Below are 226,260 nucleotides of genomic sequence, written 5' to 3'. Positions count from 1 at the left end.
GCTCAAGCACCGGGCGGGAGACGTACGGAACTGGACGCCGGTAATCGCCATCGATGTGCTCGCGGTTTTGGTTCCACTCGCCGCATTTCTGCTCGTCGGCACGCCCGACCGGAGCCTCTACTGTGCTGTCTGGCTGCTGAAACCGCTGCGGGACTCGACCTTCTTCCCGGTGCTGGGCAGGGTCCTAGCCAACGAAGCGCGCAACCTGATCGGCGTCACCACGCTCTTCGGCGTCGTTCTGTTCGCCGTCGCGCTCGCGGCCTATGTCATCGAGCGCGACATTCAGCCGGGAAAGTTCGGCAGCATCCCCCAGGCAATGTGGTGGGCGGTGGTCACGCTGTCCACCACCGGCTATGGCGACGCTATTCCGGAAAGCTTCGCCGGTCGCGTCCTTGCCGGGGTGGTCATGATGAGTGGCATCGGCATCTTCGCGCTCTGGGCTGGCATTCTTGCCACCGGCTTCTATCAAGAAGTCCGTCGCGGGGATTTCGTCCGTAATTGGCAATTGGTCGCCGGCGTGCCGTTGTTTCAGAAGCTCGGCCCGGCCGCGCTAGTCGAGATCGTGCGCTCGTTAAGACCCCGCGTCCTGCCGGCGGGCGCCGTGATCTGCCGCAAAGGCGAGCGCGGTGATCAGATGTTCTTCGTCGTGGAGGGGCGCGTCAGCGTTGCGCTGCCGAACCCGGTGGAGCTTGGCCCTGGCGCCTTCTTCGGCGAGATGGCGCTGATCAGCGGCGAACCGCGTGCGGCGACCGTCAGCGCCGCAACGGTGGTCTCACTCCTGTCGCTGCACTCGGTGGATTTCCAGATGCTGTGCAGCAGCAGCCCAGAGATCGCGGAAATCATCCGCAAGACAGCGCTCGAACGGCGCGGCGCGGCGCCGATGGCGTGACCTTACCAGGTGTGCAGCCCTGGACTGTAATGGTGTGTCATCGATCTTGCGTCCCGAAATCGACGGACTATTTCCGCGTGCGGCGCCCTTTCCCAGGGCCGCCTCTGTCAGAGAAATACGGGAACCAACGCCGGGAGCATCGTATGACAAAGCTGGCATGTGCGCTGTCACCCAGCGACAACAAGCGGCTCGTTTCAGCAAGCCGACTGCTGTCGCTGGCTGCGCACTTTTGCCTAGGCCGCCGCCCGCTGACCGCGGTCCCGCAGGATCAACTCAGCGCCTTTCTCGCCGATCACCATCGAGATGGCGTTGAGATTGCAACTCGGTATCTGTGGGATGATGGAAGAGTCGACGACGCGCAGGCCTTCCACGCCGATGACCTTGAGGTCCGGCGCCACGACTGCCATCGGGTCGATGCCCATCTTGCATGTGCCGCACGGATGGTAGCTGCCGCTCGCGTTCTCGCGCATATAGGCGGTCCATTCGTCGTCGGTCTGGACTTGCCTGCCGGGTTTGGCCTCTCCCGTGACGTATGGCGCGAACGCCTTTGAGTTCAGCGCGGCGCGGGCGATCCTGCCGCCGGCCATCAAGGTCTCGACATCATAGCGATCGCTCAGCAGGTTCAGCTGGATCTTGGGCTGCTCGTAGGGGTCGGCCGATCGCAGCTCCAAATAACCCCGGCTGCGCGAACTGTTGACGTTGGGCTGGAGGTTGATCGCAGCCTCTTTCTGCATCTCGATGCCGTCATGGGTGTAGTTCGCCGAGAAGGCCCCGAAATGATATTGGATGTCGGGATATTCGAGCTCTGCCCGGGTCCTGACGAGACCGACACCCGTGTAGGTGTAGGTGGCATAGCCTGACCGGTCGAAGAGGAACTGGGCGCCGTATTTCAGCTTTCCCAGAAGGTTGAACTCCTGGTTCGCGGTCTTGACGTTGACATAGGCCTTCACCTGCGTGCTGGCGTGCTCCTGGAGGTTGCGGCCGACGCCGGGGCTGTCGTGCAGCACGCCGATGCCGTGTTCGCGGAGCTGCTCGTGCGGACCGATGCCCGACAGCATCAGCAGCTTGGGCGAGTTCACCGCGCTCGCCGACAGGATGACCTCGCCACTGCAGCGCTCGGTCTGCGTCTTTCCGTCGGCATCGAATTCGACGCCCGCGGCACGCCGTCCATCAAAGACAATCCTGCGCACCACCGCGCCGGTTACGATCCTGAGATTGGGCCGCTTCTCGATCGGATCCAGATAGCCTCTGGCCGCGCTGAAGCGGGTTCCCATGTGCTGGGTGACATGGATGATGGCGGCGCCGTCCGTGGGTTCGGCGTTGTAGGCGGGATTGTGCGGATAGCCCAGCTCCTTCATGGCCTCGACGAAGACATAAGCGAGCTTGGGAGGCTTGCGGACGGCGCTGACGACCACCGGGCCGCTCTTGCCGTAGATGTCGGTCACGCCGTCCCTGTTGCCCTCGATCTTCTGGAAATAGGGCAGGATCTCGTCATAGGACCAGCCCCGGTTGCCGAGTTGTGCCCAATGGTCGTAATCGCCTCGGTTGCCGCGGACATAGAACATCGCATTGATCGAACTGGAGCCGCCGAGCCCCTTGCCACGGGGCATCATGTCGCGACGGTTGTTCCGCGTCGGGTCCGGCTCGGTCATGAATTTCCAGTTCGTGCGGTCGTTGGCCATCGCCTTGAACGCCAAGGCCGGCATGATGATGTTCAACCTCTTGTCGCTGCCGCCGGCCTCCAGCAACAGCACTTTCGTCGACGGATCAGCGCTTAGCCTGTTGGCGAGCACACATCCCGCCGAGCCGGCCCCTATAACAATGTAGTCCCAGTTCATCATTTCGCCGCGCGGTTTTGGGCAATCAGCTTCGAGAGGGTTCTGAGCGTGGCGCGAACGTCCCCGTCCGGTATGCCAGCCAACTGATCTTTCTGGAAATCCTGCCAGCGCCTGCGGATCGCCTCGCGCCGCTGCCGCCCGGCTTCGGTGAGGATCAACTGGCCGTCTACCGCGTTGACGAGCATCCCACGCTCTACGAGCGTGGCCAAGGCGTCTTCCGTGTCGCGCTGGCCGAGATAAGTGGCCCGCGACACCTGGTCGATCTTCAGGCCCGGCATGTCATAGACGCAGGCGATCACCCTGGCCACCGAGATGTCGAGACCTTCGGCATGACGGTGTTCATCGAAGGTGGACGACAGGAGATGGTGTGCTTCGAATATCTGCGGAATGATCGTTCCCTCGGAAGGCGTCTCCGGCTTCAGGCCGCCGACTTCAGGCGATGGCGAGACCTCCGGATGGGAGTAGGCGACGCTATATTGGCCTTGAGCGAACAGCAGCGGCTCGCCTTCGAAACGACTGGCGCGGCGCACGAGACCGATCAGGATGGTGTGGTCGCCACCTTCGACCTGCGAATAGGTTTCGCATTCGAAATGCGCCAGGCAGCCGTGAAGCAAAGGAGAACCGAACTCGCCGAGCGACCATGCCGTGTCCGCGAACTTATCCTGGACCTTGCTTGAAAAATGTCGAGAAACAGTCATCTGCGTCGAGGCAAGGATGTTTACGCCGAAGCGTCCGCCGTTCTTGAACAGCGGATAGCTGCGCGAAGCGTGGCTTATTGACCAAAGCACCAGGGGTGGATCAAGCGACACCGAGGCGAAGGAGTTGACGGTGACGGCGGCCCGCTGACCTTCCGTCTCCGTGGTGATGATCGCGATGCCCGTTCCGTACAGCCCGAGGCATCTGCGGAAGAGACGGGCATCGGTCGCCGGATCGCCTGCCTCGATCGGCAGACGGGCGATGTCCTTGGTGGAGACTCCGTCTAGAGCGGCGTCGGTGTGCATGTCCGATCCTCGTTCAATCGAGCCTAGCTGGCGAGAAGCTCTTGCGAGACAGCCTTGGCCACGTCGTAGCGGCTGGCGGGAGTGGGAAGGCCGAGATTCCCGCGAAGGGTGCGACCTTCGTATTCGTCGCGGAAACGGCCACGCTTGCGCAACTCCGGCAGCACAAGCTCGACGAAGTCGTCGATGCCATGCGGCAGCAGGGAGGGGGTAATGTTGAAGCCGTCGGCAGCGCCCTGTTCGAACCAGGATTCCATTTCGTCGACGACGTCGGCGGCCGTCCCCACGACGGTCTTATGCTCCTGCGCCATGCCGATCTTCTTGTAGAGCTGGCGGATCGTCAGGCCCCGCTTCTGGGCGAGGTCATAATACATCTGGGCACTGCTCTTGAGGCCGACCTTGTCGAGGTCCGGCTTCGGCACCGGGCCGTCCAGCGGCAGATGCGAAAGATCGCCAAAGGAGCGGTAGAGCATCGAAAGGCCGACGACCGGATCGATGAGCGACTCCAGCTCCTCGTATTTCTCCTGCGCCTCTTCGCGGGTGCGGCCGACGATGGGCGTCAGGCCGAGCATCATCAGCAGGTCGGTCTTCTGGCGGCCGAAGCTCTCCAGCCTGTCCTTGACGGAAGAATAGTAATCCTGAGCCGATTTGAGGTCGTTCTTCGCCATGAACACCATATCGCAGTATTCGGCGGCGATCTGCTGGCCGGTCTCCGATACGCCGGCCTGCACCAGGATTGGCCGCCCCTGCGGGGAGCGTCGGACACTCAGAGGCCCACGGACGGAGAAATGCTTGCCGACATGATTGAGGACATGCATTTTTTCTTCGTCGTAGAAGACGCCGGATTCCTTGTCGAGGAGGAACGCGTCTTTGTCCCAGCTGTCCCAGAGACCGGTGACCACCTCGACGAATTCGTGCGCGCGCTCGTAGCGAGTATCGTATTCGAGCTGCTTGCTCATCGAAAAATTCCAGGCCTCCTGATCCGACCAGGAGGTTACTACGTTCCAGGCGGCGCGGCCGCCACTGATCTGGTCGAGTGAACCGTATTTGCGCGCGATGTGATAGGGCTCGTTGTAGGTTGTGGACGCCGTGGCGACCAGGCCGATGTTGCGGGTAAGCGGAGCCAGCGCCGAAAGCAGCGTCAGCGGTTCCAGTTCTACGTTGTGGCGCGACCGGGCCATCGATCCCTTCGGCTTGTCGTCCAGCCGCACGCCGATGCCATCCGCCAGGAACACCATGTCGAACTTGCCGCGCTCGGCCGTCTGCACGACGTCGAGGAAAGACTGGAAAAGAGAACTGCCGTCCGCGGGCACGTCCGGATGCCGCCACGAGCCGACATGGTAGCCCATGTAGCGCATGGAGAGCCCCAGCTTCATCTGCTTTCTGCTCATCAAGGAAACCCTCCGTTGGCATGCCTGGCGGCGGCGATCTGGCGACCGCAAGGCCCGACCGGACATGCTCTTGTCGAGGGGAACGTCCGACTTTGGCCGGACATTGTAAACGCCGAAAAAACTGCCGTTGTTGTTAAGTGTAGCTTACGCTAACTGGAGGCCGCCGACCTTCCAGCCGCCTAGCGGTCGTCAAGCTCGATAGCCCCGGCCACGCTTGCCTCTCTCTTCGGGAACGAACTTTTGACCCAATTGGAAAAGACCTGCGAGGAGGCGGTTGGCAGCACCCCCTTGGGCAGCAGCAAATGAAATGCGTGCCGTACGACCGGCGGCGCGTCGACAGGCTGTATCAGAGCGCCATTGGACAGGAATCTCTCGATAAGGGGCGGGCCGATCAGGGCGAATCCCTGGCCGTCGAGCGCTGCCTGGACAAGGTTGGTGTATGAGTTCACCGTGATGGCGGCGCGCGCCTTGGCCATGTCTATACCCAGCGTCTGGAACCATTTCGACCAGCGGGTGTGTTCGTCATAGGGGCCTTCCAGATGAATGAGCGGATGCTTGAGGAGGTCGGCTGGAGCCAAAATCGTCCCTGACGGCAGAAACGTGTTCGCGCAAGTGGGGCTTATCGCTTGCCGACCGAGGAAGGTGGCCTCGGCATCATCAAAGGGTGGACTTCCGTATCGGATCGCGACGTCGATGTTGTCTTCGAAGCCAAGATTGCTGTCTGAAACGATGAACCTCAATTCGATGTCGGGGTGGATCGTCCTGAACTCGCCGAGCCTCGGCGACAGCCAATAGGTCATGAAGCCCGGCGTGGTGCCGACATTGACGATGTTGGTGTCGGAACGCCTGCTGATCTCCACCGTCGCGCGCAGCGCCCGTTCGAGCACCTCCGAGATGGCGATATGATACCTTTCTCCGGCTCTTGTCAGCCGAACCGAGCGTTGCATGCGCTGGAACAGCGGCACACCGAGAAACCGCTCCAGGGCGTGGATCTGCTGGCTGACCGCGACGCGTGAGACGTTCAGTTCCGACGCCGCTTTGGTAAAGCTAAGCTGACGCCCAGCGGCTTCGAACGTTATAAGAAGATTGGGCGGTGGCAGCTTGCTGCGGAGTCTTTGCATAAAGACCAGCTTACGCATAGCGTAGGAATTATGCAACTTGCCAACGGCCCGCCGGGCCGTAATCTGCCTCCTGCTTAACAAGCCAAAAAATGACCTGATCGCGCGCCGCCGGGAGGCAGCAGCAATCAAGCCCGCCGCGACCGGTCAGGTACAACTTCGCCAAAGGGGAATGACATGAGATCTCTTCTTGCAGCAGTCGGCATGATCGGCGCGAGCTTTCTGGCAAGCGCATCCTCCGCCAATGCCGCGTGCGGTACGGTGACCATTACCGAAATGAACTGGGCCTCGGCCGCCGTGGTGACCGCCGTTTCGAGCTTCCTGATGGAGCAGGGCTACGGCTGCACGGTGAAGAAAGTGCCGACCTCGACGGTTCCGGCGCTTACGTCGCTCGCCGAAACGGGACAGCCCGACATCCTGACCGAGGTCTGGCCCGGTGTCGCGGACGTCTATTACAAGCTCGAGAAGGAGGGCAAGATCGTCAAGGTCGGCGATGTTCTGTCCGACGGCGGCGTCGATGCGTGGCTGATCCCCGACTATCTCGCGCAGGCCCATCCCGAATTGAAGACGATTGACGGCATCCTGGCCAACCCGAAACTCGTCGGCGGCCGGTTCAACAACTGCCCGGTCGGCTGGGGTTGCCGCACCTCGAACGACAATCTGGTCAAGGCCTTCGAACTCGAGAAACATGGCATAGAGGTTTTCAACCATGGCTCCGGCGAGACGCTCGCGGCCTCCATGGCGGCGGCCTATACCGCGAAGGAGCCCTGGTTCGGCTATTATTGGGCTCCCACAGGGGTCCTCGGCAAATACAAGATGGTGGAAGTCGACATGGGTCCGGTCGACAAGGACAAAGCCAAGTGCAACGCTACCGCCAACTGCCCAACCCCAAGCAAGACCGGCTGGCCGAAGGCTACGGTTTTGACCACCATGTCGAAGCCTTTCTATGACAAGAACCCCGAACTGGTCGCTCTCATGAGCAAGGTGAGCTTCACCAACAAGATCATGAACGAGCTTCTTGCCTGGCAGGAAGACAAGAAGGCTACCGCCGACGAAACGGCCGTGTATTTTCTGACAAACTACAAGGATGTCTGGCCGAACTGGCTGTCTGACGACGCCAAGGCGAAGGTCACCGCGATCGTAAAGTAGCGTTTTGGGTTCGTGGACGGACATCGTCGGCGAACCCTTGTCGTTTTTCTGGATCCTAGGGTTTCGAGGTGGCATCGCGACGCCTCGATTCGACAGCAGATTGAAGGCACGCCATGGCTTTCTACGACGGACTATTCAATCAGCTCGGACTTCGTGGATGGTGTGACGCGTCCGATACCACGGGCCCCATGAGCATGGCCGAACTGCTCAAGAAGAGCAAAGAAGCCAATGCGGGCGGACAGGCTTCGGGCGACGCCGCCCCGTTCCCTTCGCTTGACGCGCTGCATGACGCCTGTCGCGCGGTGCCGCGCACCCGGGATCTGACCTCCGGCATCGAGGACAGCTTCCTGCATGTCCGCGTCGCGTTGAAGACCGTGCTCGATCCCCTGACGCAACCGCTGTCGTGGCTGCTGGATTTCTCGCTCAAGGTCGTCGAAGCCGTACCGTGGTGGGCGCTGGTGATCGCGCTTCTTTTGCTTGTCTATTTCGCTTCAAGGTCATGGTCCATCCTAGCCCTGGTCGCCGCGACTTTGCTGCTCCTTGGTTTCATCGACCATCTCCACTATGCGCTGCAGACGATGGCGATCGTCTTCACGTGCACGTTCATCTGCATCCTCATCGGCATACCCATCGGCATATTGATGGCGAAGAGCAATCGGCTGGAGAAGCTTTCGCTCCCTGTCCTCGACATGCTTCAGACGCTTCCCTCCTTCGTCTACCTCATTCCATTGATCTTCCTTTTCTCGGTCACCGAGTCGAAGCTCTACGGCATCGCAATCATCCTCTACGCCATCGTCCCGGTCATCCGGCTCACCAATCTCGGTATCCGGATGGTCGATGGCAACGTCGGCGAGGCCGCGGATGCCTTCGGCATGGATCGCTGGCAGAAGCTATTGAAAGTGGAGATGCCGCTGGCGCTGCCGAGCATAATGGCCGGTGTCAATCAGACCATCATGATGGCGCTGTCGATGGTCGTGATCGCATCCCTTGTATCGGCGCCGGGCCTAGGCGTGCTGGTCCTGCGCGGCATCAACAATCTCGAACTCGGCACCGGTCTGGTCGCGGGTCTCGGCATCGTGCTGCTGGCCATCATGTTCGACAGGGTGAGCAAAGCCTCGATGGCGCGTGTCAATGGAACACTCCAGCCAAGGGAGGAAGCCCGTTGACCGAACAACCCAAGATATCCATCCGGAATCTCTACAAGATATTCGGCCCCGGTGCGCGCTCCATGGTGCCCAAGGTTCAGGGCGGAATTGGCAAGACCGAGCTGCTTGAGAAGCATAACCATGTCATCGGGCTTCAGGATATAAACGTCGATATAAGGCGCGGCGACATCACGGTGATCATGGGCCTTTCGGGCTCGGGAAAATCGACGCTGATCCGCCATCTCAACGGTCTTATCAAGCCCACCGCGGGCGAAATCCTTCTCGACGGCGCCAATGTGGCAGGCCTCACCGGCGCGGCACTGCGCGAGCTGCGCCGGTTTCGGATGTCGATGGTGTTCCAAAACTTTGCCCTGATGCCGCATATGCGCGTCCTTCAGAATGTCGAGATGGCACAGCGCGTCCGAGGCGACAGCGAAGCGGATGCCCGCCAGAATGCGATCAGATGGCTGGGGCGGCTTGGCCTCAGGGGCTTCGAGAACCGCTATCCCCACCAGCTCTCCGGCGGCATGCAACAGCGCGTGGGAATAGCCAGGGCGCTGGCATCCAACTCCGACGTCATGCTCATGGACGAGGCGTTCTCGGCGCTTGACCCGCTGATGCGGACGGACATGCAGAGCCTTCTGCTCGAGCTTCAGGCCGAGTTGTCCAAGACCATCGTTTTCATCACCCACGACCTGGATGAGGCGCTCAGGATAGCCGACTATCTGGTGATCCTGAAAGACGGCGTGGTCGTGCAGCAAGGCGAGCCGCAGAGCATCATCCTCAACCCGACCGACGCCTACATCGAGAAGTTCGTCAACGACATCAATCGCGCACGCGTGCTCAGAGCGGAGTCGGTCATGGTGCCGGGCATTATTGTCGAGTCCGGCACGTCGGGACAGGTCGACGCGGAGGACAATCTCGAAACGGTGATGGCGCGTTCGCAGGGTGATCTCACCCGGACTTTCGTCGTTGCCAGGGACGGAGTTCCCGCTGGGCTGATAAAAATGCAGGACGTCTTCAAGGCTCTGGTCCCGCGACATGCCGGGCCGCCGGCCCAGATCGTCGGGCCGGCCCCGGAGCCAATCAAGGAGGCGCATATATCTTGAAGATCTCGACCATTCTACATCGACGGTAGCTTCGTTCCGGCGAAAGACAGGTACCTTCTTGGACGTGTGCCTGCCGCCGAATTCCAATCTCGAAAGGAACTTGGATCCAGTGCCGTTCAGTGACGGAATACGCCCCGGCGCGGGCGCATCCGGCAATGATGTCTTGTCGGTAATGTAAATTGAAGGCGGCGTGCTGTTGAATCGCCCAACTGTCCGGCTAGTTTATTAGGGATGTCTAAATTGGCCGGAAGGGTTCGAAAATGCAGCGGGCGAAACGAGTTCTGGTGACGGGGGGCGCGGGTTTTCTGGGATCGTTCTTGTGCGAGCGACTGCTTGGTGAAGGTCACGAGGTTACATGTGTCGACAATTTTTTCACCGGAAGCCGAAGAAACGTCTCGCATTTCCTCGACAACAGGTCCTTCGAGATCATTCGTCACGACGTCACCTTTCCACTCTACGTTGAGGTCGACGAGATCTACAATCTTGCCTGTCCTGCAAGCCCCGTTCACTACCAGTTCGATCCGGTCCAGACGACCAAGACCAGCGTCCATGGGGCGATCAACATGCTGGGGCTGGCCAAGCGCGTTCGCGCCAAAATTCTTCAGGCGTCCACGTCGGAAGTTTACGGCGACCCTGAAATTCATCCGCAGACCGAGGACTATTGGGGCAGGGTAAACCCGATAGGACCCCGTTCCTGCTACGACGAAGGCAAAAGATGTGCCGAAACTCTGTTTTTCGACTATTGGCGACAGCATAAGCTGCGGATCAAGGTCGCGCGCATCTTCAACACATACGGCCCGAGAATGCGTCCGGACGACGGCCGTGTCATTTCCAACTTCATCGTCCAAGCGTTACAGAACGAGCCGATAACAGTGTACGGGACGGGCCAGCAAACACGTTCATTTTGCTATGTCGACGATCTCATCGACGGTCTGGTTCGCTTGATGCAGACCGATGACGATGTTACCGGTCCGATCAATCTTGGCAATCCAGTCGAATTTACGATGCTCGAGCTCGCCAATCTTGTGATCGAGATCACCGGAAGCCGGTCGGCGATTAAATTCACGCCGTTGCCAATTGACGACCCAAAGCAGCGGCAGCCCGATATCGGGAGCGCCTTGCATGAGCTCAATTGGAGGCCAAAAACCGCATTGCGCGATGGTCTTGCCAAGACCATCGCCTATTTCGAAAGCTTGGTTTCGTCGAAACATTTACGATCGACCGCTGCCGAATGAAGACTGTCCTGGTTACCGGCGGGGCCGGCTATATCGGATCGCACTGTTGCAAGGCGTTCGCTGAATCCGGCTGGTCGGTCATCGCATATGACAATCTCTCGCGCGGTTGGCGCGACGCGGTCAAATGGGGGCCGATTGTCGAGGGCGATATTTCCGACGCCGCGACCGTGTCGGCGGCGCTACGACAATATCGGCCTGATGTGGTGGCGCATTTCGCCGCCTATGCCTATGTGGGCGAGTCCGTCGAGCACCCCGAACTCTATTACCGAAACAACAGTTTCGGGTCGCTGGTCTTGCTCGAGGAAATGTTGAAGGCCGGCGTCGACAAGCTCATCTTTTCCAGCACCTGCGCATCTTATGGCGTTCCGGTTCGCTCGCCGATCGATGAAATGCATCCGCAGTCGCCCATCAATCCCTATGGATGGTCGAAATTCATCATAGAACGGATGGTGGACAATCTGTCATCTGCCCATGGCCTGAACGCGGTCATACTCCGGTATTTCAACGCGGCCGGATGCGATCCTGACGGCGAGGTCGGTGAGCGGCATGAACCGGAAACACACGTCATACCGCTCGCCATCGAGGCGGCGATCAGGCCGGACCGGATTTTTACCGTCAACGGCACCGACTTCGATACCCGCGATGGAACCGCGGTACGGGACTATGTCCATGTCACCGATCTCGCGCGTGCTCACGTCCTGGCAGGGGAGAAGCTTCTCCGCGACAGGGGTGTCGACGTCTACAATCTCGGGACGGGAACCGGAACGACGGTGAAGGAACTGGTCGATGCGGTGAACCGAGCTTCGGGGTCGCGCCTTCCGGTGGTCTACGGCCCGCGCAGGGCAGGTGACCCGCCAGCGCTCGTAGCCGCGGCAGGCAAGGCGTACCGGGAACTTGGCTGGACACCCGAGCAATCTGGAATCGACAGGATCGTCGAGACGGCACTGGCTTGGTATCGTAGCCGATTGTGAATTGTGATGGGTACGACACTCCGCCAGCTGGCCTGCCCGCCCGTCATCAAGAGAGCAACCGCGCCGGCCGAAACTGTCGATTCCATTGCCCCGCGCCGGACCGACACGCTGGGGATCGAGGACGTCACGGCCCCTCACTTTCAGCCTCGGACGCACGTACGACTTCGTGCTGGCGATGTTGATATTGAGGAACGACGAGTGAGGCAGGCCCTTGGCTGATGACTCTGCCGTTCTCGATCCAAATCACATTCGCGGCCTCACGCGCCGTGTCGATGCGGTGCGTGATCAGCAAAATTGTCCTGTTGCCAAGCTGCCTATCAATCGCACGCCGCACCTGATCCTCGAGCGCGGTATCGAGTGCGTTCATCGCCTCATCGAGGATCAGGAGGTCCGGATCGCGCAATACAGCCCGCGCCAGGCCAATGCGCTGCCGTTGGCCACCGGAAAATCGCAGTCCCTCCTGTCCGATCCAGGTGTCATAACGGTCTGGAAGGCCCTCGACGAATGCCGAGACACCGGCACTGCGGGCGGCGGCAATGATCTCTTCTTCGGTCGCATCGGCTTTGGCCATTCGGATGTTCTCCGTCACCGTGCCCTCGACGAGGTCGACGTCCTGACCGGTCACGGCGATCTTGGATAGCCAATCGTCCCGCCTGATTTCCGCGAGCCGGGTGCCGTCAATCATGATGTCGCCGGAGGTCGGTTCGTATAGCCGCAGAAGAAGATTCACGATCGTGGTCTTGCCGGCGCCACTTGCACCGATCAGCGCCGTAGTCACTCCGGCTGGAATCTCGAGCGACAGGTCGGTGAGCACCGGCGTGCTTGGATCATACCCAAAGCTTACGTGGTCGAAGACGATACTCGCGTTCAAATCCCTGAGCGCGATTGTGCCCTGCGATGGATATTCCTTGTCCTCGGAGCGGATCATCTCCAACACCGAGCGCAGCTGTGGCTGCATCTGAGCCAGAAACAGCAGGTTGCTTTCGAACTCCTGCGTATGCGGCTGCAATCGATACAGCAGCGCGACAGCGGCCAGTGTCACCTCGAAGCTGATGTGCCACCACCCGGAGACCAGAACGATAGTGCCCAACATTCCCAGATAACCGATCTCGGTGGTTGGGCCGATCCACGACGAAAGGCGGATCATGGACAACGAGGCGTTGCGCGCGGCCGCTGACGATTGCACGAAACGGCGCTGATGGAGCGCCTCTTGTCCATAGGCGCGTATGGTGCGCAACGCCTGGAGCGTCATCAGCATGTGCTCGCCGAGCGATTGATGGATCTTCTTTACCTGATGCCCCAGGTCACGCGCGGGCCGCGAAAAGATGCGCAAGATCGCGGAGATCGCAACTGAGCCGAGAGCTGCGATCAGCAGGATCTTCCAGGAGATCATGAGCAGGAAGACGGCGAAGACGAAGATCGAGCAGCTATTTATGATGAGTCGGGTGACCGCCCCATAGGACTGCGCGACCAGCCACGATTCGGTCCCGAGCACCTCCATGAGTTGCGATTGCTCGTGCTGCTGGATGGATCCGAAAGCGACCCTGAGATATTGTTGGTGGATGAGGTTGCGCACGCGTTCGCTGATCCGTTCGCCAATGCTGGAGCTTATCAACGAATACACCAGCGCTAGTGCTCCCCGCGCGAGGATGAGCAGGAGGATGGCAACGGCGAGCCGAGTGGGACTACCGAACCAGGCGACTGCCAGGCCCAGCGCTCTACCCTGAAGGCCACCTCCTGCTTCCGTGATCCGATCGGACACCAGATAGAGGAACAGCAGGATCAGCGTGATGCCGAGCGTCTCGGCCAAGGACGACAGAAAGCCGAGCGCGAGCAGCACCGGGGTCGCCCAGCGCGGCTTTCCAACGATGCGAAGCAGCTGCGAAAGATCGCGCGACGAAGCACGGACCGCACCGCGGCGTGTGGGGCCGTTGGCTTCGCTCATTTCAGTTCCCCGGTCGGGAAGCGCGCGGTCACCTGCGAGCGGATCGGCCGGCGACCACGCACCAGCCTCGTCACGACGCGCTTGGCCAAATGCGCGCCGACCCATGGCAAATCGATGACGATTATCCGCATAGCGATCGCAGGATGATGGCGAAGCAATAGCGACAGGATCGGAAGCACATAGCGTGATTGCCGCTGGCGCAACGTTCGCTCCAGGAGCCAGACCGAATAGAAATGCAACCCCTCACGCAGCGTGGATGCCGCATCCGGGTGGCGGCCGAGCATCTCGTCCACCACAAGCATCCAGGATCGCAGCATGCGCGTCATGTTGCTTGACATATTCCCCGGAAGGTAACGATATCCGACCAGCGGCTCTTCGACGACTTCGAAGTGGTATCGTTCGGCGACGCGACAATAGAAGAGGATGTCTTCACAACCTTGCGCGCCCGCCTCGCGCAGTCCGCTCTCGAAACCGCCGGCGTCTATCAGTGCCTGCCGGCGTACCAGGGCGGCGCTGCCGTTACCAACGAAATTGCCGTGGAAGAGGCGTTCAAGCACATCGCCCCGCCAGTTTGGCCGATGCTGATCATCAGTTACCTTGCCTTGGGCGTCGACCACCAAATACCAGCAGTAGACGAGCCCAACTTTCTCGTCTGTCCGGTCGAACACAGCCAGCTGCCGCTCGATCTTGGTCGGCGCCCACAGATCGTCGGCATCGACAAAGGCGATCAGATTGGATCTCGCCGCTTGCCAACCCGTATTGCGAGCAGCGGCCACGCCGGCGTTTGCCTGCTCGATCAGCCGCATCCGCGGGTCGATCTCCATGTGACGTCGGGCAATGGCGATAGTCTGGTCGCGCGAACCGTCGTCGACGACAATAATCTCAAGCGCACGGTGGGTCTGCGAGCGAACGCTGCGGAGCGTCTCGTCGATTGTATCTTGCGCGTTGTGCGCGGGGATAATGACACTGACAAGTTCGCCATTCATTCGAGTGCGGCCTCCAGAATGGCGACAAAGTCATCGAGCGAGCGGTCCCCACGAATCTCGATGCGGGGAAGGTCGATCGGATCGCAATCGAGGTTCGCCGGACCGTGCCTGCCGCCGAAGCCGGTTCGATAGCCGCACTCCCGGGCCAGCCGGCCAAGCCGCCGGTCGGTGACAGAGAAAGGCGCCGCGAACGTCGTCGTTGGCCGGCCGGTCCATCGCTCGATGAACATGCGGGAGCGCAGCAGTTCGGCGGCCAGGTCGGAGCTCGACAGACCGTCGATGGCGCGATGCGTCGCCATATGGCTTCCGAAGAACGCACCTTCGCCGGCGAGGCGCCGCACCGTCTTGGCATCCATGAGCGGCGTCGGCGGACCGCAGTCGGCATCCCACTTCGCGCTTTCCCCCACCAAATCCGTCACCAGGAACACTTCCGCGGTCAGGTCGTTCCTGCGCAAGATCGGCCAGGCATGGTCGGCAAAGTTCTGGAAGCCGTCATCGAACGTGATCAGCACCGGGCGGCCAACGAAAGGGTGACGGCTGGCGATGAACCATTCCAGTTGCTCGGACATGATCGCGTGAAAGCCGTTGGCGCGCAGCCACGCCATCTGCTCGGCAAACGCGGCGGGCGTCAACCGGAAACGGGCGAGCGCGGCCGGCCCATCATCGGCGACGCTGTGATACATGAGGACGGGGATACGCTGCCGCCGCTCGCTGCGTGCGACATCGCGGCGCAACGCCCGCGCCCCGCCCCAGACGATTTTTCGCGCGACCTCCCTTTCGATGGGCGCGCGGATTGGCACATGATCGATGGTCGGTTCCGCCGCCACGTCGCCTGGCGGCAGGCGGCGGAAGCGGTCTATGCGATAGAGCTCGGTCTGGATCGATTGCTCGAGCACGAGGCCTTCGGTCGCCGCCAGCGTCTCCGAGATCGCTTGTGCACCGAATGTGTTCCAGTCGAAGCCCGTCCGTTCCAAATTGTCACGCAGCACGAATGCGTGCGCGCTGATGAAACTGCCGCCAGGCGCCAAAGCCTCGACGAGTTTTTTGGCGACGCGCCGCAACTCGGCGAGATCGTCCAAATAATAGAGCACTTCCGAACAGACGATCAGATCCACCTCGCGCGGCAGCGTGTCGGCAGAGAGATCCAGCACCCCGAACTCGACATTCGGCTGATCGCCGCATCGAGCGCGCGCGCGCTCGATGGCTACGGCGGAGATGTCGGTCGCGGTCAAATGGCCCACTCGCGGCGCCAGCTGCCGCGTGAAATGGCCCTCCGCGCAGGCCAGCTCGAGTGCCCGGCCGATGGGGCCGGCCGGCAGAATTTCGAGCTGCCGCTCATATTTTTCCTGTTCATAGGCCGAACCATAGTTCCAGGGATCCTCGGTCGCAAAATAGCGATCCCAGAACGAGGCGCGATCATTGTCGCGCCCACCGTCGGCCGGTGCGTGACGCGGCGCTGCAAGAGGCTCCGCAACTTCGGCGCTCGAGCGCACCAACTGCTTGGCTTCCGCCGCCAACCGCGCGAGTCTGCCGTAGTGGCTGTCTTGATCGGAGCGGCGTCCCGCCATGGACAGCAACGCCGATGCCGCAAACATGTCTGACTTGTCGGCACCGGTACCCTTTTGCAGTGCATGTACAGGCGATCGGCCCGCCAGCCGCGCAACGCCCTTCCAGAAGCGGAACGCCATGCGCCGATAGCCGGAGAGGACCTCCCGAGGAGGCACAAGATCCAGGATCAATGCCATCCAATGACGCCTCGTCACCTTCCCAAGCACACCGAACTGCACCAAAGCCTCGATCTTGCCGTCGATCATCAGGTAGGCGTAGATTTGATCGATCCCTTCCGGCAGTTCGGTCGAGGTCGGATTTCGGGCATCGACGCGAATCCCCAGCGTTCGCGCCAGTCTGCGCGGCGCGGCAAGGTCGTCGAAGTCGAGAAGCATTTGCTCAATGTGATATTGGACGCGGCGACCCGCCACGGGATTGTCCCAGACCTGGCCGAGTTCGACGATCAATTTGCTTAAGGGGCCGCCGAACCTGTCCCATCTGGCAGCCAATTGCGCCGGCCCCGACAGGCTTCCCACCATCAGGCCGTCGAAAATCACCTTGGCGACCTCACGCGCCCACTTACGTCCCACGGGGAGCGCGCGCAGGGGCTCCGGGTTGGCCAGGCGCGAGCCGCTGCCGCAATCCGACGCGGCATTCCACAACGCGAACCAGGCGAGCGCTTCGGAAGCGGTGCGGCCGTTCGCCGGGATCGCCCCCTTGGCATGCGCCGGGGCTGGGTGTTTGACCCTGGGGTCGGCAGAAAAGCCGCGGGCGATGACGATTTCCGCGTCTGCCAGCATCTGCGTTGAATTGCGGGTGAGCGAGTTGGGGCTGGCCCGATAGAAAGCGAGCGGCTCGTCGACCATCAGCCAATTTTTGCCCTGACGTGCGACGCGCTGCCACAAATCCCAGTCCTCGCAGGTGCGCAGCGACACATCGAAACCGCCCAGCTCGACGATTGTCGCCCGATCGATCAGCAGCGCGTGCGTGCGGATGCCGCACCGGCGCGCGAATGTCTCGAAGGGCTCGATCGCAACCTCGGTCGCGATGCTCGGCGGGGTGAGTGCGCCATCGGGCATCACGCGCCGGGAACCGCAATAGGCGGCCACGGCATCGGGCGCGGTTTTCAGCGCGGCCAGCATCTTGGCAAGGAAGCCGGCGTCCACCCAGTCGTCCGCGTCCAGGAACATCAGCCAGCGGCCGCGCGCTGTCGAAATCCCCTTGTTGCGCGCGCCGGCGGCGCTGTGGGCGCAAGACTTCAGCGTCCGAAATCGGGCGTCGCCTTCCATATAGCCGGCGATGATCGCGGGGGTGCGGTCCGTGGAGGCGTCGTCGACGACGATCGCCTCCCAATCAGCAATATCCTGACCGACAAGGCAATCGAGCGCCTGCGCCAGCGTCACCTCCGCATTGTGCGCAGGCACCACGATCGAAACCAGGGGATGATGCACCACGCCGTCTTACCCGCGCCTGGTTCGGAGGTAGAACAGGAGCCCCGACACATAGCCGGCGATTTCCTGCCAAAGGAAACGATCCTCAGGGACCCTGCGTCCAAGCAGCCTCCTGCGAACCCTGCCGAGATACCAAAGCGGCTTCCATTTGAACGCCTGTCTCAAATTCGCCCTGACGCCAGTCCGTTCATGCTGGACGAGCAAAGCGGCTGAGTGACCGCGCATGTAGAAGTAGATTTGCTTGGCCAGGCCTTCCATCGTCCGCCTGTGGAAATGGAACGCGACGGAGGTGGGCTGGTAGCGGCAGTCATATCCATTGGCGAGCAGCCGATACCAATATTCGGAGTCTCCAGAACATCCGGCCTGACCGACGTCGAGACGCTCGTCAAACAGCCCGGCGTGGTCAAACACGTCGCGCCGGAACGCCATGCTGGCGCCAGCCCCAACTTTCCAGGCAGGGAATACCTCGTGCTTGCTGGCGGCAAAATCGGCCGCGCGGAAAATCCGAGGTGTATAGCCTTGCCCGAAACTCCAGAATGTCTCGAAATAACGCTGCGCTTCGGTGGTAATCTCGGCGGGCAGCACAAGACCCGTCACCGCGCCGATCGAAGGTCTGTCAAATGCTGTGACCAGCCGCTCAAGCCATTGCGGATGAAGCAGAACGTCATCGTCCGTGTAGGCAACGATCTCGGAGGATGCACGCTCAGCGCCTCGATTTCGGGCAATATCCAAGCCGGGTCGGTCCTCGCGGACATAGATTGCGCCGGCAGCGAGCGCTACCTCGCGCGTTTCGCCGCCTGCCGACGCGTTGTCGACCACAATGACCTCCGCGGGCGGAAGGGTTTGCAGAGGGAGCGAGGAGAGGCAGCGCCGCAGCTCTTTCGGCCTGTCGCGCGTACAGATGACCACGCTGGCGCTCGGCAGGTCCAGAACCGGTGGAGCCGGGCTTGAGTCTTGAGCGATCGCAATTGGGGCAATGCGGCACTCCCCGTCGCTCGCCCTGAGCAAATGCCCGACCGGCAGCCCGCCGCGCCACAAGACGATCATGCCGGCATCGCAGTCCTCAGGAGCACCTTGGATGTCTAGATCCACGTGGCGGACACCTACGCAGCCGTCCACGCCAAACATCTCCCGCAGTTCTGCCTCCAGCACATTTACGTGCCCGTCTGGAGTGGATGACATTTTCACCAGCTCATTTCGCTATAAAGAGGCCGAAATTCGGCGTCTTTGTTTAGCATCCGTTTCACTCGAAGCTTGATCCAGCGAGGAACCAGCCTGGCCCGGCAATATGCGTCTACGATGTCAGGCAGACCAGAAATCGCGGTGCGTGGGTCCAGGACGACGGACTTCTTCAGCAGGTCGTAGGCCGCGAAAAACCGTCCCTCAATCAAAGCTCTTGTGGCAAGCCAATGGATCATGTCGACCAGATGGGCATCGAGATCGCCCCCGAATTGCGGATATTTTTCACGAAACTCGGCAAGGACGATTTCGCAGGAACGAAGCATCTGCATGACATCGCTCGACATGTTGACGTTCGTCATTCGGTAGCCCACAAGATGTTGAGGCACGACACGGAACTCGTAACTTTCCGCTATTCTGAGGCACATCAGAAGATCCTCGCAGCCTTGTGCGCTCTTGGCCCGCAAGGACGAATCGAATTGTCCCGCTTGCTCGAATGCGGAGCGACGTACAAGCATCGAACTTCCATTGCCGACAAAATTTTGTCTGCACATGCGCTGGAGCACATGACCTTGGGCGTCGGGGTGATTATGCAGCGAGAATACCCGACCGTCCTCATCGATATGCGCAAACCAACAATATGCCAGGCCTGCTGAAGAGCCACCTTCCAGCAAGGCGCGCAATTGCAATGCGATCTTGGATGGGGCCCAAAGATCATCCGCATCGACAAACGCTAGAAATTCCGCGTCGGTAGAAGCCGCGCCGCGATTGCGAGCGTGCGCAACTCCGCCATTTGACTGCCTTATGAGGCGTATACGCCGATCTTTATCGGCACAGAAGGCCACGATTGATGCGGACTCATCCGTCGATCCATCGTCGACCACGATAATGTCCAGTGCTTGGTAGTTCTGGCGGCAGATGCTGGTCAGGGTGGAGCGAATGGTTCGCTCCGCGTTGAACATCGGCACCACGACGCCTACTGTGGCATTGTCCTTGACCATCGGGGACTTCGTTTTCTCCGCAAGGTGGTGGAGTTCATGCAGGCACGCCGTCAGTACCGCTCTCTTCAAAGATCGGGGCGAATTCGCGGCAAAAGACGCTATTCTATTAGTTTTTACTAAATAATCATGCAAGCCAGCAGGCTCGGGTGGGCTTGGCAGGTCCACCCATAGTGATTTTTTGCCGCAGGCGGCTTCAGTTACGCGATGTGGCAGACAGAATGGAGTTCGTTCCGGTTCGCGTTTCAGGTCGGACCGGCCGCCATGGCAAGCATCGCCAGCAGTCGAAAGATTTCCAGTTCGCCGCCAACGCGCTGGATTTGATCGGTCCCGATGCAATCTCCTCGCAGGGAGGCGGCGGTGTGTCGAGCGAGCGTCGACCGAGGACCGAAAACATTCCGACAGATGATCTTCACTTCTTGTCCAGGCCTGCACACTCTTGTGGCGGCAAGGGCGCATATTAGGTCGTCGCTCGAATGAGAGAGGGTCTTTTGCGTCGATTGGCGGATACGTGGTACACTGCGTCAGCGGCGTGTGGGGTTGTCTTAGCCCCGGGTCTTACGTCGGCAGAATTTGAACACGCACCCTGCGTGCCTTGCGAGCCGGACAATGATCCACGCTGACGCCCTCTGCTCGTCATCGCGGTGCACTTCTGGAAATAAGTATTGGACGATCAGGCCATGTGCGGTACAGACTTCTCCGAGCACCGGAGCACCGGACCTCATGTTTGGGTAAGAAGAAAGATATCAGGACAATTGGTTTTAAAATGCGACCTTCCTGCCGGACACTGTCATCTCCGACGCCATGGCAAGCGCAGAACGTGTCGCTGCTGAACCGCACAGGGCGTGGACGATCGTCTCGAATATCGATCGAGAAAGGCCGGAAGCATTCGTGTCTTCAAGGTGAAGCCTAGTGCCTTCCGGTCTCAAAAAATCTGAAGTCGCCCATTCAAAGATCGGGTCCAAGAGGCCCCGCGTCATCTCACGGCTCTTGACATTGCGCGGTTTGGCCCTCGTGCACGATGGCCTTATGGGGGCCGCCGCGCTGTTGCTGTCATTCGCATTGAGGTTGGACGGCTTCTCGGGGAACTTTTGGAAGTTCGTTGCAGCTGCGGCACTCTTCGGATTCATAGTCAGCATCACTGGCTTTTTCCTTGGGCTCAATCGCGGCGTATGGCGCTACGCATCGCTGTCAGATTTCCTGGCGATCGCCGGCGTAACTACCGCATCTCTCGCCATCTTCACGGTCATCGAATTTCTGGTCGATCGACTGAATTCGATCCCACGTTCTTCCATTCTCATCGCGTGGGCCTTCGCGATCGTGTTTCTGGCCGGGCCGCGTGCCGCATACCGCGTCTATCGGAATCGGCACGATGTTAGAAAGGGGAAGGTTGCCAAAGGAAGCGCCAAGAACGTTCTTCTCATCGGGGCGACCGATAATGCCGAGGCTTTCATAAGAACGATCAAGGAGAGAAAAAGTGCCTCTGTGGAGGTGCTTGCAATTCTCGACGAACGCGGACGAAGAACAGGGCGAGCGATCCGGGGTATTCCGGTCGTGGGGCCGCTGAGCAACCTGCCTCAGATATTGGACCGGTTCGAAGCGCGGGGCCGCCGGGCCGAGGCAATAATCCTTACTCGATCTCGCGAGGAATATCAGCAATACGCCAGCCTCGAGGAGTTGGTGGACGTCGCGGCGCAGCAGAAGGTGGAGTTGCTGGCACTCCCCAATCTGCTCGACATGAAGAGTATCGATGCGGAGATTCAACTTAGCCCGATAAAATTAGAGGATCTCCTGCAGCGTGCACCCGTGAGGTTAGACACGCAGAAAATCACCGCTATGATTGGCGGTAAGAACGTGATGATCACCGGAGCCGGAGGTTCGATCGGGTCCGAGCTGGCGCGACAGGTATTGGATCTCAGTCCGCTGAGCCTCGTTCTCGTGGATGCCAATGAGTATGCGCTCTATTGCATCAAATCCGAGCTGAGCCAAAAGCATCCTGACCTACGTATCCACGCGGTGCTGTGCAACGTGCGCGAGAGGGAGGCGATCAGCAACGTCGTTGAAACCCACGCACCCAATCTGATCTTTCATGCAGCTGCTCTAAAGCACGTGCCGATGGTGGAGGCTCAACCAATCGAGGGCATTTTCACCAATGCCATCGGTACGCGGAACGTTGCCGACGCCGCATTGCGCTGGAAAGTCTCCAAGATGATCATGGTTTCGACCGACAAGGCAGTAAACCCTGCTAACGTCATGGGAGCCACTAAACGTATGGCGGAAATGTATTGCCAAGCGATGGATATCGATCAAAAGACGTCCACCACGCGCTTCATGACGGTTCGATTTGGCAACGTATTGGGATCAGCCGGATCCGTGGTTCCGCTCTTTGAACAGCAGATAAGGGCCGGCGGCCCTGTAACAGTGACCCACCCGGACATTGTGCGTTTTTTCATGACCATTCCCGAAGCGTGCCTGCTGGTGCTGCAGGCAGCAGCCCATGATCCGGACGACGTTAATGAGCGCGGCCGAATCTTTGTTCTCGATATGGGTTCACCGGTGAAGATTGCTGACCTGGCGAGGAACCTCATCCGCCTATCTGGGCTGCGTCCGGACACCGACATTCAAATCGCTTACACCGGGCTGCGTCCCGGAGAGAAACTCTACGAAGAACTGTTCGACAGTAACGAGACATTGCGTGAGACGGGGTCGCCGGGAATCCTGGCAGCGTCTGCGCGATCTATTGAGCGGGCGATGATCGAGCGCATCTTCGATGAGATGCAGCGTATGATAGATAGACTGGATTTGGAGGGCGCGCTTCGCCTTCTTCAATCGACAGTACCAGAATTCACCGCGGGACCTGATATTCACCTGACAATGAGCAACACGCGCTCGCTACGGCAATGAATTTCATTTACCCGGCAACTGAGGGTCTGCAGACAGAAAGCGGCGCGACCGAGGAGAGATTGCGCGTACTGGTGATCAGCCAGCATTTTTGGCCTGAGAGTTTCAGGATAAATGAGGTTGTCGAATCGCTGCGGCACCAAGGCTGCGACGTTGAGGTCTTGGCCGGGCAGCCAAACTATCCACAGGGCAAGATTTTCGAGGGCTATAGCGCCTTTGGCTTCGGGACCGAGACCCACCCTTCAGGGTACTTGATTCATCGAGTACCCGTGGTGCCTCGAGGCCGCGGCGGCGGAATTCGGCGGATATGGAACTACCTCTCATTTGTAATATTTGGAGGGCTGCTGGGCCCGTATCTTACGCGGACCAAGCGATACGACGTCATCTTTGTCTACGCAATCTCGCCCATATTGCAAGGACTGGTGGGCGCCGTTTTCCGGCGTATCAAGGGAGCAGCTCACGTCATTTGGGTGCAGGACCTGTGGCCAGAAAGCCTTGAAGAAACCGGCTTCATAAAAAACAGATGGATGCTGGCAGCGGTCGAGCGGCTCACTGGTTTCATATATCGACGCGCTGACCTTCTACTTGTCCAGTCTCGCGGATTTATCGGGAAGATACAGGCCATTGTGGGTGACGACGTGCCAATCGCGTATCATCCGAACCCCGGTGACAACCCCTTGGCGGAGAGCGCATCCCCTGAGAGTTCATCTCTCAAACTACCCACGGGATTTAACGTCGTGTTCGCGGGTAACCTTGGGACGGCTCAGGCATTGGAGACCGTGCTGGATGCAGCAAGTCACATTCAAGATCCAGAGATATGCATCGTTCTTGTGGGCAGTGGCAGCAGATCCGATTGGCTCAGAACGCAGATCGAGCGGCGTCGCTTGAGCAACGTGGTATTGGCAGGCCGATTTCCAGCCGAGATGATGCCAAGGATATTGGCGCAATCATCGGCGCTTCTTGTCACATTGAAGCGGTCGGCCGCCTTCGGGCTGACCATACCCAGCAAGATTCCAACTTATCTTGCCGCAGGCCGCCCCATTCTGGCCTGTTTAGATGGCGAGGCTGCAGAGATCATTCGTGAAGCCAATGCCGGAATAACAATTCCGGCAGAAGATTCGTTTGGTCTGTCCGAGGCTATGGTGCGGCTCAAAAATATGCCCGAAGAAGCGAGAGAATCCATGGGAGAGTCGGGCCGCGAGTACTTCAAATCGCATTTTGCGCCCGCGCCGCTTGCTCGTCAGCTAATTGATCATTTTCGACATGCACGAAGCAAGCTAGCACGCTCGCGGTTGTAAATCAGGAATCGGTGATGGAACGACAGACTCATCGCAAATTGCTGGTGTTAGGTGCCTCTGGCATGCTGGGCAATGCAGTCTTCAGATTTTTCTCAAATAGTCCTGGCTTTCAAACCTTTGGCTCAATCCGTTCCAGATCCCATCAACGCCTCTTCTCGGAGGAGGTCAGAGGAAATTTGGTCAATCTGCCCGACGCGGAAAACCCCGACGCACTCCTCGATCTGTTCGCCGACGTGGCACCCGACGTCGTCGTAAACTGCATCGGCTTGGTCAAGCAGCTTTCCTCGGCAAGTGATCCTTTGGCGGCAATCCCCATCAACGCGATCTTGCCACACCGGCTAGCACGACTCTGCAGGATCGCAGGTGCCCGCCTCATTCACATAAGTACGGACTGTGTCTTTGATGGCGCGGACGGCAACTACAGTGAAAGTTCGCGTCCTAACGCATATGATCTCTATGGGAGAAGCAAGCTGCTCGGCGAAGTCGATTACGACAACGCGATAACACTGCGGACTTCGATCATCGGCCGGGAATTGAACAGCGCCCACAGTCTGATCGACTGGTTTCTGAACCAAGAGGGCAGCGTTAAGGGCTTCACGCGGGCGATCTTTTCCGGCTTGCCCACCGTCGAGCTAGCCAGGGTCATTCGCGATTTCGTTCTTCCGAACCCGGCCCTGACAGGCCTCTATCATGTCTCCGCCGCGGCAATTAGCAAACACGATCTCTTGAACATAGTGGCGCAAATCTACGCGAAGGAAATTCGCATCGAGCCGGATGATAGGGTGGGGATCGATCGATCTCTTAACTCATCCCGTTTCCGCCACGCTACCGGATACGAGCCTCCACAATGGCCCGCGCTCATTCAAGCCATGCATGATTTCTGCTAACCAAACGAGACCATAAGTATGTTTTCCAACAAGACGCTGCTCATAACCGGGGGTACTGGATCCTTCGGGAATGCCGTGCTTTCGAGATTTCTAGCAAGCGATTTCGCGGAAATTCGCATATTCAGCCGAGACGAGAAGAAGCAGGAAGATATGCGCTTGGCGCTTCGGGATGAGCGTCTCAAGTTCTACATTGGCGATGTTCGCGACTACCATGCTGTCGACGATGCGGTTCGTGGTGCCGATTACATCTTTCACGCGGCGGCTCTCAAGCAAGTACCTTCCTGCGAGTTCTACCCAATGGAGGCGATCAAGACCAACGTGCTGGGGGCGGAGAATGTACTTCGCGCGGCAATCAGTCATGGGGTTCAGCGGTGTGTCGTGCTCAGCACGGACAAGGCGGTGTATCCAGTCAACGCGATGGGGATGTCCAAGGCTCTGATGGAGAAGATGATGATCGCCAAATCCCGACTGAGCGATTCCGTCCGTACGGTCGTCTGTGCGACACGTTATGGCAACGTGATGGCTTCTCGCGGATCGGTGATCCCTCTTTTTTTGGACCAACTCATGCGTGGCCAACCGCTCACGGTAACCGATCCGAACATGACTCGCTTTCTCATGTCTCTCGACGAATCGGTCGATTTGGTTCTCTACGCCTTCGAGCATGCGCGGTCTGGCGATATTTTTGTTCAGAAGGCGCCAGCTTCCACAGTGGGGGTTTTGGCGGACGCGATGCGGGAGGTCCTCGGACGCGACAACCCCGTGAGAATCATCGGCACGCGGCACGGCGAAAAGCTCTTCGAATCTTTGGTGTCTCGCGAAGAAATGGTTCGCGCAGAGGATCTCGGAAACTACTACAGAATTCCAGCCGACTCGCGCGATCTGAATTACGATAAATATTTCGTAGAGGGAGAGCGGGCGGTTTCAGCTCTCGATGACTATACATCTCACAACACGGTTCGCCTTGATATTGCTCAGGTCAAAGAACTCTTGAGCCGCCTTGATCTAATCAGGGAGGCTATCAGTGCTTAAAGTCATGACTATCGTGGGGACGCGGCCGGAAATCATACGGCTGTCGCGGGTCATCGCCCTGTTCGACGCAAATTTCCAGCACACGCTGGTGCACACAGGACAGAATTACGACTACGAACTGAACGACGTCTTTTTCTCAGAGCTTGGAATCCGGACGCCGGATATTTTTCTCAGGGCAGCCGGGAAATCAGCGGCCGAAACGATTGGGCAGGTGATTATCGCGGCTGACGAGGTGCTGGATAAGCACAATCCTGATGCCTTGCTCATCCTCGGCGACACAAACAGCTGTCTGGCAGCCATCTCTGCGAAAAGGCGTAAGGTCCCCATTTTCCACATGGAAGCGGGGAATCGGTGCTTCGATTTCCGAGTGCCCGAGGAGATTAATCGCCGCATCGTTGACCATATCTCGGACGTCAACCTGACTTATAGCCAAATTGCTCGCGAATACCTGTTGCGAGAAGGGCTGCCGCCTGACCAGATAATCGTCACCGGAAGTCCCATGCGCGAAGTCCTCGAGTACTACCGCGAAGCGATCAACGGCTCAGATGTGCTCGGCCGTTTCGGACTCGCCCCGGGAAGATTTTTCATCGTCAGCGCACATCGCGAGGAGAATGTCGACGCGCCTGATAGGTTGGAAAAGCTGCTGAGGATCATCAATGGGATTGCGGACCGCTACGATGAGCCAGTGATCGTATCGACCCATCCCCGCACGAGGAAGCGCCTGGATGCACTCGGCGTGGATTGCAGTCCTAAGGTAAGGTTCGAAAAGCCGTTTGGCTTCCTCGATTACATAAAACTTCAGAGCTCTGCCCGAGCTGTTTTATCCGACAGCGGGACCATTACGGAAGAGAGCGCAATCCTCAACTTTGCCGCGTTGAATTTGCGCGAAGTGCATGAACGTCCGGAGGGGGTCGAGGAAGCTTCAGTAATGATGGTTGGGTTGGAGCTAGAGCGGATACTTGATGGACTTAAAATCCTCGAAAGCCAACCGCGCGGTGCGGACCGGCTGTTGCGCATGCCGAGCGATTACCATCCCGACAACGTGTCCGAGAAGGTCATGCGAATTGTCCTAAGCTATACCGACTTCGTGAACAGGCGTGTCTGGAGAACGCAATAGCGACTAACCGCGTTCGCCTACTGCAGCGATTGTGGCTCAACGGGCGTGCTTTCAACTCGACCGTTGCTGGACGCCAACCACTTCGTGGCCCACCAAACCGCGCCAAGGAACATAACGGAAAGGAGTAGTTCGATCGCATAGATCAGCAAAGTCCATGGAAATCCCATTTGGACCGTCAGGTAAGCCAGCGACACGCCTGTTACGGACGCGGCTGCCAGGTTTTGCGTCGAACGGGCAGCTATCCACTCGACCAAGTGACCCGCTAGCGTGAGTGCAAACATAAAGGCCGCCACGACCATCGCCGATCCGGACAGGCTAGCTACGCCGATAGGGCCGGGGAGTGTGAGGAATGTATAGTACTCAACATGCCCGTAACGATTGCCCGACATTTCTTGGTAGATTGCGTGGGAGCCTGCGGCGGGATCCTCAGACATCACTTTCAAGAACAGGTCGGCGCTGAGTCGGTCGGAATTGGCGGCTGCTGTCATAACGCCCTCCATTCCGACCCAACGCATGACAGCGAGATTGCGGAGTTGGCGGAACAATCCCTGGAGAGCAGAACGATTTCGCGTTACGGTTTCCACTTTGTCGGCCAATGAAGTTTCTTGAAGCGCGGGAGGCTTCGGGACTGCTCGCGGAGTTGCAGGAACCTCTGAAGTCGAGCTCGCCTCAGCGGAGTTCGAATCATTGGATGCTTCAGGAGGCGTTGCCGGCAGAGGCACGGAGGTCCCGGACGCAGTTTGCGAGAAGTCGAACGTGCGTTCGAAACTGACTACCGCCAGCGACGCCACAAAGATAAATGCGGCTAAACCCATCGCCAAGCCAACGGCAATCCAGCTCCGCACCTGCCGCCGCCGCAACGCAATGACTACGACCGCAGCCAGGACGTAGAGAAGAAGCTGGATCCGGCTGCCCATCGAAATAGAAGCGAGCAATCCAAGAAATGTCGCCGTAAGGATCAAGGCGGCATATGGCCATCCCCGGAGTTCGATGAGCCAGAGCACCGCAGTCAGCCCGCCCAAGAGGGAGCCCCAGGCGATGCCAAAGGCGGCGACCGCGTAGATGCGAGCGTCCATGTCAATGCCAAGGGGGAAGCCAATTCGGAGGATATGAAATGTGTAGTTCGCCCAATACATCCCGATTGAGCAAACTATCAGCACAGAAAACGCTCCGAGGACCGAATTGGCAAGATGAGCGGTTCCAGAAGCTCTCAAAGTGTTTGGAAAGGATGGAAACAATGTCGCCATGAAGTTCGCCAAACACACGCCCGACAAGCCACTGGCCGCAAAAATTAACGCTTGGTCCCATTGCGACGTGAATGTGCTAACCGGCTCAATTAGCTGCACACCAAACACGAAGTGCGCGATCGCTTTCGCTATGAAACCCACGAAGAGGAATGACGACAACAAGAAAACGAAGAAAGAGGAGGGAAATGCAAGCGAGATGGCTACCGCGGCGCAGCCGGAAACATAGAACCAGAGGAGGATTAACGGCGAGGCGCCAGAATTGGTCGTTAAGAGCAATAAGAACAGAGGTAGCGCTATGACCGCTCCTGCAGGCAGCGCGAAACCTGTGATCGAGCCGGATCGGGAATTTGGCGAAGACGCAGTCATGGGCATTCCCTATACTCCGAAAGCGGCTTGCGACCCAAGGGCGACTTTTCCATTTCCCCAGCAAGGGTTGGTGGGCCTACGCCAATGGTCCGGCCGTCGTTGCGCGGCGTGTCGGGCTTATGGTATAGGCCGAGCAAATGCGAATTGGCCTGGCTCGCTTTAACCGCTCACCATCTCGGCATCGCCGCGTGCAGTATCACCCCGAAGAAGCCTCTACATGAACGACGAGCGATTCGAAGACGAGCCACGCGTAGTCGTGCTCGGAGGGACCGGTTTCGTCGGCGAGGCCTTTGCCAAGTGCTGGAATATCTCTGCGGTCCGTCCCAGCCGATACCTGGTGCACAGGTCGCGGCCAAAATGGCTCGATACAAGCGGCGTGGAACGCAACGACGTCAACCTCGGTGACCCTGCTCAAATGCTGAGCGTGCTTCGCGGTCAAGATGTTCTGATCAACCTTCTGCGCCCGGATGGCAGCGGCTGGTATAGCGGTGCGATGGAGAGCCTGAAGTCGACCTTTCGGGAGTCCGGAATCCGTCGTTGTATCCACGCGAGCAGCATTGACGTTTATGCCGGCGTAAAAGACCATCTCGTTGACGAAGATACGCGACCGCGGCCACTGTCACCTTATGAGACAGAGCATATTGCGGTCGAAGCGGTAATGAGAGATTCGTTCCCCGAGACAATCGTATTGCGACTGGGGGCCGTGTTCGGGCCAGGCGGCCGCAATCTGGTCAGCTTGGCGGAAGAGATAAGCCGTGCCCCGCAGTGGAAAATCGTGCTTCGCCGCTCACTGTATGGCGCCAGACGGATGCACCTTGTCAGTGTCGAGACTGTAGCTCGGGCACTCGTCCAATTATCGCTCGAACGAAAGCGTCTTGGCCCTCAGGTGGTGCTTGTCACAGACGATCACGACCCAAACAACAATTTCGCTTTCGTCCAGGATCGCCTCGCTGTGGCATTTCGTCGTAATGTACCCAAGATTGGGCCTACGGCGCCGAGATCGTTGCTGAGGTTGCTCCTTCGTGCGAGAGGATTGCCGGATCGGAACATCGACCGACGTTTTTCCCATAGAAAGGCCTCCGAACTCGGATTGCCGTCCGAGGCGTTCGTGGATCGATTGGAGGAATATGCTCAGCATCTAGCCGACGACATCGGCAGATACGACGAATGAACGTGCTCCTGACCACCGTATCGCTCGATTCCCAAAAGGGAGGAGGTACCGCAGAACGAACGCGGCGCCTCTCGGCTCATTTGGCGGCCAGGGGACATCGATGCGAAGTCGCGACTATGCAGGATGGCGATTTGGCGGAAAAGCTTCGCCAGCGAGGCGTCCCAGTGTATGCGACGGGTTCAGTGCGCCTACGGCTTACGGTCCCCTTTATCAATCCTCTGCGGCTCGCCCGGAGCCTCCGCAGAGCCGATGTTGTTCACATTCTTGGTTACTGGAACCTTCTTTCGGTCGCGACAGCGTTTCTGGCTTCGCGGCTGGGCAAACCTTACGCATTCAGCGCCGCGGGCGAGTTCGTGGGCCTTGACCGCCCACGTCCGATCGCGCGTCTTTTCCATGTCCTTTTTGGCAAACGGGTAATCCGCGATGCAAGCTTGCTGGTTGCGATTACCCCACTGGAACGAAGCCAAATTCTGGAGCGATTTCAGCTACCAGAAGACCGTGTCATCGTCCTCCCCAATGGAGTGGAGGAGCACGCCCAGGCCGTCACCCATCACCCTTCTCAGTCGGATGCGCCCTACATACTGTTCATGGGACGCCTTGCCGAAGTGAAAGGCCCAGACCTGCTCGTCCAAGCTTTCGCCGATGTGGCGTCGGAATACGGTGATGTCCGGTTGGTGATGGCAGGGCCGGACTTTGGAATGCGCTCCAGTTTGGAAAAGTTCGTTGGAGAAAGGCAACTTGGTGATCGCGTTATCTTTACGGGTCATCTAGGCGAGATTGAGCGGAACGACGCTTACGAGCGAGCTCTGTTTCTTGCCGTCCCATCTCGCGCCGAGGCGATGTCGCTTGTTGCGTTGGAAGCTGGAGTTGCCGGAACACCGGTGCTACTGACCGATCAATGCGGATTCGACGAGATTGAAAGCGTTGGTGGTGGCCTTGTTGTGCAGGCGACCGTTGAGGGGCTGCGTGGCGGCCTCCGGTCGATGCTGGCAGAACGCGAGTCGCTGAGCACGATGGGCCAAGCTCTTCAGGCCCACATTCGCGGAAAGTTTACATGGCCTTCGATCGCGGATCGCCTAATTTTACAGTTCCACAGTATGATCGCGAACCGCAGAGGGGAGGGCGGGGATTAGGATTGTCTCGGTTCGGCAACTTTCAAGAGAAGCAGCAAGCAGCAAAAAACGTCCCAAATGAGCGCCTTGGAAATGAATTTGGATAGGATGCCGCGGGTTTCTTTGGTCGTTCCCGCCTTCAACGCGGCTGAGTATATTGGCGAGACGATCGAGAGTCTGCTCGTTCAGGATTACCCGAACTTAGAGATCACCGTGGTGGACGACGGTTCTACCGACGCCACCAGCGACATCGCCGCCACCTTCTCCGGGAAAGTGAAACTGCACCGCCAAGTCAACGCTGGTCAAAGTGCCGCCATGACGGTGGGATGGGCGATGAGCACCGGAGAGGTGCTTGGCTATGTTAGCGCGGACGACCGGCTTCGCCCTGCTGCTGTCCGGCGATGCGTCGAGGAGCTAATGGCGCGTCCAGAAGTCGTTCTCGTTTACCCTGATTTTCACATCATAGATGAAAGGTCGGTCCTCCGGTCAACGCTCCGACCACCGGACTATTCAAGACGCGCGCTCTTTGCCAAGCTCCATTGCTTGCCAGGCCCTGGCGCGCTGTTTCGACGCGCCGCCTACGAGAAGGCCGGTAGTTGGCGTTCCGACCTGCGCCAAATTCCTGACCTGGATTTCTTCCTCCGCTTGGGATTGCAGGGAAGTTTCCATCACCTGCCGGCGGTGCTCGCGGAGTTTCGGATGCATAGTGCTTCCACGACATACAGAGCTGTCCCATTCGAAAGGGGGGAAGAGCCGCGGCGCATGGTCGATGCCTTCTTTCGGCGGCACGACCTGCCAGACGATATCCGGAGGTGGGAACGCGAAACTCGGGCTAATGCAAGTCTGCTGTCGGCAGCAATTCATGGGCGTTCGGGCCGAACAGGGATCGCCCTGCGCCGGCTTGCCGCAGCAGCGTTGCATCCGCCTACACTTGCATCACCCAAGGCGCTAAAACATACTTGGCTGATAGCTCGGAGCGCATTTACGGGGGCAGTGCCGCGGTGAGTTAGGCCGGGTCAAAAGCCAGCCGTTTCTTGTCTTTGCCAAGGTATTCACAAAGGGCCGCCACCCCGCATTGGTGGTCGGCGCGTTGACTAAGACCCGAAACGGCAATCGCGCCGACCACACCCACGCCCTGGACGTGTATGGGGAACGCTCCGCCGGCCAGGACGTAGTCTGCCGGATCGAGCCCGTATCCCGGCGGAAAGGTTCTGTCCTCACGCTGCTGCTCCAAGGCCATGCGATAACTGCTCTTTTGGAACATCCTGACGGTATTAAGCTTGCGCCGCGCCCATTCCGCGGTGGCGGCGGTTGAGCCGGGCAGAGCAGCGTGGAACAGCTGCCGGTCCCAGAGACGGACATCGACCACGATACCCTGCCTCTCTACGATCGCGCTCGCGCGGATGGCACAGCCAATCTCGAACGCACACTGTTCATCGAAGCATGCGAAAAGGAGCGTCGCTTCCTGTTCGACGACTATTTTCAAATCTTCGGTCTTCCCAGCTGTTCCTGCCTTCAAAATCTTCGCCTCCTTGCTTGTTGGCCGTTGAAAATTCACGGTCCTACAACAATCTCAGCCCGGTCGGAAATCTGTCGTGGGCAATGGGCCAGAACGCCTGGCACGTCTGTTGAAGTAGTCCCACCACTTCGACGCTATAAAAACTTGCTGCTGCCTTTGGATAAAGCCCCGAAATTTGTCGTCGGCTGCTGTTAGGGCTGTTGCAAGCTGGGCAGGATTGCTAGAAGTCGCCAACCAAGCGAGACCGTCGAGGTCGCAGAATTCCCAAGGGCAATGAGAAACCGAACATTTTTTGCGATAGTTTTCGTAGGCAGGCAAGGGTCCAGCTATCTCCAAGGGCTGATAGACTCCCATCCAGACGCGACGTGCGAAGGTGAATTGTTCTCGCCGACGGCACGCTTGCTGGCTGACGTGCTCAGGCGACGCACCATATCGTTCAGGAACTCCCGCCAGAAAGACGCCGCGACTTACCTTGAGAAAAGGCTGCACAGGAAGAACAGCGACGTCATCGGATTCAAGATGCCATATCTCTCGCTGATAGAACATCCTGATGCGAGGGACGCGTTTAAGACTTTTGGGTACAGGATTATCCGCCTTTCTCGCGAGAATCTCCTGGATCAGTACATTTCGTACAAGCTTGCGACTATCAATGGTGCCTGGAGGTCCGATCGCGGCTCAATGACCGTCAACTGCTTCACTGCGGAGCCGGCAGATGTGGAAGAAGCGTTCAAACGATGGACCGAATGGAATTTGGAGCTCTCAAGGATGGTAGAGACTCTGCCCAATCTGCATGTTACTTACGAGGAGTTGGTAGACGGGCCAGGTGTGTCTCGCTCGCTGGAGTTCCTCAATTTGCGCCAAGTTTCGCTCCATAGTCCGTTCAGGAGGCAGCGGTCCGGTACCCAATCTGAAATCATCAAGAACTATGCCCAGTTGAAGGAGCATTTTGCCCGGACAGAATGGGTAAGTCATTTCGTTGGATGAGTGCTGTTCCGAACGCTGCCTGTTATGGGATCGAGAGCGACGAGCGCGGGGTTTGGCCTCGCTACGGACCTCCGCCCCGAGCCCTCGAAGGCCATTCGGCGGCCGTATGAGCGCGCGGCAATGACCGAACTCTCCGGCGTGCTTAGGAGAGCGAAGCTGCCTTCCATGTTGAGGGCCAGCGGAGCGGCGGCGGCCGGCCGAATAGCAATACTGGCAGCCGGACTAGGCAGCTCGCTTCTTCTCCCCCTCGCCTTACCGCAAGACAAGGTTGGCATCTACTTCATCGCTCAGATTCTCACAGCCGGGTTCGCAATTCTGGCGATGATGGGTCTTACGTTCACGGCGCCGGCACTGGTTTCGGCCGCCGCGGCGCGAGGCGATTTCGGACGTGCGCGTGACGCCATCATGCGGATCCAAGGAATCGTCGGCGGGTTTGGCCTCATAGTCGCGTGCGCCTTTTGGCTTGCAGACCGGTGGATTCCCTCAGGGGCAAACGTCACGGCTTGGAGCGGAGTGCTGGCAATAGTTGCGCTGCAAATTCCGTGCGCCGCACTTGGAGCAGTCCAGGTGGAATTGCTCAGAGCAATTCACTCGATCAGGAGTTCGGCGTTTCTTATGGCGTTTCCGAGCACCGCGGTTGCCCTCTTTCTAGCTTTCGCCCTAACCACTCGACTGCAACCCAGCTTGCATCAGGTGCTCCTTTGCAGTTTTGCTGGATACGCAATTGCCGCGGGGGTTGGAGCGTTCAGCATTTCCTCGTCGTGCCGGCGCTGGAGCCAGTCGGCCAAAGAGCCCATTGGCTCTGGAGCGATCATCCGCCGGACCCTGCCCAACCTGGCGACAACGTTGGCATTGTTTGGGTTGTCTCAAGTGGACATGATCCTGTTGACGCTGCTCAGCAGTCTACAGGAGATCGCGCAATACGGCATCGCCCTACGGATTTCGACAGTGCTCATAATGCCGCTGAGCATAGCCAATTCGGCCTTTGCGCCCTCAGCCGTTCACCTCTGGACACTCGACGATCGTACAGGACTCCAGAAGGCGCTGCGGCTCCTGGTCTCAGTGGCGACCCTGCTGACTTTTCTCATGTATGCCGGCCTCGCGGTGCTCGGCTATACCCTGGTCCATCTTTGGAATCCACATTATGAAAACTCTCTCTGGCTCGCCCTGATCCTGGGCGCCGGTCAACTAGGGCATGTTCTCGGCGGTTCATCGGGCATTTTGCTGATGGTTCTGGGCGACGAAAAAGTCGCCTTCCGCATCACTCTCGTCACAGGTGTAGCGACAGTTGCTCTATGTAGCGTCGGCATTTTGGTCGGAGGACCTTATTTGCTCGCCGCCGCAGCGGCCGCGTGCAACGTGCTTCAGGTCTTCTTCTTCGCCAGACGAGTTCGGGAAAGATTCAAGGTAGACGCTACATTCAAGTCGCTCTTTCGTAAAAAAGTCCCAACATCAGAGGTCTAACCAGACAGTTTCTGACGTGATGTTTGCGTCAACGTTCTGAGCATCGGACGGCAAGGCGTCTTTCGGGCTCCGGCTCCGATAATACCAATGCTCTTATCTGCTCCTTCGTTGGTCTTGGGCCTGATTTGCTTGAGGATCGGCAGAGGCCTGGCGGCGGGCCGGGGCGCGCTGCGCCAAACCTGCTCACCCACAGTGCCGCAACGATCATCCAGCCGATATTGGTTGTGCGCGGCGGGCCGAGCTTCCGGCCCGCCGCCGATCCGGCGCAGGATCCGCAGTCCCCGCGCCTAGCGCTCCTCGTCCGGTTGCTTTGGCCGCCGAGTGGTCACGCTGCCGTCCTCATCGGCGGAAGTCCCGGGAGCAGCTTGGCCAGGGTGATCGGAAAATCCCGGACTCGTATCCCGGTGGCGTTGAATACCGCGTTGCTGACCGCCGCTCCCGTGCCGCAGACGCCAAGTTCACCAACGCCCTTGATGCCGAGATGGTTGGCGTGTTCGTCATAGTCGTCGAGCAGCACCGTCTCGATGGCCGGAATATCGGCGTGCACCGGCATCAGATATTCGGCGAGATCGCCGTTCACCCAATTGCCGTGGCGCCGATCAACATGGGCGGCCTCGTGCAGTGCCGAGCCGACGCCCCAGATCATGCCGCCCATCAACTGCGAGCGCGCCGTCTTGGCATTGATGATGCGGCCCGCCGCGAACACGCCGGTCATGCGCCGCAAACGGACTTCGCCGGTAGCGACATCGACAAGGACTTCCGCGAACGCCGCGCCATAGGTGTTCTGGGAATAATTCTTGAAGTTCGGATCGTCGGCTTGGCCAATAGTTTGTCCTGTGGCTTCAAGGCCTTCTGGAAACCAGCGGCCGACATCGGCGAGGATGTCGTTGGGAACGGCTCCCGGACCAGCAGCTTCGGCGATCTTGTTCCTGATCTCTTGGCAGGCCCGGTCGACCGCTATCGACAGGTTGGACGCTCCCCAAGAGCCGCCGGCGCCGGCGCTCGGCGGAAAATCCGAATGCGCCAGTTGTGCCGTCACCAGATTCACGCCGATCCCCAATGCTTCCGCCGCGATTTGGCAGGCGATGGTGTACGTGCCGGTGCCGATGTCGGGCGTGTCGGAGCGCACGATCACACGGCCGTCCGGCTCGATGCGGACGATGGCGCCCGTCGGCCCCTGAAAATGCATTCGGATTCCCGCCGCCATGCCGTAGCCGACCAGATGATTTCCCTCGCGACGGCTACCCGGCGTCTTCGGCCGCTGGTCCCAGCCGAAGCGCTTGGCACCTTCGCGAAGGCAGTCCGCGAGCCGCCGTCCGTTCAGCGGCACGCCCAGCTCAGGATCGGTCGCGGTGTCGTTCTTGAGCCGCAATTCCACGGGATCGATATCGAGCGCATGGGCCAACTCATCCATTGCGGTTTCGAAGGCCAGCAAGCCCGGCAGTTCGCCGGGGCCGCGCACCGCTTCAGCCGCCTTGAGATCGAGATTGGTGATCGAGTGTCGAGTCAGGCGGTTCGGCGCCGCATAGAGCGAGCGCGCCACTGTCGCGGCCTGCTCGATCCATGGTTCCCCTTCAGCCGCCTGAAGGTTGACGTCGTGCCCGAGGCCGGTGAGTTGGCCGTCCGGTGTCGCCGCCAGGCGCACGCGGTGGATCATTTCTGGCCGATGCCCGGTGAGGGTGAAGACCTGCCGGCGCGTCAAGGCGACCTTGACCGGGTGGGCCAGCGCGCGCGCGGCCAGCGCCGCGAGAACGGCCTCGGCGTGGAGATAAAGCTTGGAGCCGAACCCACCGCCGACAAAGGCCGCGTCGACGGTCACCTGATCGGCCGTCAATCCCAGCGTTTCGGCAAGGGCGATGCGATTTTGCGCGACGGTCTGCGTCGCCAGATAGACGGTGAGATGGTTGTCGCGCCAGTCGGCGAGACAGGCATGCGGCTCCATCGGCTGCGAGAAGTGGTATGGCGTCGTGTAGGTCTGGTCGACGGTCACCGGTCCGGCCGACATCGCTGCCTCCAGGTCACCGAAGCGCGTCTCGCCCGGAAGGCCGATACTGAGGGTCGCCTGCGGTTCTGCCCGATCGGCGTGAGTGGCAAGATCGAAGGCGCCGTCTTCATGCGTATAGGTCACTTTCACAAGCGCCGCGGCGGCGCGAGCTTGTTCGAAGGTGTCCGCGACGACAAACGCCACCGGCTCGCCAAAATACGCGATCCGGTCGCTGGTCAGCTGCGGATGCGGCCGGTCGAAGATCGTCGGCTTGTTGACGAACGCCCCCTGTTTGGGAACGTTTCGATGGGTCAGCACCAGGCGCACGCCAAGTGCCATTTCGGCTTCCGCGGTGTCGATGTGGGTGATCTTGCCCTTTCCGATCGCCGCGCCGCGGATGAAACCGTAGAACGGTTGGCCCGGGTCCTGCCGCTCGTAGGAATACACAGCGCGCCCGGTGACTTTTAGCGGGCCGTCGATGCGGTTGATGCCGGGGCCGATCATCTGGAAGCTCCTTCGCGTGCGGGTTCGAGAATAGCCGAGAGTGTCCGTCGGACGAGCGGCAGCTTGTAGGCGTTCTGTTGGGTTGGCCTGGCGCCGGCGAGCACAATGTCGGCGATCGAGTCGGCGTCGGCGACGGTCCGCTCGGCCTGTTCGACGCGCCAAGGCTTGTGTGCGAGACCGCCGAAGGCAAGCCGGTCGACGGTGAGGTGGCCCTCCTCGACCTTGGCAATCAACGCCACCGAGACCGTGGCGAACGCGTATGACGCGCGTTCACGGACCTTGCGATAAAGCTGCACGCCACCTCGTGATTTCGGCAGCGTCACCGCGGTGATCAGCTCGCCCGGCTCCAGTACGGTCTCGATATGCGGCGTATTGCCCGGCAGGCGATGGAAGTCGGCAATCGGAATGCTGCGCGTTGCCCCTCCTGGCGCCACCGTTTCCACGGCCGCGTCCAGCACCCGCATGGCGACAGCCATGTCTGAAGGATGCGTCGCGATGCAAGCTTCGCTGACGCCGAGAATAGCGTGATTGGCGTTGAGCCCCCCGATCGCGGCGCAGCCCATGCCCGGCGAGCGTTTGTTGCATGGCATATCGGTGTCGTAGAAATAGGGGCACCGTGTTCGTTGCAGCAAATTGCCGGCAGTTGTCGCCTTGTTGCGGAGCTGCCCGGAGGCGCCGGAGACGATCGCCCTGGACAGCAAGCCGTAATCCCCGCGGATCCGAGGATCGGCAGCAAGATCGGTGTTGCGGACAAGCGCGCCGATGCGCAGGCCACCCTGGTCGGTTGGCTCAATCCGATCGAGGCCGATGTTGTTGACGTCGACAAGATGCGTGGGCGTTTCGATCTGGAGCTTCATCAGATCCAGCAGATTGGTGCCGCCGGCAATGAATTTTGAGCCAGGTGTACGCGCCGCCGCGGCCGCTGCCTCGGCCGCGCTGGCCGGGCGTTCGTAGGTGAAGGCTTTCATGGCCGTCCTCCTGCAACCGTGTGGATCGCTTCGATGATGTTGGGATATGCGGCGCAGCGGCAAATGTTGCCGCTCATGCGCTCACGGATTTCCGTTTCGCTCAGCACGATTGGTGCAGCGAGATCGGCCGTGACATGGCTTGGAATGCTGGCTGCGATCTCGTTCAGCATTGCCACCGCCGAACAGATCTGCCCCGGCGTGCAGTAGCCGCACTGAAAGCCATCATGATCGACGAAGGCCGCCTGCATCGGATGCATGCGATCGGGCGTGCCCAGTCCCTCGACGGTCGTGATCGCGTCGCCCTCATGCATGACGGCGAGGGTGAGGCAGCTGTTGATACGCTGCCCATTGACCAGGACGGTACAGGCGCCGCACTGGCCCTGGTCGCAACCCTTCTTGCTCCCCGTAAGATGCAAGTGTTCGCGCAGGGCGTCGAGCAGCGTCGTGCGGGGATCAAGCTCGAGCGCGTGAACTTCGCCGTTGACCCGAAGCTCCACCGAGTATCGCTTGGATGTGCCGCTTTGGTTACCCGCAATGTGGGTCGGTGAATTGTCCGCAGCCGCCGAACTCGGCTGTTTGCGACCGCGTGTCCGCATATGAACTGAAGCCATGCATCGTCCTCCGTTCAGGACGGTCAGACCGCAGCGCCTGCTTCATTCACCAGGATCTGCGGAGACCGCGCTTTGCCCAGGTAGCCCGTTGCAAAAGCTACGATACGTAGCGTACACTTGTCAACCACGATACGTAGCGTACACTTATCAAGCCGATTCGGGGGTTTGGGCGGGATCAGAGGCGCGAGTCTGCTGCTTGCTTTGGCCAGACGGACCGCATGGGAAGCGACGATGCAAAGGAATGTTCGATTGGAAACGGCGAAGGTCGCGCATCCGCGCCAGCGCGGCGCGGATGCGACGGCGGCGATTCTGCGCGCCGCGCTGGACCTGGGCGAAGAGGTAGGATTCGACGCCCTGACGATTGAAGGCATCGCGGAAAGGACTGGCGTAGCCAAGACGACCATCTACCGCCGATGGCCGAATGTCTCGGCAATCGTGATGGATGCGTTTCTCACCGAAGTGACAAAGGCGGCGCCAATCCAGGAGAAGGCGACTGCGCGCGCGAGCTTTGCGGCGTCCATGAAACTGCTGGCACGGGCTTACCGCGGTAAGCAGGGCAGGATCATGCGGCCGCTGCTGGGCCGTGCGCAAACCGATGAAAGGCTGCTGGATGCCGTAAAGATGCGTTGGGTCGAGCCGCGGCGGCGGATTGCTCGCGAGATCGTTCGGCGCGGCATGGCGAACGGTGAACTGAGACCCGGATTGGATCCGGATGTCGTGCTCGATGCTCTATATGGCCCGATCTATCACCGGCTGCTCGTTCCGCACGCCAACTCCGACATCTCCGACGCCTACATCGAGGCGGTCGTTGAAACCGTATTTGGTGGTCTGACGGCGCGCTGAGCCGGCCACCCCGGTGGAGCGGCATCGCGCCTTGTTCGTCCGCGGTTGTTGTGTCGTCGTTGTGGCTAAGGATCTTGCGGGCGCCATCAAATCGCAAGGAGAACTCACAAGGAGAACTCACATGAAGGAAATGCCCGCATCCCATGCCTATCGACTGCTCGAACCTGGCCCCATCGTCCTGGTCACGACCGCTCTAAATGGCGAACCGAACGTGATGACGATGGGCTTCCACATGATGGTCCAACACGCGCCGCCGCTGATTGGATGCGTCATCGGACCCTGGGACCATAGCTACGGAGCATTGCGCGAAACCCGCGAATGCGTGATTGCGATCCCCACGGTCGATCTTGCCCGTACGGTCGTGGATATAGGCAACTGCTCGGGCAAGGAGGTCGACAAATTCGAGAAATTCGGGCTGTCACGCCTTCCCGCCCGGGACGTGGGGGCGCCTCTTATCGGCGAATGTCTCGCCAATATCGAGTGTCGAATTGCCGACGACAGCATGGTCGAGACCTACAACTTGTTCCTTCTCGAGGCGGTCAGGATCTGGATCGATCCCGACCGGGAGGAGCGGCGGACACTACACCACAGGGGAGATGGGTCCTTCACCGCAGACGGCGAGGTCGTCGACCTGCGCGAACGGATGGTAAAATGGCGGGATCTTCCTGCCTGACCACCAGAAACCTTCGCGCCTCTGCTCGCCGTTGCCGCTCGTCGGTTGCGCCTTCGGCGAGCTCGGAGCGCGGTTCGTCTACGCGATGGTTTCGCCCTCAAACAAGATATCCCGGCGCACGGTCGAAGGCAGCGGCCGTCCGTCGCGGTCGATTTCCGAAATGGGGCCGTAGTGGCGTCCGCCGCGACGCCTACTGCTCCGTGAAGGCGCGGGCGAATGAATCGAGCATCGGCCGTGCGAGATATTCGAAGAAGGTCCGGTCGCCGGTGTTGATGAAGGCCTCGACCGGTGTTCCAGGATAGAGCTGCTCGGCCCTCACGCCAGGCGGCAGGGCGTCGGCAATCTTCAGCTTGGCGCGGAAATAGGGTTCGTGCGTTGCCTCGTCGATCAGCCGGTCCGCGGAAATCTGCGTCACCGTGGCTGAAACCTCGGGCGTCAGGCGCGAGTTCAAGGCGGACAATCTGAGCTTCGCCGGCTGGCCGACGCGAACCAGGTCGACGTCTCGCGGTCGCAGCCGCGCGTCGACGATCAGGCCCGATGCGGTGGGCAGGATCTCCATGATTTTCTCGCCGGGGGCGATCACGCTGCCCTTCGAGTTGTAGGTCGACGACACCACGATGCCGGCGGTCGGCGCCTTGATCGTCGTACGCTCGAGCACCGCCTCGGCCGTCCGCGTCTGTTCCCCGATATCGGCGAGCTTGGTGCGAAGCTCATCCAGCTTGGTCAGCGCCTCCTCGACGCGCTGCGTCGTCAGACGTTCGGTCTGGTCCTGGGCTTCGACGATCTGCGTCTTGGCCGAGGCGAGGTCCGCCTCCAGCGCCCCGGCCTGACCGACGAGGTCGGCCTCGCTGCGCAGAAGCTGCGAATATTCGGTGCGGTTGGTGAGGCCCCTGTCGAGGAGGTTCGTCTTGATTTCGAGTTCTTTCTTAACCACGCCGGCCTGCTGCTGGATGGCCTGTTGCTGGGCGTTCAACCCCCGCAGCGACTCGCGATGCATGGCGACCCGTTGCGCGAGGATCGATTGCTCCGACCGGAACCGGGCCAGCCTGGCGGCGAACTCTTTCTGCTGTTCCCCGATCAGGGCCTCGAAGTCGTGCTGGAACGGCGTCGGCGCTGCCTCGGTGATCGGCGCCAGCCTGTCCAGTCCGTCGCGCTCGGCCTCCAGCCGCGCCGCGCTTGCCCTGAGGGCGATCGATTGCCGCGTCAGCCGGTTGAGCTCGGCCTGCGCGGCTGTCTTGTCGAGCAGGACCAGATCCTGGCCCTGCCGCACGCGGTCGCCTTCATGGGCCAGCAGCTTGTCCACGATGCCGCCCTCGGGATGCTGGATGAGGATGTTTCCGCCTGTCGCCGAGATCGTGCCCTGCGTGATCACCGCGCCGGACAAGGGCGCGGTCGCCGCCCAATAGCCGAAGCAGCCGACCAGCAGCGCTATCGCCGCATAGCCGGTGAGCGCGACGCGCCGGAAGTTGGTGCGTGGCTGGCCTTCCCAGGCAAGGCTTTGCGTGGTCATCGTCTACGATCCGAAGCGGGCGTTATGCGTGCGGATCATCGTGGCGAACGAGCCTGTCACCGCCGTGTTCGCCGGCGCGGGAGAGCCCTTGGCGGCGACCGGTGGCTTAAGCACGTCGCTGTGCGGGCCGAAGGCCTCGATCACGCCGCCGCGCAGCAGCATCACGCGGTCGCAGGCCATGGCGATCGAAGGCCGGTGCGTGATCACGATGGTCGTGACGCCGGCCTCGCGCGCGGCCGCGAGCATCGCCTGGAGGGCGGCTTCGCCCGTGCCGTCGAGATGGGCGCTGGGCTCGTCCAGCAAAAGCAGCCGCGGATTGCCGTAAAGCGCGCGCGCCAGGCCGATGCGCTGGCGCTCGCCGCCCGACAGTGTCCGGTCCGACGGACCGATCCTGGTCTGATAGCTGTCCGGCTGCGCCAGGATCATCTCGTGGGCCTCGGCGCGCTTGGCTGCCTCGATGATCGAGACGTCGTCCGCGTCAGGCTCGAAGCGGGCGACATTGTCCGCGATCGATCCGGGGAAGAGCTCCACCTCCTGCGCGAGATAGCCGATATGCCTTCCGAGCTGGTTTTCGTCCCATGTCCTGAGGTCGGCGCCGTCGATCCTGACGAAGCCGCTGGTCGGCTGCGCGGCGCCGACGAGCAACCGCGCCAGCGTCGATTTGCCGGCGCCGCTCGGGCCCACGATGGCCACCGCTTCGCCGGCGCCAATGCGGAAGTTCAGCCGCTTGATGATGGGCGCGGCGCCCGGCCGGGCATTCGGCGCGACGAAGATCAGGTCCTCCACCGAAATCGCGCCCGACGGGTCCGGCAAGGTCAGCTTGCGGGTCTGTGCCGGATGCTCGACAAGCGCTTTTTCCAGGCGCTGCCACGCTCGCCTGGCCTCGACGATCTGCCGCCACGATCCGATCAACTGGTCGAGCGGCTGCAATGCGCGCGCCGACACCAGTGAGGACGCGAAGATCATGCCTGCGGTCATCTTGCCTCCCAGCACCAGCCACGCGCCGGCGCCCAGTATCGCAAGCTGCAGCATCATGCGCAGCGCCCGCGAAATTCCGCTGAAGATCGCATTGGCGCTCGAAGAACGGTCGTGCAGGGCGAGCGCTTCCCCGACATGCTGTCCCCACACGCCTGCGGCGTTCTTAACCATGCCCATGGCGCGCAGCGTTTCGGCATTGCGGGTGAAGGCCTGTTCCGACTGGCTGGCCAGAGCCGAGCGTTCCGTGGACAAGGCATCGTTGCGGCCAATGGCGAGCTGGTTCGCCATGACCAGCACGAAGAGCACCACCGCTCCGGCGAGCGTCAGCCAGAACAGGACCGGATGGATGAGGTAGATGAGAGCGAGGAAGAGGGGAGCGAAGGGCAGGTCGAACAGCACCGCCACGCCGCGTGACCTGATGAAGGAGCAGACCGAGGCGAGGTCGCGCAGCGGCGACAGGCTTGCGCCTGCATATCCAGCGCTGAGCGAGGCGGCGAACGTCCTTGCCCCCAGCCTCCTGTCGACGGTGGCCGCGACGCGCTGCGTGTAGATGGCGCGGACCGCGTCCAGGAAGCCGAGGAAGGCAAGCGCCAGGACCGCGATGGCCGACAGATAGATGAGCGTCTCAACGCTCGAGGAGGGCAGGACGCGATCATAGACTTGCAGCAGGTAGAGCGGGATGACCAGGAGCAGGATGTTGATGAGCAGCGAGAAGAGCCCGACATCGGCGACGACGCGACGGAAAACAGGCCGCAAGCCCGACTGTCCAGTCATTCCCGCACTCCCTGTCGAACCCACGGCATGGGGCTGGTCACATGCTTCAGGCCGAATGCTCGCCCGCCATGCCCAAATGGTGTGTGCTGGTCGCCGTATGGCTGGCCAATTCGAGAGCGTGGCTTGCCGTGTCGTTCAGCGTGTAGGCGCGGATGTAGTCGATCTTCATCTCGGCCGGCGTGGCGAGATGATCCGGCGGTGTGCCGGCGGCGCCGCCGATCGCGAGATTGGCCAGCATGTACATGGGGCTGTGCATGTCGGCCGGCGTGGCTGCCTTGGCGACCTCAATGCCGTCATACGTCCAGACAAGCTCATCGGGAGTCCAAAGCACGCCATAGGTGTGGAAGCCTCCCGTATCCATGACGTTCACCGTGGACGAAACCTCCGTGTGCTGGCCCGTGGCATTCGAATGCGCCGTCATGTAGAGCGAGTTCGGATCCTGGCCGCGCGCTTCCACAGCATCCAGCTCCGGAGGCCATGAGCCGTTTTCGGGAAGAAGCCAGAAGGCTGGCCAGGCCCCGGCCGTATGGGGCAACTCGGCCCGCATTTCGAAATAGCCATAAGTCTGGGAGAAGGATTCATGCGTCGTCAGCAGGCCGGATGTGTATCCGTAGTTGTTGATGAGGGGCTTGATGTCGGCTGGCGCCTGCGCCGCGGTGATGGTGAGAACTCCGTCATGCACGCTGAACGGATGCACCGAGCTGGTCGGGGCGTAATTGGTGTTGATGTACCATTGCAGCTCGCTGTTGCCGGTCAGGGTACTTCCATTCGGTTGGCCCCACCAGAAATTGGAATTCCAGGTGCCGCTATGGCCGTTCCAGAGGCTGAGCGAGTTGAAGTCGTCGTTGAAGGATAGCGTCATGCCGGACTTGTCGATCGGCAGTTCGAACTGGCTGGGCTGCAGCTTGTCGATGGTCGTGTTCTTGAACTCGAGGATCTCGCCGGATCCGAGGTTCAGCACAACATTCGGTCCCGCCTGGATCATGTTGGAGTGGATGGCATCGAACGAAGTGAAACCGTAGCCATCGAGGCGGACGGTATCGTTTGCGGCGAAATTGACGATCAGATCGCTTCCATTGCCCTTCGAGACGATAAAAGTGTCGCCGCCGCCGCCACCATCGATCAGGACATCGTTCCCCCGGCCGCCGTCCAGCGTCTGGCCGCCGGCCGTGGCGGTGATGATGTTGTCCAGCGCATTGCCGAACGCAAAATTGTGGGGGTTGGTGACGACGAGGTTCTCGACATTGTCCGGCAGCGTGTAGCTCATCCAGGTACTGATCGTGTCGATGCCCGCCCCGGCGGACTCGACCACCTTGTTGCCCGCGCCATAGAGGTAATAGATGTCGTCGCCCGCGCCGCCATACATGGTGACGTTGGCACCGCCGGCGCCCCAGATGGAGTCGTTGCCGGCGGTGCCGTATAGCACCGGCCCGACCCCGGCCGCCGAAAACCAATGGTTGGAAGCGCCGCTATAGGGGAGAGGGACGCCTAGCGCGTTGACGACGAAGCTCATGGGACAATCCTTCCTGGTGTGCCTGGCCCGCCCCGCCGCTCGATGCAAGTTCAAGCGACCGCTTCGAGCAAACCTGTGACTCACCCTATTGTTCCAAGAAATAAGTAAATAGTACAGGGAAAAATATCTTATCCTTCTGTCGAGGCTCCGCGTGAATGGAATAAGCGGCGGCTAATGCAATTATAGCGTGAATCTTCGCCAATTTTACTTAACTTTACTTAATATTGTGAGATTTTCCGCAAGAAAATTATGCAACCTGCCGTAGATGGATGCACTTGTTGCAGCCGGATCTTTTGATCTAAGCGGAGTGAAATCGGCTGGGTTGCCGTAGCGCCGCTCGCCTGGAAGGCGGACGTCGGCTTGAGAAGTCCGTATCGTCGTTCAACTCTTGCGTATTCGCCAAGCGAGGTAAGCAGTCGCCGCGCCCACGCTGATCAGTTCAATCCCCAACAGCAGCCCAATCAGCCACATGGCCGTCAGGGGAATCCTGATCCACACCATCAGGGAAAGAAGAATCCCAATCAGTCCACTCCCCAAGACCCAGCCCCAGTTGGGAAAGGGACGGATGGTGAGGGCGAAAACCACCTTCGAGATGCCCTCGATCATGAAGAAGACGATCAGCAGCAAGGTGATGGTCAGCAGGCCGTTTCCAGGATGGCGCAGAAAAAGCAGACCAATCATCACGGCAAGGATGACGGAGATGAGTTGCAACCAGAAATGAGGCACGTGGCCCGCGCCGACCAGGCTTATGCCTTGCAGGGCGCCGCTGATGATCAGCAGCCACCCGAGCAGGACCACCACGGCAACCGACGAGATCATAGGAAAGATCACGGCTAGAATTCCGGCCGTGACCAGCAGCACGCCCTCTACCAGATACCAAAGCGAGTACCGCTTGACGGTCTGCCGCATGGCCTCGCGAAAGATCTCCGCGGCGGCATCCAACGAGTTCGACCCGGCCCGCCTCCAAAAACCGTCTGTATCCACGATAGCTTCAAGCCGGTCCGCATGCGCCTTTGCAATTTTCAGGAGAGTTGCCGCCGTTTCCTGGGCTGTCCATCCGCGCGCTTGTGACGCTGCGACCAGTTCCTCGAAGGCGGGCTCCAACGCGACCTCACAGTTGACTTCCCGACCGGGGCTGTTCTCTCGCAGGATTGGCAGTTCAACCTTCGGGGACATGCAAAGGAAGTGGATCGCGGACGAAAGGTTCCGAGGCGCCTCGATAGTTGATCGGATTCTGAAAGGGGTCGGCTCATTGGCCAGCGTGGCGTCGCCCGCGGTGATCGAGCGCGGTCCTCCGCGCCTGAAATGGGTGTTCCGTTTTACGGTGCCCGCCTCGAATTCCTGGAGGTTTTTCCAACTTTCTGCCTCGCACCTCAGTCCGCTGAGGTTCGGCGGTGCTTCCTCAGCCTCGTGATCGCGGACTTGTCGACGGTGACCACGCCGCCGCAGTCGATCCGCACGGTGAGCTTATTGGCTTCGCGGTCGATACGGATGACGTCCCCAACAAGCACAACCTTGTCTCCGGCGCGGGTCTTGGGCGGCGGGTCGATCGCATAAGGATGGCCATACGATGGAATGCCGGCTATGGCGCGTCCGCTGGGGAGAATGCTTATGACGGTACTCGTCAGCGCGACTTCGTCACCGATCTCATATTCCTCATGCGTGTTGTATGGGAGCATGGTCTTCCTCCCGATGCTTTTCCCAATAATGTCGGCAAATTGAGTTGGTTGCCTGAAATCGCCTTTGTACGGTTCCGCACAAACTGGGGTCTTCGAAGCACTGGCTTCGCAGCGTCAATGGACAGGTGCAGCGCCTTGCCGGCCCTTGCGGACGCGTTCGCATGGAAACGGCGGGCGGGGTCCGCCATCGGATTCAGTCAATGGAGTTGCGCAGGTTCGTGCGCTCCAGAATCGCGATGCGATCCTCTTCGCCGCAACGACAACCACGCGTCATTTGCGCGTCCAACGCCAACGCCGTTCCGGTCAGTCGTCGGGCTCGAATGTCTTTGCGACGTCGTCGATCTTACGCCAGTCATTGCCGTGGCGCCGCAAAACATCCCGTGCTTGCTTGGGTGACAGGTTCGTCGTGGCGGTAAGGTGCTTAACCTCGGCGTCCTCGCCTTTCAGAGGTCGGGTGCGAGGTTGCGCATTGTCGTCAGATGGCGGTGGCGCTTCCACCGATCGGTCTTTTTTTCGCAACGTAGACACTCCTTTAGCCCAATTAATCGGCGAACAAGGAAAAGGTTGCGGATGACGATCCGGCCCAGATCTCCCGACGTGACCCGAGACATCCGCAAAACACCTGCCGCGCCAAAAGAAGGCAACTCGGCAGATCCGGCCCGGACGCGCTGACCGGGACCGGGTCGTGATAAGTGTCGCGGAAGCCGCCGAGTTTGCCGCGAAACTGGCCCGCACGCACCGGCCTCAGGAACGCAAGGCTAGTGAGACCCTTCGCCGCCAGCGTCCGCCAACCCCTCCGTGAAGCTGACCTTGGTCCCCTGCTGGACCATGGAGCCGAGGTCTTCCGCATCCCAGTTGGTCAGCCGGATGCAGCCGTGCGAGAAGGTTGTGCCGATCTTGCCCGGTTCGGGCGTGCCGTGAATACCATAGCTTTCGATGGACAGGTCGATCCAGATCGATCCCACGGGATTGTTCGGCCCGGCAGCGATGGTGAACGGGCGCTTGGTCTTGACACCCTTGAAAGCAAAATGCGGATCATAATGATAGGTGGGGTTGTGAACCACGCGTTTGACTTCCGCCATGCCGCTTGGTGCAGGTTTCTCCTCGCTCCCGATCGAGGCAGGGTAGACCGCGAGCCATTTGCCCGAAGGATCGAGCACGCGCACCAGACGAGCGCCTTTGTCGACCTCGACGCTCGCGACAGCGGCGGGAGGGCCGTCCCGGCCAACATCCGGCACCACCAACATTGTGCCGGCCTTCCTAAAGCCGATGCCCGGATTGAGCCTCCTGAGCAATTGTTCGCTGATGTGAAAGCGCTCCGCCAGCTTCTCCACCGCGTTGCGATAGCCGAGCCTCGGTAGACGGGCCATCTTCTCCATACGGCTCGGAATGCGCTTGGTGAAGGGCCCGCGCACGTCCTTGCGCGTCACCTCATAGGTTACCAGCACGGGATTGGTGGAGGTTGCCATGAGCTTGTCCCAGGTCTCCTGAGTGAGCTTGCCATCCGACGGGAGTCCGCTCGCCGTTTGAAAGGCCCCGACTGCCTTGACGAAGTTTTCTGAAATGCGGCCGTCGATCAGGCCCGGCGAGAAGCGGGCCCGGTCCAGAAGGATTTGCGCCTTCAGCACGGCCGGATCAACGTCTTTTGGCTCGCCGGCGGCGAACTGGGCTTGATTGACAGTGGTCATGTCCAGCTTGGCCGCCCGCGCCACGCTACAGGCGAGGGCGAACGCAGCGAAGACGACAAGAAGGAGCCGGATCATCGATGTCACTCTTGGACCGCAACAGGAACCTGCTTCTATGACGCGGGTGCGGGCCCTCTGGTTCCCCTCGCGCGCAACTTCGTCGTCGGAGCTCCCCGGATGGGATTTTCTGCGCCAGCTGGCCGGCCGCCTGTTCTCCGTCGGAGATGGCGATGCCGGCGGCGCCGCGAACGCCCGCCGCAGGCTTGCCGACTGGCCCACCCGATGAAGCTCCGGCCGGGGAACAAGCGGAACCCGACCGCCCCACCGGTTGTTAGAAGCCGTGTGCGCGCGACGAGCCATGACGAACTCGATGCCGGCAAGGATAGTTTGGCCGAGGTCCGCAAGGCCATCTGGCGCTCGCCGAAGCTGTCGCGAGACAGCGCCAGGTGATCCCGTCCATAGGGACGGAACTCGATGATGCTCATGCGCGATAGCGCGGCCGATATCGGCGGCAGGTGAGGAAAGATGCCAGGCTGGGTCCGTGAAGGCTGGGTTCTGCTGAGCGAGAGCGTCAGCGGCTTCGTCAACGACAAGGCGCTGAGCCATGGCGCAGCGATGGCCTTTTACGCCGCCACCTCGCTGGCGCCGATCCTGCTCATCGTGGTGGCGATCGCCGGTCTGGTGTTTGGCCACGATGCCGCCCAGCTCGCGCTGTCGGCCCAGATATCGGGCGTGATGGGAGCACAGACTGCCGACCTCCTGCGGGCGACGATCGAAACAGCGTCGCACAAATCTTCCGGCACGCTGGCCACTATCCTCGGGCTGGTGACGCTCTTCGTCACCGCATCAGGCGTCTTCGGCGAAATGCAGCTTTCACTGAACGAGATCTGGAAGGTCGAGCCCAAGGGCGTCTCGCTTTCGCGGCTGGTGCGGGCACGGGCGGCAAGCCTCGGCCTTGTCGCTGCCCTTGGCTTCATGCTCCTGGTGTCGCTGGCGGCGAGCACGGCGGTCTCGGCGCTTGGCGAGTTCATCAACGCCCGCCTGCCGTTCGGCGCGCTGATCATCAGCGCCATCAACACCGTCGTTTCCTTTGTCCTGATCGCCCTGCTGTTTGCGGCAATCTACAAGGTGCTGCCGGACAGAACGCTCAAATGGCGTGACGTTGCCATCGGCTCGGTCGTCACCACGCTCCTGTTCACCGTCGGCAAGTCGCTGATCGGCTGGTACATCGGCACAAGCGCCATAGCCACGTCATACGGAGCAGCCGGCGCGCTGCTGGTCGTGCTGCTCTGGGTCTATTATTCGGCGCAGATCTTCCTGTTCGGCGCCGAGATAACGCGGGCCTACTCGGTCAGGCGCGGAAGCCGGCCGGACCTCGCGCCGGTGGTCGCGGCTGACTCCGGCAGGGACCTCGCGCGGCGCGGCCGCGGCGCGTCTGAAACCGAAGTCGTGGCGTGGATGGTCTTGAGTAGCCTCATCACCGCGCTGGTCTCGCAATTCTGGCGGGGGAGGCGCAGCTGAGAGCGGCTGCATGGCACCGCCGGCTGCCGGCGCGTGACTGCCGTCGAAGCGTTGGATGACGATTTCCATGTAGGCCTTCGAGACCGGAAATGCCTGCGTTTGCCGTGGCCCGCCACGGTGCACGATCCCGAGGGCAATTCCAAATGCCTTCATACCCGTCGCTTCAGTGCCGGCACAGATGTTGCCTCGAGCAAACTTGCCAGATGGCGGCGCTAGGCGCGGCCATCTGGATCGTTGACAAGGGTGGCGGGCCGCCTCCCGCAGGGTGGTCAGGCGACCTTGAGATCCTTGAGCGCCTTCTCGAAGGCATCTTTGACCGGTCTGGAAACGTCGGTTGCCGCCTTGGTGGTGAGCGCCTGGAATTCCTTGGCTTGCTCGACACCCATTTCGACGCGTTTGCGCAGGAAGGCAGTCTGCAACTCAAATATTTCCGACAGCGACTTGGCACGAACCAGAGTCTCGAGGTGCGAGAAGTCAGCTTCGGCATTGACACGCAGTGCGGCGATCATCTTCAGCGACAGCTCGCTGCCGGCCGATTTCGCGGTTTCGGCGGTCGACTCGAGCGCCTTCTGGGCGTCTTCAGTGCCCGACTGGAATTTGGCGAGAGCTTCTTTCGATTGCTCGACGCCCTTTTCGGCGACCGCGCGGAGCTGATCAGTAGCCTTGCCGGGATCGAATGACGGAGCTTCGACGGTTTCGGCGGTCTTGTCGGCGGTCTTGGACATTTTCTTATCCTCTTGGTTGACGATGGTTGTCTTGCCGCCCGGGCATATTGAGGCAGATATGTGACAGTCTTGTGTGCGATGCAGCATTTTTGTTGCGACGCATTATTTTCGACCGCTGCAAGGCCTGGTTTGCGCGGGAGAGGGCGATTGAACGGGCATTACCTGTTCAGCGTGTCACCTTGGGGGCGCCCGGGTTGGTGAAGCCCGGCCAGCGCAATGAAGCGTCCCGGCTGGCTGCCATGGAGCACGATGAACTGTCGAGCGTCGTTACGCGTTTCATACCGAGTGAACAGCGGTGGAAGCAACTCATGGAGGATTTCAAGCGACGACGTGTGAATAAGGGAGGGGAAACGCCCGGCGCTTTCGCGGCATTTCCTTATGACCGGATGGCTGTCGAGCGGTTTCGACAGGCCTTTCCCCGGGCGAGGTGGAATGATGAACGCCGGAGCTGGTTTATTCCAGGCAAGACCGGAGCCCGCCGGTTCGACCGCTGGCTCGCGCATGAAGCCGAATTTGCGGATATATATGGCGATCTGAAGGGTCGAGATGCCTATGCCTTTGACCCGATTACGAGCCCGTATCTGAAAGTCGGCGAAGATCTTCAAATTCGAACGCCTTATTCGAAGACTATTGTCGAACAGTTGCGGGCAATCCCGTGGGCACGCTGGGACGACGACCTGCGGCTTTGGCATGTGCCGTTCAGTTCCTATGAGGAGTTACGGCGTCGTTGGCACGAGATCGAGGAGGCGGCTCGACGAAACGAACCGGAGGAGAGGAGACGGCGACGGGAGGCAAAAAGGAACTCGGAAGAGCAAAAAGCCGCCCGTTTGCGCTCCGCGGAACGCAAGCGGCGTCGCTATCCCTTGCCGCCTGGGGAACTGCCGCCGCTGGGCCGGCCTGTCGCAACAGAACGGTACGGAATTGTTGTCTTTACCCACATAACGGGCGAGCTTGCCGAGCAGCCGGCTGGGTTAGCGGACTTCTATTCTCACGCGGCCCACGCAGGTTTCGACCATATATGGGGTATCTGGCGTTCGCCGACGCTATCGGAGCTCGTTGCGACCTGGCCCGCTCGTCATGAACCCGGCCCGGCGGAATACGGGCGGCGTTGGTGGCAACCGGCACTTGCCGAACTCAGAACAGCCCGTCGAAACGCGCGTTCCATGGAGCGTCGAAAGGAGAGGAGAGAACTTGGTCGAGTGCCACCGGTGGGAAGATGAATTTGTTCTCCCGCGGAAGGAGGCGGCTGCAGCTACCGGTTGACCAGCCACAGAATGATCGACAGCACGATGCCGATCAGGATTCCGGTGGAGATCGGGGCAGGCAATCTGCCAAGGCCGATCCGCGACAACCAGGGCCACAACAAGCCGACGGCAACCATGATGAGACCAACGATGATCAGGGTTCGCGACATGACCGCTTCCTGCCCGGGCGAAATACAAGCCGCCGGTCGAAGCGCCGAACGCGATCGACGTCGACAGCGGCATAGTTGAGGCGAAATCATCGTCGCCGGCAAGGTGACGCGACGCGCCCGTCAGCAGAATGTCGGCCCCAGCCGGCCCTGGTAAAGGCCGAGTGGGCAAAGCCCGGTCTGGCCGGGCGCTGCGTCGGCCATGGTCGTGCCTAACCATCGAAATCTTGCCGCTTGCGAATTGACCGAATGAGATCATCGACTCGGCCCATTGAAGCGGTCGGTGCGTCCTGCCGGACCGATCGGGCGTCGAGCCGATTGTCATAAATCCGTCTCAGCAGGTCACATGCACTCCTGGCGCGCTCCCATGTGCGGCCTACAAGCTTGCATCCTCCCAAGGTCGCGGGTTCGTCGGCAACGTGATCCCAGACGGTCCAGGTGCCAGACGGCGCGGGACGACAGCGAAATCTGGGTTGGCGGTCTTCCATGACCCTTGAACGGCCAATACCGCTTCGAGTTCGATTCGACATGGGAGGATGGTTAACCGCCGCGGCGTGTCCCTTAAGGCATCGGCATGGGCACGGACATTGGCCGCCGGACATGGTCTTGAACATGCGGCTTGGACTGATGCTCGGCCGGGTCATGACCGGCGGTTGTATTGGTCCAAACTGGACAAATCCTGTGACAAGGTACGCGGTTTTCGGGCTACCTTTCCCGAGCCACGGCGCTTGGAAGAATGAATGGACGCCCTTTTGCTTTCCTTGTTTGAGGGCGCCGGCGCCGGGAGTAATAGTCGCCACGGAATTCGTGAGGAGGAAGAGATGACGCTGAATTTCGACCCCAGGGCGAAGGCGATCACGCTTTACCACGGCGAATTCCGGCCGATGTTCATCGGCGGCAAGTGGGTTCCGGCGCAATCCGGCCAGGAGATGCGGGCGCTCAATCCGGCGACGGGCGAAGTGCTGGCGATGGTGCCGCGCGGGGGAGCCGCGGATGTCGATGCGGCGGTCGCCGCCGCGCGCGCGGCCTTCGAAGGACCGTGGTCAAAATTCTCGCCCTACGAGCGGCAGTGCGTGCTTCTCAGGATCGCGGACCTGTTCGAGACGCATTGGGAAGAGCTCAGCGTTTCCGACACGCTCGACATGGGGCTGCCGATCACGCGCACGCTCGCCAACCGCCGTCGCGTCATCGGCATGCTGCGCTTCTACGCCGGCATGGCGACCGCGCTGCACGGCGAAGCGATCGACAATTCCATTCCCGGCGAGATCGTCTCCTTCACCCGGCGCGAGCCAGTGGGTGTCGTCGGCGCGATCATCCCCTGGAATGCGCCGACCGCCGCCTCGATCTGGAAGATCGCGCCGGCGCTCGCCACGGGCTGCACCATCGTCTTGAAGCCTTCGGAGGACGCGTCGTTGACGCCATTGCTGATCGCACGGCTGATGCAGGAAGCCGGCGTGCCCGACGGCGTGGTCAACATCGTCACGGGAACGGGTGCGGAGGCCGGCGCGCGGCTCGCCGAACATCCCGACGTCAACAAGATCGTCTTCACCGGTTCGACGCAGACCGGGCTGGCCATCGCGCGGGCGGGCGTCACCAACCTCAAACGCGTTTCGCTGGAGCTTGGCGGCAAGTCGCCTGTTATCGTCTGCCGCGATGCCGACATCGACAAGGCCGTTCCGGTAGCGGCGATGGCGGTATTCGTGCATTCGGGCCAGATCTGCATTGCCGGTTCGCGCCTGTTCGTGGCGCGCGAAATTCACGACGAATTCGTGCGCCGGCTTGCCGAGTTTGCCGGCAGACTGCGCATCGGCCATGGCATCGAGGCGGAGACCGAAATCGGGCCGCTGATCAACGCCAGGCAGGCCGGCAAGGTGGAGGGCTATATCAAGGCCGGCAGCGACGAGGGCGCCGAACTGGTCGCCGGCGGCTCGCGGCTGACGGGCGCGCTCTATGATGGAGGCAATTTCATCGCGCCGACCGTCTTCGGTTCGGTGTCGGACAAGATGACCATCGCGCGCGAGGAAATTTTCGGGCCGGTCATTTCCGCCATGCCCTTCGACACGCTGGACGAGGCCGTCGCACGGGCCAACGCGACGCCCTACGGGCTGGCCGCAGGCATCTTCACCACCCATCTCGGCACCGCGCACAAGCTAGCGCGCCGCATCAAGGCCGGTTCGGTCTGGGTCAACATGTATCATGCCATCGACCCGGCGGTGCCATTCGGCGGCATGAAGATGTCCGGCTATGGCCGCGAGGGCGGCATCGAGCACCTGCATGAATATCTGGAGACGAAGTCGATCTGGATCCAGACCGACTGAGGGCAGTGGGGATCAAGTTCATCAACCGCTCCGAGAAGCCATGGCGCACCTTAACCATGCTACGGGGAAATCAGCGGGGACGTCGTCCCCCAGGAACTTTTCTTGCTCTGGCGATTTTCGATATAAGATGGAATCGGAACGGCCAGGAGGGTGTTGCCGATGATAACGACCAAACGGTTTGCGATCTCAGCTCTTGCCGTGGCCATGGCTTGTGCCATGTCCTCGTCGGCGCTCGCCGGCACCAGGCATCGCCACTATCAGCCCGAACCGGTACGTTACGTCCCCGCCGATGACGACCTCATCGACTTCCTCTTCGGTGGCCCGCGCTACTACGACCAGCAGTTGTTCACCACCGCCGCCGGCGCCTGCTCCTACGATCGGAGAGGTCCGGACGCGAATGCGCTGAACAAGATCAACGATCATCATTGCGGGAAATAGTCGGCTGGTGAAGGGCCCCGGTCCGTGTTGGGCGACGGTGTGTAACCCCGCGCTTTCGCCATTGAAGCACGTGCCGCTCGCCTATACTTCAGGGCCATGAAGAAAATCGGTTTCCTGTCATTCGGGCACTGGACGCCCTCGTCGCAATCGCAGGTGCGTTCCGCTTCGGACGCGCTGCTGCAATCCATCGACCTTGCGGTCGCCGCCGAGCAGCTCGGCGCGGACGGGGCGTATTTCCGCGTGCATCATTTCGCCCGCCAGCTCGCCTCGCCATTCCCGCTGCTGGCAGCCGTCGGCGCGAAGACCAGCCGCATCGAGATCGGCACGGCGGTCATCGACATGCGCTACGAGAATCCGCTCTATATGGCCGAGGATGCGGGTGCGGCCGACATCATCGCCGGCGGGCGGCTGCAGCTTGGCATCAGCCGTGGTTCGCCCGAACAGGTGATCGACGGCTGGCGCTATTTCGGCTACGCGCCGCAGGAAGGCAAAAGCGACGCCGACATGGCGCGGCATCACGCCGAGGTCTTCCTCGATACGCTGCGCGGCGAGGGCTTCGCTCAGCCCAATCCACGGCCGATGTTCCCCAATCCGCCCGGCCTGCTCAGGCTCGAGCCGCATTCGGAAGGCCTGCGCGAGCGCATCTGGTGGGGTGCCGCCACCAACGCCACCTCGGAGTGGGCGGCGAAGCTCGGCATGAACCTGCAGAGCTCGACGCTCAAATTCGACGAGAGCGGCAAGCCCTTCCACATCCAGCAGGCCGAGCAGATCCGTGTTTATCGCGAGGCGTGGAAGGCGGCCGGCCACCAGCGCGAACCGCGCGTCTCGGTCAGCCGCAGCATCTTCGCGCTGGTCGGCGATCGCGACCGCGCCTATTTCGGGCGCGGCAATGAGAGCCGCGACCAGATCGGCTTCATCGAGGAAAACACCAGGGCGATCTTCGGGCGCAGCTACGCCGCCGAGCCTGACGTGCTGATCAAGGAACTGGCGCAGGACGAGGCGATCGCCGAGGCCGACACGCTGCTGCTCACCGTGCCCAACCAGCTTGGTGTCGACTACAACGCCCATGTCATCGAGGCGATCCTGACCCACGTCGCGCCGGCGCTCGGCTGGCGCTGACGGCCGCGACGCGCCACCGTCGATCCGGTGGGATCGAAGGAGGTTATTGCCGCATGCGGAAGAAGGCCCTGATTGCCTGGGGTGGCTGGGAGGGCCACACGCCCCAACGCAGCGCCATCGTCGTGCGCGGCATGCTGGAGCGCAACGCATGTCGACCCGGCCAACGAGGTGCTGGCGACGACCACCTTCACCGGCGCACATTTCCCGGGCATTGATGGCGTCGTCATGCCGGTCGTCTGGAAGCGCAGATATGGCGCGGGGAAGGTCTTCTACAGTTCGCTTGGACACACGGCGGATGAGTTCGCGGTGCCGGAGATGGCGTTGATTGTGGAGCGCGGTTTGCTGTGGGCGGCCCGAGGGTAGCCACAAGCGCCATTTGGCGCATTCATTCGTCATCCTAGGGCGTAGCAAGGAGCGAAGCGACGCCGCGGAGACCCTAGGATCCATGCCGTGAGTTTTGAGCGGTACGACGGTGGAGAAAGTTCGGTCGGTGTCGTGGAAGGCAAGTTGGCTGAACCGGCGACCGGTGCAAACGATGTTCTGGACCGATGCATTCTTAAGTCACAGTCCCGGCATGGATCCCAGGGTCTGCGCCGCGTCGCTTCGCTCCTTGCTTCGCCCTAGGATGACGAAGGCGTGGTGGCCGCTGTCCTCACCCAATCCCGCCGGTAACCGCATAGGCGCCGGCGGTGCACCCGTCCTCCAGCCGCATCACTGCCGTGACAATGGAGCCGTACGAGCCGCGCCAGACGCTGTGGAAACGCCGATGCTCGACGACCGGGACGAGCGCAATCCCGTTGAAGCGCGCACCGCTGCGTTGCATCGCGATTTCCTCGCCGTTGACATGCACCTTGACGCTGGCTTTCTCCGCCTCGGCTGCTTCAACGGGCAGGTCGAGCGTGACGCCGATTTCGTCCTGATCGCCCAAAGTGCGCGTTTCGGCGGCCAATGCGATGGCGAGGGGAGGCGCTTTGCCGCCGCCGGTTTGGACGGGGCGGCGCGCAAACACATCATCATCCAGTTCCGGCGTGCGCGGCGGGCTTGTGCGGCGCTGCGTCGACCGTTCGTAGTCCCCGGCCATGCGCAGCAGCTTTTCGTCGTCATAGGCCTTGCCGGCGAAGGTCAGGCCGACCGGCATGCCGATGTCGGCCATCGTCCCCATCGGCACGGTGACGGTCGGAATGCCGAAATGGCGCCAGACCAGATTGCCGTTGGCGACCCAGGTGCCGTTGCGCCAGGCAAGTGCTGCGGATGCCTCGTTGGTGTCGGCGTCGGCCGGCCCGACATCGGCGGCCGCGGGCAGTACCACGGCGTCGATGCCCTGCGCGTCCAGCCAGTCCTCGAAATCGACGCGCCTCGTCGCCTCCAGCCCCTTCAGCCCGTCCTCGATGGTTGGAATGTGTTCGAATGGCGTGACGCCGGATTTCGCCCGCTCGACATATTCCGACAGGTCGAAGCCGCCCTCATAACGATCGGGCAGCGTGCCCGGCGGCTGGGGAAAAATCTTCGGGCCGTCGACCGAGGCGAGATCGGGCAAAGCAGGGTCGGCATTGGCGCGCAGAAAGTCGTCCCAACCCCAGACGCAGAGGTCCCAGAGTTCGCGGTCGGCGAAGTCTTGCGGCACCAGCCCACGTTCGACCATGGTGCGGGCGCCGGGGCGGTCACGCTCATAGTTGGAGACGACGGGAAAATCGACTTCCACCACCTCGGCGCCAAGCTGCTTGAGATCGGTCGCCGCCTGCTCCCACAGCGCCAGCACCGAGGCGCGGGTTTCGATGGGGCGGTCGGCCTCGCTGTCGCGGCCAATATACATCCTGGGCACGCCGAGCCGTTTGCCCTTCAGCGATCCGGTGAGCGTCAGGTCGGTATAGCGTTGCGGCCTTGTCTCCGAACTTTTCGGCAACGCAACCCAGGGCTGCGCGCGCCAGAAATCGCCCCGCGTCACGGGATCGTCGGCAACGATGACGTCGAGCAGTTCCAGCATGTCGGGCACGCTGCGCGTATGCGGCACCACGACATCCATGGTCGGCACCAATGGCCAGTTGCCGCGCACGGAAATGACGCCGCGCGAGGGCGTGTAGGCGACCAGCGCGTTGTTGCTGGCCGGCGCGCGGCCCGACGACCAGGTTTCCTCGCCGAGCCCAAAGGCGCAGAATGAGGCAGCCGTCGCCGTGCCCGAACCGTTGGACGAGCCCGAGGCGAAGGCGGCGGTCAGGTAGCCGGCGTTGTATGGGCTTTCGGCGCGGCCATAGACGCCACGCTGCATGCCGCCATTGGCCATGGGCGGCATGTTGGTGAGGCCGATCAGCACCGCGCCGCCGGCCCTGAGCCGGGCGATGGTGAAGGCGTCTTCATTGGCGACGAGGTGCTCGAAGGCCGGCGAGCCGGAGGCCACCGTCAGGCCCTCGACCTTGTAGCTGTCCTTGGCGGTGTAGGGGATGCCGTCGAGCGGCCCGAGCGTGGCGCCATCGCGCCGCCGCCAGTCCGAAGCGGCGGCCTCCTCGAACATCGCCGGATTGAGCACCGGAACGGCGTTGAGGCTGATGCCATGGCGGTCGAAATGCGCGATGCGGCGCAAATAGGCCGCGACCAGTTCGACGCTGGTGACGGCGCCGTCGTCGAGCGCGGTTCGAAGTTGGTCGATCGTCGCTTCGACAAGGTTTAGGCTGGCATCGGTCATCATTGGTCCCAGGCTGTTTTCCGCACGCCATGGATGGAGGCGGCGACTCGCTTCGGCAAGAGCCAATCGCGTTTTGTTGCGAGCCAAGCTGGGCAAGCCAAGATAGCAAGCCAAGCTGGCTCACCCGCGCACCGGAGCCCCGGCATCACCCTTGGTGCCTCACATGGTCGATAAACGCGCGCAGTTTGGGCAGCATTTGCCGCTTTGCCGGGTAGTACAGGAAAACCCCCGACGAGTTCGCGGCGAAGGGCTTCAGCACCTCCTGCAAACGGCCGTCGGCGATCGCCGGCTTGGCGAGCGGCGCGGGCACCTGGGCAAGTCCGGCCCCCTTTAGCGCCGCCCCAAGCAGCGTTGGATAATCATGGGCGATGAGCGGCCCGGAGACGATGACCTCGACCGGTTTGTTGCCGTCGAGAAAGGGCCAGGGCGCGATCGATCCGTTCGAGCGGCGCATGCGCAGGCAGGCATGGCCGCGCAGATCCTCGATCTGTTCGGGCACCTTGCGCTGGCGCAGATAGTCGGGGCTGCCGACGACCGCGAATGGCAGCGGCGGCGTCAAGCGCACGGCGATCATGTCGGCGGCGACAAACTGGCCGGGCCGGATGCCGGCGTCGAAGCCCTCGGCGGCAAGATCGACGAGTTCTCCACCCGCCACGATCTCCAGCTCGATCTCCGGATAGGCCTGGCAGAAGGAGGCGATGAGCGGCTCCAGCAGGATTGGCACGACCGATGGCGGCACCGAAAGGCGCAGCAGTCCGGTCGGGCGTTGGCCGAGATCGCGTGCCACTTCGCTTGCCGCGACCAGTTCCTCGAAGGCTGGCCCGGCGCGCGACAGGAAACGCTCGCCGGCTTCGGTCAAGCCGACGCTGCGCGTGGTGCGGATGAAGAGCGCCGCCCCGATGCGTGCCTCGAGCGTGCGGATCGCCTGGCTCATCGCCGACGGCGTCACCTTAAGCTCCGCCGCCGCCTTTCGGAAATTGCGATGGCGGGCGACGCTCAGGAAGGCCTCGACGCCATCGAGCGCGCCCTGCCTTACTGTGAAGTTCTGCTTCATGGCACATCGACATTATCGCGGATAGTCGCAACCCGGAAGCGGTCCTATGTCTCCAGCAAGGACGAAACCAGAGGAAACCGCGATGACAGACAATCTCGACGGCGTGCGCGCCCATTACCATGCCAGCGGCCTGACCGAGCGTCTCAAGACGGCGCTGGCGGCTCTCGGGCCGGAGGACCAGCGGCTCATGCCGGAGCAACTGGCCGGGCTCGATCAGTTCCACACCCGAGGGCTCGCGGCGACCGCCGAACTTGCCGGCCTGGCCGGGATTGGGCCGGACACAACGGTTCTGGATGCTGGATCGGGACTTGGCGGGCCGGCCCGCTTCCTGGCCGCGACTTATGGCTGCCGGGTGACCGGCGTCGACCTCAGCGAGCCGTTCGTCGAGGCGGCGGATTACCTGACCGAACGTACCGGGCTGAGCGGAAAGGTGACCTTCGAAGCGGCCAGTGCGCTGGCGCTTCCCTTCGATGACGGCCAGTTCGATGTCGTGCTGCTGCAGCACGTGGCGATGAACATCGCCGACAGGGAAGGGCTCTATAGCGAGATCAGGCGGGTGCTGAAGCCGGGCGGCCGGTTTGCCACCTATGACGTCGTGCTGAACGGCGGCGACCCTCACTACCCCGTTCCCTGGGCGCGCACTCCAGCGGAGAGTTTTCTGCTCACAGCGGCCGAAACGCGGACGCGGATCGAGCAGGCGGGCTTTGAACCGCTGGTGTGGCAGGACGACACCGCAACGGCCAAGGCCTGGTTCGCCCAGCTGCGGGCGTCCGGGCCGCCCGCTTTGCTCAATCTTGGCGTTGTCATGGGATCGGGTTTCGCGGGCGTTGCCGCCAACCTCGGGCGCAATCTCGGCGAGGACCGGCTGGGCATCCTGACGGCCGTCTTCGAAGCCGTTCCGGGCAAGGCCTGACAGGAGGCGTGAGATGTCACCGGCAACGATCTTTAATATCCACCTCGCCCTTGGCTACGTGCCTTGGTTGCTGTGCTTCGGCTATTATGTCTGGCCGAGGCTCAGATCGATGGACCCGATCGAGGCGCAACGCGCCATCGCCACGCTGCACAGTTTCCGTTTCTTCGGGCTGGTCTTCATCCTTCCCGGTGTCGTCGGCACCAATCTGCCCGCCGGTTTCGCGGTCTTCGCCGCCTATGCCGACTTCGCCACCGGATTGCTGGCCATGCTGGGGCTGCTCACGGTGCGGATGCGTTCAGCCTTCTGGCTGTTCGTCGTCGCCTTCAATCTGGTCGGGGCAGTCGACATCGTCGTCGACTATTACCATGGGGTTCTGCTCGGCCTTCCCGATCTGGCCGGAGAACTGGGCGCGGCTTACGCGATTCCGATCATCTATGTTCCCCTGCTGATGATCACGCATGTCGCCGCGTTCTATCTGCTGATGCGTCGGCGGCCCGAGGCGGTTCAGGGCTCCTACCCGTGATAAGTACGGGAGAGCGGCGGCCCATATCATTGAAAAACCGTGCCGAGATCCCAGCATGAGAGGGGAATCATGCCTGACCAGAATGCCCGCGCGGCCATCGGACGGCTGCTGTCCGAGAAAACCGGAGTTGCGGCTATTTCCATGAAAGAAAGCATCGCGGAGCTGACAGCAACAACCGGCACCGCGCCGACCCTCGAAAGCCTGCAGGATCTTCTGCTCGAAATGGCCGAGGTCCGGGGCATGACGGTCGTGCTCGACGTTTAGAGCAGTTCCAGTAATTGTGGAACGGCTTTCCTTTTACAGCAGTTCAAGGCCGGCGGTCGCCCGTTCAACCTGAGAATGTTGCGCATTTCGCGCCGGTGCAAGCGTGCCGTCGCCATAGATCATGCGGCCGGCGCGGAAGGTGGCGCGCACACGCGGCACGGGCTGGCGGTCAGCCACGACCAGATCGGCCAGCAGCCCGGGCTCGATGGCACCGCGGTCGGTGAGCCCCAGCGCCGCGGCCGGGTTGGCGCTTGTCAGCGCCGCCGCCGCCACGAGGCCACCGTCGCGCAGTTCCGCCAGGCCGAGAATGGCCGGCAGGATCGAGGCCGGGTGGTAATCGCTGGCCAGCATGTCGAGCAGCCCGGCCTCGTAGGCCTCGCGGGCGGAAAGATTACCCGAGTAGGATTCGCCGCGCAGCGCGTTTGGGGCGCCCATGGCGGTGTGCATGCCAAGCCTGCGGGCTTCCCGCGCCGCTTCCAGGGTTACCGGGAATTCGCTGATCATGGCGCCGAGGCCGTGGACGAGCTCCACCTTTTCCAGCGTGTCGTCATCATGCGAGGCGAGCACGATGCCACGAGCGCGCGCACGGGCTGAAAGGTCCTGCAGGGCGTTCAACACATCGCCCTGGCCCTCGCGGCCGGCCATGCGCTTGCCGACGACCTCGGATGCCGCGGCAACCGACATGCCGCGCTCCTTGGCGATGCGGGCGATGTAGAGTTCGACGTCGCGGTACTGTCCCTGTCCGGGCGTGTGATCCATCAGCGAGATCAGGTGCAGCCTGCCCGCGTCCATCAGCTTTTGCAGCATGGGAACCGCCGGGGTGAAGGTCACCTCGAAGCGGGCATGGATGCGGTGATCCACCAGCAGGTCGGCCTTCATTGCGGTCATGTTGTCGATGATCGTGGTCGTATGATCTTCCGAACGCAGCACGCCGCTGGTGACGCTGGCACCGATGAAGGAGAGCGCGGCGTAGGCGGTGGTGACGCCGCAGGAGGCGAGCTTCTTGTCGAGCTCGGCGATGCCGATCCGCATCGGCACGTGGACGCCGATGCGCGGCTCGACTTCCCGCTCCACCATGTCGCCATGCATGTCGATGAAGCCGGGCAGCAGCAGGCGGCCGCCACCCGATATGTCGGCCTGCTCAACGGGTTCGTCGCGAATCTCGGCGATCCTGCCGTTCTCGATCCTGAGGGCGCCGCAGGCGATGACGCGGTCGCGCAGGACAATTTCGAATTCACTCAGCCACATGTCATGTCTCGTGCAAGAATGCTGTTTCAAGGCGGATTTCCCCGTCGACGAGGCCGGCGACATCGTCGGGCGATGGAAGACACCGATCATGGCGACACCAGCGGATCGCGGGGGGCAGGCGAGCCGTCAACCTATCGGATCGTGACAACCACTTTTCCCTTGGCGTGTCCGCTTTCGACATAGTCGAGCGCTTCGGCGATCTTCGCAAATGGATATGTCCGGTCGACGACAACCTTCAGTTTTCCCTGCTCGATGAGTTCGGCAAGCAGGGAGAGATTGCGGCCGCTTGGGTGCATGAAGAAATAGCGATAGCCGACGCCTCTGCGGCGGGCTCGGGCCCGGATACCGTAGCTGATGAGCCAGAGGACGGCGGAAAGAACCTTGCGGCCGCCCAGATCCCTGATAGCGGTTTGCGGTTCCGGTACGCCGGCCACCGAAACGACCATGGTTCCGGGCTTCATGATGTCGAACATCTGCTCCAGCACCTTGCCGCCGATCAGGTCAAGTCCCGCGTCAAATCTGCTTTCCACGCTGGACAGGTCCTGGACCGTATAATCGATCACCTCATCGCAGCCGAGGGAGCGCACCAACGCTTCCCCTCTCTTCGAAGCGGTCGTCGTTACATGAGCGCCGAGCCATTTGGCGATCTGAATGGCAAAGGTGCCGACCCCTCCGGCGCCGCCGGAGATGAACAGTTTCTGCCCCGGTTTGACACCGAGCAGGTCTCTCAGCGTCTGCAGGGCGGTCAGCCCGGCCAGCGGGACCGCCGCCGCGTCCGTGAAATCCAGCGTCCGGGGCATATAAGCGGCGTGGTCCTGATCGACGCATGCCTGCTCGGCGAAGGCGCCGGCGCGTTCCTTGGCGACCCGGGCAAACACAGGATCCCCCACGCGGAACCGCCCGACCTGGCTGCCAACGGCGACGACATTGCCCGCGAGTTCGTTGCCAAGCACCAGCGGCAGCCTTGGCCGCAGGATGGCGCGCAGCTTTCCCTGGCGGAACTTGAAATCCACCGGGTTCAGGCCCACGGCCCGGACTTCGACGAGAAGATCGCGCGGCCCCGGCACGGGCGCCGGTACCTCCATCATCCGCGCGCTTTCCGGGCCGCCATAGCGCTTGAGAACGTATGCGTGCATAAACCTCAGCCTCTCGGCAGGAGCATGCCATGTCCTCGGACCAGCGCAAAGCGGAGCGCCAGACCTGCCGACATTGGCTTTTTGTCGAGTGACGGAGTGGCGACCCATGCGCCACGCGGATGGCGGGTGTGAGCCCGCCATCCTCTCCAGTCACCGCCGAGGACCGCCACGATCCGACAAGCGCATTCACGTTCGCGCGGAACCCGGTGTGCGGCTTGCCCACCGGGCGTTGGATCGGTAGAAAAGAAACCGGCTAATTTGCGACCGGCTTCGCCGTCTGCGCGGCCTCTTCGATGAGTTCGGCAACGGCGCCGGGCTTCGACACGTAGATGGCGTGGCTGCCCGGGACCTCGACGACGGTGGAACCGGCGCGCTTCGACATGGCGCGCTGGGCATCCGGCGGGGTCATCTTGTCTTCCGTCGCCACCAGGTACCAGCTCGGCTTCACCTTCCAGGCAGGCGCGCTGACCTTGCCCTCCAGCGCGGCCACGGCCCAGGGAACCTGGGAGTCGGCCATGAAGGAAGCAAGGTCCGGGCGGACATCGGCGGCGAACGACGCGGCGAACTTGCCCCGATCGAGGAACAGGAATCCATCGACCGGCGCCAGGATCGGCGGCACCGGAGCGCCGGGCGGCGGGTTGGCGATCAGGCTCGATACGGATTCGCCTGCATCCGGCGCGAAAGCGGTGATGTAGACCACGCCCGCCACCTTGGGATCGGTGCCGGCTTCCGAAATGACGACGCCGCCATAGGAGTGGCCGACGAGGATGACGTTGCCCGATGCCGCGGCGATCGCGCGCTTGGTCACCGAGACATCGTCGGCGAGCGATGTGGTCGGGTTCTGGACGATGGTGACCTCATAGCCATCCTTCTTGAGGATGTCATAGACGCCTTCCCAGCCGGATCCATCGACAAATCCGCCATGGACCAGCACGATGGATTTCACCGGGGCGGCGATTGCGCCCGTTGCCGACATGCCCAAGGCAAGCGCGGCAGCCGAGACGAGTGCGGTTAGAGCAGTCGACATTGAAGTTTCTCCTTGGAGCCTGGTTGCGGCGGCAAGTTCATCGCGAACTCTTCACCGGCCCACGGCAGGGCTGCTTCAGCGTCCGCCGATTGAACGATCCTGCGGTGCAGGGGTCCCGGTGGATTCTTGGCCGGCCTTTGGTGCGGCGCCGGAGAAGGTGTCTTGAAACGGCACTCGCGTATTGAAGCGATGCCGAATAATCTGCGAACAATTTCCTAAGGCGCGCCAGCACCCAGAAAATGTCGAAGCAAGCAACCGTTTTTGGCCCGTTTACGCTGGACCCTTACAAGGGGACGTTGCTGCGCGAGGGAGAGCCCGTGGCGCTGGGCCGCCGGGGCATTCTGCTTTTGGACGCACTGCTCAAGCGGCAGGGCGAGATCCTGACCAAGACCGAGCTGATGGACGCCGGCTGGCAGGGCAGCGTCGTCGAGGAGAGCAATCTTTCGGTGCAGATCGCGCTGCTGCGCAAGGCGCTTGGACCGATGCCGGACGGTGGGGAATGGATCGCGACGGTGCCCCGCATCGGCTATCGCTTTCTCGGGCCAGGCCTCGATGAAGCCAACAAGACGGTCCAGCCGCAGGCGAAGCCGTCGCTTGCCGTTCTTCCGCTCACCAGCCTCAGCACCGACATCGAACAGGAGTATTTCGCCGACGGGCTGGCCGAGGAGATCATAACGATGTTGTCGAAGCTGTCCGGGCTGGTCGTCATCGCCCGCAGCTCGAGCTTTGCCTACAAGGGAAAGTCGGTCGACATCCGCACCGTCGCCCGGGATCTGGGCGTCCGCTATGTCCTGGCGGGAAGTGTGCGCAGGAGCGGCAGCCGCCTGCGCATCGTCGCGCAGTTGAGCGACGGCGAGACGGGCGCGCACATCTGGGCCGAAAGCTACGATCGCGAGCTGGCTGACATGTTCGCGGTCCAGGAGGAAGTGGCCCGCAAGATCGTCGGCGAACTCCACATCGCCTTGAACCCGAAAGAGGCGGCCCAATGGCCTGGAATCACCTCGGCGGGAACCACCGACATAGAGGCGTATGACTGTTTCCTGCGCGGCCGCGCCATGCAGCGGGGCGCGACGCAGAACGCCGACGTCTTCCAACGGACGGCAGAGCTGTTTCGCAAGGCGATCGATCACGATCCCGCCTATGCGGCGCCCTACGCCGCGCTCTCGATGGCCCTGGCGCATGCCTATTACAATCGCTGGGTGAGCGACCCCGGTTGCGCGCTGGTCGAGGCCGGCAGGCTGGTCGATGAAGCCATCGATCGCGATCCGAACGACCCGTTTCCGCATGGCGTGGCCGCCCTGGTTTCGATGTACCGGAAGGATTTCGAACGCTGGGCAGCGGAGGTCGAGATGTCGCTCACGCTCAATCCCAACTTCGCGCCCTCGCTGTCGCTGCGCGGCATGCTCAACATGTATTCGGGAAAGCCCCTGGCGGCGATCGCGGACATGGAGCGGGCAATCCGCCTCGACCCGCTCTATTCGCATCTGTATCTGCATCATCTGGGGGTGGCGCACCTTATCGCCGGCAAATACGAAACCGCGGCCGCCCTGCTGCGCGAGCGCATCTTGCTGGTTCCCAAAACCGATATGAGCCGCGCCTATCTGGCGGCGGTGCTTGGCCTGCTGGACCACGGCGAGGGCGCGCGCCAGGTCTGGAGCGAATTGATGGCGGTCAATCCGGATTATTCGTTTGCGGAAGGCATTGGCCAGATGCCCTTCAGGAATCCGCAGGATATGGAGAGGATCAAGAGCGGGCTTCAAAGGGCGGGCCTGCCTGTTTGAAGACTAGGTCGGTTTGAAGGCCAAGGGCGGTTTGAAGCCAGGCCGGAGTGCTGTCGGCGTGGCTTGGATGGCGTTCGGCATCTCAGGAGTGTCCCCGCCGTGGGCGCTATGTGGAAGCCGCGCCGTGACCGGCAGGCGTCACGGCTTTCCTGCTTCTTGTGCTACCTTTCTTCTGCGCCGGTTGGTGTGCGACTGGGCGACGGCCATTCTCAACTCGGGTGTGATCTCCAACGGCGCATCCTCCGGTCCATGGGGGTTCTGCAGCCCCTGGACGTGAACGGTCGGGAATGGGAGTTCGATGCCCTGCTCCTTGAAGACTTGGCGGATTCGTACATAGAATTTGCGCTTCATGGCGAAGGCGCCTCCCGGTCTGGTTGTGACCTTGACCCTCAAGACGATGCCGTACTCGCCGAACTCCTGTACGCCCTGCATCTTGATCGGCGAGAGCACCCAGTGTTTGAACTCGGGATCTTCCGCCAGTTCGAGGCCGATCCGCTTGATCAGCTTGCGAGCGAAGTCGATATCGGTGTCGTAACCGACGGTGATGTTGAATTTGTCGGTAACCCAGTCCCGGCTCTGGTTCTGGACCGCCCCGAGTTCGCCGAAAGGTATTGTGAACAGCGGGCCACGATGGTGGCGCAGCTTCACCGAGCGCAGCGAAAAGCTCTCCACCGTTCCCACATAACGGCCGGATGTAATGTATTCGCCGACACGGAACGCATCATCGAGCAGAAAAAACACGCCCGATATGATGTCCTTGATGATGGTTTGTGCCCCAAATCCCACGGCGACGCCAACGACGCCGGCGCCGGCGATCAGCGGGCCGATCTGGATACCCACCGACGCGAGCATCATCAGCACCGCCATCACCACGATCACCGCGAGCAGAATGTTCTGGATGATCGGCAAGAGCGTGCGCAGCCGCGCCTGCTGCGGATCGAGGTTCGGGACGTCCTCCTCGCCGATGACCGCGTGCGGCGTTTCGATGCCCAGCTTTCGTTCGATCAAGGCTTTGATGATCGACCAGCCGAAATCGGCGGCAAGTGCAATGACCATGACATTGATCAAGCCGCGCAATATGAGCGTCGTCATCGTATCGCGATCTTGCATGGACTGCATGTCCAGACCCAAGACACGCGCGAGAAAGTAAGCCGCCGCCAGGATCAAGATCATCCGGATTCCGCGATCGATGGCAGCGATCGTCACCGCCGGGATCGTCGGCCGGCCTGCATCTTCCGAACCCGGCCGCAGGACGAAATTGACCCCGCGCTGCGTCAGCACGATTGCCCCAGGCAGAAAGAATGCGGCGAAGGTAAACCAGAAGAATACATCAAGGCCGGCGATGCGCTGCAGGAACAGGACGACGAAATAGCAAGTCAACAACCATGTCGCTGCCGTGTGACCGCTTTGGCGCGCACCGTCTCGCTGTGTTCTTGGCCGACGCCAAACGGCAAGCAGCAAAAGCAGCAGCAGCACGAAATCGGCGCCCGTCGACAGCACCAGCATTCCATCCCGATCGATTCCGAGACCCGGCAAGAGGAAAAACGCCGCGGCGAAGAAGGCGAAGACGCCGACGATCCGGGATAGCCAATAGGTCCAATGGTCGGCTGTTTCGTTGGTGATCGGCAAGGCGCGAACCTCGACGGCGTTCTCGACGTTCATGAAGGAAGGGACGAGCAGGGCCGTGACGTACATGCGCACACCCCATGTAACGACCGCAGCCATCAGAAACGTCAGGACAATCTCGCGGATGAGCATCGGCCAGTCGAACAACATGAACGCGCCGGCGCTGCCCAGCGCGAAGGAGACGATCAGCATGCTGGAATAAAGCGTGCGGCCGCCAATCTTCTTGGCTCGCCCGGTGGGGGTGTCCTTCGGCTGCGCGATGATCCAAAGACGAAATGGACGGGTGAGCTTGTACGTTGCCCAGGTGAGCGCCAGCCCGGCGGCGATGAATATCGCAATCAGCAAGAGTACGCCGGCGGATCCCTTGCTGGACATATCCTCCATGGTCGCTGCCCGAACGCGGGCGAACTGGCCTGGCAGCGAGGGCAAGGTTCGCACGATTCTTTCGATATGATGCCTGATCCGATCGAGCATCGAGGATGCCATCGTATTCATCTGGCCTGGTGCGGCCACCGCGTCCGACGATGCGCCGGCCGGCGAAGCTCCTGTCTCGGCAGGCGCTTGCGTCGGCCTGGCGTCCTGATTTCGTTGTTCGGCCACCCAGGTCTTCACCGACGGGTCGTCGAGAAGCTCGAACAGCTGTTTGACCTTTTCAGGCGGGACGGTCGCCGGCGCCTGCGCCTGCGTCGGACCAGCCAACAAAAGGGCGATTCCAAAGACGAGCGGCCTGGCAATCAGGACAAGCATCGCAGTCAGATCTCCGAGACGTCGCGCCGGGCGCGCCAGAGTCCTGGCGGCCAATCGTCGAATCCTGAGTGGCATGGTGCTGTAACCTTCCGGTCAAATCGGCAAGCAACGATATCTATGTCCGCCGTTGCTCCTACCTTGAAGAAACCGATGTTGTGGTGCAAGCCTCATCGTTCCGAGCCAGACCGTTGCATGACGGTCGATAATGCGGCGGGACAGCGAGCGCTCACCGCGGGGTCTGTGTCGTCAAAAGTGGTCGCAGTCGACCGCAACCGGGTGCGCGGCTTGCCGCCTCGGAGGCTGAGTTAAGCCAAGCTCAGCCCAGCAGGTTGCGGGCGGTGCGCATGAAAATCCTCGACCCGATCGGGATCAGGTCGTCGGGAAAATCATAGTCCGGATTGTGCAGGGCAGGGTGCTTCTCGCCGGCGCCGAGGAAGAACATGGCCGACGGGGCGCCGTGGCCGAACAGGCCGAAATCTTCCGAGGCACGCATCGGCAGGGCTTCCTGCCCGTGCGCGACACCTTCTTCGTCGAGGGCGCGCCGCAGGTGTTGCACCGCGTCCGGCGCGTTGACGCTGGTGACGAAAATCTCGTGATAGTCCCAGCAGGCGGAGAGGCTGTGGCGGGCGGCGATCTCCTTGACCAGCGTCTCGGCGGCGGCACACAGATCCGCCATGCGCTCGTCACGCCGCGTGCGCAGCGTCGCCCAGACTTCTGCATGCGCGGGCGCGATGCCGAACACGGCTTCGCCCATCTCGGCATGGGTGACGGTGACCATCGCGAAATCGTCATCGGCGAAGGTCGCGCGGCCGAGCGCGGGCAAGGCCGGCATCAGCTCCGAGATCGCGGGCATCGGCGAGATGCCGGTCTCGGGCATGGAGGAATGCGCGGTCTTGCCCTCCAGGATGATTCGCATGCCGCGCGAGGCGCAGTTGACCACGCCGGGTTTCAGCCGCACCTCGCCGAACGGCACGCCGGGCAGATTGTGCAGCGAGAAGGCGAAATCCGGCGCGATCTCGCCGAAGCGCGGATCGGCGACGACGCCGGCCGCGCCATTGCCGGTCTCCTCCGCCGGCTGGAACATCAGCACGACGCGGCCGCTGGCAGGGCGCTGGCGGCCGAGCTGGCGGCCAAGCGACGCCAGGATCGCGGTGTGGCCGTCATGGCCGCACATATGCGACTTGCCGGGCACCTGCGAGGCATGCGGCGCGCCTGACAGTTCCGCGATCGGCAGCGCGTCGAGTTCGGAGCGGAACAGCACCGTCGGTCCCGCCTTGCCGCTGTCGTAGATCGCGGCCACGCCATGTCCGCCGAGGCCGGTCAGCACCTTGTCCGGCGCGGTATCGGCGAGGAAGGCGACGACCTCTTTGGCCGTGTTCTCCTCCTCGTTCGAGATTTCCGGCTGCCGGTGCAGCTTGCGCCGCCATTCAGTCAGCTCGACGATGTCCCGGTTGGTGAGGGTCATGCTTCTTGGCCTCCGCTGCGTTCTTCGTGACATGCCGGTCACAAGGCGAGGACAATCGCATAGGGCGCTCCCCCTCTCCGTCCGCTGCGCGGCCACCTCGCCCCCATGTACATGGGGGCGAGGAAACGCCAATCTCCGAAGTCGCGGCTTTGGGAGGCTTGGTTCCTCGCCCCCACAGAGTGGGGGCGAGGTGGCCGCGCAGCGGACGGAGAGGGGCCGGCGCTGCCGTATGCGATTGCACTGCCCTTTGGCCGGAGAGGTTTCACGCGCAAGATGGTGCCGTCAAGGCCCCTGTTTGTCACCGCCCGCAGCCGTTGGCGCCGAGGATGTCATCGTCGACAGCGCTGCACTCATCGATCTATTGATTGATCTCGGGCTCGACGAGCTTTGCCAGGTTCCGGAGCGATTCCTGCCAGCCGAGATAGCAGGCCTCGACCGGGATGACGTCCGGAATGCCGGCCTGGGTGATGTCGATCTCGGTGCCGACCGACACTTTCTTCAGGACTATCGTCACCTGCATCTCGCCGGGCAGGTTGGGATCGTCGAACCTGTCGGTGTAGCGCAGGCGCTCGCCCGGAACGAGTTCAACATACTCGCCGCCGAAGGAATGGCTGCCGCCGGTCGTGAAGTTGCGGAAGGCCATCTTGAACGTGCCGCCGACCTTTGCCTCGAGATGATCGACCGTGCAGGTGAAGCCGTTCGGCGGCAGCCATTTCGTCAGCGCATCGGCCTCGACGAAGGCGCGGTAGACCTTTTGCGGGCTGGTCGTCAGAACGCGGTGCAAACGTACGGTGCCGGGCATATTCTTTCCTTTCATGATTGCTGTTCGACGCCCCAAGGACGAGCAAGGCCTGGCCAGTCCGACATCGGCCCCGGATTTTTTTCCGAGGCCCGCCTCCGTCGCTCGTTGGGCGTGTCCGGCTGGCGCACGCCTAACTTACGCCGGTTCGGGTGGATTTGGGACTGCATTTTGCGGCGTGTGGCCCATCGTCGCGAATGAGGAAGCGGATGGTCATTATGGGGAGACAGTTTATAACGGTCGGCGAGATCGCGACAATCAAGGGGAGACGATGCGTTACATACGTCCGCTTTCAATCGAAGATGCCGTGGGCCAATTGGCCGGATCGGCGGGGCCGGCGGCCATTCTCGCCGGCGGCAGCGACCTTCTGGTGAGAATGAAGGGCGGCTTCATCGAACCGGAGCTGATTGTCGACATCAAGGGCATCGCCGGCTTGAGCGACATCCGCGAAACAGCCGACGGCTTCAGCATCGGCGCCGCAGTTCCCTGCGCCGTGCTCGGCGAGAGCGCCGTCCTGAAGAAGGCATGGCCTGGCGTCGTCGAAGCGGCGAAGCTGATCGGCTCGAAGCAGGTGCAGGGCCGCTGCACCATGACGGGCAATCTGTGCAACGCCTCGCCGGCGGCCGACAGTGTTCCGGCGCTGGTCGCGGCCGGCGCCCGGGCGGTGATTGCCGGGCCCGGAGGCAGGCGCACGATCGCCGTCGAAGCCGTGCCGGTCGGGCCGGGCAAGATCTCGCTCGCCAAGGGCGAGATCATCGAGGCGATCCTGCTCGACAAGCGCGCGCCGCGTTCGGCCGATGCGTATCTGCGGTTCATTCCGCGCACCGAGATGGACATCGCCGTGGTCAGCGCCGGCGTCAACCTGACGATCGACGAAGCGGGCGTCGTGACGGCGGCCCGCGTGGCGATCGGCGCCGCCGCGCCGACCGTGTTGCTGGTCGAAGAGGCCGCCGAGGCCCTTGTCGGCAGGAAGCTCGACGAAGCAGCACTCGAGCGGCTGGCCAAGGTCTGCTCCGGCGCCTGCCTCCCCATCGACGACAAGAGGGGCACCATCGAATTCAGACGGAAGGTTGCGGGCGTGCTGGCCAGGCGGGCCGCGATGACCGCCTATGCACGTGCGGGAGGCAAATGATGGCTGGCATAGCAGTTTCAACGACCATCAATGGCGACACGATCGAATATCTGTGCCAGCCCGACGAGACGCTGCTGGACGTGCTGCGCGACCGGCTCGGCTTGACCGGCGCCAAGGAAGGCTGCGGCACCGGCGATTGCGGCGCCTGCAGCGTCATCCTCGACAACCGGCTGGTGTGCTCCTGCCTGGTGCTGGGCGCGGAAGCCGAGGGGCGGCGCATCGAGACCGTCGAGGGCATGGCGCATGGCGATCAGCTGCATCCGCTGCAGCAGAAGTTCCTGGAGCACGCGGCGCTGCAATGCGGCATCTGCACGCCGGGCTTCCTGATCGCGGCCAAGGACCTGCTCGCCAAGAACCCCGACCCAACCGAGGAGGAAATCCGCTTCGGCCTGGCCGGCAATCTCTGCCGCTGCACCGGCTATGACAAGATCGTGCGCGCCGTCCAGGACGCGGCCGGCGTGATGAAGGGAGCCTGACAATGAATTTCGATCCGCGTTATTCGGGGCGCAGTTTCAAATCCGTCGGCACGCGCCCCGTCCGCCCCGACGGCGTCGACAAGGTGACCGGCCGCGCCCGCTACGGCGCGGACTTCAACATGGCCGGCCAGCTGGTCGGGCGCATCCTGCGCAGCCCGCACGCGCATGCCAAGATCCGCAAGATCGACACCTCCAAGGCCGAGAAGCTGAACGGCGTGAAGGCGGTGATCACCGCCGCCGACCTGCCCGATCTCACCGATGGCGATGCCGCCATGTACGACATCCTCGACAATTGCATGGCGCGCACCAAGGCGCTCTATGACGGCCATGCGGTGGCCGCGGTCGCCGCTGTCGATGCCCGCACGGCAAGGCAGGCGCTGAAGCTGATCGAGGTCGACTACGAGCCGCTGCCGCATGTCACCGACGTCGACGAGGCGATGGCGCATCACGCGCCGCTGATCAACGACGCGATCTTCACCGAGGGTCTGGAGGAGAAGCCGGTCAAGCCGTCCAACGTCACCAAACGCAGCCAGTTCGGCCATGGCGACGTGCATGAGGGTTTCGCGCATGCCGACTTCATCGTCGAGCGCTCGTTCAAGACCGAGCAGACGCATCAGGGCTATATCGAGCCGCATGCCTGCGTGGCGAGCGTCAGCTCCGACGGCACCGCCGACCTGTGGGTCTGCACGCAGGGGCATTTCGTCTATCGCCAGCACTGCGCGCAGCTGCTCGGAATGGAAGCCTCGAAGCTGCGCGTCACCTCGTCGGAGATCGGCGGCGGCTTCGGCGGCAAGACCCATGTCTGGGCCGAGCCGGTGGCACTGGCTTTGTCGCGCAAGGCCGGACGCCCGGTGAAGCTTGTCATGACCCGCGATGAGGTGTTCCGCGCCTCGGGGCCGACCAGCGCCACCTCGATCGACGTCAAGATCGGCGCCCGCAAGGATGGCACCATCACCGCGGCGGAAGCGACGCTGCGCTACACCAGCGGCCCCTATGCCGGCAGCTGGGCCGAGGTCGGCGCCATGACGGCGTTTGCCTGCTACAAGCTCGATAACGTCAAGACGGTGGGCTACGAAGTGCTGGTCAACCGGCCGAAGACCGCGGCCTATCGCGCGCCGTCGGCACCCATGGCGGCCTTTGCCGTGGAAAGCGCCGTCGACGAGCTGGCCAAGGAGATCGGCATCGACCCGGTCGAGTTCCGCATCAGGAACGCCGCCCAGGAAGGCACGCGCTCTTCCTACGGCCCGGTCTACGGCCCGATCGGCATCGGCCCGACGCTGGAAGCGGCCAAGGACCATCCGCACATGAAGGCACCGCTCAAGGAGAACCAGGGGCGCGGCATGGCCTGCGGCTTCTGGTTCAATTTCGGCGGCCAGACCTGCACCGACTTGAACATCGGCATGGACGGTTCGGTGTCGCTCGCCGTCGGCACTGTCGATGTCGGTGGCTCCCGCGCCTCGCTGTCGCTGGTGGCGGCGGAAGAGCTCGGCATCGACTACAGTCAGGTCAAGGCCATCGTCGCCGACACCTCCAGCCTTGGTTACAACGACATGACCGACGGCAGCCGGGGCACGTTCTCGTCCTCCATGGCGACGATCTCGGCCGCCCGCAACGCGATCAGGATCCTGCGCGAGCGCGCCGCGCAGATGTGGGACATTCCGGTCGACGACGTCGTCTGGGAAAAGGGCCACGCTCTGGCCAAAGGCGAAAAATACGGCAACCTCGCCGCGCTCTCGCTGAAGGAGATCGCCGCCCAGTCCGGCAAGACCGGCGGGCCGATCGCCGGCCATAGCGAGCTCGTCGCCGACGGCGCCGGCGTTTCCTTCGCCACCCATATCTGCGACGTGGAGGTGGACCCCGAGACGGGCGCCACCAGGGTCATCCGCTACACGGTGGTGCAGGACGCCGGCAAGGCGGTGCACCCGACCTATGTCGAGGGCCAGTACCAGGGCGGCGCGGCGCAAGGCATCGGCTGGGCGCTCAACGAGGAGTACATCTACGGCAAGGACGGGCGGCTGCAGAACGCCGGCTTCCTCGACTACCGCATACCGGTGTGCTCCGACCTGCCGATGATCGACACCCAGATCCTGGAAATCCCCAACCCCAACCACCCCTATGGCGTGCGCGGCGTCGGCGAAACCTCGATCGTGCCGCCGCTGGCGGCGATCGCCAACGCGGTGTCGAACGCGGCCGGCGTGCGCATGACCCACATCCCGATGTCGCCGCCGCGCATCCTGGCGGCGATCGAGGAGGAAGGCTGAGATATCCAACGCTGAGGTCAAGGTGTGTTGAGATTCAAGTCAGGACGAGTCGAGAACGACGGCTTGCGAGAACCGGAGCGGAGCGTAGTTTTCGTACGTGAGCACCGGAAGCGCAGGAAGCCTTCGTTCGCAGGCGGGCCTCACTTGAATATCGGCACACCTTAAGCGATGGTCGAAGTCACGCTTTGGGGCGCGCTCGGCCAACTCGCCGGCGGCAAGAGCAAGGTCGAAGTAGAGGCCAAGGACATCAGGGAGCTGTTCAGGAAATTGGCTGAACAGTATCCCGGCTTCGAGCCGTGGATCGACCGTGGGATTGCCGTGGCGATCGACGGGGTGATCTATCGCGATACGTGGAACAAGAAGTTGCCGCCGGGGGCGGAGATATTTCTGCTGCCGAGACTGGCTGGGGGGTGAGGGGAGCACGAGTCCTATATAGTGGCAGCTTGGCGCTTCATTTTGGTCGTTCACGCTCTTCGGCGCGGTGCCCGGAAGCTGCCATTCAATACGGGTGGCACCATTGAAGGGCGGGAGCCGCGAGAGAATAAATCGTGACAAGTGCTAAGCATTTGTCTTTATTCCGCGTCGCAACCAGCGCTGGAAAATCGGCGCTTACCATGCGAATATACCTCCTTCCCGATTTCCGTGTTGAATTCATACCAAAATTGCGAGTAAAGCTCAAATCGTGTCTAATCCTGATATTAATTTTCGAAATATCCGTAAGCACCGCAGTTCGCAGAATGATGGCTTTGAAGAGCTGACCCGGCAGCTTGTTCTGGCAGAGCCGCCGAAAGGTGCAACAGAGATTGAGCATAGAGGACCTGGGGCAGATGGCGGCGTCGAGATCATTGCACGTTTCGCCGATGGCCGTGTCTTGGGTTGGCAGTCCAAGTACTTCACCGAGGGCTTTGGTTCATCCGAGGTCAGCCAGCTCAAGACGTCGTTTTCGGCCGCGCTGACCAATTTCCCAAAGTTGGAACGGTATTACGTCGCAATTCCCCGGAACCTGTCCGGTCATGCCGAGGGCGAGACTGATACGCAGACGAAGAATTGGAAGAGCTTCAAACAGTGGTGCGAGGATGAAGCGACCGCGCAGACACGGAAGGTCGAAATCGTCTTGTGGGACGACACTTACTTCGTCTCGCGGCTACAAAGGAGCGATCCCGCTCACGCTGGTATGCGGCTCTACTGGTTCGACGAGACGGTTCTGGATCAAGACTGGTTTGAGAGGCAGCTTAGCAAGTCGCTGGCCTTTATCGGCAATAGATACAGGGAGCCTGATCATGTCGACGTGAAGATCGGTGACACGCTCGAAATCATGACCAAAGGGCTGAGATTCCTGCAGCGAATAGAGTCCGTGTGGAGCATCATTGCCAACTCGACGGAAAGACTGGCGGCGGCGATAAAAACGTTGGACATGACCGATAGCCACATCGCGGACTTCGAGCAGGTGGTTTCACTTCTGGGGGAACTCAGCAAGGCTGCTGAAGAAACCGATCCGGGCAAACTGGTGGATCAGCGTATCGCGAGCCTACTGAAGATGTTGCGGGACGTCGAGAATAACGGTTCCGTTGATTTCGTTCTGAGGCAAGCGCGCTTCATGACCCGCAAAGACCCCAAGAAGCCGGACAGTGAACGGGAACCTTACGTTTATCCGCCGAAAATCCGAAACCTCCTCGCGGAACTGCAGAGCGACATCGTGGGTGCCTCGCTCGAGTTTTCGCTACAGGAAATCGAACTGTTTCAAACCCCGGCGCTGCTTGTCGAAGGCGAAGCCGGAATCGGAAAGTCGCATATTATCGCTCGTGAGGTGCAGCGCCACGTTCAGCAGGGACATCCCGCGGTGTTTGTCCCTGGGCGCACACTTGATCAGGGTGATAAGCCGGAAAGCGAAATCCTTCATTACCTCGATCTCAAGGACCTACGTTTCGAAACATTCCTCGGCGCTCTCGATGCCGCCGCAAAAGCGAGTGGTCGTCCGGCGTTGATCGCGATCGACGGAATCAACGAAAGCCTTGATGCTGCCGGATGGGAACCTGGGCTTCCGAAGCTGATTTCTCAGGTCCGGCAATTCGGCCAAATCGGTTTCTGCGCGTCGATCCGATCAGCTTACAAGAAGCTGTGCATACGTCCCGGCCTTGATGTTGTCACGGTACAGCACGTCGGGTTTTCTGCGAACTTGGGTGAGGCTGCTCGCCAGTACCTCGATCGCCACGGCATTGAGCGTCCCTCGGCCCCGATCTTCGAGCTACGGGACATTCTTTACAACCCGCTCTTCCTGACCACAGCGGTCGATTTCCTGCTCGCCAGGAAACAGACCTCGTTCCCCAGGGGGCTGGATTCTATCAGCAAACTAATCGACTTCTGGCTAGAAGCGATCGAAATCAATCTGACCACCAAGAGATACGACCGAATCGAGCGTGGCGACGGAAAGATCTTGGAAGTGGCCGAGGCAATTGCCGCGAAGATGGCCGAAGACGGTAGCGAATATCTGGATTTCAAGACCGCAAACGCCATCTGCGAACAAATCGTCGATCTGGGGCTTCCGACGAAGGCGGCAGATCGTTTGCTGATGAAGCTGATCGATGAAGGCATGTTCCTAGACACACCCGATTACAGCGACAGCAAAACCGGAAAGCACATCTCGTTCGCGTTCCAGAAGTTCAGTGATTATTTTATTGCCGATGCAATACTTCGGCACACAGGCGACGCACTGGCTCTCGCTGTTGCGATCAAGCCGGGCGGAAAATACCACTACCTTTTTGACGAAAAGACGCCGTGGAAGTTTGCCGGGCCACGGACCGCGTTGTTCGCCCTCACAGCGCTACGTTTGGGCAAGGAACTGACGGATATCGAAGTGGATCTCGGCGATCACATATTCTTCTCTGCAGAAGATTTCCTTGCTTCCCTCCAGTGGCGTCAGCGAAATGCTATCCTGGAGGAGACGCGAGAACTGCTGGAGGATATTCGGGCTCGCCCAGCGACGGCCGATGAACCCGAATTGTCCGACGACTCTTATTTCGATGTGCTGCTGAGGCTGGCCGCGATCCCCGGATGCCGGCTCAACGCGCTCTACCTGAAGGAAAAGCTCGGGGCGATGACGTTGGCCGATCGCGATGCGATCTGGTCACTCTATCTTGTTAGTAAGACCGAAACCTACGACGAAGAATGGTCCATCGTCCAGGAGCTTATCGATTGGAGCTGGACGGCACCTGCAGCGGAGATTGGCTCTGAAAAGATACACCTGATCGCGACGACCATCGCGTTGATGACTTCGACAATGGACCGCGAAGTGCGGGACAGCGCGACAAAGGCTCTTTCGAGCCTGCTCATGAAGTTCCCGGCGGAGATCGCTCGGTTGATCGAGGAATTTAAGGACTGGGATGATGCCTACATCCGGGAGCGGGTATTGGCTGCCGCGGTGGGAGGAGCGCTCTACTGTGTTGATGTGTCTATACTCAAGTTGGCGGCGGAAGCCGCAGACCGGATGGTGTTTGTCAAGCAGCCGGTGGAACGTCACGCCTGGGTCCGTCGTTACGCACACATCATCGTGCTTCACGCCAAAATGCGTGGTGCTGCTCTGGGTGCGGACCTCGTCAGCCGAGCTACACCTCCCTACGCATCTCCGCCAATCACGGATTGGCCAACCCTTGCTGATCTCGCGCCATTACATGAAATCGCACGCGATATCTTCAGCTCGGTCATTGGGTATCTTCCCGAGAAAGACGGGTCGAAGCAGCCCATGATGGCTGGTGATTTCGGCCGCTACACTATCTCTGGCATCGACAGCAGCTTCTCAGCGGAGACGAGGGGCGAGAATCCACCTGTCTCGAGAGACATGGAAATCGAGCAATTCTGGGCAGATGTGGAAGGAGCCGATCCTAGGGCGGCCGAAATGCGAACCGAGCTAGAAAGGGCCTGTGCGCAGAAGGCCGAGGGCTCGATGGCCGGATTGCTCAAACACGCCGATATCGAAGCGCTACTCGCCCAAATGGATCACGACGACGATCACGGCGACAAGGTGGAGAAACTCGCCGTTCAAATCGCTAGTCTGGCCTCGGCGGAAGACGCCGAGAGTCAAGGCCTTGAGAAAGCCTATGACGATCTGGAGGCCTCGCTGCTTGCGCTGCTCACGCGTGAGTTGCGCGACCGTTACAAGGCTCTCGAGCCGCTTGCAATTCGCAGCGGTGGCCAGATCGAAAGATTCTCGATTCAGACCGCCAGGAATTGGATCGTTGATCGTGCTCTGAAGCTAGGATGGGACCAGCAGGTTCACGAACCGGTCGAAAGACAAGCCCTCCGGTATTCGCATGGACGCCATGACCATCAGATCGAGCGGATTGGCAAAAAATATCAGCACATCGCCCACCAGGAACTCATCGGCTACTTGGCCGACCACCACTGGTATCTCGACTGGAACAGCCCGGCTTCGATTTTGCGAGAGCTGGAGCGTTTCAACCGGTCCGATATCGATCCGACGTACCTAGCGAGCGAATTCGCGAGGCAGACGAGATCGTTTTTCCCTGAAGCTCTTCAGGTGCCGGAAATGCGCTTCATCCCATCCGAACCGCTCGCAAACATGGAGTGGACGAAAACGCCGGTCGATCTTCCCGATGTGGTTCCGTTTCTCATCCAGAAGGACATCGGCGGCCAGGACTGGTACCTCCAGAAGAGCTTCGCCCGCAGCCTCGGCTACATGAACAACCTCGAGTCGACCGATCCCTTTAAAAGTGCGCAGCTCAGCATCGAATTGGTGCTGTTCAATCCCGAGGATCTAGGAAGACTCGACGAACTCACCACCGAGTCTTTGGATGGAGACGATGGTGACATTTTCGACAACGCCCGGGATTCCCATGCTTTTTATGGGCAGCGAAGCGCTCTGCATCAAACCGGTCCCGTGAAGTTCGAGCTTACTCATGAAATCACGGACATAAAATTCGGCCGATTTGTCGAAAGTTACTCGCCGAAGTTCGGAGAGTACGATTGCAGCGGCGTACCGAGCGATAAAGGCTTCAACGTACCGACAGCGGCACTCTTCAGCCTTCAGAAGCTGAGGCCAAAGGACGCTTGGTCGGCCTATTACGTCAGCGAAGACGGCAAGCCAGCGTTTGTGCACGACCATAACCGCGGAGACGACGGCGTGACGGTGGTGAGAGCCGATGTCATCAAAGATTTCGCCAAGCGGAACGGGCTGAAACCGGTGTGGATCGTGTGGGGCGAGAAGGATGGCGGTAAGGGCAACAATCGCTTGGTCGAGGAAGAGCGGCTGTTCGCGCGAAACGACTTTCTTGGCTTCTACTACGAATTGGACGGCGTCTGGCATGGAAAACTTATCCGCTTCCGAAATTTTTAGTTTCGCAAGCAATCGGAAAAGCAGGGTGGCCGAATTCCAGGAGCGTTGCGGGGTCACAGCATTTTCTGCGTGTCGCCGCTACTGATATCCGCTTTTCGCCTCGGGTGTCCCGGCAGCGGACCGTCGGCTGTCGGGCCCCAAGCAGACAGTTGGCCTCGGCTGCTCGCTTTACGCCCCAACCACCCCAACCGCCCCCGCCCTCTCATACACCAACCCCGCCACCGCAAGATCCCCCACAGCCAACCCTCGAAAAACAAACGCCGTCGTCTCGCCCGCGTTCTGCCTCCCCGCAAAATCCCCGCACACCAGCCCCGTCAGGTCCCCGGCGACCAGCGCGGCGTCGACCATCGGTTTGGCCATATTTCTCTCCTGCTCCAGGTCGTCGACGATGATGCGGTCGAAGCGGGGCATGGTTTCGGGGAGCCAGGGCAGGGCCTGGTCGGTCATCACGGTGAAGCTGCCCGGCTTCAGCCAGTTGGCGTCGAGGAAGGGGGCGGGTTTGGGCACCAGGGGCACCGTCGTCACCACCATGTCGGCGCCTTCGATCGCGGCCCTTGCCGTGTCGCATGGCACTGCCTGCAGCCCGCGCGATTGCGCCATTTGGCAGAGCGCGTCGCGGTTGGCGGTGCCTCGGCCGAAGGCGCGGATTTGGCGCAAGGGGAAGAGGTCGGCAAAGGCTTCGAGGTGGCCGCGCGCCTGCACGCCGCAGCCGATGAAGGCGATGGATGACGCGTCGCTTGCCGCCATGCGCCTGGCGGCGACGGCGCTCAAGGCGGCCGTGCGTTTCGCCGTCACCCAATTGCCGTCGACCAGGGCAAGCGGCAGGCCGGTCTCGGCGTCGAGCAGCGTGATCAGCGCGTTGATCGTGGGGAGGCCGCGCCCGGCATTGCGGGGGTTGACGACCAGCGACTTGGTGGCCAGCACGGGCGGCGTGGAGGCGACGCCGAGCGTCGCCATGATGTAGCGGTCATCGCCCGGCAGCACGACCGCCTTCGGCGCGCACCAGACTTCGCCGCGCCTCTGGCCGGCGATCTGGCGTTCGATCTCGTCGACGATTTCGGACGTCGAGATCGCCAGGCGATCGAGATACGCCGAAGACAGATAGGGCAGGGTCTCGGCTTCTATTTGAGTGTTCATGCGGTCATTTTCCAATGCGGGGCTGCAAACTAGCAAGCGGGTGGCAACCGCATAGGGTGGGGCGCTTTCTCTCCGTCCCGGCTTTGGCGGGCTTTCCCACTTTGTGGGCAGGCAATCGCCTATGGCCGCTGCTTTTGCCTTACGAGTACCCCCAGCCCTAACTTGCGGGGGCGAGCCACGGGTCTCGCCCGTCCTTCGGACCCCCACAAGGGGGAGGGGGACTTCCGTCGACGCTGATCCTCGCAAATTGAGCATGTTTCTTTTTTGAGCCAGGGCGGAAGCGACGGTGCGCGCGGCAGCTTCCCTCCCCTTTGTGGGGAGGGTTAGGGTGGGGGTCCCCTTCGCAAGAATCCATTTTGCCATAGCCATGACTTTGTGAGGACGACGAAACGCCGGCTCGCAAGCCATGTTGCCGCCGTCGAAGCGCGGGCGCGGAGCAGCCCAGCCGTATCCGCCGCCACTCAGGCCGCGCTGCCGCTTTGGGGCTTGCGGCGGGAGGCTGGATCGAGGAGGGCTTCAGCGAGCGAATTGCTGGAGCGGGCTGCCTGGAAGGCCAGCGCCTCGGGCGCGGGCAGGGCCGGCGAGAAGAGGAAGCCTTGCGCCACCATGCAGTCGAGCGAGCGCAGGATCAGGCGGTCGGCGTCCGTCTCGACGCCCTCGGCCATGACCTCTATGCCCAGCGCGCGGCCGAGATCGATGACCGTCTTGACCAGGGCCTGATCCTCGACCGACTTGGCGAGGTTGCGCACGAAATGCTTGTCGATCTTGATCTTGCGGATCCGGCTGTCCTTCAGCGCGACCAGGGTCGAAAAGCCGGTGCCGAAATCGTCGAGCACGATCGATATGCCGGCGTCGGCGAGGCGCCCGACCTTTTCGTCGACCCTGTCGCGATCGACCGGCGCTTCCTCGGTGATCTCGATCTCCAGCATCGCCGCCGGCACGTTCCTCGCCTTCAACAGGTCCAGGATCATGTCGTCGACATTGCCGGCCTCAAGCTCGCGCGGCGACAGGTTCATGGCGACGCGGACATCGCGGCGGCCGGTTTTCACCAGCGCCTCGATCATGGCGCAGCAATTGCGGAACACCGTTTCCGTCAGCAGCGGCAGCAGGCCGGTTTCGCGCGCCGCGGTGACGATCTCGGGCGGGGAAATCGGCCCGTGGATCGGGTGCCGCCACCGCAGCAGCGCTTCGAACCCGACGACGGCATTGGTGTCGAGGCGCACCAGCGGCTGGAACCATGAGCAGAGCGCGCCGGCCTCGCAGGCGCCGCGCAGGTCGCGCTCGATGTGGTGCTTGCGTTCGAGCGCGTGGTCGAGCCCGGCATCGAAGAGACAGTGTTCGTTCCGGCCCTTGCGCTTGGCCGCGTAGAGGGCGAAATCGGCCCTGAGCAGCATCTCCGTCAATCGCGGCCTGTCCGAGACATAGATGCCGATCGAGGCGCCGACACGCACCGAGTTCAACGCCGGATCCGGTTGCGCGATCGCCGCGATGAGCGTCGAGGCAAGCGCGTCGGTCGCGGGCGCGGATTGGCAGGCGGGGAAGAGCAGCACGAATTCGTCGCCGCCGATGCGCGCGATCGTGGCGCCTTGCGGGGCATGGGTCTCAATGCGGCGCGCGACCTTGACCAGCAGATCGTCGCCGATGTTGTGGCCATAGGTGTCGTTGACAGATTTGAAGCCGTCGAGGTCAATCAGCATGGCCACGAACGGACCATCGGAAAGCCCCAGCCGGCCGATCGCCTGTTCGAGCCCATACCGGTTGAGCAAATTCGTCAGCGGATCGCGCCTGGAATTGCGCTCCATCTCGGCGGCGAATTCCCTCGCCTCGTATTTGAGGCGGCTGGTCTCGCGGAAGCGGGCCTGTCCGATCAGCGCGCTTCTGACCATTCCGGCGAGGAAAAGCAGGACGGTGAACGCCAGGATGTCGTTCTCGATGCCGCCTTTGGCCAGCACGCATCCGGCGGCGGCCAAAAGCGGCAGCGTCATGAAATTGAGCGCGGCCGGTGCGTATGACGCCGAGTAGGTGACCGAGCCGGCCGACAGGCCCGCAAGCACGATCAGATAGAGCGGCGCCTGGGGCGTGGTGTAGCCGTGCGCCAGCACAGCCAGCAAGGACCAGGCAATGCCGGACACCAGAGCCAATGCGCCGTAGAGGGCAAGCCGGGCGCTGACCGGCCTCGGCCCGCTCCCGGAAATGTCCGGCTGGGCGGCGGCAAGCGCCAGGCGCGCGCAATTGATGATGCTGATCGCCGCAAACCACAGCACCGCCGCCAGACCGCCGCCGGAAAGCATCTGCACAGCCAGGATCAGGGCCGACAGCACAATGCCGACAGGCATGGAAATGAAGATCCCTTTCCTCAGATCAGCGAACTGATCGCGGAGGATCCCCGTTGCCACGGCTTCGCTTTGCCCTTGGGGAGTGGGGCCAGCAAACCACCGCTCGTCATGCCTTGCCATTGCATGGTGTTAGGGCAGTGGAATGAAAATCGTGTTAAGGATTTCAGCGGTTTACGGTGCATTTCTCGAATAAAGGCAGGCGACGCGCCATTCCTAGGGGCCACGGGAGGCGCGGTGGGGTTGCCGGGCAGCAAGCCGGACCGTTGCGGAGCCTTCCGAGCGCGCTATCTGGTTCAGCGGCCGGGAAAGGGAGGCCGCGCAGCAATGAGCCGTGTAGCAGTCGCGCTTTACGTCCTGGGCATGGTGGTGATCATCGTCGGGGCCGATTTTCTGTTCCTCAGAGGCCGGTTCTGGGAGCGGCTGGCCGTGAACATCGCGATCGTCTGCGTGTTCGGAGCTTTCTATCTCCTGGTCCTTCGACGCCGTTGAACCGGGCGCGCCCTCGTCCCGGGCGGCGCCAGCCAGCGTGGCCAGCCCTCGATCGGCCGCGGGCATTGGCCGGGGGCTGCTGACGGTCCCTGACTGGCTCGGGAAGCGTCGCCAGCTTGGCATTTTGCAGGCCAAATGGTCAGGCCGCCTTGTTTCGCGGCGGCCTTCCCAAGCCGGGTTCGGGCCAAAGCCGGATTTGGGCGCTTGCTGGAACCAATGGCGGGCCAGACTGTTTAGCCTTGACTTTGATGCTGACGTGCCGGCCGACTGGATAAGCGGCGATCTTGAGGAGCTTCATCATGAACATTTCGTCCAGGGTTCGTTCCGTCGCGGTTGCCGCGATAGCCGTTGCGGGCGTGGGCTTTGCCAGCGCCGCGCATGCCGACAGCGGCACCATCCGCTTCTCCGTCTACAAGGCGGCCTTCTTCGTCGGTGGCTCCGGAGGCGAAGGCACGCTGACCTTCCATGGCCGCCGCTATCCCATCTCGATCGGCGGTGTCTCGGGCGGTCTCGCCTTCGGCGTGTCCAAGACCTATTTCCAGGGCACCGTGCGCCACATCAGGCGCGCCCGCGACGTGGCCGGGGTCTACGGCGCGGCGGGCGGCGGCGGCGCGGTCGGCAGAGGCGCCCAGGTGATCGTCATGACCAATGACAAGGGCGCCGAGCTTCAACTCACAGGCAGGCAGGTCGGGCTGCAGGTCAACGCCGATCTCAGCGGGATGAGCATTTCGCTGAGGTAGGGGCGGTTTCCCTACCTCACGACAGGAACGATTGTCGGTCGCGCAACGTCGCCGTGATGGCGGCGATGCCGTCCTCGATCTCGCGCCGGTTGGCCAGGATCGCATTGCCGGCAGCTCCTTCGACGATCGATCGCAAGAGGTCGGCCTGGCCGACGAGCACTGCGTCCTTCTCCGCCAGGGCGGCGAGCGTTGCGGCTTCCAACCGGTAGCGCTGGGTCATGCGGTCATTCTCCGGCACCGGCTGATGGCGGATCTGCCCTTCGAGCGCGCCGACCTCGCGGCCCAGCCGCTCGAGCGCCTGGGCGTTGGCGACGATGCCGGAATCGGGGAAGGGATTGGCCCGCGAAGGCGGCTGGATGTTCTCGCGGCGGTACCGGGCCTCGGCCTCGTCGACGGCCGCCCGGGCGCGCGCCAGCAGCGAGGACGCCATCTGGCGCACCCGCTGGTCGTCCGCGCGGAGCTGGTTTTCCTGGCGGTAGAAATTGTAGCCATAGCCGTAGAACAGGTTGATCCCAACCTTGGCGAGCGGTCCGACCTCGTAGAAGCGGCTCATCTTGTCGCGCCCACCTCATCGCCGAGCGGATAGAAGCCCGTGGGCTGGCCGCCAATATTGAAGGGCACGCCGGCGGCGGCGTTGGGTGCGGAAACCAGGCCTTTGTCCGCCATGCGCAACGCCAGATAATAGCGCACCGCCTCGATCGGGCTCAAGCCGATCGCCTGCAGCGAGATCAGTTCGCGCATGCGCTCGTCGCGCGGCATGATCAGGACCTTGAGGTCGTTGAGCATGATGCCGTAGACCTTGAGGAAATCGGTGAGGTGCAGCTTCACCGCCTCGCGGACATCGCTGATCCGTTCGTTGATGTTCTCCATCTTGGTGACCTGGATGATCTGGTTGATCGCCTGCTCGATGGCGGGTCCGGCATAGTCGGCGATTTCCTTCGTATCGATCACCGCGCCCGCGAAAGGCATGTGGGTGATGAGATCGAGCGCTTCCTGCTTGCTGTCGATGTGGATGTAGTAGTCGACGACATAGGACATCTCCGCCATCTCGGCGCTGGTCGCGATGCCCTCATTGCGCACCAGAAGCTTGGAACGGTTGATGTAGATGACCTCGTAGACCCAGGGCGACGATCCGCCGAAGAAACCCTGGACGACCGATCCGACCAGCGGCTTGTCCGGAGTCTGGAGCTGATATTGGCCGGTCTCGTAGACGTTGAGCACCGCGCCGCGCGATTTCAGGATGCAGAAATGGTTGCTTTCGACGGTCAGCAGCGAGCCGGAAACGATGCTCTCGTCGACGATCTTCATCGCCACGGTCCGGGTGCCGAGCGCGTCCGTGCCATCGCGCTGCAGCGACGTGATTACCTGCCTGGTGATCGCCATTTCGAATTCCCCTCCGTTGTGCCGGCACGCCCTGCGCGTGCCCAGATCCTCGCGGCGCGCCTAGCGCGGCGAACAGAGGCCCTTGCCCCTGAATGATTGCTGAAGCCGGGCGGTCCGGTCGGTGCGCTGGCGGTGGCCGGCGTCACCATCGAGCAGGTACTTGGCCCGCCGCTTGTCGCGCGCCGGCGATGCCGTCCTCGTTGGCGCAACCGCCTTCCTGACAGGCTCCATCGCCCCGGCGGAATCGAGGCCGACACCTGTCCCGACCGTGGACTCTCGAATGGCGCGGCTGACAGCCTGCCCGATCAGCTCCTGGCCGTTCTGGCCAAGGAAGTTCGAGACCAGTCCTGCAAGGTCGGCTCGTATTGCCTCACCCTGAGCGTCGCCGGCAAGGTCCAGCAACGGCGAAGCGGGGCCGCTGGCCTCGGCTTGCAAGGCTCTTGCCGGGCGCCTGCTCTTGCCCAGCCGCTGCCAAAGAATGAAGGCGATGACGAGTGCAAATACAACAAACGACATTCGACCAGCCCCGCTCAGTGGTCCGCGTTGATTGCAGGATTGAAGATGATGATACCGGACGCCGCCCGTTCAGCGCGCCTTTGCGCCGCCCTGGAACGCTCCGTCCTCAAGCACCGACAGTCGCGCTCCAAAACCCTTAGAGATCACTGGCGGCTCGAACCCCATTCCCTCCCGGCAATTTGTCGACCACATTTCTTTCCCGGACAGCGCTGTCCGGGAACTATGAATGGGCAAATGCTGTCTATTTGATAGGGTAAGTCCCAGGTGGCGGCCATACACGATATCGAGAGGTCTTTGCGGCAAGACAGGTAAGGCAGGCTCCGGCGTCGTGCTTGGGGTATAGTTCCGCCGGGCGCCGCGAACATCAAGGGAGGACATTGACGTGAACCAAGATGCCGCCAGTCCAAGACCGCTCGCCGAGATTGCCAGCTATCACGCCCATATCTACTATGACGGGCAAACCGAGCGGCAGCATGCCGAATGGCTGCGTCTTCGCATCGGGGAGCGTTTCCGTGTCCGCCTGGGCAACTGGCATGACAGACAAGTCGGCCCGCATGACCAGGCGATGTACCAGGTCTCCTTCGCCAACGAGATTTTCGCGTCGCTCGTTCCGTGGCTGATGCTGAACCATCGGGGCTTGAGCATCCTCATCCACCCGAACACGACCAACCCCAGGCGCGACCATCTGGTCGATCCGATCTGGATAGGCCGGCCGCTGGCGGTGCACGGCGATATCCTGGGCGAGGATCACGAGGCGGAAGAGGCGCTGGAGCCCAACACCGAGCCGACGCTGCCGGCGTAGGCGTTTCTTGACATAGCCGCGACCTCCCTTGCCCGGCCGGCCTTACGGGCGTGCCTCGAGCACCATGTTGAACGGGGTTTCGGTGGCGCGGCGGAACCGCTTGAACCCGCCACCCGACACGACCTTGCGCAGCCTCGCCTCGCCGGCCTGGGCGCCGAGCCCCAATCCGACTTCCTGGGACAGCGAGGCCGGCGTGCAGATGAAGGTCGAGGCGGCATAGTAGATGCGGCCGACCGGGTTGAGGTTGGCCGAGAGCTGGTCGTGGGCGAGAGGCTCCACGATCATCCAGGTACCGTCCGGCTTGAGCGCCTTGTGCACATGCCTGGCAGCCCCCTCCGGATCGCCCATATCGTGCAGGCAGTCGAAGAATGCGACGAGATCGTAGGTGCCTGGGAAATCCTTGGCCGCCGCAACCTCGAAGCGGGTGTTGCCGGCAACGCCGGCCTCCTTCGCGGCGGCACGGGCGCGCTCGATCGACGGGGCGTGATAGTCGAAGCCGGTGAAGCGCGAGTTCGGGTAGGCCCTGGCCATCAGCACCGTCGAGGCGCCGTGGCCGCAACCGACATCGGCGACGTCCATGCCGCTCCCCAGCCTCTCGACAACGCCGTCGAGCGCCGGCAGCCAGGAGCCGATCAGATTGGCGTTGTAGCCTGGCCGGAAGAAGCGTTCGGTGCCGCGAAACAGGCAGGCGCTGTGGTCGTGCCAGCCCAACCCCTTGCCGGAGCGAAAGGCCTCCCGCACCTTCTCCTCGTCGAGCCACAGCGTCGAGACGGCCTCGAACGCGCCGGCCATGAAGGCGGGGCTGTCCTCGTTGACGAAAACCTGCTCCTGCTCGGGGCTGAGGTAGAAACTGTCGCCGGCCTCGTCATATTCGACATAGCCGGCCGCCGCCTGCGCCGACAGCCATTCGCGGACCAGCCGCTCCTGCGTGCCGGTCTTTTTGGCAAGCTGTCCGGCGGTCATCTCGCCGCCTCCGCTCATGGCCGCGAACAAGCCGAGCCTGTCGCCCAGCAGCACCGCAGCTCCGGTGGTGATGGCGCCCAGATCGCCGATCATCTTTCCAAGCAGCGCCTCCAGTTTCTCCTGGTCAGGCTGGGTCTCCTTGTTGCGCTTCAGCATCGGCTTTCTCCTCCGGCTCGATCCCAAACACTTGCCATGGGCGACAAGCTTGATCCCGTCGCCGGGATGGCCTCGCCATGACAAATCATTGTACGCCCCGCGGCGACTGGCTGTTACAGCTTCACAGCAACGTGACCGACACCTGGGAATTCTCAGCGAGCGCGGCCCGGCCAGCGCATCAGAGCGAATGTGCCAGCTCAAGAACGGCGTCTGCTCCAGTGCGCCGCCCGCCGTTCTGAGGCTCCTGGACAGACCGTCGTACAACGAAGGAATTCATCCATTCGCATCGCGCTCGTTTTTTAGTAGGCTGTCGCGAGACAAGGTTGAGGATCCGGCATGACGGCAATCAACGATCGTCTTCTCGAAAGCAAGATGACCAAGGTGGAGCAGGCGCGAGCCTGGAGCCCACGCGTCATCTCGAAATTCGAGACGCTGATCAGGGACGCCGACGACCACTCGCTCTATCGGGTCAATCCGCGGAGCTTTGCGCGCGACCGCGCAATCGCCGAGCCCGAAGCAATCGACCTCTTCCTTCATGCCGCCCGCTGTGGCCTGTTCGACATGAGCTGGGATGTGCTCTGCCCCCAGTCCGGGATGGTGCTCGACAGTTTCGGCGCCCTGCGCACGCTGAAGACCCACTATGTCTGTGGCCTGTGCGACGTATCGGGCGACACCGACCTCGACGACTTCATCGAGGTCACCTTCTCGGTATCGCCGAAGTTACGGCGCCTGCCGTACCACGATCCCGAGACGCTGCCCGTCGAGGATTTCCACTGGAAGCTCCACTTCGGACATGACGGGCGGCTACCGGGGCAAGGCGTTCGCTTTCTCGACGTTCTGCGCGGCTTCGTTCGGGGCATGACGTTTCTGCCGCCCGGAACCACCACGGTGCTCCGCGCCGACCTGGGACCGGGCGCTCTCGCGGGCGTCAACGTGCGGACGCAGGCCGCATTCGCCGTGCCAATATCAGGCGATCCGGCGTCGGCGCCGACACTTCTGAAGATCGATTATGACGGCAAACGCTTCTTGCCGGCGCTGCCAGCCGTGCCACCTGGTCCGATTGTCATCGAGGTCGCGAACAGGGGGCCAGCACGCGGTTCGTTGCTTGTCATCAACTGGCCGCCCGAGCTCGTCGCGCTGACTACCAAGCCGGCGCTCGATTTCGAGCCTTATGTTTCCGGTGGAGCGCTGCTTGCGCGGCAAACCTTCCGCCAGCTCTTCCGGTCCGAACGTGTCGACGAGAAGGAGGGGCTCGGCATCCGGCAGATCACCTTCCTGTTCACGGACCTCAAGGGTTCGACCGCCATGTACGAGCGCCTGGGCGACCTCAACGCCTATGCTTTGGTCCGCGAGCATTTCGCTTTGGTCAACGCGGCGGTTCAGCAACATTCCGGAGCGGTGGTCAAGACGATCGGCGATGCCGTGATGGCCGCATTCTCGCAGCCGTCGGATGCGATTTCGGCCGCACTCCACATCTTTGAAGAAATCGATCGCTTCAACAGCGATCATGACGGGCCAGGGATCATCCTCAAGATCGGCGCCCACTGTGGACCTTCGATTGCCGTGACGCTCAACGACAACCTCGACTATTTCGGCCAGACCGTGAATGTCGCCGCGCGCGTGCAGTCCCTGGCGGACGCCGGACAGGTCTGCATTTCCGAGGCGCTCCATTCCGCGCCCGGGGTTAGCGAAATGCTTGCGGGCCATCGTGTCGTGGCTTTCGATGCGCCTCTTCGAGGTGTGGAGGGTGATGCAACTGTCTATCGCATTATGCGGGGATAGACACGATTGCGGAGAGTCGACTGGAACAGGCCTCGCCGCGCAATGCTCGGCTATTCGAACGAATTTCTTTGCAACTCGTTAATTCGGCCATGCTGTAAATAAGCGCCTTCTAATACATTCGACCCAAAAGTGCTCAGCGGTTTTGGGATAACGACATGTGTAAAAACGGATGGCTTCGCGGGGGTACGCAATGACCAAGAATCTCGGCAATGCACTCTACACGCCGGCGAAGGAGCAGCAGAGCTCCGTGCTGGGCAAGGTTGCGCCGGCACTGTTTCCGCTGGTCGTGGTGGCGCTTGGCTACATGATCGGCAGGCAATTCTTCGGCATATAGGATTACAATCGCGGCGAAGACGGATCAGGCGCCGGTCTCGGCTTTCGCCTCCTCGGCCGGGGCCTCGCTACGTCTGACGCGCTCGCTGGCCAGGAGCACGACCGGACAGCCGACGGCGGCCAGCACCGCCGTGGCGGTGTCGCCGAAGAACAGCTCTTGGCCCGGCCGTTGCGTGACACCCATCACCACCATCGCGGCGCCCTTGGCCGCTTCCCTGGCGATGGCCCTGTCGGGCGTCGCGCGGGCGCGGATGGCGGTGTCGACCGTAACGCCGTAGCGATCGGCGAGATCGGCGACGTCCTTCAGCACGGCTTCCTCGCGGCGGTGCGAAACCGAGCTTGGCGGGCTGCCCTTGCGGGCCTGCGAGACATAGAGGACCTTGACGCGGGCTCGGTGCGGACGCGCCAAAGCGAGGGCGAAATCGGCGGCGCGCCGCGCGACTTCGGTGCCGTTGACCGGGACCAGAACCGTTGCGCCGGCGCGCAGCATCGGCATCTTGCCGGTGTCCTTGGCGCCGTTCAGCACCAGGCACAGCGGGCCGTCGAAACCGCTGGTGATGTCGTTCAGCGTGCCGCTGAAGGTGCCGTTGTCGGTCAGCGCGTTCTCCAGCCCGACGAGCAGAAGGCCGTAACCCTTGCGGGCTTCCGCGGCGATCGTCTCGGTGGTGGCTTCAAGTTGGGTGCGGGCTGTGAGATGCATCTTGTCGACGGGCGTGTCCTCGGCCTTGCTGACGGCCCTGGCGCTCCTGGCGGCACCCTTCTTGACCTGGTTCGAGGCCCGCTCCGGACCTCTCTCGCGGGCAGGGCCGGGCAGTTCCGCGCCCTCGAGGTGGAGGAGCGTGGTCGGCATGCCGCTGCCGCCGCCGACCAGCCCGGCCAGATAGGCGGTGAACTTGCCGACCGGGCTGTCGTCGACCAAAAGCAGCAGCCGCTCCAGCTTGGAGACGAAGCCGCGTTCGTCGAGCAGTTCGCGGTCGACGCGCTGCTTCTCGGCATTGCCGACGGGCAGGCGGCCGAGCGCCCAGCGCAGCATGGGCGGCATGGCCAGCGTGGTGATGACGGCCATAGTGACGATCATCGTGAACAGATCGTGGGAGAGGATGTTCATCGACAGGCCGATGCTGGCGACGATGACCTCGGTCGAGCCGCGCGCGTTCATGGCGCTGCCGACGGCGGTCGCTTCCTTCAGCGACATGCCGGCGAACCGGCCGCCGACGAAGGCGCCCGAGAATTTACCGATGCTGGCGATCACCACCAGCGCCAATGTCAGCAATGCCAGCGTCGGGTCGGCAAGCACGGTGAGGTCGGCGGACAGGCCGGCCATGCCGAAGAAGACCGGCATGAAAAGCGCGGTGATGACGCCGCGCAGCTGACTCTCGATGTGGTCGGACAGGATCGGCGATTCCCCGACCAGGATGCCGGCGACGAAGGCGCCGAGTACCGTGTGGACGCCGATCAGGTTGGTGATCAGGGCCATCACGCCCATGATGATCAGGATGACGGTGATGACGGCATATTCGCTGCGGAAAGAATCATTGCTCCAGCGGATCAGCGTGAACACCAGACGGCGGCCGATGGTGAAGGAGAACACCATGAACAGCGCCACCTCGGCCACCGTGGCGATAAGCGGCAGCACCTGCAGGCTGCCATTGGTGGCGATGCCAAAGGTGACGGCGATGATCAGCCAGCCGATCGTGTCCTCGATGATGGCCGAGGAGATGATGATCTGGCCGAGATTGCGGCGCATGAAGTTCATTTCGCGCACCACCATGGCGACGATCTTGACCGAGGAGATCGATAGCGCGGTGCCGAGGAACAGCCCGGCGACGACGCGTTGCGTCGGGTCGGGCAGCAGGGAGCCGGGCAGGAATTGCGCCAGCGCGAAGCCGCAGACGAAGGGCACGACGACGCCGGTGATCGAGATCGAGAAGCAGGCCGCACCCACCCGGCGCACCAGGCGCAAATCCGTCTCCATGCCGGTCAAGAGCAGGAGCAGCAGGATGCCGAGCTGCGAGACGGCGTCGATCATGCTTTTCTGGGCGGGGTCGCTGGAGAATATCATGTGCTGGGCGCCAGGCCATATCAAGCCGAACAGCGATGGGCCGAGCAGAATGCCGCCGATCAACTGGCCCATGATCGCCGGCTGGCGGTAGCGCTGGAAGATCTCGCCGAGCCCGCGCCCGACCAGAAGCAGAAGGACGATTTCGGCGACGAACAGCCCCTCGGCCGAGCCGCCCATGCCCGAGGCATGGCCGGCGGGCTGCGCGGCGAGGGCGCGGCTTGCCGGAGCCAGGGCAAGGATGGCCAGCAGGACAGCGGCCACAATGCTGCGTGACGCCGTTGCCGGTTGACGGTTCATGGGCTCCCTCAAACGCCGCTGCGGACTGACCATCACAACGCGCGGCCGGCGTTTGCGTTGCAGCCGTTGTCGTCAGACGTGGACGTCGCCAAAGGAAAGTTCGCCGTCGTCGGCGGCCGAGAAAAGGACGATGGCGAACAGGCTGGCATAGAATGCCGCCACGACGATCACGATCGCTACACCGGGAATGGGGCCAAGGGCGGCGCTGTCGACCGCTTCGCGCAGCGAACCGACGAAGCCGGTCCGCACACCCACGGTTTGAAGGCTGGGCGTTGATATCTTCAGCACCCATGCCAGCAGCAGGATCAGGAACAGGTAGATGTAATTCCGGCGCAGGCGACGCGCCAGGGCTGCGCGATGAGACAGCAGGAACTTCGGCGCGCGCAGGCCTTCGCCAACGATAAGCAGCCAATCCGAGGCGAAATCGGGTTGTGGGGAGAAGATCTGCGCGAAATAGTGGCGTTCGAACTGACGCACGCGAGACCGGTAGAAGTCGAAAAACCGGTAGCGGCGTGCCTCGATCCACAGAAGCAGCAGGATCAGCAGCATGGCGAACAGCAGCACGCCATGATGCGCGCTGGCCGCCGACAGCGACACGGAAAGCATCGCCGCCACCACGGTGATCGCCCAGTTGGTCGTCCTGTCGAGCCGATCGCGCCATCCAGCCATGCGCGCGATCTCGGCGCGGTGGAAATGCGACAGCGTGTTCACGCGCTCCGTCGATGACAGGACGGGGCCCGCGGGTTTTGCCGACGCGTCGTTCATGGCATCCTCCGGCCAGGACTATAACCGTTTGCCGGCAACATCGTTCCCCGCCCCGCGAACGGATTGGCACGGCGAGCCGCCGATTGGCTTCGAGGCCGCGCGGCTGCCGTTCCAGGCTGGGATGAAGGCCGTCGATCTCGGATGCCGCTGGTGGCGCGTGGCCACGGCTTTGGAATCGTCTCGCCGGGCGCCTTCGCCGACGGTCGCTGGCGACGATCACATTGCATTACCAGGTCTTGAACCCGCTGCAACGGACCCCAGATCGACCGTGCCGGCGCCAGATGAGGCCGGTGCGGACGCGCGCCGCTTCGTGGGCGGCGTCGGGCGGTGGTTTGGTGACCATCGAACTCGGGGCATCATGTGCCGGAGGCGGTGACGCCTCGCGAGGACCGCGACCGGGCAAAAGCGTTCCCAACGGTGGAGCGGATCGGACCAAAAGCAGGGCGAAAACAGCGAGCGCAAATGGGGTCGGCAGCGATGCCCGCGTCTGTCGGCGCATTGTCCCCCGGAGCATGGCAGCCAGAGCATGCAAGCGTACCAGAAACAGGATCAAGAAAGGAGAAAGTGCAATGACCATTCGTGATCTCATGCCGTGGGGCCGCGATACCAGCCAGTCTCCGACCCTCTTTCGCGAAGACGACCGGGACCCGTTCATGGGTCTGCATCGCGAGATGAGCCGCCTGGTCGACGACATGTTCCGCGGCTTCAATTCGCGGCTTCCCTCCATGGGCAGGTTCTCTTCGGCCGGCCCCGGTTGGCCCAGCATGGAAATCACCGAAACGGACAAGGAGGTCCGCGTGACGGCCGAGATACCCGGCATGGACGAGAAGGACATCGAGGTGCTGCTCGATGACGGCGTCCTGACGTTGCGGGGCGAAAAACACGCCGAAACCGACGACAAGGAGCGCCAGTTCTCCGAGCGGTTCTATGGCCGCTTCGAACGTCGCATCCCGATCGGCTTCGAAGTCGCAGAGGACAAGGTCGCGGCCGATTTCCGCAACGGCGTCCTGTCCGTGACCTTGCCGAAGTCCGAGAAGGCGCAGAGCAAGGCGAAGCGCATCCCCATTGGCGGCAAGAGCACCAAGCACTAGAGCAGACCCAGCCGGGCGGGCGCGACGCGCACGTCCGGCATCAGCCGGCGGATTTCGCCACCGGCCGCACGGCCCTCTTGAGAATCCCCCAGCCTTCGGCAACATGGCGGCAAGACTGGGAGCGCAAGAATGAGCAAGGCCATTTCCACCGCACCGCGAAAGTCCGTACCGCGCAAATCGCCGATGGCGCTGACCGAGGCTCTGGTGGCGCGCACCTTGCGCGTGGTCGAGGATGCCGGGCCGACACCGGGCATGGTCTATATGCGCGACGCCGATTATGCGCGGTTTCGCGACGAGATCCTGGCCAGCGCGCCACCGGGGCCGCTGAAGCTGTTCGCCTATGGCTCGCTGCTGTGGAAGCCGGCCGGCGAGGTGAGGGGTGGCGAACGGGCGGTGGCGAGAGGCTGGCACCGATCGTTCTGCTTCACCGTGCAGCGCTTTCGCGGCACGCTCGAGCAACCTGGCCTGATGATGGCGCTCGACCGCGGCGGCCAGTGCCAGGGCATGGTGTTCGAGATCGCGGAGCCGATCGCCGCCAATCTGGAGGCGCTGCTGCGACGCGAGATGACCATCCTGCCCGCCGTCAACGTGCCGCGCTGGCTGCAGGTCACCACCGATGGTGGGGCAGACCGGGCGCTCGGCTTCGTCGTCGATCCCGCCAATCCGCGCTACGCCGGCAAGCTCGACAAGCCTGCGGTCGCGGCGACGCTCGCCCGCGCCGTCGGGCACTGGGGGTCGGGCGCCGAATATCTGTTCGAGACGATCCGCCATCTCGATGCCTGCGGCATACGCGACCGCAATCTGTGGCTGTTGCAGGAACTGGTGGCCGAAGAGATCGGCCGCACGCACGGTGCCATCTAGCGACGGATCGCCTGCCTTGGCGAGAGATCAGCCGAAGCTTTCCAAAGTCGTCATCCCTGGGCGAAGCAGGAGCGAAGCTCCGTCGCGGAGACCCTGGGATCCATGCCGCGACCTTTGCCGTGGAGTGCAGCGGAGCAGAATTCTAGACCGTTGCAACGCTCTAAAATCGCGGCATGGATCCTGGGGTCTCCGCTGCGTCGCTGCGCTCCTTGCTACGCCCCAGGATGACGAAGCGATTGATGTTTCCGCCAATCCATGATGTCGCCTATCAGCAGGCGAAGTCCTGAGATGTCGCCATAGCGGCCCTCGACGATCGAGGTGCACAGCGTGGCGCACCTCTCCAGTCTACCCCTTGACGAACATATATCTCTGTGGTTATACATTAACCAATAGCCATCGGGTTATGGATTGCGAATGCAGGACGCTCACGACATGCTCTTCAGGACGCTCGCCGACCCGACCAGGCGGGCGATCTTCGAACGGCTGTGCCGCCAGGGCGAGCAGACAGTGGGGGCGCTGACGACGCAGTCCGGCGTCTCGCAGCCTGCGGTGTCGAAGCATCTCGGCGTGCTCAAGCAGGCCGGGCTGGTGCGCGATCGCCATGAAGGCCGCCAGACGCATTACAGCGCGCAGCTTGGGGCGCTGACGCCGCTGATGGACTGGACACGCGAGATGGCGGGGTTCTGGGAGAGCCGGTTCGACGACCTGGAAGATTTGCTCAAGAGGATGGACCAGTGAACGATAGTGTCACGGAAAACCGCACGGTCGTCGTCGAACGCCAGATTTCCCATCCGCCCGAAAAGCTCTGGCGCGCGCTGACGCAACCGCACCTGATCGAGGAGTGGCTTATGAAGAACGATTTCAATCCGGTCGTCGGCCATCGCTTCAACATCAGCGCCGATTGGGGCGGCGTGCTGGACTGCGAGGTGCTGGCGGTCGAGCCGAACAAGACGCTGTCCTACACCTGGAACTTCGCGCATCACGATCCGGCCTTCGATCTCAGGAGCGTGGTGACCTTCACGCTTACGCCGACACCAACCGGAACGCATCTGCGCATGGAGCAGTCCGGCTTCCGGCCCGATCAAAGGCGGGCCTATGGCGGCGCCAAGGTGGGATGGCCGCAGTTTCTCGAGAAGCTGGAACAACTTCTGGACCGGACGGACTGAGGTCTGCCGGCCGATTGAACGCCACACTGATTTCACCGGGCGGTCCACCGCCAGCAAGACCTATGGAGGATTACGATGAAGATCAAACTGACCAGCATCTATGTGGACGATCAGGAAAAGGCGCTTGCCTTCTACACCGGCGTGCTCGGCCTGACCAAGAAGGCCGATTTCAGCAACGGGCCGTTCCGCTGGCTGACGGTCGCCTCGCCAGACGAGCCCGAGGGCACCGAGCTGCAGCTGGCGCTCAACGACAACCCGGCGGCCAAGGCCTACCAGCAGGCGATGTTCCAGCAGGGCCAGCCCGCGGTGATGTTCTTCACCGACGACGTCAAGGGCGAGTGCGAGCGCATTGCGGCGCGCGGCGCCAGTTTCAAGATGCCGCCGACCGAGGTGACCGGCTCGACCATCGCGCAGCTCGATGACGGCTGCGGCAATCTCATCCAGATCACCCAGCTGGCGCGCTGGTAGCAGCGGCCGATTTCAGCATGTTTCCAAAGGAGGTCGTCTTGGACTGGAGCAAGTGGATCCGGCAAACGCATCGCTGGTTGTCGATCATCTTTACCGCAACCGTCGCCGCGAACTTCGCCACAATGGCCTTTGGGCAGCCGCCGGCCTGGGTGGTCTATTCGCCACTCCCGCCACTCTTTCTTTTGCTGTTCAGCGGCCTCTATATGTTCGTGCTGCCCTATGTTGCGAAGGGACGCGCCGCGCAGAGGGCCACCGGATAGGAGTGTGAGGGTATGGCGCAGTTGACCAAACCCCAGTCGACCAAACCCCAGTCGACCAATTCCGCCGACGAAGCTCAGCCGAAGCTGCTTTCCGGCGGCAATCCGCAGGTCGCCAAGGGCTATGGCGATGCTCCCGTGCAGGCCTATATCGCGGCCATGCCCGGCTGGAAGCGCGAGATGGGCCAACGTCTCGACGCGCTCGTCGAGCGCGCCGTGCCCGGCGTCCACAAGGCGGTCAAGTGGAACTCGCCGCTCTATGGCATCGAAGGCGAGGGCTGGTTCCTCGGCGTCCATTGCTTCACCAAATACATCAAGGTGGCTTTCTTCCGCGGCCAGTCGCTGGAGCCGGTGCCGCCAGGCGAATCCAAGAGCCGGGACACGCGCTACCTCAACATCCATGAGGACGACCCGCTCGACGAGGCCCAGTTCAGCGCCTGGGTGAAGCAGGCCAGCCAATTGCCTGGCGAACGGATGTGAGCGTTCTATTTATCAGGCGCAAAGGAGAAGCGGCATGACGACCACCGGATCGCAGGAGAGCAAATCCGCCTCTGAACTGATCGATGGCAGGATCAAGGAACTCGGCGACTGGCGCGGCGAGATGCTGGGGCGGCTGCGCGCCCTGATCCGGCAGACCGACCCCGACGTGGTCGAGACGTGGAAATGGCGCGGCGTTCCGGTGTGGGAACATGACGGCATGATCTGCACGGGCGAGACCTACAAGAGCGTCGTCAAGCTGACCTTCGCCAAGGGCGCGGCGCTGCCCGACCCCTCGCGGCTGTTCAACTCCAGCCTCGAAGGCAACACGCGGCGCGCCATCGACTTCCAGCAGGGCGAGGAGATCAACGAGGAAGCTTTCAAGGCACTGGTGCGCGCCGCCATCGCCTTGAACAAATCGAAAGCGCGAAAGTAGTTCTGCCGCGCCATGGGCGATTATGCGTAACGGTCGTCGTCGGCGCTGCCCCTCACCTGCCTGCCGGCATCCTCTCCCCGTATAGGGACGGGGAGAGGGGCGCTCTCGCTGCTGCTTTCGCCAATCACTGGCGTTGCAAGAATGGCGACGAGATCGCGGCCAGCCCCTCTCTCCCCGTTTTACGGGGAGAGATGTCCGGCAGGACAGTGAGGGGCAGCGCCCACGGCCGAGATTGCCGATCATTTCGAGGCCCGAGCGCTCGGCATGTCGGACATGCCGAGTGGCTGCGGCCAATAGGGATTCGCCACCGCGCCGCGAAGACAGGCGCGTTTACGATCTGGGAAGCTTGATGGTGCTAGATATCGCCGGATGATGGCTGGCCGGATTGGCCGGCTCCAGATGGATTCGCCATGAACAGCCCGATGCGCATGCCGTGGGTGGACACGGCCAAAGGCCTTTCGATCATCCTCGTGGTGATGATGTACTCGGCCTACAACACCGGCGAGTACACGGGCGGCGTCGGCTTCCTCCACTATGTCATCGGCTTCGCGACGCCGTTTCGCATGCCGGAATTCTTCCTGATCTCCGGGCTTTTCCTGTCGCAGGTCATCGACCGGCCGTGGCGGCGCTATATCGACCGCCGCGTCGTCCACTATCTCTATTTCTATGTGCTGTGGGCGATCATCTCGATCGGGCTGAAGATCGGCATCTTCAGCCGGGATCCCGGCGGCATGCTGCACGACCTGGCAATGGCTGTCGTCCAGCCCTATGGCGTGCTGTGGTTCATCTACATGCTGGCGGTGTTCGGCCTTACGGCGAAGCTGCTGCGGCAGTTCCGCGTGCCCGCCTGGATCGTCACCCCGATCGCTGCCGCCCTGCAGATGTGGGCGCCGCGCCCAGAGAGCTATGCGGTCGAACAATTCGCGGCCTATTTCGTGTTCTTCTACCTCGGCTTCGTGCTGGCGCCCTTTGTGTTCCGGCTCGTCGAATGGACGCGAGGCCGCCCGACGCTGGCCGTCATCGGCCTGGCCTTGTGGGCGATCGTCAACGGCCTGCTCGTCTATTCACCGGGTTATGCCCTTCAGCCGGTCGGCATGCAGATGGGGCTGGCGGCGTGGCCGCCGTTGCACCTCACCCTGGCCGTCGCCGGCGCGGTGGCGCTTTGCGTGCTTGGCGGCTTCCTGTCCAAATTCCCAGCCATGGAATGGCTGCGGTGGCTCGGCGAACATTCGCTGGTCGTCTATGTCGCCTTCATCATCCCGATGTCGCTCTTCCGCGGCGCGGCGCTGGCAAGCGGCCTCCTGACCGACACAGGCATGCTCAGCCTGGCGGTGCTTCTGGTCTCGACCATCAGCCCGGTCGTTCTCTACTTCATCGTCAAACGCATCGGTTTCGGCATGTTCCTGTTCGAGCGGCCGGGCTGGGCGCATATCGACGGGAGCGCTCGGCAACCGGCACCGAGCGCAGTCGCGCCCAAACCGGCATTGTCCGCCGCCATCGCCCAATCGAGCCCGAAGTAGCCGAGCTCCAAACGGCCCGAAGCGTTGCGGCCGCCTCAGCCGTCCCGGAGTTAGAACTCAGTGAGGTCTCCGAGACCAATTCGCCGTCAGCGAAGTTTTAAGGGCTGTTGCGCCATGGTGGTGGCCCGCCAGGAGCTAAGCCATGTCCAATACGTCATACACTCCCAAAGGCCCGGCATCGCAGCCCGGCAGCCGGGGAGGGCGTGACAGTGCCGGCGAGCGCCGCCGCGATGCCGCCACCATCGCCAGCCTCAAGGCGGAAGTCGCGGCACAGGCCGCACTGATCGCCAGGCAGGAGGTTTCGCTGGCGCACAGCCGCAAGATTTTCGACCGCGCATCGGTCGCCGCGCGCCTCGGCGTGTGGGAGTGCAGCCTGCCCGGCGAACAATTGCACTGGACCGACGTGGTCTATGATCTGTTCGATTTGCCGCGCGGCGCCGCACTCGACCGGAGCGAGATCATCAAGTGCTATCCGGCGGAGTCACGCAAGGCACTGGACAGCCTGCGCAGCCGCGCGATTGTCGAGCGCAGCGGCTTCACCCTCGACGCCGAGATCACCACCTTCGCCGGCCGCAGCCGCTGGATCCGCATCACCGCGACGGTCGAGTGCGAGGACGGCGTGCCGGTGCGTATCTTCGGCATGAAGCAGGACATCACCGAGGAAAAGATATTGTCGGACCGGATGCGCTACCTCGCCGAATTCGATGCCATGACCGGGCTCGCCAATCGCGCCCGCTTCCAGGCGCGGCTCGCGCATGCCGACGAAGACCGTCCGCTCGGCGCGCTGCTTCTGATCGATCTCGACGGCTTCAAGGCCGTCAACGACACGTTCGGCCATGTCGTCGGCGATGAGTGCCTGAAGGCAGCCGCCGAACGGCTTGCCGGCGGCTGCGGCGAGGCGGACCTGGTGGCGCGTGTCGGCGGTGACGAATTCGCGGTGCTGCTTGGCCCGCATCTCGACCGGGGTGCCGTCTCCGGCATGGCGCGCCGCATCGTCGAGGCGATGGGCAGCCCGGTCGCGGTCCGCGGCCAGTCGCTGAGACTGGGCGCTTCGGTCGGCATCGCCTTCGCCGGAACGGACACGCCATGCGACCTGTTCGCACAAGCCGACACCGCGCTCTATGCGGCCAAGGCGGCGGGCCGCAACACGTTCCGCATCTTCAAGGCGGAAGCCGACGTGAAAGGCCGCAGCGTCGCGGCGTGACGGTGGAGCCCGCCCGGAATTGCGTAAAAACAGAGAGTTAGAGCTGTGAATTAGAGCTGCGGCCGACTCGCCGGGCCGCTGTTTCGCTGGCCAATTGTTCGCCTGGCAGACATTTCGCAACGTGCCGACAAAACAGGCCTTCGAGCTTAACTTTTCTGCAAACATTTATCCGCTAGGTCGATCGCCATGGCCTCGTGGCGGAGCGGCTACGCTGGAGACGGCAAATCTCTGAAGCCTCGGTTCGATCCCGAGGCGAGGCCTCCAACATTCTCAGCGGAAATCGTCGGCCGTCAGCACATACAGGCTCTTGCGGGTGCGGTCGTAGGCTTTCGACGCCACGTCCCGGATGGCGCTGCCCTCGGCGTCGAACGTGGCCAGGTAGCCCGCCTCGTTGGCCACGGTCGATGGCTTTATCTTCGACATCGCATCGGCGGCGACGGAAAAGGATATCTGGAACATGCCGTCATGGCCGACGAACCGGATGCGGTTGCCGGCTTCGTCATAGCTGCGGCTGCGATTGGGAAAGGTCAGGCTCATCTTGGCCTCCTGGGCTCTATGCTCCGACGCAATTCCGGGCGGCTTCACACCCTTCTGGAAGTCCTCCTAGGCCTTTTTCACCGCCCGTTTCTTCTTCGGCGCCTGGTTCTCAGCTTCCGCCATCCGATCGGCCTCTTCCTTGGCCAGCCGCAACTGCCTCAGTCTTGCCGTCTTGATCTCCCTGGCGCGCGCTTCGGAGATGTATTCGGCGGTCGCCTTGCTGCGCTCCGCGGTCTTCTTCTGCTTGTCGACAAAACGAGCTTCGGCTTTCGCCATTAGAGTCTGGTTGCCATCAGCCATCGAACAAATCTCCTTCATGCAGAAAAACGCGGAAACGAACTTGTCGGATAAATAGGCGCTCGGCCGATAAAATTCAAATTTTTGAAATATTTGGCGGTCCGCGGATCGCGGCAAAGCGGATGCCGAAATGATATTTTCGAATATTTCGTGCCGGTCGCAAATCATTTTGGCACGCCAGTCCATCAGTCCCGGCATGCCGGGCACCCATGATTGCGAGGGGCGGACTGCTCACCTCATTGTATAGGGTAGGGGGCTATGCTAAGCCGGGCGGCATGACACATACGATCCGGGAAAAGCAGAAGCTTCTGGCGCGCGTGCGCCGCATCAGGGGGCAGGTCGAAGCCATCGAGCGGGCTCTCGACAGCGAGGCCGGCTGCGAGGCGGTCATGCATCTCATCGCCGGCGCGCGCGGCGCAATGACCGGGCTTATGGGCGAGGTGATCGAGGATCATGTGCGCACGCATCTCGTCGATTCCGAGCGCCACCCCGGCGCGCTCAACAGCGAAGCGGTCGAGCAGTTGCTCGATGTCGTCCGCACCTATGTGAAATGAGTTCCGCCATGACCGAAGCCAACAGCGCAGCGGCTTTCCACAGCCATATGTTCCTGGGCGAGGAACACCGGAAGAGCGAAGGCAAGACCTGGGCGGTGATCTGGCTCTGCGCGGCCATGATGGTGGCCGAGATCGTCGGCGGCTTTCTGTTCGGCTCGATCGCCCTTGTCGCAGACGGGCTGCACATGAGCACGCATGCCGGTGCGCTGCTTCTGGCGGCGCTTGCCTATACCTATGCGCGCCGGCATGCCAGCGACCAGCGCTTCACCTTCGGCACCGGCAAGCTCGGCGACCTCGCCGGCTTCACCAGCGCCATCATCCTGGCCATGATCGCATTGCTGATCGGCTACGAATCCGTCATGCGCCTCCATACGCCCGTGGCGATCCATTTCGCCGAGGCCATCCCGGTCGCCTGCCTTGGCCTTGCCGTCAACATTGCCAGCGCATGGCTGCTCGGCGGCGGTCATGATCATGGGCATGGCCACGGTCATGAGCACGCGACCGCGCACGGACATGACGAGAGGCGTCGGATCGCCACGGCGGATGGCGAGGTCGTGCTGGAAGTGTTCGAGGAGGGCGTGCCGCCGCGCTTCCGGCTCCATTCTCAATCGGGCGTGGCGCTTGCTTCGTCGTCCGTCTCGATAGAAACGGTGCGGTCGGATGGTGCCCGGCAGAGCTTCGCCTTCAGGGGTCTGGGCGATGGCCTGGAATCCATCGAGGCGATTCCCGAGCCGCATGCCTTCGAGGCAAATGTCAGGATCGGCGGGCAGACCTATCCGGTCCTGTTCGAGGAACATGAGCATGCGCACGGCAAGGCCACGCATGACAACAACATGCGCGCCGCCGTGATCCATGTCGTCGCCGACGCGGCGGTGTCCGTGCTGGTCATCATCGGCCTGATCCTGGCCCGAGCCTTCGGCTGGCTGTGGATGGACCCGGTTGCCGGCATTGCCGGCGCGGTGGTCATTGCCAGCTGGGCGCTGGGACTGATCCGGGACACCAGCGCCGTCCTGCTCGACATGAACCCCGACCGCGGCATGGCCGAAAGCCTGCGCCGGACCATCGAGAGCGAAGGCGACCAGCTTGCAGACCTGCATCTGTGGCGGCTCGGGCCGGGCCATCTCGGCGCCATCATCTCGGTGGTGACGCGGACGCGCCGGCAACAGGATTACTATCGCAGCCGGCTGGCGCGGTTCCGGTCGTTGTCGCATCTGACGATCGAGGTCCGGAAGGCGGCGTAGGCTTTCAGGCCTTTCGCGAGGCGGCCAGCCGCACGGCGGCTCATCGGTCTGCCATCGTGCGCCAGCGTCATATCGCGCGTCAGCGGCGGATTTCGCCGTCGGTCGGCACAGGTCTGGTTTTCAAAGTCATTTTGCGCCAGTATGTACACAGTTAAACACGAGGCTTTCACTATGACAGCTAGCACCACCATGACGATCCGCGTTACGCCGGAAATCAAGGAAAAACTCGGCCGGCTGGCGACGAACACCCGACGCAGCAAATCCTATCTCGCGGCCGAAGCCGTTTCCGCCTATGTCGAACGAGAACTTTCAATTGTCGACGGGATCAAACGCGGTATGGCTGATGTCGCGGCCGGTCGCGTGGTTCCCCATGATGAAGCGATGGCGGAGCTCCATGCCGTCATCGATGCTGCCAAGGGCAAGGGATGACTCGGCCCGTTCAATGGTCGCGCGAGGCACTGGACGACCTCAAGCAGCAACTTGCCTATATCGCCGCCGACAATCCGGTGGCCGCACGCCGTGTTGCGGATCTTATTCGCGGTGCCGGCACAGCCCTTGGAAAAATGCCGACCGGGCGGCCGGGGCGCGTGTCCGGCAGCTATGAGAAAGTCGTCACCGGCTTGCCATACATCATCGCTTATTCGCTCACCATGCAGGCGGGGCGGGAGTTCATTTCCATCGTTCGGGTAATCCACACGTCGCGCGACTGGCAGCCCGAAGAGTGGCCGGAGTGAACCAGCACTGACATATAAGCGGCACAGTGCGATGACATCAACACAGATCGTGCGTGGCGCTATATGATCCGGTGCTCGTTTGGTGCAGAGTTGCGGAAACGGAACCGCTGATTTCCTACGGAGACAAGCCATGTTTGCGGCCAAGGCCATCGACACCTCGGACAAGCCGGCGTTCTACCGCGATCTGGCGGCGCAGCTGAAGGGGCTGCTCGAGGGCGAGGAGGACTCGATCGCCAACGCCGCCAACACCGCGGCGCTGATCTTCCAGATGGTGCCCGACCTCAACTGGGCCGGCTTCTATTTCCTGGCCTCGGACGAGGAACTGGTGCTGGGGCCGTTCCAGGGCAAGCCGGCCTGCGTGCGCATCGCCGTCGGCAAGGGCGTGTGCGGGACCGCGGTCGAGCTCGGCACATCGATGCTGATCAAGGACGTGCATGATTTCCCCGGCCACATCGCCTGCGACGCCGACTCGCGCTCGGAACTGGTCGTGCTTCTGGAAGACAATGACGGCGTCTTCGGCGTGCTCGATCTCGACAGCCCGACGCCGGGCCGTTTCGACGCCGAAGACCAGGCCGGCATCGAAAAGCTCGCGGCGCTCTATGTCGCGGCGAGCTCGTTCGAGGAGTGACGGCTGCTCAGACCAGCTTCACCAGCATCAGGCTGAAGCAGCCGATGAACAGGAACGCCGAGAAGGCGAGCGCCAGCGGGCGCAGGCCGCGCGAGCGCAGTTGTGAGATGTCGGCCTGCAGGCCCATGGCGGCAAGACCCATGGTGAGCATGATGGTGGTGGCGAGCGCCATCGCCTGCTTCAACTCGACGGGTATGGCGACAAGGCTGTTCAGCGCCACGACGGCGACAAAGGCGGCGACGAACCATGGCATGGGCGGCCGCGCAGCCGACTGGTCGCCGCTGCTCTTGCGGCGTGCCATCAGGCCGAGCGCGATGACCATCGGCGCCAGCATGGCGACGCGGGTGAGCTTGGCGACGGTGGCGATCTCGCCGGACTGGGTGCCGTTCTGGAAGCCGGCGCCGATGACCTGCGCCACCTCATGGATCGAGGCGCCGGCCCAGAGACCGAAGGCGTGCTGGTCGAGGCCAAGCAGCGGCGCCAGCAGCGGGAAGCCGAGCATGGCGACGGTGCCGAACAGCGTGATCGAAGCGACGGCATAGGTGACGTCCTCGTCGCGCGCATCGGTGACGATGTTAATGGCCACGATCGCCGAGGCGCCGCAGATCGAGGTGCCGGCGGCAATCAGCTGCGCCAGCTTGGCGTCGACGCCGATCAGTCGCCCAAGCGTGATGGTGAAGAGGAAGGTGGCGCCAAGGGTCAGCGCGACGATACCAACGCCGCTGGCGCCGATCGCGACGACCTGGCCGAGCGTCAGCTGGAAGCCGAGCAGCACGATGGCGAAGCGCAGCAGGCGCTTTTGCGAGAAGGCGATGCCGGCCTTGGCATGCGCCGGCGTGCCGAGCACGTTGGAGTAGACCATGCCGGCGACGACGGCCAGGATCATCGGGCTGAACAGGGCAAAGCCCGAGACACTGCGCGCCGAGAAGGCGACGGCGGAGATCATCGCCACCAGCACGATGCCGGGGATGATGCCGTTCCAAACCGAATCGAGGCGTTTGCGCCCAGCGGCCAGATCGGCGGAAATCGTGCTTTTCGGAATATCGTTCGCTATGCGGGTCAGGGAAGACAATGCAATTCTCCAGGCGAGTGTACCGGAGAATGTCATTTCACGATCAATCTTTCCAACGAATTATTTTCGTTATAATGATCGATTTTTACGAACGATCTTGGCAATAGCCAAGGCTGGCGCGACCCCTCATCCGCCTGCCGGCACCTTCTCCCCGTATAGGAACGGGGAGAAGGAAACTGGCCACGACCTCGGCGCCCTTCCTGCAACACTGATGGTTGGCGAAATCGCGATGAGAGCGTCCTTCTCCCCGTCACTATATGGGGAGAAGTGCCCGGCAGGGCGATGAGGGGCGGCGCTAATGCTCCGGATCTGGGGCGAACATGCCGAGACTAGAGCTGCGCTTCGATCGCCGCCTTGTCGATGACCGACCAGACGTTCCTGATGCGGTCGTTCAGGAATTCATAGAAGACGTTCTCGCTGAAGGAGACCTTCTTGCCGTTGATGGGCAAGCCGAAGAAGGTTCCCTTCGGGGTGCAGTTGAACTGGAGGCGGCTGGCTATGAAAGGCGGCTCGGAGATCATGAGCTGGACGTCGAAATAGAGGTCCGGAATGTCCCGGAAATCCCGCTCCAGCATCTCGCGATATCCCGACAGCCCGACCCGGTCGCCATTATAGTGCACCTCGTCATGCACGAAGCGATGCAGACTTTGCCAGTCCTGATTGTTGAGGCAGTCGATATAGCCTCGATAGAGGTCGGTCTCGGTCACGTCGATGGCTCCGGGGTTCGTCTCATCATGCTCCGCCAGGAAGATAGAACGACCGCGGGTGCAGTCCAGATGGGCTGCGGCTAGCCCCTGTACCGCAGCGCGTCGACCAGCAGCGAGAAAGCCGGTGTCGCCTGGCGGCGGCTGGGATAATAGAGGTGGTAGCCGGGGAAGGGCGGGCACCAGTCGGCCAGCACCCGCACGAGCCGGCCGTCGGCCAGGTGCGCCGTCACCTCGTCCTCGGGCAGGTAGGCAAGGCCGAAACCGGCCAGCGCCGCATTCATGCGCAGCCCGGCCGTGTTGAAGATCAGCTGGCCCTCGACGCGCACCTTCAGCTCGCGTCCGGCCTTTTCGAACTCCCAGGCATAGAGTCCGCCATAGGTCGGTAGCCGCAGATTGATGCAATTGTGGGCGGTCAGGTCCTGCGGCGCGCGCGGCTTCGGCCGCTTGGCGAAATAGGCCGGCGATCCGACCACCGCCATGCGCATGTCGGGGCTTATGCGCACCGCGATCATGTCGTGCGCCACCTGTTCGCCCAGCCGCACGCCGGCGTCATAGCGCTTGGCGACGATGTCGGTCAGGCCGTAGTCGACGATGATCTCCACCTTGATGTCGGGATAGTCGGGCAGGAATTTTGCCAGTGCCGGCCACAGGATCGTGTCGGCGGAATGCTCGCCAGCGGTGATGCGGATGGTGCCGGCCGGCTTTTCCCGCAACGCGCTCAGGGCGGCGAGCTCCATCTCGATCTCGTCGAGCCTTGGGCCGATGGTGCGGGCCAGGCGTTCGCCGGCTTCGGTGGGCGAGACGCTGCGCGTGGTGCGGGTGAGAAGCCGCACGCCCAGCCGCTCCTCCAGCGCGCGCACCGTGTGGCTGAGCGCGGATTGCGAAACGCCGAGCTTGGCCGCCGCCCTGGTGAAGCTCCTTTCCCGCGCGACGGCGAGGAAAGCGGTCAGCTCGTTCATGTTATCGCGCGGCATTCATGAATCCTCCTCATAAGTACATGCCGTATATAGCAGCTAATCCGGGCCAATCGCACGCGCTAGATTAAGACCATCGCAACGGGCGGCCCGAAGCCGGCGGCCCGCGGACCCGGCGGCAATGTCCCGACCGGCATCGAGAAGGAATGAAATCATGGAAATCAAGCGAAGCGGCTCGCAAGCCTCGGCGAAAGGCCCGGCGGAGTATTTCACCGGATCGGTGCGCATCGATGCTCCCTTCCAGGGCAGCGATCCCGCCCGCGTCGGCGGCGCCACGGTCACCTTCGAGCCCGGCGCGCGCACCGCCTGGCATACGCATCCGCTCGGCCAGACGCTGATCGTCCTGTCCGGCGCCGGCCTGGTGCAGCGCGAAGGTGGGCCGATCGAGCAGATCCGCCCCGGCGACATCGTCTGGTTCGCGCCCGGCGAGAAGCACTGGCATGGCGCGGCGCCGGCCACGGCGATGAGCCACATCGCCATTGCCGAGGCGCTCGACGGCAAGGCCGTCGACTGGATGGAGCATGTCACCGACACGCAGTACGGGGCTTGACAGAAGCCATCGGCACCACGCCCGAACCCGACGATCCAACGAAGGAGACCATCATGACCTATGCACAGGCGGCTCCCAAAGGGCCGTTCTCCGACATCGCTCCGGCGCTCGGCAGATACACCGACGAAGTGCTGTTCGGCGATGTCTGGAAGCGCCCCGGCCTTTCGCCGCGCGACCGCAGCCTCGTCACAATTGCCTGCCTGATCTCGGGCTACCGGATCAACGAGATGCCGTTCCACATGAAGCGGGCGCTCGAGAACGGCCTGACCCGGGACGAGCTCATCGAAACCATCACCCATCTCGCCTTCTATGCCGGCTGGCCGCCGGCAAGCACCGCGATCGGCATAGCCCGCAAGGTTCTTGAGCAAGCCGAGGCCGAGAAGAAAGGACAGTGACAATGCAAAAACGCACACTTGGAAAGGGCGGCCTGGAAGTTTCGGCCATCGGGCTCGGCTGCATGGGCATGAGCCAGTCATACGGGCAGCCGATGGCGACGCCGGACGCCGTCCGTCTGATCCGCTCCGCGTTCGAGCGCGGCGTCACCTTTTTCGACACCGCGGAGGTCTATGGGCCGTTCAAGAACGAGGAGGTCGTCGGTGAGGCGCTTCAGCCAATCCGCGACCAGGTGGTGATCGCCACCAAATTCGGCATCGACATCGCCGCCACGGCCGGACACGAGGGCATGGACAGCCGGCCGCAGCATATTCGCGACGTCGTCGAGGCTTCGCTCAAGCGGCTGAGGACCGACCGCATCGATCTTCTCTATCAGCACCGTGTCGATCCGGTCGTGCCGATCGAAGAGGTGGCGGGCACGGTGAAGGACCTGATCGGCCAAGGCAAGGTGAAGCATTTCGGCCTCTCCGAGGCGGGCGTACGCACCATCCGTCGCGCCCATGCGGTGCAGCCGGTCGCCGCGCTTCAAAGCGAGTATTCGCTGTCGTGGCGCGAACCCGAGGAGGCGATCCTGCCTGTCCTCGAAGAACTGGGCATCGGCTTCGTGCCCTTCAGCCCCCTGGGCAAGGGGTTCCTGACCGGCGCCATCGACGCCAATACGAGGTTCGACAGCAGCGATTTCCGCAACACCGTCCCGCGGTTCGCGGAGGAGGCCAGGAAGGCAAATCAGGCACTGGTCGATGCTATCGCCGCGATCGCGGCGGAGAAGAAGGTGACCCCGGCACAGGTCGCGCTTGCCTGGTTGCTGGCGCAGAAACCGTGGATCGTTCCGATCCCCGGGACGACCAAGCTCAGTCGCCTCGAGGAGAACATCGGATCATCCGCTGTCGCGCTGACGGCGGGCGATCTCGCCAATATCGAAAGCGCGGTCTCGGCGATTGCCGTGCAGGGAGAGCGCTATTCCCCGCAACAGCAGGCGAGAATCGATCGCTGAAGCGCAACGCGGGTTACCCGCGGACTATCTCTTTCGCCCGGACGGCGGTATTCGCCATGAGCCGGTATTGACGTCCCGCGCTTCGTGCTCCAGCTTGGCGCTATGATTGCTTTCGCGTCCGCCAGCACCCGACGCCGCTGCCGCACAATGCGGAGCGGGGCGCTGACCATGCGACGACGAACACCGGCAGAATAAAGTCCGGTTCGTTCGTTTCCAGCCCCGCCACCTGAACAGGTCGGCGGGGTTTTTGATGTCTGGAGTGTTGAGATGACAAACAAGTCCATCCGGTTTCGGCCGGCCGAACCCGCTGACGCCGCCGCCATCCGCGACATCGTGCGGGCCGCCTATGCCAAATGGGTGCCGGTGATCGGCCGCGAGCCGCTGCCGATGCGCGCCGATTACGACAAGGCTGTCGCCGAGCATCCGTTCGATCTCGCCGTCGAGGCGGATCGCATTGTCGGCATGATCGAAACCATGCTGGCCGGCGATCACCTCTGGATCGAGAATGTCTGCGTTTGGCCGCAGGCACAGGGCAGGGGCATTGGCGGGCTGTTGCTGCAGCGGGCCGAGCAGAAGGCGCTCGAAGCGGACCGCCCCGAGCTTCGCCTGCTGACCAATGGCGCCTTCGAAGCCAATGTGTCGCTTTACAAGAGGCATGGCTATGCGATCGACCGCGAGGAGCCGTTCATGAACGGAACGACGGTCTATATGAGTAAGAGGCTGGCAGGCTGAAGCGGGCGGCCGTTCGTCCCGATTGCCTGGCTCAATGACTCTGGTTCAATGACTGGGCTCGCTGGCTCAACCAGTTCGGGGATTGCGTTTGACAGCGCCGTTTGCGCATCGTTATTGCAAGCCCCATATCACGGCCGGAACGGCCATGCGGCGCACCCAGGAGAAAACCATGTCACACAATCTGCAATTCTATATCGATGGCGCATGGGTCGATCCGGTAGTGCCCAGGACGCTCGATGTCGTCGATCCGTCGAACGAGGACGTCTTCGCGCAGATCTCGCTCGGCTCCAAAGCCGATGTCGACGAGGCGGTGGCCGCCGCCAAGCGCGCCTTCAACACGTATGGCTTCACCTCGGTGGAAGAGCGGCTGGATATCCTCAACCGCGTCATCGAGGTCTACAAGAAGCGCAGCAAGGACCTGGCGCTTGCCGTGTCGCGCGAGATGGGCGCGCCCCGCCAGATGGCGCTCGACAGCCAGGTCGGCGTCGGCCAGGCGCATCTGGAAAAGATGGCCGAGGTGCTGAAGAGCTTCCAGTTCCGCCACGTCAAGGGGTCGTCGCTTATCGTCAAGGAACCGATCGGCGTCGTCGGCCTGATCACGCCGTGGAACTGGCCGCTGAACCAGATCACCTGCAAGGTCGGCCCAGCACTTGCCGCCGGCTGCACCATGGTGCTGAAGCCCTCGGAAATCGCGCCGCTCGACGCCATCATCTTCGCCGAGATCCTCGACGAAGCCGGCGTGCCGAAGGGTGTGTTTAACCTCGTCAATGGCGACGGACCGGGCGTCGGCCAGGCGCTGTCCAGCCACCCCGACGTCGACATGATGTCGTTCACCGGTTCCACCCGCGCCGGCATCCTGGTGGCCAAGGCCGCCGCCGACACCGTCAAGCGCGTGCATCAGGAGCTTGGCGGCAAGTCGGCCAACATCCTGTTCCCCGATGTCGACCTCGCCAAGGCTGTCACCAAGGGCGTCGCCGGCTGCTTCGGCAATAGCGGCCAGTCCTGCAACGCGCCGACACGCATGTTCGTGCCGCGCGACCGTCATGACGAGGCCGCCGGCTATGCCAAGGCCGCCGCGGAGAAGTTCACCGTCGGTCCGGCCGACGGCGCCGACACCAAGCTCGGCCCGGTCGTCAGCCAGGCCCAGTTCGACAAGATCCAGGACCTGATCCAGGCCGGTATCGACGAAGGTGCGACGCTGGTGGCAGGCGGCCCCGGCCGCCCGGCCGAACTCAACCGCGGCTACTTCGTCAGGCCGACCGTGTTCGCCGACGTCACCCACGACATGCGTATCGCGCGCGAGGAGATCTTCGGGCCGGTGCTGGCGATCCTGCCCTATGACACGGTCGAACAGGCGGTCGAGCAGGCCAACGACACCGTCTACGGCCTTGCCTCCTACATCCAGGCCAAGGACATCCAGAAGGCGCGTGACGTGGCCGCACGCATGCGCTCGGGCAATGTCTACATCAACTACCCGACCTGGGACGCCGGCCTGCCCTTCGGCGGCTACAAGCAGTCCGGCAACGGCCGCGAATACGCCGAATACGGCCTGGAGGATTTCCTCGAGATCAAGGGCATCGCGGGCTATGAGGCGGCTGAGTAGGCCTGGCTGGGACGACTGCGGCGGCAAACACCAAGGTTGGCGCCGCCCCTCAGCTGCCTGCCGGCGTTCGTTGCTCGAAAAGCCAAGCAGTTGGCTTTTCGTCCGCTGCGCGGACCACGCCTCACCTCCCCGTATAGTGACGGGGAGAAGGACGCTAGGCCGATGATTTCGCCAATCGCCGGTGTGGCAGGAAAAGGCGCCGAGGCTGCAACTGCCCCTTCTCCCCGTCACTATACGGGAGAAGTGCCCGGCAGGGCGATGAGGGGCGGCGCCGGCTTTGGTCATTGACGGCCTCCCATTGCAAGGCTTGCTCCCGCCGCTTTGGGGACCACTCCTTGCCAATTGGCAGACGTATGCTATATATCTGCCAATCGGGAGCAGGAAAATGCAGCTTCAGTCCATCGTCACCACACCGGCCACGGTCGGGTCCGCCATTTCGGATGAAGAGGCGGGCGCGTTGGCGCGCACCACGGTCAACCTGTTCAAGGCGTGGAACCTGACCGACCTCGAGGCCTGCATCCTGCTTGGCGGCATGTCGGCGCGCACCTGGGCGCGGTGGAAGGAGGGCGGCATAGGGCGGATCGACCGCGACTTGCGCACCCGCATGGCCCATCTGATGGGCATCCACAAGGGCCTGCGCTATCTCTTCACCGAACCGGCGCGCGGCTATGCCTGGATCCGAAAGCCGAACGCCACTTTCGGCGGGCAGTCGGCGCTCGACCTGATGCTGCGCGGTGAAATCTCTGACCTTGCCGCCATGCGCGAATGGCTCGACGCGGAGCGTGGTGCATGGTGAGTGGGCTCGCGGTCCGGCGCCGCGTCCACTGGCCCCAGACTTTTCGGATCATCCGCTCCATCCATCCGCCGATCGACCTCTTCGAGGACATCGCCGATCCGCGCGACTGGGAGGCGCTGGCCGCCGTCGAGGAGAAGACCAATCCGCGCATAAGGCTCGAGATCGGCGATCTCGGCAAGGTGGCGGCGGCGAGGCGTGTATCCGGGCCCGGCGCCAGCTTCGTCATGGCGCCCTTCGTGCATTGTTCCACCCTGCGGCCCGGACGGTTTTCGGATGGCAGCTATGGCATCTACTATGCCGGCGACAGCGAGGATGTGGCGCTGGCCGAGACCATCCACCACCATCAGAACTTCATGCGCGCCACCAACGAGGATCCGGGCTGGACGGCTGACTTTCGCGTGCTGGTCGGCGGCGTCGATCGCGAGCTCGATGACGTCAACGCGGTGCCCGGCGTGCTCGACCCCGACGACTACACCGCCTCGCAGGCGGAAGGGCGGGCGCTGCGGGCAGCGGGCAGCGACGGGCTGGTGTGGAACAGCGTGCGCATGCTGGACGGGCAATGCATCGGCATCTTCTGGCCCGACGTCATCCCCGTGCCGGTACAGGGCCGGCACTACAGCTACCACTGGGACGGCGCCCGCGTGGATTTCGTGCGCCAGCACGATACGGGCATGGTGCTGGCGGTGACATGATGGGCTACGGCGCCGCACAAGCATGGTTGCCGATCCCGGCTGATCCGATCGAGCGGGGAGACAGTCTGGTCGGCGACTGGAAAGTCAGCCGCACAATGATCGATTACCTGACCGGCGCGACCTACCGGTTCACCGGCGAGGTCATCGTGACGCAAGACGCCTTCATCGAGCACGGCACCATGCGGGTGGACTCGCAGGAAATGCCTGCAAGCCGACGCTACCGGCTCGAGCCGGGCGAGGGGGTGACGCGCATCCTGCACGCCGATGGCCGCGACTTCATTGAACTGGAGGCGAAAGCGGCGCAAACCGTCCGGCATCTGTGTGGCGCCGATCTCTATTCTGGGCGCTTCTTCTTTCGCGGGCAGGGCGATTGGGCCGAGGTCTGGCGCGTCAAGGGGCCACGCAAGAACTATGCGAGCCTTGGGCGGTTTTGGCGCGTCGGCGATGCGGCTTGGGCATCATACAGCCCGTGAGGCCGGCGCTTGCAAAAGTCGCGAGGCCGTCCTCACCCTGGCGATCGGCATCCCGCCATTCGGATCAGCGCACCACGAGCACCGGGATCTCGGTGTAGGAGAGCACTTCCGCCGTCTGGCTGCCCAGAAGCAGCCTGCCCAGTCCGCGGCGGCCATGCGAGGCCATGACGATCAGGTCGCAGCCCAGGGCCTGTGACAGTTCCAGGATCGCTTCGGCGGGCCTTTTATCCTCGACATGGACAACCTCGGCGGAGACGCCGGCCGCATCGGCTGAAGCCTTGCACTTGTCGAGAACCTCCTTGCCGTATTTGCGCGCTTCCTCCTGGAAGACCGCCAATTCATCGCCCGCCGCATAGCCGGCCATGGCGCCGCCCCAGGCGAAGATCGGGAATTGTTCCGAGACGGTGACGAAGGTGACGGTGGCGCCGACGCCCTTGGCCAGCGTGAGGCCGTGGGCGACGCCCTTGCCGGCCAGTGCCGATCCGTCGGTGGCGATGAGCAGATGTTTGTACATGATGATCTGACCTGTTGTGCAAGGGCCGATGCCCCTGGGGTGGCGGGAGCCCGAAAAGGGCTGATCCTGATATAGGCGCGCCGCTGAGGACCTTACAGGGCCAGCGCGATGCGGATCAGGGCCAGGCGAGGGCATCCCGAAGCGCGTGGACATCAACTCCACGACCTTACGGATCGGTAAGGCGACGGCGATACGCCGGTAAGGTCGGCCCCGCAAGATGGCGGTCACGGGACTGTGGGTTGCCAGGGAACTCGCCGCATGTCCATCGTGGACATCCAACTGGATCGACGAGACCGAGCATGACCGCCGACCGCCGCAAGGCCTTCCGAACCCTTGGGGCCAGTGCCTTAGGCTTTCTGATCCTGAGTATGGGAAGCGGGCCGGCAGTGGTTTCCGCCCTGGCGGCGGGCGCCGCCATTCCCGTTGTCGCCGATGTGGCGCGCCGGACCGATGTTCCGGTGTTCCTCCTCGGACTAGGCTCCGTCGCGCCGCTGCGCACGGTGACCGTGACCAGCCGGATCGACGGCCAGCTGGTCAAGCTCGACTTCACCGATGGTCAGGATGTGCATGCCGGCGACCTGCTTGCCGAGATCGACCCGGAGCCCCTGCAGGCGGCGCTCGGGCAGGCGCAGGCCACCAAGACGCGGGACGACGTGTCGCTGGCCAATGCCAGGCTCGACCTCGCCCGGGCGCAGACCCTGACCACCAAGGGCGTCGGCTCCACACAGGTGCTGGACACGGCAAAGGCGACCGTGGCGCAGCTCGAGGCGACCGACAAGGTCGACCAGGCCGCCATCGACATCGCGCAGATCCAGCTCGGCTTCACCCAAATACGCTCGCCGCTGGATGGACGGGTTGGCATCCACATGGTCGACGCTGGCAACATCGTCCGTGCCAGCGATACGGGCGGCATCGTCCGCATCAGCCAGATCCACCCGATCGCGGTGGATTTCTCGCTTCCGTCCGACGCCCTTCCGCGCATCCAGGCCGTGATGAAGGCAGGCAACGCCGCCGTGGTCGCGCAGGACAATGGCGGCCAGCAACTGGCCTCCGGCCGGCTGAGCGTTGTCGACAACCAGATCAACGGCGCCACCGCGACGATCAGGATACGCGCCGTCTTCGACAATGCCGACGACCGGCTGTGGCCGGGACAATTCGTCAATGTCCGCGTCCAGGCGGATCTGCGGCGCGGGGTGGTCACCGTCCCGGTGACGGCGATTGTGCGCGGTCCCGAGGGGACGTATGTTTTCGTCGTCGGCAAGGACAGGCACATCGTCAAACGGCCTGTGACGGTAGCGTATTCGAATGCCGAGCTGGCAGTTGTCGGGAAGGACGTCCAGCCCGGCGATACCGTCGTCACCGACGGCCAATACCGCATCCAGGAGGGAGATGTGGTCGACGTCACCGGCCCGGCCCAGGCGGCGAACTAGCTCCATGAACATATCCGCGCCCTTCGTCATCCGGCCGATCGCCACCACGCTGCTGGCCATCGGGGTGACGCTGGTGGGTCTCGTCGCCTATTTCCTGCTGCCGATCGCCGGCGTGCCGCAGGTCGACATCCCGACGCTGCAGATATCTGCCCACCTGCCGGGCTCCAGCGCCGAGACGATGGCGACGACGGTCGCGGCACCGCTGGAGCGGCAGCTCGGGCTGATTTCGGGCGTGACGTCCATCAGTTCGAGCAGTTCGCTCGGCCGTACCTCGATCCAGGTCGAATTCGACCTCGACCGCACCCTCGACGGCGCCGCGCAGGATGTGCAGACCGCGATCAGCGCGGCCAGCGGCGATCTGCCGAAGGACCTCCCCAGCCCGCCGACCTATGAGAAGGCCAATCCGGCCGACGCCCAGCTGATGTCGATCGCCGTCACCTCCGCCGATCTGCCGATCGACAAGGTCGACGACTATGTCGAGAACTACCTGGCGCTGCAGCTGTCGCGGGTCACCGGCGTCGGCCTCGTCGACTTCCATGGCGAGCAGAAATCGGCGGTGCGCATCCAGGTCAACCCGTCGGCGGCGGCCGCGCTCGGGCTCAGCCTGGAGGACATCCGGTCGGCGATAGCGACAGCCAGCGTCAACGCGCCCAAGGGCACCCTGGATGGGCCTCGGCAGTCGCTGACGCTGGCCGCCACCGACCAGCTGTCCACCGCGGCGGCCTTCAACTCGGTGATCGTCGCCTATCGCAACGGCGCACCGGTCCGGGTCAGCGATATCGGCACGGCCATAGACGGCGTCGAGGATATCAGGCAGGCGGCGTGGCTCGGCAGCCAGCGCGCCGTCATCATCGACGTCCACAAGCAGCCCGGCTTCAACATCAACCAGACGGTGCAACTGATCAAGAACGTGCTGCCCGAGCTTCAGCGCACGCTGCCGCCCTCGGTCAAGATGCAGATCCTGGGCGACCGCACCCAGACAATCCGGGCTTCGGTCTCCGAGGTGCAGTTCACCATGGCGATCAGCATCGGCCTCGTCGTGCTGGTCATCTTCCTGTTCCTGCGGCATGTGCGCGCCACGCTCATTCCCAGCATCACCATTCCTGTGTCGCTGCTGTGCACCTGCGCGGCGATGTATCTGCTCGGCTACACGATCGACAACGTCTCGCTGATGGCGCTGACCATTGCGGTCGGCTTCATCATCGACGACGCCATCGTCATGGTGGAGAACATCATCCGCCACATCGAGAATGGCGAAGCGCCGCTACAGGCGGCGCTGGGCGGATCGCGCGAAATCGGCTTCACCATCATCTCGATGACGCTGTCGCTGGTCGCCGTCTTCATCCCGCTGCTTCTGATGGGTGGGCTGATCGGCCGGCTGTTCCGCGAATTCGCGGTCGCCGTCAGCATCGCCATCATGATGTCGGGCCTGATTTCGCTGACGCTGACGCCGATGATGTGCGGCCGGCTCTTGAAACCGATCGACCGCGATGCCCGCGAGAACATCGCGTCGCGGGCCCTTGAAGCAGCCTTCAATGGCATGCTGTACGTCTATGAGGTCGGCTTGCGCTGGGTGCTGCGCCACAAGCCGGTGATGTTGCTGTTCATGGCGGCGACGCTCGGCGCCACCTTCTATCTCTACCAAATCATCCCGAAGGGTTTCTTCCCGCAGCAGGACAATGGCACCATTTCCGGTTCTTCCGAGGCAGCCCAGGACATCTCCTACGACGCCATGGTGCGGCGCCAGCATGAACTGGCCAAGGTGGTGACCGCCGATCCCGATGTGCAGACCGTCTATTACTGGGTCGGCGCCAACCCGACCGTGAACAGCGGCCGGCTGATGATCGACCTCAAGCCGCTGAGCGAACGTCATGCGACGGCGACGCAGGTGATCAACCGTCTGCGCAAGGCGGCGGCCAAGGTGGAAGGCATCGCCCTGTTCGGCCAAGCCCGGCAGGACGTGCAGATCGGCGCACGGGTCAGCAAGACGCAGTACCAGTACACGCTGCAGGATCCCGATGTGAACGAGCTGTTCAAATGGGCGCCGATCATGCTGTCCAAGCTGCAGACCCTGCCCGAGTTGCAGGACGTGACGGGGGATTTGCAGGCGAGCGCGCCCAGGATGACGCTCAAGATCGACCGCGATCTGATCGGCCAGCTCGGCATCACCCCGCAGGCCGTGGACGACACGCTGTATGACGCTTTCGGCCAGCGCCAGGTGGCGACGATCTTCACCCAGCTCGACCAGCACCATGTGGTGATGGAGCTGCAGCCGCGCTTCCAGGAGGATGCGTCGGCGCTGGCGCGCCTGTTCGTGCGCTCCAGCACCAGCGGGCAGATGGTGCCGTTGTCGGCGCTGGCGCATTACGAGACGTCGGTGTCGCCGCTGACGATCAACCACCAGGATCAGTTCCCGGCGGTGACGCTGTCATTCAACCTGGCGGCCGGCCATTCGCTCGGCGACGCCATTTCAGCCATCCAGAAGCTCGAACGATCGATGATCCTGCCGCCGACGCTGACGACGCGCTACCAGGGCTCGGCCAAGGTGTTCCAGTCGTCGCTGGCCAACCAGCCCTATCTGATCCTGGCGGCGATCATCGCCGTCTATATCGTGCTCGGTATTCTCTATGAGAGCTTCGTGCACCCGCTCACCATCCTGTCGACGCTGCCGTCGGCGGGCGTCGGCGCCTTCCTGGCGCTGATGGCGCTCGGCTATGATTTCTCGCTGATCGCCCTGATCGGCGTCATCCTGCTCGTCGGCATCGTCAAGAAGAACGCGATCATGATGATCGACTTCGCGCTCGAGGGCGAGCGACGGCGGAACCTGTCGGCGGAAGATGCCATCTACGAGGCCTGCGTGCTGCGCTTCCGGCCGATCATGATGACGACGATGGCGGCGCTGCTTGGCGGCCTGCCACTGGCGCTGGGCAGCGGCGCCGGCTCCGAACTTCGCCGGCCGCTGGGCATCGCCATTGTCGGCGGCTTGCTGCTGTCGCAGTTCCTGACGCTCTACACCACGCCCGTCATCTACATCTATCTCAGCCGGTTCAGCCATCTCAGATGGTTCTGGCGCCGCAAGGCCGATCCCGAAATCGTCGTGCCCGCCGCCGGGCCGGCGCTGGCGGCGGGCCCACGGGCGGAGATTCGGCAAATGCCGCCTCGACCGAAGCCGCACGAGCGGGCGGCGAAGCGGCGCTGAAGCGGGTGTCGTTGCTGCCGGGACTTTCCCCGTGCCGTGCGGACCGCTACAGCTTGGCCCGACACAACGAAAGGCCGAGCGGATGAGCAGCGCGCTACCGCAAATCCATCTGGTCAGGCATGGCGAGACGGCGTGGAGCCTTTCGGGGCAACATACCGGCCGCACCGACATGCCGTTGACGCCGGCCGGCGAGGCGGCCGCGCGGGGCGTGGCGGAGCGGCTGAAAGGCCTGACGTTTTCGGCCGTATGGTCGAGCCCCTCGCAGCGCGCCTACAACACCAGCGTACTTGCCGGCTTTGGGGAGCGGAGCGTCAAGATAGACGATCTGCAGGAGTGGGATTACGGCGCCTATGAAGGGCGCACGACCAACGATATCCTGGCCGAGCGGCCCGGCTGGAACGTCTTTCGCGACGGTTGCCCGCAAGGCGAGATGGCGGCCGATGTCGGCGCCCGTGCCGACAGGATCGTCGACCGCCTGCGCAAGGCCAATGCCGACATACTGATCTTTTCCAGCGCGCATTTCCTGCGCGTGCTCGCCGCCCGCTGGCTCGGCCTGCCGCCGGAAGGCGGCGCGCTGTTCGTGCTCGACACGGCCAGCATCAGCGTGCTCGGCTACGAGCACGACTTCGGCGAGCCGGTCGTGCGCAAGTGGAACCTGAAGTAGGGCGCTCTATTTGTCGAACTTCCGGATCGCCTCGGCGGTCACGGGCGTGAAGAAATTCACCAGATTGCCGTCGGGATCGCGAAACAGCAGCGAGCGGTTGCCCCAGGGCATGGTGGTCGGCTCCTGCACGGTCGTGGCCTTGATGACGTCCGACAGGCGGGCGAATTCGGCATCGACGTCGGCGACGCGGAATTCGATGATGGCGGTGTGGTTGTCGGCGGGGCGGGCGATGTCGCCGCCGAACAGCATCAAGGTGCGCGTGCTGCCGATCGCCAGCGTGCAGGCCGGTGTCGCCAGTTCGGCGAAGTCTTCGGTGTACACCGTCACCGGCATGCCGGTGATCTCGCCGTAGAAGCGCACGAGGCGCTGAACATCCGATGTGATGATGCGGACAGAGACGAAATTCATCGCTTTGGCTCCTTGATCGCTGAAGCCGCGACCGGCTCCTGATCTATAGGCCAGGCCTCCTGACAGCTTTCCGTCAGGAGACGGCGCGGCTCGGCTCAGAAGATCCGACGCCAGGGGAGAAGGCATCGGAGGTTCATTCACTCCGCCACCAGCACCAATTCCTCCTGCGTCAGGTGGCGCGCCTTGCCTTTGGCGAGGTCGCCCAGCGGCAGGCGGCCGATGGCGATGCGGATGAGGCGCTTGACCTCGATGCCGTGCGCTGAAAGCAGGCGGCGGATGTGTCGGTTTTTGCCTTCGTCGAGCACGATCTCCAGCCAGGCGGTGCGGCCGCCGCTGCGCAAAAGCGCGATCGAACTTGCCGCCAGGGTCTCGCCATCGACGGTCACCCCTGCGCGCAGCGCGTCCAGCATCGCCTCGTTCGGCACCATGCCGACCTGCACATGATAGGTCTTGGGCAGATGCGAGGCCGGGTCCATCAGCCGGTTGGCGAAGCGGGTGTCGTTGGTCATCAGGAGCAGGCCTTCGCTCGCCTTGTCGAGACGGCCGACCGGCGAGACGAAGGGCAGGTCGAGCCCTTCGAGGCAGGCATAGACGGTGCCGCGCTGCTGCGGGTCGTCGCGGGTGGTGACCAGCCCGCGCGGCTTGTTGAGCATCAGGTAGACCTTGCGCTCGGCAACGACCTCTTCGCCGTCGACGCTGATCTTGTCGCGGTTCATGTCCACGCGCTGCTCGGGATCGCGCACCACCTTGCCGCCGACACGCACGCGGCCCTCGGCAATCAGCACCTGCGCCTGCGTGCGTGAGCACAGGCCGAGCTTTGAGAGCGCGCGGTTCAGGCTGACGCCCGGCGGGGCGGGTCGCGCGCCGCTGTTTGGTGTTCCTCGTCGTGCCATGCCGATCGCCGGTGTTGGTTGGCCGACTGATGGCATGAGCGGCGAGGCGTGTGCAAGACATGGACCCGCCTTCTCCCGGCAAGGGAGAAGGCGGGTCGCATTGCCTCAGGCGGCTGCTTTCTCGTTCGCGATGCCGTTCAGCACAGCAAGCGCGTCGGCCGGCAGGTCGAGGTCCGCGGCCGCCAGGTTTTCCCGGAGATGGCCGACCGAGGAGGTGCCGGGGATGAGCAGGATGTTGGGCGCGCGGCGTAAGAGCCAGGCGAGCGCCACCTGCATGGGCGTCGCGCCGAGTTTGCGAGCGACATTGGCCAGCGTGTCCGACTGCAGCGGCGTGAAGCCGCCGAGCGGGAAGAACGGCACATAGGCGATGCCGTCAGCACCAAGAGCATCGATCAGCGCGTCGTCATTGCGGTGGACGATGTTGTAGAGGTTCTGCACGCATACGATCGGCACGATGCGGCGCGCCTCCTCGACCTGGGCGAGGGTGACGTTGCTCAGACCTATGTGCTTGACCAGGCCCTGCCGCTGCAGTTCAGCCAGAACCGTCACTTCCTTCGCTATCGAACCTTCGGATGGTTCATGCAGGCCGTCATGGCGGCGGAAGTTGACGACCTCGATCGCATCGAGGCCGAGATTGCGCATGTTATCGTGCACCGCCTGCCTGAGCTCGTCCGGCGCGAAAGCCGGAACCCACGCGCCCTTGTCGTCGCGCCGGGCGCCGACCTTGGTGACGATGGTGAGGTTGGCGGGGTATGGGTGCAGCGCCTCGCGGATGATCTGGTTGGTGACGTGCGGGCCATAGAAATCGCTGGTGTCGATGTGGTCGACGCCGCTGGCGATCGCTTCGCGCAGCACGGCGATCGCCGCGTCGCGGTCCTTCGGCGGGCCGAACACGCCGGGTCCAGCCAGTTGCATGGCGCCGTAGCCCAAACGCTTCACGGTGCGGTCGCCGAGTTTGTAGGTTCCGGCCTTGCTGATGTCGGTCATGGTCTCATCTCCTTTTGGATCGGCCCAATATAGACTTCGAGCATCTGCACGATAATATGGTGCAATCGGAACACCCTGTGCGGAAAGACGAACAATGGCGGCGGATCTTGGTGACCTCCAGGCGTTCATGGCGGTGGCGCGCGCCGGTGGCTTCCGCGAAGCGGCGCGGGTGAGCGGCGTCAGCGCTTCCAGCCTCAGCGAGACGGTGCGGCGGCTGGAGAGCGGGCTCGGCGTGCGGCTCCTCAACCGCACCACGCGCAGCGTCGCGCCCACCGAGGCCGGCGCGCGGCTGCTGGAGCGGCTGGGGCCGGCACTCGGCGAGGTCGAGGCGGCACTCGACGTGGTCAACGGCTTTCGCGGCCGTGCGGCCGGCACGCTGCGGCTCAACGTGCCGGTCGTCGCCGCGAAACTGGTACTGCCGCGCCTGTTGCCGCCCTTCCTCGCCGCCTATCCCGACATTCGGCTGGAAGTGACCGCCGAGGACAGTTTCGTCGATATACTGGCATCGGGCTGCGATGCCGGCATCCGCTATGACGAGCGGCTGGAGCAGGACATGATCGCCGTGCCGATCGGCCCGCGCCGACAGCGTTTCGCCACCGCCGCCGCGCCAGCCTATCTCGACCGGCACGGCCGGCCCGGCCATCCGCGCGACCTGCTCGATCACGCCTGCCTGCGCGGCCGCTTCGCCAGCGGCGTGATGCCGCCCTGGGAGTTCGAGCGCGACGGCGAGGTGGTGAGCGTCGACCCGACCGGCCCGCTGCTGGTCAGCACCGGCACCGCGATGTCGCTCGCGCTCGAGGTGGCGGTCGCCGGCGGCGGTATCGTCTCGCTGTTCGAGGACTGGCTGCGTCCCTATTTCGACGACGGCAGGCTGGAACCGGTGCTGGAGCCCTGGTGGCAGGAGTTTTCAGGCCCGTTCCTCTACTATCCCGGCCGCCGCCTCATCCCGGCGCCGCTGCGCGCCTTCATCGATTTCGTCGGCACGATGCGATGGGGGTGATTACAACAGGCATGCCGCCGCATGCTTGTCTCTTCCGCCGGAGGTCAAATACCCGATGTAACACTTTGTTGTCATTGAGGGTCTATCGAGGAGGCGATACGGCGAAAGCCCGGTAAGAGGAAAGGCGCGCGATGGGTTCGCCCTGGTCCGAATTGCTGGCCAATCTCGCGGTCGTTGCGATGTTCGTTTCGGTCTGGATCCACACGCATGTGTGGCTGGACCGCAGGCCGGCCATGGCGAAGGCGGTGGCCTTCGGCCTGCTGATGGGCGCCGGTGCCATCATCCTGATGCTGACCCCCATGCAGTTGCAGCCGGGTGTCCTGGTCGACCTCAGGACGACGATGATCGGGCTTGCCGGCTTCTTCGGCGGTCCTGTCGCCGGCATCGTCGCCGGGATCATGGCCGGCGCCTTCCGGACTTTCGAGGGCGGCATCGGTGCCTTTGCCGGCGCGGTCGGGATCGCGGCCACCATGCTGATCGGCATTGCCGGCAACCTTGCCCTCAGGGGGCGCCCGCCCGCCATGGCTGATATCATGATCCTTGGCGCGGCGGCCGCGGCCGGATCGCTGCTTGGCCTCCCCGTCCTGCCGCGAGCCGTCCTGCAGACCGTTCTGCCGGAGGTGGCGCTGCCTTCCACCTTGCTCATCTTCGTCTCCGTGGCGATGTCGGGGCTTGCGCTCCACCAGGAGCGGCGTCGCCTCGAAGCGTTGCAGTCCAGGCGCATCTTCAAGGCCGTGGTGGAGACCTTGCCCGACTGCCTCAACGTCAAGGACCTCGACGGGCGGTTCATCATCGCCAATCCGGCAACCGCCGAGCTGATGCATGCGCCTGATGCCAGGGCGCTGATCGGCAAGACGGATTTCGACTTCTATCCGCGCGAAACGGCGCAGGAATTCCGCGAGGACGAGCTTGCCGTGCTGGCGTCCGGCGTCTCCTCCACCATCGAACAGCGCCTGCACCACGCGGACGGGACCGATGGCTGGCTGGCGACCCTGAAGGCGCCGTTTCGCGACAAGACCGGGGCGGTCGTCGGGCTGATCACACACAACCGCGACATCACCATACGCAAGCAGCTGGAGACCGAGCTGGCGGAAAGCCAGGCGAGGCTCGGAGACGCGCTGACGCACATGGCCGATGGCCTGGTGATGTTCGACCCCGACGGCATGCTGGTGCTGTGCAACGCACAGTACCGCGCCATGTTTCCGAGGACGGCCGACATCAGGGTGCCCGGTGCCGACCATCGCGATATCTTGCGCGCCTCGGCGGCGCGCGGCGAAGGGATCACGCCGCCGGAGGCGGTCGAGGACTGGATCGCCGACGTGATGGCCTCGCAGACGCTTGCCAGCCACCGCCAGGTGCGGCTCGCCGACGGGCGCTGGCTGGACGTGCGGACCCGGCCGACCGGGGACGGCGGAAGCCTCAGCGTGTTTTCCGACATCACCGAGGCCAAGCAAGTCGAGGCTGAATTGCTGACGGCCAACGAGAAGCTGAATCTGCTTGCGCATCGCGACGGGCTGACCGAACTCTTGACGCGGCGGGCCTTCAACGACGCGCTGTCGCGCGAGTTCGCCCGCTGCCGGCGCAACATGAAACCGCTCAGCCTGCTCATCATCGACGTCGACTGGTTCAAGCAGTTCAACGACCATTACGGCCATCCGGCGGGTGACGAATGCCTGCGCGCCGTCAGCCGCTGCATCGAGGCGACGGCCCGCCGGCCGGTCGACGCGGCAGCCCGCTATGGCGGCGAGGAGTTCGCGCTCATCCTGCCTGAAACCGACGCGAGAGGCGCCTTCGTCATTGCCGAAAACCTCAGGAGCAAGGTGCGCGACCTCGCGCTCGCCCATGCCGGCAGCGAAAAGGGCATCGTCACCGTCAGCATCGGGGTCGGTACCTTCGAGGGCGGCGCGGCGATCGAGATCGCCGATCTCATCAGGCGCGCCGACGAGGCGCTGTACGGGGCCAAGGCCGCGGGACGGGACCGCGTGCATGGCTGGCGCCCGCATCTCAGCGAGCCACGCTCGACCGGTTCCGCGCGCAAGCCGTGAGGCTGTCACAGGCTTGTCATGGTCCGCTGCGATTAATCCATAAATCTGGATAAATGGATTGATGGACAAGACAGCGGCATTGCTGGCGCTCGCCGCGCTCGGCCAGGGAACTAGGCTGGAGGTGTTCCGGCTGTTGGTTCGCGCCGGGCCCGAGGGGACGCCGGCAGGCGAGATCGCCACGCGGCTGGGCGCGGTGCAGAACACCATGTCGGCGCATTTGAAGGTCCTCGGTCAAGCCGGGCTGGTGCATGCCGAACGCGAGGGGCGCAGCATTCGCTACACCGCCGACATGACCGGGTTTCGCGACCTCCTGGCCTATCTGATGGAGGATTGCTGCAACGGCCAGCCGGAGCTTTGCCAGCCGATCATCCAGGCCGTGACCTGCAAATGTTGAGGTGGGAGCCATGACCGACCTTCGACGCCGTCTCGCGGCCGAGGCGCTGGGCACCGCCATGCTGGTTGCCACGGTGGTCGGCTCGGGCATCATGGCCAGTCGGCTGACCGGTGATGCCGCGCTTTCGCTGCTTGGCAACACGATGCCAACCGGCGCCATGCTGGTGGTGCTTATCGCAACGCTGGGACCGGTCTCCGGCGCCCATTTCAACCCGGCGGTCACGCTGGTGTATGCGCTGCGGCGCGAAATCGACTGGTTCGCGGCGCTGGCTTACGTCGCCGTGCAGGTCCTCGGCGGCCTCGTCGGCACGCTGGTGGCGCATGCCATGTTCGAACTGCCATTGCTGGAGATTTCGGCAACGATGCGAAGCGGGCATGGGCAGTGGCTGGCCGAACTGGTCGCGACCTTCGGCCTGGTCTTCACCATCCTTGCCGGCCTGCGCTTCCGCAACGATGCCATCCCCTGGCTGGTCGGGCTCTACATCACCGCTGCCTACTGGTTCACGGCCTCGACCTCGTTCGCCAATCCGGCGGTGGCCATCGCCCGCGCCTTCTCGAACACGTTTGCCGGAATCCGGCCATCCGATGTCCCGGCCTTCATAGCCGCGGAATTGGCAGGTGCGCTGCTTGCGCTGTCGCTGGCAGGCTGGCTGCTGGCCGACCCCAGGACCCCTATCCGGATGAAAGCCGCGCCATGACCATCACGATCTATCACAACCCAGACTGCGGCACGTCGCGCAACACGCTGGCGATCATCCGCCAGTCCGGCGAGGAGCCGCAGGTGATCGAGTATCTGAAGACGCCGCCGTCGCGCGGCAGGCTTATCGAATGGCGATGACGCCGCGCGAGTTGTTGCGCGAGAAGGGCACGCCCTATGCCGAGCTCGGCCTCGGCGATCCCAAGTGGAGCGACGACGAGATCCTCGATTTCATGCTGGCGCACCCGATCCTGATCAACCGGCCGATCGTGGTCAGCCCGCTCGGCGTCGTCCTGGCCCGGCCGTCCGAGGCGGTGCTCGATTTTCTGCCCAACCCCGACATCGGCCCGTTCACCAAGGAGGACGGCGAGATCGTCGTCGACGCCGGCGGCAAGCGGGTTGTCTGAGCCCCTGTTTCGGCCGGTCTCGGAACTTGCGCCAGTCGACGCCATCGGCAATGGCGGCATTGCCTTTGGCGGCTTGCCGGTCGACACTGCTCCGCAGCACAATTCAAAAGCTTCCGCCCGATGACTGGAACGTTTCCCGCCACCTCCATGCCTGACCGAGATTGGTGGGAGGTGCTTTGGCCAGAGCCGTCGGGTCTTTTGCTGTCGTTAGGTATCGAGCCCGGCATGACGGCTCTCGATCTGTGCTGCGGCGATGGCTATTTCACCGCTCCGCTTGCGAAAATCGTCGGTGGCCACGTCTATGGGCTCGACCTCGACCCGGAGATGATCGCGGCGGCCAAGGCCGAAGTGAAGCGGCGCGGCGTTTCGGTCCTGGAATGGATTGTTGCGGATGCCGGCGAAGTCGCGGAACTTGTGCCTGAAAAAATCGATTTTGTGCTGATGGCCAACACCTTCCACGGCGTGCCCGACAAGCCAGCCCTTATCAAAGTCGTGGCCCGTGTGCTCAAGCCGCGCGGTCTGTTTGCGCTCGTCAATTGGCATCAGCGGCCGCGAGAGCAGACGACCGTGCTTGGCAAGCCGCGCGGCCCCGGGACAGAGATGCGCATGTCACCCGAAGCTGTGGTGGCGGTTTTGGAGGCCAATGGTTTCCAGCTTTTGCGAATGGTTGATCTACCGCCGTATCACTACGGGGCAGTGTTCGAACACAGGGAATGATACGAAATCTCCCCGCCCAGTGCGAGGCGGGCGCCTGTTGCAGGACACCGGATTGTGTGCTCGATCACCCTATAGTATGCCCACCCACCAAAGAAACACGGCGAACGTCGCGGCGAATACAGCGAGGGTATAAATGGCAAGGAGCAGCAGGACGGGGAAAAAATCGCTGTCGAAGACTGCCACGATTGGGTGGATTTTTTTGTGATCCCCCTGAGAGTCCCCGATGTCGTTGCGGGTTAAGTCATTTTCGACCGCCGAAGCTCCGGTATTTTGATTTGAAACTTTTTCTGCCGTGCTCAAAATTCTTTTGGCGATGTCTTCGCTCTTCGCGGGACCTTCGGATAGGCGATCCCGCCTGGCCGCTTTGGTGAACAATTGAACGCCACGCATGCTCATGGCTACCAAGCTTCTTGCCTGACTTATGTTCCTTCAAATGTCAGCTTCGCATGCATTTCGTGCGGTGGCGCTTGATCCGTCGGTGATCCTGCCTGGTGCCGCATTTGGGCATTGGCATCCATGGATGCGGATTGGGTTGGCGGTGCTCGATTCCCTTCCAATCCGGACATCGGCCCGTTCACCAAAGAGGATGGTGACGCCGGCAAGCAGCTCGTCTGAGCTTTATTTCGGCCTCAGAACTTGCGCGGGTCGATGCCCTTGGTGCCCGGACCGTAGGGGCTCGGATAGATTTCGCCGATGGTCATCAGTTCGATCTCGCCATCGAGCGTCGAGCCGATGATCTTGACGTCGGGATCGTCGCAGCAGAACTCCCAGATCACCTGCCGGCATTCGGCGCATGGCACGCCTGAATAGGGGCCGTGGCAGACAATGGCCTCGATCTGCCGCTCGCCCGCCGCCGCCATCTGCATCACCGCGTTGCGCTCGGCATGCACCGATTGCTGCAAGGTGACGATTTCGACATTGCAGGCGGAAAACAGCCGGCCCGACGCGGTACGCACGGCCGAGCCGACCTTGTGGTTGGAGTAGGGCGTGTAGGCCTTGTCGCGCGCCTCGGCGGCGGCGGTGACGAGGGCTTGGTCGGCGCTCGAAAGTCTGTCGAAGCTGCTCTTCTGGAGGCGCTCGCCCGTATCCGCTCCGCCGGCCATGAAGAAGTGGCGGACGGGCTGCAGCCGGGCGTCATCGACCTCGCCTTTCCGGTCATCGGGCCGTTCGGCCACTCGGTCGCGGCACTCACCGTGCCTTACGTGGCGACCACCTACAGCGTGCTCGATCTTGCCACCGCGCGCCGCCACGCCGCGCAGGCGGCCGGGGAGATCGGGCTGGTCCTGGCGCCGGAGTCATCGCAATGACGCGGAGGTAACGGGTCAGTTTGAATCTAAGCCGGGCGAGTTGGCCAGAATAGCCAGAGCAACGCCGCTGCCACGACTGTCCAGACCGCGATCATGAATATCAGGCCGGCCTTGCTTACCGGCTTGGCGCGTCGGGTCGCTTCATCCCGGAATTCCCGCATCAGATCGACCGGGACCAGCTTGACCGCCAGCATGATCCCCAGCGGCACAATGATGAGGTCGTCCAGATAGCCGATGATCGGAATGAAGTCGGGGATCAGGTCAATGGGGCTCAGCGCGTAGGCTGCGACCGCACCGGCAACCGTCTTGGCATGCCAGGGTACGCGTGGGTCGCGGGCGGCAAGCCAGAGGGCGACGACATCACGCCTGATGGCTTTGGCCCATTGTCTGGTCGCATTCAAAATCCTCAAACCAGCGCTCGCTTCTTGCAAGGGCCGCGCGCGGCCGGTGGCTGTAGTGGCTATAGTGGCTATCGCCAGGTAATACGCAGAGAAGCACGAATTCGCACAAGATGTATTGCCCCACTATCGATGGGGACGGCCGATCATAGTCGGATGACCGGTGGGCGCCTCTAACGGCTTGCCACCTCGTGCCGCCGAACGAGGCGGTACTCATGCCAGATCAGCCAGATGACGATGAGATCGAACAGGGTGAGCACGATCAGCCCCGCCGAATGGGTATAGCTGAAGCGGTAGAGCTGGTAGACGATGAACAGCAGCAAGGCGACAAGCGAGGCCGGATAGGCCCATAGCTTGCCTCTCAGCAGGCCCACTACCAGGGCAATCTTGATAAGGCCGTGGCTGAGCAGGTAGAACGCGTAGAAATGCTGCGTGCCGACGGAGAAATGGCTCGCCGCGTGCATCAGATGGCTGGCGATGAAATCGTTCGGGTCCTCGGTCAGCTCTTCCTGTGTCAGCCTGTTCACCAGCGACACGATCGTGCTGGTGCTGACAAAAGCGAGCAGCAGACCGCCGACACATTCGACCAGCGCATGTGCGCCCTTAAGCAGCAGGCTGACCTCGAAAATCTGGTGGACACGCTGCTCGTTCATGCGGTCTCCTGTCCCCTGGCGTGGCGCTTCGACGTTCAATCAGCCGGGCGTCATAGCGCCGGGTGATCGTCAGGCTTCTGCGGCTTCGGCCGCCGGGCGAGGTCGCGGATGCGGTCGGCGACCGCACCGTCCAGCGGATTGTAGACGATCATGTTCAGGTCCGGCCGGCCGTCGACAGCGAAGGCCGAGTATTCCAGCTCGATGTCGCCGAGTTCCGGGTGCTTCAGGCGCTTTGTCCCGTCGCCGTGACTGAGCACGTCGTTTTCCTGCCACAGGGCGGCGAATTCGGGACTGACGCTGCAGAGTTCGTCGACCAACTGGGTGACCTCGGACACCGCCCCGGCGCGCGCCGCATCGGCCCGGAACGCGCCGACCACGAAACGGGCGAGGTTATCCCAATCGTGTTGCTTGGCGCGGATAGTGGGACTGCGGAACATGAAGCGCAGGATGTTGCGCTGGCCGGCGGGCAGGGCGCCGTAGTCGGTCAGCACCACTTCGGCGGCGCGGTTCCAGGCAACGACATCCCAGGTGGCCGTCTTGATCAGAGCGGGGCTGGCATCGAGCGTGTCGAGCAGGCGCTGGAGGCGAGGGCTGACGCCATCGGCCCCGATGTAGCGGACTTCGGGCGGGCGCCCCAGCCCGAGCATGAAAAGATGTTCGCGTTCCGCCTCGGTCAGCATCAACCCCTTGGCAATCCGGTTCAGCACGTCGGCCGAGGGTGCGCCGCCGCGGCCCTGCTCCAGCCATGTGTACCAGGTCGGGCTTATGTTGGCGCGCTGGGCGACCTCTTCGCGGCGCAGCCCCGGCGTGCGCCTGCGCCCGGAAAAGCCGAACGATGCCGGATCGAGCCGGGAACGGCGGTCTTTCAGGAAGGCTGCGAGCGAACCTGCGGAATGGATGGGCATCACCGATCCTGTTAGCAATTATACCATGATAAGATCACTACTTTAATGGAATAATAGATCGGGGATACTGCGCCTGCAACTGTGCAGGAGATTTTGCATGCGTATATTTCTCACCGGCGCGACCGGCTTCATAGGTTCGGCGCTTGTCCCCGAACTCATCCAGGCGGGCCATCAGGTGATTGGCGTGACCCGCTCCGACGCCGGCGCCGAAGCGCTCGCCGCGGCCGGCGCCGAGGTCCATCGCGGAACGCTCGAGGATCCCGACGGCCTGCGCGATGGCGCGGCGAAGGCGGAAGCCGTCATCCACACCGCGTTCGACCATGATTTTTCGCGATTTGTCGAGAATTGCGAAAAGGACAGGCGCGTCATCACAGCCCTTGGCTCGGCACTCGCCGGCTCCGACCGGCCGCTGGTGATCACATCCGGCGTCGGCATGGGCAGTCCCGGACATGGCGAACTGGCGGTCGAGGACGTCTTCAATCCCAGCCACGGCAATCCGCGCATCGCCTCGGAACTCGCCGGCAACGCCTTGCTGGAGGCCGGCATCAACGTATCCGTGGTGCGCCTGCCGCAGGTCCACGATACGGTCAAGCAAGGGTTGATCACGCCGCTGATCGAGATCGCACGCCAGAAAGGCGTCTCGGCCTATGTCGGCGACGGCCGCAACCGCTTCTCCGCGGGCCATGTTCTCGACGCGGCGCGCCTTTTCCGGCTCGCCGTGGAAAAGCGGCAGGCCGGCGCCCGCTATCACGCCGTCGGCGAGGAAGGCGTCGAGGTGCGCGCCATCGCCGAGGCGATCGGGCGGGGCCTCAACGTGCCGGTCGTTTCGATCGCGCCTGAACAGGCGGCGGAGCATTTCGGCTGGATGGCGATGTTTGCCCCCATGGACCTGCCGGCCTCCAGCGCGCTGACCCAGGCACGGCTCGGCTGGCATCCGACCGGGCCGACGCTGATCGCCGATCTTGACGCAATGCAATACTGATGTTCCGGCAAAGCGCCTTCAGCCGGAGGTGACGGCGTAGCGCAAATGGACGAGACCGTGCGCGAGGGCTTTGCAGTCGGTGAGGGACAACTGGACCTTGCCGGCGAGGCCGCTCCCGCCGAACTCGACAAAACCCTGGTTTGCCACCCGCGCATCGAGCGCGGGGGCAACGAGAAGGCTGAGTTCATCGACGAGGCCCGCCGCGAAGAAGGAGCCGTTGATGCCGGCGCCGCCTTCGAGCAACAGCCGGCGGATGCCGAATTCACGCCCGAGCACGTCGGTCATGGCGGCGAGATCGATGTCCGTCGTCTCCGAGACGATATAGGACACGCCGTCGCCGGCAAGCTCGGCCAGATGGCTGTCGGCGACGCCGTGGCCAAGCAGCACCACGACATGGTCGCCGCCGATGTCTGACTTGGAAAAATGGAGCTTGCCAGAGGCATCGAGCGCCACGGCGAAGCGGCCCACGTCGCGTCGGGCGAAATGATGCGGCCGCTTGACCTTGCCGGCTTGCGCCGGCGGGTGCGCGTCGGCCTTGCTCATCTCGGCCATGGTGACACGGCCGACGATCCAGGCGTCGCCTTCGAGATCGCCGTGGACCTGTTCATAGACGCCTGACCATTCGGCCCGGGTTCCGTCCGGGCTTGTGGTGTAGCGGCTCGGATGGAGACTGCCATCAAGCGATGCGAGCATATGGCAGATGATGTGCGGTTTCATGCAGTTCTCCAACGTGCAATTTCGAAGTCGCGGGTTCGAAAGCCCGAGCGGATTCCAAGGTAGCGCACGATCGAAAGAATGGAAGTGAAGCGCTCCGGCCGCGGCGCCGCCGATCTCGACCGTTCGGCGAAAGGGCGGGGTGCCAAAATTCAAAATTCCGACAATTCCGATAATTCACTGTCCGGCCCTGTTATATCGATGTTGCACAGATGGTTGACCCTGGGTTAGCATCCTGGTGCTGACGCCGATCGGAGGAATTTTAAGCGGCCGTCAGCTGGAGCGGCATGCGCCATCGGGCGCAAGGAGGATGCTCCAACACTTTGAACCGACGCATGATCCTTCCTGAAACCGGTCCCGGTTTCCGGGGCCATGCGTTCTTGTGGAGGAGGATCACCCATGAACAGACGTGAATTCCTGATGACGTCCGTGGCCGCGGGCGCCTTGGTGCTGGCCGCACGTTCGGCGTTCGCCGAGGACAAGCTGACCATACTGGGCTCGGTGCCCAATCTCGGCTTTCCGTTCTTCGTGCACATGCTGAACGAGATCAAGGCCGAGGCGCAGGCGCAAGGTGTCAACCTGACCGAGAGCGACGGCCAGAATTCGGCCACCAAGCAGACCGCCGACATCGAAGCGGCCCTGGTGCAGAAGGTCAATGCCATCGTCATTTCGCCGCTCGACGTCAACGCTCTGGCGCCGGCCATCGAGGAAGCGGTCAAGGCCGGCGTTCCCGTGGTGACGATCGACCGCCGCGTCGATGGCGTCCAGGGCATCCTTGCCCATGTCGGCGCCGACAACGTCAAGGGCGGCGAGGCGGAAGCGCAGGCCGTGGTGGCGGCATTCCCCAATGGCGCGAAGCTGTTCCACCTGCAGGGCCAGCCGGGCGCGGGCCCGGCGATCGACCGCAACAAGGGCGTGCACAATGTGCTCGATCCCGTGAAGGACAAGTACCAGATCATCTTCGAGCAGACCGCCAACTTCGCCCGCGCCGAGGCGCTGTCGGTGACCGAAGCCGGCCTTGCCGCCAACGGCAAGCCGGACGCCATCATCTGCGCCAATGACGACATGGCGCTGGGCGCGCTCGAAGCCTGTGCGGCGCGCAACTTCACCGACGTCAAGATCTATGGTTTCGACGCGCTGCCGGAAGCGCTGGTCGCCGTGCGCGACGGCAAGCTTGCCGGCACGGTCGAACAATTCCCCGGCCAGCAGTCGCGCACCGCCGTGCAGATCGCGGTCGCCTACGCCAAGAGCAAGACCGAGCCGAAGGAGAAACTGGTGCTGCTGACGCCGATCGTCATCGGCAAGGACAATCTCGACAAGGCCGAGAGGCTGAACGAGACGAAGTAGGGGCGCCATAATGGGCAGGCTGGCGAGGTGATGTCCTGCGAGCAGGACCAATCGCCGACATTGGCGCTGCCCCTCATCCGCCTGCCGGCACCTTCTCCCCGTATAGTGACGGGGAGAAGGGAGAAGCTCCAACGCTGGCGCCCCCCTCTCCCCGTCACTATACGGGGAGAGGGTGAGGGTGAGGGGCAGCGCAGACATCTCAAGTCTCAGGGAGCACTCCTTGCAGCCAGCTGAAGCCGCACCCGTCCTGCTTGCCGTCGAGGGCGTCACCAAGCATTTCGCCGGCGTCACCGCGCTGAGCGACGTCTCGCTCGAGGTCAGGCCCGGCGAAATCCTCGGCCTGCTCGGCGAAAACGGCGCCGGCAAATCGACGCTGCTCAAGATACTCTCCGGCGTCATGCCGCCGTCGAGCGGGCGCATCATTTTCGACGGCGCCGACTACCAGCCGGCGCGTCCGCAGGATGCCAAGCAGCACGGCATCGTCACCATCTACCAGGAGCTCAGCCTGATCCCGACGCTGACGGTGGCGGAGAACATTTTCATCGGCCGCGCGCCGACCGGGCCGCTCGGGCTGGTGAGCTGGCGCAAGATGGAGCAGGACTCCCGCGCCATCATCGCGCGCGTCGGCCTTTCCATCGACCCGATGACGCCGGTGTCGGCGCTGTCGGTGGCCGAGCAGCAATTGGTCGAGATCGCCCGTGCGCTGTCGCTCAAAAGCCGGCTGATCATCATGGACGAGCCGACCTCGGCGCTGACCGAGACCGAGGTGCAGCGGCTGCTGTCGATCATGGACCGGCTGCGCCAGGACAAGGTCGCCATCATGTTCGTCACCCACCGGCTCGAGGAGGCATCGGCCATCTGCGATCGCATGACGGTGCTGCGCGACGGCAGGCTGGCGGGGCATCTCGACCGTGACAACGGGCGGCCGATAAAATTGCCACGGATCATCGAAAAGATGGTGGGACGCGCCGCCTCAGAACTCTATGCGCGGCCTGTACAGCGCGCGGTCGCCGGCGATGTCGTGCTTTCCGTACGGGGCTTGCGCACCGTGCGCGATCCCGAGGCGCCGCACGCCATCGTGCTCGACGGCGTCGATATCGACCTCAAGGCCGGCGAGATCCTTGGCGTCGCCGGCCTCGTCGGCTCGGGCCGCACGGAACTGGCGCGCGCCATCTTCGGCGCCGACCGCATCGCGGCGGGCACGATCACGCTCGACGGCAAGCAAATCGCGCCGGCTTCACCCGCCGACGCCATCGCGCTCGGCATCGGCCTTGTGCCGGAGGATCGCAAGCACCAGGCGATCTTTGCCGCGCTCGGCATATTGCCGAATTTCTCCGTCGCTTCGCTCGGGCGGTTCAGCAACGGTTTCGGCTTCATGGCCGAGCGGCGCGAGCGCGACGCGCTCTCGGGTTTCCGCAAAATGCTGTCGATCCGCATGGCGTCGGCCGAACAGGCGATCGAGGGCCTGTCGGGCGGCAACCAGCAGAAGGTGATCCTGGCGCGCTGGCTGGCGCGCGATCCAAAAGTGCTGATCGTCGACGAGCCGACGCGCGGCGTCGATGTCGGCGCCAAGGCGGAAGTCCACCAGATCCTGGTGCAGCTGGCGGCGCGCGGCATCGCGGTGATGATGATCTCATCCGAACTGCCGGAAGTGCTGGCGGTGTCGGACCGCATCGTCACCATGCGCCGGGGCCGCATCACCGGCGAGATGCCGGGCGTCGAGGCAAATGAGGAAAAACTGATGGAACTGATGGCGCTCGACAAGCAGGATGCGAGGGGGCAGGACGCGCTCGGGCCGGAAGCACTCGGGCAGGAAGCACTCGGGCAGGATGGGGAGGGGCTGACACGATGAGCATCGCCGAGGAACAGAGCCAGCGCGGCGGCGCCACACTCGCAAGGCTTTTGATGAGCTTCGGGCCGCTGCTGTTCCTGGCAGCCCTCGTCGTCGTCTTCACCGTGCTGAAGCCGAGCTTCATCGACCCCATCAACCTGTTCAACATCACCAGGCAGATCTCGATCACCGGGCTGATCGCGCTCGGCATGACCTTTGTCATCCTCACCGCCGGCATCGACCTTTCGGTCGGCTCGCTGCTTGCCTTCTGCGGCATGGTGGCCGCCGTCGTCGCCAAGGGCGGCGCGGCCAACACGCTGTCGCTGTCGACCTCAGGCACGCAGGGCTATGGCTGGTTCGCCGCACTTCTCGCCGCCGTTCTGGTGGGAGCCGCCGCCGGCGGCGTGCAGGGGCTTGCCATCACAAGGCTGAAAGTGCCGCCCTTTGTCGTCACATTGGGCGGGCTGACGGTGTTTCGCGGGCTGACGCTGACAATCTCCAATGGCGGCCCGATTTCGGGTTTCGATGCCTCGATGCGCTGGTTCGGCACGGGGCTGATCGGCCCGGTGCCGGTGCCGGCGATCATCTTCGCCATTGCCGCCATATTGTGCCACATCGTGCTGCGCTACACGCGCTATGGCCGCGCCGTCTATGCCGTTGGCGGCAATGCGGAGGCGGCGCGGCTGTCCGGCCTGCGCGTCGACCGCATCCTGGTCTCGGTCTATGTCATCGTCGGCTTCTTCGCCGGGCTCGCCGCTTTCGTGCTGTCGGCCAGGCTGAATTCTTCCGAAGCGGTCGCCGGTATCGGCTACGAACTGACGGTCATCTCGGCAGTTGTCATCGGCGGCACATCACTGTTCGGCGGCATAGGCTCGGTCGGCGGCACGGTGGTTGGGGCGGCCCTGATCGGTGTGCTGCAGAACGGGCTGCAGTTCAACAACGTCTCGTCCTACACGCAAAGCATCGTCATCGGCCTGATCCTGATCCTGGCGGTGGCCTTTGATCGCTGGCTGAAGTCGCGGGTGCGGAGGTGAGGAGACGTTTGCGCGAGGCACCCCCCTCTGTCCTGCCGGACATCTCCCCCGCAAGGGCAAGGCTATCGCATATGGAGGCCGAGGCTTTCGCCCTACGAGTACCCCCACCCCTAACCCCTCCCCATAAGGGGGAGGGAGACTTCCGTCGATGCCGATCCTGGCAAATTGAGCATGTTTTTCGATGCCGGGGCGGAAGTAAGATGCGCGCGGCAGCGTTCCCTCCCCCTTGTGGGCTAGCGTGCGCACACATTTGATTTGGCGGTGGTCAGTATGGGTTTGCAAGGACGAAGCCCTCAACAATGGCGTGGAAGCGTTTGAGGCCGTTGCTGAAGGTGACCGGGCCCGGCGGGCGCTCCTTTGGATAGCCGTTCCAGCCGCCGAGCCGGGCAATGCACCAGGCCGCCCAAGCGAGCGTGTGTGGCGGATGCGGGTTCTTCTGCGTTTGGGTCTTGCCTTCCAGCCTGGCGACCAGCGCGTCCAGAACGGCGATCTCGGCGGGATTGAAGAGGCGTGTGGCCCTGAGGGTCTGGCCGGCCGCGTCGCGCCCGTGCACGAGTTGCATAACCCTGGTGGCCACGATCAGCGCGGTTGCAGCCAGACGTTCGAGTGCATCGCCATCGGCGATGAGGCTTTCCTCCAGATCGATGGCCTGCGACTTCAAGGTCCGGAACAACTGCTCGATGGTCCAGCGCGACCGGTAGAGATCGACGATGGCGATGGCATCGGCGAGTGTCTTGACGGTGTGGGTTGTCAACAGCCGCCAGATCACCGCGTCCTTGGGCGAAGGCGGATCGATCTCGCGCACTTCCACGATATTGAGCCTGACCGCGCGCGGATCGCGGCGGTCGGCCCCAAGGCGCGGCTGGCGCAAGGTGACCTCGGCGAAGCGAACGGCCAGGTGCACCTTGCGTCCCGGCCGGCCGGGACGCGCCTGCAGATCGAAGGCGATGCGGCCGGCTTCCGGCGTCTTGGCTATCTCGCCGAACAAGCGGCCGCCCTCTTCCCCCAGCGCCCGATCGCGCACAGCGCGCATGAGCACATGCGTGCGCTCGTCAGGCAGCCTTGCCAGCACCTCGTAGATGTCGGCCTCGCGGTCGCCGATCACGGTGAGGAGCGGCGTGTCGGTCAGCGCCTGGCGGGCCGCCGTGGCGGTGGCGATCCATTTGTAGCTTTCCTTGGCTTCGATCGGCAGGGCCTGGTAGTCGTCCGCCTTCTGCCCCCGGCGCCGCCAGATCGTGGCCGCCGCAAGGCCCAGCACCGACCCGTCGCCGGCATCCACGGCCAGAGCCGGGTGTACGAACAGCCCGATATCCTTGCCGTTGCCGACACATCCGAGGCCGCGCTTGCGCGAGGCCTTGGCCTGATAGTTGATCTCGCTGCTGTCCTCGATGATCAGCACATGACGGCCGGCCGCCGCCTTGGCCGTTTGCGCCGCCGCCGTGCGCACGATCTCCTGCACCGTCACGTTGGGATTGCCAAACAGCCGCGTGAACGCAACCTGTTCCGCGCGTGTATCGGCCAGCCGACGCATGCCCGCGCTGATGCGCATGCACATGCGCTCCAGCACCATGCTCCCCTTTTTTGCAAGCGCAGGTCGCCGAAGTATCCAAGCAGCGGTGCCATCGTCGAAATCTCCCGAATCAACAATGGCAGCTACAGAATCACACACGATTCCAACCCTTCAAGCCCCATCTGCCGCCCGGCCAATACGTCCCTTGACACCCCTCCGAAGCAGATGTGTGCGCACGCTAGCCCTTGTGGGGAGGGTGTTTGTGCCGGAGACAAGGTGGACAGGTGTTCGGGGACATCGTGGACACATCTTTTCATCATGATGAGACGGGTTGTTTTTGTTGTTGTTTGGGGTGTGGACCCTGTGGGCAAGGCTTAGCGTTGTCCACAAGTCCACAGGCCTCCCTGTCGGTGGAGCGCAGGTCAAGGGTGGCAATCCGATGCGAGCAGTAGTGCACGCTGAAGAGGCCATCCTGGTCAGTGGAGCGAAGTGCCACCAGCTCGCCGCGGAAGGCCTTGCCGATCCGCCAAGGTCGGTTCCTGAAGCTGATGAAGCCATCGCTGTCGACCTTGCGGACCTTGTCACCTGGTCCGTATTCGATCGCGGGCAACACCTCAGGGAAGCAGCGTGGGCTCGGCCGGTACCGCTCGGCCGGCGTCGCCATGTCGAGTGCCTCGTGCGGCCGTTCGTGGTTATAACGCGGACGCCATTGGTCGAAGGCCCGCTGACAATCGGCGAGATCGCCGAAGCTTCGCCCGCTGATCACTTCGGCTTTCAGCGTGCGATGGAAGCGCTCTTCCTTGCCTTGCGTCTGGGGATGGCGCGGTCGACCGTGCAGGACGCGGATGCCAAGCCGCAACAACCAAACGCTGAACACGGTGTAGGGCTCGCCGCCGGGATCGCTCCACGGCGGGCCGCCATCCATCAGCATCGCCAGCGGCAAACCATAGTGGCGAAAGGCAATCTCCAGCTCCCCGCGCACCGTTCGGCCCTGCTCATTGCCGCAGGCAGAAAGCACCAGGTTGAAGCGCGAATGGTCGTCGAGCGTGGTGAGCGGATGGCAGCGGCCGCTATGGATGGCAAAGTGACCCTTGAAGTCCATTTGCCACAGCTCGTTGGGGGTCTCCCGCTCGAAGCGCTGCCATGGTCCCGGATGTTGCGCCGCTCCAGCCTCCGTCAGCCGCTCGTGACGGCGCAGGATCGCGGTGATCGTGCTTGCCGCCGGGATTTCGAGCTCACTATCCTTCTCCAGCGCCCCCTTGATCTTGCGGCCGCCCCAGACGTTGTTGCTCTTGTCGCGTACCTCCAACACCTTCGCCTCAACCTGCCAAGCGGTGCGCTGCGGACTCGAGTGCGGGCGGCGCGATCGCTCGGTCAGCCCGGCCAGCCCTTCCGCCTGATACCGCTCGATCCATTTGTAGCCGGTCGTCGGACTGATCCCGAACCGTCGACAAAGCTCTCGAACGTTCGCCCCCTCATTCAAGGCAAACATCACGAACTCTCGCTTCTGAGCCATCGCGGACACCTCGCAAAACGGCATTCCGTCCCTCCCGATTCGATGCTCGGGAAGTGTCCACGATGTCTCCGAACGCCTGTCCACCATCTCCCCGGTCTCTACAGGAGGGTTAGGGTGGGGGTTCCTCTTCGCAAGAATCCATATGCGATTGCCCTGCCCGCAAGGGGGAGATCGAATGCCATGACTGCCTTCGCTAATTGTCAATGCTGAAGAAGAAGCGATGCCGACGAAATTGCCAATCTCCCCCCTTGCGGGGGAGATGTCCGGCAGGACAGAGGGGGGTGCCTCGCATGAGCCCTGGCTATTTCAACCCGGCAACTTCTCCTCGACGATGTGCGCCGAGTCGGGAATGAGCTGTCCCGCATGGTCGAAGCGCAGCACCACCACCCAGTTGAACTCGTCGTCTGGCCATTTGCCGTTCGGCAGCAGCGCCTTGGGGTCGGCGCCGAACGCCTTGATGAGCTTGAACAGCTGGCCGTGGTGCCAGGCGATCAGGATCGACTTGCCATGGGTTTCGCTGGCGAGCGCGGCGACGAGGCCTTGAGCTTCCCTATCGGCGAAGCGCTGGTCGATCGGCAGTTTCAGCGCTTCGGAAAGCGGCGCCAGCGTCAGCCGTTCGCGTGCGCTGTTTTTTGAATCGGCGCTGGCCACCAGCATATCGGGCCGGAACGGCACGCCATCGAGCATGAAGGTCTGGAAATAGGCGACATAGGCTTGCGCGCGGGCCTCGCCCTGCGGCGACAGGCCAGGACCGCTGTCGGGCTTCTCGCCATGGCGCACGATCAGCACCGTGGTGTCGGCAAGCCCGGTCGTGGTGTCGCCGGCGGCATGAGCGGACAAAGCGAGCGTCATTATCCACAGGACGGCAAGAACGAGGCGTTTCATGGCGGGTCCTTCGGCGGTTTGGTGGCCACCAGTCAACGCATCAATTAGACGGAATCAGGGCCGGGGGCGCTTTGCCTTCCCCCTGGCGGAGAAAGGGCATCGGCGCGAAGCGTCGAGACCGGCCAGGGATGCTGGAAGAAACGAGGCGCTGGTGATTCTGTCTATCGTGGGGACCCTCGTGTTTTCCAACATCATCAGACCCCATCACCCTGGCTGCCGCATTCAGGCCGCCGCGAGCGTCCATAGACGATGGCCGTAACGGCGGAAGAAGCGTGCCACCAGACGCTGCTGCCTGGCCCTGGCGAGATCGGGCAGGCGCCGCTCCTGTCGCCAGCGTGGCATGTTGCGCCAGCAGGCGATAAAACGGGCGGTGTCCTCGATGGCTTCGTCCGCCGACAGGGCCGGGCCGATCGCGGCCAGGAAAAGCGGCTCGGACCGTTTCAGGTCGTCGATGACGGCCTTACGCCTGAAATGGTCCTGGCGGGCATGGGCGATGCCGTTGCAGCGGATCGCCTCGAAGGCTTCGAGCAAAGCAGGGCTGTCGCCGGTGTAACCGCAGGCGCGGGCGAAATCGGCTGCATCCATCATTGCTCCCGGATCCGATGCCGGGACTGTTCACGCCCCGACTCACATTTGCAAGTATATATAAGCATAACTCAAAAAAATGCAGAAGGAAAACTTTTGGAAATGTCTTGCAGCTACGACTCGACTCCCGGCTCAAAACACAGGAATATAAGAACAAATCAGGAACAAAAGGCAGGAGGGGCGATGGCATTGCCAGGCAGGGAACCAGTGATCGCGCAGGTTGCCTCGATCTCTGTGGAGTGCGCCGATTGCGGCCGCAACAGATGGTGGCGGCCCGATCAGCTGAAGCGGTTCGGGGTGACGGGAAACACGCCGCTGGCCGCATTGTCCCGGCGCATCGTCTGCTCCGCCTGCCGCGCCGAAGGACTGCCCGGCACGGCGGTGTCGATCCAGGCCGCATTCATCGACGAGCGCCAGCGTGTGCGCAGCGAAGCGCAGATGCTGAGCGACCGCGAGGTGCCGCTGGAGGGGGCCAGGCGGGCCTGAGTGGGCGGGTTTCTTCCTTCTCCACAAGAAGTGGGAGAAGGAAGAGGCGCTAATACCCCAGCAATTCCTTCAGCGGGATGACGCGCCAGACGTGCTTGATGGCGTAGCGGTTGAAGGTCAGTGTCTTGGGAGGGTTGTACTGCTCGACCACGAGCTCACCCGCGGTGCGCTTGACCAGCTTCTTGATGAAGGCCTTGCCGTTGCGCTCGTTTTCTTCCGGGAAGGTCTCGATCACGACGTGGTCGCCGGGCACGGCGTCGCGGCCGCCGCAATAGAGCATTTCGCCGGGCTCGTAACGCGGCACCATGGAATCGGAGAGCACGTGCAGCGCAAACACCTTGCGCAGATGCGCAATGCCTGGCGGACGCTGGACATAGCCGGCGACCTCGCCGTTGAAGGTGAAGTCGCCATCGTCGCCACCAACGGCGGCGCCGAGCAGCTCGATGTCCATCGGTCCGGCCGGCAATGGGCCGGCATCGGTGACGATCTCGGCGTCCGCCACCGGGCCGGCCTCGTCGAGGAAGACGACCTCGCCCTTGCCGAGCGCAACCGGGTCGACGCGGAGGAAGGCCGCGGTCTTCAGAAGATTCTCGGTTTTGGGCAGGTTGCGCCCCGTTTCCCAATTGCCGACGGCGGCGACATCGGTGTCGTTGTGCTCGGCAATGTGACGCATGACCAGCCCGCGCTGCTTGCGCGCCTGGCGGATCGCCGCCCCGACCTTGATCGACAGTTCCGTTCTTGCCATGGCGCCCATGTGAGCGATGAAAGCTGTTCTCGTCTATGAAAGAATGGCTTGCATCAATTTTTGAGTTATGCTTATATATGGCCATGCAGAACCTGTCCAGCTTTCATGGCGCCGCGGCGCCGGCCTCCCGTGAGGCGCATCCGGCGACTGAAGTCGCCGCCCATTCCCTTCCGTCCCGGCCGTCCTCCTCCCCGGCCGGGGCGAAGCCCGAGAGCCTTGATGCCTCGGGTCCGGTCCGCCCGTCAGCGGTGGCCGGAACGGCCGGAGCCGCCGCTCCCCTCGGCTCCGGCCCCCAATTCGACCGGTCTCCTGCCGGTCCGTCCGTCCGCTCCTGCATCCGCACGCAGGACGGCACCGTCATCCTGTTCGAGCCGATGACGGGCAGGGCGGTTTCCGCCCCCGACAGAAAGACGGCGGAGGCGCGGCTTGCGCGCGTCGCCGCCGGGCAATCGATCCGCTCCGGCTGACATCGGCGGAAGCCGGCTTTCGAACCGACAACCCCGACCGTGGCCCGACCGGGCCCGACCCTGACGCCTGGCCGACGGCGCGCTTGCAAGCGCGGCCGAAGGCGGACCCCTGGATGGAGCCTGGACATGGCAAGCTATAGCGACGCCGAATTGCACGAGATCGCCCGCTGGCTGAGGGACGGGCTTTCGGCCTCGCGGATCGCGACGGCATTCAGCACACTGCGCGGCAGCCCGGTATCGCGCAACGCCATTATCGGCATCGTCCACCGCAACGCCATGCTGGGCGCGATCGGCTTTGCCAACGGCAAGGGCATGCCGCCGGCGGCCAGGCAGGTTGCCGGCGAACGGGCGAAGGACAAGCGGACTGGCGGAACGCAGGCCAGCGGAAGGACAAAGGGCAAGGCCACCGGAAAGGCGGCCGCCGCCGTAAAAAAAGGTGCCGATGTGCCTGTCGGCAAGGGCGCCGCCACGCGCAAGGCCATGGCTGGTGTCAGGCACGACGCTTCGCCGGCCTGGCTGCCGCCGCGCCTGTTCGTGCGCGAGGTGGGCGTGCTGATCGCCGACGGCGAAGCCTATCGCTTCAAGGTGCCGGCGCCGCGGCGCGGCCCCATCGGTCGCCAGCCGCATGGCGTGGCGATGCGCTTCATCGATTGCCTGTTCGGCCGCTGCCGCGCGCCGCTCGACCTGACGCTCGAAGAGGACCCAGAAAACGATGCGACGGGCGGCCGGCCGGGCGCCGACATGCTGTGCTGCGGCATGCGCACCAAGGCGATGAAAAGCTACTGCGGCTACCACCAGGCGCGCTTTCGCCGCCGCGTTTGCGAGGCGGGGTGAGCTTCCCTTCTCCCGGTCCCTATACGGGGAGGAAAGACGTGGTCCGCGCAGCGGACGAAAAGCCAATTGCTGGCTTCGCGAACGGCGAATGCCGGCTGGCGGATGAGGGCCGTGCTGACGAGGCGGGGTTGAGGACGATATGAACTTCAAGCATCCGATTCAGATGCCACTTACCGAAGCGTCGGCGCCGCCCCTCATTGCCCTGCCGGACATTTCTAACCGTAAACGGGGAGAAAGAGGCGGAACCCTATTTCGGCGCCTGCCGGCCTTGCTTGGGCATGCGGCTCTGCACCGGGCGGGGTTCCAGTCTCATGGCCGGCCCGCTGTCGGCAACCAGGATGCCGGTGACGCGGGCGAAGCCGGTGAACGCCTTTATCGCATCGGATTCCGAAATCTGTGCCGCGATCGCCGCGCTGCAGGCGTTGAGCGCGCTGCGATAGACGTGACCGCGCCGCTCGATCGGCCAGCGCTGCAGGAAGTCGGCGGCATCGCTGACATTGTCAATTTCCTCGACATGCCCGTCCAGGCAGACTTTGAGCGGCACTCCGGTTTTCATCGTACCCACGACATTCACCTTCGGTCTGGCATTGCGCGCGGCTCTCAAGCCAGCGCTCATAAACGCGCGAGGCCGGCAGGCGGTTGCATCGCTCCTGCGGCGGCTTCAAGGGCTGGCGGCCGCGTCGAGCCAGTCGTGCGCGCGGCTTCTCGGCCTGACCACCAATATGCCCTGTTGCCTGGCGGCCTTGCTGAAGGCCTCGAAGGCCGTGCGCGGGCAGCAACTGCCCTCAACCGCGAGTCTGACCAGCCGTGCCGCGTCGAGATAGGCTGGCGCGGTCTTGTCGGGCCATGGGTGCCGCAGCGCGGTCGCGGCGTCGGCCACCGAGCCGACCAGCACGGTCTTGTTGTCGCAAAAGCGCAGGGTAACCGGCATGAAAGCCGTCATCGGCAAACCTCCCCTTGGCTTGGTGGCGTCATAACGTACGGGCCGACGGCTGGTTCCATCGGGCGGACCGTGCGCGCGGCGCGGGAGGCAGCATGAGCGAACGGCCCTTCATGCAGCTCTACGTCTCCGATTTCGTCGGCGACACGCTTCAACTCTCCACCGAGCAGATCGGCGCCTACATGCTCATCCTGATGGCGATGTGGAACGCCGGCGGCCGGCTGCCCGACAATGATGCCAAGCTGGCGCGGGTGGCGCGGCTCTCCCTGAAAAGATGGCGCGTCATCAGCGCCGATCTCCTGACCTTCTTCGATCGCGAAGCGGGCGAGATCGGCCACAAGCGGCTGACGAAAGAGCTGCACAAGGCGAAGGCCAAAAGCGAGGCGAGGACCGCCGCCGGCGCGCGCGGCGGCGCCGCCACCGCCTTGAAAACAAAGGCACATGGGGCACCAAATGCCGGTTCTTTGCCGCGGCATCTTCCAGACTCCAGAAACCAGAATGAAAAAGCTTCCGGTCTTTCACGGGAAAGGACGGAGCAGCCTCCGCCGCGCGGACCGAAAAAGCCGGCCGGCTGGATCAGGCCGAAAACCCACGCCGACGCCGCCAATGCCATCATCGAGGAGATCCGCATTCATGACCGCAGCCGAGCTGCAGCAGGCGACGAAGGCGCTGGCCGCGATGTTCTCATGCTTCCCGCAATCCGCCCTGACTGATGTCGAGATGCAGATGCGCGGCTATCTCGGCGCGGTACGCGACGCCGACCTGTGCGACCTGCAGGCCGCCATCCAGCGCTTCGTGCGCGGCGAGGTGAGGAGCGGCAATGCCCAGTTCTGCCCGTCGAGCGCCCAGCTCTGCATCGAGGTGCGGGAGAGGCGCACGATGCGTGAACTGATGGCGCGGCGGGCAGCCTCGCAAGTCTTGGATTCCTCGCCCCGCGAAGTGGGGGAGAGGTGGCCCGGCGAAGCCGGGACGGAGAGGGGGACGCCCTCGGCGAAGTCAAAGCCGGTTGAGAATTGATCGCTGAACGCCCAGCCCTGAAACAACGTCTGCTGTCGGCGCCGCCCCTCTCCGTCCGCTTCGCGGCCACCTCTCCCCGCTTCGCGGGGGCGAGGAACCCAGGTTCTGCAAAGCCCCACTCGAACACCCAACAGCAAGGAGCCACCCATGCCCAAAAAGACCAAACCCGCCAAACCGCAAGCGCCGAAACTGCCGAAGGGCGAGGCCGAGCAGGTGCGCATCCGGCGCGAGGTCGGCCATGATTTCGCGCTCAGGGACGACGAATTCGGCCGCAAGCGGCTGACCGTCGGTACGTTGGAGGCACGGCGCGTCTACGAGGTGTCGAACGACGGCCACACCTCCACCGGCGGCATCGTGCGGGTGCGCAATGTCGATCCGCTTTTGGGCATCACCTCGCTGTCGCGCCAGCAGCGCGAAGCCGGTCAGCGCTACCGCGAGGATTTTCAGTGCAGCCAGCAGGCTGATGTGAAGCCGATGCGCTGGACCGAGCGCGTCGATGGCGGCCGCCAGGGCGGCGGCATCGCCGACAGCGTGCTCGACGCCGGCCGCGCGCATGCCGCCGCCACCAGGGCGCTCGGGCATTGGGAGGTGGCCTTGGTGGTGCAGAAAGTCTGCTGCGTCGGCGGCTCGATCAAGAGCCTGGCCGAACAGACCGGCGAGGGGCGCGATGTGGTAACGAAGCTGTTGAAGGTCGGGCTGGACCTGCTGGCGGTGTACTATGGCATGATGATGAGGCGGGTGGGGTAGAAATCGCCCACCGCAATGATCCGGCCGACGATGCCGGCCGGATCGGTTTCACTCGATCAGATCAAATCATCCGCAGACGCGGACTTCCTCGACGACCCTGTGGTGGTGGCGCCAATGGTTGACCAGCTCGACGCGGCAACGGTGGTACCGGTGGTAATAACGGGGCCTGTAGCCTTCATCGTAGGCGTCATAGGCATGGTAGGGACCATAGTAGCGGCCGCCGTAATCTCCATAACCGTTGTAATAGTCGTTGCCGTAATAGTCGTTATAACCGCCGCCGATGCCGATGAAGACGTGACTTCGGGCGCTAGCGGGGGCGATCATCGCCGCCGCCGAAGCAATGGCGATAACCGAGACAAGCAGGAGCTTCTTCATTGCTGCCTCCTTTCAAGGTTGACCTAATATAACTCCTGAGATGCGGCCTCGTTCCATGGATTCGCGGGTAAGGCAGGGAACACCGGGCGGGATGTCCGGGCGGGCGTTCCTGGGGTTAGCGCCGAGACTGGCGAAAGCGCCGATGCGAGCTTCTTTCTCCCCGTTCACGGGAGGAATGCCCGGTAGGGCAGAGGGGCGGCGCAGCCGCTTGCTGCTTGGCATCTGAACCGACGTAGCAATCTCATCCTGCTCGCAAGTCCTGCCACGCTGGCGCTGCCCCTCATCCGCCTGCCGGCAGCTTCCCCCCGTGAGCGGGGCTAGCGTGCGCACACATTTGATTTGGCGGTGGTCAGTATGGGTTTGCAAGGACGAAGCCCTCAACAATGGCGTGGAAGCGTTTGAGGCCGTTGCTGAAGGTGACCGGGCCCGGCGGGCGCTCCTTTGGATAGCCGTTCCAGCCGCCGAGCCGGGCAATGCACCAGGCCGCCCAAGCGAGCGTGTGTGTGCGGATGCGGGTTCTTCTGCGTTTGGGTCTTGCCTTCCAGCCTGGCGACCAGCGCGTCCAGAACGGCGATCTCGGCGGGATTGAAGAGGCGTGTGGCCCTGAGGGTCTGGCCGGCCGCGTCGCGCCCGTGCACGAGTTGCATAACCCTGGTGGCCACGATCAGCGCGGTTGCAGCCAGACGTTCGAGTGCATCGCCATCGGCGATGAGGCTTTCCTCCAGATCGATGGCCTGCGACTTCAAGGTCCGGAACAACTGCTCGATGGTCCAGCGCGACCGGTAGAGATCGACGATGGCGATGGCATCGGCGAGTGTCTTGACGGTGTGGGTTGTCAACAGCCGCCAGATCACCGCGTCCTTGGGCGAAGGCGGATCGATCTCGCGCACTTCCACGATATTGAGCCTGACCGCGCGCGGATCGCGGCGGTCGGCCCCAAGGCGCGGCTGGCGCAAGGTGACCTCGGCGAAGCGAACGGCCAGGTGCACCTTGCGTCCCGGCCGGCCGGGACGCGCCTGCAGATCGAAGGCGATGCGGCCGGCTTCCGGCGTCTTGGCTATCTCGCCGAACAAGCGGCCGCCCTCTTCCCCCAGCGCCCGATCGCGCACAGCGCGCATGAGCACATGCGTGCGCTCGTCAGGCAGCCTTGCCAGCACCTCGTAGATGTCGGCCTCGCGGTCGCCGATCACGGTGAGGAGCGGCGTGTCGGTCAGCGCCTGGCGGGCCGCCGTGGCGGTGGCGATCCATTTGTAGCTTTCCTTGGCTTCGATCGGCAGGGCCTGGTAGTCGTCCGCCTTCTGCCCCCGGCGCCGCCAGATCGTGGCCGCCGCAAGGCCCAGCACCGACCCGTCGCCGGCATCCACGGCCAGAGCCGGGTGTACGAACAGCCCGATATCCTTGCCGTTGCCGACACATCCGAGGCCGCGCTTGCGCGAGGCCTTGGCCTGATAGTTGATCTCGCTGCTGTCCTCGATGATCAGCACATGACGGCCGGCCGCCGCCTTGGCCGTTTGCGCCGCCGCCGTGCGCACGATCTCCTGCACCGTCACGTTGGGATTGCCAAACAGCCGCGTGAACGCAACCTGTTCCGCGCGTGTATCGGCCAGCCGACGCATGCCCGCGCTGATGCGCATGCACATGCGCTCCAGCACCATGCTCCCCTTTTTTGCAAGCGCAGGTCGCCGAAGTATCCAAGCAGCGGTGCCATCGTCGAAATCTCCCGAATCAACAATGGCAGCTACAGAATCACACACGATTCCAACCCTTCAAGCCCCATCTGCCGCCCGGCCAATACGTCCCTTGACACCCCTCCGAAGCAGATGTGTGCGCACGCTAGGTGAGCGGGGAGAAGGGATATCGCACCCGCTAAAACAGCGCCTTTTCCAGCGGGCCTTCCAGCGTCTCCGCAAACGCCGTGGCCAGATGGTGCCGGTCGCGGAACGCCAGCTTGCCGCCGATGAAGACGTGGCATTGGGCGGGGCCGCAGAAGCGATCGGTCAGGTCGACATAGAGCGTGTCAGGCACGCTTTTCACCACGGCGCGCTCGGCGGCGGCGGCCTTGTCATTGGCGGCCTCGGTTCTTGGCGTGTCGCAGCGCGAGGGCGCCTTGCGCCACCAGAGCGCACGGGCCACGCAGGAATCGGCGAAGCTGTCGCCGATCGGCGTGTCGCGGATGACGGCCGTCTCGACGCCGGCTTTGCTGAAGGCCTGCAGTGTGGAGCGCAGGCCTGCCTGCCAGCGCGCGGTCTCGGCCTCGCGGCCGGCGGCTGGCATGTCGCGGGTCAGGTTGCCGATCGAGAATTCCGAGATCACCACAAGCCGCGGTTTGCGGCGGATTATGTCTGCTATCGCCTGTTCGCGCCAGGCGTCGCATTCGGTGTAGTCACGCTTCAGCACCGCGTTGAAGGTCGACAGCCGCGAGGCGCGGCACGAGGATTTGAGATAGGTGACCACCTTGGTGTCGTTGCGCCGGGCGGCCGCGACCAGCGGCGTCGACCAGTGGTCGGCATGCGAATCCCCGAACAGCACGATGGTGTGGGCGGCATCCGCCGGGCCGAACACGCAAGGCTTCGGTTTCACCGTGTGGAAGTCGAGCAGGCAGTTGGCGTCGCGGGCGCGCGCGATGGAGGGCTGTTCGGCGGCCTGTTCGATACCGCGCTGGGCAGGGTCGATATTGCGTGTGGCCAGGTGCGCGCTGGCATAGGCCACCGCCACGCCCGCGCCGGTCAACGCCAACGCGGGAGCCAAAGCAATTGCAGGAAAAATGCGAAGCGGTTTTGCGCCAGCAATCGCTACAAAACGAAAGGCTCGGGCGCCCGCTATCGGCCAGCCGCCGCGCCGCGCCGGGCTCTCGATCAGATGATAGGTGAGGAACGACAGCGCCAGCGCCAGAGCGCCGCAGCCGAGGCGCTGCACGACGGTGAGATCCGGTACCAGCATCCCGGCATAGACGATGACCGGCCAATGCCAGAGATAGAGCGAATAGGAGCGCGCGCCGATCCATTGCAAAGGCGGCAGCGAAAGCAGGGAAGCGGGCGCCAGCGCCTGCCAGCGGGCAGGGCTGGCGGTGTCGCCGTCGTTCTCTTCGTCGGCGCCGCTCAGCAGCACCAGGACCGTGCCGGCGACCGGCAACAGCGCGTACCAGCCGGGGAAGGGCAGGTCTTCGCTCAAGGCAAGATAAGCCGCCGCGATCAGCGCCAGGCCGAGCCAGCCCTGCACCGCGCGCAGCCATCGAGCAATTCCAGGGAAAGTGTGAAACGATTTTCCGTCCGCAATCGCGTCAGGACAAAGAGCCGGAGCGGTTTGGCGTTTCCGCGAAACGATGAACCGCTCCAGCCGGTGCCGCCACAGGGTCGCCGGCGCCAGCGTCGCCAGGCCGCCGGCGGCGAACTCCCAGGCGCGCAGCGGCGAGAAATAGAAGGCCCAGGCCGGCGCGGCGCTGGTCAGCCACAGGCAGGCGAGGAAGGAGGCGAGGCCGGCCGCGCCGATCACCGCTACCGCCATGCGCTTTCCCGGACGCAGCCAGGCAGCGAGCAGAAGCAGCGTGGGCCAGACGAGATAGAACTGCTCCTCCACCGACAGCGACCAGAAGTGGATGAACGGATTGCTCAAGGCATCGGCGGCGAAATAGTCGAACGACCAGCGCAGCAGCCACAGATTGATGGCATAGGCCGACGCATACATGGCGCCGCGCGAATAGAGCGCCTGCTCCTGCGGCGCCAGGATGAAATAACCGGCGGCGAGCGTGACCAGGATGACGAACAAAGCGGCCGGCAGGAGGCGCCGGGCGCGGCGGGCATAGAAGCGCCAGAGGTCGAGCCTGCCGGTCTCGGTGATCTCCCGCATGAGGTGCGTTGAGATCAGCCAGCCGGAAATGACGAAGAAGATGTCGACGCCGGCAAAGCCACCGGGCAGTGCGGCGAGGCCGAAATGATAGGCAACGACGCCGCCGACCGCCAGCGCGCGCAACCCCTGTATATCTGGCCGAAACGATGCCGACACGATAGTTCCTTTCGTGCAAGCCCAGCCCGCCCCGCGTGCCGGCCAGACGGCCGATATCGCAATGCAGCAGACTTTTCGCAGTGCAACATGGCCGGAAAAAGGAAAGCGGGAGGAAATTGATGGTGATGGCTGACATGCAGCGGCCGGTCGTGTGCAGGCAGGGATCGCAGTCGCGGGCCGGCCGAGGCGATCACTTTCCTAGCCGCCCGAAGCCTTCGTCTCGATCTCCTGGAGATAAAACGCCTTGCTCGGCTGCAGATGGTCGACGCAGAGCTGCGCCAGCACCCAATTGTCCCGGCGCTGCAGCGCCTCGATCATCATCGCGTGATGCTGGCGCGATGTTTCGAGCTTTTCCCTGTCGGCCAGCGAATTGGCCCGCACCGGCAGGCTGAGTCGCATGTAGTGTTCGATCGAGGACACCAGATAGGCGTTGCCGCAGGCCGAGAACATTGTGAGGTGGAAACGGTCATTGGCCTCGTGGATGCCTCTGAGATAACCGCTGTCGACATGGCTGCTGTAGACGCGGTGGATCCGCATCAGTTCCTCGATCAGCGCATCGCCGGCGGGCAGGGGGATCATCAGCGCCGCCTGGCGCTGCAGCATTTCGCGCACCTCGTAGATCTGGCGCACCTCCTCGGGCGAGAGCCGGCGCACCATGGCGCCCTTGTTGCGCTCGCGCGTGACGATGCCGAGCCGCTCCAGCTGGTAGAGCGCCTGGCGGATGGCGTGGCGCGAGACCGGAAAGCGGGCGAGCAGCACATCCTCGACCAGGCGCGTGCCGGGCGCCAGCCGGCCGAAGATGATGTCCTCCTCCAGCGCGTGCACGGTGTCGGCTTCCTTGCCGCCATAGTCGAAGCTGTTGAGCATCGCGCCCCCTGTTGTCTCCGGCCAACCTCGCCGGCTGGAAGCACCACTCTAGCCCTCGCGCAGGAGGCTTACCACAAGGTGGTCGAGGCGCGGGTTGTCAAGGCTGACGATCCCGGACATCTGCATCGCCTGCTTCAGGCTGATCCTGCCGAGTTCCTGGCGCATGATGACCCGCACGCAGACCGGTCCGGCTCCGGTCAAAACGAAGGCCTTGCCGACCAGGACCGGCTCCGAGAAAGGGGCCCACTGCACGGCCACGATCGACGGCTCCGCGGTCTGGCGGCGGTTGATGCCGGCGAAATAGATCCAGTTCAGGCGCGAGATCGCGATGCCATAATGCCAGCCCGGCGCCCGCGCGCCGCCCTGGCGATGGCCTTCGGTCCACCGCGTCACGCGCCTGAAGGTCACCAGCTCGGCCTCGCGCCGCACGAAGGTGACCGAGCGCATCAGAAGGTCGGGACGGTCCGGAACCGCGAAATAGGTGAAATAGGTGCCGCCCGCAATGGCCGGAGAAGGGCCACGCACCATGTTCTCGTAGAGCGTCCGGTGCATCGGCGGCAGATCCGGGTGTCCGGGTGCCGCGGCTTGCGGCGCCCCGTACAGCTCGTCCTCATCGATCCCGAAATAGGCGCAGATCAGCCTGGCCGTGGCCTGGTTGGGCACGCTCTTGCCCTGCAGGTAGCGCTCGAACTGCGAGCGGTTCATGCCCAGCCCGCGGCATGCGGCGCTCACCGACGCATGGCCGCCGACCAGCCGTCTGAGATTCGCGGCAACATTCTCCCGGATTGGCACGACTCCGCCCCTCGACAGATGTCCGAACCATTATTCAAGCGTTCGCTTATATCTCGCCAATCTCGCACAACATCGCGTCGGCGCGAATGGGACCTTCGGCCAAGAGGCGGGGCGGACGGGCCTCACGAAAGGCCCGCCACCGACGCGAATCGTGGCGGGCCTTCTGGAGTAGGCCGGGCTTCCCACCGTCCGGCCTTTTGCAAAACCTGTCGGCGGGGCGATCGTTCCATCACGACGGAAAGCCCGCCCCTCAAAGGGAAGCGGGCTTTCCCAAGCTCGTCAATATTGGATTGGCAAGAGTGCCAAGATCAGCCGCAAGGATGCGAAATGGGGCAGGCGACGGCGGCAATCGCCGACAGCCTGTCGCGCTTCACCAGAACTGGCTTTTGATAGGTCTTTTTCATGTGAATCCCCCATGTCCCGATACGCCTGAGGTAGAGCGCCCGAGACCGGATTTTGTCAAGGCGTGGCTGGAATAAAGAAACCCCGCCGGCCGGAGCCTGGCGGGGGTTGATTGGAGGAGTGATCGAATGGGAGACGATCCGGCTGCACAACGCGGTCGCCGCGCAAAGGTTCCAGCCCGCGCCTTTCGGGCGGCGCAATGGACGCGACCGTCTTTGCCCAGTTGGCATCCCGGCCAGCTAAAGGTGGCCCGCTGTCGCCGCCGCCATTGCTTTGGGCACGTTGAGCAGAGCCAGGGCCGCGGCGACCTGAGCCTTCCAGCCTTTGGGCATCTCCACCGGATTTCCGTAGCGGTCGGCGCCGGTCAGAAGCCCGCGTGCCGCGTGGAACCCCAAGGCGCGGTAGGCTTCGAACTGCTCCTCGGTGAAGAACTGGTCGACGGTCGTTTCGTGGGGAAATGTGGGATGGCGCCTGAAATAGTCGAGGATGTAGTCGTTCTCATCGCCGCTCAATGACGACTTGATGTAGATCAGGACGCCTGTTTCGTCGTCGTCATATTTGATGACGCCGATCGCGGCATGCGGGCCACGCCGGCCAGGCGGTCCCTCGGGCCCATAGGGCGCGGTTGGCGTTATGCCGAGTGCATTGGCCTGAATTGCCTGCCACCCCAGATCGATCCTGACGCCAAGATCGATACGGGCCATGACCTCCAGATTGACCAGCGATGGGAATGTCAGCGCCGGGTCGGCCTCGGCATCGACCGCGAGGATCACCTTGCAGCGGCGGCGCAGCAATTCGTAGATGCCGAGGTTCTCGATGTGGCCGCCATCGGTCAGGTAGACGTTGAGCCGGTTCTGGTTCAGGAGTCCGGCCGTCTCCGCCGCGAAATACCAGGTACCGACATTCGCGATCCAGCGATTCAAATGCTTCTTGAAGGCCACGATCCGGAAAGGGTTGGCCAGCCAGTAGCCGAGCCGGATGTTCAGCAGGGACAGGCTGAACGTAAGGATTTTTATTGTCTGCCGTCCCATATTCGCCGATGCCGCCGCACCCGACGTCGCCATTGCCGTGGCGAGGCTGAGGTCGGGCACCACCCTTTCCATGTCCGTCGAGGCGACATAGCGGGTCGACTGGCTGCCGACATGCAGCGGGCTGAAGATGAAATTGTCGGCGTTGCGGCCGCGTTTGTTGAGGTCCTTCGAGCCCTCGAGGTTTATGGCGGCATTGGACAGGAGATAGGGCGAGAAGGCCGCCCCTTCCTTCCAGTTTCCGGCCTCATCGACCGGTTTCAGGGACGAAAATTTCCAGGTGTCGACCGAGTCCGACGGCTGCTTGCCTATGGTGCTCCTCTGCATGAGGAAGGCGCGGCTGAGACGGTCGCGATAGAGCCTGTGGAGCGAGTTCGAATTCGGTCCGATCAACAGGCAGATGGCCGAGAAGAGCAAAGCGGCGCCCAGATATGTCGCGCCGATGGGGCCAAGCCGGGAAAGCGGGCCGATATACCAGCCCGCCTCGCATTGCGTGACTGTCTTCAGCCAGCCCGGTGTTTCCACGCCGCACCACTCGTCTCCTTTGCGGATCGCCCAATAGCTCAGATAGATGTACGTCACCCACAGCATGAACGGCACGATCACCGCGGCGAGGTAGAGGACGAGCCGGCTGCCGTTCTTCTTGATCGTCGCGCTCCAGCTCACATCGCCAAATGCCGCCTCGGCGAGCTTGGCGAGTTTTTGCGAAACCGAAATCAGCACCGCCACCGTCGGCACGAGCACGCTGGCAAGCGAGGGCAGAATGCTCGCGAAGGCCGACAGAAAATCCTGGAACGGTTCTGCCAGGACGAATGTCTGGTCGGTGGAACTGATGACCTTGTCGTTGGCGTTCGCAAGCATGCCCGAAAGCACCAGGGGCTGGATGTCGATGATCGCCGAGGCGAGCACCACGGCAACCAGCGCGCCAAGGGCGCGGCCGAGAATCTCGCGGCTCCTCAGCGAGCCGGTGCGGAAGGTGAGGGACGTGTAGAGCGCGCTGCCGAACATCACAAACGCCGCCAGCGCGGCAAGCACCACGGTATGCGCGAAGTACTTCATGGTTGCGCCGAGCATTGGCAGTTTCGAGACCGAAATGCCGAAAATGCCGGGTCTCACCAGATCCGCTACGGTGGGGTTGATCGCGATGGTGAGCACGGCAAGCAGCAGCAGGGCCGGCAGCACGATCAAGGCGTTGACCAGCAGGCCCCGCATGACCAGCGCGATGCTGACCAGATAGTCCGCGGCACCGCTGGGCGCCAGGAAATTGGAGAAGTCCCGCAAATGCTGTGTTTCGGGCGTCTCCGCCTCGTCGAGCCGGCTTTCGAAGGGGAATGTGCGGCTGTCCTGCATCATTCCGGCCACGACCGAAGTGCCGATATAGCCGCCGCCCGAGACGGTGGAGAGGTAGTCGACGGCATCGAGCGGGCGCGGACTGCCCGCCGGCGCCAGCGACTCCAGCGCCTGCAGCACGCCGAGGCAGTAGGAGGCCGAGCGCACGCCGCCACCCGAGAGCGCTATGCCCGTAAGATTGCTGGCTTTCTTCGTCCTGATCGCACCGCGTTCCGGGTCGGACCGTGCCTCGTCGATCGCCGCGTCGCCGCGATCGACAAGGAAATGGCTGGTGGCCTGGCCGGTGCCGTTTGCCCTGTGTTCGGCCACGGCGCCGCAGCGGATGCGCATGCGGCGAAAATTGACAGCGCTCAGTTCGCGGCGGAAGACCTCGATAAAATCCAGGGGCACGCCGATCTCCATTATTCAGGAACCGCACGCTGTCCGTATTGTAGGGAAATATCCTTGCGCCACTAAAGCGCGTGCTGTGCGCGTTGTCCACAGCGGGACGCTCGCATGGCATTCTTACTGGCACACCGGTTCTTTTTGTTGCGCCTGGCTTCGTCAAGTCTGGCAGCGCCGCCCGGGTCGATGGCCATGCGGCACTCCAGTCAAGCTCGGCTTGGAGTGCCGCTGCCCCGCGCATACGCCGTTTTTGAGCGGCCCTGAAAAACTCAGCGCCGAAGCGGTCCGAATCCTTGCCGATGAGGCTGCGCAGCTTGTGGTGGGATATCTGCGGTCATTCGGTTTCGAGGACAGCCTCGCTCGAATAGCCGAGTTGAGAGCGCCAGCAAAGCTTCCGATGTTCTCAAGCGCTTCGGCGGTTTCTTGTGTTCAGTCCACGCACTGGGAGGCCGGATCCTGATGCAAAAATCACGCACAACCGATGCAATGGGGCCGCGCGAGGCTCGCCCCTCAATTCCTGTCCGACGGCTTGGAGCGCATCCTCGACACCGTCTCACGCTCCGCCCGCTTGCAGCGCAACGGCGGCAGGCCGCGGTCGATCAGGTCCATATCCTCCAGCACCATGTCGCCCATCCGCTTGAAGGCGATGTCGAGCGCGCCGGCGCGGTGGGCGGAACGCAGGAAGCCGGGCAAAGCGCGCACCGGGTGATCCCGGGCCAATGGCTCTTCCGGGAAGACATCGCTGGCAGCAACGATGTGGCCGCTCTTCACCGCCGCCATCAGGGCCGGGAAGTCGACGACGCCGGCGCGGCTGAGCAGGATGAAGGCGGCGCCCTGGCGCATGCTGGCAAAGGCATCGGCGCCGAGAAAGCCCTGGTTCTCGGAGGTCACCGAGGCGACGACGAAGACGAAATCGCTCGATGACAGAACGTCCTCCAGCGATGCCGGCTCGACACCATTGTCGATCAGGATCGATGGCGGCAGCCAGGGGTCGAAGACCTTTGTGCGGGTGCGGAAACCCGACAGCAGCCGGTTCAGGGCGCGGCCGAGATCGCCGAAGCCGATAATGCCGACATCGGCGCCCGAGAGCAGCCGCGCCGTCTGGTTGCCGTCGCCGCCCCATAATTCCTTGCCCTGGCGGAAGGCGAGATCGGCGTCGACGATGTCGCGGGCGAGGTTGAGCGCCATGGCCAGGCCAAGCTCGGCCACCGGCTCGGCGAAGACCAGGCCTGTCGTGACGACATGGATGCCGCGCGCGAACAGCGTCTCGTAGGGCATGTTGTTGATGAGATTGGTCTCGACATTGAAGACGCAGCGCAGCGCCTGCATGTCCTCCAGCGTCTCCAGCGAGATCGGCGGCTGGCCGATGATGTAACGGGCCTGCGCCAGCACGTCGACCGGCAGTCCGGCGACGCCGTCGGCCGTGGTCTCGACGACGCGGTAGTGCGCCTTGAGCCGCGCCAGCTGCGGCGGCGTGAAAATCAGCTCGAGCGTGCGTGGTTCGGGCGCGCTGATCACCAGCGGTAAGGCATCGTTTGGCATGGCAGATTCCTCCCGGCGCTATTCAGGCACGCCTGCACGGAAGAGAGAATACCGCCGATGGACCGATTTACCGCCAAAAAACGATTTGAGGCCGGTTCGGGCGCATCATCTGGCAATCGCGCATGAAAAAACCCGCTGGCCGAGCCAGCGGGCGATGGAGGTTCTTGACCTGGCGGCTTGTTTCAAACAGGGCAGGTCGATGGTGTGCAAACAGCTGTGACGGCCGAAAGCCTCTCGCGCTTCAGCAACACCGGCTTCTGGTAAGCCTTCTTCACTTTTAGTCCCCCAGTTTTCCCTCAGACCCGAAGCCTGCTCGCGCCACCGGGGATTGTCAACGCAAGACACTGCCACGGCTCGACCGATAAGCCGGCAGTGTGGCCGATTCGCAATAGTGCGATGCGGCGCGCGCGTCTGGTCTCCGGCGCGGCCGTAATGGTCGGTGCCACCTCAGCCGTTGCGCCGCGACGGGTGATCTCCTGGCTGTCACAACCCATGTTGTGACAGCGTGTCCTGGCACAATTGACACCGCAGGGCGAAGCGGTTCTTTTGGCGCCGTATCCAACGCGGAGGGTACTATCCGATGAAGAAATACGAGAAGCCAAGCTGGCAGAAGCGTGAACGGTTGTCGGTCGTCACGGCTGCACCCAGTCTTTCGAATTCGCCGCCCTGAGCCGATCAGGCATAACGCTTTTCGCCTGGCGAAGCGAAACTCCAGGGCGCGGTCGGTTGATCGCGCCTTTTGCTTTCGCGGGCAGGGATAATTGCGTCGTGGGCACCGGCCAAAAAAGGAAAGAATAGCAGCTCGGAACGCAGGTCGAGTTTTGCCCTTCACCCCATATTGAAGCGGTCGTTCGTGATCGCTTGATGTGCTCGAGTGGATACAGGCAGGTGGCAGTCGTCAACTCGCATCTATCGGTCGCTCATTCGACGATCTGGCCTGCATGGATATCAACTGTTGCTCTGCCTCTGAAATGGCCACTCCGATCAAGCTGTCGAATTCGGTCATCGCGTCCAGATGCCCGTGATCGATTATGGATTTTCGAAGGATGCGCATGGCAAGAATAGCGTCCTGCAACGCGCGATCGATGTTCTTGACCATAACGGATCTCCTCAAGAACGGATCTCCTCAAGACATAAGTTGTCGGGGCCTCGCTTGTTCCGCGTGATGGTTGTTTTCGTTACGATCGATCTCTTGCCTGACCGCAATTCAAGGCGGAAACCGTTACACATTTTTCGTGGAAGTGGCTTGGGTCGAGAGGCTGGCGCTTCCTTGCTCCGCACGGAGGGAGAAGGGAAGACGCCTCTGCTTTCGATGGCGAGAAAAGCTGGAAGTCCCTTACGCCATGCCCGGCTCCCGGCGCAGTCCCAAATGACCCATCTTGCGTCCGATGATCATCAACTGGCGCGCCGTGTTGTTGCGCAGTCGGCGGAAACGCCATTCCAGTCCGGTGCCCGTGGTGATCGCCCTGGCATAGTGGCTGACACGCATACCGTCCTCATCGGCGGCTATTTTGACTGGATCATCATAGAAGGCGCAGATCTTGTCAGCAGCCATGCCTGGCGTTTCGAGCCAGCGCGGAATGTGAACAGAGTGGAGCTGATCGACATCGGTCATTACCCGCACGATGCCAACGCCCGGCGTTGGATCGGTCGTGCAGAAGGCGTCGCCAACAAACACAACCCCGTCACGCCGATGCCCTTCCGTCCTCGTCAGATCGATCGGCCTGATGTCGACAGGCCCGCTGATCTTGAAGTTTCCGCACTGAGCCGCGATCTCCGGCATCATTTCGCAAAGCATTTTCTGCGGATCCTTGCGGAACGCCTTGGTCCACGGCTCGCCCGCCTCCCGGTACCCAAACATGTTCCCACGCATGACGCCATTGATGGGAAACACGCTGAGATAAGCGATGCGGTCCTCCGGTCGCCTGGCGAAACAGGTGACTGCCTGATAGGCGCATTCGTCCGGCGGGGTGGCAAGGTCGAATCCGATCGAAAGCGAATGGCCCTTTGATTCTTCGATGCGGCGGACGCCGACGGCGCGCCGCACGGCCTCGCTGTGGCCGGTGGCCACCACCACGAGCCGCGCCTCGATGATGGCGCCCGTGTTGAGGACAAGCCGCTGCTTGTCCGGTCCGGTCATGATCTCGGCGACCTTGCCCACGGTGACCGGTACCTGGGGCGGCAAGGCGGCGCGCAGGCCGTTGATCAGCGCGCCATAAGAAAAACCATATTCCACGCGCCGCTCGCGTGCGAACAGCTGGCCAAGGCGAAAGACATGGATGTCGTCCATCGGCGTCATCAGAGGCAGCACGATGGCGTCGAGGCCGAGTTTCTCGAATAGATGCGTCTGGTCCGTGCCGAGCTTCTCCGCCCGGAACTCGTCTGGATGGGTCCGATGCGGATCGACCAGCGCCACCTTGCGGCCGACGTTTCCCAAGACCGTTGCCAAGGTCGTGCCGGCCAATCCGGCACCGACAATCGCCACGTCGACTTCGGTCGGGACAGTCTCGGCGGGGTTCACGCCGCTGCCCTTTATGCTGGTCATCTTCCCTCTCCACAATCCGTAGTGGAAAATATCTTCCGGACCCTTATCAACCTCAGGCAACCAGCGCGGATGACTGGTGGTAACCAATGTTCAGGTTAATGACGGTCGCCTCGTCTGTTTCCAGCGCGGCGCGATCGCCGAGCCATCGATGAATTCCAGCCCACCCGCCTCGTTGAGCGTGTGCAGCTTGCGCCCATTCCATAGCGCACCAGGGGTTAAGATCGTCTCGACCACCTGCTCCATGCCGTTCACATCAAGGTGAGCAATGCGTGCGATGCCGAGGGCCGCGCCATAGCTCCTGCGACAGTCCTGCACGGGGCGCAGCAACTGGCCGTTGCGTTCCACCATGCGGCCAGCCGGACGCGCCGAGGCGATGTCGACCAGCACGGGATTCTTGGGGTGCGGCGTCCAGGGGCCGCGAAAGTCCGGCGCCGACCACAGGTGCAGCGCGTCGGAGAAGGCGCCGCCACCATCGCGCACGGTGGCGAACAGCCACCAGCGCCCGCCATGCTCGACCAGGGTGGCATCGCTGGCGACGATGTCGGACAAGAGCGTCGCTTCCTTGACCCAACCGCCGGGGAAGGCTGTCGCCCGGTAGAGATCGACCGTGCGGTTGGCGCAGCTTTCCGGCACCATCCAGACCTCGCCATCGCGCTCGAAGACGAAGGGATAGGAGAGATGGTAGGGCAGGTCGAGCACCGGTTCGGGACGTCCGATCGGGCCTGTCGGACCGAATGGCACGGCGGAGATGATGGCCTTGCCCAGCCGATGGATATAGTCCTCGACGAACAGGGTTACCTGTCCCTGGCAGAGGATCGGGAACGGATCGGCGTAGAAGCGGCTGCCGTCGTCGGGCAGCACCCGCCAGCCCGATGCCGGATGCGCGCCCAGGTCGAACAGGTCGCGGCCATCGGTCTGGCGCCAGCCCACCTTCCAGTGCGGGGCGTTGTAGCAGAGGTGGTAGATTTTTTGGACAATGCGCCGCGCCAGCGCCTTGCCCGCCCTGACACCGAGCTTGGCGGTGGAGGGAATCTGTGGAAGAGCATCCGCCTGCGCCGGCTCGGGCAGGACGGGCAGGGCGGCCCGCGCCGCGCCCGTCATTGCCGCCAGGATCAGGCTTGCCGTGCGCGCCAGCATGTCCTGGAAGGAGGCCAGCGCGATGCCGCCATATTCGGTGCCCAGGCGTCCTTCGGCGACGACCGTGCCGTTCTCCTCGATGCGGGCGACCGGCGTGCGGCCGTCGAGGATCGACGCCAGCAAGGCCGCTTCGCCGGCGGCGCCGTCATAGGTCATGCGCCAGACGCGCGTTCCGTTCACATGCGCGTCGCCGCAGAGGTCGAGCACGAGATCCGCCGGAGCGGGCGGTTCCGCGCGATAGGACGCCAGGGTCGACAGCGGCAGGCGCTTGGCCGGCCCGTCCGCCGGCAGGCCATGGATGGCCGTTTCAAGTTGGAACAGCGCCGCGGCGCTGCCTGGAATGCCGCCCCCGGCCGGCCTGGCGTCGACGCAAACCTCGACATGCGGCAGCACCGCGAGGCGCTGCAGCAGCATGAGGTGAAAGGCACGCACGCACTCGCTGTCCAGGCGCAGGCTCACCCGCATGTCGCACCCTTAGCATTCCAGTGTTCGGTATCTGGCTGGTGTTCGAATTCCGGACATGGGCGAGGGCCGGACGAATGGGCCGGAGTGAAGTGCTGACCCATTTCAATCCGTCTCCTGCTCGCCCACGCCCGTATCAGCACGCCCGTGCCTGTACTACGCAAACTCCGTGCCAAAAATCAGAAGAGCTCCCAACATAATTAACAGTGTTTTAATGGTTGGAGGAATAGCTAGGCTGAAGCCGCAATTTAAGCTTGCGGGCCCAAGGAGTGTTGTCGGAGCGACCTTTGCAATCATCCCTGCTCTCGTTGCCGCAACAACACGCTCCGGAGGTGATGCAACATGCTCCGGAGCCCGTGCCGGCGTCCTATGCGTCCTCGACCGTCGAGCTGGGTGACCTGAAGCGCATATTGGTGCGCCGCCGTTTCCTGATCTTCGCCACCGCCGCGCTGCTGACCCTCGTGACGCTGCTCTACGGGCTGTTCACGCCGGCGCTCTACAGCTCGGTGGCGGAAATCATCATCGACCCGCAAGACCTGCAGGTGGTCACCAACGACGTCAATCCGAGCCGCGTGCCGCCCGATGGCGGCATCACCATGGTGGAAAGCCAGGTCGCCGTCGTCCAGTCGACCGGCGTGCTGCTGAGGGCCATTCAGGCCACCAACCTGACCGAGGATCCGGAATTCAACGGGCAGGGCGGGTTGTTGAGTCATTTGCTGGGCTCGGGGTCGGCCGAGACCGAGAAGACGGCGAACACGCTCGATGCCCTGCGCCGGCGGCTGGCGGTGAAACGCGCCGACAAGGTGCTGGTCATCGACGTGATCGTCACCGCCAAGAGCGCGGACAAGGCGGCGAAGCTCGCCAATGCCATCGCGCAGGCCTATCTGGCGGACCAGGCCAGCGCACGCGCCCAGGCCGCCACGGACGCCTCCAAATCAATCACCGCGAGGCTCGACGAGCAGCGCAGGCGTGTCCAGCAGGCCGAGAACGCCGTCGAGGCCTATAAATCCGCCAACAACATGGTGATGGCGGCGGGCAATCTGGTCAGCGACCAGGAGCTGACCGAGATCAACACGCAGCTCTCGGCCGCGCAGAGCCGCACCGCGGCGCTGAAGGCGCAGGTCGACCAGCTGCGCCGGTCCGGCGCGCCGGACGCGACCTCGGAAGCGATGCGCTCCTCGGTGATTTCGAGCCTGCGGGCGCAGGAGGCGACGCTTGTCGACCAGGTCTCGCAACTTGGCACGGAACTCGGGCCACGCCACCCCTCGATGATCGCGGCCCAGCAGCAGCTTCGCGACACACGCGCGCTCATTGCGCGCGAACTCGCCCGCATCGCCGCCGCCGCCGAGACCGACTATGAGCGGGCGCTGGCCAACCAGCAGGCGCTGGAAGCCAAGGTCGCGGGCATGAAGAGCAAGTCGCTCGACACCGATCAGGCCTCGGTGAGGCTGCGCGAATTGCAGCGCGACCTCGAGGCGCTGCGCTCCGTCTACGCCACCTACCTTCAGCGGGCGCAGGAGACGCGCGAGCAGATCAATGTCGACAGCACCAATGCGCGCATCATCTCCGATGCCATGCCCGCCCTGAAGAAGAGCTGGCCGCCGCTGCCGCTGCTGCTCATCGGCGCGCTCTTCGGCGGGCTGGGGTTGGGCACCGGCATGGCGCTGATCGCGGAATATTCCTCGCCGACCGTGCTTTCCCGCGCGCAGATGGAATCGGCCATCGAGGCACCGGTGCTGGGCGTGCTGCCGGCGAAAACGGCGCGCCGCCGCTGGTGGCCTTTCGGCCGTTCAGCCGCGCCGGCCGGAGAGAAGACGGATGCGGTCGCGGGCTTGGCGCTGAGGCGTCTGTTCGCCGCCAGCAGGCGGCCGCCGAACTGGCCTCTGGTGCCGTCGATCCTGGTGACGTCGCCGCCGCAGGATGCCGCGCAACGAGGCCGGGTGGCGCGCCTGCTCGCCAATGCCGCCGCTGCCAGAGGCAGCCGTGTGCTGTTCATCGATAGCAATACCGGCAGCGGCAAGAAGGAGCCGCAACCCGGCCTGCTCGACGTGCTGCGCGGCGAATATGCCTTCGAGGCGCTGAGCCAGCGCACACCCGGCAGCAATGTCGCGGTTCTGGGCGGCGGCCGGCCAAAGGCTGGCGTCTCGGAGGCGCAGGGCGTCTATTTCACGCAGCATATGCTGGCGCAGGCCGGCCACAGTTTCGATCTCGTCGTCGTCGACGGCGGCGCGCTGGCCGACAATCTCAACGTCTCGCCGCTGGTCGCCATGGTCGACGAGATCGTGCTCGTCGCCACGCTGAACGCGACGCCGATGCACGACGTGACGGCGGCTTCGCAGGCCATTTCCGTCATGGGGCGGTTGCCGACCGCCGCCATGCTGGTCGACGAGGCAGCCTGACATGACCGCCAGCCGGCCTGCCGTCCGGGCCGCCACCCCGGCAGCCGGCTGGGGCGTTCCGGTTCCGGCGGCCGCCGGCAATTCCATGGACTGGGTGACCGGCTATGGCCTGGTCGCGGCGGTGGCGTTGCTGTTCGGCATTTCGGGCGGCATGCTGTGGCTGGTGGGTTACAATTATGACGGCCTGACCGGCAATCCGGCCACCAAGATCCATCCCTCCACCTATCTGCTCGTGCTGATGTTCGCCTGGCGCGCCTGCACGTTCGGCAACCCGATGGGTTACGTGGTGACCGTCGCCGACAGGCGACCGGCCAGCGCGCTGCTGGCGGTCATGTCGATCGTGCTGCTTGTCGTCGTCATCGTGCGGCAACGTCCCGGCATGGCCGGCATGATCGACACGTTCGTGACGCCGGCGCTGCTGGTGCTGATGCTCAGCGAGAACGACGAGAAGACATTCGCCCGCCTGCAAACGGTGGTACACGTGATCATGACGGCGAATGCGCTGCTGGCGCTGGTTGAGTTCGCGACCAAGACGCTGGTCTTTCCGTATCGCCTCGACGGCGAGGTGTTCGCCAACGATCTGCGCTCGACAGCGCTTCAGGGGCATCCGCTCGTCAACGCCACCATCACCTCGATCTATGTGCTGGCGCTGCTCTCCGGCTCGAAATCGCTGTCGATGCCGCTGCGGCTTGGGCTGATCGGCCTGCAATGCGCGGCCCTCGTCGCCTTCGGCGGCCGCTCCGCCATGGTGCTGACGATCATGCTCGGCGGTTGCTATGTCCTCATCCAGGGCCTGCGCACCTTGCGCATGGGGCGTGTCAATCTGCTAGGCGCCGCGCTCGGCTTCATCCTCGCCGCGCTGATACCGGTCGTCATCGTGCTCGCGGCCTCATACGGCTTCTTCGACGCGCTGCTCGAGCGCTTCGTTTCGGATTCAGGCAGTGCCAACGCCCGCGTCGAGATGTTCGATCTGTTCCAGCACCTGGAACTGCGCGACCTGATCGTGGGGCCCGATATCGACCTGGTCGAGAGTATGCGCCGCATCAGCGGCCTCGAACAGGGCATCGAGAACCCGATCATCCGCATGGTTCTCTATCAGGGCGCTTTCTTCACCCTGTTGATGGTGTTCGGTTTCGCGCTGTTCACGCATGAGGTGGCACGCCGCTGCCATCCGGGAATATGGCTGCCGATGCTGGGCTGGCTGATGCTGCTCAACACCTCCGAGAGCCTGGCGTCGAAGACAACGCTGATGACCAAGTTCGTGGTGATCGCGCTGGCGCTGTACCCGGCGCGGGCGGTGGTGCGAGGGCGCCAGGCGACGCCGCTCCCCGCGCTTCGTCATCCTAGGGCGTAGCAAGGAGCGAAGCGACGCGGCGCAGACCCTAGGTGTTTGATCCCGAGCTTTAATGGTGCGATATTTTCTTCCGACTGGAAGGATGGGTTATGGGACAAGTTCTGCACGGCCGCGCCACGACGACAGAGGCAATCCGTCGAGCAATACAAAATAGTCAAGAGAGCCTGAGGGCGCTGGCCAGGCGCTACGGGATCGATCAGAAGACGGTTCGAAAGTGGAAGAACCGAACCTCGACCGCCGATCTTCCGACAGGCCCCAAGGACCCGAAGTCGACGGTGTTGTCTGTGGAGGAAGAGGCGGCCATCGTCGCCTTTCGCAAGCACACGCTGCTGCCACTGGATGATTGTCTCAGCCGACGATCCCGCATCTGACACGCTCGTCCTTGCATCGTTGCCTTCAACGCCATGGTATTTCGCGATTGCCGCAGGTGGATGGTGACAAGCCGGCCAAGAAAAAGTTTCAGGCCTATCCGATCGGCTATTTCCATATCGATATCGCCGATGTGCAGACCGCCGAGGGCAAGCTGCGTCTCTTCGTTGCCGTCGACCGGACGTCCAAGTTCGCCTATGCGCAGCTACACGCGACGGCGGACAAGATGACGATGGTCCAGTTCCTGCGAGATCTGATCGCGGCCGTGCCCTATGCCATCCACACCATTTTGACCGACAACGGCATCCAGTTCACCAACCGAAGCTGCGACCGCCATGCCCCCCGGCATATCTTCGATGATGTCTGCGCCGACCATGGCATCGAGCACCGGCTCACCAAGATCAACCATCCCTGGACCAACGGCCAGGTCGAGCGGATGAACCGAACCATCAAGGACGCGACCGTCAAGTGCTTCCACTATGACGATCACGATCAGCTGCGCCGACACCTCGCCGACTTCATCTCAGCCTACAATTTCGCACGCAGGCTCAAGACCCTCAAAGGCCTCACGCCTTATGAGTTCATCTGCAAAATCTGGAAAAAAGAGCCCGAACGGTTCAGACTCGACCCGGTCCATCAAATGCCGGGACTAAACACCTAGGATCCATGCCGGGACGTTGGCCGAAGGATGCAGCGGTGCAGAATGCTCACCATCCCGTGCCGCGAAAAAGCTCGAACCACTCGGGATTGGTCTTTTCGATCAAGTCGATCTTCCATTGGCGTGGCCAGCGCTTCAGCGACTTTTCGCGCTGGATAGCGTCAGTGATGTCGAAATATTCCTCGTACCAAACAAGACGTTGCACGCCGTAGCGGCCCGTGAAGCGTGCGCCTTGGCCAGACTTATGCTCGGGCATACGGCGCCCGAGGTCATTGGTGACGCCGATATAGATCGTGCCGCGCTTTTGGCTCGCTGTCATATAGACATATCCCGTCATGCGTGACTTTGACTCCCGTTGGTTCGGGTGACTATTCTTGACCGCTGCATCCCTTGGTCGACGTCGCGGCATGGATCCTAGGGTCTGCGCCGCGTCGCTTCGCTCCTTGCTACGCCCTAGGATGACGAAGCGCGGGAAGGTTTCGGTCAATCTCCGCGGTCAGCGCTACCACTACTCCGCCATCCTCAACCCAAGCGCCTCGACCATCGCCGGATCCAGCGCCCGCGTGGTGTCGTCCATCATGCCCATGCCGTCGAAGAGGTCCCAGAAGGCCCAGGGGAAGCCGAACGATTCGGCGCTTTGCCTGACATCGGAAATGTAGCGGGCGCGGTCGGGGTTGGGCGCGGCGGTGTAGCGGGCGTCGGTGCGCAGCGCGCCGAATTCGCCCATGATGACGCGCTCCGGCGCAATGCCGTGGCTGTCGGCCCAGTCGCGCGCCTGGCTCAGATATTTGTCGATGAACCAGCGGTCGGGCCGGGCATCGAAATAGACCTTCAGCACACGTTCGGTTTGCGCATAGGCGGCTTTCTTGGCCTCGTCCGTGGTCTCGGTATCCTCGGCCATGCGCGCCCTGACGGAGGCCAGCGTCCGCTCGAGCGAGCCGGCGGATGCCGGCCACGGCACGTTGTTGAGCGCGCGGTAGACGGGTTCGCGCATCCAGGGCGCGCCTTGGTGGCTGAACAGATAGGGTTCGTAGAAATGGAAGGTGAACAGGATCGGCTCGAAGGCGGCCAGCGGCGCCGGATCGAGTGCTGCCAGCCCGCCCACCATCGAGCCGCAGCCGCCGGTGACGACCAGCGGCAAGCCATGGGACGACGCTCTGGCCGTCGTCAGAAGGGCTGCCTGGACCTGCGACCAGACGTTGGAATCGCAGGATTGCGGCGGCTCGTTGACCGGCTCCAGCGCCACCATGCCCGGCTGGAACCGTTCCAGCCTGCCGGCCAGTTCCCCGACCAGCCCGCGATAGGCTTCGAATTCGGGCGCGGCGGTGCTCGAGACCATGCGGTCGGGGTTCCAGTAATGGGTGGCGCCATTGGCCTGGACGTTGACGATGATGCCGAGACCGGCGTCGAGCGCGGCGGCGACGGCCGCGTCCAGCATGTCCAGCAGCTTGCCGCGCGTGGCGGCGTCGGCCGCCAGGAACGGGCCGGGATCGACGGGCAGGCGGATGAAGTCGAGCCCGGTCTCGCGCAGCCGGTGGAGATCGTCCGGTGTCGGCGCCGGCCGCTGCGGCTGGAAGGGCGGCCAGTCATAGTCGGTGCGTGGCGCCGGGAATTCACGCGTCAGCGCGAACCACGGCCAGGCATTGACGCCGCGGCGGAAACGCCACTCGCCGCCGGCGGCAAGGGCAGGCGCCACGGGCGAAAGCGGCGCCAGCGCGGCGGGCACCAGCGCCGTCGACAGCGCGGTGCGCAGAAGCCGCCGCCGCGACCAGTCCGTCATACGGCGCCGGGCGAGGGGCGCTCGATCGCGGCCGGCCGCGCCGCGGTCGCGCCGAGAAGCCGGTAGGCTTCATTCTCGTAGGCAAGCAGGACATCCTCCCAGCGGAAGGCTTCGCGGGCGCGCGTCCTGGCGGCCTCGCCGCAGGCTTTGGCCAGGGCGTCGTCCTCCATCGCCTGGCGCATCCGCTCGGCGCAGCTTTGCGTGTCCGTGAAGTGGATGGCCGCGGTGCCGGCGGTCCATCTGTTGTAGGGGTTGTCGTGGGCGATCACCATGTTGCCGGCGGCCAGCGCCTCGACCAGCGACGGGTTGGTGCCGCCGACCGTGTGGCCATGCAGATAGGCGCGGGCGTGGAACCTGAGCGCCTTCACCGTGGCCTGGTCGTAGATGGCGCCCGGCAGGACGACCGAGGCGTTCGCCGCCTGGCGGACGGCGACATGGTAGGGAATGGCATCGGAAAGCGTGCCCAGCACCGCCAGCTTCATGTCGCGCTTCTGGCTGCAGAAGGCCTCGACGATGGGCAGGATGTTGTTGTCGGGCTCGATGCGAGCGATCGAGATCAGGTATTTGCCGGGCTCGAGGCCGAGCGCGCGCACCGGCGCCTCCGGTGCCGCTGTCACCGGATCGGCGCCATAGGCGATGGTGGCGATGGCGCTGCGCGGCCGGCGCGTTGCCAGATGATCCGCGATCACAGGATGGTCGGCGACCAGGCGGTGCGAGGCCCAGGCGCCGAGCCACTCGTTGAGCCAGAACCATGTGCGCGCCGCAGCACCCCATTTGGGCCGGCGCCACTCGATGCCGTCCATGTTGGTGATGATCTTGCGCCGCATCAGCCTGAGCCAGGTCAGGAAGACCGCGCCATTATAGCCAAGCACGAGGCAGACGCCGGGCCGCCGGGCGGCGTCGAGCACGCATTGCCAGTCGAACTCCAGCGTCGCGCGTGGGCCTTTCGAGGCGACCTGGATGTGGATGAGGTCGATGCCGTTCCAGCTTGCGACGCGCACCCTCTGGTCGACCCGTGCAACCTCGTCCTGACAATAGACTCCGACCCTCCAGCCGCGTCCGACAAGAAAAAGCGCCAGCTTCTCGGCGAAGGTTTCGAAGCCGCCATGGGCCGCGGGGATGCCGCGCGTTCCCAGGATCAGGATGGAGGGCTTTTCCGATTTCATGGCCGTTGCGCTTTCAAGTCCGCTCGATCCGCGGTGCGGGGCTGTCTGATCTCAAAAGCTGGCCATGCAACATGCCTGCCAGCTCCGACCCGGCGATTATTGCACCCGGGTTGTAAAATATTTCTTCCGGACGCCCGCGTTGTTTCACTATCGGTCAACTTTCCGCACGTATGTGTATCGAAACGAGGCATTGCCGGCCCTGGCGACCACCAGACGGAGAAATCAGGCCCGGCATGATCCTTGCTCAGGGAATTTCTGTGCGTCAGAATCGGCGGAGGACGTGCAGAATTGGTGTGGTGATCCGGATTCGACATCCGCTTCATGGCCATACCGGCAACCAGTGAAAGTCCAAAGGGGTGTTGGGCTTGAGATTTCCAGTCGCCTGTACGGTCAGGCGGCGGGGATCGTCAAACTTCCCCTGGCAGAAAGATGCTTGGGAATATGCGGATTGCATGCGTCCATCAGGGCTATGAGCTCTATGGCTCCGACCGCAGCTTCGCGGAGAGCGTCGCCGCGTTGCGCGCCGCGTTTCCGTCCGCCGACATCGAGGTGGTCCTGCCGCGCAGCGGGCCGATCGTAAAGATCCTGGAACCTCACGCCAGCCGCATCGTCTTCGAGCCGCTCTGGGTGCTGAGGCGCCAGGCCATGGCGCGCCTCGCCACAATCGAGATGGCGCGGCTGCCGGTCGCGGTGTGGCGGGCATGGCGACGCCTGCGCGATTGTGACCTCGTCTACGTCAACACTTCGATCGTCGCCGACTATGCGCTGGCCTCGCGCTTGCTGCCCACCAAGGCATTGCTGCACATCCACGAAATTCCCGAAGGCGTGCTGCGCCGGATCCTCGTCGGGTTGATGCATTGGAGCCATGCCGATCTCATCTTCAACTCGAAGGCGACGCGCGCCGCGTTCGGCGATCCCGGATCGGCGCGCTCCCATGTCGTCTATAATGGCGTTGCCGGTCCGGCGGCGGCCGAAGCGCTAACCTATGACGGCAAGCGCCCGCTGCGCGTGCTGCTGCTTGGCCGCGTCAACAGGATCAAGGGCCAGGAAGTGCTGCTGGAAGCGATCGCCTCGCTGCCGGCGGAGCTGAAGTCGAGGATCGAGGTGCGGCTGGTCGGCGGCGCCTTCGAAAGCGTCGAGCGCGAGCGTGCGCTCGCCGAACTGGTCGGCGGCATGGGACTCACCGAGCGGGTCAGCGTGTTGCCGTTCATACCGGACCCGTCCGAACATTATCGCTGGGCCGACATCGTCACCGTGCCGTCGCGGCGCCCGGAATCGCTCGGCCGCGTCGCCATCGAGGCGATGGCCCATGGCCGCCCGCCGCTGGTGTCGGCGATCGGCGGGCTGGTCGAAGTGGTCGCCGACGGCGAGACCGGCTGGCACGTTCCGCCTGGCGACGCAGCCGCCCTTGCCGCGAAATTGCAGGAGATCGTCCTGCGGCCCGAAACCTGGCGCGGTTTTGTCGCTGCCGGGCGCAAGCGCTACGAGGCGGTCTTCAGCGAGCCGGTCGCCGCGGCCGCGATCACCGCCATCGCCGCCGACAAACTGAAAGCAGCCATGGCAAGGCCGGCCAGGGCGGCAACCGCCCGCCAGGCGGAGACACGGCCGTGAAATTTCCTGGCCATCTTGTGCGGCGGCTCGTGCTGATGATCGGCGGCGAGGCGATGCAGAGCGGCTTTCACTTTGCCCTCAACATCATGCTGCTGCATCTGCTGTCGGCGCAAGGCTACGGCCTGTTCGCCATCGCCATGGTGATGGGCGGGGTCGGCCTGTCCTACATCAGGTCGCTGACAGCCGTTCCCGCCTCGATATGGATGGGCAAGAGCACCAACAGCGCCGGCGTCGACGCCCATGACGTGGCTTTCGGAACGGCGGCGCTGGTCGTGGCATTGCTGATGGCGATAGGCACGGCTGTCCTGATGCATTTGCTGGGCGACCCAAGCGGCATCGCCGCCGGTTGCTTCGTCGGCGCCTGGTCGCTGCGCAGCCACATGCGCACGGCATTCTTCGCGCGCCGCCTGCAGGTGATCGTCTCCATCAGCGATGCCGTCTTCACAATCTCCGGCACCGTGTTGGCCGGGCTGACGATCTGGTTTGCAAAGGATGGGCTGCAGGCCACGTTCTACGCGCTTACCGCGGCAAATCTGGTTGGTATCCTCGTCCTGGTCCGGCTGGCACGCCGCACGCTTCGCATCAGCTTCCGCATGCCGACGCGGCGGCGCTATGCCAGGCTCTGGCGCCAGCTGTGCTGGTCGGCCTTCAGCGCGACCACCACCAACATCCAGGGACAATGCCTGGCGCTGCTGGTCGCGGGCATTGCCGGGCCTGCCGCCTACGCACCGCTGGCGGCAGTGCTGGTGTTCTTTGCGCCGCTGCGCATCATCAGCCTTGCCTTCGTGAACATGACGCAGCCAGAGCTGGCCAAGCTCATGCAGCACAATGAAACAAGCCGTGTCTGGGCGCAGGCCAAGATCTGGTCGCTCGTCATGGGGCTGGGCGGCCTGGTCTATGGATGCGCTGTCATGTTCGTCCTGCCGATGGTGAAATCCCAGGCTCTCCAGGATGCCTCGGTCGGGTTCATCGGGCTTTTCGTGATCGCGAATTTCGTCCCGATCATGCTTTACATCATGCCCCGCATCGTCCTCGAAATCCTCGGCGATTTCCGGATCGTCGCCTTCATCACGATGGGCGGCGCGATCGTCGGGTTGGCGCTGATCGCGATCCTGCTGGCGATCGCCTCTCCACCCTGGGCGCTGCTGGGTTCGGCGGTCTCCGAGACCTTCGTGCTCGCGGCATCATGGTATTTCACGCATCACCGCATGTGGAACATCGAGCATCCGGACCAGCAGCACGACAGTCTACCGGGTTCGTGGCGGCGGCGGGCGGTCACGTTCGCCGCGGCAAAACGATAGGAGAGGGATGTGGCAGGCCAGGCAGTGCGAATTGCTGAGTTGACCGACACGCCCGACGGGCAGGTCTCTCCTCCCGTCGCCATAGTCGCGAGCGACACCTATACGGCACGATTGCACACCAGCCTCGAAACGGTCAGGCCGCTCTGGCTGCGTTTCCAGGCAGACGGCGTGTGCACCGCCCACCAGCATTATGCGTGGGCCGAGGAGATCATCGCGCGGCTGATGCCGGAAGGTGCCGAACCGCTCATCGTGGAGGTGAGGGACGCCGCGACGGGAGTGCCCAGGATGCTGGTGCCCTTGATGCGGCGGCGCTCTTTCCACCATTGGGTGGTCGAATGGTTGAGCTGCGGCGTCTGCGACTATTCGGCGCCGCTGCTGGCGAATGCGAATCCATGGACCAGGCAATCGGCCGAGGCCGCATGGGCGGCGGTGCGCTCCGTTCTGCCGTCGGCGGACCGCTTCCATATCACGGGAATTCCGCAACGGATCCACGGCGTCGACAATCCGCTGGCCTTGCTGCCGGCCACGCGCGGTTCCATCCAGACCACCTTCGGCCTCGCCATCGACGGCGACCCGGGAACCGTCCTCAAGCGCCTTTGCAGACCATCCTTCGTCAAGGAGTTCGGCAAGGACTGGCGCCGCCTCGAACGGCTCGGCGGCCTGGAGCTGGTCGAGGCCGATACGCCGGCCCAGGTGGAGCATATTTTCGGCGAGCTGGTCCGGATGCGGCTCGACCGCTTTCGCGAGCTTGGCCGCTTCGACCTACTGACGCAGAAGCCGATTGTCGATTTCTACCGGAACGCAGCCATTCGGGCCCTGTCGGACGGTTCGGTGCGGCTTTTCGGCTTGCGCGTCGGTGAGGCCCTGATCGCGGTCCAATATCTGCTGGTCCATCAAGGGACTGTTCATGCTCTCCTGATTGCGATGGACCAAAGCGTCGTGCCCAATGTCTCACCGGGACTTGCAATCATGGGCAGGTTGATGAGCTGGGCACGCGAACAGGGGCTCGGCTATTTCGACCTGTCGGTCGGCAACCAGAGCTACAAGCAACATATGGGCGCCACGGGTTCGGTACTGGCCGAACTCCGCCACGGGTTCACGATGCGGGGCAGTGTGGCGAGCAACGCCATCGAGTTCCGCAACCGGGCCGAGGCTTTCGTGCGCGCCAACCCACGGCTGCTCAAGGCGGTCCAGGGAACGATGCGGGGTTTGCGGCGCTTGCGTGGAGGAAGCTGAGGGCGGGCCAGAACGACAGGCGAAGCATGTGGCAGGCCAGGCAATGCGAGCGGCTGCGATGACTGATAGACCCGACGTGCCGGTTTCGCTGGTTGCCGCCGGCACCGGCACCTCCGCGCGCTATACGGCGCGGCTGCACACCAGCCTCGACAGCGTGAAGCCGCTGTGGCTGCGCCTCGAGGCGAATGGTTTGTGCACCGGCCACCAGGCCTTTGCCTGGGTGGAAGGGATCGCCAGACGGCTGATGCCCAAAAGTGCCGACCTGCTCGTCGTCGAGGTCAACGACGCCGCCACGGGCGCGCCGGCCATGCTGCTGCCGCTGATGCGGCGCCGGGCGCTGGGCCATCATGTGATCGAATGGCTGAGCTGCGGCGTCTGTGATTATTCGGCGCCGCTGCTGGCCGATGCGAGACCCTGGACCGAACAGAGCGCTGCCGCCGCCTGGGCGGCGGTCCGCGCCGTGCTGCCGCCGGCGGACCGCATCCACATGGTGGGGATCCCGCAACGGATTCACGGCGTCGCCAATCCGCTGGCGCTGCTTTCTACGTCGCGCGACTCCATCCAGATCGCCTCGGGCCTGGCCATGGATGGCGAGCCGGAGACGCTGATCAAGCGCATCTGCAAATCGTCCTACGCCAAGAATTTCCACAAGCACTGCCGCCGTTTCGAACAGATGGGCAAGCTCGATCTGGTCGAAGCCCGGACGCCTGATATGGTGGAGAAGCAGTTCGCGACACTGCTGGAGCTCAGGCTCAACCGCTTCCGCGAGCTCGGGCGTTTCGACCTGCTGACGCAGGCGCCGGTCGTCGCGTTCTATCGCGACGCCGCCCTGCAAGGTCTGTCCGACGGCTCGGTGCGGCTGTTCGGGCTGCGTGTCGGGGAAGCCTATCTCGCCGTGATCTACGTGCTGATCATGAAGCACACTTTGCACGCGCTTCTGCTGGGGATCGACCAGGACGCGGTGGCCAACACCCCGCCAGGCCTGACGACGATCGGCAAGCTGATGATGTGGGCGCGCGCCCGGGGGCTTGACTATTTCGACCTGTCGGTCGGCAGCCAGGGGTACAAGCAGCATATCGGCGCTTCGAGCGCGGTGCTGGCCGAGTTGTGCGAGGCGATGACGCTGCGGGGCAGGGGCGCGACCGCCTATATCAAGCTGCGCGGAAAGACCGAGCTTTTCGTGCGCTCCAGGCCGGGACTGTTCAAGGCCGTGCAGGGCGTGATGCGCCGGCTGCGGCGGTTGAAGAACTGAGGTTCCCGCCAACATGGATTGACGAGCTCCCCGCAAACCATCACGCTGCCGAAAGAGCAACGGCTTCGGGAAGGCAATGATGGCAAGCCTGGTGGTGATGTATGGCACGCCCGCGGATCCTGCGGCGTTCGATGCTTATTGCCGCGAAAAGCATGTTCCGCTGGCCAAGACCATCCCGGGATTGCGGCGCTACGAAATCAGCAGCGGTCCGGTGATGACCCCAGCGGGGCCGGCAAAGGTCCATCTGGTCGCCACCTTGCGGTTCGACGATCTGGCCGTCATCCAGAATGCATTCGCCAGCGCCGAAGGGCAGGCGACCGCCGCCGACCTCCAGGTCTTCGCGACCGGAGGCGCCGATATGCTGATCTTCGACAGCGAGGATGTGTGAGGCGGGCATTCCTGCTTGAAGTTTTGATTCAAGCCGAGGCGCGAAGCCCCTCAACAGCCTGGAAAAATTCCTCCCCTCGCAACTCGCCTGACACCAGCGGGTCGTCAATCGCCGAAGGGCGTGGCCCGCCAAATTGACAGGACAGCGCGTCTCCGTCATCCTTGAGCCCAGTCGCCGGGCCGCGGGAGCGGCCATGTTGCGTGTCAGGGCGACCGAGGGCAGCGTCATGTTCAGTCCCGTCACCGGCCAGAATGCCAAGCGTGCCGCCGTGCGCAAGGCGCTCGATCGCCACAAGGTCTACATCACCGCGCAGAGCTTTTCGGACGGCGCCTACCGGGCGCGCGTGCTGGTCGACGGCGAGGCCTACTGGGTCGACGAGTTCCGGCTCGCCCAGTTGCAGCAGGGGTTGACGCCGGCCGAACTCGAACTGACGCCGGCTGCTGACGATTGAGCTGCATGGCCTCCACGCTTTCGTCATCCCAGGGCGGAGCAGGAGCGAAGCGATGTCGCGGAGACCCTGGGATCCATGCCGTGACATCAATGCGCCGCTGCGGTCCAGGTTCCGCTCGGCTGCGCTCTACGGTAGGGGTCACGGCATGGATCCTCGGGTCAAGCCCGAGGATGACGACCGCGAGGTTTGCGGAACGCGAAGCAACGAGGCGGTTGGCGGCTGCCGTGCGCCTCGGTTCCTGACCAATGTCCCCCGCCAAACTCAACCCCTACCGCGCCAAGCGCGAATTCTCGAAAACCCCCGAACCCGCCGGCGGACTTGTCTTCGATGAAGGCAACCGCTTCGTCGTGCACAAGCACAACGCCACCGCCGACCATTACGATCTGCGCCTGCAGGTCGGCGATGTGCTGAAGAGCTGGGCGGTGCCGCGCGGACCCTCGCTCAATCCGGCCGACAAGAGGCTGGCGGTCGAGACCGAGGACCATCCGCTCGAATATATCGACTTCGAGGGCGTCATCCCCGAGGGCGAATATGGCGGCGGCCCGATGATCGTCTGGGACACCGGCACATGGGCGCCGATGGACGATGTCGAGAAGAGCCTCAGGACCGGCGCCTTCAAGTTCCGGCTGGCCGGCGAAAAGCTCAATGGCGGCTGGATGCTGACCCGTCTGAAGCCCAGGGCCGGCGAGGATGAGAACAAGAAGAACTGGCTGCTGTTCAAGGAGCGCGACCTTGCTTCCGACACCAGGCTCGACATCCTCGAGGCGCGGCCGGAGAGCGTGAAATCCGGCCTGCGCATCGAGGAACTGGTGGCGCAGCCGAAGCCGGCGGCGAAGTCCGCTCCGAAGCCGGGCTCGCTGAAGCCCGGCACACTGCCGGGCGCGGTCAAGGCGCCGGCGCTCCGTCGCATCGAGCCGCAACTGGCGACACAGGTGCCGAAGCCGCCAGGCGGCGAAAGCCTTGCCGAGAATACGAACGAGCTCTGGCTGCACGAGATCAAGTTCGACGGCTACCGCACCATGGCGCATGTCTCCGGCGGGGAGGTGCGGTTGATCACGCGTGGCGGCATCGACTGGACGAAGCGCTATGGCGACCTGCCGCATGCCTTCGCCAGATTGCCGTGCCGCGAGGCGATCATCGATGGCGAGATCGTCGTGCTCGATGGCAAAGGCATTTCCCGTTTCGCGCTGCTGCAGGACGCGCTGGCCGAGGGCGCCGGCAGCAAGCTGCATTTTTATGCCTTCGATCTCTTGCATCTCGACGGCTGGGATTTGACGAAGGCGCCGCTCATCCGGCGCAAGGCGCTGCTGGCCGAACTGCTCACCGGCCTCGGCGCCAATTCCGCCATCCAGTTCTCCGACCATGTCGAAGGCTCGGGGCAGGGGCTCTATGACCAGGCTTCCGATCTGGGCCTCGAAGGGGTCGTCTCCAAGCGCGCCACCGCCACCTACCAGAGCGGCCGTACCAAGAGCTGGACCAAGACCAAGGCGCTGCAGAACGGCGATTTCGTCATCGCGGGTTACACGATTTCGGAAGCGGCGGAAGGGCTGGCCGCGCTTGGCATGGCCGAGTGGGATGATGGCGAACTGCATTATCGCGGCAAGGTCGGCACCGGCTTCGACGCCGAGACGGCGGCAGACCTGCTGGCGCGGCTGGAGCCGCTCACCGCCGGCGCGACGGCGCCGGAGGGCGTGCCGCGCGAGATCATGCGCGAGATGCACTGGGTGAAGCCGCTGTTTTCGGCCCGCATCCATTATGCCAACCGCACGGCGGACAATGCATTGCGTCATGGCGTGTTTCGCGGTCTCAGGGATGTCGGCCTGTCGACGCCGGTCTCGGCCAAGCGCACACGGCTGATTTCGGAGGCGGACCTTGCCACCATCTGGGTGACCAATCCGACGCGGCGGCTGTTCGGCAGGACCGGGCCGACCAAGCTCGACATCGCCGTCTACTACGCGCTGGTCGGCGACTTCATGCTGCCGCATATCCTCGGCCGGCCGGTGTCGCTGGTGCGCTGCCCGACGGGACTGCCCAAGGACTGCTTCTTCCAGCGCCACGCCTTCACCGGCATGCCGCCCTCGGTGGTGACGTTCCAGGCGACCAATTCCGAGGGCGAGACCAAATCCTACCTCTCGGTCGAAGGCGCGAAAGGCTATCTGGCGCTGGCGCAGTTCGGCGTCGTCGAGTTCCACACCTGGGGCACGCACCGCACCAGCCTCGACAAGCCCGACCAGATCGTCCTCGACCTCGATCCGGGCGAGGGGATTTCGTGGCGCGAGGTGGTCGAGGCCGCCGTGCACATCAAAAGCGAGCTGGAGGGGCTGGGGCTGGTGCCTTTTGCAAAAACCTCCGGCGGCAGCGGCATCCACATCACCGTGCCGGTGACCCAAAAGCAGAACTGGAAGAAGCTGCATCAGGCAACCAGCGCGATATCAACGCATCTGGCGGCGACCGCGCCGGACACGTTCACCACCACCATGGGCAAGGACAACCGCAAGAAGCGCATCTTCATCGACTATCACCGCAATGCGCGCGGCCACACCTCCGCCGCGCCCTATTCGCTGCGCGCCCGCACCAACCTGCCGGCCTCGACGCCGGTGAGCTGGGCGGATCTGGAGGCGATCGACGCGCCGCAGGACCTGAACTATTCGTCGCTGCCGGGCTTGCTGGAGACGTCGGGGGACCCCTGGGCGGAGATCGATGAGTTTGCCAGGGATTTGCCGTCCTTGCGGAATTAGGGTTCCTCGCCCCCGCAAGCGGGGGAGAGGTGTCCGCGCAGCGGACGGAGAGGGGGCTGCGCCGACGCCGGAAGTAATCATACCGAGTTCATCTGCGATAGGTTTGCGCCATTCCCCCTCTCCGTCTCGGCTTCGCCGAGCCACCTCTCCCCCACTTGTGGGGGAGAGGAACCCAAATCCATCGACGCTTCTTACAATTTGAATTATTCTCGATTTGCGACCCCGCCGGCGACCTAAAACATTTCGTCAGGATTTGCCGGTATCGTGCGGGGCCGGTGTAGGATTTGCGCAGCCTTATTCGTCCTGCGGACGAACAGCGCTGCTTGGAGCATGGTCCCCAAAAGTGGGAACCGGTTTTTGGACAAGACCCATGCTCCAACACATTGTCAGTGCATGGCCGCGTAGGAGTGTATCATGGCGCCCAGGGCAAGTTGGAAAGGTTACCTCAAACTCAGTCTGGTCAGCTGTCCGGTGCGGCTCTATCCCGCCACCAGCGCCAGCGAACGCATCTCGTTCAACCAGCTGCACAAGAAGACCCACAACCGCATCAACATGAAGCCGGTCGACCCGGAACTGGGGCTCGTCGAGCGCGCCGATCTGGTCAAGGGCTACGAGTATGAGGACAAGCAGTACATCATCATCGATGACGCCGACCTCGACGCGGTGCGCATCGAGTCCAACCATACGATGAACATCGAGGCCTTCGTCGACGAAGGCGAGGTCGATGTCATCTACCAGGACGCGCCCTATTACCTGGCCCCCGATGGCGCCATGGCGGAGGAAACCTTCGCGGTGCTGCGCGAAGCGATGCGCAAATCCGGCAAGCTGGCGATCGCCCGGCTGGTGCTGTCCAGCCGCGAGCGGGTGGTGACGATCGGCCCGCGCGAGAACGGCATGTTCGTGTGCACGTTGAGGAATCCGAACGAAGTGCGCGGCACGGCTGAGTATTTCGGCAACATCCCGGCCGGCAAGCCCGATCCGGAAATGCTGGAACTCGCCGAAGCGCTGATCAAGCAGAAGGAAACCACCTTCGACCCGAAGAACTACGAGGACCGCTACGAGATCGCGCTGATGTCGATGATCCGCGAGAAGCTCAAGGGCCACAAGCCAATCATCGCGGCAGCGCCCGAGCGCGGCAATGTCATCAACCTGATGGATGCGCTGAAGGCGAGCCTGTCGCAGTCGAAGCCGCCGGCCAAGTCGAAGAGCAAGGCCGAGGAGGCGCCCGCCAAGCCCGCCAAGAAGGCGGCAGCGGGCGGTGCGCCTGAAAATCCGCTGAAGGCCAATCTGCTGAAGGCGGTCGGCAAGAGCAAGAAATGACGGCACCAGCCGTCTCGGTCCCGGGCGCCGTCTTCGGCACGATCGGCGCGCTGGCGGCGTTTCCGCTGCGGCTCGCCGCGCGCGAGGTCGAGCGCCAGCACGGCCAGCTCCGGCGCGGCATCACCAGGCGCACCACGCATATCGTGTTCGGCCGGACTTTGCTTGCCAAGGCGGGGCTGACCAGGAACGGCGATGCCGGGATCGAGCGCCGCATCGCCGCCGAGCAGGCGGCCGGGCGCACGCTGATCAGCGAGAACGGCTTTTTGCGCCTGCTCGGCCTGATGAAGGCGCCGGAAGCGTCGTCCCTGTCCAGGCAATCGCTGATCGAGCAATCGCGGCTCTCCGGCGCCGACCTTGACCTTTTGTCGCTGTTCGATGCCTTCGAGCACGACGCGGAACCCTATTCCTTCCGCGACCTGATCCTGGCGCGCAAATATGCCGGGCTGGTCGCCGGCGGGGCGACGTGGGGCGCCATCGCGCGTTCCGTGCACCGCTCCGGCCCGGTCGCCTCGCTCACCGCCAAGTCGCTCAATGTCGGTTCGCAGCATGGCCGGCCCGACGCGATCTATCTCGAAGGCGGCCAGAGCGAGCTCGACGGCCAGTTGCTGTTCGATCTCGGCGCGGCCGCGCAAGGCGACGACACGCTGGAAGAGCTGTTCGCCGAGGCGGAAGCGGCGGAGGAGGGCGGCGACCATGACGTGGCCGCCGCGCTCTACCAGCGCTGCCTCGCCATTGACCCCACCGACGCGATCGCCGCGTTCAACCGCGCCAACTGCCTGCGCGCCGGTGGGCGTGTGGCGGAGGCGGCGCACGACTATGCCCGCGCCATAAAACTCGACCCGGCCTTCGTCGAGGCCTGGTTCAACCTCGCCGGGCTGATGAGCGAGCAGCGCCGCGACGCTTCGGCGCGAAGGCACCTGCAGAAGGCGATCGCGCTCGACAGGAATTATGCCGACCCGGTGTTCAACCTGGCCAGGCTGGAGTTCGATGCCGGCAATCTGGTTGAGGCACGGCGAAATTGGGTGCGGTATCTTGAGCTCGACGCGGAGTCCGAATGGGCCGGGGTTGCAGCCAAGGGCGTGCAGTTCGTCGACATGCAACTGGCGCGGACGGCGGTGTGAGCATGATTGGCGAAGGCCGAGATGACAGCCAATCTCCCCCCTTGTGGGGGAGATGTCCGGCAGGACAGAGGTGGGCGCTGCCCCGCCGACAGATCGGCCTTTTTCAAAGGAATCCGCCTCTTGGATATTTGACCGAAGGCTGGCATTCCTTCGCGCCCCCCTCTGCCTTGCCGGGCATCTCCCCCACTAGGGGGGAGATCAGCAGCGTCGGCGTCGCGCGAGTCATCACCCCATGACCAGCTTCCTCTTCGACGGCGACGAAACCGCGCCCGTCACCATCCTGCTCGCCCATGGTGCCGGGGCGTCGATGGATTCGCCCCCGATGACCGCCACCGCCAAGGCGCTGGCCGCCGCGGGTTTCCAGGTCGCGCGCTTCGAGTTCCACTATATGGCGGCGCGCCGCTACGGCCACCGCAAGCCGCCGCCGCGCGCCGAGACGGTGAACCCGGAATACATCAAGGCGATCGCCGACCTGAGGGCGAGGGGCGTCGCCGGTCCGCTGATCATCGGCGGCAAGTCGATGGGCGGGCGCGTCGCCTCCATGATCGCCGACGAGATGCTTGCCAAGGGCGAAATCGCCGGGCTGGTGTGCCTCGGCTACCCCTTCCATCCGCCGGGGAAGCCGGAGCAGCTGCGGACCAAGCATCTCACCGGGCTGAAGACGCCGACGTTGATTTTTCAAGGCACGCGCGACGAGTTCGGCACCAAGGACGAGGTGGCGGGTTACGGCCTTTCCGATGCGATCGAGGTGATCTGGCTGGAAGACGGCGACCACGACCTCAAGCCGCGCAAGAGCGTTTCGGGTTTCTCCACCGCCGATCATCTGAAGACGGTGGCGGACACGGTGAAGGCATGGGTGGCGCGACAATCACTGTCGTCATCCTAGGGCTGAGCAAGGAGCGAGGCGACGCGCGCAGATCCTAGGATCCATGCCGTGACGCCAAGGCGATGCAAAGGTTCGGAGTTTTGCCCCGCCGCGTTCCACGGCGAGGGTCACGGCATGGATCCTCGGGTCAAGCCCGAGGATGACGAAGCGAGGGTCGCCTTCGGCATTCAAAAATGAAACTCGCCACCTTCAACATCAACAACATCAACAGCCGGCTCGAAAACCTGCTGGCGTGGCTGGCGACGGCAAAACCCGATGTCGTCTGCCTGCAGGAGCTGAAGGCGCGCGACACGCAGTTTCCGCTGACCAGGCTCGCCGCGGCCGGCTATGGCGCGGTGTGGAAGGGCGAACCGACCTGGAACGGCGTCGCCATACTCGCGCGAGGATCCGAACCCGTCCTGACCCGCGATGCGCTGCCCGGCGACGATGCAGACCGGCAGAGCCGCTACATCGAAGCGGCGGTGGACGGCATCGTCGTCGCCTGCCTCTATGCGCCGAACGGAAACCCTCGGCCGGGGCCGAAATTCACCTACAAGCTCGCCTGGCACGCGCGCCTGGAAGCCCATGCCGAACAGCTGCTCGACACCGGCCTGCCGGTGGTGCTGGCCGGCGACTTCAACATCGTGCCCGAGCCCCGCGACATCTACGCCACCCGCTCCTATGACGACAACGCGCTGGTGCAGCCGGAAAGCCGCGCCGCCTTCGCCGCCCTGCTCGAACAGGGCTGGACAGATGCGCTGCGCAAGAAGCATCCGAAGGAAACGCTCTACACTTTCTGGGATTACCGGCGGAACCGCTGGCCGCGCGATGCCGGGCTGCGGCTCGACCACATCCTGTTGTCGAAGACGCTCGCCCGCCGGCTGAACGGGGTGGGCATCGACCGCGAGGTGCGCGGGCAGGACGGCGCCAGCGACCATGCGCCGGTGTGGGTGGAGCTGAAGTAATCAGTCGACGTCGTCGGCCAGCGCCGTGATCCGCTCGCCCGGCGCCTACCGCTTCGCGGTTTCGACCCCGCCGGGCTGGCGCTTGCCGGCGCCAACGCGACGCAATCGCAGGATTTCCGGCTGACGCCCGGCTCGCCCGCCGGGCTGGTGTCACAGGACCTGCCACGGCCGGTCGGTCTGGCGCCGGCGCGCCTGGCCGGCAGGCTGGCCGACGCCACGCTTGAGAAGCTGTATGGCGCTGAACGCCATGGCCGACGCGGGCGGGGGGCGCATGTTGGGGTGTGCTGGGCGCCCGCGTCAACCAGGGCGGCTCGTACCGCCGCAACGACACCATTGCACATTGGCTGATATTTGAAACTTCCGCGAAAGCGGAATAGGCAGGAACAGCAGCGCGGATCCGACGCCTGCTTCGCCGAAGCGCGAAGGCGCTGGGGCTGGAAGGCCATGGCATCGTGGTTGGCGCCAGCGCCGACTTCGTCGCCATACGGACGCGGCACGTGCCCAAGCGGTCGCGGCCGTGGCGAAGGAGCGGTCGGGGTATCGACATGGCAAGGTGGTGGCGAAGGACGGCAAGATAGCGCGCTGAGCGCGTCGCCGGCGGGCAGGAAAAGTGGCCGGCGGCCAGGTGCAAACAAAGGACGCCGGGCCAAGCCGGCTTCTGGCACTGGCCGGTTGATCATTATATTCGCAATATCTAATGTTTATTGCAAGGCGACCGCGCCGCCTGCCGCGCTTTCATCAGTTTTCCGCCGCACGATCGGCCGTCTGCACTGATCGGGCCGGCACGGAGGAAAGCGCATGCTGATTGGACGGCTGTTCGCCGAAATAGCGCGCGCCGCCCAGGACGAGGAACACGATGCCGACCACCACCAGCCCAACCGTCAGCACGGCAACCGCCGTGCCCGGACCGTGACCTGTCTTGATGATGATGGACCGATGGGACATCACGCTTCCTCCGGGGGTGAGCCCGGTTCACAGACCTTTGCAAACGGCGGCAGGGGCCGGATGTTCCCGGAGGAGGGGCCCTCATCGGCCCTTTGCGTTTTCTTCTGGGACCAAGGTCTTGGGTCGCGCACGCAAAGGTCCGAGGGGGCCTGTTCGGTTCCGGCAATGTCCATTGGACGTTCCGCTATTTTAGCCAATTGCAATATAAAGCCTTTACCTTGTTGAGAGGCGAATGCGGGCGTTGGACGGGCAAAAAGGCGACGCGCCAACGGCTATTGTCGGCCGGGGGTAGCTCCAAGGCATTACGCGAACATTGCGGGGACGGCAGGGATTTTTCGAAGGTCAGTCACGTCTCGTCGAACCGGCCCTCTCGGGTCGGGTTTCGCGTGATCGCGGCTTCTTCCTCGTCGTCGGGCAGGGCCTCGTCACTCTCCTGGTAGGGGTTGTCGTCATCCTCTTGCGGCAGGTCGCCTTCTTTCTCGGTGCCGTAGCGCATGTCGCCGTTTTCCGGCACGCTATCAGGCAGGATCTGGCCGCCCTTGACCGCGTCCCAATCCTGCTGCTCGATGGTCGGGCTATCCGCCTGCGGGCCGTCATCATCGTCGGTGCGGGGTTTGCCGCGCGGTGCCATTGTGGCCTCCAATACCTGTGAAGACTGGAGGCAAAACTCGGGCTGCCGGCGTTTGTTCCCGCACTCGCGAGTACGGGCCTGGCCCATCACGGATTGCCGTCTGCCTTGGTGGCGGGCTACCGCAGCCACAACCATAATGCGGCGACCACCGCCGCGACGGCCGCCACGCTCAGCCCCAGCATGATGTAGGAGCCCTTGATGATGTCGCGGATGATCTTCTTGATCGTTTCGCGGTCGTTGAGGTTGGGGAAGGGATCGTTGGGCACGGCGACGCCCAGAAAATCGCACAGCGGCCCCCAGCCTTCGGTCACCTTGTAGACCAGCAGCTTTTCGGGCGGCACCGCGGCCTTCACTTCGTCGATATAGGCGTTGTAGCGGGCCACCGCCCTGGCGCGATCGTCCATCACGCCCTTGAGCGCGCGGCCCCACACCAGCTTTTTCGACATGTCGCCGAATTTCCAGCCGAACGGCGTCAGCCATTCCAGGATCTTGAACTGCCAGACATTGTTGGTGAAATAGATCGTGTCGATCGTGCTCTCGTACCAGGCTTCGGCGCCGCGCGGGTGCAGCGTCAGCAACACCTTGGCGTCGGGATAGGCCACGAGCAGTTCCCGCCATACGCAGCAACCGGGATTGTCGACGGTGGCCGTATAGTTGGCGAACACCCGGTTCCAGTCGTGCTGGGTGCCGGGCGGACTGTTGGCCACCATGCGCCAGAAGTCGAGATGGCCCTTGTTGGCCTTGTTCATGATGACTTCCTGCATGTGGTAGGAAGGCAGGCCGAGCCTGTTCAGCGCGGCAAAGGTCGACCACGTGCCGGTGCGGCCGAAACCGGCCCCGATCAGCTTGAGCGTCATTTCCCAATCCCCATCGGACTTGTTTTTGCCCGGTCCGTGAGCAGCAAATTGCTCCCGATAGGGCCAGGGTGCAACAAATTTCGAGAGTCGGCGCCAAGCCGATCCTATAGGGGCCGGTCGTAGTGGGTCAGTTTGAAATTTCCGACAGCCGCCGGGTCTTTGCCGTCATCGACAGGTTCGGCGGTATCGCCCGTAACGAGATCTACTATCGATTTCGCCAACTGATTGGCATCGCGCGGGCGCTTTGGGTGCTTACCGGTCATAGTAACCAAACCTCGCCTGGCTGGACCCCCAACTTGTCAGCGGTGGGATTTGATACGGGGGACGGGCTGCCAATGTTGGCTTCCCCTATTTTTCGCCTTACTGCCTCTTGCGCCTCGATTGGGGCGCCATATCCCGCGATCCAGCAAAAAGCCATGGGTGGCTCATTCTCGGTCCAAACGGGGACGATCCAAGCCTTGATCTGTATTTTGGGGTTCATGCCAGGAATATGGCACTGCCATGCGCCACTTCAAAGGCTGGATTTCAAACTGACCCACTACCGGGCCGGTCACATACTTGCGTAGCTGCTAAAATAATGAAACGTTGGGCGCGGGTATCGGGAATTCGGGCAGGGGAATCGGCCGAATTGGAATGTTCGGCGATTTGGGCATCGATGTATGTTGGGCGGTTTCTCGTGGGGATGTCGGCGACGACCATCCTTGTCGCGGTCTGGACCTATATGGCCACCGGTTCCTTCTGGAAGGCGCTCACCTGGACGGTGGTGACCCTGGTTGTCCTGCAGGTCGGATATTTCGTGCTCGTCGTGGGGCTGATCCATAGGCGCGCACAAGATGCCGTAAGGAGCCAGGATTCGATCGACGCAGTCCCGCCATTACATCGGGACGGTGTCTCGTTCTGACGCCCGCGCTCGGCCTGGACCGTGGCCGAGATGGCCGATCTTGTGGTCCGCCGGTCGGCACGGCGATCTTGCCGAGCTGGCTGTAAGCGCAGCCCTACCTCATCCACCATCCATTCGGCCAGTGCGCCCGCAAATCCCTGCAAGGGCACCATCAGCGCGATGACGACAGACATCAGCGGGAAAAATCACGCAAGGTCGGGGGCCACATTGCCTCCTTCGGGGGAATTAGGACGACGTGGTTGCATCACACCGGCAGGCCACGCCGCCTGTCGGTGGAACCATAAGCCGAAGCGGGCGTTTCCCGATGCGACCGGTGAGGTTGCCACCTCCGCCGGTTATTGAAGGCTCGTCCTGCTCCCGGCAGGGCGGGCCTTTTTTTGTGCACAGGGTTGTGGCACCTGGAACGACACCGCACGCTCCACGTTAGCTGTTGCTAAGGCAGGACAGCGGGTTCAGCATCGACGCAGCACGGCTGTGCTGTTCCGGGAAGGGAACCTTGTGTTCCATCTCCGATTGTTCCGTATCCGTAATCCACGAAATTTAGATGCGAATTTTAAGCATATTCGCTGATGCTATCAATAGAAGCCATCTTGTGATCTTGCGATAGCCACATTTGTTCCAAAATTGCGGATGGAACTTCGGAGCGGCGATGGAGTTTCCTTGCAGGGTGGCTTTCAGATATCCCGACAAGGAGGTTGTTATGAAGTATTATCTTTCAAGTGCGGCTGCTGCGATCATTCTGATGGGCGGCGTTGGTGCGGCCCTGGCCGAAACCGTTGTCCTGCAGCCGGAACAGGAGACAGTCGTACGCGAATACGTCAAGAAGGAGCCGTTGGCGTCGGTGAACCTTTTGGGCATCGAACTTAAGCTCGGCTCGCCGGTACCGGACAGGGTTGAGCTGCGCGAGGTGCCGAACGTCAAGTACCGCGTCGCGGTCATCAATGACCAGACCGTGCTGGTCGATCCCGACACGCGTCAGATCGTCGAGGTTCTGCACTGAGTTGCATCGCAGGCCCGCCTTGGAAAAGCCCGTCACGGTCCTGTGACGGGCTTTCCTTTTTGAATCCCTTTTGAAACAGGCTTGTTGAACCAGGCCTTGGGTGGGCATGGATCGTCTGTACCAGCCGCGTGGCCGGGCTGGCAAAGCGGCCCGCCAAGGTGCATGGTTGCGCTCGTGCGAAACTTCCCGCGCCAGCTGCGCCCGAGGCGGCAGACGATGGCAGGCGCGACCTGTCGCTCGGCTGAGACCTGAAAGCCCTTCGATGACCATCCAGCCAGCCGAGATGAATGTTCGCGAGGGCGCCCGCATTGTCCTTCTGCTTGGCAGCGCGCCCGACGCGGTGCGTTGCGAGCCCTGGCCGAAGCAGGCCTTCAGCCGGATCGTCGCCATCAACAATGCCTGGCGCGTGCGCCCCGACTGGGATTTCCTCGTCCATGCCGGTGATTTCCCGCCGAACCGCCTGCCTCACGACGCGACCTTGCGGCAGGCTCAGATATTCAGCGCCACGCAGTATGTCCCGGCCCAGAACGCCTTCGGTGGCTTCGTCTATGCCGGCGCCACGATGGCGCTGACGGCAGCCTATTGGACCATTCACAGCCAGAAGCCGGATGTGCTGGCATTCCTGGGCTGCGACATGATCTACGACCAGCCGGGCAAGACGCATTTCTATGGCATCGGCCGTGCCGACCCTTTGCGCGATGACGTTACCCTGCGCAACCTCGAGGCCAAGTCGGCGCGCCTGCTTGTCCAGGCCCTGAAGCACGACTGCCTGTGCATCAACCTGTCCGACCTGCCGCGCAGCCGGCTGGTCTTTCCCAGCCTCGCCTTTGACCAGCTCGGCGGCCTGTCGCCGGCGCGGATCGCCGAAATGAAAGCGGAAATTCTGGGAACCATTCAACTCGACCAGGCCGAAAAGGCCGAACAGGTCGAGAAGGATCTCGGCTATTTCTATGAGGACGGCATGTACTGGAACCATCTCGACGAGATCGACGAGACGGTTCTTGCCGACATCGACCGGCTATGGATATCGGCCGTCGAGCAGAGAGCTGTGGGTTGAAGCGGCTGACCTCCCCACGGGGAGGAAGGCCGGCGCGTTGTCCGTTCAGCTCACTCCGCCGCCAGTCTGTCCTGCGTCCTGGTTTCGAAATCGCTGGCATCGTGGCGCTCATGGAGCTGCATGGCCGGTTCGCCGAAGGCGCGGTTGACCATGCGGCCGCGCTTGACCGCCGGACGGGCATCGATCGCCTTCGCCCAGCGCTGCACGTTCTTGTAATCCTGCACCGACAGGAAAGTGGCGGAATCATTATACTGCCGACCGAGCGCCAGTCCGCCATACCAAGGCCAGACGGCCATATCGGCGATGGTGTAATCCTTGCCGCCGAGATATTCCACCTCGGCCAGCCGCCGGTCGAGCACGTCGAGCTGACGTTTCACCTCCATCGAGAAGCGGTCGATGGCATATTCGATCTTCTCCGGCGCGTAGGCATAGAAATGGCCGAAGCCGCCGCCCAGATACGGCGCCGAGCCCATTTGCCAGAACAGCCAGGACAGCACTTCCGCGCGGGCCGGCTGCTCGGCAGGCAGGAATTCGCCGAATTTCTCGGCGAGATAAAGCAGGATGGAACCGGATTCGAAGACCCGCACCGGAGTGGCGCCGCTGCGGTCCATCAAAGCGGGGATCTTGGAGTTGGGATTGACCTCGACGAAGCCGCTGCCAAACTGGTCGCCATCGTTGATGCGGATCAGCCAGGCGTCGTATTCGGCGCCCCGGTGGCCGCGCGCCAGAAGCTCCTCCAGCATGATGGTCACCTTCACGCCATTCGGCGTCGCCAGCGAATAGAGCTGCAGCGGGTGCTTGCCGACGGGCAGTTCCTTTTCATGTGTCGGCCCGGCGATCGGTCGGTTGATGCTGGCGAAGGCGCCGCCATTTGCCTTGTTCCAGGTCCAAACTTTCGGCGGGGTGTAGTCGGTCATGTCGAGCCTCGGGCGGTGGGGAGGAATGAATAGGTCGCTGTACAACTAGGGTTGGCGAGGTGGAAGTTCAACTTGTGTTGAACTATTGTTGATGTGGCGCTGGGGCTTCTTCCCTTCTCCCCTTGCGCCATGCCCCCCGAGGCATACCTATAGGAGAAACCGCCAGGGCATTTGCATCGCAGGACAAAAGCATGACCATCAATCCCAATCCGCGCTCCGTCGTCGCCGTGCGGGCCACCGTGCCGGAGGATGCCTTCACGGCCGGCGCGCTGGGCACGCTGCGGGAAGGCAGCGGCGTCGTCATCAGGGATGACGGGCTGGTGCTGACCATCGGCTATCTCATCACCGAGGCCGAGGAGGTCTGGCTGACCTCGCATGACGGCCGCGTCATCCCCGCGCACGCCCTGGCCTATGATCAGGAATCGGGCTTCGGCCTTGTCCAGGCGCTGGCGCCGGCCGGGCTGCCGGCGGTGGCGCTGGGCGATGCCGGCAAGGCCAGGATCGGCGATGCGGTGGTGCTTGCCGACGGTATCGGCCGGGCGGTGGAGGCCAGGATCGTCACCAAGCAGGAATTCGCCGGCTATTGGGAGTATCTGCTCGACGAGGCGATCTTCATCGCACCCGCGCATCCGTCCTGGGGCGGCGCGCCGCTGTTTGGCGCGGACGGCACGCTGCTTGGCATAGGCTCGCTGCGCTTGCAGATGAGCCGCGCCGGCGAGGTCGCCGACATCAACATGGTGGTGCCGATCGACCTGTTGCCCCCCATCCTCGACGATCTGCTGACACGCGGCCAGGTGGCCAAGCCGCCGCGACCGTGGCTCGGCGCGCTGTCGGCCGAAAGCGACGGCAAGGTGGTGGTGATGAGCGTGACCGAAGGCGGCCCGGCGGCCAAGGCCGGCCTGCGCGAAGGCGATGTCATTTCCGAGGTCCGCGACGGCGCGGTCGACGGGCTCGCCGACTTCTATCGCAAGCTGTGGGACAGCGGCTCGGCGGGTGCGGAGATCCCGATGCGCGTGGTGCGCGACGGACGCGAGACCTGGCTGCGCGTCAAGTCCGCCGACCGCGGCAGCTTCCTGAAAAAGCCGCAGTTGCAATAGGCCGGGCGACGGCCACCCGATGCATGTCGATGGTGAAGCGCAGCGGCGCGGAACGGCAACGCGCGGAAGCGGTCGGCTTGTCGATGAATGCCGCCCCGCTCAGCGCACCAGCGGGCTGTCCCAAACGACGAACAGCAGCGCCTTGAGCTGGGCAAAGCGCTCCGGCCCGAGTTCGGTGCGCCACTCCTCCTCGATGTCGCGCAATATATCGACCATTTTCCAGAAGGCGGCATGGCCGCGTTCGGTGGACCGAACGACGCGCGCGCCGCTTTCGCCGTCGGAGCGGACGAGATAGCCGTAGCCTTCGAGACTGCTGAGCAACTGGTTGATGGCCTGCTTGCTCATGCCGGCACGCTCGGCAATGATGCCAGGCCGCGCGCCGTCGGGGCCGGGGAATTGCAGCACCGCCATGTGCGGCAGGCGCAACTCTTCGAAACCGGCGGCGTTGAGCTCCTTGATCAGCCGGCGCTGGATCGCCTGGGCCGGCACGCGCAGCAGGGCGCCGATCAAAAGATCCTCGGTCTTGGTCTGCAGAACTTCAGTGGATGTGGCCATTGACCGCTTGGTAAATTGAGTTTACTGATTGCTGGTAAATGTAGTTTACCGGAGGAGTTTGCGCAATGCCAGCCATGGACCTTCAGGTCAATCCAGCCGACGAGACCATCGGTACCAAGGGATTGTCGGTTCGTTTCCTGGTGTCGGGCGAGAGTTCGAACGGCAGCGTCGCCACTTTCGAACTGATGGTGCCCGGCGCACAGCGCTTGCCCGCGCCGGCGCACAGCCACGATCACTATGAGGAGACGATCTACGGCATTGACGGCGTGCTGACCTGGACCGTGAACGGCAGGCCGATCGAGGTTGGGCCAGGGGAGGCACTGTGCATTCCACGCGGCGCGGTTCACCGCTTCGACAATAACGGCACCACGGATGCGAAGGCGCTGTGCGTCATCACCCCGGCGGCGATCGGTCCGGATTATTTCCGCGAGGCCTTCGGCTTGCTCAACGCCGCCGCCGGCGGACCGCCGGACAAGGCCAAGATGATGGAGATCATGCGTCGCCACGGGTTGACGCCGGCAGCGCCGCCACCGGCATAGCCATTCTGCCGTTCGAGGCGAGAGGGATATGCCCAGGCGGGCAGTCCGGCACTCCTGGAGCGGTTCAGCGTTTGATAGAACGTTGACCCGCTCTAACTCTTTGTTTTTATAGATAGAAAACCGCTACGCACTTTTCCTGGAATTGCTCTAGTCCCGCAGTGCGCTCGCGAACACCACCAGGTTCCCGTCGGGATCGCGCATGCGCATGATCCAGAAATCGTCGGCTTCTTCGATCGGGCCGGGTTCGAGGCCCGCCTCCATCAGCCTCTGCCTTTCGGGCGCCAGCGGCAGCACCCCAAGCGTCAGCGTCGAGGTGCCGGCCTTGTCCTTGTCTTCGAAAAGTTGCACCTCGGCGCTTTCGGTGAATTGCCATTCGGCCAGCCCCGGCATCGGCTGGCGCAACGGCGCCTTGCCGAAGAGCTTTTCATACCAGCCGATGCTGGCCTCCAGGTCGGAGCAGCTGACATGGGCAAAAATGGTTTGTATTGCCATGGCGATCTCCCTCGGCGTTGGACTCCTGCCGCAACGCGACGGCGGTTGGTGCGTTCCGTTGCTTCGCGGCAGCGTGTCCCGCTGCTGACGAAAGCTGACAGTGAAACATGCAATAATGCCGGAACTCGCATGATGCCGGAGGCAAGATCACAGTGACGCCAACACCGAACAGGCAGGCCGCCTGATGGCGCCGGTCAAGGTCGATCCCGCCAAGGTCCGGGAATTTCCGGATGCCGCGAGTTTCCATGCCTGGCTCGGCCAGCACCACGCGACGGAAACCGAAGTGTGGATCAAGGTGCATAAGGTGGGATCGGGGCTGAAGTCGATAACGCCCAAGGAGGCCATCGACGTCGCGCTGTGCTTCGGCTGGATCGACGCGGTGCGCAAGGGGCTGGACGAGAACAGCTTCCTGCAGCGCTACACGCCGCGCGGCAGGAGGAGCATCTGGAGCAAGATCAACATCGACAATGTCGCGCGGCTGGTCGAGGAGGGCCGCATGACCGAGCATGGGCTCAAGCAGGTCGAGGCGGCCAAGGCCGACGGGCGCTGGGCGCGCGCCTATGGCAGCGGCAAGGAGATGAATATCCCCGACGATCTGCAGGCGGCGATCGATGCCGAACCCGAGGCAAGGGCGATGTTCGAAAAACTCAGCGCGCAGAACCGCTTCGCGCTCGTCTTCCGCACCCACAACATGAAGACCGAGGCCGGCCGTAGAAAGAAGATCGAGACTTTCGTCGCGATGCTGAAGCGCGGCGAGACGATCCATCCACAGGGCAAGAAATAGAGCCCTCAGGCTCCGGAATGCGGGTCGATGCCATAGGGGTGGACGGGATAGCCGGGTCCGATTGCGTCGCGCACGCGGCCGGTCCAGGCGAGCAATGCCGGATAGTCCGGAAGATGGAATCCGCAATCCTCGGCGCGGTGGCTGTAGGCATAGACGGCGATGTCGGCGATGGTGAGATCGTTTCCGGTGAGGAAGTGCGTCTCGCCAAGGCTGCGGTTCAGGGCGGCGAGCGTTCGTGCTCCGGCTTCGCGCTTGCCGGCCACCATGGCCAGGTTGTGCTCAAGTCGTCCGGTCAGGGTCCAGAAGCGCAGCGAGCCGATGACGGGCTCGACATTGTACTGTTCGAAGAACAGCCACTGCATGACCTTCGCCTGCCGGTAACGGTCATCAGGCAGCAGGGGCGTGCCTTCGGCAAGGTAGGTGAGGATCGCATTGGATTCGGCGATGGCGCTGCCATCCTCGAGCTGAAGCACGGGAACCGCACCGGCCGGGTTGAGCGCCAGGAAGGCGTCGGTATGGCTCTCGCCCTCGAAAATCGAGACGATGCGCGTGTGGTAAGGGATCTTCAGCAATCCAAGCAGGGCCCGGACTTTCCAGCCATTTTGCGACGGCAGATAATCGTGAAGCGTGAGCATGGCCGATCCTCGTGATGGATCGATGCTCGCATGGTGCGCTGTGCGCCGACACCCGATTCATGCTGATGGCTTTCCTGCCACGGCAAGAGGACCGCCGTGGTGATGTCTTGAACGGCAAGCACCGCCCCGGAGGTGACGCTGTGTGTTTCACGGTCTGAATCGTGCAATTGCCGTAAGCGCTTGTTTTTGCGGGCTTCTGCGGGTGGCGCTTTTTCCGGGAGGAAGTCAAGGTTGCCGTCACTGGTCGACGTCTACCGGCGTCACGCCCAGAAGCTTCAGGGCGTTGGCGTAAGTCCGGATGCCTTGCGCCTGCTTGCGCTCGGCACAGAACCGGTTCGCTCTGTCCTGGAGGGCCGTTGCCTGGGCGATCCGGCTCGCATTGGCACCGGGGGCGGCTTTGGTCTGGATGGCTCCGTCGAGTTGAAGACCGAGCCGGCTGCAATATTCGCTCCGGGTAGCCGCCGCTTCCGCGCCCGACTGTGCGACCGCAAGCATGGCGAGCGAAATGCCGGCTACGGCACCCATCCATCCGGTCAAACGTCGTTGCATTGTCGGGACCATCCCTTTGCGTTGATGTGGCGACCGCTGTCCGGTTGCCGCGGGGCTGCTTATGCCTGCTGATGTTTTCCTCAGTTTTTCTGAAGTGTTGAATCTTGTTTCCGGAGTGTTTCCGGGGGGCTGAAGCTGCCAATCTCCCCCCTTGTGGGGGAGATGCCCGGCAGGGCAGAGGGGGGCGCGAAGGATCACCAACTTCGTAGGCGTTGCCATAGTTACTAACGCTTCCGCACATGCCGACGGCCAGAGGGGCGGCGGGACAGCGCCCCCGCTCTGGCCTGCCGGCCATCTCCCCGCAAGGGGAAGATCGGCTATCTGCGGCGCTTCTGCCTCTTCCCCCCGCACTGTCATTCGCGTAAGGGCGCGGGCAAATCCTCCAATCCGCTTGAGCTTCCTGGACCACCCATGATCAGACTTGAAAGCATCGGCAAGCAGAACGGCCGACAGATCGTCTTCATTGAAGCCTCGGCTGCCTTGCAGAAAGGCGAGAAGGTTGGCCTTGTCGGTCCGAACGGCGCCGGCAAGACGACGCTGTTTCGCATGATCACCGGCCAGGAGCAGCCGGACGAGGGCCAGGTGCAGGTCGATCGCGGTGTCACCATCGGCTATTTCAGCCAGGATGTCGGCGACATGGCGGGCCACAGCGCCGTCACCGAAGTGATGAACGGCGCCGGGCCGGTGAGCGAGGTGGCGGCCGAGATGGCGGAACTCGAGGCCGCCATGGCCGATCCCGACCAGGCCGACCGGATGGACGAGATCATCGAGAAATATGGCGAGGCGCAGCACCGTTTCGAAGAACTCGACGGCTATGCGCTCGACGGCCGGGCGCGTGAGGTGCTCGACGGGCTGGGTTTCAGCCAGGAGATGATGGACGGCGATGTCGGCAAGCTGTCGGGCGGCTGGAAGATGCGCGTGGCGCTGGCCCGCATCCTGTTGATGCGGCCCGATGTCATGCTGCTCGACGAGCCGTCCAACCATCTCGACCTCGAAAGCCTGATCTGGCTGGAGCAGTTCCTGAAAGGCTATGACGGCGCGCTGTTGATGACCTCGCACGACCGCGAGTTCATGAACCGCATCGTCAACAAGATCGTCGAGATCGATGCCGGTTCGCTCACCGCTTACTCGGGCAACTATGAATTCTACCAGCAGCAGCGGGCGATCGCCGACAAGCAGCAGCAGGCGCAGTTCGAGCGCCAGCAGGCGATGCTGGCCAAGGAGATCGCCTTCATCGAGCGCTTCAAGGCGCGCGCCTCGCATGCCGCGCAGGTGCAGAGCCGGGTGAAGAAGCTCGACAAGATCGACCGCGTCGAGCCGCCCAAGCGCCGCCAGGTGGTGAATTTCGAGTTCCAGCCGGCGCCGCGCTGCGGCGAGGATGTCGTGACCTTGAAGAACGTCCACAAGGCCTATGGCAGCCGTACCATCTATGAGGGGCTCGACTTCCAGGTCCGCCGGCGCGAACGCTGGTGCATCATGGGCGTCAATGGCGCCGGCAAGTCGACGCTTTTGAAGCTGGTGGCCGGCGCTTCCGATCCTGACACCGGCACGGTGGCGCGGGGGCCGAGCGTGAAGATGGGCTATTTCGCCCAGCACGCCATGGAACTGCTCGAAGGCGAGCGCACCGTGTTCCAGACGCTGGAACACAATTTCCCGCAGGCCGGCCAGGCGCCGCTGAGGGCACTCGCCGGCTGCTTCGGCTTTTCCGGCGACGAGATCGAGAAGAAATGCCGGGTGCTGTCGGGCGGCGAGAAGGCGCGGCTGGTGATGGCGCTGATGCTGTTCGACCCGCCCAACCTGCTGGTGCTCGACGAGCCGACCAACCATCTGGACATCACCACCAAGCAGATGCTGATCGAGGCGCTTTCGCAATATGAAGGCACCATGCTGTTCGTCTCGCACGACCGGCATTTCCTGGCGGCACTCTCCAACCGTGTGCTGGAACTGACCCCGGAAGGTATTCACACCTATGGCGGCGGTTATACGGAGTATGTGGAGAGGACAGGACAGGAAGCGCCGGGACTGCGGAGCTAGGGGCGACCGATCGCAGCCACCCGGCTCGCGATTGTATGCGCCGGCCTGGTGCAACCGCGTCCCGGGCTGCTTTATCAGAACGATCTCCTTGTGAGGGCAAGAGTTCCGTCCACTCTCCACAATGGTCGGGAAGGGCTTCCGGATGGGAATTGCGGTGAGACTTGCAATGTCCGCATTGGCCGCGACAGCGGCTGGGTGCGCGACCTCTCCGGTCGACTATGGAGCGTCGCTTTCGCAGCAGGACCAGAAATGGGCATCGCCGGCATGCCAGCAGGCCCGGGCGGCGGCTTCAGACTACGAGCTTCGCGAAAAACAGCACCCGGGTTGGGAATTCGCAGCACTCGGCCCATATGGATTGGGGCTCATAGCAGCCGTCAAGGAGCATGAGCAGAAACAGCGAAAACTGTTTGCCCGCAATGTGCATCTGCAATGCTCGAGCCGTCCCCTGCCAAAGGAGTTGCAGGGCGATACAAGTTCGGCAGGCGCAAGTCAGATGAAATATCCGTAAGCGCACCTGCCTTATTCGCAGGAGGCGCCGAGCTCTGAGAAGCTGAGAAGGGAGACGGCGGCGCCTTTCCTCTCCCGTTGCAGACATCTGGCCAAACTGCGATCATAACGTCATGGAAACGCCCGCCGCGCCATGGCCTTTGCTGCAAATCGCGATCGAGCCAAAATCGAAAGCCGATCAGGAGAAACTGCATATCGCCTTGTCGAAGCTGGCGGACGAGGATCCCTGGTTCAACGTCAAGCGGGATGAGGAATCGGGCCAGACGATCATCGCCTTCATGGGTAAACTTGAGCTCGACAACATCATCGACCGCGTGCGCGGTGAGTTCAAAATCAATGTGAATATCGGCTCTCCGCAGGTGGCCTATCGCGAGACGATTACCCGCAGCCACCGGCAGAACTACACCCACAACAAGCAGTCCGGTGGCGTGGGTCAGTTCGCCCGCGTCAGGATCATGTTCGAGCCGAACGCGTATGAACCGGACTTCGCGCTCGCGTCCAGCATCGTCGGCTCTGCGGTTCCGAACGATTGTATTGCAGGGGTCGAAAAAGGGCTGCGCAGCATCCTCTCGGCGGGGCCGTTTGCGGGCTTTCCGATGATCGGTGTCAAGGCGACCCTGGTGGATGCCGCCTGGCACGATATCGAGCCCCTGGCTTTCGAAATCGCCGGTCGCGCCTGCATTCGCGAAGCCGCTCCGCATCTCGGCGTAAAACTGCTGGAGCCGATCATGAAGGTCGAGGTGGTGACGCCGGCGGACTTTGTCGTGAGCATCATCGGCGAATTGAAAAGCCGCCGTGGCCAGATCCGGGAAGAGGAAACCCGCGATGTCGCCATTGTCATCAACGCCATGGTGCCGCTGGCAACCACGTTCGAATTGGAGGAGACACTGCGGTCACGTTCGAAAGGGCAGGCACGCTTGAGCGCCCGTTATGTCGGATACGCTCCCGTTCCGCTGCCTGACGACCGCGACCCGCCGCCGGCGGCAATGTTCGCCTGACCTCATCCACCGTTCGATGCGTTGGTGAAAACCGCCAGCTGGGCGGCGAAGGCGCGCTGGAAGGCGGGCCGCGCTTCGCCGCGCGCGACATAGGCGGCGAGGTTTGGGTGTTCGTCCAGCAAGCCCGACCGGTTCAACCGGCGCAGCACCATTACCATCAGAAGGTCGCCGGCGCTGAAGGCGCCATCGAGCCAGTCGGCATCGCCGAGCCGGTCGGAGAGTTCGCCGAGGCGACCGCGAATACGATCCTCGACCATGGGCAGGCGCTGCTCGTGCCAGCTCTCCTTGCCCTCAACGAGCACGGCGACTTCCCGTTCGACGATCGCCGGCTCCATCGTGCTGACGGCGGCAAACATCCACATGACCGCGCGGGCTCGGGCATTCGCGTCATCGGGCAGCAGGCCCGCATGGCGCTCGGCGATATGAAACACGATCGCGCCGGAGTCGAACAGCGCGAGATCACCTTGCTCATAGGTCGGAATCTGTCCGAAAGGTTGGAGCGCACGGTGCGCAGGCTCCTTCATCGCGCGGAACGACACGAGGCGAACGTCGTAGGGCTGGCCCACTTCCTCCAGTGCCCAGCGAACGCGCATGTCGCGTGCCTGTCCGCTGCCGCGGTCGGGGGATCGTGCAAAGGCGGTGATGGTGGGGGTCATTGGAAAGGCTCCGGATGGGTAATCGGTCGGGTTCGATCGTTGCGCCTGGCACCCATAGGACGAACGACCAGGGTCGTTCCCGACAGTTGCCCCGGATTTCGGCGTTCGGTCTCGCGGGCCAAAGCGGCTGAGAGCAGCCCCTTAGCGGAGCAATCCTTCCGCCTCGAACGCGTCCCAGCCTTCGAGCCGTGGCGCTGGAGCATCGTCCTTTGCCGGATTTCTGGTCTTGCGAGCCTTGTCCGTCCGCTTGCCTGCACGAGTGAGCGCCGCCTTGCCGGCCCCGCGCCGTCTGTTTTCGGACACTTCCCGCGCATCGTCCTCCCGCCAGGTGGCCGCAAGGTCACGATCGAGAATGTCCTCGATGTGCCGTGGGTCGAAGACATGGAAGGTTACCTTCCTGGATCGCCCGCGCATCTTCACGGTGCGCGTGCCGATGCTCTTCAGGCGGCCATCCTTCAGCCATTTGTGGCGCTCGCGCGCAGAGATGGCGAGAATGTCCTCCGCCTCTCGCGGAAGCACGACCAGGGCTTCGATCCCCTCCAGCGTGTCGGAGATGATCGCCGATGCGGCCTGGAACGCATCCGCGTCGGCTTGCGGCATGCGCAACACGATGCGGCCCGTCTCGACCCTGGCGAATTTCCTCACCGTCCAACGCAGCCTGGCGCGGATTTCGCGTTCGATGCCCTTCAGGCGCAAGGAGGAGCCAAGCGTCGCCGATGGCGGCAGCGGCCATTCGGCGACGATTGACGGCGTGGCGGTGCTCATGCCGCGCTTCGCTGGGCGGTCAGGGGCGGCGGCGATGGTGGCAACGATGCCGCTCAGGATCTTGCGAAAGGAACCGCGTTGTCTTTTCGCCGGGTTCATGTGTCATCTTCGCTCTTCAACTGCCTCCGTGGAACGGCGCACAGGAGACAACCGAAACCGGGCTCAAACAGTTCCTTTAGCACGGGGAATCGCTGGAAGGCTCGATTTCATCGGCGAAGGTCGCCGGATGCCATGCCAAGGCGTTGCGTTGATCCGCAACGCAGATAGCCGCATGGCGCTGCATCACGAAATCCGCCGGCCGTCCCCGTCGAGCAGGACGCAGCCTTCGGGATCGAAGCCGAGGTCGATTGCCTCGCCCTCGCGAAGCACGCGGCCACTGATCGGCGCATTGGCGCGGATGCTGCTCTTGCCGCCGATATCGACCTCGTAGATGGCGCTGCCGCCCAGGTAGGAGGCGGCGACGACGCGGCCGGACAGCCGGTTGGCACTCGCCGCCGCGCCGACCGACAGTTTCTGCGGCCGCACCACCACCGTGACCTTGCTGCCTTGGGCAAGCGGCCTTGGGCAGCCCACGTTGATCGTCTGGCCAGTGGCAAGCACCACAGTCGCTGTTCCCTGGCCGGATCCGCTCACCGTGCCGGCGAGCATGTTGGCCTTGCCGAGGAAGTCGGCGACGAATGCGGTGGCCGGCGCCTCGTAGACCTCCTCTGGCGTGCCGACCTGCTCGGCCGAGCCCGCATTCATCACCACGATGCGATCCGACATGGAGAGCGCCTCTTCCTGGTCGTGGGTGACGAAGATGGCGGTGATGCCGGTTTCCTTCTGGATCTTCTTGATCTCGACGCGCATCTCCTCGCGCATGTTGGCGTCGAGCGCCGACAGCGGCTCGTCCAGCAAAAGCACCTGCGGCTCGAAGACGATGGCGCGGGCGAGCGCAATGCGCTGCTGTTGCCCGCCCGACAGTTGCGAGGGCAGCTTCTTCTCGCTGCCCGGCAGCCGCACCATCTCGAGCGCCTTGCCGACCCTGCGCTTGATTTCGGGCTTCGGCACGTTGCGGTACTTCAGGCCGAAGGCGACATTGTCGAATACGGTCTTGTGCGGGAACAGCGCGTAGCTCTGGAAGACAAGCCCGATGTTGCGCTTGTAGATCGGCACGTCGTCGACGCGCCGCCCATCGATCATGATCTGGCCGCCCGAAATGTCGACCAGGCCGGCGATGGAGCGCAGGATCGTCGTCTTGCCGCAGCCCGAAGGCCCGAGCAGGGTGACGAAGCTGCCCTTGCGGATCGACAGCGAGAAATCGCGCACGGCGACGAACTTGCCATAGGCGATGTCGATGTTGCGGAATTCGACCGCCGGGCTGTCCGCCTCGGCGCCGACCGGGGCGGGTCTCGCCGCGCCGGCTTTGGCAACCCCGGCCGCTTCCGGCCGGGGTGCTTCGGTCAGGTTCTGGCTGTCAGGCACCTTTGGAGATCCTGTTCCACTGCTTGGTCCAGGCGTCCTCGTTGGTCGCCCAGTAGACCGGATCGGCGAAGGTCAGCGTCTTCATCGTGCCGGTCTTGTCGAAGGCAGGCAGCTTCTCGATCTTCTGGGTCAGCTTGACCTTTGTCGGGTCGAGCGACGGCGGATAGCTCTGGCCTTCCGCCACCGCGATCGAAGTCGCCGGGTCGAGCATGAAGTTGATCAGTTCCTCGCACTCGGCCATCGGCGAGCCCTTCAGGATCAGCATGTCTTCCATCCAGGCATAGGAACCCGCCGGGTCAAGATAGCCGATCGGATGGCCCTGGTCCTGCAAGGCGGCGACGCGGCCCGACCAGGCATCGGTCACCACGATCTCGCCCTTGGAGAGCAGGTCCATCAGCTCGGCGCCGGAGCTCCAGAACTTCTTGGCGAGGTCGCGCGTCTCGCGCACCTTGGCCCAGATCGCGTCCATGTCCTTGATGGCGTTGGGGTCCTGTCCGGTGGCGAGCGCGGCGTACCAGACGCGCGTGGTCATGTCGTCATAGCCGCCGACCTTGCCGGCGTACTTCTTGTCGAGCAGCAGTGCCGCGCCCTTTTCCTTGGCTTCCTCCGGCGAGATCACCTTGGTGTTGTAGGCGATGCCCGTCGTGCCGTAGTCGTAGGGCACGGCCGACAGCTTCGGCGTCAGCTTGCGGAACGGCTCGATCATTGGCTGCAGCACATTCACCATGTTGGGAATGTTGGCCTCGTTGATCTCCGAGGTCAGGCCGCCGTTGACGTATTTGATGTAGTAGTTGACGCCGGAGGAATGGATGACCTGGTAGTCGCCGGGCTTGGCGGTCTTGATCTTGGTGATGATCTCGTCCTCGTCGCCGAACGTGCCCTGGACCACCTTGATCTTGGTCTTGGCCGTGTAGGGCTGGAAGGCATATTTGTCGATCGCGTCCTGCACCGTGCCGCCCCAGCCGTCGAAACGGACCTGTTCGACGGCCGCGAGCGCCTGCCGCATCCACGGCATGTCGAGGCCGGCCGAGGCGGCCGCGGCAGCCGTCAGCGTCAGGAAGGTGCGGCGGCTGAGGCCGCCATTCATGTATCGGTCTTGCAGCCGTTCCAGCCGCTTGCTGTTGGTGAGTTTCATTTCATCTCCTCCTTTGGTTCGCCACGTCTTTTCAATCTTGTCAGGCTCTGCAGGATCAGGCCGCCGAGCAGCGGGATGCCGACGGTCACCAGGATCATCACGGTGCCGAGCGCGTTGATCTCCGGGCTGATCGAGATCTTGAGCATCGATAGAATCTGGGTGGGCATGGTCTCGACGCCCGCCGGCCGCCAGAACAGGCTGGCCGAGGTGTTGTCGAAGGAGATGGTGAAGGCGAGCAGGGCGCCCCCCACCACGGCCGGAATGAGCAGCGGCAGCGTGATCTCGCGGAAGGACGAAAGCCGTGAGGCGCCGAGCGAGAGTGCGGCCTCCTCATAGACGCGCCTTATGCCGACCATGCGCGCCTGGGTAATCAGCACCACATAGGGCACGGCGAGCAGGATATGGCCGAGGACCAGCAGAAGCATGGTCCTTGGCTGGTCGATGGCCTTGATCAGCACCAGCAGGCCGACGCCGAGGATGGTCTCCGGCACCAGCGCCGGCAGGATCACCAGCGTGCTCAGCGCCTGCTTGCCGGGGAATTCGAAGCGCACCAGCGCGAACGCGGTGACGACGCCTATCGCGGTGGTGACGGCGGCGGTGACCAGCGCGATCCACAGCGAGGTGCGGAAGGCGGCCAGCACGGCCTCATTGGTCATCAGCTTGGCGTACCATTGCAGGGAAAACCCGGTCATCGGGAAGCCGCCGAACATCGAGGCGTTGAACGACAGGACCACCGTCGCCACGATCGGCGCGAACATGAAGATGTAGACGCAGACCGTCACGAAGCCGGTCAGCCGCCAGGCCCATCTGCCTTCCTGCTTGCGCCGTGTCCCTCTCATCCGCCAAGCCCTTTGACGATCTGCGACATGCCCATGTAGCGGGTGTAGACGGCGGCGAAGAAGCCGAGCACGACGAACAGCACGATCGAAAGCGTGGCGCCCATCGGCCAGTTCAGCTCGCCCATGATGGTGTCGTAGATCAAATTGCCGAACAGAGCGTCGCGGCCGGAGCCCAGCAATTGCGGCGTCACATAGCTGCCGGCGGCAAGCACGAAGCAGAGCAGCAGGCCTGCCGCCAGGCCGGGCAGCGACAGCGGCATGGTGACCTCGCGGAACGCCTGTGCGCTGGTGCAGCCCATCGAGCGGGCCGCCGAAATCAGCGTGCGGTCGATGCCTTCGAGGCTGACATAGACGTTGAGGATCATGTAGGGCAGCAGGAAGTGCAGCATGCCCAGGATGACCGCGCCCTCATTGTAGAGCATCGGCAGCGGCTCGTTGATGATGCCGAGCTTCAGCAGCGCGACGTTGATGACGCCCTGTTCGCCCAGGATGTTGATCCAGGAAAAGGTGCGGATGGTGAAGCTGATCCAGAACGGCACGATGAGCAGGAGAAGCAGCAGCCATTTGTGCTTGAAGGTCGTCGCCCAGATGAAATAGGCGGGAAAATAGCCCAGCACCCCGCAGAGCAGCGCGGTGATCGCGCCGACCCGCAGCGTCTTCAGAAGGAAGCCCGAATAATAGCTGTCGGTCAGGAATTCGTGCCAGTTCGCGGTCGTCAACGCGCTGGTTTCCACGCCGGCGGTGACGAAGGTGAAGAAGGTGAAGGCCGCCATCACGGCGATCGGCAGCACCAGGAAGAAGATCAGCAGCAGGAGCACCGGCGCGACCAGCATCCACGCCAGCCGCGGATCATACAATGTCCATCGTCGTTCCATGAGCACCCGGACGTCCGCGCTTCTTTGAAGCGCCTGTTTTGTTCCCGAGCCAAGATTGGGTGATTGGCGGCGCGATGTCTACAGTCGGCGATTGAGCCAGTGGATATCCGCGTGTTGCCGGCTGGACGCTGAACCTGTCGGCGGCAGATCGCCTTCTACGCCGGCAGGCCGGCCACGTGCAGGGCGTCGGTGACGTCGTCGATTATGCCAGGGGCGATTCCGACGGCGGCGGACCAGCGGCCAATGGTGAAATGCGGTTCGAGCGACATCAGCCGTGCGGCCGACGCCCTTGCCTCCTCGATCCGGCCGAGCTTGGCGAGGGGGGCGGCCAGCCAGCCGTGCAGGATGCTGAAACCTGGGTTGAGCTCGACCGCCCTGCGGCCTGCCGCGATCGCCTGTTCGTGCCGGCCGGACAGAAAATTGCCGAAGCCGATAATGCCTTGCGGCACGCAGCTCATGGCGTCGAGCGGGGAGAGCCGCATCGCCAGCTCGCACCAGTCGATGGCGCGGGCCGCGTCGCCGCCATATGCCACCGGCACGCAGCCGAAGGCATAGACGAAGGCGCAGGAGGCGCTGAGCGACAGGGCCTGCGCGAACGCCTCGTCGGCCAGCCCGCGGTCATGTTCCACCAGGCCGATGGTGAAGCCGGCCAGGGCCAGTGCCATGGCGTCGCCCGAGCCATGCTCGATCGCGGCGTGGGCGTGGCGGGACGCCTTCTCGCGGTGCTGTGCCAGCATGCCGCCGCGTATGAAAAGGGTTTGATGCGCCCAGGCGGCAAAGCCATGGGCAAGCGCGTAATTCGGCTCGATGGCCAGCGCCTGGTCGAGCAGCGGCAGGCCCTTGGCCGCGCCCTGCGGCATGAAGGTGTAGACGTCGGGCAGGGCGCGCAGAAAAAGGTCGTAGGCGTCGAGACTGTCGGGGCGCTGGCGCTTGACGCGCTCGATCTCGGCCCGGCGCAGATTGGGCTCTATGGCCGCGACCACGCTGACGGTGATCTCGTCCTGCAGCGCGAACACGTCGGTCAGTTCGCGGTCGTAGCGTTCGGCCCACAGATGGCTGCCATCCTCGGCGTCGATCAGCTGGCCGGTGATGCGCACGCGGCTGCCGACCTTGCGCACCGAGCCTTCCAGCACATAGCGCACGCCGAGTTCGCGCCCGACCTGCTTCACGTCGACGGCACGGCCCTTGTAGGTGAAGCTCGAATTCCGCGCGATGACGAACAGCCAGCGGATGCGCGACAGGCCGGTGATGATGTCCTCGACCATGCCGTCGGCAAAATAGTCCTGATCGGCATCGCCGCTCATGTTCACGAAAGGCAGCACGGCGATGGAGGGGCGGGCGGGTATGCCGAGGTCGGGCTTCGGTTTCTCCACCGGCGCCGCCGCCTCGGCCGCGGCTTCCTCGCGCACGGTGCCGACGAAACGAAAGCCCCGGCGCAGGATGGTGCGGACGAGGCGCTGCTGCTCGCCATTGTCCTGAAGGGCGCCGCGGGCGGCATTGACGCGGCTGGCCAGCGTGGCGTCGGAGACGATGCGCCCCTGCCAGACCGCATCGACCAGATCGTCCTTGCTGACCACCCGCTCGCGATTGCGGATCAGATATTGCAAGAGGTCGAACACCTGCGGTTCGACCGGGACCAGCTCGTTTCCCTTACGCAGTTCACGTCGGTCACCGTCCAGAGCGAAATCCTCGAAAAGATACGGCAAATTGCTGGCTCCAGATGAGGCGGAAACGCTGACCTGGACACTGTAGACGTGTCGTGACCGCAAAATCAAAGCCCTCTCAAGGGAAAATCAAGAGGTCCTGAATGCCGCCTCAAAGCGAGCGCGGCGGCCCCGGCGCATAGTCCTCCTGCAACCAACGCAAACAACGATTTGAAAAGGAGAACTCAAATGTCCAACACCGCAGCAAATTCCGTCGTCCTCGTCCATGGCGGCTTCGTCGATGGCTCCGGCTGGGAAGGGGTCTATAACCAGCTCAAGAAGGACGGCTACGACGTCACCATCGTGCAGAACCCGACCACCTCGCTCGCCGACGACGTCGCTTTCACCAAGCGCGCCATCGCCGCCGCTCCCGGCAACGTCATCCTGGTCGGCCACTCCTATGGCGGCGTCGTGGTGTCGGAGGCCGGCACCGATCCCAAGGTTTCAGCCGTCGTCTACATCGCGGCCTTCGCGGCGGATGCCGGCGAGTCGGTCGCGACCCTGATCGCCAACCCACCTCCAGGCGCAGCCGTGCCACCGATCCTGCCGCCCGTCGACGGCTTCCTGATGCTCGACAAGGCCAAGTTCGCCGCCTCGTTCGCCGCCGACGTGCGTCCCTCGCTCGCCTCCTTCATGGCGGACTCGCAAGTGCCGTGGGCCGTGGCCGCACTCGAAGGCAAGGTCACCAAGCCGGCCTGGAGGGTGAAGCCGAGCTGGTATCTCGTCGCCACCGACGACCATATGATCCCGCCGCCGGCACAGCGCCAGATGGCAAATAGGGCTGGCGCGACAACGGTCGAAGTGCCCGGCAGCCACGCGGTCTACGTCTCCGATCCCGCATCTGTCGCCAAGCTCATCGAGCAGGCCGCCGCCGGCGTCGGCAAGAACTGAACCGGCATGATCGAGATCAAAAGCCTGGGCGCTTGGCGGCGCCCGGGCTTTATCCTGTTCAGGCCATGAAGCGGCCCTCAGCCCTTCGGCAGGCCGCGCTCGATCAGCCGGGCGAGGCGCTGGGAAAAAGCCCTGGCGTCCGCCGGCTTGTCGCCGTCAAGCACGCGCGCCTCGTCGTAGAGAAGGTGGGCTGCATCGTCCTTGAAGGCCTGCTCGTCGTCGCCGAGGCTGGCCAGCGCCAGCACGCGGTCGTGCCGGGGGTTGATCTCGAGAATGGGCTTGGCGGCCTTGTCGAGGCGGCCGGCGGCGTTCATCAGCCGTTCGAACTGCCGGTCCGGGCCATGTTCCGGCGCCACGAGGCAGACCGCGCTTTCGGTCAGGCGGTCCGAGGCCTTGACGTCCGAGACGGCATCGCCAAGCGCCGTCTTGACGAAAGCCAGAAAGCCATCGACCTCAGGCGTCGCCGCCGTCTCCGGCTTCTTCGCCTCGTCGAGCAGCGGAATGTCGGAAAGTTCGGCCACGCCCTGTGTTACCGACTTGAACGGCTTGCCATCGAATTCCGGCGCCATCGTCACCCAGAAACTGTCGACAGGGTCAGTGAGCAGCAGAACCTCGATGCCGCGCGCCTTGAAGCCTTCGAGCTGCGGCGAGGCTTCGAGCCGGGCGCGGTCGTCACCGGCCATGAAGAAGATCGCCTTCTGGCCTTCCTTCATCGCGGCGACATAGTCGGCGAGGCCGCGCCAGCCTTCGCCCGATGCGGTCGAGCGGAAGCGGGCAAGCTTCAGCAATTGCTCGCGCCGCTCGTAATCCTCGTAAAGCCCTTCCTTGAGGACGACGCCGAAATTGTCCCAGATCTTGGCATAGGCTCGACTTCATTCTCCGCCAGCTTGGCGAGGTCGCCGAGCACGCGGTTGGTGAGGCCCTTGCGGATCGCGGCGAGCAGCGGGCTTTCCTGGATCATCTCGCGTGAGACGTTGAGCGGCAGGTCGGCGGAATCGACCAGTCCGCGCACGAAGCGCAGGTAGCGCGGCAGAAGGTCGGCATCGTCGGTGATGAAGACGCGGCGCACATAGAGCTTCATGCGGCCCTTGCGGTCCTGGTCGAAGAGGTCGAACGGGCGCGAGCCGGGCACGAAGGCGAGCACCGAGTATTCCTGTCGGCCTTCGGCGCGGAAATGGATGGTGGCGGCCGGCTCGTCATACTGGCCGGCGACGCCGCGGTAGAAGTCGGTGTATTCCTCGGGCTTGATCTCGGTCTTCGGCCGGACCCAGAGCGCGGTGCCGTCGGCGATGTCGCGCGCCTCGGCGCCGGGTTTTTCGACCAGCGTGATCGGCACCGGCACATGGCCCGACTGCGACTTGGCCAGTTGCTCGAGCCGGTAGGACCCGGTGTAGGATACGGCATCGTCCATGAGATGCAGCATGACGCGGGTGCCGCGCTTGGGTGCTGCTTCAAGCGGGGCCGGCGCGATCTCGTAGGAACCCTTGCCGTCGGACGACCAGCGCCAGGCCTCCTCGCTTCCCGCCAGCCGGCTGATGACGTCGACCCGGTCGGCCACCATGAAGGCGGAGTAGAAGCCGACGCCGAACTGGCCGATGAGCTGCGTGTCCTCGGTGCCGGAGCCGACGCGCTCGATGAAGGCGCGCGTGCCCGAGCGGGCGATGGTGCCCAGCGCCTCGGCCATGTCGTCGCGGCTCATGCCGATGCCGTTGTCCTCGACAACGATCCGTTTGTTGTCCGGATCGGCCGAGATCGAGATGCGCGGCTTGGGATCGTCGGCCAGCAATTCGGGATGGCTGACGGCCTCGAAGCGCAGCTTCTCGCAGGCGTCGGCGGCGTTGGAAATCAATTCGCGCAGGAAGACGTCCTTATCGGAATAGACCGAGTGCACCATCATGTGCAGAAGCCGCGAAACATCAGCCTCGAACGCCCTGGTTTCCGTCGCTTTGGTATCCGTCGTCATTTCAAGATTCCCACATAGTCGTTCTGCCCACCGCGCCATGCACGTTCCGGGATCATCCTTCAACCATTTTCAATTGCGCTGGCAACCGCGTTCAACAGGGGCCAGCGCGACCGACAATATCGTGATGTGGTGCGAAGGCGACAAGGGGTAAGGTGGGCACGGCGTCAGCTTCGCCGCCGGCGCTCGTCCTGCGCCCTACTTGCCCGCCATGTGGTCGGCAAGCGTCTGCGCCTGGGTGAGCAGCGCGGGGAAGGCTGGGTCGCTGGGCAGCTTGTCGCCCATGCATTTGCGATAGTCGCCGTCGCCTTTTTCCCAGGCGGCATTGGCGGTGTCATAGAGCTTCTCGTCCTTGGTCTCGGATGCCTGGGCGGCCAGTTTCTGGGCGGCCTCGTCCGCGGACGTCCACAAGGCCTCGCAGGCCGCGATCCTGGGAACAGGTGGCGTGGCGGGCGCCGAAGCGATCATGACGCTATTGCCCTTGACGAGCGTGACGACGACCTGCTGTTCGTGGATCGGCCCGACATCCTGCGTCCAGCCGCCGAGCCGCGCCATGGCGATGTCGGCGCCTTCGGGCTTTTTCAACGGAAAGTCGAGCGTTCCCATGAAGGCGGCGTCGCTGTTGATCGCCTGGGTGTAGAAGGCATCGAGCTTCAGCGCCTCATCGACGCCGGTGGGCAGTTTGAGACCCTCGTCGGTCTCGGCGGCCCGGGCCTGGAGCCAGCGATCCAGCAGCCCCCGCGTCGTGGCCACGAGGCTCGGGCCATCGTCGCCCTGGGTGTATCGCAGCCCGTCGAGCATGCCGTATCCGACATCGGAGTCACTCAGGCTTTCCAGATTGATGGTGCCGTTAGTCGGGAAATCCTTGACCGTCAAGGGGCCGAGAAGGGCGGACAGGCGCCCTTCGAGGTCGGCCCGCGCCTTGGCATCGGCGGCATCGAGGGTTTCCACGGGTGCATTCGAATTGTTCAGCTCGGTGATGGCCGCGATCGCCTTGTCGCGCGCGGCGATATAGTCGTCCTCGGGCGACGCCGCGAAAGCGGCAGTGCTCGCGAGCGCAAACATGACCGTCCAGACCAAGCGCATGACAGAACCTTTCTTCGTGGCGATCAACAGGCCTGGCAGCCATCGGGCAGCTTTGCGGCTATAATCTGGCGGAGGAGCGCGAACGAGGCAGCAGCCAACGGACCAGCTAATCCGGTTGGCAAGAGCTGGGCCGAAAGGCCGTCGGTGAGAGCATTGATGAGCCGGCTCACTGTTCGATGCCGGACCGGCTTGGGCCGGCCGCGTGACGGTGGCGAAGCCTATGGTCGAGATGCGATCTACGCGCCGATCTTCGCCAGCCAGAAGTCCCAGATCGCGGCTGGAGAGGCGAGGGGCGACTTTGCCGTTCGCGTCCGGGCAATCGTTGCTGCTCAGGGCGCGATGCTTTGAAGGTAGCGATTGTGCGCCAGTGTCGCGCCTTCGCCGTGTCAGCGTTCGATCCAGAGGCCAATTGGCTGAGCAGGCAGGAACTATTTCGTTCGAACAAGGTTTGTGCCCGTCGAGTGCTCATTCACCGGACTGTGAACGAGCAAAGCCCGTCCCGGCCAAGCCGGGGCGGGCTTTGTGTTTGGAACTTACCGGCAGACGAGACGCCGCTGAGGATCGCGGTCGGCGCGGTGCTGGGAAATCCGCACGAAATTGCCCTGCTTGGGAAGGCGGTCTCGGATCTCAGGCCGCAGCGGCCGGGACGGATTGCGGAACGAGGCGCCAGAATCCGCGTTATTCAAGACCGAACTAATGGAGGTAACCGTGAGAAAACTGATACTCTCATCCGTGCTCGCGCTTGCTGCCACAGCCGCTGTGACGTCACCGACCAAGGCACAATTTCTCTTCCCACCCTTCGGCGGCTATTTTGGTGGCTTCGGAGGGATGCCCTTCGCCTACCGCCCGTATTACAACCCGTATTACGGTCCGTATTACGGCGATCCGTACTACCAGCCTTACCGGCCGTACTTCGGCTATCGGCACAGGTATTACCACCGATACTACTACCCGCGCCGGTACTACTACCCGCACCGGTATTACCACCACAGGCGCCATCACAGGCACCACCAGCGGTAGCTAGGCGTGCCAGCGTTGGCCCTCGGCAGAACGACCAATCGTGAGGTAACGGCACTCATCGTTGAGGAGCCAGGCTCGCCTGCTCCGCGGCGGCCGGTGTTCGCCCCGGGATACCGTGTTCCGCTCATCCGGCAGCTTTGACCAGCCGATCCAGTACGGGGAAATCCTCCAAATCCCGGTAGGGCGTCAAATCGAGGTCGCGAGGGACAGCTCGCACCCTTTCCTCGTCAATCGACTTCTCGTTGCGCTTCATCAAGGCTTGGTAGGCCCGCCATGAGACACCGGCCGCGCGCACGGCATCCCGCTCGGTCCGCAGTGCTATCTGATGGGCATGCAGATAGTGAAGCCGCAATTGGTCAAGGAGGGATTTCTCGACGATTTCATGTGTGACCAAAAAGGGCGCAAGCTTTACTGACTGACCTTGCCAAGCCATGGTTCGCGGCAAGTGGCGATCGATATAGACGGTTCGCCCGTCCTTGCTGTAACCGGCAAGATAAGGGATATCGAACTGGTGGTTCACCTCGATGCGTCGCTGCAAAGCCAGCACGACGTCCGCAAGGACGGAGTTGCTCACATCTTCGGATTTGTGACGGGCTTCATCCTGGAGCTTCATCGGGAGCATCCCAAAGCAAACGTGCCGGTCCATCAACGAGGGCTTTCCCGCGTTGTTCCCGTGCGATCGTGCCCGAACCGGATCGGCAAACAGGGGATGCCGGAGCAGGAGTCTCGTGCGAATCCGAAGCAACCTCGGCGAAGGCGAGAGAGCGGCTTCACCGTTGCGAGCGAACTGGCAGCGCTTTCATACCCGATAGAATTCGCGATACCAGTCCACGAAACGCGGAACCCCGATCTCGATCGAGATATTCGGCTTGAAACCGGTCGCCTCCTCGAGCGAACTGACATCGGCGAACGTTGCCGGAACGTCGCCCGGCTGAATCGGCATCAGGTTGCGAATGGCTTTGCGCCCGAGTGCGTCTTCCAGCACATCGATCAACCGGCTCAACTGAACGGGCGTATTGCCGCCGATGTTGTGGATCCTGAACGGCGCGTTGCTGGTCGCTGGATCCGGCGCGGCACTTGTCCATTCCGGATTGGCCGTCGCGGGCTGCCGCATCACGCGGACAACGCCTTCGACAATGTCGTCGATATAGGTGAAGTCCCGCTGCATGTTGCCATGGTTGAAGACGTCGATCGGCTCACCAGCCAGGATGGCCTTGGCGAAGATGAACAGCGCCATGTCGGGCCGTCCCCACGGGCCATAGACGGTGAAGAAGCGCAGGCCTGTCGCCGGCAGCGCGAAGAGGTGGCTGTAGGTGTGCGCCATCAGCTCGTTTGCCTTCTTGCTTGCCGCGTAGAGGCTGAACGGATGATCGGCCGGATCATGCACGGAGAACGGCATGCGCGTGCTGCCGCCGTAGATCGAGCTCGACGATGCATAGACCAGATGGCCGACCGAGGTGTGCCGGCATGCTTCCAGGATGTTGAGGAAACCGCTGAGATTGCTTTCCGCATAGGCGTGCGGATTGGTCAGCGAATAGCGCACGCCGGCCTGCGCCGCGAGATTAACGACGATCTCCGGCGCGGTTGACTGAAACAGCGCCGAAATACGGTCTCGCTCGGTGAGATCGACATGCTCGAAACGAAAATTCGGGAATGCTTTCAACCGGTCGAGCCGGGCCTGTTTCAGGGTGACGTCATAATACGCATTCATGGAATCGAGGCCGACAACCTGCCGGCCTTCGGCAAGCAGCCTCTGACTGAGATGGAAACCTATGAAACCGGCCGCGCCGGTGATCAGAACTGGCCTGCTTGATGTCACGGCGTATCCCCAGCTTTCGTTTCGGGCCGAGCCTCACAGGTTTTCAATATTCTATCTCGCCAGGAATTTCATCCGGCTTGATGGCAGGCTTGATGTCGGACAGCGTTCCACACGGCCCGATCGTCTGAAAGATATGGACCTTTCGCCCTCCAGATCATGCTTGTGAGGTCCCGCCAGAACAAGCCCCTGCAAATCGCACGAACGGCAGGATCGTTTCGCCATGATCGCGCCGGTCGCTTTGGTATCGCCTCCTGACCCGGGGAACCATACCTTTTTGGAGAAGTTTTACCCATTGAAGGGCGAACCTTTCAAAGGAGATTTACCTATGAAACATGTTCTCATCACCAGCATGCTCGCGATCGGACTCGGCTGTGGCACGGCAATGGCCCAGACGCAGCAGCCGGCCGACAACCAATCAGGGGCGGACACGAACTGCACCTCCGGGACGGCTAACTGTAAGCCCGGCTCGAAGATGAACGGCCAGGCCCAGGAAAAGTCCACTACCAAAACGGACAAGCAGGCCCAGGGCAAGGCGAAGGCCCAGACTGACCAGCAGGCGCAGGGCAAGGCCGGCACCAGTACGGACCAGCAGGCCCAGGGCAAGACCAAGGTCCAGACCGATCAGCAGGCCCAGGGCAAGGCCGGCACCAGTACGGACCAGCAGGCCCAGGGCAAGGCCAAGGTCCAGACCGATCAGCAGGCCCAGGGCAAGACCGGCACCAGCACGGACCAGCAGGCCCAGGACAAGACCAAGGTCCAGACCGACCAGCAGGCGCAGGGCAAAGCCTCCACCCAGGACAAGACTTCGACTGCCTCGATCAACAATGTGACGGTTGAACAGAAAACCCAGATCACGCAGGTGATCAAGGAGACGAAGGTCCAGCCCGTAGCCAATGTCGATTTCGACGTTTCCGTGGGCGTGGAAATTCCGCGGCACAAGATCAGATTGCACCGCTTGCCTGCTCGCATCGTCAAGATCGTGCCGGCCTACGAATCCTACGAATATTTCGTGCTCGCCGACGGGCGGATCGTGATCGTCGATCCGGATTCACTCAAGATCGTTCTCATTTTGACCTGATGCATGTCGCGCAAAAGTGACCTCGGTCTTGAGAGAACGACAGGTATAAAACAAGACCCCAAAGCGCGTCGCCTCAATCGGTTTCGAGGCGACGCGCTTTGAAAGGACATAGGCCGCCTTGCCATTTTGGTGGGTGGGCCGAGCATATCCGACCGGGAGGACGATCGGCGCCATCGGCAAGAAAAAACAAGTCCAGCAGCGGCGGCAGTCAGTCACGCTGGCGGAGAGCCCAACGGATAGCTCGCTATTGCAGAGAGGATCCTGCGCTGAGCGCCTGCCACTCATTTTAGCGCTTAAGTGGAACGCATGGAAAAGCCCCGCCGACCGGGAGTCAAGCGGGGCCCTTGGAGCAATCCGCAAGGGACTGGCTGCGGGATTACTCAGTGATCCGGTAGGATCATCTTCAATATGGCCCTCAGGATAAGGTAACGCATCAGTCAAATAGATGAAGCGGACCACCTATTGTGCCGCGAGACCGGCGGACAAGGCCTCTCACCGACATCTCTCAGTCAAACCGGAACAAAAGCGTTTGGGCGGTGTTTATCGGGTGAAGGGCATCTTAGTTTTTTGGAGAATTCAAAATGAAAATCATGATCTTGGGCACTTTGGCGCTGTGCTTGGCCGCGCCTGCTGTGGCTTCGGCGCAAGACACCGTCGTCATCAACAGACATCACCATCATCATCGCGCCAATGTGGTCATCAATGAGGACGGCCAGCGCCTGCATCACCGCCACCATGGCCAGATCGCATTCTACGATCACGGCCGCCGGCATCATCGGCACGACAATGTCGTCGTGACAACGTCCATATCGCACCGCCATCACCATCATCACGTCGTGATCGAAAACGGCGGTTACTGATCTGATGTCAAGTTGCCTGGCTCCGCGATCTCGACGGAGCCGGGCAACGTGGCGGCGCCGCCGAGCTGACAAACGGCTGGAACAAAAGCATCGGGGAGAGGTTAACGATCGAAGGGACCGCAACGGATGCGGAACAATGATAGAACTTATGAACCTGGAACTGGCGCGGGCAAGGCAGCGAGTCAAACGGGCTGAGCTGGCCCTGTCTCGGGCCAAGGAATTGATGGATGAAGACTGTGGTGTCGGCATCAATATCGCGCTGTGCAGCCGGATCAGGTCCGCGCAGCAATATGTGGCCCAAGCCAGGGCCCGCCTGACGAAGATCAAACCGCCAGCTGCCAATCCTTAGGACGCCAGCCGCGCTCAGGCGCGCATCTTCCCTGAGCCATGACTGCAGTGGCAAGCCAGCAACGTCTCGACGTCCGCGCCCATAGCCGTGCGCATGAGAGATGCATCGCCTGAAGCGGTCGCTCGGACGGGACCAAGCCAAGTCTGCCGTTCCGCTGGGCCTCCGCGTTACGGCCGGCCGCGTCCTGCTTGTTCAGACAGCGCTTGAATTACGCCGTCTTCTGGCTGGTGAGCCGCTCGAGCGCATCCACGATCAGATCACAAAACTTCGCATGGTCGAGCTTCATCGCCACGGTATGGCGGAAGTCGACCTGCTCGCTCGCCGTGCCGCCGAAATGGCGCATGCCACCCATCTTCTCGAAATTGCAGACCGTCATGCCCTTGGTCCACCGTCCGGCAATTTCGACGCGGATGTCGGCCTTCTCGGTGGTGAAGACGCTTCCATCGATCATTGCCGCGACGCAGCATGCGTCGTGGACGGCGGGATACTCGATTTGCAGCAGGCCGCCATGGGTGGTCGCAATGAACTCCCAGATGTCGAGGATGAACCTGGCGATCGGGCCGCCGACGGCGCGCACTCTGTCCTGCAGCTCCGGGGTGGCCAGCGCCTGGTGCGTGAGATCGAGCCCCACCATGGTGACGTCCCAACCGGCGCGGAACACCACGTCGGCGGCCTCCGGGTCGCCATAAACGTTGAACTCCGCCGCCGGCGTGATGTTGCCGCGCGTGTAGCTTCCGCCCATGGCGACCACCCGCTTCACCCGCTCGACGATGCGCGGATCCTTGCGGACGGCTAAGGCGATGTTGGTATAGGGGCCGACCGGGACAAGCGTGATCGTCTTCGGCTCATGCGCCATGACCGTGTCAATGATGAAGTCGACGGCATGCCGCTTGTCGAGCTCGAACGAGGCAGGCGGCAGCACCGGGCCATCGAGCCCGGTATCGCCGTGGATCTCGACCGCCAGCACCTGATCGATGATCAAAGGGCCGGGGGAGCCCTTCGCCACCGGCACCTTGATGCCATAGGCGGTGCACACGGAAAGCGCGTTGCGCGTGGTGTTCTCGACATTGTGGTTGCCCGAAACCGTCGTGATGCCGAGGAGATCGATCTTCGGATTGCCCGCCGCCAGCAGGATGGCGATGGCGTCATCATGCCCGGGGTCGCAGTCCAGGATGATCTTCTCCATGGTGGCACCTCTCTTGTCGGCGGATTCCGTTCGAACAAGAGACTGCCGCGTCCATGCAGTCAAGGTTGCGGTGGCCGAGCGACACGGGCACCCGCTCCCTGGGCAGGTCTGTCGCGCGATCGCAATGATGGGACGGCGAAACGCTCTTCGTTCGTTCGAATGACAACAAGCAAGGGATCAGGAGGTAGCGTGCGGGCGGGGCGGCATGGAGCGCCCCAGCTCGAACCAAGTGGAGAATAGAATCGCGGTGAGGGTCGCGACAGGTGGGATCAAGTGATGATTGATTTGCCGGATACCAGATCAAAATCTCCAAGCAGCGGCTTCACCTTTACCAAAAGACGACCCTTGATCTTAAGTCATGGGACATCTGGCAGGGGCAACGCCATGCTGTCCCTCGTTCCTTCAATCCTCATTCTGCTGTTGGCGTCCCCGGCCAACAGTCAACTGGCGCCCGAAGCGTCAGCGGTTGCCGCAACCAATGGCCACTCGCCGGTCGTGGTTTCGGACCAGACCGATATCGCGAAAGAACCGGACAAGGTGCCGCCCGGCGAGGATGAGGGGGCCTTGCGCCGCGAATTGGCCGCGGCACGAGCCGAACTGGCCAGGCAAGCGCAGGTCCTGAAAGAGCAGCGGCAAACGGACGAAGCGCTCACGCTCAACCTGGAGACGGCGCAGCGTGTCATCGAAAACTTCAGGGCGGAAGCCAGTCTCTGGGACAGCGGGAAAGGCGCCATGGCTGAAGCGCACCCCGCGAGCGAAGCCTCTCAGGCCGCCGCGACGCGAGCGCTTGATGACGAGCGCCATAAGGCAGAGCTCCTGGAACAAGAACTCACCACGGCTCGTCAAACGATCGATGCCCTCAAGACAGGCGCAAATCTGGCCGCGCAGGAGCGGGCCAAGGCCGTGAAGGCCCGGCAGGTGGCCGACGCCGCTTCAAACCAAGCCGGGCAAGCACTCAAACTGGAACGTGAACGAGCAGACGCAGCCATCCGTGACCTTGAGAGTGCTCGCAAGGAACGCGATGCCCTGAAGCAGAACTCGATGGAATTGAATGCGGCGCTGGAGCAAGAGCGTGAAAGGGCCAACGGTTTAGCCCGCAGCCTCAGTGCCGCGCGTGAGGAAATCGACCGCGCGAAGGATAAGCGTCGGAGCGCGGCCGTTGAGCGCGCGCCCAAGGCACGTACGAATGCACTTGCAAGTTCATCAACGCGTTCGGGCGCAGCCCGTAACCCGGGTTTGCCGAAAAAACAGAAAGTGAAGGGTCCAAAGCCTCCGCAAACTGTGTTGCTGGCAACCATTGCTCTTCCCATTGCATTGCTCCCAACCCGACCACCTGCGCAGTGAAAGACAAGCGAGCGACATGCATCCCGCAGGGGAGGATGATGATGAAAGAGTACTTCGCCGCCGCGTTGGCGATCGGTATCGGAATTGGGCCCGCCTCGGCTCTCGATGCAGGTGTAGGCGGTAAGGTTGGCGGCCTCGGGGTCGGCGCCGGAGCGAGCGTCGGTTCGCAAGGCGGATCCGTGGGGATGGGCACGAAGGTGGGCGGCGCAGGCGGAGCAAACGTCGGCGCGTCGGTCGGCGTCGATAACCGATCACCCGCCGCGGGCGTTGGTGCCAGCGGCAAGTTTGGCAATACAAGCGGAAGCCTTTCGAAGGGTCTCGGCCTCGGCAACGCCCCGCCCGCCGAAAACGGTTCGGCGACCGTTCCCGGCAAGCCGGCCGCTGCCAAGCCGGCCGCGGCCACGACAGCCACTGCCTCCGCCAAGGCCACCAGGCAATCGAATTTCCTGCCACCCGTCCTCAGGCCTTCCAAAGCCGGCGAGGGCGACCCCACCCCGGGATACCCTCTTCGATCCCTGGAGCCCGTTACAGCGAAACCCGGCACGCCAACCGCGATCGCGCGAGCCTGCCGCGCGGCGATCATGTCCGCCGCGAAGCCGCTTGGCGCCGTGCGCGTCAATGCCGTCAGCGCGGGTGCCTTGCACCACCGTGGAGGTGTACTCACGGCGCCGATCAAGGTGCGAATAGACTATGCAAGACAGGGCGGCATCGAAGTTCGGCAAGCGCAGGTCAGTTGTCGCCTCAATAAAGCGGGCAGGGTCACCGCGGTAACATAGCACCGAGCCTGAAAGAGGCATCGAGCGTGGCGATTTCGTCCTCGATGCGAAAGCGCTGAACGGCGTCCTCATAGCGCGGCAAGCCGGTTTCAATCTGGTCACGGCAATCCTCCCCTGGCGGCGCGCCATCGCATGGCGCGCTGTCGCCGTGACACTGGCATCAGATGGCGCCGATGGGCAACCATCGACGCCCCATCTCCTTGTCGGGGGCGTCGGCGGGGCTAAGACGGGTCCCTACTTCTTCAACGCAACGTCGAGCAGGGCGAGCGACATTCCTCCCAACAGGTCGAACGCTCTTTGCATTTCGGCCGTTCCACCGTCCGTGGCTTTCACGCCGCCCGGATCGCGATTTGGCGACGGCGGCGCCACGGTCGTCATCAAGCCGATGCTTTTCGTGACTTCGATATAGCAGATGCCGTGCGAGACGCGGTCTCCGAAGTGCTGCACGCAACCGAAATCGACCACCCGTTTTTCTCCGTCCTTGGTGGTGAACGTCGCCTGCGACTTCCTGTCGAGATGGTCGGCGCCGCCTTCCTCGCGCGACCTCTTGTCGGCCATCGCCTCCATTTGCGCGAATACGTCCGATCCATCGACATGGTAGAGATCGACGATATCCGCTTCCGGGCTGGCCGGATCGGTCACCGTCGCCGTGCACCTGATCTTGCTGTCGCCCGCCAGCCGGCCGCAGGTGAAAGTTCCCTGGAAACTGAAATTATTGCCCGTCTGGCCATTGATGTTGCCGATGCCTTCCGACAGGGCACCGTTCAGGGCCTCCTCGTTCACGCCGAATGAGTCGAGCGGGGAGGTCGGTATGTTCTGCGCCGTCGATGGCTGCACGGCCTCGGCGCGCGGCGCAGCCGTCTTCATGTGCCAGTCCGAAGTGTCGACACCGCGATTCCCCTCCAGGATGGCTGCCACGAGCGCGCCGGCGCCGCCGAGCTTGGCCGTCAGCTGGTCGAGCGTTTTCTCGTCTGGTTCGCCGGTAACCGGCAAGCCTGCCTGGCTTTGAAACGACTTCAACGCGCTCTTTGTATCCGATCCCGCGTGGGCGTCGATCCGGCCCTTGTAGTAACCCAGTTTGAGCAGCAGGACCTGCGCGAAAATCGTGCGGTCAAACAGCGCGTTATCCTCCTGGCTGATGGACTGATTGCGCTCGGAGAAGGTGGTTTGCGTGTGGCACAAGCCTTTCACCGCGAAGGTGCATGCCAGTTGGGCCTGAATGCGTGCATTGACCTCCATTGAGGCCTCGCAGGCTATGCCATAGCCGCCATTGTCGCCTGTGGCGACCGCCCCCCATCCGCCCTGGCATTCCAAGGCCAGCTGGCAATTGACGCCTTCTGCTCCCTTGCATTGCTCGAGCGCGCATTTACGCGCGGCTTCCCTGCTTGTGTAGCCGGAGCACCACCCATAGGACTCATCATCGCCGAAGAAGACCGCGCCAGCCGCCAGAGTGCTGCCGGCCGGCAAGAGACCCAGCAGAAGACAGCCAAGCATGAGACAGAGGCGCTTCATCGCAGCCTCCGATTTCCGTCTCGGAACATCTTTCGCAGGCGGTGACGGCGGCGGCTGTGTTCGGCGATGCCGCGGCCGAACGGGAGAGGCCTCTCAAGTGTCGGGAGCATCAATCCGCTCATGGCGACCAGACCTGGACAGGTCCGCCTTTTGCGGCCTGGGTTTCGGGCAAACGTGTGTTTGCCTTGCCAGACATCATCTCACGGCCGCCGGCTCGCGTCCCCCTTTATAGTGATGAAGACGCGATGTCGGGTCGGTCGAAGCTGCGGCAGAGGAGGCACGCTGCGCAGCGCCTGGCCGGTCCGAGCGCGGCGGGCAGGGGTACGAGTCGCGGAGCCGCTTACAAGTTCGCCTCGGCGAAGATGCGCGCCGCCCAGTCGAGGAACACGCGCAGGCGCGGCGAGAGCTGCCGGTTCTGCGGGTAGAGCGCCGACAGCGGCGTCGGCGAGGGTGGGTAGCCGGCCGGCACCTCGACGAGCGTGCCGTCGGCAAGGTCCTTCTCGAAGCGATAGCGCGGCGCCTGGATAAGGCACGTGCTGCCATTGGCTACTTAGCTGCTTGTCGCACCGGCCCAGTCTACCGCGATCTCGGCGAACAGCCAGTCGCGGAACGCCCGGACCTTCTTCTGGCGCAGTGCCCCCTCGAGGTAGACGACGTAGTAGCGGGCGGCGGATTTCAGCGCGAGATTGAACGGCCGTACCAACCGTCCGGCCGCAAGGTCGGCCGAGACAAGCGCGCTGCGGCCGAGCAGCACGCCTTCGCCATGCACGGCGGCCTCCACCGCGAAGGTGGCGGAATCGAAGCGCACGCCGCGCTTGGGGTCGATGTCCTCGACGCCGGCCTGCTGCAGCCATGTCGCCCAGTCGATGCGAAAGGCATCGTGGATCAGCTTGTGATGCCGCAAATCCCCAGGCTGGCGCAACGGATGTTCGCCTTGCAGGAGTTCCGGGCTGCAGACGGGGAAGACCTCCTCGTCGGCAAGAAATTCAGCCGTCACGCCGGCATAGCCGCCCCGGCCGTAACGGATGGCGATGTCGATGCCGTCGCTGACGAAATCGGCGAGCACACCGGAGGTGGAGAGCCGCACGTCGATGTCGGCGTTGGCGCGGTGGAAGCGGTGCAGCCTAGGCACCAGCCAGCGGCCGGCAAAGCCGTCCGACGTGCTGACATTCAGGATGCGCGTCGAGCGGTCGGGAGTGGCGGCGATGGTCGCGGCGGCGATCCGGTCGAGCGCCTTGCCGACCTCCACCGCATAGGCAGCGCCCACGGTTGTCAGGCGTACGGACCTTGTCCCGCGATCGAAAAGCTGGATGCCAAGCCTGTCTTCTATGTTGCGGACGGCGCGGCTGACCGCGCCATGGGTGAGGTTGAGCTCTTCCGCCGCCTTGGAAAAACTCAAATGCCTGGCGGCAGCGTCGAAGGCGGGCAGGGCGGTTAGAGGTGGCAGTCGGCGCGGCATGATCTCGATCTGTGAGCGTTGCTCACAAATCCTGCACAAAGAGTCGTTTGTCGTCCAGCCCGAAAACACCCAATATCCAGGTGTAGCGCGCATCCAGATCGGCCTTCGGAACACCGGATGCGCTGAAATGACCAATCACAGTGTGAGCAATCGTCACGCTCGCCCTCGCGGCGGCACCGGCGCGCTTGCGCACAGTGAAACAGGAGACGGACAATGACCTTGACCCTTGGACCCATCGGCGCCGCGATGAGCGGCCTTGCCAGGCGCAGTGCCGCAACATTCGAGCGCCGCCGCACGCTGCGCCGGATTTCCCGGCTTTCAGACCACCGTTTGCGCGACATCGGCCTGGAGCGCGACTGGGACGGCTCCATCCTTGGCAATGGGAGGGGGATATGACCAGCACCCTTATCATCGGCGCCACCGGGCTGCTCGGCAGCGAGATGGCCAAGGCCAGCGCGCGCAACGGCGACAGCGTCCATGTGCTGGTCCGGCCGGCAACTGCGGGCAATGAAGAGCGGATGCGCCCGCTGAAGGAGCTCGGCGCCACGGTCCATGTCGGCGATCTCGACGACTATGACAGCCTTGTGCGCGCCGTCGGCAAGGCCGATCGCGTTATCAGCTCGGTGCATGTCAGTTCGGCCAGCGAGATGACGCTGGTGCGCGCCGTCAAGGACGCGGGCGTTTCACGCTATGTGCCTTCCGCCGGCTTCGGCCTCGACTTTGCCGCCGCCGCGCCGGGCTCGATCGAACCGCTCGACCTCAAGAGAGCCATCTTCGATGCGGTCAGGGAGGCCGATCTGCCCTATACGGTGATCTACACCAACGGGTTCTTCTCGACCTGGGTGGCGACACTGGGCGACCTGACGCGCTTCGGTTCGACGCCCCTGCCGCCGGACGAGGTGACGCTCTATGGCGACGGCAATGTGCCGGCGACATTCGTCAGCGAAAAGGACATCGCCGCCGTCACCATGCGCGCGCTGGAGGATCCCGGTGCTGTCCGCAGTGAAATCCGCATCGCGCAGAACAGGATCACGCAAAGCGCGATGATCGATCTGTGGCGGCGCGTGAGCGGCCGTTCGCCACGCATCGTGCGGCAGAGCGCCGAAGAGCTGGAGGCGATGATCGCGCAAGTCCCCGGCCTTGGATTGCTGCGGGCGTTCTGGATCCGCGGCGAGACCGCGCTGCAAACGGCCAATCCTGAAGCGGGCGCGCTTTATCCGGAGCTGACGTTCGAGACGATTGAAAGCGCCTTCGTGGCGTTGGCGGCGACGAGCGGAACAGGTGGCTAGGCTAGGCGCGGCCCCGCATGCCTTGGGTTCCTCGCCCCTGCCGAAGGCGGGGGAGAGGTGGCCGCGAAGCGGCCGGAGAGGGGCCTCGTCAAGCTCCGGCTTTGCAAATGGAACCTCTGGACATAATGCGCGAGGCCGGCGCTGCCCCCGCTCCGTCTCGGCTTCGCCGAGCCACCTCTCCCCCATTTCATGGGGGCGAGGAACCCAAGCTTTCTGGCCGTTTCGGCCAGCAAGAACCTTCAGCCCTTGCCTCCAATGCTGTATTCAGCGGCCCAAGTGCAAGGAGCTTTGGATGACCGCAACCCCTACCGCCCCCGCCGACACCACCTGGCAGGACGATGTCCGTCAGGGCGTGCGCCATGTGCGCGACCTGGCCTCCCTGCCGCTGTCGCCCGCCGAGCGCGAAGCCGCGCGGGAAGCCGCCAGCCGCCACAAGGTGCGCGCGCCGAAAGCCTATCTCGACCTGATCGACTGGAGCGATCCCGCCGACCCGATCCGGGCACAGGTGATCCCGTCGCCGAGCGAACTGGAGGAGGCGGAGGGCGAACTCGGCGACCCGATCGCCGACCATGACTTCAGCCCGGTGCCCAGGCTGACGCATCGCCATGCCGACCGGGTTCTGTTGTTCCCGACCTATCAATGCGCGGTCTATTGCCGGTTCTGCTTCCGCAAGGAATCGCTGACCTCGATTGGCCGTGGCTATACGCGCGAGGCGCTGGAGCCGGCGCTGGCCTATATCGCAGCTCATCCCGAGATCCGCGAGGTGATCCTGACCGGCGGCGACCCGCTGTCGCTGCCCGACAAGGCGCTGGCCGAGATCCGTGCCCGCATCGAGGCCTTTGCCCATGTGCGGCTCCTGCGCATCCACACACGCGTGCCGGTGGCGCTGCCTTCGCGCATCACATCCGGGCTGGTCGCGGCGCTGCAGGGCCGGCTGATGGTCACAGTCGTCACCCATTTCAACCACGCGCGGGAGATCACGGACGCTGCCGAGGCAGCCTGCCGGACGATGCGGCAGGCGGGCTTCGTGCTGCTCAACCAGAGCGTTCTGCTGAAAGGCGTCAACGACAATGTGGAGGTGCTGGAGGAGCTGTGCCGCGAGCTGATGTACCGGCTCGGCGTCAAGCCCTATTACCTCCACCATGGCGACCTGGCGCGCGGCATGGCGCACAGACGCACCACGATCGCCGAAGGGCAGGCGCTGGTGGAAGCGCTCAGGGCGCGGCTGTCCGGCATCTGCAATCCGGTCTACGTGCTCGACCTGCCCGAAGGCGGCGGCAAGGTGCCGCTCGGACCGTGTCACCTCGAAAAACGCGACGGAGACAGCTGGCGGATACGCGGACTGGATGGCGCGGTGAGAGATTATCGGGAGATCGTCGGCGAAGGGGACGACGAGCACGGCGCCTAGTCCCCTGGAACAAAAGTAAGCTTCATTTTGTTTGGCTTCTGTCACAAGAGCAGGAGTTTGATTCATGGCTGGCAGGCAGGCGGACCTTGTCGTTCTAAGCGACGCGGATAGAGGTTTCCTCGAATCTCAGGTGCGCCGGCATAAGGCGCCGCGCTCCTTGTCGGATCGATGCCGGATGGTCTTGCTGTGCGCGCAGGGTTTGCAAAGCAAAGACGTTGCCGAACGCCTGGGTGTTCACGAGCACACGGTTGGCAAGTGGCGCCGTCGGTTCGTACAGGATGGTATTGAAGGGCTGACAGATGAATATCGTACCGGTCGACCGCGAACTGTCTCCGATGCCCAGGTTGCTCAGGTCGTCGAGCGTACGTTGAACACCACTCCCCAAGGATGCCACGCACTGGTCCATCCGTTCGATGGCAGCCGACCGCGGCCTTTCTCATACCACCATCCGTCGGATCTGGACCGCGTTTGGCCTGCAGCCGCATCGTACCGAGACATTCAAGCTTTCCTCCGATCCGCTCTTCGTTGATAAGGTGCAGGACATCGTCGGCCTCTATATGTCACCACCGGACCGGGCGATCGTGCTATGCGTGGATGAGAAATCGCAAATCCAGGCATTGGATCGCGAGCAGCCGGTTCTGCCTATGGCACCGGGCGTCGCCGAACGGCGTACTCATACTTATGTTCGCAACGGCACGACTTCTCTGTTCGCCGCGCTCGATGTTGCCACTGGGGCGGTGATAGGTCATTGCTACAAGCGTCACCGGGCCACCGAATTCCTCGACTTCCTGAAGCGGATCGACACCGAAATGCCCAATGGCCCGGACGTGCATCTGGTGATGGACAACTATGCGACCCACAAGACGCCGAGGATCAAGGCTTGGCTCGCGCGCCGTCCACACTGGCATGTTCACTTCACGCCAACGTCGGCATCCTGGATCAATCAGGTCGAGCGGTGGTTCGCAGAGCTGACGCGAAAGCAGTTGCAGCGCGGCGTACACCGTTCCACCGCAGAACTGGAAGCTGATATCGACGCCTTCATCGAAACCCACAACGAGAACCCGACCCCATACAAATGGGTCAAATCCGCCGACCAAATCCTCGCGTCGGTCAAGCGCTTCTGCCAGAAGACAATGAACCGAACTTCAGATTCAGGTGACTAGGACGTAGAGTCACTATCGCGTAACGAGTGCGGACTGCGCAAGCGGTCATCGGTTTGAACCTGACTGGACCATCTCACACGCGGGAACTAAAACGTCGCTATGGCCTATTGGGTGAAGCGTATTGCGCTAAAGGATGGCGAAGTAGTCACGGAGCGTGAGCTTCGTGAAGATGAAAACCGATTTGCTGGACCGGCTCCGGTGGTCGGTGATTTGATTGAGGTCCAATGTCGCGGGCGTAGGTTTATGGCGGAAGTCAAATGGGGAAATTGGCCCGGTCGCGCTCATTCAGACGATTGTGTTATACCGCTACGAGTTGCTGAGGTCGGGCTTGATCCGGCAACCCCGCTTCGTTTTCCTACTCTTGGGCCAACCGCATCGCGGGATGACTGATTTCCACCAAGTTCGGTCATTTCGCGCTAATGAGTTCACCGCCTAATCTGCGCCATCAACAAACGCTAGCACCACCACGCGCGGGGCGACGCAATAGGCGAGGTTGACCTTGCGGCCCGTCCTCGTCATCGCGCGGCCCGTGCCGAGGTCAACGGCGATATCCTCATAGCCGAGGATCTGGCGATCGAGCGGATAGGCCGCCTTGTAGACCGCCTCCTTGGCGCAGAAGAGGATGCGGCCGGCAAGCAGGCGGTCGGCCGTGCCGATCTGATCGGCGTTTGTCGAGACGATTTCGAAAATGTCGTCCGGCAGAGGTTGGGCGGGTTCGACGTCGATGCCCAGCGAGCGGATGCGGCCGACGGGTGCGACCGCCGCCACGGCCATCTCGTCGTCATGGGCGAGCGAACCCGTTATGCCGCGCGGCCAGACCGGAGCGCCCGACGGCGCGCGCAAGATGGCGACGTCGCGGATGCCGATATCGGCCAGCAGCCTGTGCGCGACCAAGCGCGCCGCGCCGCTGGCGCGCCGCATCGCCGGCTGGCGCGCGGGGAGGGAGCGCGCTTCCTCGGGCATGAGATGGGCTTCGTCGGTCTCGCGTATCAACCGGCATCCGGTCCGGACGCCGCCGGGCGCGATAGCCGCCATGGCCTCGAGCAGCGCGCCTTCGGCGGAGGGCGGCCGCGTCAACGACCGTCCGCCGGCAGGACGAGGTCGGCGATCATTTCGCCGTCCTCGTCGAGACCTTCTTCGAGGAAACCGGCGGCGCGATAGAGCCGGCGCGCCGCTTCGTTCTCCGGTTCGTAGCAAATCGAAACGTGGCTGATATGGCCGAGCCCGGCGATCTCGTCCAGCACCTGGCGCAACGCGGCCTTGCCATAGCCTCTGCCCTGCCAGGCGCGGTCGATCATGAAGCGGTAGATGCGCGCCTCGTCGTCATCGTCGGGCGCCTCGTACATCAGGAAGCCGACGACACGGTCGCCGGCCATCACGACGCGGGGCCTTGCATCCCGGTCGGACCGCGCCTCCTTCAGCGATTCCGCATTGCTGGCGACAAAATCCACCTGGTCCGGGGCCAGTTCCAGCGACGCGACCAGGGCCCGGTTGGCCTTGGTCACTGGAGCGAGACGGATATCCACGGTGTTGGCCGGACGACCCGTCAAAGGCGCCGTCCCCGGGACCTCGAGGCCGGCTCTCCCGATGGCCATGCCGGGCCTCAAGCGGAGGCCTTGGCGCCACCGTCCGTGACCGGTTCGACGAACCGGTGCAGCTTGGCCGGGTTGCCGCGCCAGATGGAGTAGGGCTCCAGCTCCTCGCCCTTCATCACGAAGGCGTCGACATCGGCCACCGAGCCTTCGCCCATCACGACGCCGTAATGGACAAAGGCGGACGGTCCGAGCGTGCAGCCCTTGCCGATGCGGATGTAGTCGGACTTGAACGCACCTTCTTCCAGCGAGTGGGCCTGGATGACGCAGCCCTCGTTGAGGGTGACGTCGTCGCCGATCTCCACCAGGGAGCGTTCGGTCAGGTTGGCGCCGCCGTCATAGACGCGCTTGCCCACCTTCACACCCAGCAGGCGCAGGATCATCGGCCGGAAAGGCGTGCCGCTGAACAAGCGCACG

The 226,260-nt window shown here is 63.3% G+C and carries 211 protein-coding genes and 7 pseudogenes (2 of these 218 cut by a window edge); 116 read left to right on the top strand and 102 right to left on the bottom strand.

Going from position 1 to position 226,260, the window contains the following annotated elements:
• Positions 1-889, top strand: the 3' portion of a protein-coding gene (locus FJW03_RS14505) for a cyclic nucleotide-gated potassium channel (protein WP_140761584.1). 179 nt of this gene lie to the left of the window's left edge; only the last 889 of its 1,068 coding nucleotides appear in the window; the start codon falls outside the window, past its left edge; the stop codon is at positions 887-889.
• A 233-nt stretch (positions 890-1,122) separates the two neighbouring features.
• Here the strand turns inward: FJW03_RS14505 and FJW03_RS14500 are convergent, their stop codons facing one another.
• The 4 genes from FJW03_RS14500 to FJW03_RS14485 form a co-directional block, all read right to left on the bottom strand.
• The gene (locus tag FJW03_RS14500; protein ID WP_140761581.1) at positions 1,123-2,727 is read right to left on the bottom strand and encodes a GMC family oxidoreductase; all 1,605 of its coding nucleotides are present in this window, start codon (positions 2,725-2,727) and stop codon (positions 1,123-1,125) included.
• Positions 2,727-3,728, bottom strand: coding sequence for a flavin reductase (locus tag FJW03_RS14495; protein WP_140761579.1), 1,002 nt, complete (start codon positions 3,726-3,728; stop codon positions 2,727-2,729). The genes FJW03_RS14500 and FJW03_RS14495 overlap by 1 nt, the downstream gene beginning before the upstream one ends.
• A gap of 23 nt (positions 3,729-3,751) precedes the next feature.
• Positions 3,752-5,116, bottom strand: coding sequence for an LLM class flavin-dependent oxidoreductase (locus FJW03_RS14490; protein ID WP_140761577.1), 1,365 nt, complete (start codon positions 5,114-5,116; stop codon positions 3,752-3,754).
• Between the two features lie 179 nt (positions 5,117-5,295).
• Complete coding sequence (locus FJW03_RS14485; RefSeq protein WP_226890668.1) at positions 5,296-6,255, bottom strand: LysR substrate-binding domain-containing protein; 960 nt, start codon at positions 6,253-6,255, stop codon at positions 5,296-5,298.
• A gap of 156 nt (positions 6,256-6,411) precedes the next feature.
• On the opposite strand from FJW03_RS14485, the gene FJW03_RS14480 reads away from it, so the two are divergent.
• From FJW03_RS14480 to galE, 5 genes are all read left to right on the top strand, one after another.
• Positions 6,412-7,383 carry an ABC transporter substrate-binding protein gene (locus FJW03_RS14480; protein ID WP_140761575.1) on the top strand — a complete coding sequence of 324 codons (972 nt, stop codon included), beginning with the start codon at positions 6,412-6,414 and terminating at the stop codon, positions 7,381-7,383.
• 188 nt (positions 7,384-7,571) lie between these two features.
• Positions 7,572-8,549, top strand: a complete 978-nt coding sequence (locus FJW03_RS14475) for an ABC transporter permease (protein ID WP_226890667.1) — start codon at positions 7,572-7,574, stop codon at positions 8,547-8,549.
• Entirely contained in the window at positions 8,546-9,637 is a 1,092-nt protein-coding gene (locus FJW03_RS14470) for a quaternary amine ABC transporter ATP-binding protein (RefSeq protein ID WP_140761571.1), read from the top strand. The genes FJW03_RS14475 and FJW03_RS14470 overlap by 4 nt, the downstream gene beginning before the upstream one ends.
• A 260-nt stretch (positions 9,638-9,897) precedes the next feature.
• Complete coding sequence (locus tag FJW03_RS14465) at positions 9,898-10,872, top strand: UDP-glucuronic acid decarboxylase family protein (protein WP_140611945.1); 975 nt, start codon at positions 9,898-9,900, stop codon at positions 10,870-10,872.
• The gene (galE, locus tag FJW03_RS14460; protein ID WP_140761568.1) at positions 10,869-11,843 is read left to right on the top strand and encodes a UDP-glucose 4-epimerase GalE; all 975 of its coding nucleotides are present in this window, start codon (positions 10,869-10,871) and stop codon (positions 11,841-11,843) included. Before FJW03_RS14465 ends, galE begins: the two co-directional genes overlap by 4 nt.
• A gap of 124 nt (positions 11,844-11,967) precedes the next feature.
• Here the strand turns inward: galE and FJW03_RS14455 are convergent, their stop codons facing one another.
• From FJW03_RS14455 to FJW03_RS14435, 5 genes are read right to left on the bottom strand one after another with little or no spacing between them, the layout of a single operon-like run.
• Positions 11,968-13,788: an ABC transporter ATP-binding protein gene (locus tag FJW03_RS14455; RefSeq protein ID WP_140761566.1), complete on the bottom strand. Its 1,821-nt coding sequence runs from the start codon at positions 13,786-13,788 to the stop codon at positions 11,968-11,970.
• On the bottom strand, positions 13,785-14,774 hold the full coding sequence (locus FJW03_RS14450; protein WP_140761564.1) for a glycosyltransferase family 2 protein: 990 nt from the start codon (positions 14,772-14,774) through the stop codon (positions 13,785-13,787). Before FJW03_RS14450 ends, FJW03_RS14455 begins: the two co-directional genes overlap by 4 nt.
• Positions 14,771-17,776, bottom strand: coding sequence for a trifunctional glycosyltransferase/class I SAM-dependent methyltransferase/polysaccharide deacetylase (locus FJW03_RS14445; RefSeq protein ID WP_140761562.1), 3,006 nt, complete (start codon positions 17,774-17,776; stop codon positions 14,771-14,773). The genes FJW03_RS14450 and FJW03_RS14445 overlap by 4 nt, the downstream gene beginning before the upstream one ends.
• Positions 17,777-17,782: 6 nt before the next feature.
• Positions 17,783-18,955 (bottom strand): glycosyltransferase family 2 protein, encoded by a 1,173-nt coding sequence (locus FJW03_RS14440; protein ID WP_226890666.1) that lies wholly within the window; start codon positions 18,953-18,955, stop codon positions 17,783-17,785.
• Between the two features lie 2 nt (positions 18,956-18,957).
• Entirely contained in the window at positions 18,958-19,953 is a 996-nt protein-coding gene (locus FJW03_RS14435) for a glycosyltransferase family 2 protein (protein ID WP_140611957.1), read from the bottom strand.
• Positions 19,954-20,979: 1,026 nt separating this feature from the next.
• Between FJW03_RS14435 and FJW03_RS14430 the strand changes: the two genes are divergently transcribed.
• From FJW03_RS14430 to wecB, 5 genes are read left to right on the top strand one after another with little or no spacing between them, the layout of a single operon-like run.
• Positions 20,980-22,854, top strand: a complete 1,875-nt coding sequence (locus FJW03_RS14430; protein ID WP_140611959.1) for a polysaccharide biosynthesis protein — start codon at positions 20,980-20,982, stop codon at positions 22,852-22,854.
• Complete coding sequence (locus FJW03_RS14425; RefSeq protein ID WP_210240574.1) at positions 22,851-24,149, top strand: glycosyltransferase family 4 protein; 1,299 nt, start codon at positions 22,851-22,853, stop codon at positions 24,147-24,149. The genes FJW03_RS14430 and FJW03_RS14425 overlap by 4 nt, the downstream gene beginning before the upstream one ends.
• A 14-nt stretch (positions 24,150-24,163) precedes the next feature.
• Positions 24,164-25,036, top strand: a complete 873-nt coding sequence (locus tag FJW03_RS14420; RefSeq protein ID WP_140611961.1) for a dTDP-4-dehydrorhamnose reductase family protein — start codon at positions 24,164-24,166, stop codon at positions 25,034-25,036.
• 18 nt (positions 25,037-25,054) lie between these two features.
• On the top strand, positions 25,055-26,065 hold the full coding sequence (locus FJW03_RS14415; RefSeq protein ID WP_140693239.1) for a polysaccharide biosynthesis protein: 1,011 nt from the start codon (positions 25,055-25,057) through the stop codon (positions 26,063-26,065).
• On the top strand, positions 26,058-27,182 hold the full coding sequence (gene wecB / locus FJW03_RS14410; RefSeq protein WP_319022914.1) for a non-hydrolyzing UDP-N-acetylglucosamine 2-epimerase: 1,125 nt from the start codon (positions 26,058-26,060) through the stop codon (positions 27,180-27,182). Before FJW03_RS14415 ends, wecB begins: the two co-directional genes overlap by 8 nt.
• 17 nt (positions 27,183-27,199) lie before the next feature.
• Here the strand turns inward: wecB and FJW03_RS14405 are convergent, their stop codons facing one another.
• Complete coding sequence (locus FJW03_RS14405; RefSeq protein ID WP_140761560.1) at positions 27,200-28,801, bottom strand: hypothetical protein; 1,602 nt, start codon at positions 28,799-28,801, stop codon at positions 27,200-27,202.
• Between the two features lie 211 nt (positions 28,802-29,012).
• On the opposite strand from FJW03_RS14405, the gene FJW03_RS14400 reads away from it, so the two are divergent.
• The 3 genes from FJW03_RS14400 to FJW03_RS14390 are packed head-to-tail and all read left to right on the top strand — an operon-like array spanning position 29,013 to position 32,083.
• The gene (locus FJW03_RS14400) at positions 29,013-29,966 is read left to right on the top strand and encodes an NAD-dependent epimerase/dehydratase family protein (protein WP_140761557.1); all 954 of its coding nucleotides are present in this window, start codon (positions 29,013-29,015) and stop codon (positions 29,964-29,966) included.
• Positions 29,963-31,099 (top strand): glycosyltransferase family 4 protein, encoded by a 1,137-nt coding sequence (locus FJW03_RS14395; RefSeq protein WP_140761555.1) that lies wholly within the window; start codon positions 29,963-29,965, stop codon positions 31,097-31,099. Before FJW03_RS14400 ends, FJW03_RS14395 begins: the two co-directional genes overlap by 4 nt.
• 57 nt (positions 31,100-31,156) lie before the next feature.
• Positions 31,157-32,083, top strand: a complete 927-nt coding sequence (locus FJW03_RS14390) for a glycosyltransferase (RefSeq protein ID WP_140761553.1) — start codon at positions 31,157-31,159, stop codon at positions 32,081-32,083.
• Between the two features lies 1 nt (position 32,084).
• Here FJW03_RS14390 and FJW03_RS14385 read toward each other — a convergent pair whose 3' ends face one another.
• The gene (locus FJW03_RS14385; RefSeq protein WP_140761551.1) at positions 32,085-32,597 is read right to left on the bottom strand and encodes a heme-degrading domain-containing protein; all 513 of its coding nucleotides are present in this window, start codon (positions 32,595-32,597) and stop codon (positions 32,085-32,087) included.
• A 399-nt stretch (positions 32,598-32,996) separates the two neighbouring features.
• Here FJW03_RS14385 and FJW03_RS14380 point away from each other — a divergent pair, with 399 nt between their 5' ends.
• Positions 32,997-33,581, top strand: coding sequence for a hypothetical protein (locus FJW03_RS14380; RefSeq protein WP_140761548.1), 585 nt, complete (start codon positions 32,997-32,999; stop codon positions 33,579-33,581).
• 120 nt (positions 33,582-33,701) lie between these two features.
• On the top strand, positions 33,702-35,045 hold the full coding sequence (locus FJW03_RS14375) for a lipopolysaccharide biosynthesis protein (protein ID WP_140761546.1): 1,344 nt from the start codon (positions 33,702-33,704) through the stop codon (positions 35,043-35,045).
• A gap of 325 nt (positions 35,046-35,370) precedes the next feature.
• Here the strand turns inward: FJW03_RS14375 and FJW03_RS14370 are convergent, their stop codons facing one another.
• Genes FJW03_RS14370 through paoA form a run of 3 tightly spaced genes read right to left on the bottom strand, consistent with a single transcriptional unit; the run spans position 35,371 to position 39,112 of the window.
• Complete coding sequence (locus FJW03_RS14370; protein WP_140761543.1) at positions 35,371-37,533, bottom strand: xanthine dehydrogenase family protein molybdopterin-binding subunit; 2,163 nt, start codon at positions 37,531-37,533, stop codon at positions 35,371-35,373.
• Positions 37,530-38,501: an FAD binding domain-containing protein gene (locus tag FJW03_RS14365; protein WP_140761541.1), complete on the bottom strand. Its 972-nt coding sequence runs from the start codon at positions 38,499-38,501 to the stop codon at positions 37,530-37,532. Before FJW03_RS14365 ends, FJW03_RS14370 begins: the two co-directional genes overlap by 4 nt.
• Positions 38,498-39,112 (bottom strand): aldehyde dehydrogenase iron-sulfur subunit PaoA, encoded by a 615-nt coding sequence (paoA, locus tag FJW03_RS14360; RefSeq protein WP_140761538.1) that lies wholly within the window; start codon positions 39,110-39,112, stop codon positions 38,498-38,500. Before paoA ends, FJW03_RS14365 begins: the two co-directional genes overlap by 4 nt.
• Positions 39,113-39,361: 249 nt before the next feature.
• Between paoA and FJW03_RS14355 the strand changes: the two genes are divergently transcribed.
• Positions 39,362-39,955: a TetR/AcrR family transcriptional regulator gene (locus FJW03_RS14355; protein ID WP_210240573.1), complete on the top strand. Its 594-nt coding sequence runs from the start codon at positions 39,362-39,364 to the stop codon at positions 39,953-39,955.
• A gap of 121 nt (positions 39,956-40,076) precedes the next feature.
• Positions 40,077-40,628 carry a flavin reductase family protein gene (locus FJW03_RS14350; RefSeq protein ID WP_140693213.1) on the top strand — a complete coding sequence of 184 codons (552 nt, stop codon included), beginning with the start codon at positions 40,077-40,079 and terminating at the stop codon, positions 40,626-40,628.
• A gap of 190 nt (positions 40,629-40,818) precedes the next feature.
• Here FJW03_RS14350 and FJW03_RS14345 read toward each other — a convergent pair whose 3' ends face one another.
• From FJW03_RS14345 to FJW03_RS14320, 6 genes are all read right to left on the bottom strand, one after another.
• Positions 40,819-42,138, bottom strand: a complete 1,320-nt coding sequence (locus tag FJW03_RS14345; RefSeq protein WP_140761535.1) for an HlyD family type I secretion periplasmic adaptor subunit — start codon at positions 42,136-42,138, stop codon at positions 40,819-40,821.
• 3 nt (positions 42,139-42,141) lie between these two features.
• Entirely contained in the window at positions 42,142-43,890 is a 1,749-nt protein-coding gene (locus FJW03_RS14340) for a type I secretion system permease/ATPase (protein WP_140761533.1), read from the bottom strand.
• Positions 43,891-43,936: 46 nt separating this feature from the next.
• Positions 43,937-45,403: a family 16 glycosylhydrolase gene (locus FJW03_RS14335; protein WP_140761530.1), complete on the bottom strand. Its 1,467-nt coding sequence runs from the start codon at positions 45,401-45,403 to the stop codon at positions 43,937-43,939.
• A 381-nt stretch (positions 45,404-45,784) separates the two neighbouring features.
• Positions 45,785-46,507 carry an HdeD family acid-resistance protein gene (locus FJW03_RS14330; RefSeq protein WP_226890665.1) on the bottom strand — a complete coding sequence of 241 codons (723 nt, stop codon included), beginning with the start codon at positions 46,505-46,507 and terminating at the stop codon, positions 45,785-45,787.
• Positions 46,508-46,776: 269 nt separating this feature from the next.
• Positions 46,777-47,082, bottom strand: a complete 306-nt coding sequence (locus FJW03_RS14325; protein ID WP_140613139.1) for a preprotein translocase subunit YajC — start codon at positions 47,080-47,082, stop codon at positions 46,777-46,779.
• Positions 47,083-47,840: 758 nt separating this feature from the next.
• The gene (locus FJW03_RS14320; protein WP_140693362.1) at positions 47,841-48,845 is read right to left on the bottom strand and encodes a L,D-transpeptidase family protein; all 1,005 of its coding nucleotides are present in this window, start codon (positions 48,843-48,845) and stop codon (positions 47,841-47,843) included.
• Positions 48,846-49,292: 447 nt separating this feature from the next.
• Here FJW03_RS14320 and FJW03_RS14315 point away from each other — a divergent pair, with 447 nt between their 5' ends.
• Positions 49,293-50,288, top strand: a complete 996-nt coding sequence (locus FJW03_RS14315) for a YihY/virulence factor BrkB family protein (RefSeq protein ID WP_140613136.1) — start codon at positions 49,293-49,295, stop codon at positions 50,286-50,288.
• A gap of 269 nt (positions 50,289-50,557) precedes the next feature.
• Here FJW03_RS14315 and FJW03_RS14310 read toward each other — a convergent pair whose 3' ends face one another.
• Positions 50,558-51,013: a phasin gene (locus FJW03_RS14310; protein WP_140613153.1), complete on the bottom strand. Its 456-nt coding sequence runs from the start codon at positions 51,011-51,013 to the stop codon at positions 50,558-50,560.
• A 308-nt stretch (positions 51,014-51,321) separates the two neighbouring features.
• On the opposite strand from FJW03_RS14310, the gene FJW03_RS14305 reads away from it, so the two are divergent.
• On the top strand, positions 51,322-52,233 hold the full coding sequence (locus tag FJW03_RS14305; RefSeq protein ID WP_140761841.1) for a hypothetical protein: 912 nt from the start codon (positions 51,322-51,324) through the stop codon (positions 52,231-52,233).
• 32 nt (positions 52,234-52,265) lie between these two features.
• Here FJW03_RS14305 and FJW03_RS14300 read toward each other — a convergent pair whose 3' ends face one another.
• The gene (locus FJW03_RS14300) at positions 52,266-52,427 is read right to left on the bottom strand and encodes a DUF2905 family protein (RefSeq protein ID WP_140761525.1); all 162 of its coding nucleotides are present in this window, start codon (positions 52,425-52,427) and stop codon (positions 52,266-52,268) included.
• Positions 52,428-53,245: 818 nt separating this feature from the next.
• Between FJW03_RS14300 and FJW03_RS14295 the strand changes: the two genes are divergently transcribed.
• From FJW03_RS14295 to FJW03_RS14280, 4 genes and pseudogenes are all read left to right on the top strand, one after another.
• Complete coding sequence (locus FJW03_RS14295; RefSeq protein ID WP_140761523.1) at positions 53,246-54,742, top strand: aldehyde dehydrogenase family protein; 1,497 nt, start codon at positions 53,246-53,248, stop codon at positions 54,740-54,742.
• A gap of 162 nt (positions 54,743-54,904) precedes the next feature.
• Complete coding sequence (locus tag FJW03_RS14290) at positions 54,905-55,180, top strand: hypothetical protein (RefSeq protein ID WP_140613150.1); 276 nt, start codon at positions 54,905-54,907, stop codon at positions 55,178-55,180.
• A 96-nt stretch (positions 55,181-55,276) separates the two neighbouring features.
• Complete coding sequence (locus tag FJW03_RS14285; protein WP_140761520.1) at positions 55,277-56,299, top strand: LLM class flavin-dependent oxidoreductase; 1,023 nt, start codon at positions 55,277-55,279, stop codon at positions 56,297-56,299.
• 147 nt (positions 56,300-56,446) lie between these two features.
• Positions 56,447-56,662 (top strand): annotated as a pseudogene (locus FJW03_RS14280) (ThuA domain-containing protein); the annotation flags it as partial.
• A gap of 289 nt (positions 56,663-56,951) precedes the next feature.
• Here FJW03_RS14280 and FJW03_RS14275 read toward each other — a convergent pair.
• Together FJW03_RS14275 and FJW03_RS14270 are read right to left on the bottom strand one after the other, a co-directional pair.
• Positions 56,952-58,979 (bottom strand): amidase, encoded by a 2,028-nt coding sequence (locus tag FJW03_RS14275; RefSeq protein WP_140767377.1) that lies wholly within the window; start codon positions 58,977-58,979, stop codon positions 56,952-56,954.
• Between the two features lie 145 nt (positions 58,980-59,124).
• Positions 59,125-60,033 carry a LysR substrate-binding domain-containing protein gene (locus tag FJW03_RS14270; protein WP_140767376.1) on the bottom strand — a complete coding sequence of 303 codons (909 nt, stop codon included), beginning with the start codon at positions 60,031-60,033 and terminating at the stop codon, positions 59,125-59,127.
• An 82-nt stretch (positions 60,034-60,115) separates the two neighbouring features.
• Between FJW03_RS14270 and FJW03_RS14265 the strand changes: the two genes are divergently transcribed.
• From FJW03_RS14265 to FJW03_RS14255, 3 genes are all read left to right on the top strand, one after another.
• Positions 60,116-60,946: a class I SAM-dependent methyltransferase gene (locus FJW03_RS14265; protein ID WP_140693182.1), complete on the top strand. Its 831-nt coding sequence runs from the start codon at positions 60,116-60,118 to the stop codon at positions 60,944-60,946.
• 13 nt (positions 60,947-60,959) lie between these two features.
• Positions 60,960-61,469, top strand: a complete 510-nt coding sequence (locus tag FJW03_RS14260; RefSeq protein ID WP_140693180.1) for a hypothetical protein — start codon at positions 60,960-60,962, stop codon at positions 61,467-61,469.
• Positions 61,470-61,538: 69 nt separating this feature from the next.
• Entirely contained in the window at positions 61,539-61,733 is a 195-nt protein-coding gene (locus FJW03_RS14255) for a hypothetical protein (protein WP_140767375.1), read from the top strand.
• 33 nt (positions 61,734-61,766) lie between these two features.
• Here FJW03_RS14255 and FJW03_RS14250 read toward each other — a convergent pair whose 3' ends face one another.
• From FJW03_RS14250 to FJW03_RS14240, 3 genes are all read right to left on the bottom strand, one after another.
• The gene (locus tag FJW03_RS14250) at positions 61,767-62,981 is read right to left on the bottom strand and encodes an alpha-D-ribose 1-methylphosphonate 5-triphosphate diphosphatase (RefSeq protein ID WP_140767374.1); all 1,215 of its coding nucleotides are present in this window, start codon (positions 62,979-62,981) and stop codon (positions 61,767-61,769) included.
• 131 nt (positions 62,982-63,112) lie between these two features.
• Positions 63,113-64,117 carry an NADP-dependent oxidoreductase gene (locus FJW03_RS14245; RefSeq protein WP_140767373.1) on the bottom strand — a complete coding sequence of 335 codons (1,005 nt, stop codon included), beginning with the start codon at positions 64,115-64,117 and terminating at the stop codon, positions 63,113-63,115.
• Positions 64,118-64,370: 253 nt separating this feature from the next.
• Entirely contained in the window at positions 64,371-65,093 is a 723-nt protein-coding gene (locus tag FJW03_RS14240; protein ID WP_140767378.1) for an alpha/beta hydrolase, read from the bottom strand.
• A 290-nt stretch (positions 65,094-65,383) separates the two neighbouring features.
• Here FJW03_RS14240 and FJW03_RS14235 point away from each other — a divergent pair, with 290 nt between their 5' ends.
• Positions 65,384-66,925, top strand: coding sequence for a winged helix-turn-helix domain-containing tetratricopeptide repeat protein (locus FJW03_RS14235; protein ID WP_140767372.1), 1,542 nt, complete (start codon positions 65,384-65,386; stop codon positions 66,923-66,925).
• A 138-nt stretch (positions 66,926-67,063) separates the two neighbouring features.
• Here FJW03_RS14235 and FJW03_RS14230 read toward each other — a convergent pair whose 3' ends face one another.
• From FJW03_RS14230 to FJW03_RS14220, 3 genes are all read right to left on the bottom strand, one after another.
• Positions 67,064-69,298 carry a mechanosensitive ion channel family protein gene (locus FJW03_RS14230; protein WP_140767371.1) on the bottom strand — a complete coding sequence of 745 codons (2,235 nt, stop codon included), beginning with the start codon at positions 69,296-69,298 and terminating at the stop codon, positions 67,064-67,066.
• Positions 69,299-69,614: 316 nt separating this feature from the next.
• Positions 69,615-70,763: an amidohydrolase gene (locus FJW03_RS14225; RefSeq protein ID WP_140767370.1), complete on the bottom strand. Its 1,149-nt coding sequence runs from the start codon at positions 70,761-70,763 to the stop codon at positions 69,615-69,617.
• A gap of 358 nt (positions 70,764-71,121) precedes the next feature.
• The gene (locus FJW03_RS14220) at positions 71,122-71,565 is read right to left on the bottom strand and encodes an SRPBCC family protein (protein WP_140767428.1); all 444 of its coding nucleotides are present in this window, start codon (positions 71,563-71,565) and stop codon (positions 71,122-71,124) included.
• Between the two features lie 268 nt (positions 71,566-71,833).
• On the opposite strand from FJW03_RS14220, the gene FJW03_RS14215 reads away from it, so the two are divergent.
• From FJW03_RS14215 to FJW03_RS14195, 5 genes are all read left to right on the top strand, one after another.
• Complete coding sequence (locus tag FJW03_RS14215; RefSeq protein ID WP_140767427.1) at positions 71,834-72,694, top strand: FAD binding domain-containing protein; 861 nt, start codon at positions 71,834-71,836, stop codon at positions 72,692-72,694.
• Positions 72,694-73,170 carry a (2Fe-2S)-binding protein gene (locus FJW03_RS14210; RefSeq protein WP_140767426.1) on the top strand — a complete coding sequence of 159 codons (477 nt, stop codon included), beginning with the start codon at positions 72,694-72,696 and terminating at the stop codon, positions 73,168-73,170. Before FJW03_RS14215 ends, FJW03_RS14210 begins: the two co-directional genes overlap by 1 nt.
• Positions 73,171-73,172: 2 nt before the next feature.
• On the top strand, positions 73,173-75,431 hold the full coding sequence (locus tag FJW03_RS14205; protein ID WP_140767425.1) for a xanthine dehydrogenase family protein molybdopterin-binding subunit: 2,259 nt from the start codon (positions 73,173-73,175) through the stop codon (positions 75,429-75,431).
• A 168-nt stretch (positions 75,432-75,599) separates the two neighbouring features.
• Positions 75,600-75,845 (top strand): MoaD/ThiS family protein, encoded by a 246-nt coding sequence (locus FJW03_RS14200; RefSeq protein WP_140767424.1) that lies wholly within the window; start codon positions 75,600-75,602, stop codon positions 75,843-75,845.
• 268 nt (positions 75,846-76,113) lie between these two features.
• The gene (locus FJW03_RS14195) at positions 76,114-80,781 is read left to right on the top strand and encodes a hypothetical protein (RefSeq protein ID WP_140767423.1); all 4,668 of its coding nucleotides are present in this window, start codon (positions 76,114-76,116) and stop codon (positions 80,779-80,781) included.
• A gap of 168 nt (positions 80,782-80,949) precedes the next feature.
• On the opposite strand, the gene FJW03_RS14190 is transcribed toward FJW03_RS14195, so the two are convergent.
• Both FJW03_RS14190 and FJW03_RS14185 read right to left on the bottom strand, forming a co-directional pair.
• The gene (locus tag FJW03_RS14190) at positions 80,950-81,918 is read right to left on the bottom strand and encodes an ornithine cyclodeaminase family protein (RefSeq protein ID WP_226890664.1); all 969 of its coding nucleotides are present in this window, start codon (positions 81,916-81,918) and stop codon (positions 80,950-80,952) included.
• A gap of 461 nt (positions 81,919-82,379) precedes the next feature.
• On the bottom strand, positions 82,380-84,254 hold the full coding sequence (locus FJW03_RS14185) for a putative bifunctional diguanylate cyclase/phosphodiesterase (protein ID WP_226890663.1): 1,875 nt from the start codon (positions 84,252-84,254) through the stop codon (positions 82,380-82,382).
• A gap of 324 nt (positions 84,255-84,578) precedes the next feature.
• On the opposite strand from FJW03_RS14185, the gene FJW03_RS14180 reads away from it, so the two are divergent.
• Together FJW03_RS14180 and FJW03_RS14175 are read left to right on the top strand one after the other, a co-directional pair.
• Positions 84,579-84,743, top strand: coding sequence for a hypothetical protein (locus FJW03_RS14180; RefSeq protein ID WP_181173363.1), 165 nt, complete (start codon positions 84,579-84,581; stop codon positions 84,741-84,743).
• A gap of 299 nt (positions 84,744-85,042) precedes the next feature.
• Positions 85,043-85,483: a hypothetical protein gene (locus FJW03_RS14175; protein ID WP_140693148.1), complete on the top strand. Its 441-nt coding sequence runs from the start codon at positions 85,043-85,045 to the stop codon at positions 85,481-85,483.
• 16 nt (positions 85,484-85,499) lie between these two features.
• Here FJW03_RS14175 and FJW03_RS14170 read toward each other — a convergent pair whose 3' ends face one another.
• Genes FJW03_RS14170 through FJW03_RS14160 form a run of 3 tightly spaced genes read right to left on the bottom strand, consistent with a single transcriptional unit; the run spans position 85,500 to position 87,382 of the window.
• Entirely contained in the window at positions 85,500-86,036 is a 537-nt protein-coding gene (locus tag FJW03_RS14170) for a hypothetical protein (RefSeq protein WP_140767054.1), read from the bottom strand.
• The gene (locus FJW03_RS14165; RefSeq protein WP_140611881.1) at positions 86,033-86,866 is read right to left on the bottom strand and encodes an SPFH domain-containing protein; all 834 of its coding nucleotides are present in this window, start codon (positions 86,864-86,866) and stop codon (positions 86,033-86,035) included. The genes FJW03_RS14170 and FJW03_RS14165 overlap by 4 nt, the downstream gene beginning before the upstream one ends.
• Before the next feature lie 60 nt (positions 86,867-86,926).
• Entirely contained in the window at positions 86,927-87,382 is a 456-nt protein-coding gene (locus FJW03_RS14160; protein WP_140767053.1) for a hypothetical protein, read from the bottom strand.
• A gap of 382 nt (positions 87,383-87,764) precedes the next feature.
• Between FJW03_RS14160 and FJW03_RS14155 the strand changes: the two genes are divergently transcribed.
• Positions 87,765-88,184, top strand: a complete 420-nt coding sequence (locus tag FJW03_RS14155) for a DOPA 4,5-dioxygenase family protein (protein WP_140767052.1) — start codon at positions 87,765-87,767, stop codon at positions 88,182-88,184.
• A gap of 42 nt (positions 88,185-88,226) precedes the next feature.
• Here the strand turns inward: FJW03_RS14155 and FJW03_RS14150 are convergent, their stop codons facing one another.
• Positions 88,227-89,303 (bottom strand): class I SAM-dependent methyltransferase, encoded by a 1,077-nt coding sequence (locus tag FJW03_RS14150; RefSeq protein ID WP_140767051.1) that lies wholly within the window; start codon positions 89,301-89,303, stop codon positions 88,227-88,229.
• A gap of 336 nt (positions 89,304-89,639) precedes the next feature.
• On the opposite strand from FJW03_RS14150, the gene FJW03_RS14145 reads away from it, so the two are divergent.
• Entirely contained in the window at positions 89,640-91,085 is a 1,446-nt protein-coding gene (locus tag FJW03_RS14145; RefSeq protein WP_140767050.1) for an adenylate/guanylate cyclase domain-containing protein, read from the top strand.
• A gap of 190 nt (positions 91,086-91,275) precedes the next feature.
• Entirely contained in the window at positions 91,276-91,419 is a 144-nt protein-coding gene (locus FJW03_RS14140; protein WP_140693137.1) for a hypothetical protein, read from the top strand.
• Positions 91,420-91,443: 24 nt separating this feature from the next.
• On the opposite strand, the gene FJW03_RS14135 is transcribed toward FJW03_RS14140, so the two are convergent.
• Both FJW03_RS14135 and FJW03_RS14130 read right to left on the bottom strand, forming a co-directional pair.
• Positions 91,444-93,657 (bottom strand): cation:proton antiporter, encoded by a 2,214-nt coding sequence (locus FJW03_RS14135; RefSeq protein WP_140767058.1) that lies wholly within the window; start codon positions 93,655-93,657, stop codon positions 91,444-91,446.
• A gap of 192 nt (positions 93,658-93,849) precedes the next feature.
• Positions 93,850-94,542 carry a DUF2270 domain-containing protein gene (locus FJW03_RS14130; protein ID WP_140611871.1) on the bottom strand — a complete coding sequence of 231 codons (693 nt, stop codon included), beginning with the start codon at positions 94,540-94,542 and terminating at the stop codon, positions 93,850-93,852.
• Positions 94,543-95,111: 569 nt separating this feature from the next.
• Here FJW03_RS14130 and FJW03_RS14125 point away from each other — a divergent pair.
• The 10 genes from FJW03_RS14125 to FJW03_RS14080 all read left to right on the top strand — a co-directional run bounded on the left by FJW03_RS14125 (position 95,112) and on the right by FJW03_RS14080 (position 102,022).
• Positions 95,112-95,633 (top strand): Hsp20/alpha crystallin family protein, encoded by a 522-nt coding sequence (locus tag FJW03_RS14125; RefSeq protein ID WP_140693135.1) that lies wholly within the window; start codon positions 95,112-95,114, stop codon positions 95,631-95,633.
• A 129-nt stretch (positions 95,634-95,762) separates the two neighbouring features.
• Positions 95,763-96,494: a gamma-glutamylcyclotransferase gene (locus FJW03_RS14120; protein WP_140767049.1), complete on the top strand. Its 732-nt coding sequence runs from the start codon at positions 95,763-95,765 to the stop codon at positions 96,492-96,494.
• A 414-nt stretch (positions 96,495-96,908) separates the two neighbouring features.
• Entirely contained in the window at positions 96,909-97,232 is a 324-nt protein-coding gene (locus FJW03_RS14115) for an ArsR/SmtB family transcription factor (protein ID WP_140611861.1), read from the top strand.
• Entirely contained in the window at positions 97,229-97,660 is a 432-nt protein-coding gene (locus FJW03_RS14110) for an SRPBCC family protein (protein WP_140767048.1), read from the top strand. The genes FJW03_RS14115 and FJW03_RS14110 overlap by 4 nt, the downstream gene beginning before the upstream one ends.
• A 75-nt stretch (positions 97,661-97,735) precedes the next feature.
• Entirely contained in the window at positions 97,736-98,128 is a 393-nt protein-coding gene (locus tag FJW03_RS14105; protein WP_140611856.1) for a VOC family protein, read from the top strand.
• 38 nt (positions 98,129-98,166) lie between these two features.
• Positions 98,167-98,388, top strand: a complete 222-nt coding sequence (locus FJW03_RS14100) for a hypothetical protein (protein ID WP_140611854.1) — start codon at positions 98,167-98,169, stop codon at positions 98,386-98,388.
• Positions 98,389-98,400: 12 nt separating this feature from the next.
• Positions 98,401-98,865 (top strand): DUF1801 domain-containing protein, encoded by a 465-nt coding sequence (locus tag FJW03_RS14095; protein ID WP_140767047.1) that lies wholly within the window; start codon positions 98,401-98,403, stop codon positions 98,863-98,865.
• Positions 98,866-98,899: 34 nt separating this feature from the next.
• Positions 98,900-99,298 carry a DUF1801 domain-containing protein gene (locus FJW03_RS14090; protein ID WP_140767046.1) on the top strand — a complete coding sequence of 133 codons (399 nt, stop codon included), beginning with the start codon at positions 98,900-98,902 and terminating at the stop codon, positions 99,296-99,298.
• Between the two features lie 410 nt (positions 99,299-99,708).
• The gene (locus FJW03_RS14085) at positions 99,709-100,818 is read left to right on the top strand and encodes an acyltransferase family protein (RefSeq protein WP_140767045.1); all 1,110 of its coding nucleotides are present in this window, start codon (positions 99,709-99,711) and stop codon (positions 100,816-100,818) included.
• 142 nt (positions 100,819-100,960) lie between these two features.
• Positions 100,961-102,022, top strand: coding sequence for a diguanylate cyclase domain-containing protein (locus FJW03_RS14080; RefSeq protein WP_140767044.1), 1,062 nt, complete (start codon positions 100,961-100,963; stop codon positions 102,020-102,022).
• Positions 102,023-102,292: 270 nt separating this feature from the next.
• Here FJW03_RS14080 and FJW03_RS14075 read toward each other — a convergent pair whose 3' ends face one another.
• Together FJW03_RS14075 and FJW03_RS14070 are read right to left on the bottom strand one after the other, a co-directional pair.
• A complete protein-coding gene (locus FJW03_RS14075) occupies positions 102,293-102,559 on the bottom strand; it encodes a DUF1488 domain-containing protein (RefSeq protein WP_140767043.1) in 267 nt (88 codons plus the stop codon).
• Positions 102,560-102,625: 66 nt separating this feature from the next.
• Positions 102,626-102,859, bottom strand: coding sequence for a hypothetical protein (locus FJW03_RS14070; RefSeq protein WP_140767057.1), 234 nt, complete (start codon positions 102,857-102,859; stop codon positions 102,626-102,628).
• A gap of 272 nt (positions 102,860-103,131) precedes the next feature.
• Between FJW03_RS14070 and FJW03_RS14065 the strand changes: the two genes are divergently transcribed.
• The 5 genes from FJW03_RS14065 (at position 103,132) to FJW03_RS14045 (ending at position 106,013) form a co-directional block, all read left to right on the top strand.
• Positions 103,132-103,410, top strand: coding sequence for a metal/formaldehyde-sensitive transcriptional repressor (locus tag FJW03_RS14065; protein WP_140767042.1), 279 nt, complete (start codon positions 103,132-103,134; stop codon positions 103,408-103,410).
• Positions 103,411-103,418: 8 nt separating this feature from the next.
• Complete coding sequence (dmeF, locus tag FJW03_RS14060) at positions 103,419-104,651, top strand: CDF family Co(II)/Ni(II) efflux transporter DmeF (RefSeq protein ID WP_140767041.1); 1,233 nt, start codon at positions 103,419-103,421, stop codon at positions 104,649-104,651.
• A gap of 171 nt (positions 104,652-104,822) precedes the next feature.
• On the top strand, positions 104,823-105,080 hold the full coding sequence (locus FJW03_RS14055) for a CopG family ribbon-helix-helix protein (RefSeq protein WP_140611895.1): 258 nt from the start codon (positions 104,823-104,825) through the stop codon (positions 105,078-105,080).
• A complete protein-coding gene (locus FJW03_RS14050; protein ID WP_140611834.1) occupies positions 105,077-105,385 on the top strand; it encodes a type II toxin-antitoxin system RelE/ParE family toxin in 309 nt (102 codons plus the stop codon). Before FJW03_RS14055 ends, FJW03_RS14050 begins: the two co-directional genes overlap by 4 nt.
• Before the next feature lie 130 nt (positions 105,386-105,515).
• Entirely contained in the window at positions 105,516-106,013 is a 498-nt protein-coding gene (locus FJW03_RS14045; protein WP_140767040.1) for a GAF domain-containing protein, read from the top strand.
• A 7-nt stretch (positions 106,014-106,020) separates the two neighbouring features.
• On the opposite strand, the gene FJW03_RS14040 is transcribed toward FJW03_RS14045, so the two are convergent.
• The 3 genes from FJW03_RS14040 to FJW03_RS14030 all read right to left on the bottom strand — a co-directional run bounded on the left by FJW03_RS14040 (position 106,021) and on the right by FJW03_RS14030 (position 108,766).
• Positions 106,021-107,085, bottom strand: a complete 1,065-nt coding sequence (locus FJW03_RS14040; RefSeq protein WP_140767039.1) for a YeiH family protein — start codon at positions 107,083-107,085, stop codon at positions 106,021-106,023.
• 329 nt (positions 107,086-107,414) lie between these two features.
• Positions 107,415-107,792, bottom strand: coding sequence for an ester cyclase (locus FJW03_RS14035; protein ID WP_181173362.1), 378 nt, complete (start codon positions 107,790-107,792; stop codon positions 107,415-107,417).
• 80 nt (positions 107,793-107,872) lie between these two features.
• On the bottom strand, positions 107,873-108,766 hold the full coding sequence (locus tag FJW03_RS14030; protein WP_140767038.1) for a LysR family transcriptional regulator: 894 nt from the start codon (positions 108,764-108,766) through the stop codon (positions 107,873-107,875).
• A gap of 154 nt (positions 108,767-108,920) precedes the next feature.
• Between FJW03_RS14030 and FJW03_RS14025 the strand changes: the two genes are divergently transcribed.
• From FJW03_RS14025 to FJW03_RS13990, 8 genes are all read left to right on the top strand, one after another.
• Complete coding sequence (locus FJW03_RS14025) at positions 108,921-109,316, top strand: cupin domain-containing protein (protein ID WP_140611820.1); 396 nt, start codon at positions 108,921-108,923, stop codon at positions 109,314-109,316.
• Positions 109,313-109,711, top strand: a complete 399-nt coding sequence (locus FJW03_RS14020; protein ID WP_226890662.1) for a carboxymuconolactone decarboxylase family protein — start codon at positions 109,313-109,315, stop codon at positions 109,709-109,711. Before FJW03_RS14025 ends, FJW03_RS14020 begins: the two co-directional genes overlap by 4 nt.
• Positions 109,712-109,713: 2 nt before the next feature.
• The gene (locus FJW03_RS14015; RefSeq protein WP_140767037.1) at positions 109,714-110,703 is read left to right on the top strand and encodes an aldo/keto reductase; all 990 of its coding nucleotides are present in this window, start codon (positions 109,714-109,716) and stop codon (positions 110,701-110,703) included.
• A 267-nt stretch (positions 110,704-110,970) separates the two neighbouring features.
• The gene (locus FJW03_RS14010) at positions 110,971-111,435 is read left to right on the top strand and encodes a GNAT family N-acetyltransferase (protein WP_140767036.1); all 465 of its coding nucleotides are present in this window, start codon (positions 110,971-110,973) and stop codon (positions 111,433-111,435) included.
• A 169-nt stretch (positions 111,436-111,604) separates the two neighbouring features.
• A complete protein-coding gene (locus FJW03_RS14005) occupies positions 111,605-113,038 on the top strand; it encodes an aldehyde dehydrogenase family protein (RefSeq protein WP_140767035.1) in 1,434 nt (477 codons plus the stop codon).
• 385 nt (positions 113,039-113,423) lie between these two features.
• Positions 113,424-113,834: an MbcA/ParS/Xre antitoxin family protein gene (locus FJW03_RS14000; RefSeq protein WP_140611808.1), complete on the top strand. Its 411-nt coding sequence runs from the start codon at positions 113,424-113,426 to the stop codon at positions 113,832-113,834.
• Positions 113,828-114,526 (top strand): RES family NAD+ phosphorylase, encoded by a 699-nt coding sequence (locus tag FJW03_RS13995; protein ID WP_140767129.1) that lies wholly within the window; start codon positions 113,828-113,830, stop codon positions 114,524-114,526. Before FJW03_RS14000 ends, FJW03_RS13995 begins: the two co-directional genes overlap by 7 nt.
• Positions 114,523-114,999: a DUF6314 family protein gene (locus FJW03_RS13990; protein WP_140767130.1), complete on the top strand. Its 477-nt coding sequence runs from the start codon at positions 114,523-114,525 to the stop codon at positions 114,997-114,999. The genes FJW03_RS13995 and FJW03_RS13990 overlap by 4 nt, the downstream gene beginning before the upstream one ends.
• Positions 115,000-115,063: 64 nt before the next feature.
• Here FJW03_RS13990 and FJW03_RS13985 read toward each other — a convergent pair whose 3' ends face one another.
• Positions 115,064-115,513 (bottom strand): universal stress protein, encoded by a 450-nt coding sequence (locus tag FJW03_RS13985; RefSeq protein ID WP_140611802.1) that lies wholly within the window; start codon positions 115,511-115,513, stop codon positions 115,064-115,066.
• A gap of 299 nt (positions 115,514-115,812) precedes the next feature.
• On the opposite strand from FJW03_RS13985, the gene FJW03_RS13980 reads away from it, so the two are divergent.
• The 3 genes from FJW03_RS13980 to FJW03_RS13970 all read left to right on the top strand — a co-directional run bounded on the left by FJW03_RS13980 (position 115,813) and on the right by FJW03_RS13970 (position 120,806).
• Positions 115,813-116,943 carry an efflux RND transporter periplasmic adaptor subunit gene (locus FJW03_RS13980; RefSeq protein WP_140767131.1) on the top strand — a complete coding sequence of 377 codons (1,131 nt, stop codon included), beginning with the start codon at positions 115,813-115,815 and terminating at the stop codon, positions 116,941-116,943.
• Between the two features lie 4 nt (positions 116,944-116,947).
• Positions 116,948-120,142: an efflux RND transporter permease subunit gene (locus FJW03_RS13975; RefSeq protein WP_140767132.1), complete on the top strand. Its 3,195-nt coding sequence runs from the start codon at positions 116,948-116,950 to the stop codon at positions 120,140-120,142.
• A gap of 82 nt (positions 120,143-120,224) precedes the next feature.
• Entirely contained in the window at positions 120,225-120,806 is a 582-nt protein-coding gene (locus FJW03_RS13970) for a histidine phosphatase family protein (protein WP_140767133.1), read from the top strand.
• A gap of 6 nt (positions 120,807-120,812) precedes the next feature.
• Here FJW03_RS13970 and FJW03_RS13965 read toward each other — a convergent pair whose 3' ends face one another.
• The 3 genes from FJW03_RS13965 to FJW03_RS13955 all read right to left on the bottom strand — a co-directional run bounded on the left by FJW03_RS13965 (position 120,813) and on the right by FJW03_RS13955 (position 123,094).
• Complete coding sequence (locus FJW03_RS13965; RefSeq protein WP_140611794.1) at positions 120,813-121,214, bottom strand: VOC family protein; 402 nt, start codon at positions 121,212-121,214, stop codon at positions 120,813-120,815.
• A 137-nt stretch (positions 121,215-121,351) separates the two neighbouring features.
• A complete protein-coding gene (locus FJW03_RS13960; RefSeq protein ID WP_140767134.1) occupies positions 121,352-122,107 on the bottom strand; it encodes a pseudouridine synthase in 756 nt (251 codons plus the stop codon).
• Positions 122,108-122,212: 105 nt separating this feature from the next.
• Positions 122,213-123,094 carry an aldo/keto reductase family oxidoreductase gene (locus tag FJW03_RS13955; protein ID WP_140767135.1) on the bottom strand — a complete coding sequence of 294 codons (882 nt, stop codon included), beginning with the start codon at positions 123,092-123,094 and terminating at the stop codon, positions 122,213-122,215.
• A 94-nt stretch (positions 123,095-123,188) separates the two neighbouring features.
• On the opposite strand from FJW03_RS13955, the gene FJW03_RS13950 reads away from it, so the two are divergent.
• The 6 genes and pseudogenes from FJW03_RS13950 (at position 123,189) to FJW03_RS13925 (ending at position 128,353) form a co-directional block, all read left to right on the top strand.
• Positions 123,189-124,094, top strand: coding sequence for a LysR family transcriptional regulator (locus FJW03_RS13950; protein WP_140767136.1), 906 nt, complete (start codon positions 123,189-123,191; stop codon positions 124,092-124,094).
• Between the two features lie 131 nt (positions 124,095-124,225).
• Positions 124,226-126,139, top strand: a complete 1,914-nt coding sequence (locus tag FJW03_RS13945) for a diguanylate cyclase (RefSeq protein ID WP_140767137.1) — start codon at positions 124,226-124,228, stop codon at positions 126,137-126,139.
• A 61-nt stretch (positions 126,140-126,200) separates the two neighbouring features.
• A complete protein-coding gene (locus tag FJW03_RS13940) occupies positions 126,201-126,533 on the top strand; it encodes an ArsR/SmtB family transcription factor (RefSeq protein WP_140767138.1) in 333 nt (110 codons plus the stop codon).
• A 10-nt stretch (positions 126,534-126,543) separates the two neighbouring features.
• On the top strand, positions 126,544-127,230 hold the full coding sequence (locus FJW03_RS13935) for an aquaporin (protein ID WP_140767139.1): 687 nt from the start codon (positions 126,544-126,546) through the stop codon (positions 127,228-127,230).
• Positions 127,227-127,636, top strand: a pseudogene (gene arsC, locus FJW03_RS13930) (arsenate reductase (glutaredoxin)). Before FJW03_RS13935 ends, arsC begins: the two are co-directional and overlap by 4 nt.
• 120 nt (positions 127,637-127,756) lie before the next feature.
• A complete protein-coding gene (locus FJW03_RS13925) occupies positions 127,757-128,353 on the top strand; it encodes a class I SAM-dependent methyltransferase (RefSeq protein WP_140767140.1) in 597 nt (198 codons plus the stop codon).
• A gap of 69 nt (positions 128,354-128,422) precedes the next feature.
• Here FJW03_RS13925 and FJW03_RS13920 read toward each other — a convergent pair whose 3' ends face one another.
• Together FJW03_RS13920 and FJW03_RS13915 are read right to left on the bottom strand one after the other, a co-directional pair.
• Positions 128,423-128,749, bottom strand: coding sequence for a hypothetical protein (locus FJW03_RS13920; protein WP_140767141.1), 327 nt, complete (start codon positions 128,747-128,749; stop codon positions 128,423-128,425).
• Positions 128,750-128,982: 233 nt separating this feature from the next.
• A complete protein-coding gene (locus FJW03_RS13915; protein ID WP_140767142.1) occupies positions 128,983-129,456 on the bottom strand; it encodes a cytidine deaminase in 474 nt (157 codons plus the stop codon).
• 6 nt (positions 129,457-129,462) lie between these two features.
• Between FJW03_RS13915 and FJW03_RS13910 the strand changes: the two genes are divergently transcribed.
• Positions 129,463-129,660 carry a hypothetical protein gene (locus FJW03_RS13910; RefSeq protein ID WP_140767143.1) on the top strand — a complete coding sequence of 66 codons (198 nt, stop codon included), beginning with the start codon at positions 129,463-129,465 and terminating at the stop codon, positions 129,658-129,660.
• Positions 129,661-129,686: 26 nt separating this feature from the next.
• Here the strand turns inward: FJW03_RS13910 and FJW03_RS13905 are convergent, their stop codons facing one another.
• From FJW03_RS13905 to FJW03_RS13895, 3 genes are all read right to left on the bottom strand, one after another.
• Positions 129,687-130,070 (bottom strand): YkvA family protein, encoded by a 384-nt coding sequence (locus tag FJW03_RS13905; RefSeq protein WP_140767144.1) that lies wholly within the window; start codon positions 130,068-130,070, stop codon positions 129,687-129,689.
• Between the two features lie 161 nt (positions 130,071-130,231).
• Complete coding sequence (locus FJW03_RS13900; protein ID WP_140767145.1) at positions 130,232-130,711, bottom strand: DUF2127 domain-containing protein; 480 nt, start codon at positions 130,709-130,711, stop codon at positions 130,232-130,234.
• A gap of 50 nt (positions 130,712-130,761) precedes the next feature.
• Positions 130,762-131,616, bottom strand: a complete 855-nt coding sequence (locus FJW03_RS13895; protein WP_140767146.1) for a helix-turn-helix transcriptional regulator — start codon at positions 131,614-131,616, stop codon at positions 130,762-130,764.
• A gap of 97 nt (positions 131,617-131,713) precedes the next feature.
• Here FJW03_RS13895 and FJW03_RS13890 point away from each other — a divergent pair, with 97 nt between their 5' ends.
• Positions 131,714-132,598 (top strand): SDR family oxidoreductase, encoded by an 885-nt coding sequence (locus FJW03_RS13890; protein ID WP_140767147.1) that lies wholly within the window; start codon positions 131,714-131,716, stop codon positions 132,596-132,598.
• Between the two features lie 18 nt (positions 132,599-132,616).
• On the opposite strand, the gene FJW03_RS13885 is transcribed toward FJW03_RS13890, so the two are convergent.
• The gene (locus FJW03_RS13885) at positions 132,617-133,315 is read right to left on the bottom strand and encodes a RibD family protein (protein ID WP_140767148.1); all 699 of its coding nucleotides are present in this window, start codon (positions 133,313-133,315) and stop codon (positions 132,617-132,619) included.
• 396 nt (positions 133,316-133,711) lie between these two features.
• Between FJW03_RS13885 and FJW03_RS13880 the strand changes: the two genes are divergently transcribed.
• The 3 genes from FJW03_RS13880 (at position 133,712) to FJW03_RS13870 (ending at position 137,524) form a co-directional block, all read left to right on the top strand.
• Positions 133,712-134,659 (top strand): substrate-binding domain-containing protein, encoded by a 948-nt coding sequence (locus FJW03_RS13880; RefSeq protein ID WP_140611754.1) that lies wholly within the window; start codon positions 133,712-133,714, stop codon positions 134,657-134,659.
• Between the two features lie 220 nt (positions 134,660-134,879).
• Positions 134,880-136,511, top strand: a complete 1,632-nt coding sequence (locus FJW03_RS13875; protein WP_140767149.1) for a sugar ABC transporter ATP-binding protein — start codon at positions 134,880-134,882, stop codon at positions 136,509-136,511.
• Positions 136,508-137,524 (top strand): ABC transporter permease, encoded by a 1,017-nt coding sequence (locus tag FJW03_RS13870; RefSeq protein WP_140613585.1) that lies wholly within the window; start codon positions 136,508-136,510, stop codon positions 137,522-137,524. Before FJW03_RS13875 ends, FJW03_RS13870 begins: the two co-directional genes overlap by 4 nt.
• A gap of 265 nt (positions 137,525-137,789) precedes the next feature.
• On the opposite strand, the gene FJW03_RS13865 is transcribed toward FJW03_RS13870, so the two are convergent.
• From FJW03_RS13865 to FJW03_RS13850, 4 genes are all read right to left on the bottom strand, one after another.
• On the bottom strand, positions 137,790-139,073 hold the full coding sequence (locus FJW03_RS13865) for an IS4 family transposase (RefSeq protein WP_181168954.1): 1,284 nt from the start codon (positions 139,071-139,073) through the stop codon (positions 137,790-137,792).
• 277 nt (positions 139,074-139,350) lie between these two features.
• A complete protein-coding gene (locus tag FJW03_RS13860) occupies positions 139,351-140,574 on the bottom strand; it encodes an IS481 family transposase (protein ID WP_226890446.1) in 1,224 nt (407 codons plus the stop codon).
• A gap of 282 nt (positions 140,575-140,856) precedes the next feature.
• Complete coding sequence (locus tag FJW03_RS13855) at positions 140,857-141,435, bottom strand: flagellar basal body-associated protein FliL (protein WP_226890661.1); 579 nt, start codon at positions 141,433-141,435, stop codon at positions 140,857-140,859.
• A 222-nt stretch (positions 141,436-141,657) separates the two neighbouring features.
• Positions 141,658-142,020 carry a hypothetical protein gene (locus FJW03_RS13850; protein WP_140767481.1) on the bottom strand — a complete coding sequence of 121 codons (363 nt, stop codon included), beginning with the start codon at positions 142,018-142,020 and terminating at the stop codon, positions 141,658-141,660.
• A 183-nt stretch (positions 142,021-142,203) separates the two neighbouring features.
• On the opposite strand from FJW03_RS13850, the gene FJW03_RS13845 reads away from it, so the two are divergent.
• Positions 142,204-142,506: a hypothetical protein gene (locus tag FJW03_RS13845; protein ID WP_140767480.1), complete on the top strand. Its 303-nt coding sequence runs from the start codon at positions 142,204-142,206 to the stop codon at positions 142,504-142,506.
• Positions 142,507-142,555: 49 nt separating this feature from the next.
• Here FJW03_RS13845 and FJW03_RS13840 read toward each other — a convergent pair whose 3' ends face one another.
• Positions 142,556-143,260: an XRE family transcriptional regulator gene (locus FJW03_RS13840; protein WP_140613579.1), complete on the bottom strand. Its 705-nt coding sequence runs from the start codon at positions 143,258-143,260 to the stop codon at positions 142,556-142,558.
• A 68-nt stretch (positions 143,261-143,328) separates the two neighbouring features.
• Here FJW03_RS13840 and FJW03_RS13835 point away from each other — a divergent pair, with 68 nt between their 5' ends.
• Positions 143,329-143,718, top strand: coding sequence for a hypothetical protein (locus FJW03_RS13835; RefSeq protein ID WP_226890659.1), 390 nt, complete (start codon positions 143,329-143,331; stop codon positions 143,716-143,718).
• A gap of 126 nt (positions 143,719-143,844) precedes the next feature.
• The gene (locus tag FJW03_RS13830) at positions 143,845-144,552 is read left to right on the top strand and encodes a GcrA cell cycle regulator (RefSeq protein WP_140767478.1); all 708 of its coding nucleotides are present in this window, start codon (positions 143,845-143,847) and stop codon (positions 144,550-144,552) included.
• 247 nt (positions 144,553-144,799) lie between these two features.
• Here FJW03_RS13830 and FJW03_RS13825 read toward each other — a convergent pair whose 3' ends face one another.
• Together FJW03_RS13825 and FJW03_RS13820 are read right to left on the bottom strand one after the other, a co-directional pair.
• The gene (locus FJW03_RS13825; RefSeq protein WP_140613228.1) at positions 144,800-145,168 is read right to left on the bottom strand and encodes a DUF982 domain-containing protein; all 369 of its coding nucleotides are present in this window, start codon (positions 145,166-145,168) and stop codon (positions 144,800-144,802) included.
• A gap of 45 nt (positions 145,169-145,213) precedes the next feature.
• Positions 145,214-145,495, bottom strand: coding sequence for a DUF982 domain-containing protein (locus FJW03_RS13820; RefSeq protein ID WP_140767477.1), 282 nt, complete (start codon positions 145,493-145,495; stop codon positions 145,214-145,216).
• A 92-nt stretch (positions 145,496-145,587) separates the two neighbouring features.
• Between FJW03_RS13820 and FJW03_RS13815 the strand changes: the two genes are divergently transcribed.
• From FJW03_RS13815 to FJW03_RS13805, 3 genes are all read left to right on the top strand, one after another.
• Positions 145,588-146,205 carry a YdaU family protein gene (locus FJW03_RS13815; protein WP_140767476.1) on the top strand — a complete coding sequence of 206 codons (618 nt, stop codon included), beginning with the start codon at positions 145,588-145,590 and terminating at the stop codon, positions 146,203-146,205.
• On the top strand, positions 146,126-146,509 hold the full coding sequence (locus FJW03_RS13810; protein WP_140767475.1) for a hypothetical protein: 384 nt from the start codon (positions 146,126-146,128) through the stop codon (positions 146,507-146,509). The genes FJW03_RS13815 and FJW03_RS13810 overlap by 80 nt, the downstream gene beginning before the upstream one ends.
• 147 nt (positions 146,510-146,656) lie before the next feature.
• On the top strand, positions 146,657-147,256 hold the full coding sequence (locus tag FJW03_RS13805; RefSeq protein WP_140767474.1) for a DUF6456 domain-containing protein: 600 nt from the start codon (positions 146,657-146,659) through the stop codon (positions 147,254-147,256).
• 66 nt (positions 147,257-147,322) lie between these two features.
• Here the strand turns inward: FJW03_RS13805 and FJW03_RS13800 are convergent, their stop codons facing one another.
• From FJW03_RS13800 to FJW03_RS13755, 10 genes are all read right to left on the bottom strand, one after another.
• Complete coding sequence (locus FJW03_RS13800; protein WP_140698821.1) at positions 147,323-147,631, bottom strand: hypothetical protein; 309 nt, start codon at positions 147,629-147,631, stop codon at positions 147,323-147,325.
• Positions 147,632-148,008: 377 nt separating this feature from the next.
• Entirely contained in the window at positions 148,009-149,265 is a 1,257-nt protein-coding gene (locus FJW03_RS13795) for an IS4 family transposase (RefSeq protein ID WP_226890658.1), read from the bottom strand.
• Positions 149,266-149,497: 232 nt separating this feature from the next.
• Positions 149,498-151,633, bottom strand: a complete 2,136-nt coding sequence (locus tag FJW03_RS13790; RefSeq protein ID WP_140767328.1) for an acyltransferase family protein — start codon at positions 151,631-151,633, stop codon at positions 149,498-149,500.
• Between the two features lie 198 nt (positions 151,634-151,831).
• A complete protein-coding gene (locus tag FJW03_RS13785; protein WP_140767329.1) occupies positions 151,832-152,500 on the bottom strand; it encodes a GntR family transcriptional regulator in 669 nt (222 codons plus the stop codon).
• Positions 152,501-152,548: 48 nt separating this feature from the next.
• Positions 152,549-153,292 carry a helix-turn-helix domain-containing protein gene (locus FJW03_RS13780; protein ID WP_140613218.1) on the bottom strand — a complete coding sequence of 248 codons (744 nt, stop codon included), beginning with the start codon at positions 153,290-153,292 and terminating at the stop codon, positions 152,549-152,551.
• A 641-nt stretch (positions 153,293-153,933) separates the two neighbouring features.
• Complete coding sequence (locus tag FJW03_RS13775; protein WP_181169183.1) at positions 153,934-156,462, bottom strand: patatin-like phospholipase family protein; 2,529 nt, start codon at positions 156,460-156,462, stop codon at positions 153,934-153,936.
• Positions 156,463-156,966: 504 nt separating this feature from the next.
• A complete protein-coding gene (locus tag FJW03_RS13770; protein ID WP_140767330.1) occupies positions 156,967-157,998 on the bottom strand; it encodes a hydroxyacid dehydrogenase in 1,032 nt (343 codons plus the stop codon).
• 898 nt (positions 157,999-158,896) lie between these two features.
• Entirely contained in the window at positions 158,897-159,097 is a 201-nt protein-coding gene (locus tag FJW03_RS13765) for a hypothetical protein (RefSeq protein WP_140613215.1), read from the bottom strand.
• Positions 159,098-159,334: 237 nt separating this feature from the next.
• A complete protein-coding gene (locus FJW03_RS13760) occupies positions 159,335-160,543 on the bottom strand; it encodes an FAD-dependent oxidoreductase (RefSeq protein WP_140767331.1) in 1,209 nt (402 codons plus the stop codon).
• 90 nt (positions 160,544-160,633) lie between these two features.
• On the bottom strand, positions 160,634-162,145 hold the full coding sequence (locus FJW03_RS13755; RefSeq protein ID WP_140767332.1) for a formyl transferase: 1,512 nt from the start codon (positions 162,143-162,145) through the stop codon (positions 160,634-160,636).
• A gap of 332 nt (positions 162,146-162,477) precedes the next feature.
• On the opposite strand from FJW03_RS13755, the gene FJW03_RS13750 reads away from it, so the two are divergent.
• The 3 genes and pseudogenes from FJW03_RS13750 to FJW03_RS13740 all read left to right on the top strand — a co-directional run bounded on the left by FJW03_RS13750 (position 162,478) and on the right by FJW03_RS13740 (position 166,925).
• Positions 162,478-164,541: a GumC family protein gene (locus FJW03_RS13750; protein ID WP_181173392.1), complete on the top strand. Its 2,064-nt coding sequence runs from the start codon at positions 162,478-162,480 to the stop codon at positions 164,539-164,541.
• A 1-nt stretch (position 164,542) separates the two neighbouring features.
• Positions 164,543-165,895: a VpsF family polysaccharide biosynthesis protein gene (locus FJW03_RS13745; protein ID WP_140767334.1), complete on the top strand. Its 1,353-nt coding sequence runs from the start codon at positions 164,543-164,545 to the stop codon at positions 165,893-165,895.
• Between the two features lie 89 nt (positions 165,896-165,984).
• Positions 165,985-166,925 (top strand): annotated as a pseudogene (locus FJW03_RS13740) (IS481 family transposase).
• Positions 166,926-166,971: 46 nt separating this feature from the next.
• On the opposite strand, the gene FJW03_RS13735 reads toward FJW03_RS13740, so the two are convergent.
• The 3 genes from FJW03_RS13735 to FJW03_RS13725 form a co-directional block, all read right to left on the bottom strand.
• Positions 166,972-167,259, bottom strand: a complete 288-nt coding sequence (locus tag FJW03_RS13735; RefSeq protein ID WP_140613210.1) for a GIY-YIG nuclease family protein — start codon at positions 167,257-167,259, stop codon at positions 166,972-166,974.
• A 171-nt stretch (positions 167,260-167,430) separates the two neighbouring features.
• The gene (locus tag FJW03_RS13730; RefSeq protein ID WP_140766573.1) at positions 167,431-168,702 is read right to left on the bottom strand and encodes a cellulase family glycosylhydrolase; all 1,272 of its coding nucleotides are present in this window, start codon (positions 168,700-168,702) and stop codon (positions 167,431-167,433) included.
• Positions 168,699-169,868: a DUF1972 domain-containing protein gene (locus FJW03_RS13725; RefSeq protein WP_140766572.1), complete on the bottom strand. Its 1,170-nt coding sequence runs from the start codon at positions 169,866-169,868 to the stop codon at positions 168,699-168,701. The genes FJW03_RS13730 and FJW03_RS13725 overlap by 4 nt, the downstream gene beginning before the upstream one ends.
• A gap of 441 nt (positions 169,869-170,309) precedes the next feature.
• Here FJW03_RS13725 and FJW03_RS13720 point away from each other — a divergent pair, with 441 nt between their 5' ends.
• From FJW03_RS13720 to FJW03_RS13670, 11 genes are all read left to right on the top strand, one after another.
• Positions 170,310-171,479: a glycosyltransferase family 4 protein gene (locus tag FJW03_RS13720; RefSeq protein ID WP_140766571.1), complete on the top strand. Its 1,170-nt coding sequence runs from the start codon at positions 170,310-170,312 to the stop codon at positions 171,477-171,479.
• A complete protein-coding gene (locus tag FJW03_RS13715; RefSeq protein WP_181173334.1) occupies positions 171,476-172,780 on the top strand; it encodes a hypothetical protein in 1,305 nt (434 codons plus the stop codon). The genes FJW03_RS13720 and FJW03_RS13715 overlap by 4 nt, the downstream gene beginning before the upstream one ends.
• A 9-nt stretch (positions 172,781-172,789) precedes the next feature.
• The gene (locus tag FJW03_RS13710) at positions 172,790-174,016 is read left to right on the top strand and encodes a GNAT family N-acetyltransferase (RefSeq protein WP_140766570.1); all 1,227 of its coding nucleotides are present in this window, start codon (positions 172,790-172,792) and stop codon (positions 174,014-174,016) included.
• 58 nt (positions 174,017-174,074) lie between these two features.
• Positions 174,075-175,268: a GNAT family N-acetyltransferase gene (locus FJW03_RS13705; RefSeq protein ID WP_226890657.1), complete on the top strand. Its 1,194-nt coding sequence runs from the start codon at positions 174,075-174,077 to the stop codon at positions 175,266-175,268.
• A 79-nt stretch (positions 175,269-175,347) separates the two neighbouring features.
• Entirely contained in the window at positions 175,348-175,656 is a 309-nt protein-coding gene (locus FJW03_RS13700; RefSeq protein WP_140766576.1) for an EthD family reductase, read from the top strand.
• A 226-nt stretch (positions 175,657-175,882) separates the two neighbouring features.
• Entirely contained in the window at positions 175,883-176,107 is a 225-nt protein-coding gene (locus FJW03_RS13695; protein WP_140611511.1) for a hypothetical protein, read from the top strand.
• A 245-nt stretch (positions 176,108-176,352) separates the two neighbouring features.
• Complete coding sequence (gene ligD, locus FJW03_RS13690; protein WP_140766569.1) at positions 176,353-178,845, top strand: DNA ligase D; 2,493 nt, start codon at positions 176,353-176,355, stop codon at positions 178,843-178,845.
• Positions 178,846-179,259: 414 nt separating this feature from the next.
• Positions 179,260-180,165 carry a Ku protein gene (locus tag FJW03_RS13685; RefSeq protein ID WP_140611405.1) on the top strand — a complete coding sequence of 302 codons (906 nt, stop codon included), beginning with the start codon at positions 179,260-179,262 and terminating at the stop codon, positions 180,163-180,165.
• A complete protein-coding gene (locus tag FJW03_RS13680; RefSeq protein WP_140611407.1) occupies positions 180,162-181,286 on the top strand; it encodes a tetratricopeptide repeat protein in 1,125 nt (374 codons plus the stop codon). Before FJW03_RS13685 ends, FJW03_RS13680 begins: the two co-directional genes overlap by 4 nt.
• 232 nt (positions 181,287-181,518) lie before the next feature.
• Positions 181,519-182,172, top strand: a complete 654-nt coding sequence (locus FJW03_RS13675; RefSeq protein WP_140766568.1) for an alpha/beta fold hydrolase — start codon at positions 181,519-181,521, stop codon at positions 182,170-182,172.
• 173 nt (positions 182,173-182,345) lie between these two features.
• Positions 182,346-183,116 carry an exodeoxyribonuclease III gene (locus tag FJW03_RS13670; protein WP_140694708.1) on the top strand — a complete coding sequence of 257 codons (771 nt, stop codon included), beginning with the start codon at positions 182,346-182,348 and terminating at the stop codon, positions 183,114-183,116.
• A gap of 150 nt (positions 183,117-183,266) precedes the next feature.
• On the opposite strand, the gene FJW03_RS30045 is transcribed toward FJW03_RS13670, so the two are convergent.
• The 4 genes from FJW03_RS30045 to FJW03_RS13655 all read right to left on the bottom strand — a co-directional run bounded on the left by FJW03_RS30045 (position 183,267) and on the right by FJW03_RS13655 (position 185,549).
• Positions 183,267-183,389, bottom strand: coding sequence for a hypothetical protein (locus FJW03_RS30045; RefSeq protein ID WP_264296524.1), 123 nt, complete (start codon positions 183,387-183,389; stop codon positions 183,267-183,269).
• Between the two features lie 465 nt (positions 183,390-183,854).
• Positions 183,855-184,061, bottom strand: a complete 207-nt coding sequence (locus tag FJW03_RS13665; RefSeq protein WP_140766567.1) for a hypothetical protein — start codon at positions 184,059-184,061, stop codon at positions 183,855-183,857.
• A 346-nt stretch (positions 184,062-184,407) separates the two neighbouring features.
• The gene (locus FJW03_RS13660; protein ID WP_140611415.1) at positions 184,408-184,692 is read right to left on the bottom strand and encodes a hypothetical protein; all 285 of its coding nucleotides are present in this window, start codon (positions 184,690-184,692) and stop codon (positions 184,408-184,410) included.
• Positions 184,693-184,808: 116 nt separating this feature from the next.
• Positions 184,809-185,549, bottom strand: coding sequence for a sulfotransferase family protein (locus FJW03_RS13655; RefSeq protein WP_140611417.1), 741 nt, complete (start codon positions 185,547-185,549; stop codon positions 184,809-184,811).
• 122 nt (positions 185,550-185,671) lie between these two features.
• On the opposite strand from FJW03_RS13655, the gene FJW03_RS13650 reads away from it, so the two are divergent.
• The 4 genes from FJW03_RS13650 to FJW03_RS13635 all read left to right on the top strand — a co-directional run bounded on the left by FJW03_RS13650 (position 185,672) and on the right by FJW03_RS13635 (position 188,507).
• Positions 185,672-186,115, top strand: coding sequence for a hypothetical protein (locus tag FJW03_RS13650; protein ID WP_181165688.1), 444 nt, complete (start codon positions 185,672-185,674; stop codon positions 186,113-186,115).
• Between the two features lie 116 nt (positions 186,116-186,231).
• Positions 186,232-186,450 (top strand): exopolysaccharide production repressor protein, encoded by a 219-nt coding sequence (locus FJW03_RS13645; protein WP_319022913.1) that lies wholly within the window; start codon positions 186,232-186,234, stop codon positions 186,448-186,450.
• 700 nt (positions 186,451-187,150) lie between these two features.
• Positions 187,151-187,450, top strand: coding sequence for a DUF1236 domain-containing protein (locus FJW03_RS13640; RefSeq protein WP_140611421.1), 300 nt, complete (start codon positions 187,151-187,153; stop codon positions 187,448-187,450).
• Between the two features lie 262 nt (positions 187,451-187,712).
• Positions 187,713-188,507, top strand: a complete 795-nt coding sequence (locus FJW03_RS13635) for a hypothetical protein (protein WP_226890655.1) — start codon at positions 187,713-187,715, stop codon at positions 188,505-188,507.
• A gap of 50 nt (positions 188,508-188,557) precedes the next feature.
• On the opposite strand, the gene yghU is transcribed toward FJW03_RS13635, so the two are convergent.
• A complete protein-coding gene (yghU, locus tag FJW03_RS13630; protein ID WP_140766566.1) occupies positions 188,558-189,424 on the bottom strand; it encodes a glutathione-dependent disulfide-bond oxidoreductase in 867 nt (288 codons plus the stop codon).
• Between the two features lie 191 nt (positions 189,425-189,615).
• Here yghU and FJW03_RS13625 point away from each other — a divergent pair, with 191 nt between their 5' ends.
• The gene (locus FJW03_RS13625) at positions 189,616-190,521 is read left to right on the top strand and encodes a S1C family serine protease (protein WP_140694702.1); all 906 of its coding nucleotides are present in this window, start codon (positions 189,616-189,618) and stop codon (positions 190,519-190,521) included.
• Between the two features lie 99 nt (positions 190,522-190,620).
• On the opposite strand, the gene FJW03_RS13620 is transcribed toward FJW03_RS13625, so the two are convergent.
• Complete coding sequence (locus tag FJW03_RS13620) at positions 190,621-191,076, bottom strand: MarR family winged helix-turn-helix transcriptional regulator (RefSeq protein WP_140766565.1); 456 nt, start codon at positions 191,074-191,076, stop codon at positions 190,621-190,623.
• A gap of 65 nt (positions 191,077-191,141) precedes the next feature.
• Between FJW03_RS13620 and FJW03_RS13615 the strand changes: the two genes are divergently transcribed.
• Positions 191,142-191,615, top strand: a complete 474-nt coding sequence (locus tag FJW03_RS13615) for a cupin domain-containing protein (RefSeq protein ID WP_140766564.1) — start codon at positions 191,142-191,144, stop codon at positions 191,613-191,615.
• Positions 191,616-191,762: 147 nt separating this feature from the next.
• Here the strand turns inward: FJW03_RS13615 and FJW03_RS13610 are convergent, their stop codons facing one another.
• Positions 191,763-192,107: a VOC family protein gene (locus tag FJW03_RS13610; RefSeq protein ID WP_140766563.1), complete on the bottom strand. Its 345-nt coding sequence runs from the start codon at positions 192,105-192,107 to the stop codon at positions 191,763-191,765.
• A 184-nt stretch (positions 192,108-192,291) separates the two neighbouring features.
• Here FJW03_RS13610 and FJW03_RS13605 point away from each other — a divergent pair, with 184 nt between their 5' ends.
• On the top strand, positions 192,292-192,891 hold the full coding sequence (locus FJW03_RS13605) for a YdeI/OmpD-associated family protein (protein WP_140694691.1): 600 nt from the start codon (positions 192,292-192,294) through the stop codon (positions 192,889-192,891).
• A gap of 5 nt (positions 192,892-192,896) precedes the next feature.
• On the opposite strand, the gene FJW03_RS13600 is transcribed toward FJW03_RS13605, so the two are convergent.
• A complete protein-coding gene (locus FJW03_RS13600) occupies positions 192,897-193,526 on the bottom strand; it encodes a glutathione S-transferase family protein (RefSeq protein WP_140694688.1) in 630 nt (209 codons plus the stop codon).
• Positions 193,527-193,763: 237 nt separating this feature from the next.
• Positions 193,764-194,075 carry a hypothetical protein gene (locus FJW03_RS13595; RefSeq protein ID WP_226890654.1) on the bottom strand — a complete coding sequence of 104 codons (312 nt, stop codon included), beginning with the start codon at positions 194,073-194,075 and terminating at the stop codon, positions 193,764-193,766.
• A gap of 411 nt (positions 194,076-194,486) precedes the next feature.
• Here FJW03_RS13595 and FJW03_RS13590 point away from each other — a divergent pair, with 411 nt between their 5' ends.
• The 3 genes and pseudogenes from FJW03_RS13590 to fusA all read left to right on the top strand — a co-directional run.
• Positions 194,487-196,109 (top strand): ABC-F family ATP-binding cassette domain-containing protein, encoded by a 1,623-nt coding sequence (locus FJW03_RS13590; protein WP_140611437.1) that lies wholly within the window; start codon positions 194,487-194,489, stop codon positions 196,107-196,109.
• A gap of 142 nt (positions 196,110-196,251) precedes the next feature.
• Positions 196,252-196,617: a hypothetical protein gene (locus FJW03_RS13585; protein ID WP_140611517.1), complete on the top strand. Its 366-nt coding sequence runs from the start codon at positions 196,252-196,254 to the stop codon at positions 196,615-196,617.
• 109 nt (positions 196,618-196,726) lie between these two features.
• Positions 196,727-197,614 (top strand): annotated as a pseudogene (gene fusA / locus FJW03_RS13580) (elongation factor G); the annotation flags it as partial.
• A 2-nt stretch (positions 197,615-197,616) separates the two neighbouring features.
• On the opposite strand, the gene FJW03_RS13575 reads toward fusA, so the two are convergent.
• The 7 genes from FJW03_RS13575 to FJW03_RS13545 form a co-directional block, all read right to left on the bottom strand.
• Positions 197,617-198,270 (bottom strand): glutathione S-transferase family protein, encoded by a 654-nt coding sequence (locus tag FJW03_RS13575; RefSeq protein ID WP_140766561.1) that lies wholly within the window; start codon positions 198,268-198,270, stop codon positions 197,617-197,619.
• Between the two features lie 141 nt (positions 198,271-198,411).
• Entirely contained in the window at positions 198,412-199,134 is a 723-nt protein-coding gene (locus tag FJW03_RS13570; protein WP_140766560.1) for a hypothetical protein, read from the bottom strand.
• Positions 199,135-199,317: 183 nt separating this feature from the next.
• Positions 199,318-200,499: an ABC transporter ATP-binding protein gene (locus FJW03_RS13565; protein WP_140766559.1), complete on the bottom strand. Its 1,182-nt coding sequence runs from the start codon at positions 200,497-200,499 to the stop codon at positions 199,318-199,320.
• Entirely contained in the window at positions 200,492-201,634 is a 1,143-nt protein-coding gene (locus FJW03_RS13560; RefSeq protein WP_140766558.1) for an ABC transporter substrate-binding protein, read from the bottom strand. The genes FJW03_RS13565 and FJW03_RS13560 overlap by 8 nt, the downstream gene beginning before the upstream one ends.
• Complete coding sequence (locus FJW03_RS13555; RefSeq protein WP_140766557.1) at positions 201,631-202,473, bottom strand: ABC transporter permease; 843 nt, start codon at positions 202,471-202,473, stop codon at positions 201,631-201,633. Before FJW03_RS13555 ends, FJW03_RS13560 begins: the two co-directional genes overlap by 4 nt.
• Positions 202,470-203,348: an ABC transporter permease gene (locus FJW03_RS13550; RefSeq protein WP_140766556.1), complete on the bottom strand. Its 879-nt coding sequence runs from the start codon at positions 203,346-203,348 to the stop codon at positions 202,470-202,472. Before FJW03_RS13550 ends, FJW03_RS13555 begins: the two co-directional genes overlap by 4 nt.
• A 155-nt stretch (positions 203,349-203,503) precedes the next feature.
• Positions 203,504-205,054, bottom strand: coding sequence for a winged helix-turn-helix domain-containing protein (locus tag FJW03_RS13545; protein ID WP_140766555.1), 1,551 nt, complete (start codon positions 205,052-205,054; stop codon positions 203,504-203,506).
• A 186-nt stretch (positions 205,055-205,240) separates the two neighbouring features.
• On the opposite strand from FJW03_RS13545, the gene FJW03_RS13540 reads away from it, so the two are divergent.
• Positions 205,241-205,942, top strand: coding sequence for an alpha/beta fold hydrolase (locus FJW03_RS13540; RefSeq protein WP_140766554.1), 702 nt, complete (start codon positions 205,241-205,243; stop codon positions 205,940-205,942).
• Positions 205,943-206,019: 77 nt separating this feature from the next.
• Here FJW03_RS13540 and htpG read toward each other — a convergent pair.
• Positions 206,020-207,905 (bottom strand): annotated as a pseudogene (htpG, locus tag FJW03_RS13535) (molecular chaperone HtpG).
• 195 nt (positions 207,906-208,100) lie between these two features.
• On the bottom strand, positions 208,101-208,988 hold the full coding sequence (locus tag FJW03_RS13530) for a hypothetical protein (RefSeq protein WP_140766553.1): 888 nt from the start codon (positions 208,986-208,988) through the stop codon (positions 208,101-208,103).
• A gap of 156 nt (positions 208,989-209,144) precedes the next feature.
• On the opposite strand from FJW03_RS13530, the gene FJW03_RS13525 reads away from it, so the two are divergent.
• Together FJW03_RS13525 and FJW03_RS13520 are read left to right on the top strand one after the other, a co-directional pair.
• The gene (locus tag FJW03_RS13525; protein WP_140766552.1) at positions 209,145-209,336 is read left to right on the top strand and encodes a hypothetical protein; all 192 of its coding nucleotides are present in this window, start codon (positions 209,145-209,147) and stop codon (positions 209,334-209,336) included.
• A 360-nt stretch (positions 209,337-209,696) separates the two neighbouring features.
• Entirely contained in the window at positions 209,697-210,008 is a 312-nt protein-coding gene (locus tag FJW03_RS13520; protein ID WP_140766551.1) for a hypothetical protein, read from the top strand.
• 124 nt (positions 210,009-210,132) lie between these two features.
• Here FJW03_RS13520 and FJW03_RS13515 read toward each other — a convergent pair whose 3' ends face one another.
• Together FJW03_RS13515 and FJW03_RS13510 are read right to left on the bottom strand one after the other, a co-directional pair.
• Positions 210,133-210,621 carry a hypothetical protein gene (locus FJW03_RS13515; protein WP_140766550.1) on the bottom strand — a complete coding sequence of 163 codons (489 nt, stop codon included), beginning with the start codon at positions 210,619-210,621 and terminating at the stop codon, positions 210,133-210,135.
• Positions 210,622-210,807: 186 nt separating this feature from the next.
• The gene (locus FJW03_RS13510; protein WP_140766549.1) at positions 210,808-211,827 is read right to left on the bottom strand and encodes an NAD-dependent epimerase; all 1,020 of its coding nucleotides are present in this window, start codon (positions 211,825-211,827) and stop codon (positions 210,808-210,810) included.
• 325 nt (positions 211,828-212,152) lie between these two features.
• Here FJW03_RS13510 and FJW03_RS13505 point away from each other — a divergent pair, with 325 nt between their 5' ends.
• Complete coding sequence (locus FJW03_RS13505; protein ID WP_226890653.1) at positions 212,153-212,905, top strand: DUF1236 domain-containing protein; 753 nt, start codon at positions 212,153-212,155, stop codon at positions 212,903-212,905.
• A 509-nt stretch (positions 212,906-213,414) separates the two neighbouring features.
• On the opposite strand, the gene FJW03_RS30235 is transcribed toward FJW03_RS13505, so the two are convergent.
• Positions 213,415-213,738, bottom strand: a complete 324-nt coding sequence (locus tag FJW03_RS30235) for a hypothetical protein (RefSeq protein ID WP_181173333.1) — start codon at positions 213,736-213,738, stop codon at positions 213,415-213,417.
• Between the two features lie 175 nt (positions 213,739-213,913).
• Here FJW03_RS30235 and FJW03_RS13495 point away from each other — a divergent pair, with 175 nt between their 5' ends.
• Positions 213,914-214,114, top strand: coding sequence for a hypothetical protein (locus FJW03_RS13495; protein WP_226890652.1), 201 nt, complete (start codon positions 213,914-213,916; stop codon positions 214,112-214,114).
• 208 nt (positions 214,115-214,322) lie between these two features.
• On the opposite strand, the gene FJW03_RS13490 is transcribed toward FJW03_RS13495, so the two are convergent.
• Positions 214,323-215,300 (bottom strand): nucleoside hydrolase, encoded by a 978-nt coding sequence (locus FJW03_RS13490; RefSeq protein ID WP_140766547.1) that lies wholly within the window; start codon positions 215,298-215,300, stop codon positions 214,323-214,325.
• Positions 215,301-215,576: 276 nt separating this feature from the next.
• Between FJW03_RS13490 and FJW03_RS13485 the strand changes: the two genes are divergently transcribed.
• Both FJW03_RS13485 and FJW03_RS13480 read left to right on the top strand, forming a co-directional pair.
• Entirely contained in the window at positions 215,577-216,644 is a 1,068-nt protein-coding gene (locus tag FJW03_RS13485; protein ID WP_140766546.1) for a hypothetical protein, read from the top strand.
• Positions 216,645-216,682: 38 nt separating this feature from the next.
• On the top strand, positions 216,683-217,420 hold the full coding sequence (locus FJW03_RS13480; protein ID WP_413466494.1) for a hypothetical protein: 738 nt from the start codon (positions 216,683-216,685) through the stop codon (positions 217,418-217,420).
• A gap of 234 nt (positions 217,421-217,654) precedes the next feature.
• Here FJW03_RS13480 and FJW03_RS13475 read toward each other — a convergent pair whose 3' ends face one another.
• The 4 genes and pseudogenes from FJW03_RS13475 to FJW03_RS13460 form a co-directional block, all read right to left on the bottom strand.
• A complete protein-coding gene (locus FJW03_RS13475; RefSeq protein WP_226890651.1) occupies positions 217,655-218,887 on the bottom strand; it encodes a peptidoglycan-binding protein in 1,233 nt (410 codons plus the stop codon).
• Between the two features lie 385 nt (positions 218,888-219,272).
• Positions 219,273-219,461 (bottom strand): annotated as a pseudogene (locus tag FJW03_RS13470) (LysR substrate-binding domain-containing protein); the annotation flags it as partial.
• A 21-nt stretch (positions 219,462-219,482) separates the two neighbouring features.
• Positions 219,483-220,391, bottom strand: a complete 909-nt coding sequence (gene gcvA / locus FJW03_RS13465; RefSeq protein WP_140766544.1) for a transcriptional regulator GcvA — start codon at positions 220,389-220,391, stop codon at positions 219,483-219,485.
• A gap of 22 nt (positions 220,392-220,413) precedes the next feature.
• Positions 220,414-220,605, bottom strand: coding sequence for a hypothetical protein (locus FJW03_RS13460; RefSeq protein WP_140611481.1), 192 nt, complete (start codon positions 220,603-220,605; stop codon positions 220,414-220,416).
• Here FJW03_RS13460 and FJW03_RS13455 point away from each other — a divergent pair.
• The 4 genes and pseudogenes from FJW03_RS13455 to FJW03_RS13440 all read left to right on the top strand — a co-directional run bounded on the left by FJW03_RS13455 (position 220,605) and on the right by FJW03_RS13440 (position 224,251).
• The gene (locus FJW03_RS13455) at positions 220,605-220,787 is read left to right on the top strand and encodes a DUF1127 domain-containing protein (RefSeq protein ID WP_140766543.1); all 183 of its coding nucleotides are present in this window, start codon (positions 220,605-220,607) and stop codon (positions 220,785-220,787) included. The genes FJW03_RS13460 and FJW03_RS13455 overlap by 1 nt on opposite strands.
• Positions 220,784-221,680 carry an NmrA family NAD(P)-binding protein gene (locus FJW03_RS13450; RefSeq protein ID WP_140766542.1) on the top strand — a complete coding sequence of 299 codons (897 nt, stop codon included), beginning with the start codon at positions 220,784-220,786 and terminating at the stop codon, positions 221,678-221,680. The genes FJW03_RS13455 and FJW03_RS13450 overlap by 4 nt, the downstream gene beginning before the upstream one ends.
• 292 nt (positions 221,681-221,972) lie before the next feature.
• Positions 221,973-223,088, top strand: coding sequence for a KamA family radical SAM protein (locus FJW03_RS13445; RefSeq protein WP_140766541.1), 1,116 nt, complete (start codon positions 221,973-221,975; stop codon positions 223,086-223,088).
• 64 nt (positions 223,089-223,152) lie between these two features.
• Positions 223,153-224,251: pseudogene (locus tag FJW03_RS13440) on the top strand (IS630 family transposase).
• A 432-nt stretch (positions 224,252-224,683) separates the two neighbouring features.
• On the opposite strand, the gene FJW03_RS13435 reads toward FJW03_RS13440, so the two are convergent.
• The 3 genes in view from FJW03_RS13435 to FJW03_RS13425 are tightly spaced (at most 8 nt apart) and all read right to left on the bottom strand, a layout consistent with a single transcriptional unit that may run on beyond the window.
• Positions 224,684-225,328 carry a 4'-phosphopantetheinyl transferase family protein gene (locus FJW03_RS13435; protein ID WP_140766123.1) on the bottom strand — a complete coding sequence of 215 codons (645 nt, stop codon included), beginning with the start codon at positions 225,326-225,328 and terminating at the stop codon, positions 224,684-224,686.
• A complete protein-coding gene (locus tag FJW03_RS13430; RefSeq protein WP_140766122.1) occupies positions 225,325-225,846 on the bottom strand; it encodes a GNAT family N-acetyltransferase in 522 nt (173 codons plus the stop codon). The genes FJW03_RS13435 and FJW03_RS13430 overlap by 4 nt, the downstream gene beginning before the upstream one ends.
• 8 nt (positions 225,847-225,854) lie before the next feature.
• On the bottom strand, positions 225,855-226,260 hold the 3' end of the coding sequence (locus tag FJW03_RS13425; protein WP_181173307.1) for a Pls/PosA family non-ribosomal peptide synthetase. It continues 3,713 nt past the right edge of the window; the window shows 406 of its 4,119 coding nt (coding positions 3,714-4,119); the start codon falls outside the window, past its right edge — the gene reads right to left on this strand; it ends in the stop codon at positions 225,855-225,857.

Source organism: Mesorhizobium sp. B4-1-4 (genome assembly GCF_006439395.2).
Lineage (GTDB): Bacteria > Pseudomonadota > Alphaproteobacteria > Rhizobiales > Rhizobiaceae > Mesorhizobium.
This window is presented reverse-complemented; position numbering and strand designations above follow the sequence as displayed.

Bases quoted from the DNA above. Each gene is read 5' to 3' on its own strand.
- FJW03_RS13925 (WP_140767140.1), top strand. From the start codon at position 127,757: ATGACTGGAACGTTTCCCGCCACCTCCATGCCTGACCGAGATTGGTGG.
- FJW03_RS14300 (WP_140761525.1), bottom strand. From the start codon at position 52,427: ATGTCGCGAACCCTGATCATCGTTGGTCTCATCATGGTTGCCGTCGGC.
- FJW03_RS13945 (WP_140767137.1), top strand. From the start codon at position 124,226: ATGGGTTCGCCCTGGTCCGAATTGCTGGCCAATCTCGCGGTCGTTGCG.
- FJW03_RS14495 (WP_140761579.1), bottom strand. From the start codon at position 3,728: ATGCACACCGACGCCGCTCTAGACGGAGTCTCCACCAAGGACATCGCC.
- FJW03_RS14205 (WP_140767425.1), top strand. From the start codon at position 73,173: ATGAATTTCGATCCGCGTTATTCGGGGCGCAGTTTCAAATCCGTCGGC.
- FJW03_RS13450 (WP_140766542.1), top strand. From the start codon at position 220,784: ATGACCAGCACCCTTATCATCGGCGCCACCGGGCTGCTCGGCAGCGAG.
- FJW03_RS13540 (WP_140766554.1), top strand. From the start codon at position 205,241: ATGTCCAACACCGCAGCAAATTCCGTCGTCCTCGTCCATGGCGGCTTC.
- FJW03_RS13880 (WP_140611754.1), top strand. From the start codon at position 133,712: ATGAACAGACGTGAATTCCTGATGACGTCCGTGGCCGCGGGCGCCTTG.
- FJW03_RS14115 (WP_140611861.1), top strand. From the start codon at position 96,909: ATGCAGGACGCTCACGACATGCTCTTCAGGACGCTCGCCGACCCGACC.
- FJW03_RS13865 (WP_181168954.1), bottom strand. From the start codon at position 139,073: ATGCGCATCAGCGCGGGCATGCGTCGGCTGGCCGATACACGCGCGGAA.
- FJW03_RS13770 (WP_140767330.1), bottom strand. From the start codon at position 157,998: ATGCCAAACGATGCCTTACCGCTGGTGATCAGCGCGCCCGAACCACGC.
- FJW03_RS14235 (WP_140767372.1), top strand. From the start codon at position 65,384: ATGTCGAAGCAAGCAACCGTTTTTGGCCCGTTTACGCTGGACCCTTAC.
- FJW03_RS13490 (WP_140766547.1), bottom strand. From the start codon at position 215,300: ATGGAGAAGATCATCCTGGACTGCGACCCCGGGCATGATGACGCCATC.
- FJW03_RS13595 (WP_226890654.1), bottom strand. From the start codon at position 194,075: ATGCAACGACGTTTGACCGGATGGATGGGTGCCGTAGCCGGCATTTCG.
- FJW03_RS13585 (WP_140611517.1), top strand. From the start codon at position 196,252: ATGGGAATTGCGGTGAGACTTGCAATGTCCGCATTGGCCGCGACAGCG.
- FJW03_RS14160 (WP_140767053.1), bottom strand. From the start codon at position 87,382: ATGTCGTTTGTTGTATTTGCACTCGTCATCGCCTTCATTCTTTGGCAG.
- FJW03_RS13970 (WP_140767133.1), top strand. From the start codon at position 120,225: ATGAGCAGCGCGCTACCGCAAATCCATCTGGTCAGGCATGGCGAGACG.
- FJW03_RS13445 (WP_140766541.1), top strand. From the start codon at position 221,973: ATGACCGCAACCCCTACCGCCCCCGCCGACACCACCTGGCAGGACGAT.
- FJW03_RS13695 (WP_140611511.1), top strand. From the start codon at position 175,883: ATGTTCAGTCCCGTCACCGGCCAGAATGCCAAGCGTGCCGCCGTGCGC.
- FJW03_RS14315 (WP_140613136.1), top strand. From the start codon at position 49,293: ATGCCAGGCTGGGTCCGTGAAGGCTGGGTTCTGCTGAGCGAGAGCGTC.
- FJW03_RS14125 (WP_140693135.1), top strand. From the start codon at position 95,112: ATGACCATTCGTGATCTCATGCCGTGGGGCCGCGATACCAGCCAGTCT.
- FJW03_RS13670 (WP_140694708.1), top strand. From the start codon at position 182,346: ATGAAACTCGCCACCTTCAACATCAACAACATCAACAGCCGGCTCGAA.
- FJW03_RS14430 (WP_140611959.1), top strand. From the start codon at position 20,980: ATGGGGGCCGCCGCGCTGTTGCTGTCATTCGCATTGAGGTTGGACGGC.
- dmeF (WP_140767041.1), top strand. From the start codon at position 103,419: ATGACCGAAGCCAACAGCGCAGCGGCTTTCCACAGCCATATGTTCCTG.
- FJW03_RS14425 (WP_210240574.1), top strand. From the start codon at position 22,851: ATGAATTTCATTTACCCGGCAACTGAGGGTCTGCAGACAGAAAGCGGC.
- FJW03_RS14030 (WP_140767038.1), bottom strand. From the start codon at position 108,766: ATGCCGCGCGATAACATGAACGAGCTGACCGCTTTCCTCGCCGTCGCG.
- FJW03_RS13725 (WP_140766572.1), bottom strand. From the start codon at position 169,868: ATGAAATCGGAAAAGCCCTCCATCCTGATCCTGGGAACGCGCGGCATC.
- FJW03_RS14135 (WP_140767058.1), bottom strand. From the start codon at position 93,657: ATGGGCGGCTCGGCCGAGGGGCTGTTCGTCGCCGAAATCGTCCTTCTG.
- FJW03_RS14450 (WP_140761564.1), bottom strand. From the start codon at position 14,774: ATGAATGGCGAACTTGTCAGTGTCATTATCCCCGCGCACAACGCGCAA.
- FJW03_RS14105 (WP_140611856.1), top strand. From the start codon at position 97,736: ATGAAGATCAAACTGACCAGCATCTATGTGGACGATCAGGAAAAGGCG.
- FJW03_RS14435 (WP_140611957.1), bottom strand. From the start codon at position 19,953: ATGGTCAAGGACAATGCCACAGTAGGCGTCGTGGTGCCGATGTTCAAC.
- FJW03_RS14350 (WP_140693213.1), top strand. From the start codon at position 40,077: ATGAAGGAAATGCCCGCATCCCATGCCTATCGACTGCTCGAACCTGGC.
- FJW03_RS13660 (WP_140611415.1), bottom strand. From the start codon at position 184,692: ATGGCACCGCGCGGCAAACCCCGCACCGACGATGATGACGGCCCGCAG.
- gcvA (WP_140766544.1), bottom strand. From the start codon at position 220,391: ATGCCGCGCCGACTGCCACCTCTAACCGCCCTGCCCGCCTTCGACGCT.
- FJW03_RS14010 (WP_140767036.1), top strand. From the start codon at position 110,971: ATGACAAACAAGTCCATCCGGTTTCGGCCGGCCGAACCCGCTGACGCC.
- FJW03_RS14190 (WP_226890664.1), bottom strand. From the start codon at position 81,918: ATGAACACTCAAATAGAAGCCGAGACCCTGCCCTATCTGTCTTCGGCG.
- FJW03_RS13430 (WP_140766122.1), bottom strand. From the start codon at position 225,846: ATGGCCATCGGGAGAGCCGGCCTCGAGGTCCCGGGGACGGCGCCTTTG.
- FJW03_RS13845 (WP_140767480.1), top strand. From the start codon at position 142,204: ATGGCATTGCCAGGCAGGGAACCAGTGATCGCGCAGGTTGCCTCGATC.
- FJW03_RS13485 (WP_140766546.1), top strand. From the start codon at position 215,577: ATGATTGATTTGCCGGATACCAGATCAAAATCTCCAAGCAGCGGCTTC.
- FJW03_RS13575 (WP_140766561.1), bottom strand. From the start codon at position 198,270: ATGACCCCCACCATCACCGCCTTTGCACGATCCCCCGACCGCGGCAGC.
- FJW03_RS13795 (WP_226890658.1), bottom strand. From the start codon at position 149,265: ATGCGCATCAGCGCGGGCATGCGTCGGCTGGCCGATACACGCGCGGAA.
- FJW03_RS13810 (WP_140767475.1), top strand. From the start codon at position 146,126: ATGACCGCAGCCGAGCTGCAGCAGGCGACGAAGGCGCTGGCCGCGATG.
- FJW03_RS14215 (WP_140767427.1), top strand. From the start codon at position 71,834: ATGCGTTACATACGTCCGCTTTCAATCGAAGATGCCGTGGGCCAATTG.
- FJW03_RS13455 (WP_140766543.1), top strand. From the start codon at position 220,605: ATGACCTTGACCCTTGGACCCATCGGCGCCGCGATGAGCGGCCTTGCC.
- FJW03_RS13590 (WP_140611437.1), top strand. From the start codon at position 194,487: ATGATCAGACTTGAAAGCATCGGCAAGCAGAACGGCCGACAGATCGTC.
- FJW03_RS13550 (WP_140766556.1), bottom strand. From the start codon at position 203,348: ATGGAACGACGATGGACATTGTATGATCCGCGGCTGGCGTGGATGCTG.
- FJW03_RS14265 (WP_140693182.1), top strand. From the start codon at position 60,116: ATGACAGACAATCTCGACGGCGTGCGCGCCCATTACCATGCCAGCGGC.
- yghU (WP_140766566.1), bottom strand. From the start codon at position 189,424: ATGACCGACTACACCCCGCCGAAAGTTTGGACCTGGAACAAGGCAAAT.
- FJW03_RS13680 (WP_140611407.1), top strand. From the start codon at position 180,162: ATGACGGCACCAGCCGTCTCGGTCCCGGGCGCCGTCTTCGGCACGATC.
- FJW03_RS14250 (WP_140767374.1), bottom strand. From the start codon at position 62,981: ATGTGGCTGAGTGAATTCGAAATTGTCCTGCGCGACCGCGTCATCGCC.
- FJW03_RS13765 (WP_140613215.1), bottom strand. From the start codon at position 159,097: ATGGTCAAGAACATCGATCGCGCGTTGCAGGACGCTATTCTTGCCATG.
- FJW03_RS30045 (WP_264296524.1), bottom strand. From the start codon at position 183,389: ATGCGCCCCCCGCCCGCGTCGGCCATGGCGTTCAGCGCCATACAGCTT.
- FJW03_RS14140 (WP_140693137.1), top strand. From the start codon at position 91,276: ATGACCAAGAATCTCGGCAATGCACTCTACACGCCGGCGAAGGAGCAG.
- FJW03_RS14065 (WP_140767042.1), top strand. From the start codon at position 103,132: ATGACACATACGATCCGGGAAAAGCAGAAGCTTCTGGCGCGCGTGCGC.
- FJW03_RS13915 (WP_140767142.1), bottom strand. From the start codon at position 129,456: ATGGCCGGCGGAGCGGATACGGGCGAGCGCCTCCAGAAGAGCAGCTTC.
- FJW03_RS14200 (WP_140767424.1), top strand. From the start codon at position 75,600: ATGGTCGAAGTCACGCTTTGGGGCGCGCTCGGCCAACTCGCCGGCGGC.
- FJW03_RS14225 (WP_140767370.1), bottom strand. From the start codon at position 70,763: ATGACCCTCACCAACCGGGACATCGTCGAGCTGACTGAATGGCGGCGC.
- FJW03_RS14295 (WP_140761523.1), top strand. From the start codon at position 53,246: ATGACGCTGAATTTCGACCCCAGGGCGAAGGCGATCACGCTTTACCAC.
- FJW03_RS14305 (WP_140761841.1), top strand. From the start codon at position 51,322: ATGGAGGATTTCAAGCGACGACGTGTGAATAAGGGAGGGGAAACGCCC.
- FJW03_RS14420 (WP_140611961.1), top strand. From the start codon at position 24,164: ATGGAACGACAGACTCATCGCAAATTGCTGGTGTTAGGTGCCTCTGGC.
- FJW03_RS13610 (WP_140766563.1), bottom strand. From the start codon at position 192,107: ATGGCAATACAAACCATTTTTGCCCATGTCAGCTGCTCCGACCTGGAG.
- FJW03_RS13785 (WP_140767329.1), bottom strand. From the start codon at position 152,500: ATGCTCAACAGCTTCGACTATGGCGGCAAGGAAGCCGACACCGTGCAC.
- FJW03_RS14005 (WP_140767035.1), top strand. From the start codon at position 111,605: ATGTCACACAATCTGCAATTCTATATCGATGGCGCATGGGTCGATCCG.
- FJW03_RS14485 (WP_226890668.1), bottom strand. From the start codon at position 6,255: ATGCGTAAGCTGGTCTTTATGCAAAGACTCCGCAGCAAGCTGCCACCG.
- FJW03_RS14240 (WP_140767378.1), bottom strand. From the start codon at position 65,093: ATGTCGGCAACGGGCGCAATCGCCGCCCCGGTGAAATCCATCGTGCTG.
- FJW03_RS13730 (WP_140766573.1), bottom strand. From the start codon at position 168,702: ATGACGGACTGGTCGCGGCGGCGGCTTCTGCGCACCGCGCTGTCGACG.
- FJW03_RS14475 (WP_226890667.1), top strand. From the start codon at position 7,572: ATGAGCATGGCCGAACTGCTCAAGAAGAGCAAAGAAGCCAATGCGGGC.
- FJW03_RS13955 (WP_140767135.1), bottom strand. From the start codon at position 123,094: ATGACCGACATCAGCAAGGCCGGAACCTACAAACTCGGCGACCGCACC.
- FJW03_RS13815 (WP_140767476.1), top strand. From the start codon at position 145,588: ATGAGCGAACGGCCCTTCATGCAGCTCTACGTCTCCGATTTCGTCGGC.
- FJW03_RS13515 (WP_140766550.1), bottom strand. From the start codon at position 210,621: ATGAAGCTCCAGGATGAAGCCCGTCACAAATCCGAAGATGTGAGCAAC.
- FJW03_RS14465 (WP_140611945.1), top strand. From the start codon at position 9,898: ATGCAGCGGGCGAAACGAGTTCTGGTGACGGGGGGCGCGGGTTTTCTG.
- FJW03_RS14165 (WP_140611881.1), bottom strand. From the start codon at position 86,866: ATGGCGATCACCAGGCAGGTAATCACGTCGCTGCAGCGCGATGGCACG.
- FJW03_RS13645 (WP_319022913.1), top strand. From the start codon at position 186,232: ATGTCGGCGACGACCATCCTTGTCGCGGTCTGGACCTATATGGCCACC.
- FJW03_RS14480 (WP_140761575.1), top strand. From the start codon at position 6,412: ATGAGATCTCTTCTTGCAGCAGTCGGCATGATCGGCGCGAGCTTTCTG.
- FJW03_RS13820 (WP_140767477.1), bottom strand. From the start codon at position 145,495: ATGACGGCTTTCATGCCGGTTACCCTGCGCTTTTGCGACAACAAGACC.
- FJW03_RS14130 (WP_140611871.1), bottom strand. From the start codon at position 94,542: ATGAACGACGCGTCGGCAAAACCCGCGGGCCCCGTCCTGTCATCGACG.
- FJW03_RS14490 (WP_140761577.1), bottom strand. From the start codon at position 5,116: ATGAGCAGAAAGCAGATGAAGCTGGGGCTCTCCATGCGCTACATGGGC.
- FJW03_RS14175 (WP_140693148.1), top strand. From the start codon at position 85,043: ATGAACATTTCGTCCAGGGTTCGTTCCGTCGCGGTTGCCGCGATAGCC.
- FJW03_RS14015 (WP_140767037.1), top strand. From the start codon at position 109,714: ATGCAAAAACGCACACTTGGAAAGGGCGGCCTGGAAGTTTCGGCCATC.
- FJW03_RS14400 (WP_140761557.1), top strand. From the start codon at position 29,013: ATGAACGACGAGCGATTCGAAGACGAGCCACGCGTAGTCGTGCTCGGA.
- FJW03_RS13605 (WP_140694691.1), top strand. From the start codon at position 192,292: ATGGCGCCGGTCAAGGTCGATCCCGCCAAGGTCCGGGAATTTCCGGAT.
- FJW03_RS14270 (WP_140767376.1), bottom strand. From the start codon at position 60,033: ATGAAGCAGAACTTCACAGTAAGGCAGGGCGCGCTCGATGGCGTCGAG.
- FJW03_RS14180 (WP_181173363.1), top strand. From the start codon at position 84,579: ATGAGCCGTGTAGCAGTCGCGCTTTACGTCCTGGGCATGGTGGTGATC.
- FJW03_RS13635 (WP_226890655.1), top strand. From the start codon at position 187,713: ATGACCATCCAGCCAGCCGAGATGAATGTTCGCGAGGGCGCCCGCATT.
- FJW03_RS14340 (WP_140761533.1), bottom strand. From the start codon at position 43,890: ATGACTGGACAGTCGGGCTTGCGGCCTGTTTTCCGTCGCGTCGTCGCC.
- FJW03_RS14370 (WP_140761543.1), bottom strand. From the start codon at position 37,533: ATGATCGGCCCCGGCATCAACCGCATCGACGGCCCGCTAAAAGTCACC.
- FJW03_RS13835 (WP_226890659.1), top strand. From the start codon at position 143,329: ATGGCCATGCAGAACCTGTCCAGCTTTCATGGCGCCGCGGCGCCGGCC.
- FJW03_RS13825 (WP_140613228.1), bottom strand. From the start codon at position 145,168: ATGAGCGCTGGCTTGAGAGCCGCGCGCAATGCCAGACCGAAGGTGAAT.
- FJW03_RS13985 (WP_140611802.1), bottom strand. From the start codon at position 115,513: ATGTACAAACATCTGCTCATCGCCACCGACGGATCGGCACTGGCCGGC.
- FJW03_RS13665 (WP_140766567.1), bottom strand. From the start codon at position 184,061: ATGTCCCATCGGTCCATCATCATCAAGACAGGTCACGGTCCGGGCACG.
- FJW03_RS13735 (WP_140613210.1), bottom strand. From the start codon at position 167,259: ATGACGGGATATGTCTATATGACAGCGAGCCAAAAGCGCGGCACGATC.
- FJW03_RS13850 (WP_140767481.1), bottom strand. From the start codon at position 142,020: ATGGATGCAGCCGATTTCGCCCGCGCCTGCGGTTACACCGGCGACAGC.
- FJW03_RS13895 (WP_140767146.1), bottom strand. From the start codon at position 131,616: ATGCCCATCCATTCCGCAGGTTCGCTCGCAGCCTTCCTGAAAGACCGC.
- FJW03_RS14455 (WP_140761566.1), bottom strand. From the start codon at position 13,788: ATGAGCGAAGCCAACGGCCCCACACGCCGCGGTGCGGTCCGTGCTTCG.
- FJW03_RS13685 (WP_140611405.1), top strand. From the start codon at position 179,260: ATGGCGCCCAGGGCAAGTTGGAAAGGTTACCTCAAACTCAGTCTGGTC.
- FJW03_RS14080 (WP_140767044.1), top strand. From the start codon at position 100,961: ATGTCCAATACGTCATACACTCCCAAAGGCCCGGCATCGCAGCCCGGC.
- FJW03_RS13530 (WP_140766553.1), bottom strand. From the start codon at position 208,988: ATGCGCTTGGTCTGGACGGTCATGTTTGCGCTCGCGAGCACTGCCGCT.
- FJW03_RS13900 (WP_140767145.1), bottom strand. From the start codon at position 130,711: ATGAACGAGCAGCGTGTCCACCAGATTTTCGAGGTCAGCCTGCTGCTT.
- FJW03_RS13720 (WP_140766571.1), top strand. From the start codon at position 170,310: ATGCGGATTGCATGCGTCCATCAGGGCTATGAGCTCTATGGCTCCGAC.
- FJW03_RS13830 (WP_140767478.1), top strand. From the start codon at position 143,845: ATGGCAAGCTATAGCGACGCCGAATTGCACGAGATCGCCCGCTGGCTG.
- FJW03_RS14365 (WP_140761541.1), bottom strand. From the start codon at position 38,501: ATGAAAGCCTTCACCTACGAACGCCCGGCCAGCGCGGCCGAGGCAGCG.
- FJW03_RS14415 (WP_140693239.1), top strand. From the start codon at position 25,055: ATGTTTTCCAACAAGACGCTGCTCATAACCGGGGGTACTGGATCCTTC.
- FJW03_RS13940 (WP_140767138.1), top strand. From the start codon at position 126,201: ATGGACAAGACAGCGGCATTGCTGGCGCTCGCCGCGCTCGGCCAGGGA.
- FJW03_RS14085 (WP_140767045.1), top strand. From the start codon at position 99,709: ATGAACAGCCCGATGCGCATGCCGTGGGTGGACACGGCCAAAGGCCTT.
- FJW03_RS13870 (WP_140613585.1), top strand. From the start codon at position 136,508: ATGAGCATCGCCGAGGAACAGAGCCAGCGCGGCGGCGCCACACTCGCA.
- FJW03_RS13920 (WP_140767141.1), bottom strand. From the start codon at position 128,749: ATGAGCATGCGTGGCGTTCAATTGTTCACCAAAGCGGCCAGGCGGGAT.
- FJW03_RS13855 (WP_226890661.1), bottom strand. From the start codon at position 141,435: ATGAAACGCCTCGTTCTTGCCGTCCTGTGGATAATGACGCTCGCTTTG.
- FJW03_RS13675 (WP_140766568.1), top strand. From the start codon at position 181,519: ATGACCAGCTTCCTCTTCGACGGCGACGAAACCGCGCCCGTCACCATC.
- FJW03_RS14390 (WP_140761553.1), top strand. From the start codon at position 31,157: ATGAGCGCCTTGGAAATGAATTTGGATAGGATGCCGCGGGTTTCTTTG.
- FJW03_RS13615 (WP_140766564.1), top strand. From the start codon at position 191,142: ATGCCAGCCATGGACCTTCAGGTCAATCCAGCCGACGAGACCATCGGT.
- FJW03_RS14320 (WP_140693362.1), bottom strand. From the start codon at position 48,845: ATGATCCGGCTCCTTCTTGTCGTCTTCGCTGCGTTCGCCCTCGCCTGT.
- FJW03_RS14070 (WP_140767057.1), bottom strand. From the start codon at position 102,859: ATGGCTGATGGCAACCAGACTCTAATGGCGAAAGCCGAAGCTCGTTTT.
- paoA (WP_140761538.1), bottom strand. From the start codon at position 39,112: ATGGCTTCAGTTCATATGCGGACACGCGGTCGCAAACAGCCGAGTTCG.
- FJW03_RS14395 (WP_140761555.1), top strand. From the start codon at position 29,963: ATGAACGTGCTCCTGACCACCGTATCGCTCGATTCCCAAAAGGGAGGA.
- FJW03_RS13640 (WP_140611421.1), top strand. From the start codon at position 187,151: ATGAAGTATTATCTTTCAAGTGCGGCTGCTGCGATCATTCTGATGGGC.
- FJW03_RS13980 (WP_140767131.1), top strand. From the start codon at position 115,813: ATGACCGCCGACCGCCGCAAGGCCTTCCGAACCCTTGGGGCCAGTGCC.
- FJW03_RS14120 (WP_140767049.1), top strand. From the start codon at position 95,763: ATGAGCAAGGCCATTTCCACCGCACCGCGAAAGTCCGTACCGCGCAAA.
- FJW03_RS13525 (WP_140766552.1), top strand. From the start codon at position 209,145: ATGAGCCGGCTCACTGTTCGATGCCGGACCGGCTTGGGCCGGCCGCGT.
- FJW03_RS13705 (WP_226890657.1), top strand. From the start codon at position 174,075: ATGACTGATAGACCCGACGTGCCGGTTTCGCTGGTTGCCGCCGGCACC.
- FJW03_RS14090 (WP_140767046.1), top strand. From the start codon at position 98,900: ATGACGACCACCGGATCGCAGGAGAGCAAATCCGCCTCTGAACTGATC.
- FJW03_RS14210 (WP_140767426.1), top strand. From the start codon at position 72,694: ATGGCTGGCATAGCAGTTTCAACGACCATCAATGGCGACACGATCGAA.
- FJW03_RS14500 (WP_140761581.1), bottom strand. From the start codon at position 2,727: ATGAACTGGGACTACATTGTTATAGGGGCCGGCTCGGCGGGATGTGTG.
- FJW03_RS13655 (WP_140611417.1), bottom strand. From the start codon at position 185,549: ATGACGCTCAAGCTGATCGGGGCCGGTTTCGGCCGCACCGGCACGTGG.
- FJW03_RS14325 (WP_140613139.1), bottom strand. From the start codon at position 47,082: ATGCTCCCATACAACACGCATGAGGAATATGAGATCGGTGACGAAGTC.
- FJW03_RS13620 (WP_140766565.1), bottom strand. From the start codon at position 191,076: ATGGCCACATCCACTGAAGTTCTGCAGACCAAGACCGAGGATCTTTTG.
- FJW03_RS14440 (WP_226890666.1), bottom strand. From the start codon at position 18,955: ATGTCATCCACTCCAGACGGGCACGTAAATGTGCTGGAGGCAGAACTG.
- FJW03_RS13800 (WP_140698821.1), bottom strand. From the start codon at position 147,631: ATGAAGAAGCTCCTGCTTGTCTCGGTTATCGCCATTGCTTCGGCGGCG.
- FJW03_RS13755 (WP_140767332.1), bottom strand. From the start codon at position 162,145: ATGCGGGTGAGCCTGCGCCTGGACAGCGAGTGCGTGCGTGCCTTTCAC.
- FJW03_RS14185 (WP_226890663.1), bottom strand. From the start codon at position 84,254: ATGCCTGTCGGCATTGTGCTGTCGGCCCTGATCCTGGCTGTGCAGATG.
- FJW03_RS13840 (WP_140613579.1), bottom strand. From the start codon at position 143,260: ATGGGCGCCATGGCAAGAACGGAACTGTCGATCAAGGTCGGGGCGGCG.
- FJW03_RS14075 (WP_140767043.1), bottom strand. From the start codon at position 102,559: ATGAGCCTGACCTTTCCCAATCGCAGCCGCAGCTATGACGAAGCCGGC.
- FJW03_RS13600 (WP_140694688.1), bottom strand. From the start codon at position 193,526: ATGCTCACGCTTCACGATTATCTGCCGTCGCAAAATGGCTGGAAAGTC.
- FJW03_RS13745 (WP_140767334.1), top strand. From the start codon at position 164,543: ATGACCGCCAGCCGGCCTGCCGTCCGGGCCGCCACCCCGGCAGCCGGC.
- FJW03_RS13805 (WP_140767474.1), top strand. From the start codon at position 146,657: ATGCCCAAAAAGACCAAACCCGCCAAACCGCAAGCGCCGAAACTGCCG.
- FJW03_RS13890 (WP_140767147.1), top strand. From the start codon at position 131,714: ATGCGTATATTTCTCACCGGCGCGACCGGCTTCATAGGTTCGGCGCTT.
- FJW03_RS14375 (WP_140761546.1), top strand. From the start codon at position 33,702: ATGACCGAACTCTCCGGCGTGCTTAGGAGAGCGAAGCTGCCTTCCATG.
- FJW03_RS14220 (WP_140767428.1), bottom strand. From the start codon at position 71,565: ATGCCCGGCACCGTACGTTTGCACCGCGTTCTGACGACCAGCCCGCAA.
- FJW03_RS13760 (WP_140767331.1), bottom strand. From the start codon at position 160,543: ATGACCAGCATAAAGGGCAGCGGCGTGAACCCCGCCGAGACTGTCCCG.
- FJW03_RS14095 (WP_140767047.1), top strand. From the start codon at position 98,401: ATGGCGCAGTTGACCAAACCCCAGTCGACCAAACCCCAGTCGACCAAT.
- FJW03_RS13860 (WP_226890446.1), bottom strand. From the start codon at position 140,574: ATGCCGTTTTGCGAGGTGTCCGCGATGGCTCAGAAGCGAGAGTTCGTG.
- FJW03_RS14275 (WP_140767377.1), bottom strand. From the start codon at position 58,979: ATGACCGATGCCAGCCTAAACCTTGTCGAAGCGACGATCGACCAACTT.
- FJW03_RS14255 (WP_140767375.1), top strand. From the start codon at position 61,539: ATGCCTGACCAGAATGCCCGCGCGGCCATCGGACGGCTGCTGTCCGAG.
- FJW03_RS13995 (WP_140767129.1), top strand. From the start codon at position 113,828: ATGGTGAGTGGGCTCGCGGTCCGGCGCCGCGTCCACTGGCCCCAGACT.
- FJW03_RS14050 (WP_140611834.1), top strand. From the start codon at position 105,077: ATGACTCGGCCCGTTCAATGGTCGCGCGAGGCACTGGACGACCTCAAG.
- FJW03_RS13990 (WP_140767130.1), top strand. From the start codon at position 114,523: ATGATGGGCTACGGCGCCGCACAAGCATGGTTGCCGATCCCGGCTGAT.
- galE (WP_140761568.1), top strand. From the start codon at position 10,869: ATGAAGACTGTCCTGGTTACCGGCGGGGCCGGCTATATCGGATCGCAC.
- FJW03_RS13960 (WP_140767134.1), bottom strand. From the start codon at position 122,107: ATGGCACGACGAGGAACACCAAACAGCGGCGCGCGACCCGCCCCGCCG.
- FJW03_RS13700 (WP_140766576.1), top strand. From the start codon at position 175,348: ATGGCAAGCCTGGTGGTGATGTATGGCACGCCCGCGGATCCTGCGGCG.
- FJW03_RS14260 (WP_140693180.1), top strand. From the start codon at position 60,960: ATGTCACCGGCAACGATCTTTAATATCCACCTCGCCCTTGGCTACGTG.
- FJW03_RS13750 (WP_181173392.1), top strand. From the start codon at position 162,478: ATGCAACATGCTCCGGAGCCCGTGCCGGCGTCCTATGCGTCCTCGACC.
- FJW03_RS13505 (WP_226890653.1), top strand. From the start codon at position 212,153: ATGAAACATGTTCTCATCACCAGCATGCTCGCGATCGGACTCGGCTGT.
- FJW03_RS14405 (WP_140761560.1), bottom strand. From the start codon at position 28,801: ATGCCCATGACTGCGTCTTCGCCAAATTCCCGATCCGGCTCGATCACA.
- FJW03_RS13950 (WP_140767136.1), top strand. From the start codon at position 123,189: ATGGCGGCGGATCTTGGTGACCTCCAGGCGTTCATGGCGGTGGCGCGC.
- FJW03_RS14245 (WP_140767373.1), bottom strand. From the start codon at position 64,117: ATGCACGCATACGTTCTCAAGCGCTATGGCGGCCCGGAAAGCGCGCGG.
- FJW03_RS13935 (WP_140767139.1), top strand. From the start codon at position 126,544: ATGACCGACCTTCGACGCCGTCTCGCGGCCGAGGCGCTGGGCACCGCC.
- FJW03_RS14055 (WP_140611895.1), top strand. From the start codon at position 104,823: ATGACAGCTAGCACCACCATGACGATCCGCGTTACGCCGGAAATCAAG.
- FJW03_RS14045 (WP_140767040.1), top strand. From the start codon at position 105,516: ATGTTTGCGGCCAAGGCCATCGACACCTCGGACAAGCCGGCGTTCTAC.
- FJW03_RS14000 (WP_140611808.1), top strand. From the start codon at position 113,424: ATGCAGCTTCAGTCCATCGTCACCACACCGGCCACGGTCGGGTCCGCC.
- FJW03_RS13885 (WP_140767148.1), bottom strand. From the start codon at position 133,315: ATGAAACCGCACATCATCTGCCATATGCTCGCATCGCTTGATGGCAGT.
- FJW03_RS13560 (WP_140766558.1), bottom strand. From the start codon at position 201,634: ATGAAACTCACCAACAGCAAGCGGCTGGAACGGCTGCAAGACCGATAC.
- FJW03_RS13480 (WP_413466494.1), top strand. From the start codon at position 216,683: ATGATGAAAGAGTACTTCGCCGCCGCGTTGGCGATCGGTATCGGAATT.
- FJW03_RS14230 (WP_140767371.1), bottom strand. From the start codon at position 69,298: ATGCTTGTCCTGATTGCCAGGCCGCTCGTCTTTGGAATCGCCCTTTTG.
- FJW03_RS14150 (WP_140767051.1), bottom strand. From the start codon at position 89,303: ATGCTGAAGCGCAACAAGGAGACCCAGCCTGACCAGGAGAAACTGGAG.
- ligD (WP_140766569.1), top strand. From the start codon at position 176,353: ATGTCCCCCGCCAAACTCAACCCCTACCGCGCCAAGCGCGAATTCTCG.
- FJW03_RS14145 (WP_140767050.1), top strand. From the start codon at position 89,640: ATGACGGCAATCAACGATCGTCTTCTCGAAAGCAAGATGACCAAGGTG.
- FJW03_RS14310 (WP_140613153.1), bottom strand. From the start codon at position 51,013: ATGTCCAAGACCGCCGACAAGACCGCCGAAACCGTCGAAGCTCCGTCA.
- FJW03_RS13570 (WP_140766560.1), bottom strand. From the start codon at position 199,134: ATGAACCCGGCGAAAAGACAACGCGGTTCCTTTCGCAAGATCCTGAGC.
- FJW03_RS13965 (WP_140611794.1), bottom strand. From the start codon at position 121,214: ATGAATTTCGTCTCTGTCCGCATCATCACATCGGATGTTCAGCGCCTC.
- FJW03_RS13555 (WP_140766557.1), bottom strand. From the start codon at position 202,473: ATGAGAGGGACACGGCGCAAGCAGGAAGGCAGATGGGCCTGGCGGCTG.
- FJW03_RS13975 (WP_140767132.1), top strand. From the start codon at position 116,948: ATGAACATATCCGCGCCCTTCGTCATCCGGCCGATCGCCACCACGCTG.
- FJW03_RS14285 (WP_140761520.1), top strand. From the start codon at position 55,277: ATGAAGAAAATCGGTTTCCTGTCATTCGGGCACTGGACGCCCTCGTCG.
- FJW03_RS13625 (WP_140694702.1), top strand. From the start codon at position 189,616: ATGACCATCAATCCCAATCCGCGCTCCGTCGTCGCCGTGCGGGCCACC.
- FJW03_RS14170 (WP_140767054.1), bottom strand. From the start codon at position 86,036: ATGAGCCGCTTCTACGAGGTCGGACCGCTCGCCAAGGTTGGGATCAAC.
- FJW03_RS13495 (WP_226890652.1), top strand. From the start codon at position 213,914: ATGAACCTGGAACTGGCGCGGGCAAGGCAGCGAGTCAAACGGGCTGAG.
- FJW03_RS14335 (WP_140761530.1), bottom strand. From the start codon at position 45,403: ATGAGCTTCGTCGTCAACGCGCTAGGCGTCCCTCTCCCCTATAGCGGC.
- FJW03_RS14345 (WP_140761535.1), bottom strand. From the start codon at position 42,138: ATGACCACGCAAAGCCTTGCCTGGGAAGGCCAGCCACGCACCAACTTC.
- FJW03_RS14025 (WP_140611820.1), top strand. From the start codon at position 108,921: ATGGAAATCAAGCGAAGCGGCTCGCAAGCCTCGGCGAAAGGCCCGGCG.